The sequence below is a fragment of the Marinoscillum sp. genome (genome assembly GCF_040222955.1).
In the GTDB taxonomy this organism is placed as follows: domain Bacteria; phylum Bacteroidota; class Bacteroidia; order Cytophagales; family Cyclobacteriaceae; genus Marinoscillum.
In genome coordinates this window covers 57,672-288,357 of the sequence record NZ_JAVKCA010000022.1, presented here as the reverse complement: position 1 = coordinate 288,357, position 230,686 = coordinate 57,672, and the positions used below count along the sequence as shown (strand labels likewise).

The 230,686-nt window shown below is 46.9% G+C and carries 191 protein-coding genes and 2 tRNA genes (2 of these 193 only partly in view); 107 read left to right on the top strand and 86 right to left on the bottom strand.

What is annotated here, in order from left to right:
• Positions 1 to 1,502, top strand: partial view of a TonB-dependent receptor domain-containing protein gene (locus RIH33_RS20605; protein ID WP_406651999.1) — the 3' portion only. It extends 1,345 nt beyond the left edge of the window; the window shows 1,502 of its 2,847 coding nt (coding positions 1,346–2,847); its start codon lies beyond the left edge, outside the window; it ends in the stop codon at positions 1,500 to 1,502.
• Between the two features lie 73 nt (positions 1,503 to 1,575).
• Here RIH33_RS20605 and RIH33_RS20600 read toward each other — a convergent pair whose 3' ends face one another.
• Positions 1,576 to 2,163: a hypothetical protein gene (locus RIH33_RS20600; RefSeq protein WP_406651998.1), complete on the bottom strand. Its 588-nt coding sequence runs from the start codon at positions 2,161 to 2,163 to the stop codon at positions 1,576 to 1,578.
• A gap of 36 nt (positions 2,164 to 2,199) precedes the next feature.
• Between RIH33_RS20600 and RIH33_RS20595 the strand changes: the two genes are divergently transcribed.
• From RIH33_RS20595 to RIH33_RS20575, 5 genes are all read left to right on the top strand, one after another.
• Positions 2,200 to 3,099 (top strand): TIGR01777 family oxidoreductase, encoded by a 900-nt coding sequence (locus RIH33_RS20595; protein ID WP_406651996.1) that lies wholly within the window; start codon positions 2,200 to 2,202, stop codon positions 3,097 to 3,099.
• A 57-nt stretch (positions 3,100 to 3,156) separates the two neighbouring features.
• Positions 3,157 to 3,891 (top strand): TIGR00730 family Rossman fold protein, encoded by a 735-nt coding sequence (locus tag RIH33_RS20590; RefSeq protein WP_406651995.1) that lies wholly within the window; start codon positions 3,157 to 3,159, stop codon positions 3,889 to 3,891.
• A 17-nt stretch (positions 3,892 to 3,908) separates the two neighbouring features.
• On the top strand, positions 3,909 to 6,767 hold the full coding sequence (gene uvrA / locus RIH33_RS20585) for an excinuclease ABC subunit UvrA (RefSeq protein ID WP_406651994.1): 2,859 nt from the start codon (positions 3,909 to 3,911) through the stop codon (positions 6,765 to 6,767).
• A 108-nt stretch (positions 6,768 to 6,875) separates the two neighbouring features.
• A complete protein-coding gene (locus RIH33_RS20580) occupies positions 6,876 to 7,901 on the top strand; it encodes a sensor histidine kinase (RefSeq protein ID WP_406651993.1) in 1,026 nt (341 codons plus the stop codon).
• Positions 7,898 to 8,620: a LytR/AlgR family response regulator transcription factor gene (locus RIH33_RS20575; RefSeq protein ID WP_406651991.1), complete on the top strand. Its 723-nt coding sequence runs from the start codon at positions 7,898 to 7,900 to the stop codon at positions 8,618 to 8,620. Before RIH33_RS20580 ends, RIH33_RS20575 begins: the two co-directional genes overlap by 4 nt.
• Here the strand turns inward: RIH33_RS20575 and RIH33_RS20570 are convergent.
• Both RIH33_RS20570 and hemW read right to left on the bottom strand, forming a co-directional pair.
• On the bottom strand, positions 8,617 to 8,982 hold the full coding sequence (locus tag RIH33_RS20570) for a hypothetical protein (RefSeq protein WP_406651989.1): 366 nt from the start codon (positions 8,980 to 8,982) through the stop codon (positions 8,617 to 8,619). The genes RIH33_RS20575 and RIH33_RS20570 overlap by 4 nt on opposite strands.
• 33 nt (positions 8,983 to 9,015) lie before the next feature.
• A complete protein-coding gene (gene hemW / locus RIH33_RS20565) occupies positions 9,016 to 10,146 on the bottom strand; it encodes a radical SAM family heme chaperone HemW (protein WP_406651988.1) in 1,131 nt (376 codons plus the stop codon).
• A gap of 50 nt (positions 10,147 to 10,196) precedes the next feature.
• On the opposite strand from hemW, the gene RIH33_RS20560 reads away from it, so the two are divergent.
• The 8 genes from RIH33_RS20560 to gldN all read left to right on the top strand — a co-directional run bounded on the left by RIH33_RS20560 (position 10,197) and on the right by gldN (position 19,332).
• Positions 10,197 to 11,846 carry a hypothetical protein gene (locus tag RIH33_RS20560; RefSeq protein ID WP_406651987.1) on the top strand — a complete coding sequence of 550 codons (1,650 nt, stop codon included), beginning with the start codon at positions 10,197 to 10,199 and terminating at the stop codon, positions 11,844 to 11,846.
• Positions 11,847 to 11,900: 54 nt separating this feature from the next.
• Complete coding sequence (locus tag RIH33_RS20555) at positions 11,901 to 12,929, top strand: DUF4271 domain-containing protein (RefSeq protein WP_406651986.1); 1,029 nt, start codon at positions 11,901 to 11,903, stop codon at positions 12,927 to 12,929.
• A gap of 29 nt (positions 12,930 to 12,958) precedes the next feature.
• Entirely contained in the window at positions 12,959 to 13,744 is a 786-nt protein-coding gene (locus RIH33_RS20550; protein ID WP_406651985.1) for a uroporphyrinogen-III synthase, read from the top strand.
• A 58-nt stretch (positions 13,745 to 13,802) separates the two neighbouring features.
• The gene (locus RIH33_RS20545) at positions 13,803 to 14,756 is read left to right on the top strand and encodes a PorP/SprF family type IX secretion system membrane protein (protein ID WP_406651983.1); all 954 of its coding nucleotides are present in this window, start codon (positions 13,803 to 13,805) and stop codon (positions 14,754 to 14,756) included.
• Between the two features lie 161 nt (positions 14,757 to 14,917).
• Positions 14,918 to 15,952 (top strand): SUMF1/EgtB/PvdO family nonheme iron enzyme, encoded by a 1,035-nt coding sequence (locus RIH33_RS20540; protein WP_406651981.1) that lies wholly within the window; start codon positions 14,918 to 14,920, stop codon positions 15,950 to 15,952.
• Between the two features lie 37 nt (positions 15,953 to 15,989).
• Complete coding sequence (gene gldL / locus RIH33_RS20535) at positions 15,990 to 16,802, top strand: gliding motility protein GldL (protein WP_406651979.1); 813 nt, start codon at positions 15,990 to 15,992, stop codon at positions 16,800 to 16,802.
• 31 nt (positions 16,803 to 16,833) lie between these two features.
• Positions 16,834 to 18,483: a gliding motility protein GldM gene (gene gldM, locus RIH33_RS20530; RefSeq protein WP_406651978.1), complete on the top strand. Its 1,650-nt coding sequence runs from the start codon at positions 16,834 to 16,836 to the stop codon at positions 18,481 to 18,483.
• A gap of 12 nt (positions 18,484 to 18,495) precedes the next feature.
• Entirely contained in the window at positions 18,496 to 19,332 is an 837-nt protein-coding gene (gldN, locus tag RIH33_RS20525) for a gliding motility protein GldN (protein ID WP_406651977.1), read from the top strand.
• Between the two features lie 38 nt (positions 19,333 to 19,370).
• Here gldN and uvrC read toward each other — a convergent pair whose 3' ends face one another.
• From uvrC to RIH33_RS20510, 3 genes are read right to left on the bottom strand one after another with little or no spacing between them, the layout of a single operon-like run.
• A complete protein-coding gene (uvrC, locus tag RIH33_RS20520) occupies positions 19,371 to 21,173 on the bottom strand; it encodes an excinuclease ABC subunit UvrC (RefSeq protein WP_406651975.1) in 1,803 nt (600 codons plus the stop codon).
• Positions 21,174 to 21,179: 6 nt separating this feature from the next.
• Positions 21,180 to 23,459, bottom strand: a complete 2,280-nt coding sequence (locus RIH33_RS20515) for a penicillin-binding protein 1A (protein WP_406651974.1) — start codon at positions 23,457 to 23,459, stop codon at positions 21,180 to 21,182.
• The gene (locus tag RIH33_RS20510; RefSeq protein WP_406651972.1) at positions 23,456 to 26,014 is read right to left on the bottom strand and encodes a tetratricopeptide repeat protein; all 2,559 of its coding nucleotides are present in this window, start codon (positions 26,012 to 26,014) and stop codon (positions 23,456 to 23,458) included. Before RIH33_RS20510 ends, RIH33_RS20515 begins: the two co-directional genes overlap by 4 nt.
• 97 nt (positions 26,015 to 26,111) lie before the next feature.
• On the opposite strand from RIH33_RS20510, the gene RIH33_RS20505 reads away from it, so the two are divergent.
• The 12 genes from RIH33_RS20505 (at position 26,112) to RIH33_RS20450 (ending at position 34,318) form a co-directional block, all read left to right on the top strand.
• Complete coding sequence (locus RIH33_RS20505) at positions 26,112 to 26,978, top strand: M23 family metallopeptidase (protein WP_406651971.1); 867 nt, start codon at positions 26,112 to 26,114, stop codon at positions 26,976 to 26,978.
• 20 nt (positions 26,979 to 26,998) lie between these two features.
• Positions 26,999 to 27,415, top strand: a complete 417-nt coding sequence (locus RIH33_RS20500; protein ID WP_406651969.1) for a polymer-forming cytoskeletal protein — start codon at positions 26,999 to 27,001, stop codon at positions 27,413 to 27,415.
• Complete coding sequence (locus RIH33_RS20495; RefSeq protein WP_406651968.1) at positions 27,372 to 27,605, top strand: AtpZ/AtpI family protein; 234 nt, start codon at positions 27,372 to 27,374, stop codon at positions 27,603 to 27,605. The genes RIH33_RS20500 and RIH33_RS20495 overlap by 44 nt, the downstream gene beginning before the upstream one ends.
• Positions 27,602 to 27,970, top strand: a complete 369-nt coding sequence (locus RIH33_RS20490; RefSeq protein ID WP_406651967.1) for a hypothetical protein — start codon at positions 27,602 to 27,604, stop codon at positions 27,968 to 27,970. Before RIH33_RS20495 ends, RIH33_RS20490 begins: the two co-directional genes overlap by 4 nt.
• 19 nt (positions 27,971 to 27,989) lie before the next feature.
• Complete coding sequence (gene atpB, locus RIH33_RS20485; RefSeq protein WP_406651966.1) at positions 27,990 to 29,030, top strand: F0F1 ATP synthase subunit A; 1,041 nt, start codon at positions 27,990 to 27,992, stop codon at positions 29,028 to 29,030.
• Between the two features lie 33 nt (positions 29,031 to 29,063).
• Positions 29,064 to 29,264, top strand: a complete 201-nt coding sequence (gene atpE / locus RIH33_RS20480) for an ATP synthase F0 subunit C (RefSeq protein ID WP_159585451.1) — start codon at positions 29,064 to 29,066, stop codon at positions 29,262 to 29,264.
• A gap of 77 nt (positions 29,265 to 29,341) precedes the next feature.
• Positions 29,342 to 29,836 carry a F0F1 ATP synthase subunit B gene (gene atpF / locus RIH33_RS20475; protein WP_406651965.1) on the top strand — a complete coding sequence of 165 codons (495 nt, stop codon included), beginning with the start codon at positions 29,342 to 29,344 and terminating at the stop codon, positions 29,834 to 29,836.
• Between the two features lies 1 nt (position 29,837).
• Entirely contained in the window at positions 29,838 to 30,383 is a 546-nt protein-coding gene (gene atpH, locus RIH33_RS20470; RefSeq protein WP_406651963.1) for an ATP synthase F1 subunit delta, read from the top strand.
• A 37-nt stretch (positions 30,384 to 30,420) separates the two neighbouring features.
• A complete protein-coding gene (gene atpA, locus RIH33_RS20465) occupies positions 30,421 to 31,998 on the top strand; it encodes a F0F1 ATP synthase subunit alpha (RefSeq protein ID WP_406651962.1) in 1,578 nt (525 codons plus the stop codon).
• A 13-nt stretch (positions 31,999 to 32,011) separates the two neighbouring features.
• On the top strand, positions 32,012 to 32,905 hold the full coding sequence (gene atpG / locus RIH33_RS20460; protein ID WP_406651961.1) for an ATP synthase F1 subunit gamma: 894 nt from the start codon (positions 32,012 to 32,014) through the stop codon (positions 32,903 to 32,905).
• Between the two features lie 22 nt (positions 32,906 to 32,927).
• Positions 32,928 to 33,731 (top strand): hypothetical protein, encoded by an 804-nt coding sequence (locus tag RIH33_RS20455; protein WP_406651960.1) that lies wholly within the window; start codon positions 32,928 to 32,930, stop codon positions 33,729 to 33,731.
• A complete protein-coding gene (locus RIH33_RS20450; RefSeq protein WP_406651958.1) occupies positions 33,728 to 34,318 on the top strand; it encodes a class I SAM-dependent methyltransferase in 591 nt (196 codons plus the stop codon). Before RIH33_RS20455 ends, RIH33_RS20450 begins: the two co-directional genes overlap by 4 nt.
• A 7-nt stretch (positions 34,319 to 34,325) precedes the next feature.
• Here the strand turns inward: RIH33_RS20450 and RIH33_RS20445 are convergent, their stop codons facing one another.
• Entirely contained in the window at positions 34,326 to 35,510 is a 1,185-nt protein-coding gene (locus tag RIH33_RS20445; RefSeq protein ID WP_406651957.1) for a THUMP-like domain-containing protein, read from the bottom strand.
• A 77-nt stretch (positions 35,511 to 35,587) separates the two neighbouring features.
• A complete protein-coding gene (locus RIH33_RS20440; RefSeq protein ID WP_406651955.1) occupies positions 35,588 to 36,580 on the bottom strand; it encodes an aspartate-semialdehyde dehydrogenase in 993 nt (330 codons plus the stop codon).
• A gap of 75 nt (positions 36,581 to 36,655) precedes the next feature.
• On the opposite strand from RIH33_RS20440, the gene RIH33_RS20435 reads away from it, so the two are divergent.
• A complete protein-coding gene (locus tag RIH33_RS20435; protein ID WP_406651954.1) occupies positions 36,656 to 45,115 on the top strand; it encodes a lamin tail domain-containing protein in 8,460 nt (2,819 codons plus the stop codon).
• 81 nt (positions 45,116 to 45,196) lie between these two features.
• Entirely contained in the window at positions 45,197 to 45,493 is a 297-nt protein-coding gene (locus tag RIH33_RS20430) for a GNAT family N-acetyltransferase (protein ID WP_406651953.1), read from the top strand.
• A gap of 352 nt (positions 45,494 to 45,845) precedes the next feature.
• Here RIH33_RS20430 and RIH33_RS20425 read toward each other — a convergent pair whose 3' ends face one another.
• The 3 genes from RIH33_RS20425 to RIH33_RS20415 all read right to left on the bottom strand — a co-directional run bounded on the left by RIH33_RS20425 (position 45,846) and on the right by RIH33_RS20415 (position 50,101).
• Positions 45,846 to 47,321 (bottom strand): M28 family peptidase, encoded by a 1,476-nt coding sequence (locus RIH33_RS20425; protein ID WP_406651951.1) that lies wholly within the window; start codon positions 47,319 to 47,321, stop codon positions 45,846 to 45,848.
• Between the two features lie 90 nt (positions 47,322 to 47,411).
• Positions 47,412 to 49,043 carry a hypothetical protein gene (locus tag RIH33_RS20420; protein ID WP_406651950.1) on the bottom strand — a complete coding sequence of 544 codons (1,632 nt, stop codon included), beginning with the start codon at positions 49,041 to 49,043 and terminating at the stop codon, positions 47,412 to 47,414.
• Positions 49,044 to 49,090: 47 nt separating this feature from the next.
• On the bottom strand, positions 49,091 to 50,101 hold the full coding sequence (locus tag RIH33_RS20415; RefSeq protein ID WP_406651949.1) for an isoaspartyl peptidase/L-asparaginase family protein: 1,011 nt from the start codon (positions 50,099 to 50,101) through the stop codon (positions 49,091 to 49,093).
• Between the two features lie 69 nt (positions 50,102 to 50,170).
• On the opposite strand from RIH33_RS20415, the gene RIH33_RS20410 reads away from it, so the two are divergent.
• From RIH33_RS20410 to RIH33_RS20400, 3 genes are read left to right on the top strand one after another with little or no spacing between them, the layout of a single operon-like run.
• Positions 50,171 to 50,551 carry a TraR/DksA C4-type zinc finger protein gene (locus RIH33_RS20410; protein WP_159585477.1) on the top strand — a complete coding sequence of 127 codons (381 nt, stop codon included), beginning with the start codon at positions 50,171 to 50,173 and terminating at the stop codon, positions 50,549 to 50,551.
• Entirely contained in the window at positions 50,551 to 51,114 is a 564-nt protein-coding gene (gene scpB, locus RIH33_RS20405) for an SMC-Scp complex subunit ScpB (protein WP_406651947.1), read from the top strand. The genes RIH33_RS20410 and scpB overlap by 1 nt, the downstream gene beginning before the upstream one ends.
• Complete coding sequence (locus RIH33_RS20400) at positions 51,111 to 51,896, top strand: pseudouridine synthase (protein WP_406651946.1); 786 nt, start codon at positions 51,111 to 51,113, stop codon at positions 51,894 to 51,896. Before scpB ends, RIH33_RS20400 begins: the two co-directional genes overlap by 4 nt.
• Before the next feature lie 18 nt (positions 51,897 to 51,914).
• Here RIH33_RS20400 and RIH33_RS20395 read toward each other — a convergent pair whose 3' ends face one another.
• From RIH33_RS20395 to RIH33_RS20380, 4 genes are all read right to left on the bottom strand, one after another.
• Positions 51,915 to 54,146, bottom strand: coding sequence for a hypothetical protein (locus RIH33_RS20395; RefSeq protein ID WP_406651945.1), 2,232 nt, complete (start codon positions 54,144 to 54,146; stop codon positions 51,915 to 51,917).
• A gap of 11 nt (positions 54,147 to 54,157) precedes the next feature.
• Positions 54,158 to 56,272, bottom strand: a complete 2,115-nt coding sequence (locus tag RIH33_RS20390; protein ID WP_406651944.1) for an OmpA family protein — start codon at positions 56,270 to 56,272, stop codon at positions 54,158 to 54,160.
• A gap of 22 nt (positions 56,273 to 56,294) precedes the next feature.
• On the bottom strand, positions 56,295 to 60,329 hold the full coding sequence (locus RIH33_RS20385) for a tetratricopeptide repeat protein (protein WP_406651943.1): 4,035 nt from the start codon (positions 60,327 to 60,329) through the stop codon (positions 56,295 to 56,297).
• A gap of 253 nt (positions 60,330 to 60,582) precedes the next feature.
• Positions 60,583 to 60,655 (bottom strand) — tRNA-Phe (locus RIH33_RS20380).
• 81 nt (positions 60,656 to 60,736) lie between these two features.
• Between RIH33_RS20380 and RIH33_RS20375 the strand changes: the two genes are divergently transcribed.
• From RIH33_RS20375 to RIH33_RS20340, 8 genes are all read left to right on the top strand, one after another.
• A complete protein-coding gene (locus RIH33_RS20375; RefSeq protein ID WP_406651942.1) occupies positions 60,737 to 62,062 on the top strand; it encodes a 4Fe-4S dicluster domain-containing protein in 1,326 nt (441 codons plus the stop codon).
• 30 nt (positions 62,063 to 62,092) lie between these two features.
• On the top strand, positions 62,093 to 62,893 hold the full coding sequence (locus RIH33_RS20370; RefSeq protein WP_406651941.1) for a (Fe-S)-binding protein: 801 nt from the start codon (positions 62,093 to 62,095) through the stop codon (positions 62,891 to 62,893).
• 12 nt (positions 62,894 to 62,905) lie between these two features.
• On the top strand, positions 62,906 to 63,388 hold the full coding sequence (locus tag RIH33_RS20365) for a hypothetical protein (protein WP_406651940.1): 483 nt from the start codon (positions 62,906 to 62,908) through the stop codon (positions 63,386 to 63,388).
• Positions 63,389 to 63,477: 89 nt separating this feature from the next.
• Positions 63,478 to 65,466 carry an OmpA family protein gene (locus RIH33_RS20360; RefSeq protein ID WP_406651939.1) on the top strand — a complete coding sequence of 663 codons (1,989 nt, stop codon included), beginning with the start codon at positions 63,478 to 63,480 and terminating at the stop codon, positions 65,464 to 65,466.
• Positions 65,467 to 65,496: 30 nt separating this feature from the next.
• Complete coding sequence (locus tag RIH33_RS20355; protein WP_406651938.1) at positions 65,497 to 66,648, top strand: MFS transporter; 1,152 nt, start codon at positions 65,497 to 65,499, stop codon at positions 66,646 to 66,648.
• A 29-nt stretch (positions 66,649 to 66,677) separates the two neighbouring features.
• Positions 66,678 to 67,844 (top strand): AIR synthase related protein, encoded by a 1,167-nt coding sequence (locus tag RIH33_RS20350; protein WP_406651937.1) that lies wholly within the window; start codon positions 66,678 to 66,680, stop codon positions 67,842 to 67,844.
• 12 nt (positions 67,845 to 67,856) lie between these two features.
• Positions 67,857 to 68,444, top strand: coding sequence for a GNAT family N-acetyltransferase (locus RIH33_RS20345; protein ID WP_406651935.1), 588 nt, complete (start codon positions 67,857 to 67,859; stop codon positions 68,442 to 68,444).
• Positions 68,441 to 68,878: a hypothetical protein gene (locus RIH33_RS20340; protein ID WP_406651934.1), complete on the top strand. Its 438-nt coding sequence runs from the start codon at positions 68,441 to 68,443 to the stop codon at positions 68,876 to 68,878. Before RIH33_RS20345 ends, RIH33_RS20340 begins: the two co-directional genes overlap by 4 nt.
• 2 nt (positions 68,879 to 68,880) lie before the next feature.
• On the opposite strand, the gene RIH33_RS20335 is transcribed toward RIH33_RS20340, so the two are convergent.
• From RIH33_RS20335 to RIH33_RS20325, 3 genes are all read right to left on the bottom strand, one after another.
• Positions 68,881 to 69,282 carry a type II toxin-antitoxin system death-on-curing family toxin gene (locus RIH33_RS20335; protein ID WP_406651933.1) on the bottom strand — a complete coding sequence of 134 codons (402 nt, stop codon included), beginning with the start codon at positions 69,280 to 69,282 and terminating at the stop codon, positions 68,881 to 68,883.
• Positions 69,266 to 69,490, bottom strand: coding sequence for an AbrB/MazE/SpoVT family DNA-binding domain-containing protein (locus tag RIH33_RS20330; RefSeq protein WP_406651932.1), 225 nt, complete (start codon positions 69,488 to 69,490; stop codon positions 69,266 to 69,268). The genes RIH33_RS20335 and RIH33_RS20330 overlap by 17 nt, the downstream gene beginning before the upstream one ends.
• A gap of 64 nt (positions 69,491 to 69,554) precedes the next feature.
• Entirely contained in the window at positions 69,555 to 69,896 is a 342-nt protein-coding gene (locus RIH33_RS20325) for a YraN family protein (protein ID WP_406651930.1), read from the bottom strand.
• 14 nt (positions 69,897 to 69,910) lie between these two features.
• Here RIH33_RS20325 and RIH33_RS20320 point away from each other — a divergent pair, with 14 nt between their 5' ends.
• The 9 genes from RIH33_RS20320 to RIH33_RS20280 all read left to right on the top strand — a co-directional run bounded on the left by RIH33_RS20320 (position 69,911) and on the right by RIH33_RS20280 (position 78,951).
• Positions 69,911 to 70,891: a type I phosphomannose isomerase catalytic subunit gene (locus tag RIH33_RS20320; protein ID WP_406651928.1), complete on the top strand. Its 981-nt coding sequence runs from the start codon at positions 69,911 to 69,913 to the stop codon at positions 70,889 to 70,891.
• On the top strand, positions 70,892 to 71,608 hold the full coding sequence (gene lipB / locus RIH33_RS20315; RefSeq protein ID WP_406651927.1) for a lipoyl(octanoyl) transferase LipB: 717 nt from the start codon (positions 70,892 to 70,894) through the stop codon (positions 71,606 to 71,608).
• Positions 71,605 to 72,000: a hypothetical protein gene (locus RIH33_RS20310; RefSeq protein ID WP_406651926.1), complete on the top strand. Its 396-nt coding sequence runs from the start codon at positions 71,605 to 71,607 to the stop codon at positions 71,998 to 72,000. The genes lipB and RIH33_RS20310 overlap by 4 nt, the downstream gene beginning before the upstream one ends.
• Positions 72,001 to 72,063: 63 nt before the next feature.
• Positions 72,064 to 72,789, top strand: a complete 726-nt coding sequence (locus RIH33_RS20305) for a 3'-5' exonuclease (RefSeq protein ID WP_406651924.1) — start codon at positions 72,064 to 72,066, stop codon at positions 72,787 to 72,789.
• A gap of 7 nt (positions 72,790 to 72,796) precedes the next feature.
• Positions 72,797 to 74,959, top strand: a complete 2,163-nt coding sequence (gene rnr / locus RIH33_RS20300; RefSeq protein WP_406651922.1) for a ribonuclease R — start codon at positions 72,797 to 72,799, stop codon at positions 74,957 to 74,959.
• A gap of 112 nt (positions 74,960 to 75,071) precedes the next feature.
• Positions 75,072 to 76,046: a polyprenyl synthetase family protein gene (locus RIH33_RS20295; protein WP_406651921.1), complete on the top strand. Its 975-nt coding sequence runs from the start codon at positions 75,072 to 75,074 to the stop codon at positions 76,044 to 76,046.
• Positions 76,047 to 76,670, top strand: a complete 624-nt coding sequence (locus RIH33_RS20290) for a rhomboid family intramembrane serine protease (RefSeq protein ID WP_406651920.1) — start codon at positions 76,047 to 76,049, stop codon at positions 76,668 to 76,670.
• Between the two features lie 60 nt (positions 76,671 to 76,730).
• Positions 76,731 to 77,204 (top strand): cytidine deaminase, encoded by a 474-nt coding sequence (locus RIH33_RS20285; protein WP_406651918.1) that lies wholly within the window; start codon positions 76,731 to 76,733, stop codon positions 77,202 to 77,204.
• 91 nt (positions 77,205 to 77,295) lie between these two features.
• Entirely contained in the window at positions 77,296 to 78,951 is a 1,656-nt protein-coding gene (locus RIH33_RS20280; protein WP_406651917.1) for a glutamine--tRNA ligase/YqeY domain fusion protein, read from the top strand.
• A gap of 151 nt (positions 78,952 to 79,102) precedes the next feature.
• On the opposite strand, the gene RIH33_RS20275 is transcribed toward RIH33_RS20280, so the two are convergent.
• Both RIH33_RS20275 and RIH33_RS20270 read right to left on the bottom strand, forming a co-directional pair.
• Positions 79,103 to 79,621, bottom strand: a complete 519-nt coding sequence (locus RIH33_RS20275; RefSeq protein WP_406651915.1) for a lipocalin family protein — start codon at positions 79,619 to 79,621, stop codon at positions 79,103 to 79,105.
• Between the two features lie 151 nt (positions 79,622 to 79,772).
• On the bottom strand, positions 79,773 to 80,909 hold the full coding sequence (locus RIH33_RS20270) for a hypothetical protein (RefSeq protein ID WP_406651913.1): 1,137 nt from the start codon (positions 80,907 to 80,909) through the stop codon (positions 79,773 to 79,775).
• 137 nt (positions 80,910 to 81,046) lie between these two features.
• On the opposite strand from RIH33_RS20270, the gene RIH33_RS20265 reads away from it, so the two are divergent.
• A complete protein-coding gene (locus RIH33_RS20265; RefSeq protein ID WP_406651911.1) occupies positions 81,047 to 81,319 on the top strand; it encodes a hypothetical protein in 273 nt (90 codons plus the stop codon).
• Positions 81,320 to 81,335: 16 nt separating this feature from the next.
• Here the strand turns inward: RIH33_RS20265 and RIH33_RS20260 are convergent, their stop codons facing one another.
• Complete coding sequence (locus tag RIH33_RS20260; protein ID WP_406651910.1) at positions 81,336 to 83,897, bottom strand: ABC transporter permease; 2,562 nt, start codon at positions 83,895 to 83,897, stop codon at positions 81,336 to 81,338.
• A 39-nt stretch (positions 83,898 to 83,936) separates the two neighbouring features.
• On the bottom strand, positions 83,937 to 84,602 hold the full coding sequence (locus RIH33_RS20255) for an ABC transporter ATP-binding protein (protein ID WP_406651908.1): 666 nt from the start codon (positions 84,600 to 84,602) through the stop codon (positions 83,937 to 83,939).
• 158 nt (positions 84,603 to 84,760) lie between these two features.
• Between RIH33_RS20255 and RIH33_RS20250 the strand changes: the two genes are divergently transcribed.
• From RIH33_RS20250 to RIH33_RS20230, 5 genes are all read left to right on the top strand, one after another.
• Positions 84,761 to 85,423, top strand: coding sequence for an arylesterase (locus tag RIH33_RS20250; RefSeq protein ID WP_406651907.1), 663 nt, complete (start codon positions 84,761 to 84,763; stop codon positions 85,421 to 85,423).
• Positions 85,420 to 86,784 (top strand): alanine/glycine:cation symporter family protein, encoded by a 1,365-nt coding sequence (locus RIH33_RS20245; protein ID WP_406651906.1) that lies wholly within the window; start codon positions 85,420 to 85,422, stop codon positions 86,782 to 86,784. The genes RIH33_RS20250 and RIH33_RS20245 overlap by 4 nt, the downstream gene beginning before the upstream one ends.
• 152 nt (positions 86,785 to 86,936) lie before the next feature.
• Positions 86,937 to 88,277: a Trk system potassium transporter TrkA gene (gene trkA, locus RIH33_RS20240; RefSeq protein ID WP_406651905.1), complete on the top strand. Its 1,341-nt coding sequence runs from the start codon at positions 86,937 to 86,939 to the stop codon at positions 88,275 to 88,277.
• Position 88,278: 1 nt separating this feature from the next.
• Complete coding sequence (locus tag RIH33_RS20235) at positions 88,279 to 89,736, top strand: TrkH family potassium uptake protein (protein ID WP_406651903.1); 1,458 nt, start codon at positions 88,279 to 88,281, stop codon at positions 89,734 to 89,736.
• A gap of 3 nt (positions 89,737 to 89,739) precedes the next feature.
• Positions 89,740 to 90,861 carry a prolipoprotein diacylglyceryl transferase gene (locus RIH33_RS20230; RefSeq protein WP_406651901.1) on the top strand — a complete coding sequence of 374 codons (1,122 nt, stop codon included), beginning with the start codon at positions 89,740 to 89,742 and terminating at the stop codon, positions 90,859 to 90,861.
• On the opposite strand, the gene RIH33_RS20225 is transcribed toward RIH33_RS20230, so the two are convergent.
• The 5 genes from RIH33_RS20225 to RIH33_RS20205 form a co-directional block, all read right to left on the bottom strand.
• Positions 90,858 to 91,598, bottom strand: a complete 741-nt coding sequence (locus RIH33_RS20225) for a DUF6503 family protein (RefSeq protein WP_406651900.1) — start codon at positions 91,596 to 91,598, stop codon at positions 90,858 to 90,860. The two genes, RIH33_RS20230 and RIH33_RS20225, sit on opposite strands and share 4 nt — an antisense overlap.
• 81 nt (positions 91,599 to 91,679) lie before the next feature.
• Positions 91,680 to 92,753 carry an efflux RND transporter periplasmic adaptor subunit gene (locus tag RIH33_RS20220; protein ID WP_406651899.1) on the bottom strand — a complete coding sequence of 358 codons (1,074 nt, stop codon included), beginning with the start codon at positions 92,751 to 92,753 and terminating at the stop codon, positions 91,680 to 91,682.
• A gap of 36 nt (positions 92,754 to 92,789) precedes the next feature.
• Entirely contained in the window at positions 92,790 to 94,049 is a 1,260-nt protein-coding gene (locus RIH33_RS20215) for an ABC transporter permease (protein WP_406651898.1), read from the bottom strand.
• Position 94,050: 1 nt separating this feature from the next.
• On the bottom strand, positions 94,051 to 95,301 hold the full coding sequence (locus tag RIH33_RS20210; RefSeq protein ID WP_406651897.1) for an ABC transporter permease: 1,251 nt from the start codon (positions 95,299 to 95,301) through the stop codon (positions 94,051 to 94,053).
• Positions 95,294 to 95,980 carry an ABC transporter ATP-binding protein gene (locus RIH33_RS20205; protein ID WP_406651896.1) on the bottom strand — a complete coding sequence of 229 codons (687 nt, stop codon included), beginning with the start codon at positions 95,978 to 95,980 and terminating at the stop codon, positions 95,294 to 95,296. Before RIH33_RS20205 ends, RIH33_RS20210 begins: the two co-directional genes overlap by 8 nt.
• A gap of 186 nt (positions 95,981 to 96,166) precedes the next feature.
• Between RIH33_RS20205 and RIH33_RS20200 the strand changes: the two genes are divergently transcribed.
• The gene (locus RIH33_RS20200) at positions 96,167 to 97,558 is read left to right on the top strand and encodes a DUF4403 family protein (RefSeq protein ID WP_406651895.1); all 1,392 of its coding nucleotides are present in this window, start codon (positions 96,167 to 96,169) and stop codon (positions 97,556 to 97,558) included.
• Positions 97,559 to 97,566: 8 nt separating this feature from the next.
• On the opposite strand, the gene RIH33_RS20195 is transcribed toward RIH33_RS20200, so the two are convergent.
• A complete protein-coding gene (locus RIH33_RS20195; protein WP_406651894.1) occupies positions 97,567 to 98,313 on the bottom strand; it encodes a hypothetical protein in 747 nt (248 codons plus the stop codon).
• Between the two features lie 120 nt (positions 98,314 to 98,433).
• On the opposite strand from RIH33_RS20195, the gene RIH33_RS20190 reads away from it, so the two are divergent.
• Positions 98,434 to 98,976: a hypothetical protein gene (locus RIH33_RS20190; protein WP_406651893.1), complete on the top strand. Its 543-nt coding sequence runs from the start codon at positions 98,434 to 98,436 to the stop codon at positions 98,974 to 98,976.
• A 4-nt stretch (positions 98,977 to 98,980) separates the two neighbouring features.
• Here the strand turns inward: RIH33_RS20190 and RIH33_RS20185 are convergent, their stop codons facing one another.
• The gene (locus RIH33_RS20185) at positions 98,981 to 99,748 is read right to left on the bottom strand and encodes a TMEM175 family protein (protein ID WP_406651891.1); all 768 of its coding nucleotides are present in this window, start codon (positions 99,746 to 99,748) and stop codon (positions 98,981 to 98,983) included.
• A 167-nt stretch (positions 99,749 to 99,915) separates the two neighbouring features.
• On the opposite strand from RIH33_RS20185, the gene RIH33_RS20180 reads away from it, so the two are divergent.
• From RIH33_RS20180 to RIH33_RS20165, 4 genes are all read left to right on the top strand, one after another.
• Positions 99,916 to 99,990: transfer RNA gene (locus RIH33_RS20180), tRNA-Pro, on the top strand.
• A 406-nt stretch (positions 99,991 to 100,396) separates the two neighbouring features.
• Positions 100,397 to 101,896, top strand: a complete 1,500-nt coding sequence (locus tag RIH33_RS20175) for an SLC13 family permease (RefSeq protein WP_406651890.1) — start codon at positions 100,397 to 100,399, stop codon at positions 101,894 to 101,896.
• A 341-nt stretch (positions 101,897 to 102,237) separates the two neighbouring features.
• Entirely contained in the window at positions 102,238 to 104,835 is a 2,598-nt protein-coding gene (locus tag RIH33_RS20170; RefSeq protein WP_406651888.1) for a WG repeat-containing protein, read from the top strand.
• Between the two features lie 21 nt (positions 104,836 to 104,856).
• A complete protein-coding gene (locus RIH33_RS20165; protein ID WP_159584072.1) occupies positions 104,857 to 105,111 on the top strand; it encodes a hypothetical protein in 255 nt (84 codons plus the stop codon).
• On the opposite strand, the gene coaE is transcribed toward RIH33_RS20165, so the two are convergent.
• The 7 genes from coaE to RIH33_RS20130 form a co-directional block, all read right to left on the bottom strand.
• Entirely contained in the window at positions 105,088 to 105,696 is a 609-nt protein-coding gene (gene coaE, locus RIH33_RS20160) for a dephospho-CoA kinase (RefSeq protein ID WP_406651887.1), read from the bottom strand. The genes RIH33_RS20165 and coaE overlap by 24 nt on opposite strands.
• A complete protein-coding gene (locus RIH33_RS20155; protein WP_406651885.1) occupies positions 105,683 to 106,612 on the bottom strand; it encodes a hypothetical protein in 930 nt (309 codons plus the stop codon). Before RIH33_RS20155 ends, coaE begins: the two co-directional genes overlap by 14 nt.
• Positions 106,613 to 106,637: 25 nt before the next feature.
• Positions 106,638 to 106,946, bottom strand: a complete 309-nt coding sequence (gene yajC / locus RIH33_RS20150; protein ID WP_406651884.1) for a preprotein translocase subunit YajC — start codon at positions 106,944 to 106,946, stop codon at positions 106,638 to 106,640.
• A 16-nt stretch (positions 106,947 to 106,962) separates the two neighbouring features.
• A complete protein-coding gene (locus tag RIH33_RS20145) occupies positions 106,963 to 107,493 on the bottom strand; it encodes a DUF1573 domain-containing protein (RefSeq protein WP_406651883.1) in 531 nt (176 codons plus the stop codon).
• A gap of 138 nt (positions 107,494 to 107,631) precedes the next feature.
• Positions 107,632 to 107,928: a YtxH domain-containing protein gene (locus RIH33_RS20140; RefSeq protein ID WP_406651882.1), complete on the bottom strand. Its 297-nt coding sequence runs from the start codon at positions 107,926 to 107,928 to the stop codon at positions 107,632 to 107,634.
• Positions 107,929 to 107,940: 12 nt separating this feature from the next.
• Positions 107,941 to 109,110: a transcription antitermination factor NusB gene (nusB, locus tag RIH33_RS20135; RefSeq protein ID WP_406651881.1), complete on the bottom strand. Its 1,170-nt coding sequence runs from the start codon at positions 109,108 to 109,110 to the stop codon at positions 107,941 to 107,943.
• Positions 109,111 to 109,123: 13 nt separating this feature from the next.
• Positions 109,124 to 110,221 carry a Glu/Leu/Phe/Val dehydrogenase dimerization domain-containing protein gene (locus tag RIH33_RS20130; RefSeq protein ID WP_406651880.1) on the bottom strand — a complete coding sequence of 366 codons (1,098 nt, stop codon included), beginning with the start codon at positions 110,219 to 110,221 and terminating at the stop codon, positions 109,124 to 109,126.
• 122 nt (positions 110,222 to 110,343) lie between these two features.
• Between RIH33_RS20130 and RIH33_RS20125 the strand changes: the two genes are divergently transcribed.
• On the top strand, positions 110,344 to 112,140 hold the full coding sequence (locus tag RIH33_RS20125; protein WP_406651878.1) for an ABC transporter ATP-binding protein: 1,797 nt from the start codon (positions 110,344 to 110,346) through the stop codon (positions 112,138 to 112,140).
• Position 112,141: 1 nt separating this feature from the next.
• Here the strand turns inward: RIH33_RS20125 and RIH33_RS20120 are convergent, their stop codons facing one another.
• Genes RIH33_RS20120 through truA form a run of 3 tightly spaced genes read right to left on the bottom strand, consistent with a single transcriptional unit; the run spans position 112,142 to position 115,197 of the window.
• A complete protein-coding gene (locus RIH33_RS20120; RefSeq protein ID WP_406651876.1) occupies positions 112,142 to 112,681 on the bottom strand; it encodes a hypothetical protein in 540 nt (179 codons plus the stop codon).
• Entirely contained in the window at positions 112,678 to 114,444 is a 1,767-nt protein-coding gene (locus RIH33_RS20115) for an ABC transporter ATP-binding protein (RefSeq protein ID WP_406651874.1), read from the bottom strand. The genes RIH33_RS20120 and RIH33_RS20115 overlap by 4 nt, the downstream gene beginning before the upstream one ends.
• A gap of 3 nt (positions 114,445 to 114,447) precedes the next feature.
• Positions 114,448 to 115,197, bottom strand: a complete 750-nt coding sequence (truA, locus tag RIH33_RS20110) for a tRNA pseudouridine(38-40) synthase TruA (protein ID WP_406651872.1) — start codon at positions 115,195 to 115,197, stop codon at positions 114,448 to 114,450.
• Positions 115,198 to 115,294: 97 nt separating this feature from the next.
• Here truA and RIH33_RS20105 point away from each other — a divergent pair, with 97 nt between their 5' ends.
• Both RIH33_RS20105 and htpG read left to right on the top strand, forming a co-directional pair.
• Positions 115,295 to 115,783, top strand: coding sequence for a DUF4293 domain-containing protein (locus RIH33_RS20105; RefSeq protein ID WP_406651870.1), 489 nt, complete (start codon positions 115,295 to 115,297; stop codon positions 115,781 to 115,783).
• Between the two features lie 164 nt (positions 115,784 to 115,947).
• Positions 115,948 to 117,840 carry a molecular chaperone HtpG gene (htpG, locus tag RIH33_RS20100; protein ID WP_406651869.1) on the top strand — a complete coding sequence of 631 codons (1,893 nt, stop codon included), beginning with the start codon at positions 115,948 to 115,950 and terminating at the stop codon, positions 117,838 to 117,840.
• Between the two features lie 94 nt (positions 117,841 to 117,934).
• Here htpG and RIH33_RS20095 read toward each other — a convergent pair whose 3' ends face one another.
• Entirely contained in the window at positions 117,935 to 120,502 is a 2,568-nt protein-coding gene (locus tag RIH33_RS20095; protein ID WP_406651867.1) for a S8 family peptidase, read from the bottom strand.
• A 289-nt stretch (positions 120,503 to 120,791) separates the two neighbouring features.
• On the opposite strand from RIH33_RS20095, the gene RIH33_RS20090 reads away from it, so the two are divergent.
• The 5 genes from RIH33_RS20090 (at position 120,792) to RIH33_RS20070 (ending at position 127,059) form a co-directional block, all read left to right on the top strand.
• Positions 120,792 to 121,631 (top strand): M57 family metalloprotease, encoded by an 840-nt coding sequence (locus tag RIH33_RS20090; RefSeq protein WP_406651866.1) that lies wholly within the window; start codon positions 120,792 to 120,794, stop codon positions 121,629 to 121,631.
• Positions 121,632 to 121,742: 111 nt separating this feature from the next.
• Positions 121,743 to 122,606 carry a M57 family metalloprotease gene (locus RIH33_RS20085; RefSeq protein WP_406651864.1) on the top strand — a complete coding sequence of 288 codons (864 nt, stop codon included), beginning with the start codon at positions 121,743 to 121,745 and terminating at the stop codon, positions 122,604 to 122,606.
• Between the two features lie 135 nt (positions 122,607 to 122,741).
• Entirely contained in the window at positions 122,742 to 123,605 is an 864-nt protein-coding gene (locus RIH33_RS20080; RefSeq protein ID WP_406651863.1) for an aldose 1-epimerase family protein, read from the top strand.
• 4 nt (positions 123,606 to 123,609) lie between these two features.
• Entirely contained in the window at positions 123,610 to 126,159 is a 2,550-nt protein-coding gene (locus tag RIH33_RS20075; protein WP_406651862.1) for a M14 family zinc carboxypeptidase, read from the top strand.
• A gap of 48 nt (positions 126,160 to 126,207) precedes the next feature.
• Positions 126,208 to 127,059 (top strand): hypothetical protein, encoded by an 852-nt coding sequence (locus RIH33_RS20070; protein ID WP_406651861.1) that lies wholly within the window; start codon positions 126,208 to 126,210, stop codon positions 127,057 to 127,059.
• Here the strand turns inward: RIH33_RS20070 and RIH33_RS20065 are convergent.
• The 16 genes from RIH33_RS20065 to RIH33_RS19990 form a co-directional block, all read right to left on the bottom strand.
• The gene (locus RIH33_RS20065; RefSeq protein ID WP_406651860.1) at positions 127,056 to 128,102 is read right to left on the bottom strand and encodes a 1-acyl-sn-glycerol-3-phosphate acyltransferase; all 1,047 of its coding nucleotides are present in this window, start codon (positions 128,100 to 128,102) and stop codon (positions 127,056 to 127,058) included. The genes RIH33_RS20070 and RIH33_RS20065 overlap by 4 nt on opposite strands.
• Positions 128,099 to 129,007, bottom strand: coding sequence for a bile acid:sodium symporter family protein (locus tag RIH33_RS20060; protein WP_406651858.1), 909 nt, complete (start codon positions 129,005 to 129,007; stop codon positions 128,099 to 128,101). The genes RIH33_RS20065 and RIH33_RS20060 overlap by 4 nt, the downstream gene beginning before the upstream one ends.
• Before the next feature lie 105 nt (positions 129,008 to 129,112).
• On the bottom strand, positions 129,113 to 130,549 hold the full coding sequence (locus RIH33_RS20055) for an RNA-binding domain-containing protein (protein ID WP_406651856.1): 1,437 nt from the start codon (positions 130,547 to 130,549) through the stop codon (positions 129,113 to 129,115).
• 101 nt (positions 130,550 to 130,650) lie between these two features.
• Complete coding sequence (locus RIH33_RS20050; RefSeq protein WP_406651855.1) at positions 130,651 to 132,015, bottom strand: aldehyde dehydrogenase family protein; 1,365 nt, start codon at positions 132,013 to 132,015, stop codon at positions 130,651 to 130,653.
• 3 nt (positions 132,016 to 132,018) lie between these two features.
• Positions 132,019 to 132,777, bottom strand: coding sequence for a gamma-glutamyl-gamma-aminobutyrate hydrolase family protein (locus RIH33_RS20045; RefSeq protein ID WP_406651854.1), 759 nt, complete (start codon positions 132,775 to 132,777; stop codon positions 132,019 to 132,021).
• A gap of 2 nt (positions 132,778 to 132,779) precedes the next feature.
• A complete protein-coding gene (locus RIH33_RS20040; RefSeq protein ID WP_406651853.1) occupies positions 132,780 to 133,922 on the bottom strand; it encodes an iron-containing alcohol dehydrogenase in 1,143 nt (380 codons plus the stop codon).
• 45 nt (positions 133,923 to 133,967) lie between these two features.
• A complete protein-coding gene (gene eat, locus RIH33_RS20035; RefSeq protein ID WP_406651852.1) occupies positions 133,968 to 135,290 on the bottom strand; it encodes an ethanolamine permease in 1,323 nt (440 codons plus the stop codon).
• A gap of 69 nt (positions 135,291 to 135,359) precedes the next feature.
• A complete protein-coding gene (locus RIH33_RS20030) occupies positions 135,360 to 136,244 on the bottom strand; it encodes a transglutaminase N-terminal domain-containing protein (protein ID WP_406651851.1) in 885 nt (294 codons plus the stop codon).
• On the bottom strand, positions 136,241 to 138,787 hold the full coding sequence (locus RIH33_RS20025) for a circularly permuted type 2 ATP-grasp protein (RefSeq protein WP_406651850.1): 2,547 nt from the start codon (positions 138,785 to 138,787) through the stop codon (positions 136,241 to 136,243). The genes RIH33_RS20030 and RIH33_RS20025 overlap by 4 nt, the downstream gene beginning before the upstream one ends.
• 35 nt (positions 138,788 to 138,822) lie before the next feature.
• A complete protein-coding gene (locus RIH33_RS20020; RefSeq protein WP_406651848.1) occupies positions 138,823 to 142,167 on the bottom strand; it encodes a DUF2126 domain-containing protein in 3,345 nt (1,114 codons plus the stop codon).
• Positions 142,168 to 142,301: 134 nt separating this feature from the next.
• A complete protein-coding gene (locus RIH33_RS20015; protein ID WP_406651846.1) occupies positions 142,302 to 144,665 on the bottom strand; it encodes an ABC transporter permease in 2,364 nt (787 codons plus the stop codon).
• A 104-nt stretch (positions 144,666 to 144,769) separates the two neighbouring features.
• Positions 144,770 to 145,144 (bottom strand): hypothetical protein, encoded by a 375-nt coding sequence (locus tag RIH33_RS20010; protein ID WP_406651844.1) that lies wholly within the window; start codon positions 145,142 to 145,144, stop codon positions 144,770 to 144,772.
• 387 nt (positions 145,145 to 145,531) lie between these two features.
• Complete coding sequence (locus RIH33_RS20005; RefSeq protein ID WP_406651843.1) at positions 145,532 to 146,356, bottom strand: DUF4097 family beta strand repeat-containing protein; 825 nt, start codon at positions 146,354 to 146,356, stop codon at positions 145,532 to 145,534.
• 33 nt (positions 146,357 to 146,389) lie between these two features.
• Positions 146,390 to 147,238, bottom strand: coding sequence for a DUF4097 family beta strand repeat-containing protein (locus tag RIH33_RS20000; protein ID WP_406651841.1), 849 nt, complete (start codon positions 147,236 to 147,238; stop codon positions 146,390 to 146,392).
• A gap of 2 nt (positions 147,239 to 147,240) precedes the next feature.
• Complete coding sequence (locus RIH33_RS19995) at positions 147,241 to 148,029, bottom strand: HEAT repeat domain-containing protein (protein WP_406651839.1); 789 nt, start codon at positions 148,027 to 148,029, stop codon at positions 147,241 to 147,243.
• A gap of 38 nt (positions 148,030 to 148,067) precedes the next feature.
• Positions 148,068 to 148,658 carry an RNA polymerase sigma factor gene (locus RIH33_RS19990; RefSeq protein WP_406651837.1) on the bottom strand — a complete coding sequence of 197 codons (591 nt, stop codon included), beginning with the start codon at positions 148,656 to 148,658 and terminating at the stop codon, positions 148,068 to 148,070.
• 255 nt (positions 148,659 to 148,913) lie between these two features.
• On the opposite strand from RIH33_RS19990, the gene RIH33_RS19985 reads away from it, so the two are divergent.
• The 8 genes from RIH33_RS19985 (at position 148,914) to RIH33_RS19950 (ending at position 157,157) form a co-directional block, all read left to right on the top strand.
• Positions 148,914 to 150,929, top strand: a complete 2,016-nt coding sequence (locus tag RIH33_RS19985) for an alpha amylase C-terminal domain-containing protein (RefSeq protein WP_406651835.1) — start codon at positions 148,914 to 148,916, stop codon at positions 150,927 to 150,929.
• Between the two features lie 2 nt (positions 150,930 to 150,931).
• Positions 150,932 to 151,759, top strand: coding sequence for an endonuclease/exonuclease/phosphatase family protein (locus RIH33_RS19980; RefSeq protein ID WP_406651833.1), 828 nt, complete (start codon positions 150,932 to 150,934; stop codon positions 151,757 to 151,759).
• A gap of 63 nt (positions 151,760 to 151,822) precedes the next feature.
• The gene (locus RIH33_RS19975; RefSeq protein WP_406651832.1) at positions 151,823 to 152,041 is read left to right on the top strand and encodes a hypothetical protein; all 219 of its coding nucleotides are present in this window, start codon (positions 151,823 to 151,825) and stop codon (positions 152,039 to 152,041) included.
• On the top strand, positions 152,025 to 152,420 hold the full coding sequence (locus RIH33_RS19970) for a type II toxin-antitoxin system VapC family toxin (RefSeq protein WP_406651831.1): 396 nt from the start codon (positions 152,025 to 152,027) through the stop codon (positions 152,418 to 152,420). Before RIH33_RS19975 ends, RIH33_RS19970 begins: the two co-directional genes overlap by 17 nt.
• Before the next feature lie 76 nt (positions 152,421 to 152,496).
• A complete protein-coding gene (locus RIH33_RS19965) occupies positions 152,497 to 155,421 on the top strand; it encodes an FAD-binding and (Fe-S)-binding domain-containing protein (protein ID WP_406651830.1) in 2,925 nt (974 codons plus the stop codon).
• A gap of 41 nt (positions 155,422 to 155,462) precedes the next feature.
• Positions 155,463 to 155,873 (top strand): type VII toxin-antitoxin system MntA family adenylyltransferase antitoxin, encoded by a 411-nt coding sequence (gene mntA, locus RIH33_RS19960; protein WP_406651829.1) that lies wholly within the window; start codon positions 155,463 to 155,465, stop codon positions 155,871 to 155,873.
• Complete coding sequence (hepT, locus tag RIH33_RS19955; protein WP_406651827.1) at positions 155,866 to 156,267, top strand: type VII toxin-antitoxin system HepT family RNase toxin; 402 nt, start codon at positions 155,866 to 155,868, stop codon at positions 156,265 to 156,267. Before mntA ends, hepT begins: the two co-directional genes overlap by 8 nt.
• A gap of 8 nt (positions 156,268 to 156,275) precedes the next feature.
• Positions 156,276 to 157,157 (top strand): patatin-like phospholipase family protein, encoded by an 882-nt coding sequence (locus tag RIH33_RS19950; RefSeq protein WP_406651826.1) that lies wholly within the window; start codon positions 156,276 to 156,278, stop codon positions 157,155 to 157,157.
• Here RIH33_RS19950 and RIH33_RS19945 read toward each other — a convergent pair.
• Positions 157,154 to 157,456 carry a hypothetical protein gene (locus tag RIH33_RS19945; RefSeq protein WP_406651825.1) on the bottom strand — a complete coding sequence of 101 codons (303 nt, stop codon included), beginning with the start codon at positions 157,454 to 157,456 and terminating at the stop codon, positions 157,154 to 157,156. The two genes, RIH33_RS19950 and RIH33_RS19945, sit on opposite strands and share 4 nt — an antisense overlap.
• 46 nt (positions 157,457 to 157,502) lie before the next feature.
• On the opposite strand from RIH33_RS19945, the gene RIH33_RS19940 reads away from it, so the two are divergent.
• Positions 157,503 to 158,273, top strand: coding sequence for an AMP nucleosidase (locus RIH33_RS19940; protein ID WP_406651823.1), 771 nt, complete (start codon positions 157,503 to 157,505; stop codon positions 158,271 to 158,273).
• Positions 158,274 to 158,347: 74 nt separating this feature from the next.
• Here the strand turns inward: RIH33_RS19940 and RIH33_RS19935 are convergent, their stop codons facing one another.
• A complete protein-coding gene (locus tag RIH33_RS19935; RefSeq protein ID WP_406651821.1) occupies positions 158,348 to 159,220 on the bottom strand; it encodes a DUF4382 domain-containing protein in 873 nt (290 codons plus the stop codon).
• Between the two features lie 252 nt (positions 159,221 to 159,472).
• On the opposite strand from RIH33_RS19935, the gene RIH33_RS19930 reads away from it, so the two are divergent.
• The 6 genes from RIH33_RS19930 to RIH33_RS19905 all read left to right on the top strand — a co-directional run bounded on the left by RIH33_RS19930 (position 159,473) and on the right by RIH33_RS19905 (position 164,196).
• Positions 159,473 to 159,844, top strand: coding sequence for a hypothetical protein (locus tag RIH33_RS19930; protein WP_406651819.1), 372 nt, complete (start codon positions 159,473 to 159,475; stop codon positions 159,842 to 159,844).
• A 163-nt stretch (positions 159,845 to 160,007) separates the two neighbouring features.
• Positions 160,008 to 160,670, top strand: coding sequence for a TIGR02594 family protein (locus RIH33_RS19925; RefSeq protein ID WP_406651817.1), 663 nt, complete (start codon positions 160,008 to 160,010; stop codon positions 160,668 to 160,670).
• Between the two features lie 4 nt (positions 160,671 to 160,674).
• On the top strand, positions 160,675 to 161,664 hold the full coding sequence (locus RIH33_RS19920; RefSeq protein WP_406651816.1) for a hypothetical protein: 990 nt from the start codon (positions 160,675 to 160,677) through the stop codon (positions 161,662 to 161,664).
• Entirely contained in the window at positions 161,661 to 162,650 is a 990-nt protein-coding gene (locus tag RIH33_RS19915; protein ID WP_406651814.1) for a patatin-like phospholipase family protein, read from the top strand. The genes RIH33_RS19920 and RIH33_RS19915 overlap by 4 nt, the downstream gene beginning before the upstream one ends.
• Before the next feature lie 41 nt (positions 162,651 to 162,691).
• A complete protein-coding gene (locus RIH33_RS19910) occupies positions 162,692 to 162,997 on the top strand; it encodes a hypothetical protein (protein ID WP_406651812.1) in 306 nt (101 codons plus the stop codon).
• The gene (locus tag RIH33_RS19905) at positions 162,994 to 164,196 is read left to right on the top strand and encodes a hypothetical protein (RefSeq protein WP_406651810.1); all 1,203 of its coding nucleotides are present in this window, start codon (positions 162,994 to 162,996) and stop codon (positions 164,194 to 164,196) included. The genes RIH33_RS19910 and RIH33_RS19905 overlap by 4 nt, the downstream gene beginning before the upstream one ends.
• A gap of 26 nt (positions 164,197 to 164,222) precedes the next feature.
• On the opposite strand, the gene RIH33_RS19900 is transcribed toward RIH33_RS19905, so the two are convergent.
• Positions 164,223 to 164,846, bottom strand: a complete 624-nt coding sequence (locus RIH33_RS19900) for a transposase (protein ID WP_406651809.1) — start codon at positions 164,844 to 164,846, stop codon at positions 164,223 to 164,225.
• Positions 164,847 to 165,314: 468 nt separating this feature from the next.
• Between RIH33_RS19900 and RIH33_RS19895 the strand changes: the two genes are divergently transcribed.
• The 3 genes from RIH33_RS19895 (at position 165,315) to RIH33_RS19885 (ending at position 169,988) form a co-directional block, all read left to right on the top strand.
• On the top strand, positions 165,315 to 165,608 hold the full coding sequence (locus RIH33_RS19895) for a hypothetical protein (protein WP_406651807.1): 294 nt from the start codon (positions 165,315 to 165,317) through the stop codon (positions 165,606 to 165,608).
• Between the two features lie 141 nt (positions 165,609 to 165,749).
• Positions 165,750 to 169,013, top strand: a complete 3,264-nt coding sequence (locus RIH33_RS19890; protein WP_406651806.1) for an Ig-like domain-containing protein — start codon at positions 165,750 to 165,752, stop codon at positions 169,011 to 169,013.
• Between the two features lie 327 nt (positions 169,014 to 169,340).
• Entirely contained in the window at positions 169,341 to 169,988 is a 648-nt protein-coding gene (locus RIH33_RS19885) for a hemolysin III family protein (protein ID WP_406651805.1), read from the top strand.
• A 3-nt stretch (positions 169,989 to 169,991) separates the two neighbouring features.
• Here the strand turns inward: RIH33_RS19885 and RIH33_RS19880 are convergent, their stop codons facing one another.
• Entirely contained in the window at positions 169,992 to 171,554 is a 1,563-nt protein-coding gene (locus RIH33_RS19880; RefSeq protein WP_406651803.1) for an NAD(P)/FAD-dependent oxidoreductase, read from the bottom strand.
• 155 nt (positions 171,555 to 171,709) lie between these two features.
• On the opposite strand from RIH33_RS19880, the gene RIH33_RS19875 reads away from it, so the two are divergent.
• Entirely contained in the window at positions 171,710 to 172,267 is a 558-nt protein-coding gene (locus RIH33_RS19875) for an EF-hand domain-containing protein (protein WP_406651802.1), read from the top strand.
• A 40-nt stretch (positions 172,268 to 172,307) separates the two neighbouring features.
• On the opposite strand, the gene RIH33_RS19870 is transcribed toward RIH33_RS19875, so the two are convergent.
• From RIH33_RS19870 to RIH33_RS19845, 6 genes are all read right to left on the bottom strand, one after another.
• On the bottom strand, positions 172,308 to 176,417 hold the full coding sequence (locus RIH33_RS19870) for a M43 family zinc metalloprotease (protein WP_406651801.1): 4,110 nt from the start codon (positions 176,415 to 176,417) through the stop codon (positions 172,308 to 172,310).
• Positions 176,418 to 176,419: 2 nt separating this feature from the next.
• Entirely contained in the window at positions 176,420 to 176,809 is a 390-nt protein-coding gene (locus RIH33_RS19865; RefSeq protein WP_406651800.1) for a hypothetical protein, read from the bottom strand.
• 78 nt (positions 176,810 to 176,887) lie between these two features.
• The gene (locus tag RIH33_RS19860; protein WP_406651798.1) at positions 176,888 to 177,475 is read right to left on the bottom strand and encodes a NifU family protein; all 588 of its coding nucleotides are present in this window, start codon (positions 177,473 to 177,475) and stop codon (positions 176,888 to 176,890) included.
• A 63-nt stretch (positions 177,476 to 177,538) separates the two neighbouring features.
• Complete coding sequence (locus tag RIH33_RS19855) at positions 177,539 to 178,948, bottom strand: dicarboxylate/amino acid:cation symporter (RefSeq protein WP_406651797.1); 1,410 nt, start codon at positions 178,946 to 178,948, stop codon at positions 177,539 to 177,541.
• Between the two features lie 54 nt (positions 178,949 to 179,002).
• The gene (gene aroC, locus RIH33_RS19850) at positions 179,003 to 180,085 is read right to left on the bottom strand and encodes a chorismate synthase (protein WP_406651795.1); all 1,083 of its coding nucleotides are present in this window, start codon (positions 180,083 to 180,085) and stop codon (positions 179,003 to 179,005) included.
• Between the two features lie 14 nt (positions 180,086 to 180,099).
• Positions 180,100 to 181,548: a BatD family protein gene (locus RIH33_RS19845; protein WP_406651794.1), complete on the bottom strand. Its 1,449-nt coding sequence runs from the start codon at positions 181,546 to 181,548 to the stop codon at positions 180,100 to 180,102.
• Positions 181,549 to 181,692: 144 nt separating this feature from the next.
• On the opposite strand from RIH33_RS19845, the gene RIH33_RS19840 reads away from it, so the two are divergent.
• Positions 181,693 to 181,884 carry a hypothetical protein gene (locus tag RIH33_RS19840; protein WP_395416650.1) on the top strand — a complete coding sequence of 64 codons (192 nt, stop codon included), beginning with the start codon at positions 181,693 to 181,695 and terminating at the stop codon, positions 181,882 to 181,884.
• Positions 181,885 to 181,929: 45 nt separating this feature from the next.
• On the opposite strand, the gene RIH33_RS19835 is transcribed toward RIH33_RS19840, so the two are convergent.
• The 8 genes from RIH33_RS19835 to RIH33_RS19800 form a co-directional block, all read right to left on the bottom strand.
• On the bottom strand, positions 181,930 to 182,556 hold the full coding sequence (locus RIH33_RS19835; RefSeq protein ID WP_406651793.1) for an MOSC domain-containing protein: 627 nt from the start codon (positions 182,554 to 182,556) through the stop codon (positions 181,930 to 181,932).
• Between the two features lie 2 nt (positions 182,557 to 182,558).
• Positions 182,559 to 183,896: a PhoH family protein gene (locus tag RIH33_RS19830; RefSeq protein WP_406651792.1), complete on the bottom strand. Its 1,338-nt coding sequence runs from the start codon at positions 183,894 to 183,896 to the stop codon at positions 182,559 to 182,561.
• Between the two features lie 95 nt (positions 183,897 to 183,991).
• Complete coding sequence (locus tag RIH33_RS19825; RefSeq protein WP_406651791.1) at positions 183,992 to 184,636, bottom strand: helix-turn-helix domain-containing protein; 645 nt, start codon at positions 184,634 to 184,636, stop codon at positions 183,992 to 183,994.
• A 9-nt stretch (positions 184,637 to 184,645) separates the two neighbouring features.
• The gene (locus tag RIH33_RS19820; protein WP_406651790.1) at positions 184,646 to 186,163 is read right to left on the bottom strand and encodes a magnesium chelatase; all 1,518 of its coding nucleotides are present in this window, start codon (positions 186,161 to 186,163) and stop codon (positions 184,646 to 184,648) included.
• Positions 186,164 to 186,173: 10 nt separating this feature from the next.
• Complete coding sequence (locus RIH33_RS19815; RefSeq protein ID WP_406651789.1) at positions 186,174 to 187,271, bottom strand: vWA domain-containing protein; 1,098 nt, start codon at positions 187,269 to 187,271, stop codon at positions 186,174 to 186,176.
• A 303-nt stretch (positions 187,272 to 187,574) separates the two neighbouring features.
• A complete protein-coding gene (locus tag RIH33_RS19810; protein ID WP_406651788.1) occupies positions 187,575 to 188,129 on the bottom strand; it encodes a sterol desaturase family protein in 555 nt (184 codons plus the stop codon).
• A 117-nt stretch (positions 188,130 to 188,246) separates the two neighbouring features.
• The gene (bshA, locus tag RIH33_RS19805; RefSeq protein WP_406651787.1) at positions 188,247 to 189,395 is read right to left on the bottom strand and encodes an N-acetyl-alpha-D-glucosaminyl L-malate synthase BshA; all 1,149 of its coding nucleotides are present in this window, start codon (positions 189,393 to 189,395) and stop codon (positions 188,247 to 188,249) included.
• Positions 189,396 to 189,434: 39 nt separating this feature from the next.
• Entirely contained in the window at positions 189,435 to 191,816 is a 2,382-nt protein-coding gene (locus RIH33_RS19800; protein ID WP_406651786.1) for a serine hydrolase domain-containing protein, read from the bottom strand.
• Positions 191,817 to 191,967: 151 nt separating this feature from the next.
• On the opposite strand from RIH33_RS19800, the gene RIH33_RS19795 reads away from it, so the two are divergent.
• The 7 genes from RIH33_RS19795 (at position 191,968) to RIH33_RS19765 (ending at position 198,560) form a co-directional block, all read left to right on the top strand.
• The gene (locus RIH33_RS19795; RefSeq protein WP_406651785.1) at positions 191,968 to 192,312 is read left to right on the top strand and encodes a hypothetical protein; all 345 of its coding nucleotides are present in this window, start codon (positions 191,968 to 191,970) and stop codon (positions 192,310 to 192,312) included.
• Entirely contained in the window at positions 192,313 to 194,145 is a 1,833-nt protein-coding gene (mutL, locus tag RIH33_RS19790; RefSeq protein WP_406651784.1) for a DNA mismatch repair endonuclease MutL, read from the top strand.
• Positions 194,142 to 194,936, top strand: a complete 795-nt coding sequence (locus tag RIH33_RS19785; RefSeq protein WP_406651783.1) for a rhomboid family intramembrane serine protease — start codon at positions 194,142 to 194,144, stop codon at positions 194,934 to 194,936. Before mutL ends, RIH33_RS19785 begins: the two co-directional genes overlap by 4 nt.
• Before the next feature lie 3 nt (positions 194,937 to 194,939).
• The gene (locus RIH33_RS19780; protein WP_406651782.1) at positions 194,940 to 195,848 is read left to right on the top strand and encodes a rhomboid family intramembrane serine protease; all 909 of its coding nucleotides are present in this window, start codon (positions 194,940 to 194,942) and stop codon (positions 195,846 to 195,848) included.
• 4 nt (positions 195,849 to 195,852) lie between these two features.
• On the top strand, positions 195,853 to 196,344 hold the full coding sequence (locus RIH33_RS19775) for a hypothetical protein (RefSeq protein WP_406651781.1): 492 nt from the start codon (positions 195,853 to 195,855) through the stop codon (positions 196,342 to 196,344).
• Between the two features lie 61 nt (positions 196,345 to 196,405).
• On the top strand, positions 196,406 to 197,782 hold the full coding sequence (locus RIH33_RS19770) for an NAD-dependent epimerase/dehydratase family protein (protein ID WP_406651780.1): 1,377 nt from the start codon (positions 196,406 to 196,408) through the stop codon (positions 197,780 to 197,782).
• 73 nt (positions 197,783 to 197,855) lie between these two features.
• Positions 197,856 to 198,560: a DUF4190 domain-containing protein gene (locus RIH33_RS19765; RefSeq protein WP_406651779.1), complete on the top strand. Its 705-nt coding sequence runs from the start codon at positions 197,856 to 197,858 to the stop codon at positions 198,558 to 198,560.
• A 3-nt stretch (positions 198,561 to 198,563) separates the two neighbouring features.
• Here RIH33_RS19765 and rlmN read toward each other — a convergent pair whose 3' ends face one another.
• On the bottom strand, positions 198,564 to 199,610 hold the full coding sequence (gene rlmN, locus RIH33_RS19760) for a 23S rRNA (adenine(2503)-C(2))-methyltransferase RlmN (RefSeq protein WP_406651778.1): 1,047 nt from the start codon (positions 199,608 to 199,610) through the stop codon (positions 198,564 to 198,566).
• Between the two features lie 82 nt (positions 199,611 to 199,692).
• On the opposite strand from rlmN, the gene RIH33_RS19755 reads away from it, so the two are divergent.
• Together RIH33_RS19755 and RIH33_RS19750 are read left to right on the top strand one after the other, a co-directional pair.
• Positions 199,693 to 200,262 (top strand): hypothetical protein, encoded by a 570-nt coding sequence (locus RIH33_RS19755; RefSeq protein ID WP_406651777.1) that lies wholly within the window; start codon positions 199,693 to 199,695, stop codon positions 200,260 to 200,262.
• Positions 200,259 to 200,636 carry a hypothetical protein gene (locus RIH33_RS19750; protein ID WP_406651776.1) on the top strand — a complete coding sequence of 126 codons (378 nt, stop codon included), beginning with the start codon at positions 200,259 to 200,261 and terminating at the stop codon, positions 200,634 to 200,636. The genes RIH33_RS19755 and RIH33_RS19750 overlap by 4 nt, the downstream gene beginning before the upstream one ends.
• On the opposite strand, the gene RIH33_RS19745 is transcribed toward RIH33_RS19750, so the two are convergent.
• Genes RIH33_RS19745 through RIH33_RS19730 form a run of 4 tightly spaced genes read right to left on the bottom strand, consistent with a single transcriptional unit; the run spans position 200,614 to position 207,516 of the window.
• On the bottom strand, positions 200,614 to 202,860 hold the full coding sequence (locus RIH33_RS19745) for a hypothetical protein (protein WP_406651775.1): 2,247 nt from the start codon (positions 202,858 to 202,860) through the stop codon (positions 200,614 to 200,616). The genes RIH33_RS19750 and RIH33_RS19745 overlap by 23 nt on opposite strands.
• Positions 202,861 to 202,862: 2 nt before the next feature.
• Entirely contained in the window at positions 202,863 to 204,035 is a 1,173-nt protein-coding gene (locus RIH33_RS19740) for a DUF4249 domain-containing protein (protein WP_406651774.1), read from the bottom strand.
• A 5-nt stretch (positions 204,036 to 204,040) separates the two neighbouring features.
• Complete coding sequence (locus tag RIH33_RS19735; RefSeq protein ID WP_406651773.1) at positions 204,041 to 206,821, bottom strand: TonB-dependent receptor; 2,781 nt, start codon at positions 206,819 to 206,821, stop codon at positions 204,041 to 204,043.
• Entirely contained in the window at positions 206,818 to 207,516 is a 699-nt protein-coding gene (locus tag RIH33_RS19730) for a hypothetical protein (RefSeq protein WP_406651772.1), read from the bottom strand. The genes RIH33_RS19735 and RIH33_RS19730 overlap by 4 nt, the downstream gene beginning before the upstream one ends.
• Positions 207,517 to 207,696: 180 nt before the next feature.
• On the opposite strand from RIH33_RS19730, the gene RIH33_RS19725 reads away from it, so the two are divergent.
• Together RIH33_RS19725 and RIH33_RS19720 are read left to right on the top strand one after the other, a co-directional pair.
• Positions 207,697 to 208,197: a TRAP transporter small permease subunit gene (locus RIH33_RS19725; RefSeq protein WP_406651771.1), complete on the top strand. Its 501-nt coding sequence runs from the start codon at positions 207,697 to 207,699 to the stop codon at positions 208,195 to 208,197.
• Positions 208,190 to 209,497: a TRAP transporter large permease subunit gene (locus tag RIH33_RS19720; protein WP_406651770.1), complete on the top strand. Its 1,308-nt coding sequence runs from the start codon at positions 208,190 to 208,192 to the stop codon at positions 209,495 to 209,497. Before RIH33_RS19725 ends, RIH33_RS19720 begins: the two co-directional genes overlap by 8 nt.
• Positions 209,498 to 209,511: 14 nt before the next feature.
• Here the strand turns inward: RIH33_RS19720 and RIH33_RS19715 are convergent, their stop codons facing one another.
• Positions 209,512 to 210,687: a trans-sulfuration enzyme family protein gene (locus RIH33_RS19715; protein WP_406651769.1), complete on the bottom strand. Its 1,176-nt coding sequence runs from the start codon at positions 210,685 to 210,687 to the stop codon at positions 209,512 to 209,514.
• A gap of 83 nt (positions 210,688 to 210,770) precedes the next feature.
• Between RIH33_RS19715 and RIH33_RS19710 the strand changes: the two genes are divergently transcribed.
• The 3 genes from RIH33_RS19710 (at position 210,771) to RIH33_RS19700 (ending at position 220,710) form a co-directional block, all read left to right on the top strand.
• A complete protein-coding gene (locus tag RIH33_RS19710; protein WP_159584249.1) occupies positions 210,771 to 211,088 on the top strand; it encodes a rhodanese-like domain-containing protein in 318 nt (105 codons plus the stop codon).
• 135 nt (positions 211,089 to 211,223) lie between these two features.
• A complete protein-coding gene (locus RIH33_RS19705; RefSeq protein ID WP_406651768.1) occupies positions 211,224 to 212,876 on the top strand; it encodes a LuxR C-terminal-related transcriptional regulator in 1,653 nt (550 codons plus the stop codon).
• 124 nt (positions 212,877 to 213,000) lie between these two features.
• Positions 213,001 to 220,710 carry an MBG domain-containing protein gene (locus RIH33_RS19700; RefSeq protein WP_406651767.1) on the top strand — a complete coding sequence of 2,570 codons (7,710 nt, stop codon included), beginning with the start codon at positions 213,001 to 213,003 and terminating at the stop codon, positions 220,708 to 220,710.
• A gap of 88 nt (positions 220,711 to 220,798) precedes the next feature.
• On the opposite strand, the gene RIH33_RS19695 is transcribed toward RIH33_RS19700, so the two are convergent.
• Positions 220,799 to 221,923: a TRAP transporter substrate-binding protein gene (locus RIH33_RS19695; RefSeq protein ID WP_406651766.1), complete on the bottom strand. Its 1,125-nt coding sequence runs from the start codon at positions 221,921 to 221,923 to the stop codon at positions 220,799 to 220,801.
• A 13-nt stretch (positions 221,924 to 221,936) separates the two neighbouring features.
• Complete coding sequence (locus RIH33_RS19690; protein WP_406651765.1) at positions 221,937 to 222,845, bottom strand: prolyl oligopeptidase family serine peptidase; 909 nt, start codon at positions 222,843 to 222,845, stop codon at positions 221,937 to 221,939.
• A 241-nt stretch (positions 222,846 to 223,086) separates the two neighbouring features.
• Between RIH33_RS19690 and clpB the strand changes: the two genes are divergently transcribed.
• From clpB to RIH33_RS19675, 3 genes are read left to right on the top strand one after another with little or no spacing between them, the layout of a single operon-like run.
• Positions 223,087 to 225,702 (top strand): ATP-dependent chaperone ClpB, encoded by a 2,616-nt coding sequence (gene clpB / locus RIH33_RS19685; RefSeq protein WP_406651764.1) that lies wholly within the window; start codon positions 223,087 to 223,089, stop codon positions 225,700 to 225,702.
• A gap of 49 nt (positions 225,703 to 225,751) precedes the next feature.
• Positions 225,752 to 225,976 (top strand): hypothetical protein, encoded by a 225-nt coding sequence (locus tag RIH33_RS19680; protein ID WP_406651763.1) that lies wholly within the window; start codon positions 225,752 to 225,754, stop codon positions 225,974 to 225,976.
• A gap of 44 nt (positions 225,977 to 226,020) precedes the next feature.
• Complete coding sequence (locus RIH33_RS19675; RefSeq protein WP_406651762.1) at positions 226,021 to 227,346, top strand: Gfo/Idh/MocA family protein; 1,326 nt, start codon at positions 226,021 to 226,023, stop codon at positions 227,344 to 227,346.
• 27 nt (positions 227,347 to 227,373) lie between these two features.
• On the opposite strand, the gene RIH33_RS19670 is transcribed toward RIH33_RS19675, so the two are convergent.
• The 3 genes from RIH33_RS19670 to RIH33_RS19660 are packed head-to-tail and all read right to left on the bottom strand — an operon-like array spanning position 227,374 to position 228,689.
• On the bottom strand, positions 227,374 to 227,631 hold the full coding sequence (locus RIH33_RS19670; RefSeq protein ID WP_406651761.1) for a Txe/YoeB family addiction module toxin: 258 nt from the start codon (positions 227,629 to 227,631) through the stop codon (positions 227,374 to 227,376).
• Positions 227,628 to 227,978, bottom strand: a complete 351-nt coding sequence (locus RIH33_RS19665; protein WP_406651760.1) for a type II toxin-antitoxin system Phd/YefM family antitoxin — start codon at positions 227,976 to 227,978, stop codon at positions 227,628 to 227,630. The genes RIH33_RS19670 and RIH33_RS19665 overlap by 4 nt, the downstream gene beginning before the upstream one ends.
• A gap of 27 nt (positions 227,979 to 228,005) precedes the next feature.
• Complete coding sequence (locus RIH33_RS19660) at positions 228,006 to 228,689, bottom strand: energy transducer TonB (protein WP_406651759.1); 684 nt, start codon at positions 228,687 to 228,689, stop codon at positions 228,006 to 228,008.
• 122 nt (positions 228,690 to 228,811) lie between these two features.
• Here RIH33_RS19660 and RIH33_RS19655 point away from each other — a divergent pair, with 122 nt between their 5' ends.
• The gene (locus RIH33_RS19655) at positions 228,812 to 229,333 is read left to right on the top strand and encodes a mechanosensitive ion channel domain-containing protein (RefSeq protein ID WP_406651758.1); all 522 of its coding nucleotides are present in this window, start codon (positions 228,812 to 228,814) and stop codon (positions 229,331 to 229,333) included.
• 54 nt (positions 229,334 to 229,387) lie between these two features.
• The gene (locus RIH33_RS19650) at positions 229,388 to 229,555 is read left to right on the top strand and encodes a hypothetical protein (protein WP_406651757.1); all 168 of its coding nucleotides are present in this window, start codon (positions 229,388 to 229,390) and stop codon (positions 229,553 to 229,555) included.
• 135 nt (positions 229,556 to 229,690) lie between these two features.
• Here RIH33_RS19650 and RIH33_RS19645 read toward each other — a convergent pair whose 3' ends face one another.
• A protein-coding gene (locus RIH33_RS19645) for a transporter (RefSeq protein WP_406651756.1) crosses the window boundary here: on the bottom strand, positions 229,691 to 230,686 show its 3' portion. Its footprint extends 150 nt past the window's final position; the window shows 996 of its 1,146 coding nt (coding positions 151–1,146); the start codon falls outside the window, past its right edge — the gene reads right to left on this strand; it ends in the stop codon at positions 229,691 to 229,693.

The window sequence follows — 230,686 nt, the reverse complement described above, 5'->3', positions numbered from 1 at the left end:
CACTGACCAGCCCTACCATCTACGGTAAGCATAACCTGAACAAATGGACACTTCAGTGGTCCAATTCAGTGACGCTTGCGAGGGTTTATGACCCGGACTTCAGGCAAGTCCTCATTGCTGAGGTACCGCAGTATCAGGGTGGAGAGCAAGTAGGTGTACAGTACTTTATCAGTGGTGGACAGGGAGGTAGTGCTGGCAGGTTCTGGAGAGACCTTAACGAAACGAATGAAAACTTCAGATTGGATGCTACCTATGCGCTCAATGAGAAAGTGAAATTGAAAATGGGAGGTGCTGGATTGTACAAGTGGAGAACGTTTGACACGTTTGCTTACAACTTCTCTACCAACCAGCCGGTGGAAAACGATGCAGATTGGATTCTTCAGCCAGAAAACATCTGGACACCCGATTCAAGACAGGGAATTTACGTAAGTGGAAACTATGAAGCGGCCAATAATTACGAGGCCCGATCAAGTGTGAATGCCGCTTATGTTATGTCGGATGCATTTGTAACTCCGAAACTCAGAGCCATCTTCGGAGTGAGGGCAGAGCAGGCTCAGATGTACTATACAGGCCAGGACAACCTTGGATCTACAGTTTACGATGATGAGCAGACACTGGATCAGCTGAACCTGTTACCATCATTGAACATGGTTTACAGCCTGAAGGAAAATGTAAACATCAGAGGTTCTTACGGCCGCACATTGGCACGCCCCTCATTCAGAGAGAAGTCTATCGCTCAGATTTTGGATCCGGTATCCGGTGTTACCTTCTCAGGAAATATTGATCTGGAACAAACCAACATTGACAACTTTGATTTGAGATGGGAGAACTTCTTCGGCCGTGAAGAAATGGTTTCTGTATCGGCATTTTATAAGAAATTCAACGGCCACATTGAGCAGACTCGTTTCGAGTTGGAACCGAGAGAGGTCACATGGCAAAATATCGGAGGTAGCTATGTCTATGGTTTGGAGCTGGAGTTCAGAAAGAAGCTTCCAGTAGAAGGACTGATGTTGGGGTCTAATCTCTCATGGGCACAGTCGCATGTGGACATGACTCAGATCATCGTGAGCCGGGATGAAATCAATAATACGGTGACCACTGAATACGAGTCCAGAAAACTGCAGGCCAGAACAGACGAAACTGTGGAGAAAGACAGAGTGATGGCCGGTCAGGCACCATATCTGATCAACGCTTTTGTTAATTACTCAGACATGAATGGAATCAACAACCTGAGTCTTTCTTACAACGTGCAGGGCGAAAGTTTGTCGGTAGTAGGTGTGGGTCAGGTACCTGATGTATATGTGAAGCCTTTTCACAGCCTCAACCTTAATGTAACCAGGCAGATAGGTGAGCAAAAGAATGGCCAGTTGCGATTCACCATTGACAATATTTTGGGAGACTCAAAGGAGCAGGTTTGGAAGAACCATGAGTCCGGTGACGAGCTTTTTTCAAGGTTCGACGAAGGCCGTACTTTCACCCTCAGGTATCAGTATTCTTTTTAGTAGATCGAAAATTTCGAATTATCTTCATATTGATTGGAAGAAGCCTCACTTGTGGGGCTTTTTTTGTTTTAACTCAATAGGCCTGATAGATAATTTTAAGCTGATTTTTGATAGCCTCTATTTGTTTTTGGTAACCGGTAAGTTCAGCGAGTGCTTTCTCTTTTCCATTGCCATCTGATTTGCTGACTTTCTTACTTGCGCTTGCGGCTTTCTTTTCAGCCTTTTCCAGGGTTTCTCCTAGTTCATCGATATAATAGGTCTTTTTAAAATCCTGAAGGATGGTCTTTATCTGGGCATTGTAAGCAGCTACTTTTGTCACAGGCACATGTTCCTGATCCAGTGCTACAAAAAACTTGCAGCCCGTCTTGCTGCTCAGGGTTTTTGAAAGCAGGGTAATGTCCACATTGCCTGAGTTGACCTCACTGGGGATGGTTACCTTATAGTACCCCCTCATGTTCAACGGTCTGCCGAATTCCCGGCTGTACCTCCACCAACCCCGCTCCACCTCCCTGGCCGGAAAGTCAAAACTGGTGCTGATCCCATCCCTGGCTTTGCCATCAATGGTGAGCTTGTCTGCCCTGATTTCGGCGGAGAAATCCTGAGATGTACCACGATAGCTCAGAAAAAAAACGAAAAAGATCAGGAGGATTCTTTCAGTCATAAGTTTATTAAATTCATGCAACTCTAAAGGCGCGTTATGGCAAAGATATTAATCACAGGCGGAAGTGGACTGGTAGGAACTCATCTTAGCAAAATGCTGAAAAATGCCGGGAATGAGGTCACGCACCTTAGTCGCTCCCCGGACCCGTCCGGGGACTACCCCACCTTTACGTGGAATCTCCGTGCACGGTTTATCGATGAGGAGGCGTTTAGTGGAGTTGACCACATCATCCACCTGGCAGGAGCAGGTGTAGCCGATAAAAGATGGACAAAGGATCGGAAAAAGGTCATCTTGGAAAGTCGGACTGCGGGAATCAGGCTCCTGCATGAGTATGTCATTCGCCTTGGAATCCGGCTCAAATCCTTCATATCGGCCAGCGCCATTGGGTATTATGGTTCAGACACTGGTACTGAGGTGGTCACGGAGGCATCCCCCCCGGGCGATGATTTTCTGGCCCGGGTGGTACAGGCCTGGGAGGCCGAGGCAGACATTTTCAGGGAGATCACCACCGTGAGTAAAGTCCGCGTAGGTGTAGTATTGAGCGAAAAAGGCGGAGCCATGGTGGAGATCCTCAAACCGATCAAATATTTCTTAGGGGCACCTTTGGGGTCTGGTCAGCAAATAATGAGTTGGATTCATATCGATGATTTATGCAGGATTTTTCAGTTTGTAATGGAAAAAGAACTTTCAGGAACCTACAACGCCACCGCCCCAAATGCCGTAACAAATGAGGCACTCACCAGATTACTGGCGAAAACCGTAAACAAACCCTTATTTTTGCCGAATGTTCCAGCCGTAATGATGAAGCTGTTGCTAGGAGAGATGTCCCAGATTGTACTGGGGGGAAGCAATGTTTCAGCTGCAAAGATTCAAAAGCAGGGATTTAAATTTTCATTTACCCAAATTGACCATGCCGTTAAGGATTTGCTCGAATAAGTTGAATAACGAATAAATCATTTATCTTCAACGGCTCTTTTTACTAACCCCATTTTTATGACAGAGAAAGAAAACGAAGTGTCCAAGGAACAGGAAGAAAAAATTCTTGAGGCCTTTAAGGACAGAGATTGGAATGAAATTAAGAGCTCAGACTCATGGGCTATTTTTAAAATCATGTCCGAATTTGTAGACGGTTTTGAGAAGTTGGCCAAAATCGGCCCCTGCGTTTCAGTGTTTGGTTCAGCCCGAACGAAGGACGATGACAAATACTATAAAATGGCTGAGGAGATAGCTGCCAAACTGGTGAGGCATGGCTACGGTGTGATCACGGGTGGTGGTCCGGGTATCATGGAAGCTGGAAATAAGGGCGCTCACAAGCAAGGAGGTAAGTCTGTAGGACTGAACATCGACTTACCTTTTGAGCAGTTCAACAACGTTTATATCGATCGTGATAAGCTGATCAATTTTGACTACTTCTTTGTGCGCAAAGTGATGTTTGTGAAGTACTCTCAGGGATTTATCGTAATGCCCGGAGGATTTGGTACACTGGATGAGCTTTTTGAGGCCCTTACACTTATTCAAACCAAGAAAATCGGTCGATTCCCGATTGTCCTGGTAGGAAGAGAATACTGGGGTGGTTTGTTCGATTGGATCAAAAACGTGCTGCTAACAGAAGCCAATAACATCAATGAAGTGGATTTGGAACTTTTCAGTATCGTAGATACCGCCACTGAAGCCGTTCATGTGATTGATGAGTTCTACAACAAATACCTACTGAGCCCGAACTTCTAAAATACCAGTCATTTAAAATGAGCATATCCGAGATGGAAATAGAGCAGATGGTGGATAGCCAGGAGGAGACCCAGCAGTATATAGAAATATATGGCGCACGGGAACACAACCTGAAGGACGTGAACCTAAACATCCCGAGAAACAAGCTCGTGGTGATCACGGGCATCAGTGGCAGTGGTAAATCCTCTTTGGCTTTTGATACCATCTATGCAGAAGGACAGCGGCGATACATGGAGAGTTTTTCGGCTTATGCTCGTTCTTTTATTGGTAACATGGAGCGGCCGGATGTGGACAAGATCAATGGACTCAGTCCGGTCATTTCCATAGAACAGAAGACCACATCAAGAAACCCCCGGTCAACAGTCGGTACAGTCACGGAAGTTTATGATTTTCTAAGGCTTCTTTTTGCCCGTGCTGGGGTGGCTTACTCCCATGTCACCGGCAAAAAGATGATCAAACAAACGGAAGATCAGATTGTGGATCATTTACTGAAGACCTACGATGGCCAGAAATTGATCATCCTGGCGCCGGTGGTAAAGGGCCGTAAGGGACATTACCGGGAACTCTTTGTCCAGATTCGTAAAATGGGCTTTACCAAGGTACGGGTAAATGGAGAGATTCAGGAGCTGGTGGCCAAAATGCAGGTAGATCGTTACAAAACCCATGACATTGAAATCGTGGTAGATCGGGTGATTGTACAAGGCAAAGACGAGAAGCGCATTCGCCAGTCAGTACAGGCAGCTTTCAAACAATCGGATGGTATACTGATGGTGCAGGATCAGGAAAACAACGTGGCTGACTTTTCCAAATACCTGATGGATCCAGAGTCTGGCATTTCTTATGATGAGCCCGCCCCCAACACATTTTCATTCAATTCTCCTTATGGGGCCTGCCCTACTTGTCATGGCCTGGGACTTATAGAAGAGATTTCGAAGGATTCTGTCATTCCAGACCCTACCCTTTCCATAAGTCGCGGGGGCATAGCTCCGCTGGGAGAGTACCGCGACATCTGGATTTTCAAAAAAGTAGAGGCCATCCTCAAAAGGAACAAAGTCAATCTGACTACCCCGATCAAAGACATCCCTGAGAAAACACTGGAGGTACTGCTTTATGGAGATGATATTCCTGTGGCCGTAGGGTCCGTGAAATATCCCGGCACCGACTGGCATACTAAGTTTGAAGGGATCATTAAGTTTTTAGAAAAACAAAGAGAGACTGGCAGCGACAAGATCCGCCAGTGGGTAGAAGACTTTACCGACATTGCTACTTGTCCCGCGTGTAGTGGATACCGATTGAAAAAGGAGTCGCTGCACTTCAAAATACATGATAAGCACATAGGTGAGCTGGCCGAAATGAATATCAACCGACTTTCGGATTGGTTTGAGGGCATTGAGACGAAGTTGGATGACCGGCAGAACATCATTGCTGCAGAGATTCTCAAAGAGCTGCGAAAGCGTATAGGGTTTCTGTTGGATGTAGGTTTGGACTACCTCAGCCTGAACCGATCACTGAAAACCCTCTCAGGCGGTGAAGCTCAAAGGATCCGTCTCGCTACTCAGATAGGCACTCAGCTCGTCAACGTACTGTACATTCTGGATGAGCCAAGTATTGGTTTGCATCAGCGGGACAATGTAAAATTGATTCAGGCACTAAAGGACCTGCGTGATCTGGGCAATACTGTCATCGTGGTGGAGCACGACAAGGACATGATGTTGGCATCAGACTTTGTAGTAGATATCGGGCCAGGTGCCGGGAGACACGGAGGCCACATTATGGCGGCCCAGCCACCGACTGATTTCATTCAAAATAAAAGCCTGACAGCTGACTACCTCAATGGCAACCTGAAGATTGAAATCCCGACAGAGCGCAGAAAGGGAAACGGTAATTTCCTCGAACTCAAAGGAGCTACCGGCCACAACCTCAAAAATGTAGATTTAAAATTGCCTCTGGGCACGATGATCTGCGTGACGGGGGTTTCGGGCAGCGGAAAATCTTCCTTGATCCATGAAACCCTGTATCCGATCCTGAGAAAGCACTTTTATAAATCCCGGACCGAGCCGCTCCCTCATCAGTCATTGAAAGGACTGGAGAAGCTGGATAAGGTGATAGAAGTAGACCAGTCTCCTATTGGTCGGACTCCCCGTTCCAATCCGGCAACTTACACAGGGGTGTTTACGGACATACGTTCTCTTTTTTCCGAATTGCCCGAGTCTAAAATTCGTGGGTACAAGCCGGGGAGATTTTCCTTCAATGTGAAAGGTGGTCGGTGCGAAACCTGTCAGGGTGGTGGTATGCGAGTGATTGAGATGGATTTCTTGCCAGATGTGCACGTGCTATGCGAAACCTGCAAAGGCAAACGCTACAACAGGGAAACCCTGGAGGTTAGATTCAAGGGGAAGTCCATCTCTGACATACTCGATATGACGGTGGAGGCTGCGGTGGATTTCTTTGAGCACCAGCCTAAAATCCTGAAGAAAATCGAGACCCTCCATGAGGTAGGTCTGGGCTATGTGTCTTTGGGACAGCATGCCACCACGTTGTCTGGAGGTGAAGCCCAGCGGGTGAAACTCGCCACGGAGCTTTCCAAAAGGGATACCGGAAATACTTTTTATATTCTGGACGAGCCCACCACCGGGCTGCATTTTCAGGATATACAGCACTTACTGGAGGTTTTGCAGAAGTTGGTTGGCAAAGGTAATACGGTACTGATCATTGAGCACAACATGGATGTGATCAAGGTGTCTGATTACCTGGTGGACCTGGGACCTGAAGGTGGTGAAAAGGGAGGCCAAATAGTCGGAAGTGGGACACCCGAAGACCTGGCCAAAAACGAGAAGAGCCACACTGGGAAATTCCTGAAAGAGGAGCTGGTGTAGTTGCTGGTTGTAAAAAACCTGATCTTTCGGGAGCCTGAGCGGTATTTTTTTGTTTCTTTTGGTGAATCTAAACCTGGAGATGATGGGGCTCCATTTCTTTAATAGCGAATGAATAAGCGGAGGATTTACTGGATGTGTCAGATCGGAGGGTGGTCGTTTTACGGTTTCCTCCAGATTTTCCTGTATGCGACCGTTCAGCAGCTGGACATGACTCAGATTGTGGGTGAGGTAGTACAGGTGCTTTTTTACATTTTTTCTACTCATCTGCTGCGCTACATTGTCATTCATTTCGGCTGGCTCAATGATCACTGGGTGAAGCTGATCCCGAGACTCCTGTCAGTCATTCTGGTGCTTAGCCTGATGAACTACAGCCTGTTATTGACCTACTCACTTTTAAGCGGAGAGCTCACCGGGCGTGATTTTTTACCTTTCACCATTCTGCTCAATGTGTTCGGGCCTATGATCATTTATTTCATTTGGGCCATGATCTACTTCACCTTCCACTATTTTGAGCGGTACAACAAAGGACTGAAGTATGAGGCAGCAGCCAAGGAGATAGAGCTGAGAAACCTGAGGTCACAGCTCAACCCGCACTTTATTTTTAACGCGCTCAACAGTATACGCGCTCTGGTAGATGAGAATCCGGCCAAATCTAAAAATGCCATCACGCAGCTTTCGAATATTTTGAGAAATTCCCTGACGGTGGATCGTCAGCGGCTGGTTACCTTCTCTGAGGAAATGGAAATGGTGAGAGATTACCTGGCACTGGAAACCATTCGTTATGAGGAGCGTTTAAGAATAGAATTTAACATAGACCCCAAATCTACCGAATACCTCATCCCCCCACTCATGGTTCAAACACTCGTGGAAAATGGCATCAAACACGGTATTTCTACATTGAAGAACGGAGGAAAGGTGGAAATTTTTTCCAGAGTGGATAATGAAAATTTGTTTATTCAGATCAGAAACACCGGGCAATACAGTAACGGTGAGCCGAGGAAGAAGTCAGGGTTTGGGATCAATAACACAAGGAAAAGGCTGGAACTGATCTATGGTGATCAGGCCTCCTTCAGAATACTTAATGAGACCAAAAAAATAGTTTTAACGGAGATAGTATTACCAAGGTCCTTATGAAGACACTCATTGTAGATGACGAGAGATTGGCCCGGAAGGAGCTGATGAGCCTGCTGGAACCACATAAGAAAATTGAGGTAGTGGGTGAGGCAACGGATGCGGACGATGCCATTGAGAAGATCAATGAACTCAACCCCGATCTTATTTTTCTGGACATCCAAATGCCCGGCAAGTCTGGCTTTGACCTGCTGGAATCTCTGGATCACGTGCCTCGGGTGATTTTTACCACAGCTTATGACGAGTTTGCCTTGAAGGCTTTTGAGGTAAATGCACTTGATTATTTATTGAAACCTGTACAGCCCGAGCGGTTGGAGGAGGCCATTGCCAAGCTACAGGTAGAATCCGACCGGGACACCACTGCTGCTGATGCGGAGAAGAGAAGTCTGGGGAAGGAAGATCAGGTTTTTGTGAAGGATGGAGATAAGTGCTGGTTTGTGAAACTGGCCGATGTGCGCCTGTTTGAGTCAGATGGTAATTATATCAAAGTATATTTCGGTGGGAACAAACCCATGATTCACAAATCACTGAATGCTTTGGATGAAAGACTGGATGACCGCACCTTTTTTAGGGCCAGCCGCAAGCACATCATCAACCTGGGCTGGGTAGAGAATATAGATACCTGGTTTAATGGCGGTCTGCTGGTCCAGCTAAAAGGAGGTGAAAAAATAGAAGTGAGTCGCCGGCAAGCCGCGCGGTTCAAGGAGCGAATGAGCCTCTAGTTCTTGATGACTTTCAAAAATTCTTTTTCCACACCCCAGTCCTTGGACAACTTGATCATGGCGGTGGTTTCCATTTCTGTTACATAACCTTTCTGGTGATTGTCTTCCCAGACATCTTTTAAGTGCTTGAGCTTTTCAGCATTGCTGCTTTCCGCAAGGTTCTTAAAAAAGAAGTCCCTTGATCGCTCAAATGCAGACAAGTAATCCTCAGAAATAAAGTGATCTGCCCATGCCAACTCCTCTACGGCATCCAGTTCCCTGGCCGCAGCTTCCAGTATTAGCTTCTCATCATCATCCAGGCCATGGTAATGCAGGATGAGTGACTTGAGTAGCATGACCGCTTTTTTGATTTCTTTTTCCATAAGGGTGAATCCAAAGCTAAAAGTAGGGATAATCTACTCATCATAAAACAGTCGCCATGAGATTTCGTCTGCCAGCATAAAACCTTTGGACGTCAGTGCAAAGGTTTCTCCGTCCCACTTCACCAATTCTCTTTTCAGATAGTCCTGTATCTGACTTTCGTTATCACTTACAAAATCCCTGTTGAAACGTATCCGGAATTTTGACAAATTAATGCCCCTCTGTGTGCGCAGGTGGGTAAACAGATATTCGTTGATTTGATTGGTTGGCGTGAGCGGTTCAATGGTAAGAGGGAGCTGCCCCTTTTGCAAATGATTGAGGTATTTTGTGTTGTGGCTTACGTTGGATGATCGGGTGTTACCATCATAGGAATGGGCTCCGGGGCCAACACCCAGGTAAGTTTGATCATCCCAGTAGGAAGAGTTGTGGCGCGAGTGCCTTCCGGCTTTAGCAAAGTTTGACACCTCATAGTGTTCATAACCATGTCCTGTGAGGGTATCAATAGCCAGCTGGTATTGCTGCGCTGAAATCTCTTCCTTTACTTCTTTGAGCTGCCCTTTTTTGGCCCGGTTCCCAAAAACTGTTTTCTCTTCGATGGTGAGACCGTAAAGGGAAATATGTGATAAATCATAAATAAGAATTTTTTCGAGATCCCGCTGCCAATAGCTCATGTCTGAAGGAGGGATGGCATAGATCAGATCTGCGGAGACATTATCGAATCCGGCAGCCATGGCGGCGTTCAGGCATTGGTCAGCTTCGGCACTCGTATGCGCACGGTTGATAAATTTCAGGCGCTCATCATCAAAGGTTTGGATCCCAATACTCAGCCGATTGATTCCTAAAGCCCGCATGTTTTGTAGCTTGTCTCCAATGAGGTCATCAGGATTGGCCTCCAGGGTGAATTCAGCATTTTCACTGACCTCATAAGTGGTGTGGATGCATCTCAGTAGTTGGTCTAGCTCCGGAACAGACAGCAGGGATGGCGTGCCCCCACCAAAGTAAACAGAGGTAACAGAGGCACCGCGCAACTCTTCTTTCCTCAGGACGAGCTCCCTTTCAATGGCATCCACCATTTCAGATTTTTTGGAGGTGTTGGTGCTAAAGTGAAAGTCACAGTAATGGCATGCCTGCTTACAAAATGGGATATGGAGATAGATTCCTGCCAAGGTCTTTGAGTTATCTTGCAAAGGTATAGGCTATGGTTCAGCTCTTTTGTATGATACGTGTTTTATGCTTGGGGATGATTCTCCTGGGTGCTCATCTGTGTGCAGCGCAGCGGATGACTGTGTACCTGGATGGTCAGCCGACCAGCGAAGTGCCGGGTATGGATTCACTGGAGGTCTCCAGATTTGTCAACCTTTATTTGTTGAGGTTATGGAATCAGGGTTTTGTCTTCAGCGGACTCGATTCCGTATTTTCAGAGCGGATCTATTTTCACGCAGGTCCAAAGTACCGAAGTGAAATTGACCAGTTAGCGGTGTACGATGCAGAACGTGATACGTTTGAGCTATGGACTCCAAAAAAGCAGTCATTTCGAGCTTCGATACAAAAGCAACTGACTACCTACGCAGACAATGGTTATCCATTTGTGAGAATTACCTGGGATTCGGTTCGGGTGGAAGAGGATGTGGTGAAAGGGTTTTTGCGGGTTGTTCCAGGACCGGCGGTGGTTTATGATTCACTGGTGCTTCTGGGTGAGGTGCAGAAGGGCCGTACCTTTCTTCAGACAGCACTTAACGTGGAGGTTGGCAAGCCATTCAGTGAGCGCAGCTTTCAAAACCTACCTAAGCGCATAGCCAGATTGCAGTATTTGAAGATAAACGGATCTCCGGATGTGGCTTTTGAGCATGGTAAGGCCACTGTTTTTCTGGATTTGGATAAGCGAAAAAGCAGTTCTTTCGAAGGGGTGGTGGGACTGTTGCCAGGTCAGTCTGCTGCTAATGGGCTAATGGTTACCGGCTTTCTTGATTTGCAGTTGGCCAATCTTTTTCAATCCGGGAAGCGATTTTTGTTCACCTGGAATCGATTTGCAGATGAGTCTCAATCACTCGATTTGGGCTATTATCACCCTTTCTTTCTCAGCTCCAAACTGTTTTTAGATGTGGACTTTCATTTGTTAAAACAAGACACCACTTTTCTCACACAATCCTGGAATTTAATCAGTGGAGCAAACATTGGCCCTAAGTCTGAGATTTTTTTCGGATATGAGGAGGTCAATGGAACCCTGATCAGTCCTAATGAGTCTAACATCAGAGAGAATCTTGCGGATTTCAAATCCAGGCAGTATATGATTGGCCTTCGTGATGTACTCTATGGTCAGGAAATGGGGATGAAAAGCCCCTTCCGGTATCACGTGCGACTGGTATTGGGAGATAAGCGAATCTCCAAAAACCCGTCCATCGATCAGGAAGCTTATGATACACTGCACCGGCAGACGAGCATGGTGCAGGTATCTGCCGGAACCAAATATCTGTTGAGATTAAAAAAACAGACGGCATTATATCATCAGCTAGAGGGTCAGGTGCTGGTCAATGACCAGATTTTGACAAATGAGCTGGCGCGAATCGGGGGGTTAAAAAGCCTGCGTGGGTTCAATGAGAATTTCTTTTACGCCAGTAATTATGGGCTTAGCAGGCTGGAGCTGAGGCAATATTTCGAGGAATACTCTCATTTCATGCTTTTCTATGACCAACTGGTCATGGAGTATCACGGGGTGGTGAGTTATCCGCGCGGATTCGGGGCAGGATTATCTCTGGATACTTCCAATGGCTTGTTTACTTTTGCCCTGGCCATGGGGATGTCGCGGCAAATAAGAGCAGACCCGTCCAATATCAAGATCCACATAGGGTACACATCCAGATTTTAAATGAGAGCACTTTTCTTTGTTTTTTCCTTTTTCATCTCATTGAGCGTGTTCTCCATGGCTGATACGTTAGTGATGAGAGACCTGGCGGTGGCGTGGAGAACATTCGACACTGATGGTGTGGTTTCAGAGTATGTGAGGAGCAAAAATGAGATTGTTTTTTTTGAACTCCCTAAAGTTTCCCCCTCAGAGAGATTATTGATTGGCTCGGATGAACCAGTAGACATTTGGTTAAATGAGCATTTGGTAAAACACAATTTTTCTGGCAGCACCACCTACAGCCCTGATTCGCTGAGGACGGCACTAGGTTCCCCCGTCAGGGTTACAATTTATCAGAAAGGCGGCATTGGGAGCTACCTGGTAACACAGATTGCGGAAATACACTCCAACAAGGTGTCCGGGGATCCGCTGCATCCCCGATTGGAGGGATTTGCGGATGATGCTTATCTGATCATACTTACCATCCTGGTATTGTTCACAGGGGTCTATCGCAGGGTATTTCCTATTTCATTTAGTCATGCTTTCCAGACACCACTTACTTTTAAGATGAGAAGTCTTTCTGCAGAGGAGTCTTATATGAGTTTTGGTAGTATAGACAACCTTTTCACCGGGTTATATTTTAGTGGATTGGTATCAGCCTTCCTTTCTTATTCGGGAGTTTACCCAGTTCGGGAGGCACCTGTGACCCTCGCCAGCTCCTTATGGACATGGCTGGTCACTACCTTGTTGGTCTTCGCGTTTTTTCTCTTGAAGTATGGTTGGTCCCGGCTTCTGGGCTTTATTTTTGAATTCAAAGGACTGTCTAATATTCATTCCCAGGATTTTGTCAGTCTTTTTATCCTTGTGATGACCATGTGTCTGGGAATCTCAGCCATTGATTTCACATTGTTTGATTTTGGTTCTCAAACCCTGAAAAGTGGTACAATCCTATTACTGGTATTGGCCGTGATCTTTTATCAGCTCTGGATATATTTCAAGTTTGATAAATATCATTCGCATAGAAAACTAATGATAATTGTCTACCTTTGCACCACCGAATTCTTGCCCGGTTTTCTAATCATTTATTGGTTAGTCAAATTGCAATAGACAGATATACTTAATTGTATTTGATAGGAATGAGTGAAGAATTGTTAGTTACAGACAAAGAAAGGCTCAACAGGGTATCATCGATACTCGTTTCACAGCCTGAACCCACAGACCAAAATTCACCTTACCAGAAGCTCGCTGAAAAGTACGATCTCAAGATTGATTTCAGACAATTTATTGAGATTGATCCGGTAGATGCTAAGGAGTTTAGAAAGCAGAAGGTGAATATCCTCGACCATACGGCCGTGATTTTCACCAGCAGAAATGCGGTGGATCATTTTTTCAGGCTGGCGGCGGAAAACAAGGTGGAAATTCCTACTGACATGAAATACTTCTGTATTTCTGAGCAAACGGCAAACTACTTACAGAAGTACATTGTCATCAGAAAGCGCAAGATTTTCACAGGGGAGCGAACCGCTCAGGACCTGTTGGAGGTGATGAAAAAGCACAAAAAGGAGAAATTCATATTCCCCTGCTCAGATATCAGAAAGGACGACATTCCGGAGTTTATGGAAAAGAATGGTTACGACTTTTCAGAAGTGATTATTTACCGAACCGTGGCTAGTGATTTGTCCGATTTGTCTGATATCTTTTATGACATTATCGCATTTTTTAGCCCTTCGGGGATCAAATCTCTCTTCGATAATTTCCCGAATTTTGAGCAAAATAAAACAAGGATCGCAGCCTTTGGTCCTACCACGGCTAAGGCGGTTCGGGATGCTGGTTTGATTTTAGACATTCAGGCCCCACTGCCCAACGCACCTTCAATGACAGGAGCCCTGGAGCTTTACATAAAAAAAGCCAATAATCTTTAGCAAAGCCTCGAAATAGGGGTATTTTTGTTTGAAGCGTTATTAGTGTTAAAATACCTTTATGAAAAAGTGGTGGTTGCTAGGCATATTAGTACTCGGCTTTTTATTTGGCCGTGCCCAGAGTAATTTCTTCTTTGGCCACTATATGTTTAATCCCTCCTACCTAAATCCAGGATGGAGTGGCAGTGAGCAGCAGGCATTTGTGGCATTTCAGCACAGGAGCCAGTGGGTTGGTTATTCCAGTAGCTTCGATGGTTCTGGCGGAGCGCCTAACACCCAAATGTTAACCGGAATTGTCCCTATCAGGGACTTTGTCATTTCCTCTGTGGGCATTAATGTCTCCAATGACAACCTTGGTCCCCAGTCCAATTTTCAGGTGCAACTACCACTGACCTATACCCTTGATTTTAGAAAGGGTCAGGTTCACCTGGGTGTTGCACCCGGAGTTTTTTCCCAGACCCAAAAATTCAATCAACTTCGTCCCAACGAACCCGATCCTCTCATCCAGGGAGGGAGCGAGGTTCAGACAAAATTTAATCTGTCCGCAGGGTTATTCTATTCTTCAAATGATGGATGGTTTGTAGGGCTTGGTGCGGTGAACCTCATGCGACCCGGTTTTGATTTCGGCCAGGAGGGCTTGAGCAACAAGCAAGAACTTTCTTTAGCGCTGCACGGAGGATACTCTTTCAAGATCAATGATGATTTGAAGATATCGCCCACTGCGCTCATTCGCTCCAACCTTACCGGCGTTACTTTTGATCTTGGCGGAATCGTGACCCTGAGAGAGAAAATGTGGGGCGGCCTTTCTTACAGAAGGGACGAATCAGCCATTATTTATTTGGGATATGGTTTATTGGAAGACAATAGATTGAAGTTAGGGTACTCGTTCGATTTCGTTTTTCAAAACCAGGCGGCCAAGGCCCCGACATCCCATGAAATATTTGTCAGGTTTGATCTTCCTGACCTTGTTTTTGGAGGAAGGAAAACAGTAAAAACCCCTCGATTTACCTTTTAGAAAGTGTCGACAAGGTTCGATAGTTGGTCGAATTTTGGGGAGAATTGATGTTAAAGCTTGTGTTAAAACAGGATAAGGTTATATATTTAGGCTGACTAAGTCACAATAATTTTTGTTAAAGTTTGTTTATTTTACATACTTGCAAGTTCAAATAAGGTGTTATGAATAATATGCGTGTTATAAAGTTTTCTACTTTAGCCGTACTAGCTCTTGGTGTTTTGCTGCAAAGCTGTGGTCTTTTTGGTGGAGGATCTACAGATAGAGGAGAGCTTGTCGGGGTATTAGATCGGCAGGGCTGGGAGATGACCCGGCCGTTCGGTATGGTGGCGGTACCTTCCGGTACTTTTCACATGGGCCAGGCAGATGAAGATGTCGCGGCTACTCAAATCAATTTTAATAAACAGGTGACCATAGGTGCGTTCTTCATGGACGATACCGAGATCACTAACAATGAGTATCGTCAGTTTACTCAGGCCATCACTGAGGGATCTGAGGTGGATTTGCCTGCTGGCTATTCAATTGCAGACCTGATGCCTGATACCACTGTATGGACTTCAGACTTCACCCATCACATGGGAGATCCGTTGGTGGTATATTATTGGTCACATCCCGCTTTTGATGACTACCCGGTAGTTGGTGTTGACTGGAATGCAGCTCAGTATTTCTGTGTTTGGAGAACTCAGCACCTCAACGAGTACCGTCAAAGTTTAGGGATGCCTATTATGCCTGCTTTCCGACTACCGTCTGAAGCCGAGTGGGAATATGCGGCAAGAGGAGGAAGAGACATGGCGAAGTACCCATGGGGAAATCCATATGTAAGAAATCAGAAAGGGTGTCTTTTAGCTAACTTCAAACCAGGTCGAGGAAATTATTTCGATGATGGCTTTGCCTACACTTCGCCGATCAACACATACTTTTCCAATGACTATGGTTTGTATGACATGTCTGGAAACGTGGCAGAGTGGTGTGAAGATGCTTATAATCCATCAGCGATGCCATTGGTTTGGGATTTGAACCCTACCTATTATGACGAAAGAATAGATTTTAAAATTGTCCGCGGTGGTTCATGGAAGGATATAGCTTACTACCTTGAAACAGGAACAAGATCATTTGAGCACAGAGACACAGCCAGATCCTCTATTGGGTTTAGATGTGCGATGACTTATCTTGGTAGGTCTTCTGGATATGAATTTTAAACTTGATAAAAATTACTAACCTAAATATTTCAACAAAATGAGCAAAAAAGGCGGATTCGTAGAGCTTCTTTTCAGCACAATAATGCCTAAGATATACGGTATCGGAGCGGCAATAGTAATTGTTGGTGCTATGTTTAAAATTCTTCACCTTCCGGGTTCGGGACCTATGCTTGGTATTGGTCTTACGGTGGAAGCGGTGATCTTCTTCCTGAGTGCTTTCGAGCCAGCACACAAGGATCCAGATTGGTCAAAAGTATACCCTGAGTTGGCTGACGACTATGATGGCCCTGCTGCTGCACCAAGAAAGGTGACAAGTGGTGGAAATAACACCGGAGTTGCTGCAGGAATGGATAAAATGCTGGCAGATGCAAAAGTTGGACCTGAATTGATTAAGAGTTTAGGTGATGGCATGAAGAATCTGGCGGATTCGGCCTCTAAAATGGCTCAATTGGGAGATGCTGCTTTAGTGACCAATGAATATGCCAAGAATGCCAAGGCGGCTTCTAACTCACTCGTAGAGATGAACAAGTCATATGCGACTTCTATGCAGGCAATGTCTGCAATGGCAGAAGCTTCTAAGGATACGAAGGAGTATCATAGCCAGGTGCAGAACGTTACTAAGAGTTTAGGTGCATTGAATGCAGTGTACGAAATGGAATTGAAAGATGCACAAGGCCATGTGAAATCGATGAATAAATTCTATTCAAACCTGACCCAGGCTTTGGAGAGTATGGGTGAGGCTGGTAAGGAGACTTCAGCATTTCAGGCTCAGCTTAATACACTTACTACCAATATTGCATCCCTCAACAAGGTATATGGCAATATGCTGAGCGCAATGAAACAGGGGTAATTTTCCAACACAAGCTTAAACTAAAAATAATATGTCTGGAGGAAAGGAAACGCCGCGGCAAAAATTGATTGGGATGATGTACCTGGTGCTAACAGCTCTGTTGGCATTGAACGTCTCCATTACAATTATTGACAAATTTGTATTTCTTGACGATTCGCTAGTAAAAGCTAACCGTGAGAGTGAGGAAAGAAATGGTCAGATAGTTGAGAGTATCATTAAAACTGTTGATGATTCGGGCAATAGAGAGGACGATGTGAAGGTTGCCGAGTTAGCTCAGGATATAAGAACTGAGACCTCCAAAATGCTTAAGGAGCTAACCGAACTCAAAATTGCCCTGGTTGAAGAATCAGGTGGTTATGAGGAAGGAAAAAGTCCTGAGTACCCTGGTGATGCAAAACACCTGATCGGTAAAACTGATTACTCCACAGTTGGACATTATATGATGCCCGTGGAAGATGGAGGTCAGGGTTATGGTATAAAACTGAAAGAGCGACTCAATCAGTTCCCTGAGCTATTAAAGGAGAAACTGAGCGCTATTGGTGCATCAGAGTCAGATCTTGCGGCTTACAAAAAGATTGCTGTAGATGCAGATGAAGATCCGGTGTATAAGGAGGATCCTAATCAAAAGGGTAAGGCTTTTGCTGATCTGGCATTTAGTGATTCTCCAACACCTGCAGGTATAGCTACCATCAGTGAGTTTCAGTCAAGGGTTTTAGGTTATGAAACAAGAGCTTTGGATTTCCTCTCTGACAAAGTGGGAGCAGGTGATTTGAAGTTTGACGTCATTGTGCCAATGGTTAAGCCTGAGTCGCGATATGTGGCTGCAGGTACCAAGTACACCGCCAAAATGTTCATCGCTGCATCGTCTTCAGGAGTGACTCCTACGATGACTTATGATGGAAATGAAATTGAAGTGGATGCCAGTGGTCAGGGTCTTGTAGAGTTCACAGCCAACTCATCAACATTTGATGCAGAAGGATTGGCAAAGAAGACTTATGAGGCAGCAATCACCGTAACACTACCGGGAGGTAGGGATACGACGTTTACAGATGTTGTGGAGTATTTTGTGGTGAAACCAACCATTCAGATTCAATCTACCTCTGTGAATGCGCTTTATCTGAGATGCGGTAACAACTTGGATGTACAGGTACCTCAGCTTGGGGTAGCCTATAATCCTGCTTTCTCCGCTACTAACGCAAAGACTTATCAGGGAAGTGCTAAGGGACAGGTGACTATTGTACCTACTTCTACGGAGCAGGTTGTTCTGAAAGTTTCAAGTAATGGAAATCTGATTGGTTCGCGTGAATTTGGAGTACGAAGAATTCCAGCTCCGACCATCACCGTTTATACGGATCAGGGTGAAGTAAATATGAAGACTGGTATATCTGCTAAAACACCAAGGTTGTACATCAAGGCTGTGCCCGATGAGAGTTTTCAGCAATTCCTTCCGGAAGATGCTAAGTTCCGGGTGGCCGAAGCTCAAATCACTTTGGTTAGTGGTGGTATCGGAAGAACTACGATTACGGTGGGTGAAACAGCCAACCTTACAGCCATAGTTTCTCAGGCCAGAAAAGGAGACCAGCTTTCAATTGAAATTAGGAAGGTACAAAGACAGAACTTTAGAAAAGAGGTTGAGGATTTTAATAACTATAATAGATTCATCAACATCTCTCTAAATTAATTCAGATAGGTTATGAAAAAATTTTGTTATGCACTGTTGATTGGGTTACTGACTGTTCCTGTTTTGTATGCGCAGGAGGTAAAGATACCCATCATTAAGCCTGAGGTTCAGGAATCTCAGATCATGTTTCAGAGAATGGTTTGGAGGAGAATGGATTTGCGCGAGAAGCAGAACATGCCTTTTTTCTCAAGAAATGGAGAAATATCAAGGCTACTGCTTGATGCGGTGGAAGCCGGATTATTGAAGCCATATATGACAGATTCTTGTCTGAACCTGATGCCGGATAGTGTTTTTAAAACCAAGACAACTGTAGAGCGCCAAGGCGGTGGTGATTTTGGTGGAGGCTTTGGTGGAGGCTTTGGTGGAGGTTTCGGTAACGAATCTTCTAGTCAGGCACAGGCCAGTGGGCCTCAAACCGATCCAATTCCAAAAGATGTATTTGATGTAATGTATATTAGAGAGGAAGTGATGTTTGATAGAAACAGATCACGAATGTACTGGTACATCAGGTCTTTGACCATCGCATTGCCTGGGAGAGCTGGTTCTACATGGAATCCTGCAGGATTTGAGAACCAGATCGCTCATTTTAAATATGAGGATGTGGTGGCCTTGTTCAGAGGACCCTACGCTGACAAAGCCATTTGGTACAATAATCAGAATCAGGCGGCACATAGAAATTATGGAGATGCTCTTGAGTTAAGATTGTTTTCAGCGCCAATTATCAAAATGTCCAATGCACAAAACCTTGATATCAGGCAGTTAACCTCTGATCCTTTTGATGCGGTAATGCTTCAGCAAAAGTATGAATACGATCTGATGGAGTACGAAAGCGAGTTATGGGAGTACTAGTGACTTCTTGAAAAAGATATTTTATAAAAAGGGATCGTTTACGATCCCTTTTTATGTTTGAAGTAAGTGGTAAGAATATTGGCCCTGGACTTACCCACAATTTCGGCTAGCTCTTTCTCCTGAGCCAATTCAATCCTTTTCATGCTTTTGAAGTGGCGGAGTAATTTTTCCTTGGTGACACTCCCAAGACCTTTGATATTGTCCAGCTCCGATTCAATACTGGCTTTGCTTCTTTTAGACCGGTGAAAGGTGATGGCAAACCGATGGGCCTCATCCCTCAGGTGCTGGAGCAGTTTCAGTGCTGGTGATTTCTTGCTTATATGCAGAGGGATTGAATCTTCCGGATAGTAAATTTCTTCAAGCCTTTTGGCAATGCCTACGATGGGTATCTTTCCATATAGACCGAGTTCCTTCAGGGGCTCGCAGGCAGCACTTAACTGGCCTTTTCCCCCATCTATTATCACCAGATCTGGTAGCGGGAGGTTCTCCTCTTTGAGGTATTTGTATCTCCGTCCCACCACCTCTCTCATACTGGCAAAGTCATCAGGTCCTATCACAGTTTTAATGTTGTATTTGCGATAGTCCTTTTTGGAGGGTTTGCCATTTTTAAAGCAGACCATAGAGGAGACAGGATTCGTGCCCTGAATATTACTATTGTCAAAACATTCTATGTGCTTTGGCAGGGTCTTTAACCCCAGGTCCGCTTGCAGCTGTTCCAAAATTTTCTCGCTGCTGGTTTTCTTACCCTCACTCCTAACCAGACGATCATTCTTGAAAAAGAGGGCATTTTTGAGTGAAAGGTCTAGCAGTTTCTTTTTGTCTCCGATCTTAGGTTGAGTGATCTCTATTTCATCCCAGCCATTGATTGGGCGGTTGCTAATGATTTCGCTACTGGAGCTGCTGTATTTATTCCTGAGACTAAATAAGATCAACTGGAGTAGCTCTTCTTCTGGTTCGTCTAGTTTCCTTTTTGACTCTACAGTCTCAGACATTCTGATGGTGCCATGTTCGATCTTCATATAGTTGAGGTAGTATTTATTACCATCACCTATCACACCAAAGATATCCAGGTCGCTGATTTTAGGATTGACGATTAAGGATTTGGACTGAAAATTATCGAGATGATCAAGCTTTTGTTTGAAATCCTGTGCGGATTCAAACTTTAGCTCTTCGGCGGCATTTTGCATCAGTTCTTTGTAGCCAGCTTTCACAGTGGAAATATTGCCTTTCAGAATGTGATGAGCGCTTTGGATGTCCGCCATGTAGTCTGATTCATCCTGTAAGCCTTCACAGGGGCCCAGGCAGTTACCGATATGAAATTCCAGGCAAACCTTGAATTTGCCCTGACTGACATTTCGTTCTGAGAGGTTGAAATTACAGGTGCGGATTTTATAGAGCTTTCTAAGTAAGTCCAGCACCCCGTTCATGGCTTTTACACTGGTATAGGGGCCATAATAGATGCCTTTAGTTGGGTCTATGCTTCGGGTGGAGAAGATTCTTGGGAATCGCTCATTCGTAACACAGATACTGGGAAAGGTCTTGTCGTCTTTTAGGAGGATGTTGTATTTAGGCTGATTCTCTTTGATGAGACTGTTCTCCAGTAATAACGCATCGAATTCGCTGTTTACAATGATGATTTCGATGCTTTCAATTTCACGAACCAGCTTGACGGTTTTTCTGCTGGCCTGGTTTGATTTATTGAAATAGCTGGATACCCGCTTGAGAAGATCCTTTGCCTTCCCAACATAAATAATGGTGTTGGTGAGGTCATAGAATTTGTATACACCTGGCTGATGCGGAAGCTTTCCGTATTCTTTGGTAGAAAATTTGTGTGATTCCATGTATTGTTACATGATATCGTCTTCGTCGATCAGGTCAAAACGAAGTGAATCTGTAGGTTGGAGTACATCATTATATTTATCACAATCCAATTCGACACTGATTGGTTTCAAAGGTTTGTCAAAAGGACCCTTTTGGTACCCTAATGTAGGGTCAGCATATACTTTGAGCATGAACCTTTCCCAAATGGGCATAGCGGTTCTGGCGCCCTGACCCATTGCCCAGTATTTGAAGTGAATGGATCGATCATCGCCACCCACCCAGGCGCCGGCTGCCAAATCTTTGGTGACTCCCATAAACCAGCCATCAGACGCATTTTGGGTGGTGCCGGTTTTGGCAGCAATTTCGTTATCCATCCGGAGTTCTCTGTCCAGTACCATACCTGTGCCCCCAGGCTCCTCTGTAGTTCCCTTGAGCATATGGAGCATTAAGTAGGCTGTCTCTTCATTCAGGGCCTCTCTGGTTTCTGGCACAAACTGTTGAATCACATTGCCGTTTTCATCTTCTATTCTAGAGATGAAAAAGGGTTTGGTATAGATTCCTTTATTCACGAAAGTGGAATATGCAGCCAGCATTTCCTCGAGCGAGACATCCCCCCCGGCACCTAATGCAAGAGCGGGAACCGGAGCGAGAGGGCTTTCTATTCCCAATCTTCTGGCATACTCTATCACAGTTTCAGGTTTTACCTGCTTCATCACAAAAGCAGTTATGCTATTGACAGATCGGGCCATGGCCTGACGTATGGTCATGACTTCTCCACTAAATTTTCCGCTGGCATTGTCAGGGGTATAGGTCGGCGGGTCCTGTCCGGGCATGGCAAATGTCACCGGGGCGTCCACCACCGGATAGCATGGAGAATAGTCATTGTCTATGGCTACGGTGTAAACAAAGGGCTTAAAGGTTGATCCTGGTTGTCTCTTACCCTGACTAACATGATCGTATTTAAAATACTTGTGATTAATCCCGCCTACCCAGGCTTTGATGTTACCGTTTTTCGGATCCATGGCCATGAAGCCGGCCTGTAAAAACTTTTTGTAATAGCGCAGGGAATCATAGGCACTAAATACTGTATCTATCTCACCCTCCCAGCTGAATACAGTCATCGGTTTTTTCTTTTTGAGCAATATTTCTACAGAGTCTGATTCTCGTCCATAGGTACTTACCAATGCGCGATACTGGGGGGTTCTTTTCATGGCATTTTCGATGAATCCCTCCAATTCATTTCCATTGTCATCAATCCATGGGTTGCTTTTCAGTGCGGCCCAATGATTGTCAAAAATGGACTGCAAGGTATCCATATGCTCCTGCATGGCCTGCTCGGCATATTCCTGCATGCGACTATCTATGGTGGTGTAGATTTTGAGCCCATCTTCAAACAGGTCATAGCCATGCTCTTTCGTCCAGGAAAGTAAGAAGTTACGGATCACAAACCGGAAGTAAGTGGCCAGCCCCTCGTTGTGATTGTCTACCAAATAGGTCAGCCCAAAATCTGTTGTTTTCAGACTGTCAAAAGTCTCTCTGGTTAGCAGCCCGTACTTTTGCAGGTTATACAGAACCTCTGTTCTTTTAGCGATCGCATTTTCAGGGTTCAGGATGGGACTATACCTGGTAGGTGCGTTGATGGCCCCTACGAGAAGTGCCGCTTCGCTATAGTTGAGTTGTGAGGGGAGTTTGTTGAAAAAAGTTTTGGCAGCAACTTTGATTCCGAAGGAGTTACTTCCATACTCCACTGTGTTGAGGTACATGGCCAGTATTTCCTCCTTTGTGTAGGACTGTTCAAGCTGGACAGAAATGATCCATTCTTTGAGTTTGGTAATAATTTGGCCGACGGACGAGTATTTGTAAAGTGAGCCACGGTTGGCAGAGGAAGTGCTATAGAGATTTTCAGCCAACTGCATGGTAATGGTGGAGCCTCCTCCATTGAACTGAAATGTAAGTTTGCCGATTATTGCCCTCAGCAGGCCTTTAAGATCTATTCCGGAGTGCTTTTTGAAACGAATATCCTCCGTGACCAGAAGGGTATTCACGAGTTCGGGAGACAGCTCCTCGTAAGTGACTGGAGTCCGGTTTTTTCTATAATACTTTCCCAATGAAACCCCGTCCGCACTGATGAGCTCCGAGGAGAGGTCCGGGTCGGGCTTCTCAAGGTCCTGTAGGCTTGGCAGGTCTCCAAACCACCCATTGGTATCATGCTTGACCATATAGAAAAGCGATGGAATGGTGATGGCAGCTCCTAAAAAGAGAACCCACAGCACGATGACAATGATTCTGAGCGTTCGTTTATTCATTGGGGATAGTGTTTTTCAAAGAAATTCAGGTAGGCGTTGACGTCTTTGGTTTGATAGAAGATATCGAAATTATCCTCTGTAATCACAAAACTGTATATTTTTTCTCCCTTATGTAAGTCTTTCAGCGAAAGCTCAGTGTTGAGTAAGGTGAGAAATTTTTCTGCACTCCCCTTCGCAGGAAACTCATTGATCAAAACCAGGGCATGATCCTGATTGAGGATGAGGTTACCGGTGGTCAGACCAAAATTCCTGGCTTTAATAAATTCTTCCACTTCCAAAGGGATCTGCTGAGTCAGCTGGTCATTGTTTGGGTAAACCACCACCAAATAGTGCTTCTGCTTAAAGTACTCAACAAAGCGGGCCTTTGCACTGTTATATAGATTGATTTGATAGTCTTCGCTGGTTTTAACCAGTTTTTGAGCATAGGGGATTAATTCACTTTCCGGATAGGTTTTGATGAAGTTATTGAGCTCATATTGGTACTTGAACTGACCTTCCATTTCTCCCATGTTTAGGACGTTGAGCAACGCAATGTTATCACTGAATGAGTTTTCAGGATACAGACTGAAGGCGCTGTCCAGGAGGTATTTACTTTTTTGGTAATCCTTGTCTCTGTATAATCTGTAAGCTTTGGTGTAAACCTTTTTGAGCTGTTCGGTGGCAGCCTTGCTTTCCTCCCTGTAATTGGGGTTGTCCACAAGCTTGGCATATATAGACTCAGGGAAGCCACGTTTCAGTTCATTGGATTTGAGTGTAGCCAGCTCAATGTTGGTATCCTTGTAAAGCAGGTAAAGCTGATAAAGAACTTCCGCTTTATATTCTGTTTGAGGAAACCTGGCAATGAGTGTTTCAAAAGTCTCAATGGCGTTGGCATTTTCATCCAGTTTGAAATTATAGATGCTCCCAAGGTTGTATAGCGCCTCTTCCACTTCACCCAGCAGTTTGTTGATTTCTTCCTGACTCGAGGGTACGGAGGCGAGCATTTCGTCCACCATTGTCTGGAGGGCATCATCTTCATTAGGTTTTGAACTGGTCTCCTGTTTGGCTAACTCTTCACCCTCTGCTCCGGTCGTTATTTCACCACCAGCTTTGAGGCTTCTTCTCCAGTTGTCCTCCAGAGGCCGACTACCCCAGACACGCTTGAATTCTGCAACACCTTTGCCTACTGCTGTGGTATTGTAGAAATACCATGTGGCACCGGGAGCCAGGTTTGCACCTATCAGATCTCCCCCTTGTTGATCAAAGACCGTGCTCTGCTGGCTGGCACGTTTCGCCTCTTTCTTCTTTTTGGCAGCCTCTCTTTCCTGCTGCGCTGTGGCCACTGCCGTGGCGAGTGCCAAAAGTGAGTCTTGCGGGAGTTGAGATAGGGTTACCAGGCTGTCATTAGTTTGAATAGTGACAATTTGTTTGACGAAATCATTTAGAATCCCTTGCCTCTGTTTGATTTTATCAAAGTTCTCTTCATCCTTTGGCATGGTGGAGACAGTGCTATCGTAATAATTCTGAGCTAACACAAAATTTTTGAGGCTGTCATAATAAATCTGACCAAGTTTCAAATACGAGTACGCTTTTTGGCGCTTATTTTTTACTGAGGATTTTACCGATTCTTTGTAATAAGCAATGGCCTGGTCCAGATTGCCCTGCTTTACTTCAAAATTGGCCATCTCATAATAGATTTTGTCCTTGTACTCCGTGTTTTTGGTGTCTTTTAGGAGTTTTTTGAAATATTTCTGGGTTCTCTTGATATCACCAGAGCTCGTGACCTGCGTCACCTGTGCCATGTTTAGTTTGGTGTAAAAGGCCAACTCATAAACGGGATTATTTTTTAGGCAACTTTCATAATAGTTATAAGCCTCAGCTTCAAATCCCAGTTGCTGATACACCTGCCCGATGATAAAATCGATTCGGGCTTTATCTGAGTATTTGGTCATTAGCTCTTCAGCGGCTACCAGATGCTGTACCATTTGATCCAGGTCTTTGCGCTGCTGAAACAAGTAGGCCCGCACCATGCTCAGCTCCTTCTTGTTTTTGTTGTTCATCTTCTCCTTTTTCAAGTAATCAGAGACAGCAATGGCATTATTGATTTCGTTGAAGTCTACGAATGATTTAATGAGCTCAATGAGCGCGGCATGTCGGGCATCGTCATTTTCGCTGTGCTTATTAACAAACTTGAAGGTCTCTATGGCATCTGCAAACTCTAATGAGTAGTACCTGGCTTTGCCCACCAAAATGTAAGAGTCATCCTCCCATCGGGAATTTGGGTGTCTTTGAATGGCTATAGAGGCTTTTTCAATGCAGTCTTCTATCTGTGCCTCCAGGCTCTTGGCATCATTGGAGTCTATGGGCACGTAGATTGGAAGTACCTTGTTATAATTCCATTGATAGTTGTCATACACACTTTGCTCAATTTCATTCATCAGCTCATTGGCGATGAAGTAAGCGTTATAGTGTGCAGTTATATTTTGATACGCAGTGCTCACAGGCCCGCTGCTGTAGGAGCAGCCAGCTACCAACAGGGTAATTAAAACGAAATAAGTTATGAGATTAATGCGCACAATAGATATTTGCAAATTAACGTATATCCCTAGAGAATCTTGTAAAGATAAAACAGTAGGGTTTCAATATATTTGACACTTCATAAATTTCGCTGATTTGGCTCCTAAAAAGACTTTATCCAACTGGCTCACCAACAGGTACCTTCTGATCATCAGAAACGAAGAGAACTTCGCGGAAAAAAAGACCATCAGTTTCAACTATGCCAGGGTGATTCTGATCTTGACGGTGGCTTTCACCATTACCCTTCTGGTGTCGGTATATATGGTCACCGTGGTGCTGGAGCAGTGGCTGGATCCCCGCTATGCCATGATGCAGTCCAACAGGCAGCTGGTGGATCTGACAATGAAGATAGACTCCATGGAGTACGAGATGGCGGTGAAGGATCAGTATTTGAAAAATATAAGGATGATCATCGGCGGGGATGTGGACGTCCTCCAGGCCATGGGAGAGGATCCGGAAAGCAATGCAATGAATTCAGGTGAGCTGGGGTTTCAGGAGAGCATCCCCCCCATTGACTCTCAATTCAGGGCCGAGTTTGAACAACAAGATCTGGGAGTGCTCACTTACGAAACCAGCAGCTCGGAGGAGTTTCGGGAGTTGTTTCTCTTCACCCCTATGGAGGGCATTATTACGGATGGCTTCAACCCTAAAAAAGATCATTATGGGGTGGACATTGTCGCCAAGGAAAACGAACCCGTAAAGTGTGCCGCGGACGGAGTGGTTATTTTTTCCTCGTGGACACTGGATAGTGGCTACGTGATTGGCATTCAACACAGAGGCAATTTGATCTCTGTTTACAAGCATAATTCGGAATTATTGAAAAACGTTGGTAATTTTGTCAGTGGTGGTGAAATAATTGCAATTATTGGCAATACTGGTGAACTTACCTCGGGGCCTCATTTACACTTTGAATTATGGCACAATGGTAATCCGGTGAACCCACAAGAATACGTGGCCTTTTAAAAAAACTAAAACATAGACCCATGTTTAACAAGCAGGAACAGAAAGTAGCGGAAGAAATGAGCAATTCGAGTAATATTATCGGAAAAGGAACGATTCTCGAGGGAAGCCTTGAAACTTTTGGGAACATCAGAATAGAAGGTAAGGTGATCGGGAATATCAAAACCAAATCCAAGGCGGCTTTTGGTCAATCCTCTCAGGTGGATGGAAGCGTACTGGCACAAAATGCTGAGGTCGCCGGACATATTACAGGTACAGTGGAGGTGACTGAGGTGTTGGTGTTGAAACCTACCGCGGTGATTGACGGAGACATCATCACCAACAAGCTCATCGTAGAGTCTGGTGCTGTGTTCAATGGTGGATGTAAGATGGGTGTGAAGAGTAAAGAAATAAAAATTGGCAAAGCAGAAGAAGGACCCCTCCTCAAAGCACAATCCTAAAGTCGAGAAAACCTATGCCAGGATTTCAGGGATTACCTTTGAACTTCTGGCCATCAATCTCGGATTTATCATGGGGGGCTATTATCTGAATGAAAAAGCTGCGCCGGCATTTCCTTGGATTTTACTCCTTGGAGTGTTTCTCTCGGTGGCAGCCACAATATTTTACCTGATCAAGAAATTCGGCTCGTGAAGAAGTACCTGATAACCTCAACAGGGATCTCCCTGGCGTTTCTACTCACCTATTACTTTTTCAACGAGCCCCTTTTTCAATCCTATTTGCACCAGCAGTTTCCTGCATTGATTCTGTTTTTTTATCTCCAGTCCCTGGCTGTATGGTGGATGCTGCGACTGGGTGAAAAGTCCAACTGGGAATCCCCGATTTATGTGCTCGGTGGGGTCACCTTCCGGTTTCTTACCGGTCTTTTCTTTTTGGCTATTCTTTTTATCATGAAAGTGGAAAATATCCGACCGCTCATGATTCAATTTATCGTCCTCTATTTGGTTTATTTAATCTTTGAATTATTTGCTGCATTACCTAACTTGCGGCGGAATTGAGGAGATAACCCTTTTACTAATGAGTCAAGAGAAAACCGCATCCTTTCCTAAGTTTTTGAAATCCAGTTTATTACTAGTCGTTTTCGGACTCCTGATAATCCAAACTGGATATGCTAAAGATCCGGTGGAAGGGGAAGCATTTGATCCCAGTGAGATGATCAATCATCACATCATGGATTCCCATTCCTGGGAGATTTTTCATGGCTTGAGTCTGCACCTTCCGGTGATTATATACAGCGAGGAAAAGGGTCTGGATATTTTCTCTTCCAGCAACTTTTACAACGAGGCTCATGAGGTGGTTCCTTTTAATGGGTACGTGATGGAGCATGAGCACATTGCGCTAGAAAGCGGTGCCCATGTTCTGGATTTCTCCATTACCAAAAATGTTTTCTTCTTATTCATTAATGCGTTGGTAATGATTATGATCTTCATGGCTGTGGCCAGAGGTTATAAGAAAAATGCCGGCCGAGCGCCGAGAGGGATACAGTCCTTCTTTGAGCCAATCATTATTTATGTAAGGGACGAGATCGTGAAGCCTAACATTGGGCCGAAGTATGAGCGATACCTGCCTTACCTTCTGACCTTGTTTTTCTTTATCTGGTTTGGTAACCTGCTGGGACTTTTGCCTGCTGCAGCCAACCTCACAGGAAACATCGCCGTGACTTTAATACTGGCGATTGCCAGCCTGGTGATTACACTGGCTTCAGGAAGAAAAACCTACTGGATGCACATCTTGGATCCATTGGGCAATAGCATGGGGTGGCTGGCTAAGTTTCCATTGTACCTCATCTTGTGGCCTATTGAGATTATCGGAATTTTCACAAAACCATTCTCATTGATGGTTCGACTTTTCGCCAACATTACGGCGGGTCACATCATCATATTGAGCATATTAAGCTTGACATTCATTGCGCAGAGTTTTGCAGTGGGAGTGGCTGCTACCCTTTTCGCGGCAGTCATGAACCTGTTGGAGCTGTTTGTGGCACTGTTGCAGGCTTATGTATTTACTTTGCTGTCAGCCATGTATTTTGGTCAGGCAGTTGAAGAACATCATCATTAAGAATTTTTTTTAAACCATATAAATAATAAAGTAATGGGAGCAATTGGAGCAGGTTTAGCAGTACTAGGTGCTGGTCTTGGTATCGGTATGATCGGTAAAGGAGCAACAGACGGTATCGCTAGACAACCGGAAGCCGCTGGAAAAATCCAAACTGCGATGATCATTGCAGCAGCCTTGATTGAAGGTGTTGCACTTTTCGCAGCTGTAATTGGATTTATGTCTATCGGAAGCTAATTATTCAATTTTGATCTGGTCTTGTTTGCATTAGGCATCAAGACCAGATTTTATTTCAGACATTTAAAGAAACTGACGTGGAACTAGTAACCCCGGGTATAGGATTAATATTTTGGCAAACGGTCGTTTTCCTTATTGTCTTCCTCATTCTTGCTGCTTTTGTATGGAAGCCAATAGCAGGAGCGCTGAAGGCTAGAGAAAGCCAGATAGACGATGCCTTGAAAGCTGCAGATCTTGCAAAAGAAGAGATGGAGCAGATCAAATCTGACAATGAGTACCTTCTACAGGAGGCGCGAGCTGAGCGTGATAAGATACTGAAGGAGGCTACTGATACTGCTATTCAAATCAAAGAACAAGCCAAGAGCGAGACTTCTGCAATCGCAGAAAAGCTGATTGCTGATGCAAAGGCCAGCATTGAAACAGAGAAAAAAGCTGCGTTGGCCGAGGTGAAAAACCTGGTGGCAGGCCTGTCTGTGGAAATTGCTGAGAAGTTGCTCAGGGAGAAATTGTCTGATGATAAGTCGCAAAAAGCGCTCATCGACAAATTTTTGAAAGAAGTAAAAGTAAACTAAGATGTCTATTACCAGAATAGCAGCCAGATACGCCAAGCCCCTGTTGGAGCTGGCCGATGAGAAGAAGGTAACGGAAGCAGTGAAAAATGACCTGGTCAATTTTTCAGAGATCTGCGCGTCCAATAGAGACTTTGTGCTCATGCTAAAGAGCCCCATTATCACCAATTTCAAAAAGGCTGAGATTTTGAAGCAGATTTTCGATAAAAAAGTGAATCCATTGACGGCCGCTTTTTTTGACATAGTCACTCGCAAGAACAGAGAGAAGTACCTCCCGGAGATTGCAAAGGAATTCATGGTACTCTATAACCTCAAGATGGGCTATCAGAATTCCACTGTAACCACCACTGTGAAGTTGGATGAGGATATGAAGAAGGCTTTTGAAAAGCTGGTTACAGAGCTTTCCGGTAAGAAGCCACTATTAAATGAAAAAGTGAATCCAGAGTTGGTAGGAGGATACATCCTGCAAATGGGCGATCAACAAATAGATGAAAGCTTAAGTGGCCACCTGGCTGACCTTAAGCTTAAATTTCAAAAAGAAACGATTTAATTAAACCCGTCCGAGAGGACAACAAAAGGATAAGATTATGGCAGATGTTCGACCTGATGAAGTTTCAGCGATCTTAAGAGAACAGCTCTCTCATTCAAAAACAGAAGCTGAACTGGAGGAGATCGGAACCGTGCTTCAAGTAGGAGATGGTGTAGCTCGTATCTATGGATTGACGAAGGCCCAGGCCGGAGAGCTTTTGGAGTTCAACAATGGCCTGAGGGCGATGGTATTGAACCTGGAAGCCGATAATGTCGGAGCAGTACTTCTAGGAGAGTCAAGTGGTGTGAAGGAAGGAGATACCGTAAAGCGAACTGGTAGAATTGCTTCTATCAAGGTTGGCGATGGCATGAGTGGTCGTGTAGTGGATACCCTGGGAAATCCAATAGATGGAAAGGGTGCTGTTCAGGGCGAACTTTTCGAAATGCCACTCGAAAGAAAGGCGCCTGGTGTAATCTACCGGGAGCCTGTAAGTGAGCCTCTTCAGACGGGTATTAAGGCGATTGACGCGATGATTCCTGTGGGTAGAGGTCAGCGTGAGTTGATCATCGGTGACCGTCAGACAGGTAAGACTGCTGTGGCTATCGATACCATCATCAATCAAAAAGAATTTTACGATAGAGGGGAAACAGTCTATTGTATCTACGTGGCCATCGGTCAGAAGGCTTCTACTGTGGCAGGTATTCAGGCAGCATTGGAGAAGGCTGGCGCCATGGCCTATACGACGATTGTAAGTGCAGCCGCTTCTGATCCTGCTCCTATGCAGTTTTTTGCGCCATTCGCTGGAGCGGCCATAGGGGAGTACTTCAGAGATACTGGCCGTCCGGCACTGGTAGTATATGATGACCTTTCTAAGCAGGCAGTTTCTTACCGCGAGGTTTCTCTTTTGCTGAGAAGACCTCCGGGACGTGAAGCATACCCTGGGGATGTATTCTATCTTCACTCAAGACTTTTGGAGCGTGCGGCTAAGGTGATTAACAATGATGCCATCGCTGCTCAAATGAATGACCTTCCGGAATCATTGAAAGGAAAGGTAAAAGGAGGAGGTTCTTTGACCGCCCTTCCGATCATTGAAACACAGGCTGGTGACGTTTCTGCCTATATTCCTACCAACGTAATTTCTATTACAGATGGTCAGATCTTCCTGGAAACTAACCTATTCAACTCAGGTATTCGTCCTGCAATCAACGTTGGTATTTCGGTATCACGTGTGGGTGGTAACGCCCAGATCAAATCCATGAAAAAAGTGGCCGGAACGCTGAAGCTTGATCAGGCTCAGTTCCGTGAGTTGGAGGCTTTCGCCAAGTTTGGTTCAGATCTGGATGCTTCTACCAAGCGTACGATCGACAGAGGAAGAAGAAACCAGGAAATTTTGAAGCAGGCTCAGTACTCTCCATCTCCCGTAGAGGAGCAGATAGCGATCATTTATGCTTCTACTAAAGGATTCCTGGATAAGGTACCTGAGGTAAAAGTGAAGGCTTTTGAGAAAGAATTCCTAACGATATTGAACAACGCACACAGGCCCGTATTGGATGCCCTGAAAGCAGGCAAATTGGAAGATTCATCTACAGAGACCATTGCTCAGGTGGCTAAGGATCTGGCAGCACGATATATCTAAGAAATAAACCGAAATGGCGAACCTTAAGGAAGTAAAGGGAAGAATTCAGTCGGTCACATCGACACAGCAGATAACCAAGGCGATGAAGATGGTGGCAGCAGCGAAGCTGAGGAGAGCTCAGGATCGGATCACTCAGATGCGACCCTATTCTCAAAAGCTATCTGCCATCATTCAGAATGTATCTGCAGGAGTAGATAGTGATCAGGTGGGTAATCCGTATGCTGAGGCAAAGGAAGTTGGAAAGGTTTTGTTGATAGTAGTAACTTCAGACAGAGGACTTTGTGGTGGTTTCAACAGCAGTATCTTCAAGCATACCAAAACATTGGTAGACAGGGAGTATGCTGATGTGGAAGCGGCAGGTAATCTGATGCTCATGCCGATTGGCAAGAAGGCTTACGACCATTTCAAAAAACGAGGCTACAACATCATTGAGGATTACCACCTCTTATTTTCAAATCTGGATTTTGAGCATGCACTCGAAGCAGCAGAGTATGCGATGAGTGGATTCCTGGATGGAGAATTCGATAAGGTGGAAATTATCTACAATGAGTTTAAAAATGTAGCCACTCAGATTGTAAGAAATGAGCAGTTTTTGCCGGTACAAAACCTTACTGAAGAAGGAGATGCACTCGCTGAAACCGCTGACTATATTTATGAGCCCAATCAGAAGTTTATCTTTTCTGAAATCATACCCAAGTCGTTGAAAATCCAGTTTTATAAGACTTTGCTGGAGTCCAATGCTTCAGAGCAAGGTGCTCGTATGACAGCCATGGGTCAGGCCACAGACAACGCCGGCGAACTACTAAAGGAGCTAAAGTTGACATACAACCGAACGCGTCAGGCAGCCATCACGAAAGAAATTTTGGAAATCGTGGGTGGTGCAGAGGCGCTTGCTCAGGGAAGTTAATCGACATCAAATGATCTGTTAAATGGATCATCTCTATAAATATTTTAGATGGCTCTCATTGGACATAGTTCTGGGAGCCATCTTTTTTTTGTTATACCTGGAGCGATACTACGCGCTTGAGTTTTCAGTGCATGTATATCTTGCCCTCGGATCAGCCATTTGGCTGATCTATACCACTGATCACCTGATAGACGCATGGAAGGTGACAGCCCCGACGAGTGATAGGCACCGATTTCATAAAAAACATTTTTCCAGCCTTGTGCTCGCGGCTGGTTCCATTCTTTCGCTTTCACTGGGTAATATTTACTTTCTGGAAGTGGAGATTATTAGAAATGGAGCCCTGCTTTCAGCGGCTTGTATCCTTTACTTAATGCTGGTCTATTTTTTCAAAGCGCTGTGGGTGAAGGAAATTTTGGTGGCTCTGGCCTATGCGGGGGGAATTTTTTTGGCACCCTTGTCCATCACAGGGATGGAATTTTTGGACTTTATTTTGTGGTTACAACTGGCCGGAATCGCCTTTTTGAATCTCCTCGTATTCTCCTCGTATGATCAGGCATCAGACCGACAGGATGGATTTAATTCTCTGGTGATTCGCCTGGGCAATGGGAAGGCGCAGCATGTAGTTTGGATCACTGGGGTGTCTTTGTTGATAAGTGGAGGATGGATTTACTTCCAAGGGGGTGAGGCCATTCAGCTTTTATTTGTGATGATGACTGTTTTGCTCATTTGGGTGCATGTGTCCCCTGGATATTTCTCCAGATCTGAGCGATTCCGGGTAGTAGGTGATGGTGTTTTTTATTTGTCCGGCTTATTCCTTTTGCTATGAGTTTTGATGGAGTAGCCTGGTTTTATGATTGGCTGGCTACCTTGGTGTTTGGCTCACAATGGAACCAGGTGCAGCAAGCGCCTGCTGAGAACCTAACAGGCAAACGCCGGGTGTTGATTGTGGGTGGGGGTACTGGTATTTTGCTGAATAAAATTCTCGGCGTAGAGAGAATCGTCTTTTTGGAACTCTCTGAGAAAATGATTGCTAAAACCCAAGCGCGATGCCTTCATCCGCAGGTGGATTACGTATATGCTGATTTTTTTCAATGGCAGACAAGTGAGAAATTCGATGCCATAGTCATGCCATTTTTTCTTGATTGCTTTGGTCCTGAGAAATTGGAAATGGCCATTATCAAGGCGCGGGAGCTTTTGGTACAAGATGGGGAACTACATGTCATCGATTTTCAGCCAGCATCCCACTGGAAAAATGCCCAAATCAGGTTAATGTATCTGTTTTTCAGAATTTTTTCAGGGCTGGAGGGAAAGGCATTATTGAATATTGATAGGTTAGTCCGGAAGATTTTCTTTGCTCAGAAGTCCGAAGTTCTCTTCACCAGGGGCTGGATATTTTATAGAGTGTATTCATGAGCGGATCTTACCAGATTCGTTTAGAAACCGCTATTCTTGGCACCTCATGGAGGTCGCGGTAGCCGATCACAAACCAATCACCACCATCCTTCAGTTTGAGTCTCTTTTTGAGTTCCTCTGGTTTAAGGGGATAGTTTTTCGTGACAACATTGGCTTTCATGTCCGGCAAGAGCTTGCGAATCTCTTTTTTACTGACATCTGGCTCCAATACCTCAAAGCCCCTGCCCGGAAAGCCTTCTATCAGTTGTTCTGAGGTATAAAGGTGGGTATTGGGTGCAAGTTTATCCACAGCGTAAATGTCTGCCACTGACTTGAAAGCGCCAGCTTTCAGGATGGAGCTATTAGGATCGTAGAGGTATTTTTTTACTGATGAGAATACTACCTGGAGCTCTTTTTCTCCAGTGAGGGTAAAACTGAAAGCCGGGTGTTCACTCCGGAGATTGACGCACTTGATGAGCGGCTCTGAAATTTCCTTAAAGTCTAAAAGAAAAAGGACTTCCTTGACTTCATTCCTTACACTCACCACATGGATTTGGTGAACATACTGGAGTTGTTTCAGACCCAATGTGATATCGATCATTGGGGCGGCTTTGATCAAAAGGCGCTCAGCTTTGGCCTGAAATAGGGGGAGCATCTCCAGCACGTTTGGCTCACAGTTTTCAAAGTGAAAAACCTGTTTTTTGGACACATCACGGCGGGCAGGGTCAATGAAAAAGTACCCTCTGCCTTGAAAACTGTTCAGATAATCTTCAGCACTGGTATTCACTACTTTGATAGGACTGTTGCCCAGCTGTGGATAGTTGTGTTGGAAAAGGTCACAGAGCCATTCGGAGTGCTCCACATAGACGATTTGTTCAAACTCCCTGCACATGGCAAGGGTGTCAACGCCCATGCCGCCGGTGAGGTCTACCAGCAATTCGCCACTCATCAGAAGGCTTTTATATTGGGCAGTTTCAGGACTGGAGCATTGTTCCAAAGAAAGAGGAGGTGGAAAAATAACACCTTTCTGGTGAGACCACTCTGGAAGCTTGGTTTTGGCCTTTCGTCTGCTGATGATTTGATCCACGACCAACGTCATCTGATTTTTAAACTGTGGGGGTGGGTTCAGGAGTAGCTTTTGCGGGTCCGCATCTTCATTTTCCAGCAAGAAGTGTTGCACTTCTTCCGAACTCAGAAATTCCAAATCACTCATAGGCTTCACCCGATTGAACAAAAAAAGCGGTCTGAAGGTAATCCCCCAGACCGCTAATTTATAGGCTATTCTTTAATTTAAAATACCAGGCTGTTTTCCAGCATAAATTCGGCAATTTGAACGGCATTGGTCGCAGCGCCCTTTCTCAGGTTATCTGCCACTATCCACATGTTCAGTGTCTTTTCCTGTGTTTCGTCTCTTCGGATTCTTCCTACGAACACTTCATCTTTCCCATGTGAATTGATGGGCATAGGGTAGATGTTGTTTTTAGGATCATCCTCCAAAACCACTCCCGGTGCTTTGCTGAGAAGTGACTTCACTTCGGCCACATCAAACTCCTCTTCAAATTCCACATTCACAGACTCTGAGTGGCCACCCATAGTAGGGATACGTACACAGGTAGCTGTCACCTGTACAGTGTTATCACCAAAGATTTTTTTGGTTTCGTTCACCATTTTCATTTCTTCCTTAGTGTAGTCGTTGTCCAAAAACACATCGATGTGAGGAAGCACATTCATGTCAATTTTATATGGATAGACCATTTCTCCGTCTTTGCCGGCGCGCTCATTCATCATCTGATCCACAGCGGCTTTTCCTGTGCCAGTCACAGACTGGTAGGTAGACACCACAATTCTCTTGATCGTATATCGCTCGTGAAGCGGCCCAAGTGCCAGTACCATCTGAATGGTGGAGCAGTTGGGGTTGGCGATGATTCGGTCGTCAATCCTAAGTGTGCCGCCATTAATCTCCGGTACAATGAGTTTTTTGGTAGGATCCATTCTCCATGCAGATGAATTGTCGATTACGATGGTGCCATTTTCCGCAAACTTAGGCGCCCAGGTGATGGACGTACTACCACCTGCAGAAAACAGGGCGACATCCGGTTTCTGGTCCACAGCATCCTGCATAGAAATCACCTTGTAGGTCTTGCCCTTGAAGGTCATCTCTTTACCTACGGAACGCTCCGAAGCAACTAACAACAATTCATCGAACGGCAACTCGCGCTGTTCAATGACCCTCAGCATCTCCTGGCCCACCAGGCCAGTGGCTCCCACTACAGCAATCTTCATAATGATTTTATATTGTATTGAATTATTTCAGGTTATTATTTTCCTATTTTTAACAAACGGCGAATTTAATATAAGATGACATTAAGAACCACTCTTTTACTCATTATCCTCATTAATAGTGTGTACGGATATACTCAGGTGTCGGATAATTTTTCTGACGGTGACTTCACCAGTGACCCAACCTGGAGTGGAGACGATTCCTTTTTTGTAGTGACAGATGACAACCGACTGAACAGCAATGGCCCCAGTGGCGCGGCTAGTGTTCTTCACCTCTCCACGGTCAGTACTGTTATGGGTTATACGGTATGGGAGTTTCTTTTGGATTTAAATTTTAATGGGACTACCTCCAATTTTTTCCGGGTTTACCTCACTTCTGACAAGGTTGACCTGGAGGATAATCCTACAGGGTATTTTATTCAGATGGGACAGACCAGTGCTGATTATATCAAATTATTCAGGAATGATGCCGGCACGGTTCAGGAGATTGCTCAGGGAACCACAGGGTTTTCCAGCACCATTATCGGCGAAGTGAGGCTGCGAGTAATTCGGGACGTACTGGGAAACTGGACCATTTACGCGGATCCGAATGGGGGTTATGATTTCCAACTGGAAGCATCGGTATTTGATAACACTTACACGTCTACCAGTTATTTTGGGGTTTATTTTCAATACAGTACCACTTCCAGGTTTGATGATTTTGGGTTTGACGACCTTGTGATCTCACAATTGGAAATAGATACCCTAGCGGTGCCTTCAGCCACAGAAGTCGTGGTTTATTTTAATCAGCCAATCAGTCAAACGGATGCCGAAACTGCAGGGAGTTATGACTTGCCGGGTTATACTATCACTTCAGCCTCCCAATCAGCGGAAAGTGATTCTGTAGTTACACTCACGCTAGATGGGGGCACCCCATTGGTTACAGGAGATTATACCCTTACGGTATCCTCTGTACTGACCAGGCACAGCGATGCCACTTATGATTTTACTTATACACAACTGCAGTTGCAGTCTGCCCTTACCTTGTCGGAGACGGAGATGCTCCTCACCTTTAATGATGATCTGAGTGAGACTTCTGCTGAGACACTGACCAACTACTCCATTGACAATGGGATCGGACAGCCTGCGGGTGCCAGTTTGAGCGAAGATGCCTCTCAGGTGACACTTACTTTGAGTAACCCTTTGTTTGAAGGAACCACTTTTGAGCTCTCGCTATCTGGCATTGAGAATGAAATAGGGAACAGCATTTTTACCGGGTCTGAGGAGTTCACATTCGTGATCCCTGTTGTGATTGATAGTGCGGCTGCTCAGAGCGAGAGCACGCTTCTGGTGATGTTCAACAAAACTTTGAATGAGACGATTGCAGAAGACGCCCTTAATTATTCGCTGAGCGGTGGATTGGGAAATCCGACAGACGCCGTATGGCAGGATGGAAACCAGTCAGTAGCACTCACATTTTCTCAGGATTTTGCGGATGACAGTTACGTGTTGACTATCAATGATCTGGAAGATTTGGACGGGAATGTAATCGCTGACAACAGCACTGTTGAGTTTGTATACTTTCATTTAGACATTACTTCGGTCACACAGGTGGATGATCAGTCTATACGGATCACGTTTAATCAGGAAGTTGACGAGTCCACAGCAGAGACAGTGGGGAACTATTCTTTGTCTGAACTGGGCTCCCCGATACTTACATCCCACTCCTCAGAAAATTTGTCGGAGGTCACACTCACTTGGGATGAACTCTACAACAGTGTCTACACCCTTTCCATCACGGGGATATCTAACCGGATACAGAATTCCATACCATCTGGGTTGTCTGCCTCCTTTGCGATATCCAAAGCCTCAGACTATCGCCAACTACTCATAACAGAAATCATGGCTGATCCTACCCCGGTCATTGGGTTGCCGGAGGCAGAGTATGTGGAAATTTACAATCCGGGTTCATATAGCATCAATTTGGAGGGGTTTGAGTTGAATGATGAACCATTGGATTTCTTTGTTCTGGCGCCAGGTGCATACGCACTACTTACCGATGACGCTAACCTTGCTGCTTTCGGTCTGGATAACAGCATAGCTATCACCAGCTTTGATGCCCTCACCAACACTGGTGAGACGGTGTACTTGCGGGATCAGTTTGGTAACCTTCTGGATAGTGTCACTTACGCTTTGAGTTGGTACCGAAGCGACACTAAAGATGATGGGGGATATGCATTGGAGCTCATCGACCCGTTACAACCCTGCTCCGATTCAGAAAACTGGATAGCCTCAGTCAACCCGACTGGCGGTACACCCGGTGCGGTAAATTCTGTATTTGATGACCAGGACACCAGCCCTCCACAGCTTCTTTCTGTAACTGCTTTGAGCGATAATCAACTCTCTGTTGTCTTCTCTGAACCCATGGATGAATCCGGCGTTTCCATTGGATCATTTGGTCTGGAGGGGTATACCTTCACCGAGGTGTCGGCAGTCAGTTACAGTTCTTTTTCATTGCTCCTTTCTTCGGATCTGATTTCAGAGCGTTCGTATATCGTCACTGTTTCCAATGTTTCGGACTGTCGCGGAAACGTACTGTCCGATCAGAGTATTACGTTTTATCATGATACCAAAGCACCCCAACTCAGTACCGTGCAGGTATTAACCTCCAATGAGGTGGCGCTGATTTTTTCTGAACCCCTTGATGAAACCATAGCTGAAAATGAGAGCAACTACTCGCTCACGGGCTATCAGGTAGACAAGGCATTGTTGCAGGATACAGCCACTTATCGGGTCCACGTTAGTTTTGATGAAGCGTTTGAGGAGGAAACAAGCTATTCTCTCTCCTATAGCCTCCTGGAGGATACGCTTGGAAATGCCATGGTCACGGCCAATGCCTTGTTTGAATACCTGGACCAAATAGATACTGCCTATGTGGTTGCCCCCAACCTGCTGGCGTTGAGGTTTTCTGAAGCACTCGAAAGCACGTCAGCCACCAATTCTGTCAATTACCTGCTGGAGGACACAAAAAGCCGGCCTATAGAAATCGCACTTAGTGAGTCTGATCCGGAACTGGTTCATCTCGCTTTTGCGGCAAATTTCGCTGAGAATAAGAATTTGAGAATTTTCGTTTCAAACCTCAAAAAATCAGCGGACAATAGTTTCTTAACTACTCCTGCCTATACCTTTAAATATGACACCAAAGCGGCAACCATTGCTGAGCTGCTGGTGAAAAATGATTCGCAGTTGGTGGTTACCTGGAGCGAGCCCATGGAGGCACAAACCACCACTACGTCTTCGTATTATGAATTGGAAGATGACGAACAGCCCATTGAAATCATTCGATTGAGCGAAACGGAGTATGAGCTCACTTTTGCGCATCCATTTGAAATTGAAGTGGAAAAACGCCTATCGGCAAAAGGAATGAAAGATCGCTACGGGGTGGAAGTTACCACCACCCGGAATGTGGATTTTACCTATGACCCACGCCCTCCTTCTATCAATGAGGTGAGACTCATTGATCCTGAGAGATTGAAAATTTCTTTTTCTGAAAAAGTGTCTTTGGGCTCTGCGACCTCACTAACGAACTATACCATGGAAGGAGAAAACCCTCTGGCCGCGGAACTCTTAGGTCCGGATTCAGCGAAGGTGGTTCTGACTTTTTCTTCTATTGAGAGTAAACCAGAGGGACAGTTGATCGCTATTGGCCTATCAGATCAGGTGGGGAACATTTCTGATGCTGACACTATTTTGGTCAATACTCAGAATCCTAATATGGTGAGTGTTATCCCGGAAACGGATTCATCTTTTTTATTGACGTATAGTCACCCCATGAATGCAGTGGCCTTCGATAAGGCTAGCTATTCGCTGGATGGTTTTACCATTGCTGAAGTGAGTCAGGAGGATGACTACAGCGCCATGTTCACAGTTGATGAGAAATTCGAAGAGGGGGATAGCCTGAAACTGAATGGAGATGGGATTGTTGGATCTAACGGCGAGTTAGTGCAGAATCCATTCATTTCCACCCGATTCACTACTTATTTTGAGGACTATGAATTACTGGATGGGCAAACCCTGTGGTTAAGATTTGATACGGAGTTTTCTTCTTTGAGTAAAACGGCCTTTACAATAGAAGGGAATAACATTGGTCTGGTAAATATCGATCCGGAGGAAATGGGCTCTGTACAGGTATTACTGTCTTCCCCTTTAGAAGCCAATGTGCCATTTGTGCTGGGGTGGGAGGGTATTTCTGATCGTTTCGGTAGACCATTCCCTGATTATGCAGTGCAAATAACAAGAGATACCCAAAAACCTGAGGTCAGCGGTTTGGAAAGTGAGTATTTGGGAAAATTGTCCCTGACTTTTAGCGAACCCATGAATGAGTCTTCCCTTAAGGCCATCAGCAATTATCGGGTGTTGAGCAAAGGTCACCCCGTTGGCATTACTGTTACCAATCATACCAGCATCATACTTGATTTCGACAATAGCCTGGAGGTGGGAGGTGATTATGATCTTTTGATCAGTCCGATCTCAGATGTGGCAGGTAATTACAGTATACAGGATACTGTTGGGTTCACCTACCAGCCTCCCGCATTTCCGGCATTTGGCGATATTGTGATCAATGAGCTAATGATTGACCCAAGCCCGGCCATTGGTCTTCCTGAGGTCGAGTATATAGAGCTTTTCAATGCCAGCAATCAGGCCTATGACCTTAGAGGGTTGAAAATTGGCGATCCATCAGTAGAAACGACCCTTCCGATGTATATCCTTAACCCGGAAAGTTATGTGCTGATTGTGGCAACTTCCAGTAAGTCAATGTTTTCAGGATCGAATACTTTAGGGATATCGGGTTTTCCATCTTTGGGTAATACCGGTGATCAGGTATTACTGAAAACCATTTTTGGGGACCTGGTAGATGATGTGACCTATGAAACCACGTGGTATGGAGATTCGCAGAAAGATGATGGAGGATATAGCCTTGAGCGCATCGATCCCTGGGGGGAGTGTCCACAGGAGATCAACTGGCAGGCCTCTACTGACCCACTTGGAGGAAGCCCGGGGGAGGAAAATGCTGTCTATCGGACAGGCCCGGATGGAGACTTTCCGATGACTGAAGGTATTCAGGCACTTTCTACCAGCCAGTTTAAAATCGTCTTCAATGAGGCGATGGATAGCTCTTCCCTACTTACCATGATTATCACGATGGAAAATTTTGAAATCGAAGAAAGAACTGTAGGTGGTGACTACTTCACAGAACTGACATTCTCATTGGCCACTCCTGTCACCTTGGGTGAAACCTATGAGATAGCGTTAAGTGGCGCTTTGGATTGTAGTGGTAACCTGATGGAGCCAGAGACTATTGAAGTGGGATTTGGAAAGACCCCTGGTCCCGGGGACCTAATCATTACCGAAATAATGGCCGATCCTGATCCGGTGGTGGGCTTGCCCAACAGCGAGTTTATAGAAGTTCATAATGCCACTGACGAACTCATCAGCCTGAGTGGGGTGCGTCTTCGGGATGTCACCAGCTCCACTACCTTACCGGATATAAATGTACCCGGAGGTACTTACTTTATACTTTGTCCGTCTACACAGGTGGCGGCATTTTCCACTTATGGCCTCACTGTCGGAGTGACCAGCTGGCCGTCACTTAATAACACAGGTGAGACTCTTTCGCTTTTTAAAGAGGTGACCATAGAGGCGGTGACCTATTCAGACGATTGGTATGTCAGTTCAGAGAAGTCGGATGGTGGTTACTCATTGGAAATCATCAATCCCTTTGGGGTGTGCCCGGGAGGTGCCAACTGGTCAGAAACGATGGACACCAGTGGAGGAACGCCCGGTAGACAAAACTCAGTCTATAGCCTGGATCCGGACAGTGAGGTACCAACGCTTAAGTCATACAGTACACCTGACGACCAAACGCTTCGCTTCACCTTCAGTGAGCAAATGGACAGTTCTTCACTGATGAGTGCCTCTGTTGAAGGGGTGGATATCTTGGTGAGGGCTGTGACCACCACGGATTTTGATGAGTTAGAAATCACATTGTCGGATCCATTGCCACGGGGTACACTTGTGGAGATCTCCATCTCCGGTGCATCGGATTGCAGTGGCAATCTGATGGAGCAAGAGACGATAGAAGTGGGCTTTGGAAAGGCCCCTGGTCCCGGGGATCTAATCATTACCGAAATAATGGCCGATCCTGATCCGGTGGTGGGCTTGCCCAACAGCGAGTTTATAGAAGTTCATAATACCACTGACGAGCTCATCAGCCTGAGTGGGGTGCGTCTCCGGGACGCCACCAGCTCCACTACCTTACCGGATGTAAATGTACCCGGAGGCACTTACTTTATTCTGTGCCCTGTTGCTCAAGTAGAAGCGTTTTCATCTTACGGGATGACTGTTGGAGTGACCAGCTGGCCATCACTCAATAATACAGGTGAGGAGCTTTCACTTTTTGGTGATGGAGTCATCAACGCAGTGACCTATTCCAATGATTGGTATAGCAGTTCGGAGAAATCGGATGGTGGTTACTCTTTGGAGATGATCAATCCAACAGGCTCTTGTCCTGGAGGCGCCAACTGGTCAGACACCGAAGATCCTAGCGGAGGGACACCGGGCAGACAAAACTCTGTCTACAGCGTGGAACCGGACAAGGAGGCACCAAAAGTGATTTCATTGGAGGTGTTGGATGAAACAACCATCCAATTCACCTTTAGTGAGTCAATGGATAGTACTTCTCTCCTTGGGGCTGATATCACCGGCTTATCGGTTTCTGAAAAGTGGGTGGTGGATCAGGAGTTTACCGTGCTCGACGTGAGGCTCACCAACCCTTTACCGAAAGGTGTAAGCATAGATGTTGTGCTTTCTGGTGTATCTGATTGCTCAGGTAATCCGTTGATTTCCCAAACCTTCATTGTTGGGTTGGGTGATGTCCCGGGCTTCAATGAGCTTTTGATCTCTGAGATCATGGCAGACCCGGAGCCTGTGGCGGGGTTACCTAATTCGGAGTATTTCGAGTTGTATAACGCCTCTGACAGGTTGCTTACTTTGAAAAATGTGGAGCTTCATGACGCGACTAATGTAGTGACCCTTCCTGCTGTGGTGATCCCATCCGGAGCCTATTGGTTCTTCACGCCCTCATCTTCTCTGGGTCTTTATGGGGAAGTTACCAATCAATCTGCCGTAAGCGGATGGGCGACTCTCAACAATACAGGGGAGCCATTGTCGCTTTGGTACGGTGGACACCTTGTTTTTCAGATTACCTACAGTGACGACTGGCATGATAGCAATGAGAAGTCGGAAGGTGGCTTTAGCCTGGAAATGAAAGACCTATCCAATCCGTGCGGAGGTGCACTCAATTGGGGGAGCAGCGTTGCGGCTGCTGGAGGTACACCCGGAATGCCTAATTCAAATACTGCGAGTGTGCCAGACAACTTTGGACCCAATTTGCTCCATGCTTATGCAATTGCACCTGACACGGCCCTTTTTATTTTTGACGAAGCATTGGCTACAGACCTCAGTGAAGAGATTGAAATTTTGCTTGATCCGGAAATCTCCTTTGGTGCCATCTATATGAATTCAGCCAGGAAGGAAGTAAAGGTGGCGCTCAATACTGAGCTTATCGTAAACCAACCGTATGCTGTAACAGTGACTGGAGTGACAGACTGCAATGGAAATAGGATCAGGAAAAACACTGCTACCCTTATTTTGGCGGATGAGGCAATCGCCGATGAGTTGATTTTGAATGAAATCCTATTTGATCCCAGGTCCGAGGGAGTAGATTTTGTGGAGGTGTATAATCGTTCGGAAAAATACATTGACCTGCAGGGCTGGGGCATTGGCAGATTGACAGAAGCGCTGCAGATGAAGTGGATCAGTCAACCATATATTTTGAAGCCTGAAGGTTTTGTAGCCATCACTACGGATTCTGTGATTGTGAAAAATCAGTACCCAAAGGGGGTGAATAAGCAATTTCTTCAGATTAGCTCCTTGCCTACATTGCCTAATGATGCCGGTACAGTGGTGCTTTCGAATCCCGCCAGAGAAATTGTTGATCAGTTTTCCTATGAGGAGGATTTTCACTTGAGTTTTTTGGAGAGCGTGGACGGGGTATCGCTGGAGCGAATCTCTGCGGAGGGGCTCACTCAGGATGCTAACAACTGGACTTCAGCTTCATCAGCTTCAGGGTACGCTACACCCGGGTATATCAACTCTCAGGACTTTGAGGCACAGACATCCAGTGCAAAAGTGAATATAGATCCCAAGGTATTTGTGCCGGGCAGTTCTAATCCCGCACACCAGTCTTTCACCACCATCAATTACCAGTTTGATCAGGGTGGACAGTTTGCGAATATTACAGTTTACAATCAAATGGGACAACCGGTGGCAGAGCTGGCGAAGGGAGCCTCATTAGGTACCTCGGGCTTTATGCGGTGGGATGGTACCACAAATGCCGGGGACCGTGTGCGGATGGGTTATTATGTAGTCTTTTTTGAATTGTACGATGGCAGGGGCAATAAGCAGATACTTAAGGAAACTGTGGTGGTAGGTAGGTAATTATACTGAATGTTCCAGTGTAACGTGTTTTAAATGACCCATTTGTGAACAATAAACCCCTCGTTTCGTTGTTGTCCTACTATGAGTACAGTAACAGCAAGTCATTTAAGAATCGTACACGATCTTTTTCATAAACTTTTCTATATCAAATTAAGAAATAGTAACGCGGAACTGAGGTATGTGCGCCATGCCGATCAATACCTTGATTTTACGGCCACCTCAGTACCCAGGGAATTTAGAAACCTGGGAATCGCTGGTCAGCTCGTGGAGGCCGGATTGACATTCGCGCGCGAGCAAAACATGAAGGTAAAAACTACTTGTTCGTATGCCGCAGACTATGTGAAAAGACATCCGGAGTATCAGGATTTAATTATTTAAAATTCTTTTTTGGAAAGTGCTTTTAATTCCCAAACAGAACATTAGATTTGGCACTTGAGGATTTAAAGCCGAGGGTCACTATGTTTAACCGCATTATGTTTCAAACCCCTCGGCTTTTTCTATGCCCTATAGTCTGGCTTTCCGGCCACTCCCCCACTGAATAAGGGATGTCCTACTGATCGGTGTTCTAATTCCTGATAGCACAAGGCGTGCTTGCTGGAGCCGAGGGAGTCTGTATATTCAGCATTATGTTTCAAAGCCCTCGGCTTTTTTCTGTTCCGTGTTCTGATATCAAGGCACAAAAAAGGCCATTCCACATCCGTAGAATGACCTTCTCTGGTGTCTGTGAGGACTATTTGTATAGCTCCTTACCCACTTCATAATATTTGTCACCCTCTCTCCAAAACGGAGTTTCTTTCATGTTTCCAATGCTTCGGCCTGCGAAAACATAAGCTCTGTAGAAAGTGTAGAGGTAATCCATATCGATGGTTTCAAATTCGTCAGAAGGCTGATGATAAGTTCTCAGCACCTGCTCGTCGAAAGCATCCACTCCCATGCCGAAACTTGGCGCAGGGATTCCTTTTTTGGCAAAACTGACATTATCCGATCGGTCAAAAAGCCCTTGTTCTTTGTAGTTGGCATCGTCCCCGGCGGTGAGGCCATAGGCCTCTATGGCCGTTACCAGCAGGTCCTCAGCGGTGGTCCTGTCCAGCCCGATCACTGTGGCCATGGAGGTGTTATTGTACCCGCCATTATCACTATTGAAACAAAAAACAATGTCACTGAGCGGAAGAGGGCTGTGATCAACAAACCACTGACTCCCTAGTAATCCCTTTTCTTCCCCACAAAACATCACAAAGAGTGAGGATCGTTTGGTCGGGTACATCGCCAGATTTTTGGCGGCTTCCAGTACAGTTACAGTGCCCACGGCATTGTCTCGTGTTCCGTTGTAAATGTGGTCCCCTGTGCTGTCGGCTCTTCCCACACCCACGTGATCGTAATGAGCGCTGAAGGTGACATAGTCTTTTTTGAGCGCGGGATCTGTGCCTTCTACATACCCCACTACATTTTGTGATACAAAGCGATCCACTCCAGCGCCGGTCATTTTGATGTCTAGTTTCGAGGTATTGGCAAACGAGGGGGAAGCCTCTCTATTGGCATTGTTTAGCCAGATACCTGCGAACTCATCGCGCTCCTCCTCTATACCATCATCCAGAATGACCTGATCACGGCTCAGATAATTGACCAGCAACTGCCATGGGATTTGGGGTGAATTGTATAGCTCTATGAGTCCCACAGCACCGGCCGCCTCGGCGTTGGTTCTTTTCTCTTTGGCCATAGCAAACCAGGCACGCGGGCTTTGCTCTTCCCCGTCTCCGGTATTGGCTACTACCAGCTTTCCTTTTACATCAGTATTGTCAAGTTCTTCTTTGGAGGCGTACTCCAGAAAAGCGATCTCTCCGTTCCATTCCAGATCACCACCGCTAATCAGCAGATAGTCTACTCCAATGGTGTATGTAGCCGAATCCAGCGTGATGATGCCAGTCTTAGGTTTTTTGATTTTTTTCATGGAAACCGGCTGAAAATAATCGGGATATTCTTCAAACGGCTTTACACCATATAGCTCCAGTTGAGTTCTGAGGTACTCCGCAGCGATGTCCAACTCAGGAGAGGGTGTATCTCTTCCTCTCAGGGCGTCAGAAGACATAAACTTCAGGTGGGCCTGGATGCTGGCTTTACTCACCGTTTTATCAGTGATTTTTTTGTCTTTCTGACCAAAGGCCAGACTGCAGGACAAGAGGGCGATCAGGTATACAACTTTTCTCATAAGTGGATGCTTTGCGATTAAAATGATGAGTGCTCAATTTAGAAGAACGGATATTCTTCCGCAAGGAGTTTTTATGTCAATGGTCTTTCCTTAGTCGTCAAGGAGATATTTTGGCTCTGAACCGGGGGTAGTGAAATCAGGGTTGGTGTAGAATGGCATAGTGATATCCATAAGGGCTACCCTCAGACTATTCCAAAGCATGTTAAAGAACCCTTTGTTTTGATACCTGATAAAATAGATTTCTCCTTCCTGATAGCCAAGGGTGTCGTCTATATGATTATTGCTGTTGAGGATCATGTTGCCAAACATGCTTTTTAACCAGACCTTGTCCCTGTTTTGATCATATACATTCACTTTGAGGTCTGAATACTCCATGATTACCTTGCCTTTGGATGCGTATTCATCACCCTGAAAATCAAAGGTCATGCCATGCAGATGGCCAGAAGCCTCCACCCCTGTGAGAGGAGCGAGGGTTTGATTAATGTAAGTGATCGGCATGGCTCCGAGTGTCCCCGATACCGAAAACTCCTGACGTTTTGAGCTCATATCCAGCAGTATGGTAGTCTTGAGTTTTCCCTGGCCCATAAAATCAGATTGAATGTCCAAAGTAGTAATGGCCTGCTTTTGTATTTCTTCAGGGTCATTGGTCAGATGGTAGCCCGACATATAGAGCTTCTCAAAGTAGAGCTTACCCGCACGAGGGAACACCACTGGAAGTTGCTCATACTGAATATAGCTGTCTGTGAGTCGAAGGGTATCCAGTGTAAAAATGAATGGAAGCTTGTTCAGGAACCCCGCCAGGAGTGGTCGTGTCTCCGGTGGTTTTGCTGGTGGGGTTTTGTCTTTGAATACATTCATCTGAAGTCTATCCAGGAGCGTACTCTCAGCACTGAGTTTTAAGGTTCTGTTTTCCATAAAATCCCAAAGCAGTTTTTTCCCTGAAAGTCTCTTAACTATGAGATCAATCCTAGCTTTCTCATAGGGATGATTCTGCACGAAAGCAGGTCTGGAATCCACAGGCTTCAGGTGGAGATTTTCAATGGAGAATGAAGTATCACGGATTTGCAGAGACTCGCCCGAAAGCGTATAGTCGTCCCCTGCTTTGATGTAGAGTTGGCCTACCTTTGTCTCAGATTTATCAAAATCAAGCGGGAAGATGTTATGAACAGTGCTGGTATCTACGAAAATGCCATAGGCAGACAGATGAATATCTTTCATGCTCATGAGCGTGTCGTAACTCCCTTTTTTCCTGACCACCAGGCTGCCTGCACTGATATCGAAATGTTGCACTTCTATCCGGTTAAAAATATCCCGGACGAAGAGGTTAATTTCCTTTTTTTCTGTTTTCGAAGCCTTGAGTTCGGGCAGTACGATTCCCAGCAGAAGACTGTCTATACTCAGTTTGTCTACCTTGATTTTTCGGCTGAGGAGGAGGTTCCAAAGGCTAAATCCATGAATAGAGATTTGGCTGGCTTCAGATCGAATGTTGAGGTTAGCCTGATTCTCAGCACTGTCTACCTGCACCCTGGGTTTTTTGAATGAAATTTCCCCATTGAGAATACTCAGCGATACACTTTCATATGTGACCTGCTCACCCAGGAGTTTTGGGAGTTCTCTTTTGGCAATGGTATCTACCAAAAGACCTATGCAGCCCACAAGTGCCAAAACGCCCAAAATGAGGAAGATTCTTTTAGTATTCAGCGAAGAAATGGTCTTGGGCATAGGGGGTAACTGAAATCAGCGTGTGAAGTTAGATGGGTGGATCGGGCTTACTCACCCTGAAATATTTTGATCATGGTTTCTCCTCCCTCTTTTCGATAGGCCCTGTACATCCCGCTGGTGTTAAATGGCATGGCCACATTGCCGTATCGATCCATCGCAATCATACCGCCCAGGGCATCCATTTTGGTGATTTTGTCCATCACTGTTTGGGCAGCTTCTTCCACAGAAAAATTCTTATACTCCATCAGCGCTGATACATCATGGGCTGCAGCCGTACGAATATAGTATTCTCCATGTCCGGTGCCGGAAAACCCACAGGTATTGTTGTTGGCATAGGTGCCGGCTCCTATGACTGGGGAGTCACCGATGCGGCCCCACTTTTTATTGGTCATTCCTCCTGTGGAGGTGGCTGCACAGATATTTCCCTGCCGGTCTACTGCCACGGCCCCTACCGTACCAAATTCTTTTTCCACTTTTTTTACAACCCTTTCCAGCTGGGCCTTGCGGGGATCTGTGCTGAAGTAGCTGGGATCTACCAGCTCCAGGCCACGTTCCCCGGCGAATTGCTCTGCTCCTTCCCGTGCCAGCATCACATGCGGTGAATTGACCATGACCTGATAAGCCGCAAGGATTGGATTTTTAACTGTTTTCACGCCTGCCACAGCCCCGGCATTCAGGTCATCCCCACGCATGATACTCGCATCCAACTCGTTTTCTCCAGTGGCGGTAAAGACCGCACCCACTCCCGCATTGAAGAGCGGTGAGTTTTCCATGATGACAATGGCAGCCTGAATGGCGTCACAACTTGAGCCCCCATCCTCCAGAATGGTGTAGGCCGACTGAAGCGCCTCATCGAGTTTGGTTCGGTAGGCCACTTCTGTTACAGAATCCATATTTTCTCGGCTCACAGTACCCGCACCACCATGGATGACAACTGCAATTTTGCGTTCAACGGGGGTATCAGGGGCGTTTTCCGGGGGTGTGGTGTTACATCCAGAGAGACAGGCTACTACGATCAGAAGAAAAAGGTTCGATTTGCAATTGACGAGAGAGTTCATAATTTTTTATCTACTTTGGTTGTGTTACTTTAGCGCTTATTTTTAGGTAAAATAAACAGAATTGAAGATATGGCTGAGAAGACGAAATATTCAGAAGACGAGTTAAAGGAATTCGAAGAGTTGATTCATCAGAAGCTGGCAAAAGCGAGAGAGGAGCTGAACATTTTGAAAGGTTCTTTGACACGAGATACCGATGAGGGCACGGATGCCACACATGGTGCTGTGAAAACCCTGGAGGATGGTGCAGATACGGCGGAGAAAGAACAGTTAAGTACATTGGCCGGACGTCAGCAGAAGTTTATTAATAACCTCGAAAATGCCCTGATCAGGATCAAAAACGGGACCTATGGCGTTTGTGTGGATACGGGTAAGCTGATCAGCAAAGAGCGTTTGAGAGCGGTGCCACACACCATGCATTCTATAGAAGCAAAGCTGAATGTGAAGAAGTAATGGACTATCTCGCCAATCATATTGAGGCACTGGTCTTTTGCTCCCCTAAACCGATTACCGAAGATGAGATTCAGGCTTGTCTGAAGGAAATGTTTGAGGCAGATGTGCTGATGGAGGACATCAGTGGTGGGATAGCGAAGCTCAGTGAAAAATATGAAGATGAGCAGTTTTCTTTTGGTTTGGTCCAAAGTGGCGGAGGTTATCAGTTTTTGACTAAGCCCGCCTATCAGGCCAGCATTAGTATTTTACTCAAGCAGCAATCGAAGCGGCGACTCTCCAATTCAGCCATGGAAACACTCGCCATCATTGCATATAAGCAGCCAGTCACCAAGACGGAAATCGAGCAAATCCGTGGAGTAAACTGTGATTATGCAGTCAATAAATTGCTGGAAAAGGAACTTATTGAAATTAAAGGCAAGGCTGATACCATAGGTCGTCCAATGCTGTATGGTACCAACAATAAGTTTATGGACTACTTCGGCATTAACTCACTCAGGGACCTGCCCACACCGAAGGATTTTGTGCAGGAGGAAAACACTATAGGGAAGGAAGAAGAAGCATGAAAGGGAAAAAGCCAATTAAGCCAAAGACTGGAGCGCCAGTGAAGAAAGAAGCCGGAGCTCCGGTAGAGATACGCCTGAACAAATACATCGCCAATGCAGGGGTATGCTCACGACGAGAGGCAGATCAGTTGATAGCCGACGGCAAAGTGAAAGTGAATGGCGAAGTGGTGACCGAACTGGGTCGGAAAGTATTGTCTACCGACAAGGTAGTCTATGGAGGTAAAACCCTAAAGACGGAAAAGCTGCAGTATATCTTGCTGAACAAGCCCAACGATTACATCACTACGGTCACGGATACTCACGACAGAAAAACAGTTATGAGTTTACTAAAAGGAGCCTGCGATGAGCGCATTTATCCGGTAGGGAGACTGGACAGAGCCACTACAGGGCTGTTACTGTTTACCAATGATGGTGACCTGGCCAAGAAGCTCACACACCCCTCCTACAAAATCAAAAAGATATATCAGGTTACCCTGGACAAACCCATTACCAATCAGGATTTTGATGACATCCTCAAAGGGGTGAAGCTGGAAGATGGGCTGGCTGTGCCTGATGAAATGGCAGTGGTTACCGATGACCGCATGGTGTTGGGGATAGAAATTCACATTGGTAAAAACCGCATTGTGAGGAGAATCTTTGAGCACATGGGCTATAAAGTAGTGAAGCTGGATCGGGTAATGTTTGGTACACTGACCAAGAAGAACCTGACCCGCGGGAAATATCGCCACCTCGATCCCAGAGAAGTGGTGCAGCTCAAAAATCTTTCGGGCGGCAGAAAATAGTGAAAGGGCTCTACCCCCTTATTTGAGGGTAGAGGCCAGTATTTCCAAATCTTTATTCATGATGACGTGCACGGCACTTTCGGGCTTGGCGTCCAACATTACTGTTTTGGTATAAGGGCCCATAGACCCAAAGAAGTTGATGCAGTCATCGCTCACTTTATAAGTTTTGTTGGCAAAGTAAGATGACGAATAGTCGATGGTTTTGAGGTCCAGTAGCTCGCCGGTCAAATTGATTTTCATGGCAAAGGCCTTAGTATCGGTGTTATTTTTTCCTGCTCTGCTCACCCGCCCATCGAGGCCTTTGATTTCGTTGTAGTTGCCCACGATGATATAAGCCTGATCCACACTCACTACATCTGCTATATCTCCTTTGTAGGACATTCGTTGCTGCCATTGCAGGTCTCCGTAGATGTTGTAGTTGGCCATGATCATCTCCGATTCCACCAGAGGATCATCGAGGTAGTCGTTTCCTTTATAGGTTACAAAAAGCGTGTTGGTGCGCTCATTGTACGAAATAGTTCGTGGAAACTGATTGAGAAGGAGTCTACGGCTATGGGTAACCACTCCTTTTTCATCCAACATGAGCAGGTGATTGATCCTGGTACCGTTGGTATCCGCCCCGTTCAGGATCACAGCCAAGCCTCCCGGCACACTTTGTATAGCGCCTATTCGTGTGTTGGCATCAAACCCGGCAGAGCTGTCAACCATCAGCAGGTAGTCATTGTACCAGCCTACGGTCTGCTCCTTGGTAATACCTGCCACAAAAGCCTGGGTTTTATTTTCCTTCGTGTTTTTGAAAATTCCCCCTATGAAAGCAGAACCATCGAAATTCTCTATGCGATGCGAGGTGACAGGGGCTGGAGTAAGAAGATCATTATCCACCGGAACGCTTCTGAACAGTGGGATGTCCAATTTTTTGTGCTTCACTTTTTTAATCACCGAATCGGTTTTCAACATGGCATAGAGCTCGTTTTGGATATTGGCCACATAGCTGCTTACATCGTTTTTATTATTTTGACGCTCCGTGGTAATGAGCTCAGTTATCCCGGAAGGGCCATTATAGTTGGTCTTAATAAAGTCGGAGTATTTACTCAGAGAAGCCGCTGTGTTGGTCCTTCTGATATCACTCAGCACACTGTCTGCCTCTTTGATACGGTTCACCATTTGGCCGTACAGATACAGCTTACGTTCTACATCCACTTCCGTGTCCGCACCCAGTTTTTCGCTGAGTAGCTGCTGATAGATGAGGTCATGTTTCTTTTCCTTGAAGATAAAGATGGGCTCTATGACCGATGAAAGGTCATATTTCCTAAGGGTAAAGAGCACCTCTTTTGACACCTTCAGGGGCTCAAATTCCTCATTGACAAAGTCCGGTTTGGCTTCCTCAATTCGTTTGTTGAGCCGAAGGTTCTCTGCCATAAGGTCTTCCCTGAGTTTGTCTACTTCGGCATGAATTATTTCCCGTGTGGTATCTACCCACGAGGCATAGTCCCACACCTGAATTTTAGGCTGAAGAAAGTTGATTTTAGACTCCAGGCCATCCAGTCTGTATACTTTGATGGGTTTGGTGGTCATGGTCTGATTATAGCCCACATCAAAGCTGGCAGTGGCCGCTTTGTACTCCTCCCAGTACTGCAGACACTCCAGATAGTCCTCTTTGATTTCACCAAAAGTTTTATCTACGTCAGCATCATAGAGAAGATAAAGATCTTTGAAGGTGGGGTATTTGCCCAGGATTCCGGTAAAGGCTTTATGCGCCCGGTCATAGCTACTGAAGCTTCGGGTAAATTTGTCATAGATGATTGGCACATTGTCAATGAACGACTGTAGCTCCACTTTCATGGTGGCCATATGGTTACTGATGGTATCAAAACCTACAGTAACCCTTCCTTTGTCATCCAGTGAGCCAAAGTTGAAAAAATACTCCTGGTTCTTACGCACGTCCTTTTCACTGATAAACTGCTCAGTGCGCTGATAGGCTTTGAGTGCTTCTCTGGCATTACCTACTTTATAGGCAAAATCTTTGATGGGATCACTTTCTCTGTACCTTTTCTCATAGATCACCGCCATCTGCAGATAGATGCTTGAGTTATCGGGTTCTTCAGCCAAATAGATTTTCAGCTGAGCAAGTGCTCCGCTGGGTGGGAGGGCCAGAATTCGGGGAAGTACTTCTTCGTATTTCTCCAGTTTTTGTGAAAGGCCGGGAAGGGCGGCACCTGCTAGGAAGAGGATGAATGCTAATTTTTTCATGGTCATTCTCATTATATGGCTAGGATTTTCAATACTACACGTCTGTTTTGGGCTTTGTTTTCCTCAGTGTCATTGGGCACTATGGGCTGACTTTCTCCATAGCCTTTGGCTACAAACCGATCACTGGGGATGTTCTTTTCTATCAGAAATTTCACTGCGCTTTGAGCTCTTCTGTTGGACAAGGCGGCATTATAAGCGGCTGAGCCCACATCATCAGTATGTGCGGCTATTTCTACTTTCATTCCGGGGTTTTGCTTCATGAGTTCCACCACCCGCTCCAGTTCGGCAAAGGACACTTCATTGAGCTGATCTGAATTCGATTCGAAAAGTATTTCTTTCAGTGTCAGGTTAGCACCAACCAATAGCGGCTGTAGGTTCATTTGGATTTTGGCAGTGCCGCCTTCACCAATTACTGACACGCCGCCCACAGCATCATCTCCTGAGGAGATTTCGGTTCCTCCGGGTTTTACGTCTATCACCGTACTGTTAAAGGCATAGCCCTGATCACTTGTGGCCTCTATTTCATACCGGTCTCCCACGCGGAGGGCCACAGTTTCGTTGCCACTCACCTCTATCACTTCATCCCGGTTACGGTTTCTGATCCGTACTTTGGATCGAATTTTTCCATTGTTAACCAGATCTGCTACGTTGATTTCTATGTTACGCTTGTGCGGAAGCATCTCCACGTCTCTGATAAACTCAGGGTAGACCACAAGATCGGATACGTCCAGGGTAAAAAACTTACTATCAAAATTCTCTTTGTCTACGATGATTTCATAGACCTTGCCGAGTGGCAGCTCCAGTGTAATGCGGCCGTTGGGATTATTTTCCAGTTGCATCAGAAAGTCTGCTGCTCCTGGTTCCTTTACTTTAATACTGGCCTGAATGGGTTCAAAAAGATCGCCATCATAGATATTGAGGTTCAGGTTGGCGGTGTTGTACAGTTCTATATCCTGATCGATTTCTTTGTACTCGTTTTCGTTACTCAGGTCAAAAAACAGTGACTTGGAGGTATATCCTTTCTTTTTGATCTCAATATTATAATTACTTCCCACGGCCAGTACCACCGTATATCGGCCGTCATTGGGGTTGTTGGACAGGGTCATAATCTCCCCGGAGGTAAATGCATCCGACACCACAATTTCTGCGGCTATGCCGGCACCATTCTTTCCGTCTGTGATGTAGCCCTGGATAATGATGTTTTTGAACTGTCTGAGTTGCGGGGGTATTTCCACAGAGTTGATTTCACTGGCGTCATACACATAGTACAAGAGGTCTCCCTGTGCCGAAATGGATGAAAACTGATCAGCCACTTTGGTATTGACAAACTCCAAAGCCACCGGAGGCTTCCAGTCACCTATGGGTGTGAGCTGAGTTTGGTAGAGATCAAAATCCCCACGCCCGCCAAGTCTGTTGGAGGCAAATATCAAGGTTTTGTTATCAGCCATGATTCTTGGTGCCTTTTCACAATCTTTATTGATAGGGTAAGGAAGAAGCTCAGGCTGCCCCCAGGTACCATCCTTCTTTTTCTTGGAAAGGTAGAGACTGAAGCACGCTTTATTTTCCCAGAGCTTAGCCAGGTCCTTATCCTGTATGACATTATAATTCTGACGAACGAAATACATCGTTTTTCCATCGGCAGAAATGGAAGGGAACCCTTCATAACCTGAAGAGTTAATTGGCTCGCCGATGTTTTTTGGCTCCGTCCAGGTGTCTCCATCGCGAATGGAGTAGTAGATGTCCTCACTACCAAACCCCCCTCTGAAAGAAGCAAAGAAGAAAAGCATGTTTCCATCGAAAGAGATACTAGGCCCGCCAATGAGGTCAGTTGAGTCTCCAAAGTTATTGATCGGGTCTATAGGCTTCGGGTCTGACCACTTGCCATCGATGAGCCTGGAGTCGAAGAGTTCATATTTCCCCCTTCGGTTGGATTCCAGAATCATGGTGCGGCCATCTGCCGAAATGGACGGAGCGTATTCTATCTTATTACTGTTTAGCTCAGGAATGGCTTTGGCCGTACTCCGGTAGTAATTAATAGTATCTGAATAAGTCTTGAGTGTGTCAGGGATCTGAGCCTGAGCCGCCCAAGTGATTAACAAAAGCAACACAAATAATGAATGCCTCATCTTCAGCATAGTTGTTTCATTTTTATTTTCCTAACATAACAAAAGCCCCCCAGTAGTAAGGCTCTTTGAATTCTTTTCGTACTTCGGCTATAGCCGCATTGAAGGCTTCCAGTTTACTTTGTCCTCCGAACCAATTTCGATAGAAAGCGCTCATCAGAAGCTGAGTGGTCTGATCGTTCACTTTCCAGAGGCTCATCACCAGGTTATCTGCACCTGCCACGATGAACGACCTCTGAAGTCCATAAACTCCTTCTCCATTTTTAACTTCACCCAGTCCTGTTTCGCAGGCCGACATCACCACTAGCTGGGTGTTGTCCAGGTTCAGGTTCATAACTTCATAGGCAGTCAGTATTCCATCCTCTTCACCTGGCAGGTCTTCATTCTTCACCGTATTCTGAGCGCCCGCCAGGAGGAGCCCCGATCTCAGTAGTGGATTGAATTTGGCGCTTCTGCTGGTAAGTCCACCAGACTCGTCATCCACCTTGATGTCTTCCAGAAAGAAACCGTGAGTAGCGATGTGTAAAATCGTGGGGCTGGATATTTTTTTGATTTGATCCTCGGTGGCAGTTTCCGCCAGGAAGGATTCAAAAGTCCAACTGCTGTTTTCAACAATGCTGCCAATCTCCTCTATTTCCTTCAAGGTGCCTGGAAGCTCCGAGATAGTGGACCCAAAGCTACGCTCCATATCCTTAGGACTTAGCAGGCCTCCACTATTGTTTTTTGCCTGACTGGAGATGTAATATTTAGGGAAGCCGAACATGACGGCATCATTTTTCATTCCTTCAGGAATGGTCATTTCCAGTAGTTCACGGGTATTACTGAGCAGGCGCACCTTGTAGCGGTCTATGAGGTACTCTTTCTTTTCAGGATTGTAGAGGGTGGCAATGTTTACCTTATTGATCACCCCGTCGGCCGAAAGGAAAACTCTCTTGACAGAGGTGTCTATTTTTTCATCAAAGGGCTTCCAGAATGTGGCATAAGAGCGCTCATCTTTTATTTTGTAAATAATCGAATTCTTGTAAGTTTTGAATCCTTTGTCTTCCATCTGTAGGCCATTGGCACTCACCACCAGCTCCGGGATGGTCCCCTCGGCACTTCGAAGAATGAGCCCAATGTATAGCACAGAGTCTTGCTTCATCTTCTTCTTGATTCGGATCATCTCTATGGCCGCCTCGTCTGATGCTAGTTGCTCCTGAATGCGGTTCCATGTGGGGGTTTCCGTTTCAAAAGCCCCTGCGAACGAGGAGGATTTGAGGGAAAGTTGCTTTTCCTTTTCATTGGATTCCGCCTCCAGTCCTGCAATGTTGATGTTGCTCTGTTCAAGCTCTTCCTTACTCATGCTGTAGGCCTTCACGATATTCTCTTTCAGACCTACCCAGTCATTGAAGAGGGCGATGAGGTCGGTATCTCCACTGGACAGTATGGTGTTGCGTACCTTATTGGTGGCGTTTAGGAGAAGCGCTTTGGTGGAGAGCTGAAGGTTATACATGCTCCCAATAAGGGTGTCTCTGTCACTTTGAATGCCTTTGTCCAGCAGACAGAACTCCACGGCATAGTCCAGGTAGCTATCAAATACGGGTTTTATTTTCCCATAAAAGGCACTCTTTTCACTTTCGCTCAGCGCGGGGAAGTATTGATTGATAAAATCAAGGTACTGGTTAGTGACCTTCAGGTAGAGTGGTCTGGCTCCTTCAAAATCGCCGGTTTTGTGTCTGATAGAGGCCAGTCCGTACAGTGCGTAGGCATAGTCCGGATGGTTAGGGCCGAGGATGCCCAGCCGGATGTCCACCACCTGCTGATAATAGGTCAGCGCCTGATCATAATGTTCCAGTTCCTGCTCCAGGGTGGCCAGGTTATAGAGGGTACTGGCATAGGACGGATGATTGGTTCCGAAAACCTGCTCATCTATGTCCAGTGCTTTTTGATAGAGTGCTTTGGCCTGGTCATATTCCTCGTTTTCCTTGTAAATAGAGGCCAGGTTATGCAGCGTCTTGGAGTACAATGGGTGATTGGTTCCTAAAATAGCTTCATCTATTATAAGGACTTCTTCCAGGAGTGCTTTGGCCTTTTCATAGTCTTCCTCCATTTGATAGAGGGTGGCCAGGTTCTCCAGAGCAGTGGCATACTCAGGATTCATCTTTCCTATCTGAGTCTGGTATATTTCCAGTGATTGCTCAAACAGAGGCCTGGCAGCATCCAGATTACCCATTTTCTGGTAAAGCAGGGCAAGGTGGTTAATGACTGAAGCATAGAAGATATGCTGGACACCGTAACTGGCCTCATAAATGTTTTTGGATTCCTTTAGGTACTTTTCAGCTTCTGCATATTCGGCAAGTTGTTTTTTTACCGAACCCAGATTGGCCAGAGTGTAGGCCAGAGAAGGATCTCTTGGAGGGAGCATTTTTTCTTTGATGGATTTTATTTCACCCAGAACCTGCCCGGCCTCAGTGTACCTGGCAGTATTGAGGTAAAGTAGCCCCAGGTTTTCATAGGTCGTGAGGTAATCTCTATTTTCCTTTCCGTAGGCCTGACGCTTGATCTCTTCAGCAATTTTCAGGTAGTACTCAGCTGTGTAATAGCTTCCCTCAAGCTGGAGCAGCGACGAGTAGTTGGCAGCCACGGTAGCATATTCAGGGTGACTTTCGCCATAGGTTTGTCTGAAGATGGGGAGGACTTCCAGATAGAGCTTGCCTGCCTGCTGGTACTCACCTAGTTGGGTATACACACCTGCAAGTGTGTTTTTCACAAAGGCAGTTTGCAAAGCGCCCGATCCGAAAAGTGCGGCGCTTTCTTTGAGCGCCTCTTCGGCGATTTGGCGTGCTTCGTTATATTTAGCTTCTGCGTTTAAGATTTTCGCTTTCTGGTTATGAAGTGCATAAAGACGACTTTTCATGCCTCCCTCGCTGGCTATTTCCAGAGCCAGATCAATTTTTTGTGTAGCTCCGGGGATGTCTCCGTCTGTGAGCAAAAGGCCACTCAGGCTCTCCAGGGCATTCACATGGGTGAGATCACTCGGTAGCCTGGCCGCGTAGAGGTCCATGACCAATTCGAGCTTTTCCTTTGCTTTGGCCAGTTCACCATTCCTGATGAGCAAGTTGCTGTAGTTGGTCAGGGTGCTGGCGTAGGAGGCCGGGTTAGCTTCCTGATCGGCTTCTTTTTGCATCACCAGTTGTTCAATGAGCTCTGTAGCCCTTCCAAACTGTCCGGTTTTCTGAAGGTCAATGGTGAGATTATTGAGCGCGATGGTGTATTCTTCACTGTCTTGTTCGCCCAGGTTTTCGAAATTGTCAATGGCCAACTCATATTTTTCTGCAGCCTCTGAGAATCTTCCGAGCTGGTCCAAGGCATCTCCCACTTTAATCAACATGCTGCCATATTCAAAGTTCGGGGTGCCTTCATTGTAATAGTCTGCCAGTTCTTCAAAGAAAACCAGGGCCTTTTCATATTCCCCATTTTCTGAAAGGAGGGAGCCATAGTTGTAAATGATATTGTAATATTCCGGACCCACCTCTTCATACTCATTCATGACACGCTGTGCGCTTTCAAAAAGTGCGCCTGCAGCGTCATCCTCCTTGAGCTGAAACTTAGCAATGGCCAGATTGCCTTTTGCAGCGGCTACCTCATAGCTGTCTTCACTGTTATATTCCAGAGTGAGATCCAGGGCTTCCGAAAGCAAAGGATCTGCAGCCCCGTACTCACTGCGCGCCATGCGGATCACAGCCAGATTTTGCAGGGCATTGGCGTAGTTCATGTCTCTGTTTTCCCCAAGAGCGATCAGCAGCTCCACTTCTTCTTTGGCATAAGAAAGTGCCGCAGCATCTTCACCCAGATCATAGCAAACAATGGAAAGCTGACGCAGAATTACAGTTTGGTTTTTCGAAGCCTTGGTTTCGGAGGATTTTATTTGCTCAAGGGCTTTCTCACCTGCCTGCCTGGCTTCCGCAGACTGGTAGTTGTTGTAAAAGTCTATAGACTGCTGATAGGATGCTGCCCAATCCTGAGCAAAACACACGGAGGCGAGCAGAAAAAATATCAAGCCAAGGGATAATCTTTTCAAAATAGAGTCAGGTTGGTAATTCTCAGTATGAAGATAGAAAAATCTAAGTCTTCTGTTATGTCATTGCCTGGATGATTTAGCGAAATACCTCCTTTGAGGTATCAGAAAAGAGAATTTTGATCCGAAAGAGGTGAAAGAGTGCGCAGGTATGGTTAGTCTTAAAGAATTTAGTATGCATGCATACTAAATTAAGAACCTTTTATTATCTTCGAGGAAACAAAAAAACCCTGACTTGAAGGCCAGGGTTTTTAAGTGGTGCTGAGTGGGCTCGAACCACCGACTCACGGATTTTCAGTCCGATGCTCTACCAGCTGAGCTACAGCACCGCTTTAAAGAGGTGCAAAGCTAGAGAATCTTTTAAAACGAGCAAAAATATTTTTATTTAAATAGCAACAGAATTTAACCCCATGCAAATGATCCCACAACTGGCCTTTGTGGCTGTCCTTTTATTCTTCGGATTTTTATTGTTTCGGCGGATAGCGCGAATCAGGAAAAACATCCTTCTGGGCAGACCGGAAACAATAAACGATCAAAAAGGAGCGCGTTTGAAAACCCTGCTCCTTGTGGCCTTTGGCCAGAAGAAAATGTTTAAGCGGCTGCTTCCTGCTTTCTTTCACCTGCTCATTTATGTGGGATTCATCCTGATCAATATTGAAGTACTGGAGATCATTTTGGATGGGCTACTAGGGACACATCGGTTATTTGCTCCCCTGGTAGGCGATTTTTATACTTTTTTGATCTCGTTTTTTGAGGTGCTTGCCGTCCTGGTGATTATTGCCTGCGTGGTTTTCCTGATCAGGAGAAATATTCTGAAGGTGGACCGGTTTCACAAAATAGAGATGAAGGGGTGGCCCACACTCGATGGCAACCTGATTTTGGTGATAGAGATCGTCCTCATGGTAGCCATCTTATCCATGAATGCAGCGGATCAGGTGTTGCAGGCAAGGGGCGTGGATCATTACACCACTACAGGTGCTTTTGTGATGAGTGGCATGATGACCCCAATTTTCGGAGGGCTGTCTGATGGTAGCCTGATGATGGTGGAGCGTGCGGCCTGGTGGTTCCACATAATAGGCATATTGGCTTTCGCTGTGTACGTGACCTATTCCAAGCATCTGCACATTTTCATGGCTTTCCCCAATACCTACTATAGCAGGCTTACGCCAAAGGGCAAGATGAATAACATGAATGAGATCACCAATGAGGTGAAAATCATGCTGGGGATGAGTACAGGCGAAGAAGCCAGCCCACCACCGGAGGGAATGAAATTTGGGGCAAGAGATGTGAACGACCTGAGCTGGAAGAACCTGATGGACGCCTACGCTTGCACAGAATGTGGCAGATGTACCTCAGAGTGCCCGGCCAATCTTACTGGTAAGAAGCTCTCGCCACGAAAAATCATGATGGATACCCGTGATCGCCTGGAAGATGTGGGCTTGTCTTTGCAAAAGGGCAGTGAAGGCCTTGCCGACGGTAAATCCCTTTTGGGAGATTACATTACGAAGGAAGAAATCAATGCCTGTACCAACTGCAATGCCTGCGTTGAGGCTTGTCCTATTACCATTAACCCACTGGACATCATACTGCAATTGCGGAGGTATGTCGCTATGGAGGAGTCTGGAGCGCCACAGTCCTGGAATATGATGTTTCAGAATGTGGAGACCAATTTTGCCCCATGGAAATTTCCCCCGACGGACCGGTTTAAGTGGGCTGAAGACCTGAAAGAAAAATAAACGACGAGAAAGAATAACTGACATTGACCAATGACTGAAGAAATCAACATACCAACAATGGCCGATATGGTCGCAAAGGGAGAATCTCCGGAAGTGCTTTTTTGGGTGGGCTGCGCCGGCTCGTTTGACGACCGCTACAAAAGTGTCACCAGGGCTTTTGTAAAGATTCTCAATAAAGTGGGTGTAAAATTTGCTGTATTGGGCCCCGAGGAGACTTGTACAGGTGACCCTGCCCGTCGTGCCGGAAATGAATTTTTATTTCAAATGCAGGCCATGGCCAACATCCAGGTGCTGGATGGGTATGAGGTGAAAAAAATAGTAACCGCCTGTCCTCATTGCTTCAATACCCTTAAAAATGAGTACCCCGACCTTGGCGGAAATTATGACGTCATTCATCACTCTGAATATTTGCAGGAGCTGATCAATAGTGGGAAAGTGACTCTGCAAGGCGGCGGAGAGTTCAAGGGCCGTAAAATTACCTACCATGATTCTTGTTTTCTGGGCAGGGCCAATAAGGTCTATGAAGCGCCCAGAAAAGTACTGGAGGCCTTAGATGCGGAGCTGGTGGAGATGAAGCGATGCAAAACCAAAGGACTCTGCTGTGGAGCTGGAGGAGCACAAATGTTTAAGGATGCCGAGCCAGGCAAAAAGGAGATAAATATCGAACGAACAGAAGAGGCGCTGCAGACCGGGGCCACTACGATTGCTGTGGCCTGTCCGTTTTGCATGACCATGATGTCTGATGGAGTGAAAAACAAAGAGCGGGAATCGGATGTGAAAGTTCAGGATTTGGCGGAACTCATTGCAGAAGCAGAGGGTTTAAATGGCTAAGTTTGAGCAATTATGATAGCAATAGACGAGATGCCGGATCATGCCAGGATCTGGGTATACCAGGCCGACCGGCCTTTTAGCGAAGAAGAGCGGGCTTTGATTGACAGAAGCTTTGAGGCTTTTACAGGTCAGTGGGCTGCCCATGGTAATAAGTTGATGGCCACATTTGGGATACAGCACAACCAATTTATCGTGTTGGCGGTAGATGAATCTTATAACCAGGCCAGTGGCTGCAGCATAGATGCATCAGTACAGGTAATCCGGCAGATAGAGCAGCAGACCGGCTTGAGTCTGCTGGACAGAACCAAGGTGGCTTTTTTGGAACAAGGGGTGGTAAAAATCAAGCCTTTTAATCAGCTGAAAGCGGCTGTGGAGGCAGGTGAAATCAGAAAAGAAACCACTGTTTTCAATAATACTGTTCAAAATGCCAGTGAGTGGAGGACCCAATGGGCCGTACCAGCACAGGCGTCCTGGCTGAGCCGATATTTTTCTTAGGGCTTTGGCGAAATACTTTGTTGTAGAGAGGAAAGATTATTTTGCGCAATTTTTTCGTTAGTTTAACGAATGATCCAAGTGGTGTACATATGAAGCAAGTTTTCTATGCATTGATCCTCCTTATGATGGCACAGGCCTGTACTCAGCGGGTGGCTCAAAAGAGTTTTGAAAAAGGGTATTACGATCGGGCAATAGCGCTTTACAAAAAGGGTCTCGACCCTCAGGATGCTCATCAAAATTTCATGCTTGGCGAATCATACCGAAAGTCCAACCGGCTTCAGGAAGCGGCACCTTATTATTCTACTGCCCGAAGGGCAGGTTCCAGAGAGCCCGGATTGCCCTACTACCTGGCCAGATCGCTCAAAGCCAATAAACAATACGAGGAGGCTGAGAAAATCCTGAGTGATTTTGTGACCAAAGCAGGTGGTGACGCCAATTTTAAGGCCATGGCTCAGGTGGAACTGGACAACCTTACAAAAATAGATGTACTCCAGGCCGAGACCAATTATTTCAGAATCAAAAACCTGGATGAGCTCAATACGAAGTTTGCTGAGTACTCACCAGTGTACCACAATGGGTTTTTATACTTTACCTCCAACAGGGAAGGTGGCAAGATATATGGGGCGACGGGCACTCCTTTTACAGACATCTATCGAGTACAGTCGAAAGGAGCCAACATTAACATACGGACGCTGAAAGCGCTGGATCCGGTGATCAATCACTCAGATACCAACGAGGGGTCCATTGCGATTTCATCCGACGGAACTTCCATCATATTTGCTAAAGGAAATAGCGGAAAGGCCACCGGAAATACGGAGGTCAACTTATTTTTCACCAGGTACAGAAACTCAAACTGGTCTGAACCCAGGCCCATTAGTGTCAACGACCCGGAGGCATGGGACTCTACCCCGGCCCTCACCCCTGATGGCACCACACTGTATTTTTCAAGTACCCGTCCGGGAGGGTTTGGCGGGGCGGATATCTACTCTGCGCAGCTGAACAGGCGTGGCAGGTGGGTGGATGTACAAAACCTCGGATCAACTGTTAATACGGCAGGGGATGAAGTGTTTCCCTTTGTATCGGAGGATGGACGACTCTATTTTTCTTCAGATGGACACCCCGGGTTTGGCAACCTGGACTTATTCGTGGCTACCAGAATCCGAGGAAAGATCACCATAGAAAACCTGGGCGAACCCATGAACTCTGCCGCGGATGATTTTGGGCTTCATCAGTTTGACCTCACCAGGGGGTTCTTCTCCTCTAACAGACCCGGGGGAAAAGGTGATGACGACATCTACACATTTATCAACGAGGACCCCGACCTCAGGGTGGTTAATTATTTTCTTGTAGGTACTACCTATACCAATGATGATGGTCAGCATAAAATCATACTCCCAAATACCAAAGTGGCACTTCAAGCGGAAAATGGGGAGCTGCTCAGCGAGGCTTTTACCGGGGAGGATGGGAAATTCAAATTCAGGTTATATGCCGAGGAGCGCTACAATCTTCTGGGCGAAAAAGCGGATTACTTCACCACGCGGAAAGAGTTTTCCACCATTGGAAAGTCGGTAGATAAGGCTTCTCTGACGGAATTCATTACCAATGTGACATTTGAGACGGAGATCATGATGGATCGAATTGTCTTGGAAAAGTCCATTGTGCTCAACAACATCTACTATGACCTGGATAAGGCCAATATTCGTCCGGATGCTGCTTTGGTACTGGATAGTCTGGTTCAGATTATGAATGATAACCCCGATATCTTTATTGAACTGGGCTCGCATACTGATACAAGAGCCGAAGACGATTACAACATGGACTTGTCTCAGAGACGTGCAAAGTCTGCCGTGGAATACATCATTCGTCAGGGCATAACTGCTGATCGGATCGTGGCGAAGGGATACGGTGAGAGCAAATTACTCATCCCAAATGCGGTCACAGAAGAGCAGCATCAGCAAAACCGTAGGACTGAGTTCAAAGTGCTGAGGTACAATCCTAAGAAAAACGAAGACAACCTGCCACCTGATGAGAATCAGGATGAGTATGACCGGTTCTTTGATGATTCTGAAGGAGACTGATATTTAAGGTTTAAGCGCTAATTTCGCTCTGTGTCGAGCCATCTCAGATTTTTTTTCAGTTCCAGAGACAGTCTTCATCTGGGATTAATTTTTACATGCAACAGCCTGCTATTTGGCAATTGGATTACCCGGATTCCTGATATTAAGGATGCTATCGGGCTTTCCGAGGGTGAACTTGGTCTTGCTTTGTTGGGAGCCCCTATCGGGGCGATGTGCATTATGCCATTATCCGGATGGGTGATTGCCAGATTTGACCTGGGAAGAACCTTGGTAGTGAGCGGGTTGGCGCACGTGCTGGCGTTGCCACTGCTGGCGCTGTCTGATTCGTTTTGGGGGCTAGTGGTTGCGCTCTTCTTTTTTGGTTTCACCAATGCCATCATGGATATTTCCATGAATGCGACGGCTGCTGCCATCGAACGGAAACACAAACGAGCCATCATGTCTACCTGCCATGGAATGTGGAGTCTGGGTGGAATGGCAGGGGCAGCTTTGGGTAGCGTTTTGGCAGGGTTAGAGATAAGCACTGTGATCCATCTCGCATTTGTGGCAGCCGCCATTTTTATCATGATCCTGCTGTTGTCCGGCAGTCTGTTTCGCATTAAAGAATCCAGAAATGTAGGTGATAAAGTGTTCGCCTGGCCCAGGGGGCCACTTTTATTATTAGCTTTCATGGCGTTTTGTATTCTGCTAAGTGAAGGCGCCATTGCTGACTGGAGTGCCGTGTACATGCGTGATGTGGTAGTGGCAGATGCCTACCTCGTGGGCATGGCATATGCAGGATTTTCCATGCTGATGGCCATTGGTCGGTTAACTGGAGATTCGATAATTCCCAGACTGGGAAAGAAACATGTGGTGCTCTATGGTTCTCTTTTATCAGTGATAGGCCTTTTTATGGCGATGTTTTTTGAGGCTCAGATGCTCGTAATCATAGGGTTTTCAATTACTGGTCTCGGGTATTCATGCATTGTGCCAGTACTTTTCATTTCTGGTGCTAATCAACCGGGATATACAGCGGGAACAGGTATCGCTGCAGTGACCACCCTGGGATACGCCGGGTTCCTGGTCGGACCTCCTTTGATAGGTATCCTGGCAGAGGAATATGGCCTTACCATGGGCATGTGGTTTGTGCTTTTTTGTTCGTTGATGGTATCGGTGCTTTCAATTACCACTAAGTTCAGATGATTTGTTTTTCTTTGCCAAAAAAAAATTTCATGTCTGACCGATACGCTAAAAGGGGAGTTTCTGCTACTAAAGATGATGTGCATGCGGCCATCAAAAATGTAGACAAGGGGCTTTTCCCGCAGGCTTTTTGCAAAATAGTACCAGACCTCCTCACTAAAGACGAAGACTACTGTGCCATCATGCACGCTGATGGCGCTGGCACCAAGTCCTCGCTGGCCTATATGTACTGGAAAGAAACCGGAGATCTTTCGGTATGGAAGGGTATCGCTCAGGATGCTGTCATCATGAATACCGATGATCTGCTGTGTGTCGGCTGCACCGAAAATATACTGCTATCTTCTACAATAGGTCGCAATAAAAACCTTATACCCGGGGAGGTGATCTCCGCGATCATCAATGGTACCGAGGAGGTATTACAAATGCTCCGGGATCAGGGCATAGATATCATCTCCACAGGTGGGGAAACTGCTGATGTAGGAGATTTGGTGCGTACCATCATTGTAGACAGCACGGTCACCGCCAGAATGAAACGCATTGAGGTCATCAGCAATGACGGCATTCGACCCGGAGATATGATCGTAGGGCTTTCATCATACGGCCAGGCCAGCTATGAATCTGAGTACAACGGCGGAATGGGAAGCAATGGACTCACCTCCGCAAGACATGATGTATTTGACAAAGAATACAGGGAAAAGTATCGTGAAGCTTATGACCCGGCTGTGGATCAGGAGCTTGTTTTCTCCGGGAGCAAGAGGCTCACAGATGCAGTCAGCGGTAGCCCACTAAATGCCGGGAAATTGGTTCTCAGCCCCACCAGAACCTATGCTCCGATTGTGAAGAAAATATTGACTGAACTACCAGGTAAAGTTCATGGCATGGTGCACTGCAGCGGTGGTGCTCAGACGAAGGTGCTCCATTTTGTGAAGGGGTTGAAGATCATCAAAGACAATCTGCTTGAAATTCCACCATTGTTCAGACTGATTCAGGAGGAAAGCGGTACTGACTGGAAAGAAATGTATCAGGTTTTCAACATGGGTCATAGATATGAGGTGTACCTACCTGAGGAATATGCCGGGGAGGTGATCGCCATCTCTAAGTCCTTCAATGTGGAAGCTCAGATAGTGGGCAGAGTCGAGGCGGCGGATCAGAAAGAAGTTTTTATCCAAACCCCGACTGGAAGTTATACCTACCACTAAACTTGTTTAACCATGCTGCCGCTTTCAACTATTGAAAATGATGTAATCCGACTGAGCCCACTGGTAAGTGGCGACTGGAAGAAATTAGCCCACCTGGTGTTAGACTCCTCGCTTTGGAGCTATTTTCCATATGATCTCTCCGAAGAGTCTGTTTTTAAGAGCTGGATGGAGAGCAGGATTACCCTAATGAAGGAGGGCAAGTGGCTACCACATGTGGTCTATCATAAACCAAGTGCAAAATATGCAGGACTGTCTTGCTATCTCAGCATTGATGAACCCAATAAGGTGATCGAAATAGGTGGCACCTGGTATGGGACTGAGTTTCATGGTACAGAGGTAAATCCTAACTGTAAGCTCCTAATGATGACTCATGCATTCGAAACCCTGGGCTTTTACCGGGTGGAATATAAGACAGATGTGCTCAATGTACGTTCACGCAGGGCAATAGAGAAATTGGGAGCCAAAGAAGATGGCGTGCTTCGGAGCAACAGAATTGTGGCCAATGGACGAAGGAGAGATACCGTTTACTATAGTATTTTGAAAGACGAGTGGCCACAGGTGAAATCAAATTTGGAACAGAGAATAGCCGCCTTCCAATGATCGTTTCGAAACCTATTACCAAAACGCTGACAGCTTTAAGTATTTTTCTGATCCTTATTTTCGGGTCGTTTTTTATGCTGTTGAGTAGTCTGTTGTCCGGGGAGTCCTACTTTATTTTCAAGCTCATTCTGGCACCCCTTACGTTGGTGATTGGTTTGCTAGTGCTGGGAAAGCTGCTGGCGGCCATTAAGATTGTGAAGATTGGAGACAATCGGATTGTGGTTTTTTATCCAATTACCCGAATGAAAGTGGACATCAAAGTGCCGGATATTCTCGGCTGGCGTGAGGAAGTGATCAAAACCAAAAACGGAGAATTCAGAGAAGTGAAAATCCTGTATACCAAAAAGAAGATACTCAAACTTTCCAACCGGGAGAATACCGAATATGATGCCGTGGTGAAGTACTTGAAGAAAAAGGTAAAAGTAAGTAGGTGAGGTTAGTTTTTGAGAGGCGTTATGATTCTCCTCAACCATAATTCAATGGCTTCCTCTGAGGTGTTTCCATTAGCCAGGTTCAAAATTTCCACGACTACTTCGGCTTCAGATACTTCCACATAGTGTTGGTTTAAAATCAGGAAGGTGACGCCTACCACGAAGCCTGTTCTCTTGTTTCCATCCAGAAATGGATGATTACGAACAATGCCATACATATAGCTGGCAGCACATTGTGCAAGAGATGTACCTTCATATAGAAACAAATTCTTTGGGCGTGCCAGTGCAGATTCTAACAAACCAATATCCCGGATTCCAGGAAGTCCCCCATGTCTGGCTATTTGCTCGTTGTGAATGGCGTGAACGACAGGCTCACTGATCCACCTAAATTCACTTGGCGAGTTCATTTAACGAGTTTCTGAAGTCGTCCATTACTTTCCGTGCGGCACTCATTTGATCCTCAAATTCAGGATCGTAGGCCGTAATTTCTACTCCATGCGCAGTTTCAATAAAGGAAACCATATCTCCCTTTTTCACATGAAGCTTCGCCTGGATAGATTTTGGGAGTACTATACCAATTGATGAACCTACGGTGGTTACTTTGGATTTTTCCATAATCTTATAATATGGGTTATAATACGAAGATAAGGAAGGAAAAGTTCTTTTGGGATTTGATCACTCAATAAAAAGCATCCTCAATGTGCTCCAGCTGACTCCCGGTGATAGAAATGATGTCAAAACGGATGTCTTTCTGCCAGTTGATGGCGAAAATGTAGTCCTCCGCTGCCTGTATGATGAGTCGCTCCTGTTTGCGGCTCACAAAAGTTTCGGGGTCTCCATAAGCATCTCCTTTTCTGAGCTTTACCTCAATAAAAACCAGCACCTCATTGTTCAGGAGTGTGATGAGATCTATTTCACCTTTACGGAAGCGATAGTTCCTTTCCACGATTTCAAAACCCTTCTTACGGAGGTAAGAAACCGCCAAATCTTCCCCATATTTGCCCTTATTTTTAGTATCCATCAAAAGCTATCACATTGGAATTATATCCGCTGAAATTCAAGACCATATTTAAAGATAAGATCTGGGGAGGACAAAAGATCAAAACCGTACTGGGTAAAGATTTCTCTCCACTGCCCAACTGTGGGGAGACCTGGGAGCTTTCAGGTGTACAGGGAAACATCTCAGAGGTGGCCAACGGGGAACTGTCCGGCCGGCTTCTTACGGAGGTCATCGCTGCGTCCGGGCCGTCTTTGCTAGGCAGCCGCATTTTGAAGGAGTATGGCGAAGAATTCCCCTTGCTCATCAAGTTTATAGATGCCAACGACGATTTATCTATACAGGTACACCCTGATAATGAGTTAGCGCAGAAACGTCATGCCTCCAAAGGCAAAACGGAGATGTGGTACATCATGCAGGCTGATCCCGGAGCTACGCTGATCAGTGGTTTTGGCCAGGAACTGGATCGCGAATCCTATCAAAAAGCTTTTGACGAGGGCAGACTCAATGAAATCCTGAACCGTGAAGAAGCCAAAGCCGGGGACGTGTTTTTTTTGCCTGCGGGCCGTGTGCATACCATTGGCAAAGGCCTCTTGCTGGCGGAGATTCAGCAGACTTCAGATGTGACCTATCGCATTTACGATTTTGATCGTAAGGATGCCGAAGGCAATTTGCGTGAATTGCATATAGAGGAGTCTCTGGATGCCATTGACTACAAAAAATACGACCAATACAAGACACCATATAAGGATCAGGTGGACACCCGGGTAGACATAGTATCCTGTGAATATTTCACCACCAATAAGTTGAACCTGACAAGTGATTTTGAGGTGGATCATTCTGGTCTGGATTGCTTCAAAATCTATGTTTGTCTGGATGGAAAAGCAACGTTGGTTCATGCTAAGGGAGAGGAAGAGCTAAAGATGGGTGAGGTGATACTGGTGCCTGCTACCCTGGAAAAATATAAGTTTGAAACTTCCGTGGGCGTTACCATGTTGGAGTCATATATCCGCAAATAATTGGCTGTTCAAAACAAAAAAACCAAGTTTATTCACCTGGGGCTCATGGATTATCAGGAGGCCTGGGACTATCAGGAGGCGGTTTTCAAACGTTCGGTAGATCAGAAAATAGCAAATCGCAAGCTTCCGGAATCGGAGCAGAAGGTGGTGGACAATTACCTCATTTTTTGTCAGCACCCGCATGTATTTACGCTTGGGAAAAGTGGCAAGCCGGAGCATTTATTGCTGGATGAAGATGGCCTGGATGAGAAAGAGGCCACTTATTATAAGATCAACCGTGGTGGAGACATTACCTATCACGGGCCCGGGCAGATTGTCGGGTACCCTATCCTGGATTTAGATAATTTTTTTACCGACATTCATAAGTATTTGCGGTATCTGGAGGAGGCCATTATTCTCACCCTGAAGGATTATGGAGTGACAGGAGGAAGAATCCCCGGACTCACGGGGGTGTGGATAGATCATGAGGATGAAGTAAATACCCGAAAAATTTGTGCCCTTGGGGTGAAGTCGAGCCGGTGGGTGACGATGCATGGATTCGCCTTCAACGTGCATGCGGATTTGAACTATTTTGGCTACATCGTGCCATGTGGTATTGATGATAAGGCGGTAACCTCTTTGGATAAGGAGCTCGGGTACAAGCCTGATATGGCCGAAGTGGAGCAAAGGCTCAAAGGGCATTTGGTTGATTTGTTTGAAATGGAACTGGAAGAATGAAAAAGGACATCAAATTTCCGCAGATTGAAAGCGTATTCGTGTCTGTGGTGAGGGAAAAGGACGCAGAGCAGTGGCGTGTGTACCTGCTCAACAGGAGCGATAAAAACCTGGATACCGTGATGGTGACCAGCAAAGGCTATGGCGTCAAGGGAGGTGAGGAGCAGAAAACCTCTGTATTGCGCCACATGATTCCCAAAATAGAACCCGGAGAATACGCCCTGATAGAGCCCATAGATGAGCAGGTGTTTCACCTCAACAATGAGTATTGGGTGAGCTTTTTTATCGATGGCCAGCTCTATGATAAGAAATACATCTTTGTACCCGAAACTATCATCAAAGAAAACCTCAGTTATATAGATGAGCTTCAGATGGAAGGTGTACTTCATCAGTAAACTCCGATCATTTGGATTCATAGCTCCGGATTTTGTAATTTAAGTTCACCAATTTGTCGTTCTATGGATCAGCGCCTGAAGAATCTGTTGATACTCGATATCGAAACAGTAGCCAACTCAAAAGATTATCAAAAACTTAACACCGATCTCCAGAAGCTTTGGGAGAGAAAAGCTAGCTTTCTTAGAAATGAGGAGGACTATACCGCTGAGGAGCTTTATGAAAAACGGGCTGGGATCTACGCCGAGTTTGGCAAGGTGATCACCGTAGCCTTTGGCATCTTTCATGAAGATCAGGAGGGCGATCTTACCATCAGGATTAAGTCCATATCAGGTCATGATGAGCGGGAGCTTCTTTCGGAAGTAAAAAACTTTTTGGAAACAAAATTTGACCCAGAGTACTTACGTCTGTGTGCACATAATGGAAAGGAGTTTGATTTTCCGTATCTTAGCCGCCGCATGCTGATCAACGGGATCAAGCTGCCCTACGTACTGGACAATGCCGGTAAGAAGCCATGGGAGGTCAATTTTTTGGACACCCTGGAAATGTGGAAGTTTGGTGATCGGAAGAATTTCACCTCTCTGGATCTGCTCACCACCATTTTTGACATCCCCTCAAGTAAAACAGACATAGACGGATCCATGGTGAATGAAGTATATTACACTGAAGAAAAAGGCCTGGAACGAATAGAAAAATACTGCCAGGGAGATGTGATCGCTACCGCACAATTATTCTTAAAAATGCATGCACTTCCCATAGTGGATCCCAAAAAAATTACAATAGTTACATAAGCTCTATATGAGTAAGAAAAGAAAGAAAAAAACAGAAAAACCCCAGCAGAAATCATCTAATGTAAAGCGCATAAAAGACCAGGTAAGAGGTGTATTTGCTCATCACATAGGAGAGCGATTCAGCTACAGACAGCTCATTAAGGAGCTGGGTCTGCGTGATAAAAAGTCTAAAGAATCACTCAAAGACATCCTATTCGGGATGGAATCCAAAGGCCAATTGGCCAAGGCACCCGACGGCCGCTTTATCAGTGCGTATGAGCCTGAAACCATAGAGGGGCGCGTGGATCACGTGAATGCCCGCTTTGCCTACATCATTAGTGATCAATCTGAGGATGATATTTGGGTCAAAACGGATGACCTCAAGTTTGCCATCGATAAGGATATCGTGAAAGTGCAGATTACCAAGCCTGGAAACGATGGCTTCAGGCCTGAAGGTAAGGTAGTAGAGCTCGTTTCACGGGCCAAAGAAGAATTTGTTGGCCGCATTGAGCTATCGCCCAAGTTTGCCTTTGTGGTGCCGGATAGCAGAAACATCCATTTTGACGTGTTTGTGTATCCTGAGAAAATCATGAAGGCCAAACACAATGATAAAGTGATGGTGAAAATCACCCGCTGGCACGATGCCAAAAACCGGAGCCCTATGGGCGAGGTGACGGCCGTACTGGGTGCTGCGGGTGAAAATGAAGCTGAAATTCACTCCATCATGGCGGAGTTTGGTTTGCCGTTCCAATTCCCAGAAAACATTGAAGCAGCTGCCGCTAAAATTCCAACGGAGATTTCTGCCGATGACCTGAAAGACCGGAGAGACTTCAGGAACATCACCACATTTACCGTAGATCCTGAGGATGCCAAGGATTTTGATGATGCCTTGTCCATAGAAAAACTGGACAATGGTGACTATGAGATTGGTATACACATTGCGGACGTGTCACATTATGTGACACCCAAATCTGTATTGGAAAAAGAGGCCGTACAGCGGGCTACGTCAGTGTATTTGGTGGATAGAACCATCCCCATGTTGCCGGAAAAACTTTCTAACGGACTCTGCTCCCTCCGACCCAATGAAGATAAGCTGACGTTTTCAGCCTCCTTCGTGATGGATACAGAGGGCAAGGTGAAGAAGAAGTGGTTTGGTCGTACGATCATCCACTCCAACAGAAGGTTTACCTATGAAGATGCCCAAATTGGCATAGAAACGGGAGAAGGAGACTATGCTACTGAGCTACAACTGCTCAACAGCATCGCTCACAAACTAAGGGACAAGCGATTCAAGAATGGTGCGGTCAACTTTGAAACCACGGAAGTAAAATTCCAGCTGGATGAAAAAGGAAAGCCGCTGGCTGTAGTGCCGAAGATTCGAAAAGATGCCCACAAGATGATCGAGGAGTTTATGCTCCTGGCCAACAGAGAAGTGGCCACCTATATCTATAAGTGGGGCAAAGGGGAAAACGGGAAGCACACCTTTGTGTACAGAACTCATGACAACCCGGATCCGGAAAAACTTGAAAACTTTTCCAAGTTTGCGGCCAAGTTTGGGCATAAAATGAATGTGGCTGGAGACATCTCCCAAAGCCTCAATAAGCTCATGGATGAAATCACCGGTAAGCCCGAGCAGAATGTGCTGGAGCAACTGGCGATACGCTCGATGGCCAAAGCCAAGTATACCACAGAGCCTAAAGGGCATTTTGGCCTGGCCTTTGATCACTATACACACTTCACTTCCCCTATCCGCCGGTATCCCGATGTGATGGTTCATAGGCTCCTGTGGCATTACCTGCAAGGTGGGAAATCCGTGGAGGTAGAGCCCGAAGAGAAAAAATGTGTTCACTCCTCGGAGCGGGAAAAGAATGCCGCAGATGCGGAGCGCGCCTCCATCAAATACAAGCAGGTAGAGTTTATGCAAACCATGCTGGGTGAGGATTTTGAAGGCATCGTTTCCGGAGTGACCGAGTGGGGCATCTTTGTGGAAATAGTAGAAACCAAGTGTGAGGGCATGGTCAGATTGGCCGACCTGGATGATGATTTCTACGAGTTTGACGAGAAGAATTATCGGATCATTGGCAAACGAAACAAGCGGATCATCACACTGGGTGATAAGCTCATGGTGAAAGTGGTGAAGACGGATATTGATCGCCGCACCATCGATTTGGACCTGGTTCAGGAAGACTGACCTCTGGTTTTATAAGATCCCGAAGAGCGGCCAGCCTGATCAATCCCTGGCCCTTTCAACAATCATTTGTTTCAGGGAGTTTTGTTTTTATTTGCTACAGAATTATCACCTCATGAAATCAATCCCTGAACTTCAGGAACTTCTAGATAAGAAAATCTCCGGTCTGGATTTTGGCAGTGAGCCAAAGAATCTCTACGAGCCCATTAGCTACATTATGTCTCTGGGAGGCAAGCGCATGCGTCCGCTTTTGACTTTGCTGGGCTACCAGCTGGGGAAAGGGGACTGTGAGCGAATTGTCAGACCGGCATTGGCGGTGGAGGTTTTTCACAACTTCACCCTGATGCATGACGACATTATGGATGAGGCTCCCTTACGCAGGGGTAAGCCTACAGTTCATGAAAAATGGAACAATACCGTGGCGATACTCAGTGGTGATACCATGCTGGTTAAAGCTTACGATCTCCTGCTGGAGTTGGATCCAAGCATTTTGCCGGAGGCATTGCGCTTGTTTAACCAATGTGCCGTGGAGGTGTGTGAGGGCCAGCAGATCGATATGAACTTTGAGTCTGAGGATCGGGTGAGTGTGGAGGAGTACATTGGCATGATCCGGTTAAAAACAGCCGTTTTACTAGGTTTTAGTCTGGAGTATGGAGCGCTCATGGCGGGAATGCCGGTGGGAGAGCGCAAGCAGCTGTATGATGTGGGCGTGAAGATGGGCATAGGGTTTCAGCTGATGGATGATCTGCTGGATGTGTACGCAGATCAGGCCAAGTTTGGCAAGCAGGTGGGTGGAGATATTATTTCCAATAAAAAAACGTTTCTCCTGATCAAAGCTCAGGAGTTGGCGGTGGGCGATCAGAAAGCCCGACTGAGCAACTGGCTGTCTATGAGGAATTTCGATCCGGCAGAGAAGGTTGCCGCTGTGACCAAAATCTATGATGAGTTGGGAATAAAGGCATTGACTACTCAGCTTATGAATCAGTATTTCGATGAATCTTTCACATTATTGGATAGTTTAGCCGCTGATGCCGAGGGAAAATCGCTTTTGCGAAGTTTTGCTGGCCAGTTGATGAAACGAGAAAAATAGATGATTTCACTTACCACCCTTATTATTATAGTGACAGTGCTGGTTAGTCTGGCGGCTTTCAACAAAGCAGAAGTCTTCCAAAAGTCGCTCATGAATCCTTATCTGGTATTCCATAGAAAGGAATACTGGAGGTTGATCGCTTCCGGGTTTATTCATGGGAGTTATATCCACCTTGGGTTCAATATGTTTACTTTTTATTTTTTTGGAAGGGTAGTAGAGCAGGTTTTTGGCCAGGTGCTTGGAGGCAGCAGTACCCTTGTTTTTGTGCTGTTTTACTTGTCCGCCATAGTGGTTTCGGACCTGCCCGTAGCTTTCAAAAGAAAAAATGACATTCATTATAATAGTCTGGGTGCTTCCGGAGCAGTCTCGGCAATGGTTTTTGCCAGCATCCTTTATTTCCCCTTGAATGATATCTGCCTTTATGGCATTTTTTGTCTCCCGGGATTCATTCTGGGGATTATATATGTAGTCTATTCTTACTATCAGGGACGGAATATGAGTGATAATATCAATCACGAGGCGCACCTGTATGGAGCCATATATGGGGCGGTTTTTGGGATTATTGTATACCCACAATCTGCTATTGGCTTTATAGAACAGATCAAGAGCTACCGTATTTTTTAGCCAAACAACAAACCCCTCGGCCTGCGCGGGCGTTATTACTTTCCCAAAAATGAAAAGCCGATGAATCAATCTTTTACATTCGAGTACCAGAGACTTACCTATGATGAGCTTACCCCCGCTGATCAGCAACTGATAGATGCCGCCATGCAGGCCCTGGATGGGGCACATGCACCCTACTCCCGCTTTCAGGTGGGTAGTGCGGTATTGCTGGCCGATGGTAGCGTAGTGACCGGTAACAACCAGGAGAATGCTGCCTATCCTTCCGGGCTTTGTGCCGAGCGAGTAGCCCTTTTTGCTGCCAAGTCCCGGTCGAAGCAACCGATACAAGCGATCACAGTGGTGGCCAGAAACGCACAGGGAGAGATGGCTGATGCCTTTTCTTGTGGCAACTGTCGTCAGGTGATGCTGGAGTATGCAGGTCAGCAGGAGGAAGGCATGAGGGTGATCATGGCAGATCGAACGGCTCATTTTATCCTTTTGGCTGATACAAGACAGCTTCTACCCTTTTCATTCGGGTCAGAAACGCTGGGTTAATACCCGATGACGGAGACTTTTTGGTTACTCTTCCAAAACACGCTCTTTTCTTTGTCGTTTCTATTTAATTTGCGTCAAATTTTTCAATTATATGGAAACTGTAAAGCGAGAATCACTGAATTTCATTGAGCAACTGATCGAGAATGATCTGAATAGCGGCAAGCACCAGGGGATTCAAACGCGTTTCCCTCCGGAGCCCAACGGTTATTTGCACATTGGTCATGCCAAATCCATTTGTCTAAACTTTGGTCTGGCAGAAAAATTCAATGGAAAATGCAATCTGCGTTTTGATGATACCAATCCTGAAAAGGAAGATGTGGAGTACGTGGATTCTATCAAAAAAGACATCAAATGGCTGGGTTTTGAGTGGGATGGGGAGCATTATGCTTCTGACTACTTTGGCACCCTCTACGGCTTTGCTCAGGCCCTGATCAAAAAGGGGAGTGCCTATGTAGATGATCTGAGCCAGGATGCCTTCAACGAAATCAAAGGAACGCCAACAGTTCCCGGAAAGCACAGTCCTTTTCGTGAAAGAAGTGCGGAAGAAAACCTGCGCTTATTAGAAGAGATGAAGGATGGCAAGTATCAGAATGGAGAGAAAGTCCTTCGTGCCAAAATAGACATGTCTTCTCCCAATATGCACATGCGCGATCCTATTTTATACAGGATCAGGCATACGGAGCATCATCGCACCGGCAATGACTGGTGCATCTACCCGACTTACGACTTTGCCCATGGCCAGTCTGATAGTATTGAGCAGGTGACACACTCACTTTGCACGCTGGAGTTTGAGGTGCACAGGCCACTGTATGAGTGGCTGATTAAGGAATTGGAGATTTTTCCCTCCAAACAAACTGAATTCGCCAGGCTGAACCTGAGCTATACCGTAGTGAGCAAAAGAAAATTGCTGGAACTGGTAGAAGGAAAATATGTGGCAGGCTGGGACGACCCACGTATGCCCACGATATCAGGCATCAGAAGAAGAGGATTTACTCCTGAGGCTGTGAAGACCTTCATCAAAAAAGTGGGTGTGGCTCGCAGAGATGGCATTACGGATGTGGCATTACTGGAGCATGCCGTGCGTGAGGATCTCAACAAACGATGCAACAGGGTTTTTGGCATTCTGGACCCGGTAAAACTGGTAATTACCAACTGGCCGGAGGAGAAGGAAGAAGTGATGACCGCTGTAAATAACCCCGAAGATGAAGCGGCCGGAACACGTGAGATGCTATTTACCAGAGAATTATACATAGATCGGGCAGACTTCATGGAAGATCCGCCAAGTCCCAAGAAATGGTATCGGTTAGGCCCGGATCGTGAGGTGAGGCTGAAGTATGGCTACATCATCAAGTGTACCGGCTTTGACAAAGATGCCGATGGTGAGATCACTACCATCTATGCTGAATACGACCCTGAGACCCGAAGTGGACAGGACACCAGTGGGAAGAAGGTAAAAGGTACATTGGGGTGGGTATCTGTGAAGCACGCGGTGCACGCAGAGATCAGGCTCTATGACCGACTCTTTCACACAGAGAACCTGAACGATATCGAGGATGATTTTAAAAACCACCTCAATCCCAATTCACTGGAGATCAATGATAAGGTGGTATTGGAAGGCTCTTTGAAGGACGCTAAAGTGGATGACCTGGTGCAGTTTGAGCGTGTAGGATATTTCAGGGTGGATGAGGACAGTACGGCAGAGCAACTGGTTTTCAATCGCACGATCACTCTGAGAGATAATTGGTAAGAAGGGGGGCACCGCCCACCGAGGGATAGAATTCAAATGTCCATTTTTGAAGATCAATCGCCCATTTTTGATCACCTCATATGATTTAAATAAAAAAAATCCTGCTCCGATACATCGGGCAGGATTTTTTCGCATGTGATGAAGAAGGATATTATTTCTTCAGTTTAAGGTTCATAGAGATGGCAAATACGTCATCCTCACCATCCTCATCCATGTCCTCTTCGTATTCCTCAGCATAGAATAGCTCCATTTTGCCGGATGTTAGAGACTTCACAGTGATCACATCTGTTTCTGTACCGCTAGTCAATGACAACTTTTTGTTGTCAGCGCTAAGGCTCCAGGTGCCACTTTCGTTACCCTCTGGTGAGGTCACGGTAAACTTGGAATCTTTGGTAAAAGTCCATTTCATACCTTCAAACTCGTTCATTTCTTCTATGAACTCTTCTTCGAATTCTTCAGCTTCGGCTTGAGTAAGGTCGAAGGCTTCGATGATATAATCGATAAAGTCCAGTTCGTTAACGGTAATTGAAATGTCCACAGACTCATAAGCCCACACTCCTACCAGCGGAGATTCAGGTTCATTGTCATCATCATCGTCCTTGCAGGACGTAAACACGAGCGATCCACTGACCATCAGCAGAAGTGCTCCCAGGTTAAACCATTTTTTCATTTGTTCTATTAATTTGAGTTTTTGACCTTCAGGTGAAGGCCGCATTGGTCTGGCAAACCAAATGCCAGAATCAGAACAAAAGACCCGGTTTAGAACAAATAGAGCTTGAAAAATCCCTGAGTGGCATTAGGATTACACGATCGGTAATTGGTCAGAAATTGCGGTAATACACCCTCATCTTGTTGATTACCTGATCGTAGATAGGGGCAGTGAACTCTTCAAATATCCACTGTGGGTTGGGAATAGGCAGCTCTATCTTATTGACTAAGGCCTTGTCCTCATCTGTGAGTGCCCGCTCATCCCCATTGAAACTGGCCCAGCGTACCGCCCATGTGTATTCACTTGGAAATTTCTCTTGAGAGATCACCTTGTTGAGGTCATTGTCCAGCACTTTGAAGTCCAGAAGGCCTGTTCCGGTGATGGCCTTCTCATGTACCGTTACAGTGGCTTTCACAGTGCCGTAGACGGGCGCCCTGCCCTCTTCGCTCAGGAGTACGCTGTCTCTGCTCACCTCACGGGTTACTTTATTGCTGAATACATTTCCGAGGGTAAACTGATCAAACTCCATGCGAATGATATGGTCCACAAACTCCAATTGCTGTGCCTGGGCCTCATCGGGGGTGTAAAACCTGACATACTCGCTGATGACATTATTATGCAGATATTCATTGATTTTGTTTACAAAAAACTCATGGCGAATGGTGAACATCCGAGCCGGGGTAGGAATGGGTTCTACCACCACTTTGAGTGTGGCATGGTACAGAGCTTCCTGTAGTTTATCCTCCACATCTTTATACCTGGGCACAAAATACTGCACACTGGAGAAGTGCTGGTGGGCCTCAATGGCCTTTTGACGGTTTTGTTTTTGGCCCAGTGCGGCCACTCCTAGTTGATAACGTGCCTCTGCGGCGTTTCTTTTGGCAGTAGCTAACTCAGCATCATATTTTACAGGATTGGGTACCACCTCTCTACAGCCCGGGCATCGTAGGATTTCATCATACAGATAATTGATGCTCTGGTAGTTGCTCACTACGGGTTCCCATTTGAGCTGATCCATCGAAAGCTTTGCCCGCTCCACATTACTGAGGTGAGACTCCACCGCATATTTATAGGCTTTGGCTAAGGTAGAGGCTGCTTTCTTGTGATCATCGTTTCCACGGAGGCGGTGTATCGCCTGTGCCACGGCTTTGTCATAGTCACCCTTTTGAAGGGCTTTTTTGCCACTGGAGCAGGCACTGATCATGAGGATGAGGAAAGAAAACCAAATAAGGTTGTAGAGAGTCTTCATATGTTCGCTGATTTGGTACTAAAGATAAGGATACCAGAAATAATGCCAACCAAAGATGTTGAGACTTATTAATGTCCTGTTTAATGTGGAAAAAATTTAATATTTTGTAAGGATTATTAACCTAAAGCCGTACTAAAATGCCATTATTAGCTAAAGATTTTGTCCCTGAAAAAAGCAAAGGGGGCATGTTCAAGTCAGGTCGTATTCAGAGTTTTCAGGAAGTACTGGAGGCAGCTAACCTTTGGATTCAGGAAAATCCGACCATTGACGTACTGAACGTGGAAACAGTGGTCCTGCCCAACATTCATGAAAGTGATGAAGAAGGGAGTATGGACACGGAGCTTTGGACCGGTGGTGAGTCCAGCTCGCACTGGTACCAGCTGCTCAGGGTTTGGTACCGGCAGGATTAAAACCTCTCACCCCCCACTAACCTTCATTCCTTAACACCTCCAACGGGCTTTGACTGATCACATCTCTGCTATTGAGAAGGCCAATAGCGACGGTTAAAACTGTAATGGTGAGTCCTATCAGGATCATTTGAGAGAAGTCGGGAATGAAGGTGAATTCAAACACAAATTTGCCAAGAAGCGTGGTGGTAAGCACGGCAATCAGAATGCCTGAGAGCGCCCCGAGTCCGCCAAGAAAGAAGTACTCTGCAAAGATGATCTTCCAGAGCTTGCGGCTGGAAGCGCCAATGGTTCTCAGAAGTACGTTTTCGCGCATGCGCTGAAACCTGCTGAGTACTATGGAGCTGATGAGCATGATCACTCCCGTGCCAATACTAAAGAAAGCCATGAAGCGGATGACAAAAGCGATTTTACCTAAAATTTCCTCCAGCGTTTTGAGGATGAGTTCCAGGTCGATGATGGAGATATTGGGATAACTCCTCACTACCGCTTGCTGGTACCTTGCCGAGAGCTGATTATTGTCTATACGCGTGATGAGCACGTGAAACTGCGGAGCCTTCTCCAGGACCCCCACCGGGAAGAGTACCAGAAAATTGGTCTGTACCCTGCGCCAGTCTACTTCGCGAAAACTACCCACATACGTTTTGAGCAAGGCGCCCTGTACATTGAAGACCATCTCATCTCCGATTTTTAATTCCAGATTTTCTGCATAGCCACTTGATACCGATACAAAAATGCTATCTGCGGGGTTCGTTACTTTTCCAATCCATTTACCCTCTTTCAGGGTTTCTGACGCTATGAGACTGTCGCGATAAGTCACCCTATACTCTCTGTTGTAGGCCCAGTCAGGGGTGGTGATGGTGGTGTCTCTCTCGGCTTCATTTTTCGAAATCCCATTGAGCTCTACAAGGCGCATGGTCACTATGGGAACTTCCTGCATCACAGGCAGGTCATAGTCCAGTGTGAGCTGGCGCACTTCATCTTTTTGGGGAGTCTGGATATCAAAGAGAATTGTATTTGGGCGATCTTCTGCTCCGGCGATAGAAACCCTGTCTACCAGCAAACTTTGCATAAAGAGGAGGGTAGCAATGAAGGCCGTGCCCAGGCCCAGGGTGGTAATGAGCAATGAGGTCTGGTTATGTGGGCGATAGAGGTTCGAAAGGCCTTGACGCCACACATAAGGAATGCTATTGGGCAGCAGTTTTTTGATGCCTAAAGCCAGTCCTTTTCCTATGAGCCCGAGGATAATGATGGTGAGGAGCAAACCAAAAGTAAAAATAGCCGCATCCTGCAGGGATCCTATTTGCAGATAGATGAGTGCCATCAGAAACGCCAGAATACTGAAGCCAACAAGTATTTGTAGCCAGTCGAGCTGAAAACGGGCGGGCTCAGCATCTGACCGGATCGCCTGCAGGGGACTCACCTTGCGCAGGGAGACCAGAGAGATCAAGGCAAATAGAATGGAGACCACCACACCAATACCCACGCCGCTCAGAACCGAGAGCCAGGAAAGCTGCGGGGTGAGCTCCACAGGAATAAAATCTTTGACGAGCACGGGCAAGTATAAGTGCATACCCACGCCTAAAAGTGCCCCTATGATGGAGCCGATCAGCCCGAAGAACCCCACCTGAATCAGGAAAATGGAAATGGCCTGACCGGATTTCATGCCCAGGCACCGAAGTGTGGCTACAATGCCGGTTTTTTCTTTGGTATACACATAGATAGAGCTTGCCACCCCTATGCAGCCAAGCAGCAGGGCTGTGAAGGCTACCAACTCCAGAAAATTGGATAGGTCTTTGAATGCACGGCCTGTTTCTTCCTTTCGCTCCTCTATGTCATCTACCCGAAAACCTTTTTTATCTACCAGTGAAACCAGCTGGGACCATTTGCCGGTGGTGTCTACCTCAGGGTGAAACTGGAAATATTGCAGGTAGTTTACCCGACTGCCTTTTTGAAGCAGGTCTGTCTGGTCGAGGTGGTTGTAAGGGATGTATACCACGGGTGCAGCTGTAGCCCCGATTTCCGTCTGGCCGGGAATCTTCTGCAGCCGGCCGATGATCTCAAACTGCTGCTGACCGACCTTCACAAAATCACCGATTTCCACATTGTATTGGATCATGAGCTTTTCATCCACCAGGGCGTACTCCCCCTTCTGAAATTTTCTGGAGGCTTCCACCGGGATGGTTTCTATTTCTCCATAGTAGGGATATTCTCCGGCTAAGGCCCTTACCTGTGCGAGGCGAGTACCATCCGTGCTGGGGAAATACACCATAGAAGCGAAGTATACCTCACGAGACATTTCAGGGGCCAGTTCATAGAGTGCCAACAGCAGACTGTCGGGCAGAGGCTCACTGCCTTTGATCTCAATATCCGCTCCTATCAGTGTTTTCGCCTGGTTGTTGATTTCTTGCAGCAGGTTTTCTCTGAATGAGGTAATGCCCACCAGCGCGGCTATGCCCAGAGAAATAGCCAGGACGAAAAGCAAAAGTTTACCTTTACTCTTGCGACTGTCGCGCCAGGCCATTTTCAGCGGCCAGACCATGGAATACTTCGTACTGTCAATGTTTATTTTATGATCCATGAATGTCTGTTGGTGAAGTCATTTTGAGTGTATTCATCATCAGATCAACTTTCCGCCCTTCAGCCTGATGATGGTGTCTGTTTTTTGGGCCAGGTCCTGATCGTGAGTCACAATGACCAGCGTGGTTCCCTGCTCTCGGTTAAGTTCGAAAAGTAGCGACTCTATGGAGTGGCTCGTTTCTTCGTCCAGATTTCCGGTAGGCTCATCGGCAAATAATATTTTGGGCCTGTTAGAAAAAGCCCGGGCAATGGCCACCCGCTGCTGCTCCCCACCCGATAGCTGACCAGGGTAGTGATCGAGCCGATCACTGAGCCCGACCCTGTTTAGGAGGTCTTTGCTGGCGCTGACTATATTTTTTTCACCTCTCAGTTCCAGGGGCACCATCACATTTTCCAGGGCAGTAAGGGTGGGGATCAACTGGAAGTTTTGGAAAATAAAGCCAACCTGTTGATTTCTGAGCTGAGCCAGCTCGTCTTCAGAAAGCTTGTTCAGCAATACCTGATTGATCAATATGCGACCTTCAGTAGCGCGATCTAAACCCGCACACAGACCCAAAAGGGTTGTTTTCCCGCTGCCGGAAGGCCCTACGATGGACATGCTTTGGCCTTCTTCTATTGTGAAATTGATGTTGTCCAGAACTCTGATTTGGCGGTGGCCACTTTGAAAGGTTTTGGTGAGGGATTCTACCTGAAGTATTGTTGACATTTATGCAGTTTAAATCATAAAAACGAATTCGCTTCCATCATGTTTATTAAATTCGGAGCTTGCCGAGAGGATATTCTATATTTTCGGTGGATCAGACCAGAGGTTTTGTAGGCATGAAAGGAAAAATATTATGTACGCTGAGTTTAATTGGTTGGCTGATGAGTGGATGTGATAGTCAAAATAAATCCGCTACCAATGAGGGGACAACTGCTGTAGAAAATCAATCTAGTGATACCAAACAGGATCAAAAGGAGGTGCCGGTAATTTTGTTTTTTGGTAACAGCATCACTGCCGGGTATCAGCTGGACGTAGAGGATGCCTTTCCGGCCCTGATTCAGGACAGGCTGGATTCATTGGGATACGAGTTTAAAGTTATCAATGCCGGCCTCAGTGGTGAAACCACCTCTGGTGGACTCAACAGGATCGAATGGGTGCTGCAAACCATTCCGGATGTATTCGTATTGGAGCTTGGGGCCAATGACGGGCTCCGTGGGCTCGACCTGGATGAAACGAAAAAGAATTTATTGCTCATTATTGACAAGGTAAAAGAGGCTAACCCTGAAGTGAAGATCCTCCTGGTAGGAATGCGAGTGCCTCCTAACCTTGGGAAAGACTATACTACCCGGTTTAGTGCAATATTTCCTGCGGTAGCCTCTGAAACAGGTGCTTCCTTACTGCCCTTCATATTGGATGGGGTGGCAGGCAATCCGGAGCTCAATTTACCTGATGGCATCCACCCCACAGTGGAAGGTCATCAGATATTGGCGGAAAACGTCTGGCGAGCACTCAGGCCGATCCTTGAAGAATTTCAGACCCTATGAGTGTACTCGAACGTTTTTTCCAGGATGCGGCCAATTTTATCTGGGGTACGCCCCTGCTGATTTTGTTGTTGGGTGGCGGGGTGTTTTTTATGCTGTATTCACGCTTCTTGCCGTTCAGGTATTTTGGCCATGCCATCAACGTCCTCAGGGGCAAATATGATGATCCGTCAGATCCCGGAGATATTAATCACTTTCAGGCATTGTCGGGGGCGCTTGCCGCGACCATTGGTATGGGCAATATCTCAGGGGTGGCCGTAGCCATTGCCATGGGCGGCCCCGGGGCCATTTTTTGGATGTGGGTAAGTGCTTTCTTCGGAATGGCCACCAAGTTTTTCACCTGCACACTGTCGGTGATGTACCGGGGCAAAGATTCTGCGGGTAATCTTCAGGGTGGACCTATGTACTATATCCGTGAGGGGTTAGGCAAAAGGTGGATGCCGCTGGCCAGTTTCTTTGCGGTGGTGGGCTTTTTCGGTGCTACTCCTATTTTTCAAGCCAATCAGATCGTGCAGGCGACCAAGGATATCTTATTTGTACCAAATGGGCTGGCATTGGATAGTATTTATATAGACCTGGGGTTGGGTGTGTTTATTGCCATTTTGGTTGCGCTCGTGATTTTTGGAGGGATCACCAGGATAGGCAGCGTAGCCAGCAAATTGGTGCCTTCAATGGTCCTGCTGTACGTGGCTAGCGTGATACTCATCCTGATGGTCAATTACGGAGAGGTTTGGAGTTCATTGGTTTTGATTCTTACGGATGCTTTTACTGCTGACTCTGTTTTGGGTGGGGCTGTGGGAGCGCTCATTATTACGGGAGCTCGCCGTGCTGCCTTCTCCAACGAAGCGGGCATCGGTACTGCACCCATGATGCACGGGGCTGCCAAAACCAAGGAGCCCGTGCGCGAGGGCCTTGTTGCCATGCTGGGTCCCGCTATTGATACTCTGGTGATTTGCACGATGACAGGACTCTGTATATTGGTAACGGGCGCCTGGAAATACGGAGATCTCAATGGTATTTCCCTCACGGCTAAAGCTTTTGGAGACAGTCTTCCGGGGGTTGGTCCCTACATTCTCGCACTGTGCGTACTGATTTTCGCCTTTACCACCCTTTTTGGATTTGCCTACTATGGGCAGAAATGTCTGTCGTTTCTGATAGGGGCGCGGTATGCTGCTTTGTTTAATTATTGGTACGTTTTTCTGATTTTGGTGGGATCTGTGGCCACCCTTCAGGGAGTTGTAGCGTTTATAGATGTGGCCTATGGATTGATGGCATTCCCAACAATGATAGGAGCGATTGTGTTAGCACCAAAAGCACTGAAAGCCGCTAGAGTTTATTTTTCTGGTGTAGAGGCTGATGAATAAACCATGAGAGATTACTTAAATAAAAAACCGGCAATTGGCATGTATGAGAACCCGGATCATCGTGGATTATTCACCGCTCGACGAATAAGGGTGCTAAGTTTGTTTCTCTGCCTGATCTTTACTTTATATTTGCCACCCTATATGGAAATGCTATGAGAATTATCATTGCTGGTGCCGGGGATTTGGGGTTTCACCTTGCCAGACTTCTGGCGTATGAGGAACAAGACATCATACTTATAGATCAGGATAGCGCTGTTCTGGAGCATGCCTCTAACCACCTGGATGTGCACACGATCCGAGGCAGCAGTACATCAATAGGTATTCTGGAAGAGGCCAATGTATCCAAGGCTGACCTGCTGATAGCGGTGACTTCCATAGAAGAGACCAACCTGACGACAGCCATCATTGGAAAGGCACTGGGGGCTAAACGTACGGTGGCTCGTATCTCCAATATTGAGTTTTTGCATCAGCGGGAAAAGCTGGACTTGAAAACCATTGGAATCGACGAGATTATCTCACCTGAATCACTGGCGGCCAAAGAGATTAAGAGACTGCTCAAACAATCGGCCCTTACCGACACGTTCGAGTTTGAGAAGGGGATGCTCTCCCTTATTGGGATCACTGTAGATGAGAAATCGGAACTTCTGGATAAGACACTCACCGAAACGGCTTACCTCAATCCTGATCATAATTTTACTACAGTAGCGATACTCAGAGAGAATCAGACCATTATACCGCACGGAGAAAATAAATTTCAGATCAATGATCATGCTTATTTTATTACCGAGCCCAGTGGTACAGACCGGGTAATGGCCCTCGCCGGAAAGGAACAGATAGAAATCAAGAACATTATGATTTTGGGAGGCAGCAAGGTGGGGATCAACACCGCCAGGCAGCTGAGCAAGAAATACAACATTAAGCTCATTGAGCAGGACAAGGAAAAGTGCTTCAACCTGGCCGACGAGCTGCCTGATACCATGATCATCAATGGAGACGGCCGGGACATTGATTTACTTAAAGAGGAAGGAATTGACCGGATGGATGCCGTGATTGCGGTAACTGGTAACTCTGAGACGAACATCATTTCCTGCCTGGTGGCAAAAAACAATGGTGTGGCCAAAACCATTGCTGCGGTCGAAAATATGGACTATATCCACCTTTCTCAAAACATAGGGGTGGATACGCTGATCAATAAGAAGCTGATTGCTGCAAATTTCATTTTCAGGTATATCAGAAAGGGACAAGTCATTAACCTTACCAGTATTCACGGAGTGGATGCTGAAATTCTGGAGTTCGAAGTACAGCCAAATTCAAAAATTCTGGAACACGAACTTCGAAACATTGACTTTCCAAAAACAGCCATTATTGGTGGAGTCATCAGAAAAGGAATCGGGCATACCGTTCGCGGAAGCTTCCACTTTCAGCCTAAAGATCGTGTAGTGGTATTGTCCAGGTCGGAGTGTATTCATACCGTAGAAGGATTCTTCAAATAGCATGCTTTTCAACTACCGGGTCATCATCAACATTTTAGGCACCTTACTGATGCTGAATGGAGTGTTTATGCTCTCGTGTATTCCATTTAGTCTTTATTATAAGGAGGGAGATCTTTTTTCAATTATCCTTTCAGCTACCATCACGGCATCCTTTGGTTTTTTGATGTGGTTTTTTACCAAAAACAGTCAGAATAAGGAGTTGAGAAAGCGGGATGGTTATCTGGTGGTGACTTTCGGGTGGCTCATAATGTCTTTCTTTGGATCTCTTCCCTATATCCTGAGTGGCTCCATTCCTAACCTTACAGAGGCATTTTTTGAGACCCTGAGCGGATTTTCCACCACAGGTGCTACCATCCTTACTGATATAGAAGCGGTTCACAAGGGGATTCTGTTTTGGAGGAGCCTTACGCAATGGATAGGAGGGATGGGTATTATCGTGCTTACTGTGGCCATCTTGCCCATTTTGGGCATTGGTGGTATGCAGCTTTTCGTGGCGGAGGCTCCGGGGATTTCGCCAGATAAGCTACAGCCCAGAATCAAAGAGACCGCCAAGAGACTCTGGTTTATCTATCTCGGCCTGACCCTCACAGAAACACTACTTTTGTGGGTGGGTGGAATGACTTTTTATGATGCAATCAACCACGGACTTACTACCATGGCCACGGGTGGCTTTTCTACCAAAAACGCCAGCATTGCTTATTATTCGTCACCCTACATTCAGTATGTGATCATCTTGTTCATGTTCCTGGCGGGGACCAACTTCACCATGACCTACCTGGTGTTACACAAGAAATTTCTAAAGGTCTTTCAAAACGAAGAGTTCAGGTTCTACACCGGTTTTTGTGTAGTGGCCGGGCTGCTTATCGGTATTGTGATTTTCAGCCAGGGACACGACACATTTGAAAAGTCCATCCGGGATTCACTCTTTCAGGTGGTGTCAATTATTACTACCACCGGATTTATTACAGCGGATTACACATCCTGGACACCTTTTATTACCATCCTGTTTGTCGTGATGATGTTTTTCGGTGCTTCGGCAGGCTCCACAGCTGGTGGCGTGAAAATCGTACGACATATTATTTTGGTCAAGAACAGCCTGATGGAGCTGAAGCGCCAGCTACATCCTAATGCGGTGATCCCTATCCGGCTGAATGGAAAGGCCGTATCCAGAGAGATCACCTACAATATCCTGGCCTTCATCATGATCTACATTTCCATATTCGCACTTGGGTCTGTGGTCATGGGTATGTTGGGTGCAGATTTTAACACTGCCATAGGCTCCGTGGCCACGTGCCTTGGAAATATTGGCCCTGGTATTGGTGATGTGGGCCCTGTTGATAACTTTGCTTCTATCTCTGCGCCTGGTAAGTGGGTGCTGGCTTTTTTGATGCTTTTAGGCAGATTGGAACTCTTCACCGTTTTAATGCTGTTCACACCTTATTTTTGGAAAACAAATTAATGCATGGAATTCATCCTTAATTTTCTCATCTGGAGCTCAGACCCCGATATTTTTGTCATTCCCATTCTTGATCATCCTGTGCGGTGGTATGGGCTGCTTTTTGCGGGTGGATTTATTGTTTCTCAACAGATCATGTTTTGGCTCTTCAAGCAGGAGGGGCGGCCGGAAAAGGACGTAGAAAAGCTGACCGTCTATATGGTGGTGGCAGTAGTGGTAGGAGCCAGACTTGGGCATTGTTTGTTTTACAACCCGGGATACTACCTTACCAATCCCATTGAGATTTTGAAAATTTGGGAGGGTGGTTTGGCCAGTCACGGTGGTGCGCTGGGAATTATACTAGCCATATTCCTTTTCTCAAAGAAATATCCCCAGTACCCGATGTTATGGATGCTGGACCGGTTGGTGATAGTGGTGGCCATCACCGGAGCGATGATTCGTACAGGTAATTTTTTCAACTCAGAGATGGAGGGGAAAATGACCAATGCCAACTACGGTGTGGTGTATGCACGTTTTACAGAAGATGTGCTGCGATATGATGACCGAAAGGTGGAAGATGTGATTTTCCTTAAGGGGGGAGAAAAAGTCAGCAATACCCTTGGAATACACCCGGTCACTGCGAAGATTATTTACCAACGTGGTGTGGAGCTTACCGCTCAGGACAAGGTGTTTTTTGAAAACCAGCTCAGGAGTGCCTTGCTCAGATATGACGATGTGGTGGAGCACATCGATTTTGGAAAGGACGAACCACTGGCGTACAAGTTTTATCAGGAAGATAACCGGTCAGTTGCGGAAATTTATGGTCTGGGAGTGTCAAGGCATGCGGCGCAACTTTATGAAGCTGGTTATTGTCTTTTGCTGATGTTACTCTTTTTCTGGATCTGGAAGGAGAAACGATTTGTCCTGCCACAAGGATTTAGCTTCGCCCTCTTTATGACTTTACTTTGGTCACTGAGGTTTGTGGATGAGTACTTCAAACTCAATCAGGAGGCCTTTGAGGAGGGAATGGCCCTGAACATGGGGCAGCTGCTGAGTATTCCGCTTGTCCTTTCGGGGATCGGCATGATGATCTACTTCCACATGAAAGGCACGAAAACCATGAGCGGGGAAGACCGCAAAATAGGCTAAAGGCGTTCCACCTGAATGTCCGTATTGTTGATGCGGGATAGCTCCTTGAGTTTTCCTGCCTCCAGCAGATCCGGGATTTTTTGAAGGGGGGTGCCCACCGGTACTTCGTAGTTCACATAATCCTGGAAAAGCATGCCGCCCCGCTCGGAACGATTGTAGGCTTTTCTAAACCGGACCCCACCCCCGTCAGTTTCGTAGTTGTATGCCAGGTAGTCCAGCAGGTGCGTTTTTTCATGAAACCAATAACGGTATTCGTCCTGAAAGTCCTCCCCGCCACCATTGGATCGGAAGGTGACTCTGAGCACTTCATAGGTTTCGCCATGGATCCTTTGTGTGCCCTCAAAGGATTTGATCACCGCAGGATCATTGAGCAGGTAGGGCAGTTGCATAAAATAAAGTACGGAGTTCACCGAATTGGTGTATTTAGCCTGCATGGTGTCGGGCACGGTGACTTCCACACCATTCACCCGACGGGTGAAGTCGGTGCTTTTGATGAGTACATCCTCAATCCGGCTTGTATCCTCCTTGAATGACCGGGTATATTGGTAGCTGTCTTCACTTCTGGTCACACTGTAAGATTTATCACGGAATGTGAATGAAACACGGCTGTTGACAAGGCGATCCTGGCCATGGGCCCTGATGGCCTCAGTCAGCACCTTATTTGGCTTATCCGGCTCTCTGTTGGTACAACTCATCACTAATCCGAAGAGTACAAGGCATACGGTTATTTTTTGCATGTGTTACCATACGCATAGAACTCCGTCCTGTTGTCATTTTTCGCTAAAGTGTATGGGAGGGACATTGGCATGGTCAGTCCATCATAGTTTCTTGATTACTTCCTCTTCTGTCAACCCTTCTGCAATTTGAATGTTGATGCCGTCAGAAAGCCCCGTTTTGACCTGGCGCCGCTCAAACTGCTGCTCGCCTGTACGCACTTCTACAAAGATATCGTCGCCCTCAAAGATCAGGTTGCTTTCTTTGATGGCGAGGACGTCACTGACTTTTTGAAGGATGATATCCGCCGTGGCACTATAGCCCGCACGGAGAAAATACTCCTCCTTCAGATCTACAGCCGCTTTAATATCAAACTTGATCGCCCCTTCATCACTTTCCCCTTTTGGAGAAATAAATTCCAGTTTAGCATTGAAAATAACCCCCTCGATGGCCCCCACGGAGAGTGACAGATCCATGCCCACATTAATCTTGCCTACTTCAGATTCGTCCACTTTCCCCTCAAAAATCATCTCACTCATGTCTGCTACGGACGCGATGCTTGTTCCCTCATTGAAGGTATTTGATTCTATGATGAAGGTTCCCTCTTTGACAGGGATGTCCAGAATCATGCCGTTCACCGTGGAGCGTACCAGGTTGGAGACATTCCCGGTCTTTTGGGATGAGCCTTCTTTGATTAATTCCAGGTTGTTTTCTGCGGCTTCTACTTCCTGTTTTCTCAGGTTAAAGTCCAGGAGAAACTGATTGTAATCAAATTCGGAAATCACTTTTTCATCAAAAAGTTCTTTTTGTCTTTTGAGTTCTTTTTCGGAGTTATCAAAGTTGATTCTGGCGGTTTGCAGCTGCGCCTGGGCATTGTTGAGCGCCACTACATTGGGGATGATTTTGATTCTGGCCACCAGGTCGCCGATTCTTACCTGAGCGCCTTCCTCCAGGTAGAGTTTTTCTACTACCCCGGAAACCTGGGATTTCAGGGCCACTTCTTTCCGCGGCACAATAGACCCTGTAGCGATGGTCTTTTTGATGATATCGGTTTTGAATGGGCTGTCAGTTTCGTAAATGACAGGCGGTTCTTCTGATTTTTGATAGAGAAAATACCCTGTGCCTACAAATAGCCCGAGTATAATGATGATGGTGAGTCCAATGAAAAAACGTTTCATTCTGTTGATAAGTTTGGTTAGTGTCTATTCAAAAAATTATTCATCTCGTAAGGCAATGACGGGATCTACCCTGGCCGCTTTGATCCCCGGTATCAGACCGGCCATCACCCCGGAAACCAGCAGTACGGAGATGGCAGAAAAAGCCGCTTTGAAGTCTATTTCTGGGTTCACAAAAAATTCACTTTGCATGCCAAACTCTGCCATGGCGTAGGCAATGCCTTCCACCAGCACCACCCCAAAAACCAGCCCCAGGTAACCGGAAACGCCGGAGATGACCAGAGACTCCTGCACGATCATGCTGATAATAGACCATGGTTTAGCGCCGATTGATTTGCGGATACCTATCTCCTTGGTACGCTCTTTTACGATGATGAGCATAATATTGCCCACGCCGATCATTCCCGCCAGTATGGTGCCTATGGCCACCAGCCAGCTGAAGGCGGCAATTCCTGTAAAGAGCCCCTGCATTTGCTTGAACTCTTCTTCCACATTGAAGCTTCCCAGTGCCTGACGATCATTGGGCGCTATCTTGTGGCGTTTTCTTAGCTCTGCCTTGATAATCTCCTCTGCTTCCAGTCCTGAAATGCCGCTTGTCGGGATGCACCCAAACCAACCGATGCTTTCACCCATATTGAAGGTTTGCTGAGCGGTGGTTCCGGGGATGTGAATGATCTGGATGTCATTTCTCGCATCCTCGCCTGTAGCCCGGGAGTCGAAAATCCCTACTACTTTGAAGGGTACTCCGTTGATCTTAATGTATTCACCAAGGGCACCGCGCTCCTGGAAAAGGTCATCCTTCACCCGCCGCCCTAGCACAGCGATTTTCCTTTTTTGTTCGATATCAAACTTGTTGACAAACCGTCCTTCCGTGATCCAAAGCGGCTGGATGTCCAGATACTGCGGGTAATCTCCCATGATAGAATAGGAGACGTCACGGTTGTCATAGCTGATGGTCACCTGACCGCCACTCCATCGGGAGTTAAGGGGGATCCTTGGTGAGACGGTGTTGAGCCCTTTCAGATTTTGTAAGGCTTTAAAGTCATCATTGGTCAGGTCAATTTGCCTGCCAGCCTGAAACCCCGCATAGGGCACAGAAGTCACCTCAGTCCATACAAACACCGCATTTTTGGCAATGTCAAAATTTTGCATCACGCCATTTTGCAGTCCGTTACCTGCTCCCAGGAGCAGCACCAACATGAAGATGCCCCAAAAAACACCAAAGGAAGTGAGCGCCGTACGGAGCTTGTGCTTCATGATGGTTTGCCATATTTCTTCCCATTTATCCTGATCAAACATCTTATTCGTCTTTTAGGGCGTCTACGGGTTTAATGTGTGCGGCTCTGAGGGCAGGAAATAGACCCGCCAGAGCTCCTGAGACCACCAGAATGATCAAAGAAGTGATGGCTGCACGAAAATTGACCTCCGGGCGGGTGAAAAAATCAAGATCTGCGCCCATGGCTTCAAGGGCATAGTTGACCGATTCCAGAAGCACTACTCCAAGAAATAGTCCGAAGTATCCGGCCACTGCTGTAATGAAGATCGACTCCTGAAGGATGAGACCCACAATGGAGTTTGGTGTAGCACCCATGGCTTTGCGAATTCCGATTTCTTTAGTGCGCTCTTTCACTACGATAATCATGATATTGCTCACTCCCACAATGCCTGCAGTGAGCGTGCCTATGCCCACGAGCCAGATGAATGCTTTGATCCCGTTAAAGAGATTCTGAACCTGCCGAAAATTCTCTTCCTGGTTGTGTACCCAGAAAGCCTGATTGTCATCGGGGTGTATACTTTGTCGGATTTTGAGGAGTTCCAGGATATCCCCTTCCAGCTGCTTGCCCATGGTACCCGCAGCGGTAGTCACTGCGAAAAGCGAGACCGACTTGTCTGGGTTAAAAATCTGCTGATAGGTGGAAAACGGCACATAGATCCTCTGGGCCTGATCCATCCCGTTAGAGGCTTCAAATTTGAAAACACCCACCACACGAAACATACTGCCTTTGATATCCAGGTATTCTCCTACGGGATCTACCCCTTCCGGGAATATGGATTCAGCCACACGGTTTCCTATGTAGCAAACCTTTCTTTTCTCCCTGTCGTCCAGCAGGTTGAGCGCTCTTCCGGACTGAATTTTCATGGTTACTTTAATGTCGAAATAGTCTGATTTGGTGCCATAAACCCCAAAGGCACTGCCGCGATTTTTATACTTCACGATGTAGTTGCCCATCAACCAGTTTTCTGGAGACATAAATTCTATTCCTGAAATCTCCGATGAGACAGACTCCAGGTCCTCCTCCTGAAAAGGGTGCTGCCGTCCGGCGGGCATGCCTTCATACGACATGGAAGTGCGCGAAGGGATGATCCAGATACTATTAATGGCATCCAGGAGCATGCTTTGCTGCACGCCGTTTTGCAGGCCCTGCCCGGCCCCAAGCAGTAGAATCAGCATGAGGATACCCCAAAACACGCCAAAGGCCGTGGCAAAGGTGCGCACCTTGTTTTTGGCGATGGTTTGAAAAATTTCCTGCCATTTATCCAGATCAAACATGGCTCATGTCATAATTTTCACTCAAAATGGTTCCGTCTTTGATCATGATAACCCGCTCGGTGGCAGCAGCCACATCATTTTCATGAGTCACGATCAGGATGGTTTTGCCATTGGCATTCACCTCCTTAAAAATTTCCATCACCTCGTGTGATGTGGTACTGTCCAGCGCGCCGGTAGGCTCATCGGCCAGAATGATCTTGGGGTTGGTGATGAGGGCCCGCGCGATGGCCACACGCTGCCGCTGTCCACCGGACATTTCGTTGGGTAAGTGATGAGACCAGTCTTTGAGCCCCACTCTTTCCAGGTACCCCTCGGCAATCTTATTGCGTTTTTTTCTGCCAATTTTTTGATAGTAAAGAGGCAGGGCTACATTTTCAATGGCATTTTTGAAATTGAGCAAGTTGAACGACTGAAAGACAAAACCGATGAGTTCATTTCTAAGCTGTGCGGCTTTCCCCTCAGACAGGTTTTTGATGAGGTGCCCACCCAGGGTGTAGCTTCCCTCGTCGTAGCTATCCAGGATACCAAGGATGTTGAGTAATGTGGATTTTCCGGATCCGGAAGACCCCATGATGGAGACCAGTTCACCTTCTTCTATTTTGACATTCACCCCATTCAGAACGTGGAGTGATTGCTTTCCCAGGTGGTAAGATTTATGGATGTTTTCCAGTGTCAGCATTCAGGGTTAGGTTTGGATGAATGATCTAATTAACGCTGAATTGAAGAAATATGGTGTTTTTTAATGTAAATAAATGTCACATGATATGACAATTCGGATGAGGTATTAAGTTTAATTAGTGCTAAAAAGGGCGGAATTGTTGTGATTCATTTCCATTCTTTCTTTTTTCACTTTCAAAACCAAAGGATGATAAAAATTTGCCGTTACCTGGTGCTCTTAGGTGCACTGATGGCTTGTGACAGGACTGCTAAAAAGGAAAGTGAAGCGGCATTGCCACCTCTTCAGACGCTGCCCTCCTACCTGAGTTTCCGGGTCAACTTCCCAGTGGGTGAGTTGGAAGAAGGTGTCAATCGGGTGCTTCCTAAGCTCATTCTGGATGACGCCCTTCCATTAAAGGGAAAGGGTGACACCCTTTTTCTGAAGGTGGTACGCAAGGGGAAACTGAATCTCGCGATACGGAAGAATGAGGTATTTGCCTCTATCCCGCTGGATGTGGAAGCCGGGATTAGTAAGAAAGTACTGGGTGTAACTTTTTCTAATGCTGATGCGCCTGTAAAGTTTAGTGGGTTACTCAAGGCCTCGGCCATTGTGGACATAGATGAGAACTGGGAGATGAATGTCACCTGTGACTACAAGGGATTTGATCTGGGAGAGAGCTCTAAAGTTTCCATCATGGGGATGACTTTTAATGTGGAGGGAACCATCGACAAAGCCCTGGAGGAGCACGAGGATCAGCTGTCTGATATTATTTGTGGGGCGCTGAACAAAGCGGTAGACTTCAGGAGTACTGTAGAAAAGGTATGGATGGATTTGCAAAAGCCCCAAAGAATTGCCAGGCAGCCTCAGGAGCTATGGCTATACTCTACTCCTGTTGCGCTCAATGGAACGTTGGTGCCCCTGGACAGAGACACGTTATCAGTGCATGTGGAGTACCGCACCAAAATCAACATCTCGCCTATCAAACAGGCAGTGGCGGTAAAAGTACCGCTGACCAGCAGGGGGGAGCCACTTAATACCCGGGCAGCATTGCTGGTCTATCCTGAGATCAATTTACCGTATGATCTGCTCTCTCAAACACTGAAGCGGGAGCTGGCCCTACATGAGTTTACTTATGAGACGTATAAAGTGCGTGTTACAGATGCTGAAATGGGACGTGAAGGCCAGCAATTGAAAGTAAAATTGACCACCACCGGTGATCTTAATGGGATTGTGTATGCGACGGGCCGTCCGGTGCTGAACGCGGACCGTGAGCTGGTGCTCGAGGGATTTGCTTATGAAATAGACGCTGATGATGATTGGGTGGCCATGACGGACTGGGCAGTGCATGAGTTTGCCGAGCGTTATGTGGCGGAGCAGGTGAGAATGGACATGCAGCCTTTTCTGGAGAACCTGGACGAACTCATCATGGACGGACTGGCCAAATCGCAGCTGGCAGAGAAGCTGGACCTGCAGATTGGTTTTGATGAGGTGGCTTCCTACCAGCTACGTCTTACGGAAGATGCCATTCAATGGATTTTTTATCTGGAGGGATGGTCGCAGCTGAATCTCAAAAAAGGGCTATTCAAAAACAGGGATTAAGGATTACGTTATAGTTTATCCAGGCAATTGATGGCCACCGGCACGATCGCACCTTCCGGCAGACTTTGGCAGGTGGCATCCGAGGAGGAGTCATACTGAAATCCAAACAAGAGCGTAATCGCAATGGAATAGGTCCCGGACTCAGGTTTTCTGATTTCAACGTTCGTGCTGTTTTTCACGGGCTGAAACCACACCTTTTGGTGTGTGAGAAATGTGTCTGCCAGAAGCATCCACTGGTTGTCCCAGATTCCCTCACCGCATGAGGTACCTAACAGTGAAACGATTTGGGTGCATTCATTTCCTTGCGGAAGGAGTGCCAGGTATGGGTCAATCCGAATGGTCTTTAGGCTTTTGGCATTGATAACTGCCACAGTTGTTTCTTCCAGGGCTACAGAGTTGATCAATGCTGTATGGATATCGATGTTGATAGTATCTCTCACTGTGGCTTCACAGCTGTCTCCGTTCGAATTGTGAAAAAGGAAGAGTGTCACGTTATTGCCCGTGGTGTTGCCGTTCCACCAGGTATAAAAATGGTGCTCATTACAACCTCCGGTGTACTCCACGATTACCTTCCAGGTATTTTTAGACGGAGTAATGCCTACGATTCGGTATGGATCATTTGGGAAATCCCCAATGTCATGATCCGGACCCAGATAGTTGATGTCATTATCTGTGATTTTGTCTGTGGTATCCAGATTGCTTTCCAGACAGCTCCAAAACATCACACTCAGCAGCAAAAGAAGAATAGGTTTCATTGTTTGTGTTTGCTCAATAGACACGCTATTTCGTTAGACAGTTTAAACCCCGCACAATTAATTGATCAGACGGATGTTGTTATAATAGGAACAATATGCACTTGAATAGGTTGCTTTGATATGAAAAAGAAAGAAAAAATAAGCTCAATAATCGTTTTTTTGCTCGTTTCTACGGTGTTTTTTGGGTGTGAAAAACTGGACTTCACTCAATTTACCATGGATTACACTTCAGAGTTCACCTACAGTGGGGGATTAGGCACTGCAATTCCTTTTACCGCCCGTACTCCGGAGATTTCATCCAATTCTGCTTCTACTTTCTCAGCTAACAATACGAGAAAGGATAAAGTGGAGGAAGTGAACTTACAGTCCATGAAACTGGAGATAAAGACCCCTGCGGATGCGAACTTTGATTTTTTGAATGAGGTGACCATTTCCATCAATGCAGACGGGCTCAGTGAAAAGGTCATTGCTACGAAAACCAACATTCCTGAAGATGGCCTTACCTCGATCGAAATGGACGTGGAAGGATCGGTAAACCTTAAGGAGTATGTGACCAGCGATCAGTTTACATTTAAAACCACCACCAAAACAGATAAAACGATCAGCAATGATATCACGGTCTCTATCAAAAGCGTCTTTTTTGTAGATGCCAAGATCTTGTAATCTGTTAGTCAGATTTGAGGTTGAGCCTTGTAAGCAGTTGATTTCGCCTTTTTTTGGATATTCTCTCGTGGATGATCATCACTGGCGGATAAAGCATGTAAATGAACCCGGATACTGCAAAGTTATGCATCCCGAATAGGCCGGACAGAGCAACAAGCGTAGACAGCAACGGAATCATACCCATAAGCACGTTGGTCTGGAGGGCGGTTTTGGTCTCATGAATCTCATATTCATCCAGTTCCAGTTCGGTGCTTATTTTCAGTGCATGATGATACATGAGGCTGATGGTAAAGAAGATGAGTGCTCCACCCATCCCGTACAATACCATCAGTGTGCGGGTATCTTCCATTCTGATTACTGAAGTAAACAGATGTTGGAATATTTCTTTATCAGAGGTGAATAGGGCCACATAAATGTCGAAAAGCACCTTGAAGAGAAATTTGAGTGGGTAAACATAAATAAGGATCAGAAAGATCAGAAAGGTATTGAGCGTAATGATGCGTGAATCCTGAAGTCCATAGCGCAGGAAGAATAGATAGTGTTGGTACCAGATGACCATTACCAATATCACACAAAGGCCGAAAGGGATCACGTCGCGCATGGATAGCCAGAGTTCATCAAAAGTATTGGGGGCGGAAGTAGAGAGGACGATGAGGGTGATGCCCAGCGCAAAAGCAGCGTCCGTGAAGGCTTCCACCCGGGTTTGATTTTTCCCTCTGTATCGGAAATAAGGGTCCAGGCCTACTTCCTGATCTTTCATCAGTTTTCTCATGATGATTCAAAATAACCAAAATATTTGGTAATGATTAACAGGGTACTGCCACTTAATCATGGTGGTGACCTGGAGCGAAGGAGCGTAATTACAGATTTTCATTCAAATTTTGAAAGGAGGGATTCAAATGCGAGGAATAATTGTATAATTTTGGCCCTCCAAAAGATCGAGGTGTAGCGCAGCCCGGTTAGCGCACCACGTTAGGGACGTGGGGGTCGCTGGTTCGAATCCAGTCACCTCGACTTGCAAAGCCAACCTGTTTAGGTTGGCTTTTTTGCGTTTTGTGCTCTGGATGAGAACCAGCGGAGGGCGGTTCGAAATCGTAGCGTAGCGGAGATTCACGAGGGGATTGTGGGCATGGCTGTGTGTATGAGTAATCCAGTCACCTCGACTTGCAAAGCCAACCTGTTTAGGTTGACTTTTTGCGTTTTGTGCTCTGGATGAGAACCAGCTGGGGCGGTTCGAAATCGTAGCGCAGCAGAGATTCACGAGGGGATTGTGGGCATGGCTGTGTGTATGAGTAATCCAGTCACCTCGACATGCAAAGCCAACCTGTTTAGGTTGGCTTTTGTATATTGTGATCTTTGTTTTAAAGACCGTAGTGCCAAAAGGTCTGAATAAGTAACACAGTGTTTCTTAAGAGGAGAAATGAGAAAGTATAACAAGACTTTTGCTTTGCTTTTAGGTCCGCTTTCGTTCCTGATTATGGAGTTAGTGGGACCACCCCAATCCATGAACCTGGAGGCCTATCATGTCCTCGCGTCTACTGTATGGATAGCGATTTGGTGGGTGATGGAAGCGGTCCCCATTGCTGTGACGGCCCTGCTGCCAATATTGCTCTTCCCTCTGACCGGAGCACTGGATATTGGAAGTACCACTGAGTCGTTCGGGCATAAGTATATCTTCCTATACATGGGAGGCTTTATTTTGGCCATTGCCATAGAAAAATGGGGCCTTCATAAGCGCATTGCCCTGAATATTATTCGCATAATAGGTTCCAATGTTTCCAACATCATCCTTGGGTTTATGGTAGCCACGGCTTTCCTCTCCATGTGGATCTCCAATACGGCTACCTCAGTGATGATGCTTCCTATCGGTACAGCCATAGTTTCGCAGTTCAAGAAAAACACCAACGGATCTGCTCATGACGGAAATGCCCTGGGCAAAGCGCTGATGCTCGGTATTGCCTATAGTGCGTCGATTGGTGGCATAGCTACGCTGATTGGAACACCTCCTAACCTGGTACTGGCGGGCATTTTGGAAGAAATCTATAATGTCAAACTGGGTTTCTTTGACTGGATGATGTTTGGTCTGCCGACTTCCGCAGTGCTCACGGTGATTTGCTGGAGGTATCTTACCAAATATGCCTTTCGGTTTGATGAAATCGAGTTTCCCGGAGGCAGGGACGAAATCCGTGACATGATTCGTGCATTGGGCAAAGTCAGCTTTGAAGAGAAGGCGGTGTTGGTGGTGTTTATGTGTACTGCTTTTGCGTGGATCTTCAGATCCCTGCTGCAAAAAGTGATTCCGGGGCTGGATGATACCATCATAGCCATGACTTCAGCGGTGGTTCTTTTCGTAATCCCCGATAAAACACGGTCAAGAAAACTGATCAAGTGGAAAGAAGCTGTGAAACTACCCTGGGGTATCATTTTGCTCTTTGGTGGTGGAATGGCCCTGGCCAAAGGGTTCACTAGCACCGGTCTGGCTGAGTGGATTGCCAACCAAATGACCAGAATGGATGGACTTACATTGATTGTCCTCATTTTGGTGCTCGTAACTATTGTCAATTTTCTGACAGAGATCACTTCCAATCTGGCCACCACGGCCATGCTTTTGCCAGTGCTTGCTCCGATGGCCCTGTCTTTCAATTTGCATCCATTTATGATTATGGTGCCTGTAACCCTGGCCGCTTCGTGTGCTTTTATGCTTCCAGTGGCCACACCCCCCAATGCGGTGGTCTTCGGGTCTGGCTACTTGCGAATACCGGATATGATCAGAGCCGGATTCTGGATGAACCTTATTTCCATCATGTTGATTACGATAGCCACCTATTACGCGCTTCCATACTTATGGGATATAAATCCCAATCTTTTCCCGGAAACATTTAGGGAATTTCAAAGCTTAGATGACTTGATCCATGACTAGGGTAGCAGGCTCCGGGACCAGTTGAATATCGAATGAATAGGCGAGCAAAAAAAAGGGGGCAAGTAAACTTGCCCCCAGTTTAAGATCGATCCATAACTGGTTGGAATCGAATCTTAGGATCTGACTTTCGTCAGATCAATCACCGCCTAAAATTTACTCGCCTTTGCGAATTAATTAGGTAAATGTATTAAAAGCACTTAAAAAGCAACAGGGCAAATGAATAAACGGAGCAAATTACGTTTAAACGGGAATATTCTTTGACTCAATAAACAGGGACTCCTTTTTTTGATGTGCGTCGTGAATATTTGTTATTATTTTGCGCAACTGGCAGGATAGAAAAGATGGCGAAGAAGTTTTTCATAATTGTTTTATTAACGGCTCATTTAGGTACTTCCCTGTGGGCCGGCCCCCTGGAGAAACTCCAAAAACTGATGGAAAAGGGAGACTACGAAAAGGCCGAAAAAGTGGCCCGTAAATCCCTGGAGAAGGAGATTGTGAATCCGGGAGCGAGGTACTATATGTCACTCCTCTTTTTAGAAGACCGGTATCAGATCTACCAGGTAGATTCAGCTTATACCTATATCACTACGGCATTGTCTGATCTGGCCATGGCGTCTGAGGAGAGCCGGGGTGAACTCAGGGAGGCAGGGCTGGATTCCTCCAGACTAGTAGCCCAAAAACAGCGGGTAGAATTGGCTGCTTTTTCCAGGACGGAGGAGGAAATGTCCGTCTCGGGGTTTGAGCAGTATCTGGTAAAATTTCAGGAAGCTGTGAAGAAAGGTCGGGCCATTTTTATGCGTGACAGTCTGGCTTTCGGACAAGCCTCCCAGCAGGACACCTGGCAGGCTTATGAGCGATTTTTTGAGGATTACCCCCAATCTACTTTTGTGTCGGATGCTCGTAGCCGGTATCAGTCGTTGATTTTTAAGGATTACACCAAAGATGACCGGCTGGAAAGCTATATTAAGTTTTTGGAGGATCATCCGGATACCCCTTTTCGGAAAATGGCAGAGGAAATCATTTTTGAGCGCCGCACCATTCTGAACCGGTGGTCGGACTACACCTGGTTCATTCAGAGATACCCGGCATCACATTTGAGAAAAAAAGCGGCTGACATGCTGTATTACCTCGGTGCCCGTGACTCCCTTCACCTGATCGCGAGGTTGCACCCCCTGCCTGATTCATTACAAAGCATTGCTCAGCTGCGGGATAAACTTCTCCTGCCATTTCTGGAAGCCAATAGGTTTGGACTAATGGACCTGAAGGGAGTTCCGATTATTGCGCCTTCCTACTCGGAGATTTCAGAAGATTACATCTGCGGGGGTATCACCAGTGACTGGCTGCAGGTGCAGGCGGATGGGAGGAGTGCTGTGGTCAATCGGTTGGGGCAGGTCATTGTTTCAGGTGTGGAGGATATAAAAGAGATCAGTGAAGCTGTCAGGATAGTGTATCGCGATGGTCAGGGCTTCCTGTACCATAGTTCAGGTCATCAAATTTCAGGATTGACCGTGGATGATGCTTTGATCCTATCCAATGGATGGATTGCTTTTAAGCATAATTATGAATGGGGGCTATTGACGCCAGGTGGATATCTGCTGGCTAAGCCTGCTTATACTTCTATTACTTCCCTTGGGTCATTCATCATGTTTGAATCTGATGGCCTTTTTGCAGTTTCAAATGCCAGCGAGGTAGCGAATGGGTTCTCCTCCGGATTATCATTTCAGTATGATGACTATGAAATGATTGGTGACAGTCTGGTGCAGGTGTTCTGGGAAGATCAGGAGGGTTTGATAGGCAAGAATCTGGAGGTATTGGTGCCCCTGTCCGCTCACCACATCTATTTTGATGGCTCGTTTTGGTACGTGAAAGATTCAGAAGGGTATTACCTTTTGGATGAGTTTCACAAAAGGAAGGCGCCGGTATTTACTGAGATTGAAATAAACGACGGGTGGTTGGCTTTCAGAAATCCGGATGCCTGGATGCTACTCTCCCGACTGGGTCAGGAATCAGTGGATTTGCTCACGGGCCTCGATTCGGTAAAGCTCCTATCCCGGGAAGCCGCCTATGTCAAAAGAGGTGATCAGAATCAACTCTTGTTTCAGAATGGTTTGACAAGGACATTGAGTTCAGGCGAAGGAATCAGGGTTATCGGGTCGCAGGAGGGTGAATCAAAGGCGAGCTATCTGCTGCTGAGTCAGGCCAAAAAACAATTGGTTATAGGAGCTTCGGGAGAGGTGATAATGGAGACTCAGCTGGATGAAGTGGCTCTTCTGACAGACTCCTTGTTTCGAGTGAAAAAAGGGAAGAAAATAGGCCTCATGAATGCCAAAGGCAAGGAAGTTTTACCTTTCAAATATGAAGTGATTGATGAGAAGAGCGGGTTGGTTTTTCTATTACAGGATGGAAAGATCGGATGCCTGGACCTACGCAATGGGGTGCTCCTGCCCTCGGAGTACGAGGCAAGAATCCAGACCTTTGGTCCATACTATGAAGTAAAAAAAGCGGGTAAAGTGGGCCTGGTGAATGGCGCGAATAAATGGATGCTTCCTGTAGAATTCGATCAACTTTTGAAATGGAATGACACTACCTGCTGGGTGCGGTCAGGGCCCATGTGGTCACTCAGGACTTTTCAAAATGAAGTAGTGTTGGATGCGGTCCGGTCGGTGCGTCCGTGGTTTACTGTGGACGGCCAGTCTTTGGCCATTGTGGTGGGAGAAGACGGCCATGGGCTGATGAGTGACACCAGGGGGATTTTGCTCCCCATGCAGTACAACGATATTTTAAATCTGGGAACAGAGGAGACACCTTTGTTTTTTGCCGAGCAACACCTCAAAACGGCAGCTTTTTTCGTGGTGACATATTTTAACCTGGCCGGAGAGCCCATCCGGTCTCAGGCTTTCCGCCCCGAAGAATATGACCGGATTTACTGTGATCAGTAAATTCTTTAGTAACTTAAATGCATGACCAAAAATCGTTTTCTCGGACTTTCATTCCCGGAAAGGGCTAAGTGGCTGTACTTCAATGGGCAGTTGATTACTTCCATCAGGTATTATCGGCACAAAATCAATTTGTACCTGCTTGACAGGGTCTATGTGGAGGTATTTTACAACAACAGCGAAGACCGTGTGGACCGGATAGAGCCCCTGGATGTGAGATCCAAGCGGATGAATTTTTATGCTGACCAGATCAAATTACCCAGAGATCTTACTCAGTAATTGCTCATGGATTTTCATCACCTGGGGAATGACCGCCATGGTTTCATCATTGGTGATGACGTATTGAGAAAGTGCCACTTTTCTCTCTTCTGGCCATTGGGAGGCCATCATTTTTTTTACATCCTGCTCGGTTCTGTGAGCATCCCTTTGTAACACACGCCGCATTCTCAATGCCTCATTGGCAGTAACCGTGATGATGGCACTTAGCGCATGGTAGGAGCCTGCTTCGAACAGTAGTGCTGCTTCTTTCAGGACATAAGGGCTGGTTTGCCTGTGCGCCCACCAGTCAAAATCTTTGGCTACGGCCGGGTGCACAAGGGCATTGAGCCGGGTAAGCAGGGACTCATCAGAAAATGCAAGTTTGGCGATGTGCGTTCTATTGATTTGGTGGCTTTGGTAAGCTTCGGGACCGAACAGAGACACAATACCTGATATAAGTTCCTGCTCATGATTCATAAGCCATTTGGCACGACTATCGGCATCATATACGGGGATACCTAGCGTTTTGAACACACGGGCTACCGTACTTTTTCCTGCTCCTATCCCTCCGGTGATGCCAATCAGGCTTGGCCTACTTCCGGGCATGGGTCACTTTTATGTGTTCGGGGATCACATCTATATCCATGGCTTCCTCAGGCTGGTAAACCAGTATGGCCAGCACAGTAGAGTCGCTCCTATCCAGCATGCTGAGGTCAGCCGTGACCGCAAAATCGCGTGTACTGTAGTCCTCTTCTTTTGATTGCTGAATGGTGTAAAAAATTTGCACAAAATCTGTAGACAAAACGACAGAAGAGTCTTCCGGGAAATTTTCCTTCTCGATAGGAATCTGAATACTTCGTCGCTCGAATTTGTCAACCTGAAACTGAATTCTAACCTGATCCGGAATGCTGGACGTAAGTCTGCCGCCATTTATTTTCACATCAATCTCCCGATTAAAATTACTGCTGATTCCACGGCTTTCTATTCTCATCTGATGGGAGGTGGCCAGGGTATCATAGAAACTCTGTGGCCCCACCACAATGACACTGTCCGGCACAAAGGTGATGGGTGAAGTAATCCGATGATTTTCTGCCAGATCAATACTCAGGGAGTCGATAAAGAGCGCAACTTTTTTCTGACGTTTTCTTTCGATGTTGATATAGATCGTATCAGTGGCCAGGTAGTTGATTTTCAGCTCATCCAGCTGATCGGACACAATCGGCATCAGTGAATTTCGGGTGTAAAACCCTATTTCCGTAGGGTTTTCCAGTACAATCTGAATGGGAGTGACGTTGAACCAAAAGGTTTTCCGAAGGAGATTCCAGCCTCCGCTGGAGACATCTATGGACAACGTAGTGGGAAGCGGCTGCATGATTACTACACTATCCCTGTCAAACTGAAACTCGATAGGGTAGCTGATTCTTGCATCGTAATCTTTATTCAGGGCATTAAAAAACCAAAAGGTAGTCGCTCCAATGATTGAGAGCAGGACTACCTTCCAGTTGTTGAATGCCTTTAACACTTATTGGTATACTTTATATACTTGTTTATTGTGCCAATCTTTTGCTGGCATCGAGAGAAATGGATGACTTTTCAATGGTCAGCTTGCTGCCTTTATCCACGTCCAGGGTTACTGTGGTATCTTCCACAGAAACAATCTTCCCGTGAATTCCACCTACTGTGATCACCTGATCTCCCTTTTTAACAGCCTCTATAAACTTCTTCTGGTCCTTTTGCTTTTTCTGCTGAGGTCTGATGAAGAAAAAATAGAAAATGGCTATCATGCCCGCCAGCATGATAAATTGCGTATAATTGGTTCCTCCAGCATCTACCTGGAGCAAAAGTGCTTTTATCATTTCAGTTTATTCGAGATTATGAGGGATTATCCTCTTTGGTTACGTTGGCTTTGATTTTCACCCTGTTGATTTTAGGATAGGTATTGGCCGTAATGGTAACCGTCTTGTTCTGGATACCTGGCTTGCCTTTACTGTTGAATCTTACCTGAATTTCGGCTTCCTCACCTACAGCGATTGGCTCCTTAGGCCAAACTGGCACGGTACAACCACAAGAAGCCGTGGCTGAAGAGATAATCAAAGGAGCGTCTCCGGTGTTTTTGAATTTGAACAGGTGTTCTACGATTTCGCCTTCCTTGATGGTACCAAAGTCATGGTCTTCTTCAGTGAATTCGATAGCCGGTAGTGGACCTTCTGGCTTTACCTCAGGCTCGGCAGCTTCTGGTGCTGGGTTGGCCGCCGGACGGATGGCTGGTGACCCTTTGGATTCCAACTCTGCAATTTTGCCTTCCAGCTTCGCAATTCTTGATTCTAATTCTTTATTGCCACAGCTCAGTGCTACTACGCCCAGTATGGCAACGAGTAAAATGTTAATGGTATGTCTTTTCATGATAATAAAACTTAGTTTTTATTGCTAAAATCATTACAAACTTACTGAACAATAAGGATTTTCAGGCCCTAATAATTCCTAATGATTTGTTAACGATGACCCAGCCTAATGATCTGAGCCATGTTTTTAGCGACTTGATTATTTGGTTTTGATTTGATCGATGAGTCCGTTGACGTCATCCAGAAGCTTTTCCGCTTTTACCTTGGCGTCCTTCACGATTTTCTCACCTTCAGACTTTGCTTCGTTTTCCACCATGTCTGCACCCTCTACCAGGTCTTCCACGATCTCCTCCAGCCTCTTCTTGTACTTGTCCAGGCGATAGGTAAGTTTATCCCTGGTATTGGTGCCTTTGTCCGGGGCAAAAAGAACCCCCAGAATACCTCCGGTGATGGCTCCTAAGATGAATGCAAAAAATGAATTTCCTCGACTGCTCATAATGTTTCGAATTTATTTGTTGTCGATAAGTCCACGACCACTTTTTCTTATAACGCCATCCGAAGTTAGTTCGTTTGCCAATACATCCAAAATGCCGTTCACAAATTGTTTGCTTTTTGGGGTGCTGTACAACTTGGATATTTCTATGAACTCGTTGATGGTCACTTTCACCGGAATGCTGTGAAACTGCATCATCTCAGTGAGCGCCATTTTCAGGATGATTCTATCCATCAGGGCCACTCTGGAGATGTCCCAGTTTTTCACTTTTTTCACAATCAGGTCATCCCATTCCTTGCTCTTCTTGAGGGTTTCATCAAAAAGCACTTCAAAGAATTCCATGTCGTCTTCTTTGTTGGTGATGACTTCTTTCATCTCGTAAGACGGGTCCAGGTCTTTTTCGTAATCCTGAAAGGTTTTTACCACCAGGCTTTTCAGTACCGACTTGTTTTCGGTCCAGTGGAGGTCGGATTCTGACAAAAACTCATTGATGGAATCATTTTTGAAAATGATTTTCTTGAAAAGATGCAGAATGGCTTCTTTATGCTCCTCATCCGTAGGCTGCTCATTGCTCTGGTATTCGATCAATACAGGATCCTTTTTCAGAATGTCCTTGTACCAGGTTCGGATCTGATCTGCATCCTCATCCCAGGAGAGTTTCAGGTCGATCAGTCCTTTGGTGAAAGGCTCATGTTTGGTGAGTGCATCGATGACAGGGTTTTGAATGAAATGCCACCGCCAGGCACTCTCTTTGTGGATGTGGGCTTTTTCCTTCTTATCCTTCTCGAGCTTTTCCTGATGAGCAAACTCCAGGGGGAGGGCCACCAGTTTGAAATAGAGCTTATGAATATCTGCAATGTCATTGACCATGACATTGCGGATATTTCGCTGTTCCTTCCTGAGCTCCGTGTGGTAAGCCTCTATGCTTCTTACGGCAGCATCTTTCACATCTTCCTCGGTTTCTTCAGCCACAGACCGGTGCTGAAGGTTCTCGATGAAAAGGCGCGCAGCTGTCTTTCGGCGAGCAGTAAACTTATCTGATTCGGCAAAGTCATCCTTGGCCGGGTCAGGGTAAAACTGACTTTCCAGTCTTTCCCTGACTACATCTTTCAGTGATTCCTGTGCCGTGAAATAACTGTAAAGTGCCTGCATGGCTTTGACACGAAGAATCCTACGATTAAGCATATATTGACTTATTTTAGTAAGCGAGCTTTACTTTCCCTACATCCTTGATGCGGTTGAGGGCTAGTTGCAAAGCTGCCTGATGTGTTGTTGTTTCGTTATTTTCAGCGTACTCGAGTACTTCCTGGCAAACTTCATAAATCCGCTCGGTCTGTTCATAGACTCGCTGGCGGTTGTAGTTCCCTTGTTGCTCGTAATATACGTTGGTTATCCCTCCCGAATTGATCAAGAAGTCGGGGGCGTAAATAATCCCTCTGTTTTTCAGCATCTCTGCGTGGTGATCTTCTTCGTCGAGTTGGTTATTGGCAGCTCCGGCTACTATGGCACATTTGAGCTGAGGGATTGTGATATCATTAAGTGTGGCACCCAGGGCACATGGCGCATAAATGTCCATGTCCATGGTATAGAGATCTTTTGGATCTACTACTGACACGTTAAATTTTTTGGTAACCGCAGCAAGTTTGTCTTCAAAAATATCGGAGACGTGTACGATGGCCTCTTCCTTGAGGAGGTGCTCAATCAGGTAAGTGCCCACATTGCCGGCACCTTGCACTACTATCTTTTTGCCCTTGAGGTTATCAGACCCGTAGGCCTTTTTGGCACTGGCTTTCATGCCTATGTACACGCCATATGCAGTCACAGGGCTGGGATCTCCAGACCCACCCATGCTCTCCGGTATACCGGTGACATACGGAGTCTCCATGCGGATATACTCCATGTCGCGGGCACTCATGTTCACATCTTCTGCGGTCCAGTATTTTCCATTCAGACTGTGTACAAACTTGCCAAACCGGCGCATGAGTGCCTCGGTTTTGATTTTCTTGGCGTCTCCGATGATCACGGCTTTTCCTCCCCCAATATTCAAACCGGCGATGGCGTTTTTGAAAGTCATGCCTCTCGAAAGCCTCAGGGCATCCTTAACGGCTTCTTCTTCGGACTGATAATTCCACATCCGCGTGCCGCCCATTGCCGGGCCGAGTACGGTATTGTGCACCGCTATGATGGCTTTGAGACCTAATACTTCATCGTGGCAAAACACAAGCTGCTCGTGTTCCATACGGGCCATTGTGTTGAAAATCTCACTGTTTTTTACTTGGGGCTGGGTATCTATCATTCTTGTTGTTTTAGCTACTTTTGCTGCCCCGACTAAAAAACGGGGCACCCGGAATTATGGGGCCTCAAAATTAGTTGTTTTTAAGTAAATAACCATTTGGTGTACTCACCGTTTTATTCCTAGTGAAAGACTTAGCTCATCTCAATAAATACTTCAGAAAATACAAATGGCATTTGATTCTTGGGACAATTTTCATCATTGTCTCCAACTTATTTGGCATTGTGCCTGCTGTAGTAGTCAGATATTCTTTTGATCTGCTTCAGCGCAGCTATGATATTTTTAAAGCCTTCAGTGGTTTTGAGCTCCAATCTGAGACTTATGACGTGTTTGCGTCCAGTATTTTTATACTTGGCCTGCTTATTTTGATCTCCGCGCTCCTCAAGGGAGTATTCATGTTTTTTATGCGTCAGACAATCATCGTGATGTCCAGACACATCGAGTATGACCTGAAAAATGAAATTTATGAGCATTATCAGTCATTGCCGCTGAGCTTTTACCGAAGAAACAATACGGGCGACCTGATGGCACGTATCTCAGAGGATGTGAGTAAGGTGAGAATGTATGTGGGCCCTGCCATCATGTACGGAATCAGTCTTTTCACGCTTTTTGCCATGGTTATTCCGTTTATGTTTTCGATCAATCCACGGCTTACACTCTATTCATTGATTCCGTTGCCACTTCTTTCACTGAGTATTTATTTCGTCAATAACATTATTGATAAGCGATCTGAAGAGATACAGAAGAGTTTGTCAGACCTTTCGACCTACGTGCAGGAAGCTTTTTCCGGAATCCGGGTGATTAAAGCCTTTGTCCGCGAGCGCGACATGGATCAGGAGTTTGATAAAGCAAGCGAAACCTACAAAGACAAATCTCTGAAGCTGGCCAACGTTCAGGCGCTGTTTTTCCCTTTGATCATGGGGTTAATTGGCCTGAGCGTGATCCTGACAGTGTACATCGGTTCAGTGGAAGTTTTCAATGGCTCAATCAGTACAGGGGTGATCGCAGAGTTTATCATCTATGTGAACATGCTCACCTGGCCGGTGGCCTCTTTGGGCTGGATCACAAGTATCATTCAGCGTGCTGCGGCTTCTCAGCGAAGGATCAATGAGTTTTTGGACACCAAGAGCGAGATTGTTTCCTCAGAGAACCTGTCGCGGGAAATCGAAGGACACATCCGGTTCGAGGATGTTTCTTTTGCCTATCCCGACTCAGGGATTACTGCGCTAAAGCATGTGTCTTTTGAGATCAGCCCGGGTCAGTCCCTGGCCATCATTGGCACCACAGGGTCCGGGAAAAGCACCATTGCCAACCTGATCTGTCGGATGTATGATGCCACTGAAGGTACATTGGCCATAGATGGGGAAGACATTCGCAAATACTCGCTGGACTCTGTGAGGAGTCAGATAGGGTATGTGCCGCAGGACGTCTTTCTGTTTTCGGATACCATTGCTGAAAACATTGCTTTTGGGGCGGACGCTATGGAAACAGCGGATGTCCACAAAGCTGCTGCTGATGCAGATTTGCTGGAAAACATTGACCGTTTCCCCAACGGTTTTGACACCAGAGTGGGTGAACGCGGGATTACACTCTCCGGAGGTCAGAAACAAAGGGTGTCTATTGCCAGGGCCATTGCCCGGGAACCGAAGATACTGATACTGGATGATGCACTTTCCGCTGTGGACACCAAAACGGAGAATGCCATTCTGAACGCCATGGCCAGAATCATGAAGGGTCGCACCTCTGTGATCATTTCTCACCGGGTGTCGTCTGCCAAGCTCGCTGATAAGGTAATCATGCTGGATGATGGGGTGGTACTGGAAAGCGGCACACATGAGGAACTTCTCGCGCGAGGAGGAGCTTATCGGGAGCTGCACGACAAGCAGCTGGTGAGTGAATCTGAGGAAAAGCTGGAGATCTGATCTACCTGGCCCAGCCTTCCACGATCAGCGAATTGTCCGGGAAACGGATCTCCATAAAGAAATCTTCCAGCTCATCTCCTTCTTCCTGAGCTTTTGCATGCAGCATCGACTCAATTTTGTGGGGTCTTGGTTGCACCAATACGTGCATGCTGAGAAACACTGCATAACGTGCGTTTGACTGAAATTGGCGTACCTCGAAACTCTCAGGAATCTCTGACATCTCGGCGGCCAGGCTAATGCCTATGAACCGGGCGATATGATTTTTTGGCAGGGTATCATTATGAAAAGTAATGATGGTCAGGGTTCCGTCAATGTCCTTGTTGGCAATCATCTCCCTACACCTGGTGCCAAAGTCTATCGGAGCCTGGTCAGTATAGTGGCTTATAAACATTTGGCCTGCCACCGTTCTTTCAATAGGATCCAGCCTGTAGGCCTTTACTTCGTCAAAACCACCCAGCATGTAGTAGATGGAGCCGATGATGATGGTCAGAAATAAAATGATGAGGCTCAGGTAGAAATACCTGGTCAGGGTTACATTCATGATACCACTTCTTTGTACTGCATTTGGTGAAGTTGCGTATAAAAGCCGTCTAATTCAAGTAGTGTGTCGTGGGTTCCTTCTTCCACGATCTCTCCTTTATCCAGTACCAGAATTTTATCTGCATTCTGAATGGTGGAAAGTCTGTGGGCAATGACGATGGAAGTCCGGCCCTTCATCAGCTTTTGGATGGCCTCCTGGATCAGCTCTTCTGTTTCTGTATCCACTGAGCTGGTCGCCTCATCCAGTACAATGATTTTAGGATCATAAACCATGGCACGGACAAAAGAAATCAACTGGCGCTGCCCCACTGAAAGGGTGGCCCCACGCTCCATCACATTGTAATCAAACCCACCAGGAAGGCGCTCTATGAATGACCTGGCCCCCACTAACTCTGCTGCCTCCCGCACTTTTTCCAGACTGATGTCCGGATTGCGAAGGGTAATGTTATTATAGATGGTGTCAGAAAACAGGAAGACATCTTGTAGCACCACCGCGATGTGGTTTCTGAGATTTCCCAGTTCAAACTCGCGAATATTGGTTTCGTCAATGGCAATAGTTCCTTTGTTGATCTCATAAAACCGGGTGAGCAGATTGATCACCGATGACTTACCTGCACCTGTAGCGCCCACCAGTGCCAAAGCTTCACCTTTTTGCACTTCAAAATTGATGTCTTTCAGTACCCAATCTTCATCGTTGTAGGCAAACCAGACATTTTCAAACTTCACGGTACCTTCTATGTCCTCAGGGTTATGACTTCCATTGTCTTCTATGTACTCTTTGCTGTCCATGAGATCCAGAATCCTGTTGGAGGCCACTATTCCCATCTGCAGGGTGTTGAACCGGTCGGCAATCATTCGGATAGGTCTGAAAAACATCTGAATATACATGATGAAGGCAATGAGTACGCCAAGTGTAAGTTGCTCCTGGATGACACTACCTGCTCCGTACCACACGATGAGGCCTATGCCCCCGGCCTGAATAATCTCTGCGACAGGGAAATAGGTGGCGTAATAAAACACTCCTTTGATATTGGCCTTGCGGTGCTCGCGGTTGATCTCTTTAAATTTTTCCATCTCCCTCTTCTCGGCATTGAAGATTTGAACAATGTTCATCCCGGTGATGTGCTCCTGTACAAACGAGTTGAGGTTGGAAACGGCAGTTCGCACTTCATTGAAGGAGACCTTTACTTTTTCCTTGAAAACATAAGTGGCAAACAGCAGAATCGGCAGCAGTGCCAGGCTGACAAGTGTCAGCTGCCAGCTGAGTGCGAACATAAAGACCAGAATCACGAGCAGCTGGAGCACGTCCGCAATAATACCCGCAATCCCTGTACTGAACACCTCAGATAAGGTTTCGATATCACTCACGCTTCTGGTGACGAGTCGGCCAATGGGTGTTTTATCAAAAAACCGGAGACGAAGATTCTGGAGATGATTGAAAAGCTTAACACGTATGTCTTTGATGATATACTGCCCCAGCCAACCTGACATGTAGGTATGAAAATACTGCACAATGGCCTGAGCAACGAGTAGCACAATGAGCACAATTACCCAGAATACCAGGCCGTTGTAATCACCATGGGCCACGTTGTTGTCTATGGTATACTGGATGATCCATGGTCGCACAGGTGTGAGCAGTGCCAGGGCTATGGTGAGAAACACCACCAGGTAAAATTGCTTTTGATAGGGTTTTGCAAATACGAAGAGTCTCCTTAGTATCTGCAAATCCAATATATTCCCACTAATCGTTTTTTCTTTCTCCAATGCTTAAATGTCTAGGTATATTGATTCGGGATATTTTACCTCAGTAAGGAAAAGACCCTCGGGAGGCACAGCCCGCCCTGCGCGGGATCTTTCGCCGCTTGCCAATATGTTCTCAAGTTCTGATTGACTAAGTCTGCCCTGCCCCACTTCCAGCAGGGTGCCCACCATGGCCCTGATCATGCCCCGCAAAAATCTATTGGCACTTACGGAAAATAAGTGGCCGTCGTTGGTTTCTTGCCAGCTTATCTCGTAAATATCACAATCAAAATGATTGACATCAGTATGAACCTTACTAAAAGCCTGAAAGTTCTTCCAACTTTTAAACAATGCAATGGCCTCCCGGATTGGTGCGACCTCCAGGTTTCTTGAAAAAAAATAGGAAGTCCCCGTTTTGAAAGGATCTTTCTGTTGGTGAAGGTGATAATGATAGGTACGCCGCACGGCATCAAAGCGGGCATGTGCTTCGGGGTTAACGGGTCGGATGGCGTTGATGCTTATCTCTGGAGGGAGTAATCCATTTAGCCGATACTGAAGCTGCACCAATGAATCAGAAAGTTCCGCATCAAAATGAGCAACTTGCTGAAGTGCATGTACACCGGTATCCGTACGGCCACTTCCGAGACAGGCAATGTCCTGCTGAAGAATCGTACTCAGCGCCCGGTTGATTTCTTCCTGCACGGTGTGGGCATTAGGCTGAATTTGCCATCCATGAAATGCCGTGCCGCGATATGAAATGTCCAGGAAATACCTCATGGCTGCAAAAGTAAGACTTTACCTGGTAAAGAATTTGTAGACATTCGATTGGGTTTGTGGGGAGGGATCGGCATTTTTGCGAGAAATATTAGAAATTATGATTCAAAGAATCCAATCTGTCTTTTTGTTTCTGGTAGCCGCTATCATGGTGACCGTGCTTTTTTTGCCCATTTGGAACAAGCTGGACCTTGATGTCCAGGAGAAAGTGACGCTGAATGCTTTTAAAATGGTGTACGCTTCATATGATGAGGCCGGAGAACTTACAGTGATGGCTTCTGTAGATACTTACTGGATTTCCGCCCTGGCCATTTTGGCTGCAGGCATTGCCTTGTTTTCCATCTTCCAATACAAAACCAGACTGAGACAGATGAAGCTTGGGGCACTCAACTCGTTGATTATGGGTGGCTGCCTGGGTATGACTTATTACTACTCTACCAAGGGAGATCAAATGCTGAACCCCAACACCCAGGGCAATTTTGAAATAGGCTTCTATATTATTGCAGCTGCACTCTTGTTTAACTCGCTGGCCAACCGCTTTATCCGAAAGGATGAAAAACTGGTGCGGAGTGCGGACAGGATTAGATAATAATTCGTGACTTACCATCATTTTAAATCCGTCTTTTGACGGATTTTTTGTTTGGAGCCAGCCCACCTGGAGCTGTCAACGCTCTGCCATCTTGACAGTATTTAACCTCTGGAATAGTATTTGATTTCAAGGACTCTCAGAATTAAAAAAATCACAATAACGATATGCAAGAGAAAGGTACTATTTCAATCCACACGGAGAATATCTTCCCGATCATCAAGAAGTTTTTATACTCCGATCATGAGATATTCCTACGCGAGCTTACCTCCAACGCTGTAGATGCCACCCAGAAGATTAAAAGATTGGCTTCTCTGGGAGAATATAAAGGTGAGCTTGGAGATCTGACCATTGACGTCAGCGTTGACAAAAAGAAGAAAACCATCACCATTTCTGACAAGGGAATTGGTATGACGGCCGAAGAAATCAAGAAGTACATCAACCAGATTGCTTTTTCGGGAGCCACAGAGTTTGTGGAAAAATACAAAGACAAGGGTGATGAGCAGCAGATCATCGGTCACTTCGGGCTGGGCTTTTACTCAGCATTCATGGTGGCCAAGCAAGTAGAGATCCAGACACTCTCTTATCAGGAAGGTGCTGAGCCTGCAGCCTGGTTGTGTGATGGAAACACAGAGTTTGAGATCAAAACAAGCAAGAAGAAAGAGCGCGGCACAGAGATCATCCTCCACATTGCCGACGACTCAGAAGAATTTTTAGAAGAACACAGAATCCAGGGTATCCTGGATAAATACTCCAAGTTTTTGCCTGTGCCGATCCGATTCGGACAAAAGGACAGACAGGTAGAGGATGGAGAAGACAAAGACGGTAAGAAAAAGTGGAAAACCGTCCAGGAAGATAACATTATCAACAATCCTGAGCCACTCTGGGCCAAGTCACCAAGTGATCTGAAGGATGAAGATTACCTCGAATTCTACAAAGAGCTCTACCCTTTTTCAGAAGAGCCACTTTTCTGGATTCATTTGAATGTGGACTATCCTTTCAACCTTACCGGAATCCTTTATTTCCCAAAACTTAAAAAAGATTTTGAAGTTCAGCGGAATAAGATCCAGTTGTACTCACGTCAGGTGTTTATCACCGATGAGGTGAAGGACATAGTGCCGGACTTTTTGCAGTTGCTTCATGGGGTGATCGACTCTCCGGACATTCCGCTGAACGTGTCGCGTAGCTACCTGCAGTCAGACAGCAACGTGAAGAAAATCAACGGATACATTACCAAGAAAGTGGCGGATAAGCTGGGTGACCTGTTCAAAAAGGACAGACCGAGCTACGAGCAGAAATGGAGTGATATCGGTGTTTTCGTAAAATACGGAATGATCTCCGAAGAGAAGTTTGAAGAGAAAGCCAAGGATTTCACTTTGGTGAAAAACGTAGAGGGTAAATTCTTCAACATAGAGGAGTATAAAAAAGAGGTGGCCACTAACCAGACCAATAAGGACAAGAGTGTGGTTTTCCTTTACACCACGGATGAAGAAAAGCAGCACAGCTATCTGGAAACCGCGAAGAAGCGAAGCTATGACGTGCTGGTGCTGGACGGCCCGGTAGACAGTCACTTCATCAACCACGTGGAGCAGAAATATGAAGGTGTTACCCTCAAGCGAGTGGATGCTGACGTGATAGACAAGCTCATCGATAAAGATGAGAAGAAGGAATCTGTGCTCTCTGATACTGAGAAGGAGAAAGTATCTGCGGCCTTCAAGAAGGCCATTGGGGATGAGAAAAATAACGTGACCATAGAGCCTATGGCTACGGATGACATGCCGGTGACCATCACCCTGCCTGAGTTTATTCGCAGGATGAGAGACATGCAGGCTCAGGGCGGTGGCGGCCCGATGATGTTCGGTGAGATGCCGCTCAACCTGTCAGTATCAGTGAATGCCAACCACGCGTTTACCCGCAAGATAGTAGATGCGGAGAGCGAGGACGATCAGGTGGCATTGGCCAAGCAGGCTTATGACTGGGCACTCCTTTCACAGGGAATGCTGAGTGGTAAAAACCTGACCAACTTCATCAACAGAAGTGTGGAGCTGGCAGTAAAGTAACTTTCTGCCCCAGGGTAGAATCAGAAAGCTGTCCTGAGAAGGTCATTTTCACCCATTCGTGGTGAGGGATCTTTTGGGGACAGCTTTCTTGCTTTCAGCGCTTGATAAACTTTCCGGTGTCCACTACTTTTTCACCTTCCATGAGTCGGTAGAGGTACAAGCCAGCGCTGAAGTCCTGTACGATGATGTATTCAAAGGACTCCACCAGCTTTTTTTCCAGGACTAATTTGCCCCGGTCATCCATGATCTGGAGCACCTGTCCAGTACCGGAGGAGAGCAGGTTGATATAATTTTCGGCGGTGGGGTTTGGAAACACCATCACCTGACCAGGTCTTTCGATATACAGGGCACTCTCCTCTGATTGGAGATGGCTTCCATCTTTGAAATACAGAACGGCCTGGTAGGCCATAAGCCCCGGATCCAGGTCATTGTCTGAAAGCACAAAAGAAGTTTGACCTGCCGGTACGATATCGGTCCATATTTCCTCTGTAGCATTCACAAATCTGAGCACTTCTATGTGTTCTATATTGGCCGAAGTGCTCAGGTTGAGCGTGACCCGCACAGTTTCTTCACTGGCGCGCTCGGCAGCAAAGAAGTTGAAGTAACAAAAGGTCCCCTGAAATGTATAATTGAGCGCCAGACTCCGCAAACCACTGGCATCACCGATCACCGGAGCCACTGAGTAGTATACACTGGCAGACTTATCGATGGTATATATGGTGTCTGTGGTCGTTCCGATCAGGTTCAGGGAGGTTGCTCCCATTTCATATACCTCATAGGATTGAGCTGCGCCGATTTGGGGCCACTGCAGCCCAAAAGTTTCTTCACAATTGAATGCGACAGATACGGCAGGCAATTCGGATAAGGAAAAATAGTCAGAAATGAATTCTTTGGCCCCCACGGTCATTTTCAACCGGACAGTGGCGGAGGTATCCGGGGTTAGCCAGCTGAATGGCTCGTTTAAATCTACTGCCCCAACGTCCACCCATTCCCCATCAGCCAGCTGATAAGCCACTAGCCCCTCGCTGGCGGCCAAGGTGGAATTCCAGATGAGCCGTTCCGGATTGTTGGCGGGCAGAATATCGCTGGAGGTGGGGAAGTCCCAGTCAAAAGTGTCCGCCATTTCGAAATACCAGGCTATGGAAACATCCTGACTCGTTGAGCTAAGGTTGGTTCCGGATAATTGCAGCTGATAAGGTCCGGCTTGCGGTGATTCCAGAGAGAAAAATTCCGTATTGTTCAGGTGATCGGAACCTCTTTGGGAAGGCCGATTGAGCGCTGCTTCCGAGGGACTGTGATCAAGAATCCATGGCAGCCAGGTAGCGCCTTCATGGGTGAGCAGGGCATCCACATCGTTGATCAGTGCACTGGTGGTATTGAGCTCAGCTGGAGGGTCCACCCAGCTCACTGCCACCTTAACTTGACTGACGCCTGCAGGCACTTCCATTTCCAAAGAGGTATTTTCTCCCTTGTGGACAGTCGTGGCATGGTGCCAGCCGCTTTCCAGGATTTGTCTCGACTTTGACGCATTGGCACTACCATATCCCGAATAGAAATCAATTCCATCAGGCCCAATGTCATCCGCACCAGCTATGAGCACAGCTTTGATCATGGCAGAAGTAGGCAATTGAAGGGTTTTATCCTGAAAGGCTTCCTGAAGCAACGTCACAATACCAGAAACAATAGCCGCGGCATCTGAGGTGCCGCCTCCACCATAGGCTGTGAGCTCCGGCTTGACGCGTCCGTCAAATGCAGGTCCTCTGGAGTTGTATGGGCTTACCGCCAGACTGGTGTCCACAGCACTGACGATAAGCGTATTTTTGGCTTGTTTAAAGGTGCCGGTGAGATTGGCGAAAGAGAGTCCGCTATAAATGCCATCCTCCGGGCGGGATGTGCCGGCGTTCCCCGCAGAAAAAACATGTACGATTTCAGGTTGAGAAAAAATAGACTGATCGTAGGCGTATGCTTCTACCCCATAGTAGTTTTCAATGCCTACCCCATAGGAATGGTTTTGAAGGTATATTTCATTTTGTGTCAAAACCGTTTCATCATCGGGCAGGAGGTTATTAAAGTCTGAGGATGCTATCATGGCTGCCGTGGCGATTCCCTTATAAAGCGGAGAAGTATGGCCGGCACCCAAAATGATGGTGGCCATATCCGTGGCATGTTGTGATACATCTTCTGCCTCCAGGCCAATGAGAAATGTCTTGCCAACCAAATCAATATCTGCTACATCAAATGTTCTCTCCTTGAGTGATAGCCTGAGACCACTGCCCTGGAGGTTGGGGTACTGATGCTGTATTTTCCGGATTCTGTTGTATCGAAAGTCAGGTACATCCAGTACCGATTCTTCTTTCGGGGCGTCTGGAGCATCAATGAAGAGAATATTTTCATTCTCCATTAATTCATCGAATATCAGATTACGAGCAGCATAGAAGGTGAGCGTGGACGAGCCCTGGTGCCAGGTAAGTACCTTCAGGCGATCCCCATATTGCTCCACAAAAAGGGACTCATCCTTCACAGCTATGGAAAAAGTATCCATAACGCTGAGGTGCATGCGCCTCCGGGACTCTTCCTTTAATTTGGGTGAGAGTCTGGACTGAGCCAAAACAGTACTCACACAGATCAGGGTGATAAAATGCATCCAAAACAGCCGCTTCATAGCAGCGAATATAATTAAGATTAATGGAGTGGATTCAGCGATGATTTTGGGTAGAATTCTGCGTTTAGGGCTTATTTGAGCGTATTGTAAGCCTTGACCTGTAAGAGCTCGGAATTATTGCGATAAATATTACACTTTTACGAAATATTATACCGCAAAAAAACAATAATTCACATATTTATTCTAATTCAAAAGAATATTTTGCTCAAATAAACTTTTTAGATACTTTAGGGGAATTCTTGATGAGGTTTCAAGAATCTTTCAAACCTAATTCAAACTTATTTACACAATGAGAAAAACTAATTACCTAGCGGTGTTTACTCTGGCAGTGAGCATTCTATTTGTTTCTTGTGAGCAGCAGAACGATGCTGTAGTTACTCAGGATGAAGTTTCTGAATCAGTACTTGCGGCCCTAACCAATGCTGGATTTGACGTAACACAACAAGCTCCGATCAAATTTGATGATGGGTATCTGGTAGAAGGAGATATTTATATCCCTGCATCGGAACTTGCTTCTTTGAAGGAGGGAACAAGACTGGCTGTAGAAGAGCAGTACAGCACCAACAACCTGGTATCTACTGGCGGATCACGAACCATCACCATGTACGCTTCACAGGGCGGAAAGAACGGTTACAGTGCTGGAATGATTGCTGGGCTGGATTTGGCAATTGCCCGGTACAACGCCCAGAACCTCGCTATCTCTTTTCAGAGAATCAGTTCATCAAGCAGTGCTGACATTGTGATGACAAGGTTGAGAAAAGGTGAAGAGAGACAAGGAATCCTTGGCTCGGCCGGATTTCCAACAGCTTCTGGCGATCCTTATGGCGAAATCAAAATGAGCGGTATCCTGGAATCTTCTTACGGTCTTAGCACCGAAGGGATTGCTACCATCATTGCTCACGAAATGGGTCATTGTGTAGGTTTCCGTCACACAGATTACTTCGACAGAAGCATCTCATGCGGAGGAGGAACCTCTAACGAAGGTACGGCCGGCGTAGGTGCCAACCACATCCCTGGCACTCCTACAGGAGCGACCGCATCTGCTAAGTCATGGATGCTCGCCTGTACTGACGGTGGTGACAGACCATTCAACAACGACGATAGAACAGCACTGAATTATCTGTACTGATCTTTTTATAATGACATATTGGAAGGACATCTCGAAAGGATGTCTTTTCCGTTTTATAGCTATTCCAACTGGCTGATTTTTACTTATTTAAACACTTAAATCTTTACAACAATGAAAAAACTCAATTATTTCACAGCATGTATGCTTCTTGCAAGCGCAACATTCTTTGCATGTGAGTCCGATCAAGTAATGAAAGAAGAAACTGTTTCATCTGAAGTAATGGCCAGATTGACTGACCTTGGATTTGACATTACCAATCAGGTTCCCATCATCTTTGAAGATGGTTATTTGGTTGAAGGGGATATTTATCTGACCGACGCTGATCTGGCCAGGATGAAAGCGGGTGTACGTGTACCTGTGGAAGAGCAGTATAGCACCAACAACCTGGTAACCACTGGTGGCAACCGTGTGATCACGGTGTATGCACCTGAAGCAAGCTCCGGTGGTGGAAAAGGCAAAAAAGGGGGCGGTTCGGGATATAGCCCTGGCATGATAGCCGGCCTTGATCTGGCCATCTCTCGTTACAATGGACAAAACCTGGAGATTTCTTTCCAGAGAGTCACCTCGTCCAGCAATGCGGACATAGTAATGACCCGGCTGAGCAAAGGGGATGAGCGTAGAGGCGTTTTGGGTTCTGCCGGATTCCCTACAGCTTCTGGTGACCCTTACGGAGAGATCAAAATGAGTGGGGTTCTTGAGTCGTCTTACGGTTTGAGTACTGCTGGCATTGCGACCATCATCGCACACGAGATGGGCCATTGTGTTGGCTTCCGTCATACAGACTATTTCGACAGAAGCATTTCTTGCGGAGGAGGAACCTCTAACGAAGGTGATGGTGGCGTAGGTGCCAACCATATCCCTGGAACCCCTACAGGCGCAACAGCTTCAGCCAAATCATGGATGCTGGCCTGTACAGATGGCGGTGACAGACCTTTCAACAACGATGACAGAACTGCGCTGAATTACTTGTACTAAGAGAAAAAAACATAGTATAGAGAAAAAGGGCATCCGCAGGGGTGCCTTTTTTTATATCCACAGGGTTTGAGGATACTTTTGGAGATAAACACTGAAAATAGCGCTCAAGAAGCTTCCTTTTTTTATTTTTAGTGAATGAAGATTTCAAACAATCACCTCAAAGCAACCTTTAATGCGCGGGGAGCAGAGATCACGAGTTTGACCCATAATACTACGGGGCGGGAATATATCTGGCAGGCTCAAACCAAATACTGGGGACGGCATGCCCCTGTGCTCTTCCCTTTTGTGGGAAAATTGAAAAAGGATCAATATAAGCATGAGGGCAAAACCTATGAGATGGGACAGCATGGGTTTGCGCGCGATCTGGATTTTGAAATCATCGAACACACTTCCGATCAGATCATTTTTCAGTTGGAGGCAGACTCAAATACTTTGAGGAAGTACCCTTTTAAATTCGAATTGAGAATTATCTACCAGCTGGACGGGCACTCGTTGCGGACCTCCTATGAAGTAAGAAATAAGGGAAAACAAGTCATGTACTTCTCCATTGGCGGACACCCGGCCTTTGATTGTCCTTTTAATCCGGAGGAGTTTCGCTCCGACTACTGGCTCGAGTTTGATCAGCAAGAAACTTTATACACTCAAAGACTTGATGGCGGGCTCTTCAGCGGGGTGGAAGAAGCCATCGAACTGGATGGGCAACGCCTTCACATTACGGATCATCTTTTTGATAAGGATGCGCTTGTCTTTAAGCAGCTCAATTCTACTCAGGTAAGCTTGTCCAGTCTTTCTCAGAAGTGGCTGACTTTTCATTTCGAAGGATTTCCCTACCTGGGGATCTGGTCCAAAAGCCAGGAATCCCCCTTTATATGTATTGAGCCGTGGTATGGGCTGGCGGATCACATTACACACTCCGGGGAGCTCAGCACTAAGGAAGGAATCAGAAAGCTGGAGGCTTCTTCCTCGTTTAACTGCCACTACACGGTGGAAATTCATTAATAAGATGAAGAAATTAATACTTTCAACGATTCTCCTTTGCCTGATTTGGACTGCTCAGGGGCAGACTCTCCTCGAAGGGTACCTTCCTCAGGATGTAAACTATGATTTGGCGATCCCCACGCCCGAAGAAATATTGGGTTATGAGGTGGGAGAATGGCACGTGAGCCACGACCAGTTGGTTTCATATATGCGTGAGTTGGCACGTGTCTCGGATCGCATAGCCTTACAGGAATACGGTTACAGCTATGAGCACAGGCCCCTGATGGTATTGATCATCACCAGCCCTGAAAACCACGTGAACCTTGAAGCCATCCGCTCTGAACACGTACAGCTGGCGAATGCAAAGGTCGCCCCCGATAGCGATTCAAAACTTGTCCATTATATGGGCTACAGTGTCCACGGCAATGAGGCCAGTGGCTCCAATGCCGCGTTGTTGGCGGCCTATTACCTGGCCGCAGCTCAGGGTGCATGGGTGGATCGCCTCCTTTCGGAAACGGTCATACTACTCGACCCATCCTTTAATCCGGATGGGCTTCAGCGATTTTCTACCTGGGTGAATATGCATAAATCGGCCAACCTGGTATCCGACCCCAGTTCCCGGGAGTTTGATGAGGCCTGGCCCGGAGGGCGTACCAATCACTACTGGTTTGACCTCAATAGGGATTGGATGCCTGTGCAGCATCCAGAGTCTAAGGGCAGGCTCACACTCTATCACCAGTGGAAACCGAACATCCTCACAGACCATCACGAGATGGGGAGCAACAGTACCTTCTTTTTTCAACCGGGAGTACCCTCCAGAAAATACCCCTTAACTCCTCAAAACAATGTTACCCTGACCGAGAAAATCGCGCAATATCACGCCGCTGCGCTGGACAGCATAGGTTCACTGTACTACTCCAAAGAGGGTTTTGATGATTTCTACGTAGGCAAGGGGTCTACTTACCCGGATATCAATGGTGCTGTGGGGATCTTGTTTGAGCAGGCCAGTGCCAGAGGTCACCTGCAGGAAAATCAATTCGGAACCATCAGTTTTCCAGAGGCCATCAGGAATCATTTCGTGACATCACTGTCCACCCTTAAGGCAGCAAATGCCTTAAAGTCTGACCTGCTGAGCCACCAGAGTCTATTTTACAGAGAGGCGGAAAAGCTGGCCGGTGCCGACCCGGTGAAGGCCTATATTTTTGGTTCTGAGGGCGACCCAGCCAGGGCATTTCATCTGATGGAAATACTCCATCGGCACGATATCCTTATTTATCCCGTGCAAAAAAACATTAAGAAGGGAGCAGCATCTTATAGCACCGGGGGGTACCTAGTCCCCACTAACCAGCCTCAGTATCGCCTGATCAAGGCACTCTTTGAAACCCGGACCACATTCCAGGACAGCCTCTTTTATGATGTGTCTACCTGGACCCTTCCTTTGGCCTTTAATCTTAATTTTGATGAACTAGGTGCTAAGGATTATGTACAGAGCCAATTGGGCCAGGCCATCACCAGCTCGGTGTTTCCTGCAGGGCAGGTGTTGGGGAGTTCCGACTATGCCTACCTGTTTGAGCCCAATGGATATTACACACATAGAGCCATCATGCGGCTGCAAAAAGCCGGAATTGTCACGGAAGTGAATCACTCCATACACAGGGATCAAAACAGATCATACATGCGGGGATCGATTGTCATTCCTGTGGGTGTTCAGCGGGAGAAAAGAGACATTATTGAGGCGGTCATCCAGGAGATTGCCACGATGGACGGTATTGATGTATATGGACTCAATACGGGATTGGCCATTGGTGGGTCGGATCTGGGTACCAGACAGGCCGAAGTGTTGACCATGCCGAAGGTGGCCGTACTGGTGGGCGATGGAGTGGATGGGAATGAAGCCGGGGAAGTATGGCATTTACTGGATCAGCGAATGGGGATGCAGGTGACCCTTTTACCAGCCGAGGCACTTCACCGGGCTGACCTGAGTCGATACAATAAAATCGTGATGACAGATGGTAATTACCGAAGCATAACGGATACGGGGGTAGAAAGCCTGAAACAATGGATCACACGAGGAGGAGTGATAGTGACATGGAAGCGTGGGGGCAAATGGCTGGCAGATAAGGACCTCTCGAAGGTGCAGTATGCGAAGAGCCAGCCGGACACCACAGGCTATAAAAAGTACCTGGAGCTCGATCAAAATCGTGGCGCACAGGTCGTGGGCGGGGCTATATTTGAGGCCAGGATGGATCTTGGTCATCCGCTCAGCTACGGACTCGAATCCTCCAAAATGCCACTTTTTAGAGACCATAACCTTATGATGAAGAAGGCTGCCAACCCCTATGCCAACCCGTTGGTTTACACCCCTGCTCCATTGATTAGTGGATACATTTCGGAGGAAAGGTTGAAACAAATCTCCGCTACTCCGGCAGTGACCATTTCCGCATTGGGCAGAGGACGCATCATTACCTTTGCAGACAATCCCAATTTCAGGGCTTTTTGGTATGGAACCAACAAGCTTTTTCTGAATGCCCTTTTCTTCGGACAAACCATCAGCAGCGGAGCGGCAGAAGAATGAAATTTTTTGGTAGGTTTGATCGTTGAAGTGTCCAGGAAGTAACCCGAAATGAAGAAATTATTATCACTACTTGTATTCTTTTTTGTGGCCTTTGCCGTGCTGGGGCAAGATGGCGAGTCCATTGACGAGCTGTTCAGGGTGAACTATGAGACTCCCCTTACGCTGGATATGAAGGCTGATCTGGAGAAGGATCCCCTGGACAAGGACGAGACCAAGAAGAAAGAAAAGAAGAAAAACCCTAAAATCTATTATAAAATTAAAGCCAAGCGGGGTTTTGCCAAGCAGGGCTTTGGCGACCGAACCGTGGTAGAGCTTTTTTATTACCTCAAGGACAAAGACTATGAGGGACCTGATCCATATGCCCGGGATTTTTATTGGTATGATTTTAAGAAAAAGAAGATCGTGAATTCCCTGCGCGTGAAGCGTGCGAACGCTGGTGTACTGCATGGCCATTACGAAAAAAAGATGGGGGATCAGGTGATCGAGGAGGGATATTTCTACAAAGGAATGAAGCACGGCCGATGGGTGAGGTACAACAGGCACGATATCCTGCAGGAGAAGGAGATTTACTGGAAAGGGTGGCCAAAAGAGTCACTTCTGGCTTATTATGACTTTGATCGTACGCAGCTAAAGGAAATGATTCCGGTACATTTTGGCGAAAGAGAAGGCGAATACTACGCCTACCATCCCAATGGCAAGCTGGCCGTAGTGGGCCATTACCAGTTTGACCACCGGGTAGGTGTCTGGCGTGAGTATTACGACAATGAGCGGGTGAAAAGGGAAGTTACTTACCCCCTGGAGGCCTTTGATAAGAAAGCCAAACCAGTCATTACCAAAGAGTGGGACCGGGAAGGTAACATCATCTATGACCGCAAAAAGTACCAGGCAAAGGTCAACTAGAATTTGATCAATGACTGCCGTGCCATCGCCACCATAATGGCTGTAAAAGCAAACAGCAGTCCCGCTTCCCAGCCAATCCAGATCACACCCATTGCAAAAAGAAACGACCACCAAAGGATGTGGAGAAACGACCCCACCATGTACTTGATAGAGATGTAAAAAACCTGATCTTTGATGCCACGAATGATTTTGCTGAGGGCGAGCATTGGTGGCAGATTGAATATGGACAACATCGTAATTAATACTTTTCGCACGGGCCCTTTTTTCATTGGCTCACGTGGCTCAAAGTGATCACCCTCGGCCATGGCCTTTAACTCGTCAAAAGACAGATGCTCATGTTTGGGCTGAAATATCCAGTCCCTCTTTTGCACATAATCTTCGCCCTCTTCAGCCAGTATGAGTGTTTTCTTCATCGCTTCAGCCAGGTCCTGCTTTAAGAGATTGTATCCCTTTTGTTTATGCTCCTTGTACTGAGCCATATAGTCCTCCAGTGCGATAGGCTCACCAAACTTGATCAGCACTTTACTGAGTGGGCGGTAGTGTGAAAAATAGTTGACCCCCGTGGGAACGATGTATATTTTGGTGTTGGGGTCTACCTGTGCGCGGGCATCCAGTGCCAGTCGGGCAGTTCCCTTTGAGAGGGGTCTCAGATAATATTCTATGCCGTGGTTTCCTTCCGGGAAAATGAGGATTGCCCGTTTCTCAGAGAGCATTCGGAAACAGGTGTCAAACACTGCATCGTTTTGTGAGAGGCTGGCAATACCATCTCTGATGCGGTAAATCGGCATCATGTTCAGCGCCTTCAAAAAAGGCATTGACCATTTGTTGAACACGTCTGATCGGGTTAGAAAAGAGACCGGCACCTTGTTGAATGTGCCTACCAGTACCGCATCCATAAATGCACCCTGGTGGTTGGGTGTGAAGAGTAGCGCGCCATCCCGGGGGATGTTATGGGCGCCATAGATTTTTACCCCACCAAAGAATAATTTTAAACCGATCCAACTCGAAACCTTTACTAAATAATAAAACCAGTGTGCTCTCATTTTACTGCTACTGCTACCCTATAGTTCCACCAATAAGCCAGGGACAATCCCGACAAGATGTGCCAGATGCCCCACCAGGCGGCGACAATGGCCATGCCACCCAGGCCCTGAAAAAACGCAAATATAAGGAGTAATCCGAGTCCTGAATTTTGAATGCCGGTTTCTATGGCCAGAGAGCGCCTGTCGGCCTCCGGCAGCCCGAAAATTCTTCCTATCTGATAGCCGGAAATGAGTGCGATGGCATTGTGAAGAAAGACCAGGAAGACAACCAGGTAAATGTAATTGAGGAAAATATCGAGGTTGGCAGAAAATGCCAGGATCACAATCGCCGCAAAAATCACAATAGACCCAAAATGCATGTATGGGTGTAGTTTTTCGGCAGTTTTGGGGTACTTGTGTCTGAAGCTCATGCCCAATACTATGGGAATCCCTAAAATGGTAATGATGGTTTTAAATACGTCCCAAAAATCCAGGCTGACTTCCGTCAGGAGTGCTGCTGTGGGGGCATACATGCTGGCCCAAAACGACAGGTTGATAGGGGTCATGAAAATGGCCAGAACACTGGAAATGGCTGTGAGACTAACCGATAGTGCAATATTTCCACGGGACAGGGCCGAGAAGAAGTTGGAGATGTTGCCACCAGGACAGGCTGCCACCATCATCATCCCCAGTGCAAAGGTGGGATGAGGCTCCAGTACCCACACCAGTACAAAAGTGAGGAATGGCAGGATAATAAACTGAGAAAGCACTCCAGCCAGGGTGCCCAGTGGCTGTGCCAGCACCATTTTAAAGTCGGCAGGAGTCAGCTTGAGGGCTACACCAAACATGATAAACCCTAAACTCAGGTTGAGGATAAAAATGTTTTGGTCTGAGAAGTTGAGGGTGATGTTGTCTATTGATTCCATAACAATCATTTAGGATGCTATCAAATAACCATCAAATAAGAACATGTTGATTTTCAGATAGTTATATCAATAGTTAGCTTTTCAGGCTATTAACCATCAAACAAACTATGCCCAAATTGGGACATAACTTTTATACTTTCTTGATTTACTATTGGGATCATCTTCTTTGATTAACTTCTCATCCAAAGTGTCTTTGATGATTCTGGAGGCAATAGCTGCGTTTTGATCTTCAATTTTAAATCGTTCTCTTAAACTTTGATTAGTCATTTTTTCGTTCGAAACATGTTTAAGGCATGAGTGCTGGTAGCATGCTTTGATTTTTTGTTTTTTATCCAACTCATTAAGGGTCTTGTAGCTATATAAACTTAGTTTTGTTCTATTATCTGTTACCTCCACCCCGAGAGGAGGAAGTTGATATAGCTCATTGTAAAAGATGACTTTATCAAGGCCACTCCCTTTTTCTTCACAAAAGCTCATTATATCCGCGAGCTTTTCGTTTCTTGAGATATATCCATCAATGAACCTTTCTGGAGATATAAGGGGAGCTCCTGGGTTTGATATTTCCAATCGATCTGAATAGATTTCGACCATTGGGAAACCCTTTACAGAGAAATCTTGATGAATCAGTGCGTTTGCAACAAGTTCTCTAATTGCAATTTCAGGGTACATTCTGGTTTCTGTTCTGAGAACTTTTCCAATTTCTTCATTTGCTGGTAAGCGTGCGTTTATCCAATCAACCAAACCTAAGAACCCCAGCGAGTAGCCCTTCTTTCCAATTTGTTCTCTTTCAGTCTCAACTTTGTTTTTACCAGTATAAACTATAACCCTAACACTTTTACGATTTACTGTGTCGAAATCCTGAAGGTTTTTCGCAAGGAGAATTGCTCCGAGATTAGTTATAGTGTAACCTTTTTTCTTTTGGACAAAACCCTCTTCAATGAATTTTTCTATTACTCCATTCTGGTTAGATGGGTAGGGCAGATCTAGGAGATCAAAATATGTCTCGGCGCTCAAAAGTTTGATGACATCCGAGGTTGATACGTTTTCTTTTGCTACCTCCTCTTCAAAGGGTTTCCCATGTTTTCTCCATATTTTGGATTCTTTTTCAGGGAAGTCCTGGAGTCTCCTTGTAACACTTCCAACCCTTATATAAGTAACATTTAAAAAGCTTACAGGTCGATCTGTCGCAGAGGGAATGATGAAAACTACTAATGGACAATTTGGCTCATAGTCAAATTCATATATTTGGAAGTCAATACGTGGGTTTAATCTTGTGGAAAGCCAATTTTCTAATTCCTCTCTTCCCTTTTTATGCTTTCTTGGTTTAAAAGATGTTCCTAATATCCTGTATGTATCATCTTCAATTCCAAATATAAGGTACCCATACATCTGATTTCGTAGACAAGCTCCATTCGACAAAGCCGCTAGCCGTTCACCAATTTCGTTTTCTGAATGGAAATTGTGCTTAAATTCAATCCATTCACTTTCGCCGGGCTGTTTGATTAAATCGTCTATTAAATCAACAAGTTGATCATTTGTCATAATTGATAACCATCAATCCCTAAAAGTAGATAATAACTTTCAATGAAAGTTATTTAAAGTAAGCTCAGTCACGAGACTCTGCACAAACTCTTTTAAACCCATTACCCCCTCCAATGATACGCCTTGGGCTGCGTAAAAGCACGGATGCCCATATAGGAAAGTGTAGCGCCCAGACCTGAGTTTTTGCGGCCCGACCAGGGCACGTTGGGGCTCACCCGATCGCAGCAGTTCCAGTATACGGTGCCCACATTCATCTGATCCAGCACCTTCTTAGCCCTGTCCTCATTAGCTGAAAATACCGCTGCTGTCAGACCATAGCTCATGTCTTGCATCAGACTGGTGGCTTCTTCATCGGAGCTGACTTTTTGGATACCTATCACAGGACCAAAAGACTCCTCCTTCATCAGTTCCATGGAGTGATTTACCCCGGTGAGTACAGCCGGACTCATATAATATCCTTTTCTGCTAAGTCGCTCACCTCCCAGTACCAGTTGTGCACCTTTGGCAACAGCATCAGCTATCTGGTCTGAAATGACCGCCAATTGCTGCGGTCTGGTCAGTGGACCAATAAAGGTACGGTCTTCTATGGGATCGCCCAGCAGGTAAGATTTTACTTCTTCCGTGAAGTGCTTCACGAAATCTTCATAAATCCCTTCCTGCACATAGATGCGCTCCACTGCACAGCAGCTTTGGCCATTGTTGTAAAAAGCGCCTTCCGCTGCATTGATAGCCGCCTGCCTGATGTCCGCGACATCATCCATGACATAAAGAGGGTCTTTACCGCCCAGTTCCAGCTGTACCGGTACGAGTTTGTGCGCGACTGTTTTTGCTATGTGCACCCCTGTCTGGTATGAGCCTGTGAAGAAATACCCATCCAGGTCCGCTTCCAGGAGTAGCTGACCAACTGCTCCCGTGCCGATCACCACTTCAAAAACATTTTCCGGTACTCCTGCCTCCTGCAGGAGCGACTTAAATTTTAATCCTGTAAGGGAAGCATATTCCGAGGGCTTGTAAAGTACGGCATTGCCGGCGACCAGGGCATAGAGAAATACATTGTAGCCCACATTGTAAGGAAAATTCCAGGCAGAAATATTGGCGATGACTCCCAGGGGCTCATAGGCGATCAATTCTCTGGTGGCGTCATCCGGAGTGATTATTTCCTGCGCAAGCCATTTTTCGGCATTCGTTTTCAGGTGTTGGATCCGGCCCAGTGAACCATTGATTTCGTTGAGTGATTGTGTGATGGGCTTGCCGGTTTCGCTGGTCAGGACCTGAGCCAGGTCAGCTTTATTTTTGAGTACCAGTTCACCAAATTTCTCAATGATGTCCAGCCTTTGTTTCACACCGAGATTTTGCCAGGCTTTTTGACCAGCCCGCAGTGCTTCCACTTTTGAAGCGACGGTGGCAGCCGTGTCTGACGTGAGTACTGAGATGACTTCTTCCGTTGCAGGATTGATGACCTTCATGGTTTAGCTTTTCAGCGATTTTACGTGTTCGAGAAAATAAAGATAAAGTTTGTCAGCATTGATGACCTGACTGCCGAGTGTATGTGAAAACTCAGGATGCCATTGTACTCCCATCACCCAGCCATCAGGCGCTTTGGTATAGCCAATGGCCTCTATCACTCCATCTTCCGGGCTTTCGGCGAGCACCTCCAGGTTTTTACCCAGGTTTTTGATGGATTGGTGATGCACACTGTTCACACGGGTGCTTTGGGCATTTTTATAAATTTTCGAAAGAATTTTTTTCTCTGTAAAGGTGATCTCATGAGAGACGGTATCATACTGGTCGGCATCCCGATGGACCAATACTTCCGGCCGCTGGGTTTTGGTGTCCTGATAGAGGGTCCCTCCAAAATATACGTTCATAACCTGCATCCCGCGGCAGATGCCCAGTATGGGTTTGTCACTTTCCATGGCCAGGCCCATAAGCTTGAGCTCGTATTTATCCCTCACGGGATCACCCTTCCATCGCCCGTTTTCTATGGGCTTTTCTCCGTAGGACTCTGGCGCCATATCGGTACCCCCCTGGAAAATGAAGCCATCCATTTCCTCCACGAGGGGATGAAGGAGCTCATCGTCCACATCCGGGATCAGCACAGGGATGACTCCCTCTTTGGTAAGGTACCGGGCCATATCATTTTCGAGGTAGCTCAGTGTCTTGGGTCCGAAAACTGACCGTTGAGGATCCGGGTAGAGAAAGCAGGCAGAAATGCCGATTTTTAACATGCTCAAAGTGCTTTTTGATATAAGGTATGAAAGTCACTCCAGCTCACCGGTTTGGGGTTGTTGGGGTGAGCAAAGTCTGCCACTGCCAGATTCGAAAGTTCATCCAGGTGCTCCTGTTTCACCTCTATGTCGCTGAGTTTGGTGGGTAGAGCCAGTCGCTGGTTGAGCTCAAAGAGGAAATCCACCACGCGTTCACCATCTCCATCCACCACACCCAGAAATTCCGCCATTTTATCAAATCGGGATTCACATCCGGCATAATTAAACTCCATGCCATAGGGCAGATTCACAGCGTTGGCCAGCCCATGATGAGTGTCCAACAGACTGGAAAGTGGATGCGCCAGGCTGTGTACCACGCCCAGACCTTTCTGAAAGGCCACTGCCCCCATGAGTGAGCCGAGCAGCATATTGGAGCGGGATTCCAGGTCGGGATGATGGGTGGCTTTTTCGATGGACTTGGCGATGAGGGACATGCCCTCCAGAGCAATGCCATCGCACATAGGGTGGTAGTTTTTGGCCAGGTAGGCCTCCATGTTATGGGTGAGGGCATCCATGCCCGTGGCGGCAGTGATAAAGGGTGGCAACTCCATGGTGAGCATGGGGTCGGCAAATACCTGCCGGGCCATGAGCTTGGGGGCAAACAGAATTCTTTTTTTCTTAGAAATATCCTCGGAGATAATGGCACTTCGGCCCACTTCACTCCCGGTACCGGCCGTGGTAGGTACCGTCACAAAGTAAGGTACCGCCTCGGTGACGTACTGGTCACCCCCTATGAGGTCATCATAGTCAAAGAGTGGCCGATGATGATGGATGCGGAGTACAATGGCCCGGGCGACATCCAGTGCCACTCCACCGCCGATGCCCACTATACAGTCACAACCAGAGCGGTGATAACAATCCCCACCCTTGAGCACATCCGACTCTACCGGGTTTTTGTGCATGTCCGTGTACACCTCTGGGGTCAGATTTCTGGACTTCAGGGCATTTAGTATGTCCTGAAAAAACTCAAGCTCGGAAACATTCGCATCTGTGACCAGGAGGGGGTGCCTAAGCCCCTGAGCCACCAGGTGGTCGGGCAGTTCGTCGATTACTCCGGCCCCAAACCTAATGGGTGTGGGGAAGTTAAAGTTCAGCCTGTTTTGCATAAAGAAAGCTCCGTGATTCGATTGGATGAAATGACATGGATCAAATTAATTCTTTTTCTCTGTAAACAGAAACCATAAATACGCAGCCAGCATAATCACCCCATAAATCAACGCCAGCTTCAGGTTATAGACGGTCATGGCCACCAGTGCAAGACTTGCTATGATGAGGGCACAAGCCGGAAAAAAGGGATAAAACGGCACTTTGAAAGGGCGATTGAGATCAGGTTCCTTTTTCCGCAAGGCAAAGAACGCCAACATCGAGACGATGTACAACGTGAGGGCACCGAAGCAGGCTATGGTGATAATGTCACCTGTTTTCCCTGTTAGAAGTGCCACTATCCCTATGAGCATGTTGATGACGAGGGCGTTGGCAGGTGTGAGGGTTTTGGGGTGTACTTTCCCGAGCGATTTGGGAATATATCCTACCCGGCCAAACTCAAAAGTAGAACGGCCTGCCGCCAGGATGATGCCATGAAAGGATGCCACCAATCCAAACAAACCTACCGTGATCAGCAAATGATAAAGGATGTGACTGTCGCCGACTATCTTGGCCAATGCCAAAGGTAGTGGCGAGTCTGAGGCTTCAGTGCTTCCGGGCGGGTATACCACAGACTCCCATCCATCCACACCTACCGCCGACACGAAAGTGAGAAGACAAAGCACTACCAGTGTGAATATGGCTGATCCAAAGCCAATCAAAATACTGCGCTGAGGGTTTTTTGCCTCTTCGGCCACATTGGCAACGCCTTCTATGGCCAGGAAAAACCAGATGGCAAACGGAATGGCTGCAAATGCCCCCTGAAAACCATTGGGCAAAGCATTCATTGTGAGATTTTCAATTTTTAGTTGCGGCAGACATACTCCGGCAAAAATCAGTAACTCCAGCACCGCCAGGATGGTGATGACCAGCTCAAAAATGGCTGCTGCGCGTACCCCAATGATATTCAGCCCGGTGAAAAGCAAATAGGCCAAAATAGCTATGTAGAGAGCGTCTACCTGGGGGAAGAAAATATTGAAATAAGCCCCAATGGCTGCAGCGATGGCCGGAGGAGCAAAAATGAATTCGACATTTTGAGCCATGCCAGCCAGAAAGCCGAGCTGCTTACCCAGGGCCCTGTCCGCATAATCAAAGGCACCCCCTGCCTTAGGAATGGCACAGGCCAGCTCCGTGTAGCTAAAGGTGAAGGTGAGGTACATGATGATGATGAAAAAAGTGGCGATGGCCAGCCCCAGTGTGCCTCCTTCTGCCAGGCCCAGGTTCCAGCCAAAATACATTCCCGAAATCACGTACCCTACCCCAAGTCCCCAGAGCATCAACGGTCCTAATGTTTTCTTGAGCTGAGGAGTCTGTGGGTTTTGATCGGCCATTTCTGAAATTTATTCTAAAATAGTCATGGACGGGCGGGTTTACCGGATTTGTGCAAAAGAAATGTCCAATTACCCTGCAGTGTCCAGATTGCGGACGTCTACGCTGACCTTCATCGTTTGTTTGCCCACGCTGTAGACAATGCCTTTGAGCGGAGTGATGTCCGCAAAATCTCTGCCCACGGCTACCCGTACATGCTTATCATTTACCAGAAGGTTATTGGTAGCATCAAACTCCACCCACTCCAGACCAGGGATATACAGGGCCATCCAGGCATGTGAGGCATCTGCCCCTACCAGCTTGGGCTTGCCCGGAGGCGGAAGTGTCTCGATGTATCCGCTGACATATCTCGCAGAGAGGTTGATAGACCGCAGACAGGCCAGCGCAAAGTGAGCAAAGTCCTGACAAACCCCTTTTTTGGTTTCAAAAACCTTTTCCAGGGGGGTACTGATGTCTGTAAAGCCGGGTGTGAAACTGAAATCATGAAAGATTCTGGAGTTGAGTTCCAGCATGGCTTCCATGATCGGTCGGCCCGGTGTAAAAGACTGAAGGGTGTAAGTCTTGATGCCCTCCACGAAATGCACATGTTTGGACTCCAGGTAAAATTGGCGAATGTCATTCAGGGCGTCTGTGGTTCGCAGCCATTTTACCACTTCTTCCCAGGGAGGGGTGCTGGCCGGGTCTACCTCCATCCATGCAGGTGACTCCAGGGTGACTCGCGTTTTGGAGGTTACCGTCAGTTTTTTGTGGGCTCTTTCTATGGAAAAATAGAGGTACTTATTATCAAAAAAATCCCGCCGTTCACCCAGAAAACTAGGTTCAGGATCTATCTCGTAGCTGCTTTCCTCCACGGTCTGGCAATCAGAACTCTGTGGCAGCTGTACCATAATGTTGTGACACAGAGAGGCCGTGTTTTGATAAATATAATCGGTGATGTGTGTGACCTGATACCTCATATTTCTGGCAGCAAAGTGGTTTGAATCATGTGGTAGCGACTACTGGTATGACTGAAGTATTTTTGGTAAATCAGATCTGACGTGTCTCCCAGGAGTACAGTGATTTCTTCCAGGAAGGTTTTCAAATAAGTATAATTTCCTTTCTTTTCGTCAGCGGTGGCCAGCAGCTCAATGTCACACAGCCTGATTTTGGTCACTGCCTCCAGAAGCTTTTTGCGAGCAGGACTGAGAAACTCTTCCACTTCCTGTTCCTGCGCAGGCATGCTGCTGAGGTGTTTTTCGATCCTCATGATCTGATAGATGACAGACCGGGGGTTTTCCTCGTGCAAAATGAGCAGACTGAGCACCCCCTTCATTTCCATCACGGATCGGTAGCGATAGCGGTAGGTAACCAGACTTTCACTGCAACGGAGCGTATCCTCCATGAGCGACTTGTCAATCTCCGACCCAAAACGCTTCCCGAGCATCGAACTCAGCACCTTACAGTTATTGATGGCGGACTCAATGAATCTTCCCACATTGAGCAGGTGCCAGGTAGGTTCACGAGTCATATTGTCAATGTTCAGGCCGTAGAATGCCATCAGCTTGATGACCATACTGTCCAGGCCGTCATAAATCTGAGTGAGGTCAGACCCCATTTTTTTCATTCGTGAGAGTTCTTCGGAGATACTATCCAGGATTCTCCAGGTATCCAGGCTCAGGCGGTCACGCACTGCATATCCATTGGATAGGAAAGCATTGAGTGAGTAAGCCAGACTGCCTACACGCCCTGAGTCGAGCACCAAAGAGACCAACTCCTCCTCGGGATGTCTGAGGACTTTTTTGTCTTTAAATCCCGGCTGTGTACCAGTAAGTTGGGTCAGAGTCCTAAGCAAGGTGGAAACCACAGGGTTTTCTTTAATGTGAATGTCTTCATCCACCTCATTGTAGGTCATGAGTACCATCCTCATCAGACGTACGGTATAGACGCAGCGTTCCATGTATCTGCCGATCCAAAACAGGTGTTCACCAGTACGGCTTGGGAGTACACTTTTAAGTTCCGGTCTCAGACCTGCTTCTGTTGCTTGAGCGGCCTTGGATTCTTCCCTTTTCCCCAGCACCCAGGTGTCTTTACTGATGCCCCCCTGCTGATTGGAAACGATAAAGGCGCCTCGCTGTGGGGAGCTGCGGGAAAGTCCCCCGGGCATCACGGAGTAAGTGCTGCTTTCCGAATCCGCCACAATGTAGCTTCTGAACACTGCGTTTCTGGCCTCCATTTTCTGATTGATCCAGGAGGGTGTGGTAGAGAAATTGACCAGTTCCTGCCCCACATAGAGGTAAGGGCTTCTGTCGATCTCAGCACGAAGCTGATTGAGCTCTTCTTTCGAAAGGGATCCCCCGTGTACAGACTTGTTATCTGCACTCCGATAAATTTTTCGGATGATGAGGTTTTCCAGGTGATCGAGTACATATTTTTTCTCTTTGTCCTGTCCACACCACCAGGTGGCCACAGAGGGAAGGATGAGTTCCTCGCCCAGGAGATGTCTGGAAAGCCGTGGCAGGAAAGCCATTAAACCGGGATTTTCAAGTATTCTACAACCCAAAGGATTGATCACGATCACCTTTTTTTGTCGGACAGCTTCCATAAGGCCTACCACCCCCAGGTGTGAGTTGCTTCGAAATTCAAGCGGGTCACAAAAAACGTCATCGACACGGCGGATGATTACATCCACCTTTTCTAATCCCTTAATGGTTTTTAGCCAAACATATCCATCGCTCACCGTGAGGTCTTCTCCCAGGGCTAGCGTAAAGCCCATAAACGAGGAGAGGTAGGCGTGCTCAAAATAAGTCTCGTTGGTCGGGCCGGGAGAGAGGAGCACGATGCGTGGATTCTCTTTGTTTCTGGACGACAGGTTGACGAGTGTATTTTTTAGGGTTTGGTAGTAGGTAGAAATCTTCCTCACCTCGTTTTCTCTGATCAGGTCAGGAAATACACGGGTCATTGCGGCCCGGTTTTCAAAGGTATAGCCCGCGCCAGATGGAGCATCGGTTCGGTCATGGAGTACCCACATTTTACCATCGGGTCCGCGCGCCAGGTCGGCAGCATACTGGATGAGCTGCTGCTCGCCATCCAGCTTGATCTTATCGACTTGCCGCAAAAAACCCTTGTGATTATAAACCAGCTCAAAAGGAATGAATCCGTCTTTGATGAGGGTCCGACTTCCGTAGATGTCTGAAAGGATAAGATTGAGGAGTTCGGCCCGCTGGATCAGGCCTTTTTCGATGATCGCCCAGTCCTGTCCACTGAAAATCATCGGCACGGGATCAAGCATCCAGGGTCTGTTCATCCCATCAGGGTCTCCATAGATGTTATAAGTCACTCCGTTTTCGCGAAGCTGCCTGCTTACCTCCTCATGGTACTGACCCAGCTTTTCAGGGCCCAGTCGGTCATAGTACATGGCGAGTTTTTGCCACTGCGAAGAGACCTTGTTTTCAGGTGTAGCCAGCTCGTCCAGAAACGGCTCATTGTTGAACATGCGATCAACAAGATATGATTCGATCATACCAGTAAAATTATCCTTTTCCTGAATAAGAAAGACTATTTCACACTTTTGTATCTTCTGAGGTCCATGGTATGCGGAAACTCCGGGTTTACGACCTCACCTGTCGCTTCATAATTGGTGAGGATATTCACCTTGGTGATAAATCGGCCCACTGAAGTGGGTTGCTCTATCGTGGGTTCTACGAGATTGATAGAGTGCCCAAAGTCAAAGAATCTGGAAATTCTTCGTGACTCTGCCTCGAAGCTATTGACCGGGAAGGTGTTGTAATTTCTGCCTCCGGGATGGGCCACATGGTATTTACAGGCGGCGATAGATTTTTTGGTCCAGGTATCGTACAGGTCTATGACCAGCGGAGTATCTACACCCAGGGTTGGGTGAAGGGCTGATGGCGGCTGCCATGCCCGATAGCGAATGCCGGACACGTACTCTCCCTGCACGCCGGTGTTTTTCAGGGGAATCCTGAGACCATTGCACATGAGCTGATAGCGGGAGTCGGTCATTCCTGAAATTTTCACCTGCAGCCGCTCCAGAGAGCTGTCTACAAAGCGGGCAGTGCCGGAGCTGGACATTTCCTCGCCCAGTACATGCCAGGGTTCTATGGCCATTTTGAGTTCAATATGGATATCGTCCACCTGCAGTTCACCCACGAACGGAAAACGGAAACTGAAAAAGGGATCGAACCACGAGATGTCAAAGTCATACCCGGCATTGCGCAGGTCATTGACCACCTCGGTCATGTCTTTATAGCAGTAGTGCGGAAGTAAAAAGCGGTCGTGGAGTTGCGTTCCCCATCGCACCAGCTTATGGTCATAAGGATTTTTCCAAAACCAGCTGAGTAGCGCTCTGATTAATAGAAACTGTACCATTCCCATCCGATAATGAGGGGGCATGTCGAACCCACGAAACTCCAGAATGCCCAGCCGCCCTGTACTGGAATCAGGAGAATAGAGCTTGTCTATACAAAACTCCGCACGATGCGTATTTCCTGTGATGTCTACGAGGAGGTTTCTGAAAATCCGGTCGACCAGCCAGTAGGGCACATTGTCCTCTTTGAAATTGGGCACCTGCTGGAAGGCCAACTCCAGTTCGTAGAGGATGTCATCCCTGCCTTCATCCACACGCGGGGCCTGGCTCGTCGGGCCGATGAATTGAGTAGAAAATAAATAGGAAAGCGCCGGATGGTGCTGCCAATAGGTGATGAAGCTCTTCAGCACGTCTGGTCGGCGAAGGATGGGACTTTCTGCAGGTTTACTGCCACCGATGGTCACATGGTTGCCTCCGCCTGTGCCGGTATGCCGGCCATCCAGGTTGAATTTTTCAGTGGTCAGGCGTGATTCACGCGCTTTGTCATAAAGGATTTCGTAGTTGCTGAGGAGCTCTCGCCAGGTTTTCGCGGGGTGGATGTTTACTTCTATTACTCCGGGGTCCGGAGTGATCATGAGTTTCTGCACCCTGTTATCAGCCGGAGGGTCATAACCCTCTATCAGCACCGGGATTTGCAGCTTCTCTGCCGTTCGCTCTACGGCTCCCACCAGGTCCAGGTAGTGCTCAAAATGTGTTAACGGTGGGAAAAAGACAAAAAGTTTGCCTTCTCTGATTTCCGCCAGCAGGCATGTTTTGAAAATTTTCTCCGAATTGTTGAAAGGCCGGTTATCTAACCCAAAAGAAGCCGCTTCACCGGATGTCGGCAGGGCTTCTGTTTCCTCGAAAAGGTCTCGTTCCGGGCGAATTTCTTCGTCCTCAGGGTCGGTGTACTGGATGGAGTCCAGTGGTAACCTGAGTCCGATGGGGGAATTACCGGGCACGAGGAAAAGGTTCTTTTTGCGAAAGCTCCATTTGCAACTCTGCCAGGAGGTGTGCTCCTGATCCCAGGACAATGGCACCGCATAGCCCACTGGCTTGTCCAGTCCATCCTGTAGCAGTTGGGCTAGTTTTTGCCTTTCCAGTGGGGATTTCAGGTCTACTTTTAGCGGGTCTACATTTAGGGGAACTTTGCTTTCTTCCCAGATGAAATAGAAGGGATCTTCATAGGCCGGGGTGATATTGGCCTGCTCCACGTTCAACTCTGTGGCTAGTTCTTCTATAAACCTGGCAGCATCTGTGTGGCTGAGGCCATAATCTTTGGAAATGTCTGCCAGCAGTGCGTCATTATGCCAGATGGGCTCGCCATCCAGGCGCCAGTAGCAGGCCAGTTTCCAGCGGGGCAGGGGTTCGCCTGGGTACCATTTGCCCTGACCATACTGCATCAGCGCACCTTTTCCATAAGATTCTTTCAGTTGGTGGAAGAGTTGATTGGAGAGTTTTCTCTTGTGCTCACCATCGGCTTCTGAGTTCCATTCCGGGGCGTCATTGTTATCTATCGACACAAAGGTGGGTTCGCCACCCATCGTCATTTTTACATTATTTGCATTCAGGTCTGCATCCACCTTGTCTCCCACAGCCACGATCTGCGCCCACTGCTCTTCCGAGTAGGGTTTGGTCACCCTGGGCGTCTCTTCGATTCGTTTTACGGTATTCTCAAAATGAAATGCTGTTTTGGCAGGCTCTGCAAAACCGGAAATGGGAGCGGCACTTTGTGGCTCTGGAGTACAGGCCAGCGGGATATGACCCTCCCCGGCAAACAACCCCGAGGTAGAATCTAACCCTACCCATCCGGCACCCGGCAGGTATACTTCTGCCCAGGCATGCAGGTCGGTGAAATCTTCTTCCGTGCCCGATGGGCCATCCAGGGCTTTTTGGTCCGCTTTAAGCTGGATGAGATAGCCCGATACAAAACGGGAGGCCAGGCCTACGTGCCGCAGAAGCTGCACCAGTACCCATGAAAAGTCCCGGCAGGAACCTGAAGCCAGCTGGAGTGTCTCTTCGCAGGATTGCACCCCGGGTTCCATGCGAATGTTGTAAGAGAGGGCCTGATTCACCATCTGATTGAGGGCCACCAGGTAATCCACAGTGTTCATCTCTGCCAGTTTTTTCTCTTTGGCACGAGCTACCAGCTCCATGAGAAGCGTACCTTTTTCGGTTACCTCCAGGTAAGGAGAGAGTTGCCTTTTCAGGTATTCTTCATACTGGAAGGGAAATTTCTCTGCATATTCCTCGATAAAAAAGTCAAAGGGATTGATCACCACCATGTCAGCGATCACTTCCACATCTACCTCAAAGTGGTCTACCTTTTCTGGAAAGACAATCCGTGCCAGGTAGTTACCAAAGGGGTCCTGCTGCCAGTTGATGAAATGTCCCTCCGGCTTGATATTGAGCGAGTACCCCTTGATGAAAGTACGCGAGTGTGGAGCAGGACGAAGACGGATCACCTGCGGGCTCAGCTCGATGTGCTTGTCGTAGGTATATTTGGTATAGTGCCTTACTGCTACTTTTATGGACATGCCTGCTGAATTATACTATTTGAAGATTAACAAAAATAATCATTAATCATTCAAGATAAGCACAAATAATCAGACTGATCATTGAAATTATCTTAACAAATCCTTCATAAAAGTGTGTGTTTACTCAAGGGGAATCATTCATACTTAAGTGCTTCCACCGGGTTGGTATGGCTGGCCATGAACGAGTGATACGCCACGGTGGCGATGGCTACACCAATGGCAATGGCAGTGGACACCAACGGGATGAAGAGGGTCAGATCAATGCGAAACGCAAAGTCCTCTAACCACATGTCCATCAGATACCAGGCCACCGGAGATCCAATGAAAGCAGCCAGTAAGACCAGCAAAGTGAATTCACGCGTGGTGATTTTGATGATGGACAGGATGGATGCGCCCAGAACTTTCCGCACGCCTATTTCTTTGGTGCGCTGCTGGATGGTAAAGGCGGCCAGCCCGAATAGCCCAAGACATGAAATGAAAATGGCCACAAGTGCGAAACTATTGAACAGGCTGGCGGTGCGGGCTTCATTCTCATAAAACTCCTTCCATTTGTCATCCACAAATCGGTATTCGAAAGGATATGCCGGCGCAAATTCCTGATAGATTTCTTCCAAAGCCTGAATGGCTGCGGCATGCTGTCCTTCATTGGCCCTCACCACGATGTGATTGTACCAGTCTGGGTCATGGATCATCAGGAGTGGTCTGATTTTACTCTTCGAAGAACTGAAATTGAAGTCTTTGAATACTCCGATGACTTTTCCCTTGCGATCACCCCAAAGCGTGACGGGCTGATCCACCACTTCTTCCGGTTTGAAGCCCATCGCCGTGGCGGAGGCTTCATTGATCATGAAGTGGAGGGTGTCGGTGGTGAACTTTGGGTTGAAGCTTCGACCAGCTGCCAACGGAATCCCAAAGGTCTCGGCGAAGGTATTGTCAATGGAGAGGTTGGTAAAGAGGATTTTTGACTGTGGATCTTTGCCCGGCCAGTCAAAACCCCAGGTGGAATTGTTGAATCCGAGTGGCGCCTGACTCATGGCTGCCACTGACTGGATGGCCGGGTTCTGTGACAACTGCTGTTTGATTACCTGGAATTTATCCTGTATGTTCTGATGCATTTCCACATAGACCAGCCCTTGTTTGTTAAAGCCGGTTTCCTGGTTTTGGACAAAAACGAGCTGCTGATAGACCACTATGGTGCAGAAAATCATGATGATGGAAAGGACGAATTGGGTGGTGACCAATACCTTTCTGAATCGGGATGCCCCTTTCCCGCTTTTCATCTGGCCCTTCAGTACACTGGCTGGCTGGAAGCTGGCGATATAAAATGCCGGATAGCTTCCGGACAGTAGCCCGGTGACAAACACCAGGGTGGTGAGGAGTAGCAGCGCATTTGGGTTGAGCACAAAAGGGATGGCCTTCTCAGTAAGCGCGTTAAAAGCCGGCAGTAGTAGCAATACCAGCAGAAGAGCCAACACCCCACCTAAAAACGCAAAAATCACTGACTCGCTCAGGAATTGAGCAATCAGGTTGCCTCTATAAGCGCCGACTACTTTTCTCAAGCCTACTTCCTTGGCACGTTTGACAGCCTGTGCCGTGGCGAGGTTCATGAAATTGATGCAGGCGATGAGGAGGATGAAAAGAGCAACGATGGTAAAAATACGCACATACCGAATGCGACCACCATCAGCCACTCCATTGTCCCAATTGGAATAGAGGTGCAGCTTTTCCAGAGGATGAAGAAAGAGCGCGATGGCATTGTCTTCATTCTTTTCGTCCAGCAGGCGGGCGATTTTGCCTTCAAAGGCATCGGCCTGAATATTTTCCTGCAACTGGATGAAACAGCGGACGTTGTTATTTCCCCAGCGATCCAGCCAGGTAAGGTTGTCCTCCCAGAAGTATTCAAAATTGATGAGGTAGTCAAAGTTGCCATTGGTGGTATTGGATGGCCAGCTTTTCACCACTCCGGTCACCGTGAAGTTGGTCTCATTGTTCATTTTGATCACCTTGCCTACGGCGCTTTCATTGCCAAAGTATTTCCGCGCCAGCTTCTCTGTGAGCACCATGGAAGTTTTGTCAGTGAAGGGGGATTGCGGGTTTCCTTCCAAAAACTCAAAGGTGAAGATGTGGAAGAAGTCGACATCTACGAATCGGCCCTGCTCATAAAACGACTGCTCCTTGTAAGTGAAAAGATTCTCCGACTCCCAGGTCAGCCTGCTGGAGTACTTCACCTCAGGGTACGTTTCTTTGAGGTATGGCCCCAATGGCCCGGGCGTGGAAAAAGTGGTGCCTATGCGATCTGCATAATGCTGGTTTTCCATCACCTGATAGATACTTTTGACATTTTGGTGGTGACTGTCATAGTTCATTTCATCCTGCACCCATAGGAGAATGAGCATGGCACAGGCCAGTCCTATGGCCAGTCCAAGAATATTCAGCAGACTGTAAACTTTGTTTCTTTGGATGCTTCTGATGGCTACTTTCAGGAAATTCCGAATCATGAGTGGTCGGGTTTTGTTGGACACTAGATAGAGAAAGTACTTTGCATGTGCTGAAAGGTTGCAAATGCTACTGAAAGAAATTTAAATCAGGGGATGCTGAAGTGCTACATCCGCTGGGCAAGCTCCGTCAATGATTTGACCACCAGGGATTCGAAGGTGAATAATTTGAGCATGAGGTAGGCTGCTCCTCGAATGGCTATATTATCTGAAATGACGATGACCTTATGAATTTGTCCTTTTTCACTTTGCATACAGGCGACCCACTCCTGGCGGGCTGACATCTCAAAGCCGTCCATTTTCAGGCAATCCCAGATCATGGTGAATTTCTCAGCGGGAAACTGCCTGGTGTGAGCTTTCCAGGCCTCAGTGGATTCTAAACTAGCTTGTTGGGTGAATTTACCCTTGAAAACAAAATGAAGGCAGTGCGGGCCAAATGATGAATTGGGCTTAATGTCGATGTTTTGTGAGGTAAATATCATGGTTGATTAGGGTTTTAGGTTGTGAATTAGCGAATGCGACAAACCTAATCCCGTCCGACTCGGTGGGAGGGCTTAAATACCAGCTGTATAGGGGGGAAAACACGTTGAGTGGCGGATTTTCAGAAGAAAATCAACTCCGTTAATTGACACTCAGGACATTGCATATCACCGCAAACGGGAAGTGTGAAGCGGTGTAATGGAAGTGCTTTTGTTTCTTGGGTAAGAGGGAAGGAGTTATGGATAACTATACGGATCGTAGAACTTGAGATTATAATCTCCATGGATGTGCACAGTGCCAACATCTAACTGTTTGCTGTATAAATCAATAGTGATACAGATGTTAAGTGAATAAAATGATCCCGCTCCTCACAGCGGGATCATTCTCAATCAATTTCCCTTGCGCACGATAATGCTCCCGTGCATGTTTTTAAAGGTAAACTCGGGGCCTCCGCCGTTGATTTTGCCATAGACCCAGCTATTGATAGACACTTCATATTCACCGCTTTCTTTTTTCACATTGGTTTTGGATCGCTCCAGGGCCATGTCAAAGTCTGTGTAGATCTCTCCACGCTCAGAGCGCAGCTTGGTGGTGGCTTTGGCATTGGCCGGAAGGGTCACATCCACATCGCCATTCAAGGTGACGAAGGACATGGGCTCACCGGAGGTCAGGGACTTGAAGGTGACCTTCACATCGCCATTCACGGTATTGGCCAGTACTGACCCGGAGATGTTCTCCAGCGCGATGCCACCATTCACTCCGGAGATTTCCATGGTGCCGTTGATGCCCTTCACCGTGATGGTGCCATGTACAGTGTTCAGATCGAGATCCGCATTAATGGGCGCTTTAACCTCAATGTTCATTCGGCGCTTCCAGGAGTCAGACTCTATGCTCACTACATTATTGCTTTCCTTGGCCCGGAGCTCCATAGGATTAGCATTGACCCGCTTCATTCCGGGAGGCGCTGACTTCTTATCTTCATGGCAGTCGTCACATCCGTGCTGTAGGGAGCTGCCAGATGCCGAGGCGGTGATGATCACTTCACTTCCGCTGTATCCTGTCACAGTGATGTCGCCATTCAGGTGGTCCAGCTCTATGCGGGCAGCAGTGCCTGGTTTGCTGAGCGGGATGGTAAACTGCTCTGAGAATTTTTCCTGGGCCAAAGCGGCTACTGCCGCGAATAAGCCTATGCATATAATGATTGATTTTTTCATGATTCTAATGTTTAATGTCTGTGAACTGCCGGTTTAAAGTTTTCTTAAGTAGATGTCCCCATTGAGGGTTTCAAAGCTAAGTGTGGGCCCATTTTTCCCTATTTCTATCCCAAAAGTCTCATTGAGCTGATAGGTGGTAGAAGCTCCTTTTTTGGAAACCACCTTCTTGAGCTCGGGCTTTTTGGTTTCGAAATCAAAAGCACTGAACAGACTTCCGTGCATGGTCTTGGCAGTGACCGATGCGCTCAGGTCTGAGGTGCAATACAGGTTGATGGTGCCGTTGATGGTGCTGAACCTGCCGTCCAGGTTAGGTCGCTTTTGAAAGGTGACTTCCACATCCCCGTTGACAGTGGTGGCTCTGGCTACCGCATGAGCGCCGCTTATTTCCACATCACCATTTATGTTTCCGGCACTCACTGTCCCGGTGATCCCTTTCACGGTCACCTTTCCCTGATCTACCGTCTGTACTTTCAGATTGGCGTTAGCCGGGATTTGGAGCTGGTAGTCGAAGTTAAAGTCATAATCTTCCGGACCGTCCATCCACCTGCCCCGCTGATAGCACCCACTCCATTGGTCACAGATGAATGGTGCGGTGAGGTAGAAGATGATGGAGTCGTTTCTCTGAATGATTTTCATGTTGACCTCCGTCAGACCCTTTTCCAGTGCCTTCGCATGATCGGCGTTGATGGTTTTCAGTACCTGGTAACTCACCGCCGGTGCATTGGTGGCGGTCACTTCTATCCCGCCAAATACATTGTCTACTACTACTGTGACAGGCCTGTCTGGTGCGATGGGCAGCCTGTCCTGCAGCTGCACTTCTTTCACCTGAGCCTTGCAAAGAAGACTACCGAGCATGATTAAGGTGATTAATGATATTTTCATGATTAAATTTCTTTTAGTGTTTGAATAGTTGATTCCAGTTTTGACTTGATGCTGTCATCAACTTTCGGCGAACTCAATACCTTGGAGAACTGTGCTGCCGCAGACTTTTCCTGGAGGAGAATCATCGCATCGGCCAGTGCTACCTGCAGGAGTGGAGATTCCTGCGTGGCAATGGACGATACCAGCGCTTCACGAACATTCGAATTATTCCCATAAACCATCAGTGCTTCCAGCGCTGCCAGTCGGACGTTGTTGCTGGGATCCTGATTAAGGGTGAAAACCAGGGCATCAATGACCTTCTCATCTGATCGGGGCATGTCACTGACCATGTTCACTGCCTTGATCCGCTCCTGCGCCTGTGGCTTTTCTATCAGGGTTAGCATGAGCATCTTTTTCATCTCCTGCACCTCCGAAGCGAGTTGGTTTACTTCCTGATTAGGCCTGGGGATAACCAAAGTACCTATGACCAGACCTATTACCAGTGCGGCAAAGCCCACCTGCCAGTTGGATCGAAACCACTGGGTCAGGAATGTCCAATCAAAAGATTGCTTGTTGGCAGCGGATTGATATCCGGACAGCATGGCTTGAAAACGAACGTCCATCGACTCTCCAGGTTCGGGAGTTTCCATGGTTTCCATTTGCGTCCAAATGGTTTGGGTTTCCCGTAGCTCGCTGGCCAAATCCGGATTTTCGCTGAGGTAAGTCTCCAGTTGAAGTTTTCGCTCCGCATCCAGTTGGCCTGCCAGATCGTCCATCCACCATTCCGTGGCTAAATCCTTATTGAGTTTCATTTTCCTTCTATTTTGTTGATCTCAAAATTTTCTTTTTGTTACTGTCCTGCTCCGGTGCTGTTTGGTGCCAGTGCAGGCCCATCCAGCTTCTGATAGTTTTCCTTGAGTGCCTTCAGTGCGCGGTGTACCCGCACCTTTACCGCACTTTCAGTGATCCCCAGCAGATCAGCTACTTTTTCGTACTTCAGCTTCTGAAAGCGCGTGAGTTCCAGGATTTCCCTTTTGTCTTCTGAGAGTGCCTTCATGGCTCTGGCCAGATATTCCAGCTCATCAGTTTTCTGATGGAAAGCCTCCTGTGTGTCGTTGTGCTTCAGATGAGCCTCCCATCCGGACATGTCCTCCTGCCAGGCGTAGCGCTTATTTTTTCGCAAATGATCTTTGTGCACATTGCGGGACATATGAAAGGCCCAAGCCTCAAAATTGCCACGCTCAGAATAGCTGTGTTTGTACTTCAGCATCCGCATAAAGACATTTTGCACCAGGTCCTCGCTGGTGGCCGGGTCGGTGGTCATTCGGTAAAAAAAACCAAACAGCCGCCGGCTGTAGCGGTGATAAAGCAGGCCGAGTTTCTCCACGTCTCCGGCCTTTACTTTCAGCATGATTGCATGATCATCCAGTGAATCCAACATCAAGTCATATTTTTCATTGAGGCAAACCGAGCCATATGAGATAGGTTACAAATGAATTTAAGAAATTTTTCTGCTGCACACACCATTTTTGCGCTGACAGATTGTTCATAATCAGCTAACAAAAACACCACTATTCATAAAGTTATTGGTTATTATTTATGAATATTTTAATGAAACACCGTATTTATTTAAAATATTTGCTTCCGCAAGGTCTGATCACTAACTTGCATGCGCACTTATTTTTAATAAAGAAGTATGCCTTCAAAGAACACACCCATTTTAGTCAAAAATGATCCCTGGCTTGCTCCGTTTGAGTCAGATATTCAGGACAGAATGAAGCGATTTGAAGCTCGCAAGAAGCAGCTGGAATCAGAATACGGTAGCATTGATGCTTTTGCCAGTGGCTACAATTTCCTGGGTTTTAACTATGATCCAAAGAAAAAAGGATGGTGGTATAGAGAGTGGGCTCCGCATGCGCACTCTCTGAGTGTGATTGGAGATTTTAATAATTGGGACAGGGGTGCCAGCCTCCTGGAAAAAAATGATCAGGGGATTTGGGAGATCTTTCTGGATGATAAAACCTACGGGAATCAGCTCACTCATGAGTCGGCTGTGAAGGTGCACGTGGTATCAGACAAAGGTGGGGTGGATCGCATTCCAGCCTATGCCAGATACGTTACTCAGGATGAAAAGACCTACGATTTTACCGCCCGCCTTTGGCATCCCGAGAAACCCTACAAATGGACCGATAAGAAATTCGCTCCTGATCAGTCTTATGACAACCCATATATCTATGAGTGTCATGTGGGCATGGCGCAGGAAAAGGAAGGGGTAGGCACCTACCGGGAGTTTGCGGACAAGATTTTGCCTAAAATAAAAGAACAGGGGTACAACACCATCCAGGTGATGGCCGTGCAGGAGCATCCTTATTATGGATCTTTTGGCTACCACGTGAGTAATTTCTTTGCTCCCAGTAGCCGGTTTGGTACTCCCTACGATCTCAAATACCTGGTGGATACTGCTCACAAAATGGGCATCGCTGTGATTATGGATATTGTACATTCACATGCAGTGAAAAACCTGGCAGAGGGGCTGAATGAATTTGACGGATCTGATGACCAGTACTTCCACCCGGGAGGACGAGGGTTCCACACCTTATGGGATTCCAAGCTGTTCAATTATGGCAAGGAGGAGGTGCTCCGGTTTTTGCTGTCTAACGTGAAATACTGGATGGAGGAGTTTCATATGGACGGCTTCCGCTATGACGGGGTCACTTCTATGCTCTATTTCCACCACGGGGATATTTCATTTGATCATTATGAAAAATACTTTAAAGAAGTAGACTGGGACGTGCTCACCTACTTTCAGCTGGCCAACAACCTGATCAAGGAGCTCAAGCCCAAGGCCATTTCAATCGCTGAGGATATGAGTGGCATGCCAGGCCTCTGCCGACCGGTGAGTGAAGGGGGAATGGGGTTTGATTTCAGACTGGGAATGGGCATACCGGATTATTGGATCAAAGTGCTGAAGCACAAACATGATGAAGAGTGGAACATCCACGAAATGTGGGATACACTGACCAACCGACGATATGGAGAACGCACCATTGCCTATGCCGAATCTCATGATCAGGCGCTGGTAGGAGACAAATCCATTGCCTTCTGGCTGATGGATAAGGAGATGTATACCCACATGCATAAGGACACTCCGAGTCTCATTATCGACCGGGGAATTGCCTTGCACAAAATGATTCGCTTGTTCACGCTGAGCTTAGGTGGTGAGGGCTGGTTGAATTTTATTGGCAATGAATTTGGCCATCCGGAATGGGTGGACTTCCCCAGAGAGGGGAATGACTGGAGCTACAAATACGCACGGCGACAATGGAACCTCCAGGAACATCCCGATCTGAGGTATAAGCAGTTGTATAACTTCGGGGCGGCTATGGTGCAGATGGCCAATGATGAGAAAATTGTCGGCTCCCTGCCTGCTCAGCAGCTCAATATGGACGAGGACAATAAGGCAGTTATCTTCGAGCGAAACAATTTGATTTTTGCCTTTAATTTTTCTCCCACCAATTCAGTTCCGGATTATCGATTCAAGGTACCAGTACCGGGCAAATACAAAATTATTCTGAACTCTGACAAGGGGGAGTTTGGTGGCCATGACCGTATTGATGATGAAATGACTTACCCTACAGTGGCTTTGTTTGGGGAGCATTTTCTAAGCGTATACCTGCCCAGCAGGGTGGCGATAGTGTTGAAAAAGGTGTAGTAATGAAAGCATTTTTCGTAGTTTGTTTGGTATTGATTTTAGGCACGGGCTGGTCACAAGACCTCTCCGTCATGACTTATAACATCCGCCTGGATCATGCCGGTGACGGGGTGAATAGGTGGGACATGCGCAAAGCCAACATGGTGGCTCAGCTCGGGTTTTATGAGCCGGATATTTTCGGAATTCAGGAGGGTTTACCTCATCAGGTGAAATATCTCGACTCGGCGCTTGCCGACTATGCCTATGTAGGTGTGGGTCGTGACGATGGCGAGGAAAAAGGTGAATTCAGCGCCATTTATTACAAGACAGAGACCTTCAAACTGTTGGAAAGCGGCACCTTTTGGTTGTCTACTACTCCCGAAAAGCCATCTGTGGGCTGGGATGCCGCGCTGCCCCGGGTCTGTACCTACGGGCTTTACGAGAAAAAATCGGACGGGCGAAAGTTTTGGGTATTCAACACCCACTTTGATCACATAGGAGTGGAAGCACGGGTGAACTCCATGAAGTTGATTCTTTCACAGATGGAGCGATTCAATACAGAAAACCTGCCCGCGGTACTGATGGGCGATTTGAATGTGGAACCTACAGAGGGTCCTATCCTGGAGATGACCAAAAAACTCAACGATACTCGTGCTTCGGCAGCCCTCACATTTGGCCCGCATGCCACTTTCAATGGCTTCAAATTCGATGAAACCCCTCAGAAACGAATCGACTACATCGCCATCAATGCGCAGCTCAGTGCCCTGAAATATGCCGTGCTTACCGACTCTTACGATCAAAAATATATTTCTGATCACTTCGCAGTGTACTGTGAGTTGGGGTTTAAGTGACCTGAGGATCGATTTGGGAATCCAATTTGTTGTTATATTTAACTCTAATATTGGGCAACCGTCATGAGTATAGAAAGTCGAAAACTACGCTTAATAGCACATTTTTTGAGAACCAACGATCCGGGATTGTTGGGAAAACTGGAGGCGTTGGTGGAAGAGAACGAGAAATTTCCCGAGCCTGAAATAGCCGGTTATGCCGGAATTTGGTCCAAGGAGGAGGCCGAGGAAATCAGAAATATTATTACTGAAGGGTGCGAGCAAGTTCATGAAGAAGACTGGTAAGGGTTATCTAATTGATACCAACATCATTATCGATTTTTTTCGAAACGATGCGGGTCTTCTGAACAGGCTGTTAAATACAGAGATTTATATTCCCTCCATAGTTGTTGGCGAATTGATTTATGGAGCCAATCTGACCGTTCAGAGAGAAACACGCCTGCGAGAGATCTTGCAGTTCATTGATCATTATCGTGTTTTATCAGTTGATGCCACCACTTCCCGATTTTATGGAGAGATTAAGGCCCAATTGAAACAATCCGGCTCACCGATTCCAGAAAATGATATCTGGATAGCAGCACTTTCTAAGCAACACTCCCTAATTTTGGCCACCAGAGATCGCCACTTTGAAAAAGCCAAATCTATTGAGGTAGAATATTGGTAAACCCCAAACAGCACTAACCCGATCCGCCAGAATACTGGCAGATAGTTGTAAAATTGGTATTCTTTAACCTTGTATCATGAATTTCGACCTGCTTAGAAAGCAACTTGAGGGGGAACTCTTCACCGACGAGACCACTAGAAAACTGTACGCTACGGATGCATCCGCATATCGTGAAATCCCTGTGGCAGTGGCGATTCCCCGGTCAGAGCCTGACCTTATAGCACTCATAAAGTTTGCCAACGAGCACGGCACCTCTGTGATCCCGCGTACGGCAGGAACTTCACTGGCGGGTCAGGTAGTGGGTGGTGGTATCGTCGTGGACGTATCCAAACACTTCAATCGAATCCTGGAAATCAATGAAAAAGAAGGCTGGGCCAGGGTGCAGCCGGGCATCGTGCGGGACGACCTGAACGCTGCCCTCAAGCCATATGGCTACTTCTTTGCTCCGGAGACTTCTACGGCCAACCGTGCCATGATAGGGGGCATGATCGGAAACAACAGCTGCGGTAGTAACTCCATAGTATATGGGAGCACCCGGGAGCATCTTTTGGAGGTGAACACCATCCTGGCGGATGGCACTCAGGTGTGGTTTGGTCCGCTGGACATGAACGCCTTTCTGGCACGATGCAACGGCATGAGTACCTCCGGGGAACTGGAGGCTTCTATCTACTTTCAGGTCAAGGAAATGCTCTCCGATAAGGCAAACCTGGAAGCGATTAAGGACGGCTTTCCGAAAGCTTCGGTTCCCAGAAGAAACACAGGGTATGCCATCGACATGCTGGCAGAAATGACTCCTTTCAAGGAAAACGGTGAGGTATTTAACTTCAGTAAACTAATCGCAGGCTCTGAAGGGACGCTGGCATTTGTGACTTCCGCCAAGATCAAGCTCACCCCCATTGCACCACCACATAAACGACTGGTATGCATCCACTGCCACACGATAGATGAGTCGTTGCGGGCCAACCTGGTAGCGCTTAAGCACCAGCCCACCGCCTGTGAGCTGATGGATCACTATGTGCTGGAGGCCACCAAAAGAAACATTACTTATCGGGATTATCGCTTTTTCGTGGAGGGGGATCCGCAGGCAATATTGGTGGCTGAACTTACCACGGACTCAGAAGAGGCCGCAGACCAGGCCGCCACGGCGCTGATTAAGGATTTGCAGGACTCTGGATATGGATACTCCTTTCCGGTGATTTCCGGAGAAGACATCAAAAAAGTGTGGGGCTTGAGAAAGGCCGGCCTGGGCTTACTCTCGAATGTGGCCGGAGATGCCAAGCCTGCCCCGGTGATTGAAGACACAGCGGTGGATGTGCAGGACCTGCCGGAGTACATCGCCGAGTTCAATGAGATTCTTGCAAAACACGACCTTTTCTGTGTGCATTATGCGCATGCAGGCTCCGGGGAGTTGCACCTGCGCCCGATCATCGACCTGAAAACAGCAGAGGGCAGAAGGCTCTTCAGAACCATAGCGGAGGAGATTGCCACGCTGGTGAAAAAGTACAAGGGCTCGCTCTCAGGTGAGCATGGCGACGGACGCCTGCGTGGCGAGTTTATCCCGCAGATGGTTGGCGCTCATAATTATGAGTTGATCAAAAAGGTAAAACAGACCTGGGACCCAAAAAACATCCTGAATCCGGGCAAGATTGTGAATACCCCGCCCATGGATACAAGCCTGCGGTACGAAGAAAATCAGGTGACCCGGGAGTTTGAAACTGTCCTGGATTTTTCTGAAACGGAGGGGTATTTGCGGGCTGCGGAGCAGTGCAATGGCTCCGGTGATTGTAGAAAGACCGAGCTCAGCGGGGGCACCATGTGTCCGAGCTACATGGCCACGCGCAACGAAAAAGAGACCACACGCGCCCGGGCTAATATCCTTCGCGAGATGCTCACCAGATCTGACAACGCCAATCCATTTGCCCATGAGGAGATCAATGAGGTCATGGACCTGTGCCTGAGCTGCAAAGGATGCAAATCCGAATGTCCTTCCAATGTGGACATGGGCAAGCTGAAGCAGGAGTGGCAGTATCAGTACTACAAGGAAAAAGGGGTGCCTTTCAGGAGCCGCCTGATTGGAAACTTTGCCGGAGGCATGAAGCTGGCCACACTCCTTCCGTGGGGTTACCGATTCACCTTTGGAAATCAAGTCACTTCTACTCTGGCCAAGTCAGTCATGGGCTTTGCTCAAAAAAGGAGTATGCCTAAACTCTCCAGGCAAACCTGGGAGCGATGGTTCAAAAAGGAATTTAAACCGACGGTCAGTGAGCCCATTAAGCAGGTCTATCTTTTTATCGATGAGCTGCTCAACTACAATGAGGCGGAAATAGGGATTACCACCGTCAAGTTGCTTGATAAGCTTGGCTATGAGGTGGTGTTCATTGAGCATGAGGAGTCCGGACGGAGCTTCTTATCCAAAGGACTACTGGATAAGGCTAAATTTCTGGCACAGGCCAATGTGGATCTATTCAAAAACCTGATCGATGAAGAGACTCCGCTGATCGGTGTGGAACCTTCAGCGATCCTCACTTTCAGGGATGAGTACCCCGATTTGCTGAGGGGAGAAGACAAGGAAGCCGCCAAAGCGATTGCTGCCAACACCTTTATGATAGAAGAATTTTTGGCTAAGGAAATGGAGGCCGGTCGCATTGACCTTTCCCTTTTCAAAGAGCAAAAGCAACTGATTAAGCTGCACGGTCACTGTCAGCAGAAGGCCCTCTCATCACTCACTCCTGTGAAGAAGATACTGACCAAAATGGGGAGCAATGAAGTACACCTTATCCCTTCAGGATGCTGTGGGATGGCCGGCTCGTTTGGGTATGAAAAGGAGCACTATGACCTCTCCATGCAAATAGGTGAGCTGGTGCTATTTCCTACCGTGCGTAAGCAGCCGGAGGAGGTGATCATAGCGGCAGCGGGTACAAGTTGCCGCCATCAGGTGAAAGACGGGACAGGCAGAGTGGCCAAACACCCGGTGGAAATTATCTGGGGTGCACTGAAGTAAAGAGTTCACGCATGCAGGTATTTTCCTTAAATTAGAGGTATATGATCTTGCAGAAGGAGCAAATAGAAGAAGTAACTAACCTCCTCACCCACCAAATAGAGGGGGTAAAAGGGATATATCTTTTTGGGAGTGGTACCGGGCCGGACTTCACTGACGAAAGCGATGTGGACCTGGCACTATTGCCTCAAAATCCGATCAGCACGGAAATGCTTTGGGAACTAAAGAATCAGCTGAGCGATTTGGTGCATCGGGAGGTGGATTTGGTGGATTTATCAGTGGCCAACACGGTGCTGGCTATGCAGGTTATCTCAGGCGGAGTTCGCATTTACTCCTCCGAACCGCTCGCTTCGGAGCGGTATGAGACGCTCATATTTAGTATGTATCTCACCCTCAATGATGACCGTAAAGGAATTCTTGAAGAAATTGAAAAAAACAAGACCATTTATGGATGATGTTATTCAGGCGAAAGTAGCCACAATCGAAAAATGCCTCAAGCGCATTCAAGAAGAGGCATCTCATGACTGGAAAAATAATTTCACCCATCAGGATGCCTTACTTCTGAATCTGGAGCGTGCGTGTCAGGCTGCTATTGATTGTGCTTTGCACATTGTGAGAAAGAAGCATTTGGGCCTACCCAAAATCACCCGTGAAGCATTTGACCTTCTGAATAATGCAGGGATTATCGATTCGCCTATTTCTGAAAATATGAAAAAAATGGTTGGCTTCAGAAATTTGGCAGTACATGATTACGCGACGCTCAATCTCGATATTTTGGAAGCCATTTTAACTAGGGAATTGACCGTCTTCTCTTCTTTTTGCAAAACAGTCATCAACCTATCCTTGTAAGTAACAAAATGTCTCAGAAAGTAGCATTAGTACTATCCAGTGGCGGAGCCCGGGGGTTGGCCCACATTGGCGTCATTGAAGCGCTCGAAGCAAAGGGCTATGAAATCACGTCTGTATCCGGTTCTTCCATGGGTGCGGTGGTTGGAGCCTTTTATGCCTGTGGCAAGCTGCAGGAATATAAAGAATGGGCGCTGAACCTGGATCGGTATGATGTTTTCAAGCTGATCGATTTTACCTTTTCCGTACAGGGGTTTGTGAAGGGAGAGCGGGTATTCAAAACACTGCAGACCATCGTGCCCGATCGGAACATTGAGGACATGCGGATTCCCTTTGCGGCTTTGGTTACAGACATCAAAGCCAAAAATCAGGAGGTATTCCGTACCGGGAGTATGTATCAGGCCATCAAAGCCTCCGTGGCGATTCCCACGGTCATCAAACCAGTGGTGGTCAATGGCAGAGAGTATATTGACGGGGGCGTGACCAACCCCATTCCCATAGAGCATGTGCACCGTACCGATGGTGACATACTGGTGGTATCCAACGTAAATGCGATAATGCCCTATGTGAAGAAAAAGGAAAGCAAGCGATTCGAAGCGGAAAATGCTACTTACAATCAGAAAATCCAGGCCTTCATCAACGGCTGGGGTAAGCTGCTGCCGGGCAACACTGAGACGGAAAAAAAGCTCGGTTTTTTCGACTTGCTCAATGAGTCTATTGATCTGATGCAGGATAAGCTCACCTCCCTGCTACTGGAAAAATATAAGCCCGACCTGCTGGTCAATATATCGCGTGAGGCTTGCAGTACTTTTGAGTTTTACAAAGCCAAAGAGATGATAGCGTTGGGAAAGGACACATTTGAATCGACTTATCAAGCGCAACACAAGGCTTAGTTGGTGGTGAGGGAGCCTATGCGGCTGTCTTCATAGATCAAAATGTCCAGCAGAGCGTCTACCAGCAAGGTGGGCTGCCTGAATCCCAGAAACCCGCGGTGCTTGCCTTCGATGACCTGACCTGTTTCCATTTTAAAGGTGATCTTTGTGGTTTCCGTTAGATTACCGGATTGGAGGAAATGGATTTGCATCACTGAGGTGTCGAGTTCATCATGGTATTTGCAATTAAGCTTCCAGGTCAGTGCTTGATTTTTCTCACATATTTTATTGAGTAAATTGACCAGCGTAATTTCATCCATTGTGTTTAAGATAAGCGTTCATTCAGAATAACCCAAATTTGAAAGTATGAAAACAAAACAGGAGATCATCGAAAACTGGTTGCCCAGATACACCGGTTTGCCTTTGGAAGACTTTGGCCATTACATCTTGCTGACCAATTTTAAAAACTACGTGACGCTCTTTGCAGAGTGGAACCATGTGGAGGTAGTAGGCACCGGACACCCCATGCAGTGTGCTACAGCAGATGGCATTACCATTATCAACTTTGGGATGGGCTCGGCCAATGCAGCCACTATTTCGGATCTGCTCGGTGCCATAGAACCAAAAGCCGTTTTGTTTTTGGGAAAGTGTGGTGGCCTCAAAATGAAAAATGAAGTGGGGGATCTTATCTTGCCCATAGCCGCTATCCGGGGAGAGGGAACCTCCAACGACTACATGCTGCCAGAAGTACCCGCTTTGCCGGCTTTCGCACTGCAAAAGGCTATCTCCACTACCATCAGGGAGTACGGGCAGGACTACTGGACAGGTACCGTATACACCACCAATCGCAGGGTGTGGGAGCATGATGGCAAGTTCAAAAAATACCTCAAGAAGATTCGTGCCATGGCTATAGACATGGAAACGGCCACGATTTTCACCACGGCCTTTGCCAATGAAATGCCTGCAGGGGCACTTCTGCTGGTGTCAGACATCCCTATGATACCGGAGGGAGTCAAAACCGATGAGAGCGATAAAAAGGTCAGCGCGCAGTTTGTGGAGCAGCACCTCAAAATCGGCATTGACTCACTGAAGCAGCTCATTAACAATTCTCAAACGGTGAAGCATCTGAAGTTCTAGGCCTGTGCACAAAAAAACCGGGGCGCTTAAATCACCCCGGTTCACTTAATTGATCTATATAAAGGAGAATTGTTCTATTGCATTTCGAGTGTGAGCGTGTCTATGTTGTTCACCACACCGTCCATTACATTCACACCCGTCATGGTGGTTACGGAGAATTCACTGTTTTCTTCGGGCACAGCCACTACCTCGTAATCCCCCTCTTCCAATAGCTCTATGAGGAAGTAGCCCGTTTCTTCGGGGATGGTAGATACACTGTCTTCATCGTGGATCACATAAACTACCGAAGACACCGTGTCTGGCCAAATCACGCCTTCTATTGCCCCAAACTCATCTTCTTCTTCCACCAAAGTAGCATGAATGACAGGTTTCAGGTTGTATTTGCCAGAGTTTCCGGCTTTCACAATAGACCTGGCGGCATCAAAGTCCAACACCAGTTTGTATTCATTGCCCTCTTCTATGTCTGCGTCTATTTTGATCTTCAGCCCGGAGGAGCTTCCCGATGGCACTTTCAGCTCGAGTGTGTCCCCTTCTATTACCAGGTGATTGTTTTCACCCAAAATCAGTCGCACCTCTTTCAGCTCACCCTCCGGGATGTCAATGTCTGCCAGCAGGGCCTCGTTGCCATTGTTGAGTTCCAGCAGGTCAAAGACCATTGGTTCGATTTCTACGGTCACCCAGTGGTTTTCAGAATCCTCATCATCTGTCCCATCCTCATTATCCGTATCATCGTCCTGACCATCATCGCTTGAGGTGTCGGATTCATACTTGTATTCAAGTCCTATCACGTCTATCAATACAGCATCAAAGGCAGCCGGATCGTCTACCAGCACCACACGCATAGCTGCTGTGCCGGGATTGGTTGGTGTAGAGTTATTTGTCCTTTCTTCACAGCTTGCCAGGAGCAAAACCCCGACAAGGAGGGTTACAAGAATTTGAGTCTTCATAGTGTATCTATTTTTAAAGTGTAAAAAAGATAGGCCCCATACCAAAAATCAATCTACCGGTGAACAACAGATGGCGGGACCTATCACAGCCGGGATACGAGATGGCAAAACCATTGCCAGAAATGGCCACTTTAATTAAGTGATTGTTTTTCAGTGATTTAAAAAATGGCTGGATTCACCGTTTCTCTAAGAATGACTTTTTTCATATCAAATTGAGAAAGTGAACCTAAGGGTTTAACATTTTTTAAGGTGGTGGGTGACAACCAATTCACCAGCGCATCGGTCTATAGGAATGTGAGAAAATTACTGATCCCGTTTTTCCTTATAGCGCTGGTCTCCTGTCAGCAGGAGCCGCTTCAAATCAACTGCGATGCCCCCTATACTCTGGTGGATCAGGACCATACTTACTGGATCTGTGGTGGTAATTATCAGTTTGTGAGCAGCGATGAGCAGGATACCCTCAGGATTCAGTACAACGACATGCTCAGGGACTTTTTTGTGAATGAAGGGATACAGTTGGAGGATTTTCCTGTGGCGGTAAACATTTCATTCACCGAACTACCGGCGGATCAGACCTGCCGGGAGTGGCTGAAGGAGCTCACCTGTATTACGCTTCGGAACTGAGCGTATAGAAATAATTCTATTTAACGTATCCATAGTACCATTCGACTTTCTTTTTTTGTGTGATCACTCTTTTGGGGTATTGACTTAGCCTGAGCAAATCGCTAGCTTAGATGTTGTCATTCAGTTTTAAGTAAAATATGGCTGAATGCCTACAAAAGCAGCTATGAGTGAATTACTAAAAATCGCTACCTCCCAGCTTGGGCAAAAAGAGATCTCCGGTCCCGAAGACAATCCTACCATCGTCAACTATGCCAAAGAGATCGGTATCTCCTGGATCGATGATGATGAAACTCCCTGGTGTTCTGTCTTTGTGGGGTGGTGCGCTTTCAAGGCCGGGCTGAGCTACTCCAAAAGTGCCCTGGCCAGGTCTTGGATGCACATAGGCACACCCGTGAGTGTACCAGAGCCTGGTGATGTGGTGATATTTTGGAGGGAGAGCCTGCTGGGCACCAGTGGTCATGTGGGTTTCTTCATGGGCTATTCGCAGGATTTGAAACGAATCTATTGCCTGGGGGGAAATCAAGGCAATCAGGTGAGCATATCGGCCCAAAGTGCCGAGCGGCTGCTGGGTTTTCGCAGGCTTACCAAATCCACCATTATCTCTCTACCAGATGGCGTGCTGCGCCTGGGGGACACCGGGGATAAAGTGGTGCAGTTACAAGATGCCATGAAGGCTGCGAGCTACGAGGTGGGTACCTCTGACGGGGTATTTGGGTCCAAAATGGATGCCGCCATCAAACTACTGCAAACCAACGGTGGACTGAAGCCGGATGGGGTGTATGGCCCACAAACGAAGAACTTATTAAATACCATATTAAACGCCTGACCTTATGTTTTTACAAATTCTGGACCTGGTCATAGGTCTTATTTTTATTTATTTTATTTTGAGTATTGCCGCGTCATCTATTATGGAAACCATTTCGCGCACCCAGAACGTCAGGGCAAAGAGCCTGCAGAAATGGTTGACTGATTCATTCAATGAAAAAGTGGGCGACAAGAAAGTGGGTGAGTTGATACACGAGCACAGCCTGATCAAAAAACTGACTACCAGCGGCCGTATACCTTCCTATATCCCTCCGGACATTTTCTCAAGAGTTTTACTCGACCTGATTCATTCTCAGGAGGATAAAGAAATCAAATCTTATGATGCCAAGGGCCTAAAGAAAAGTTTGGAATCTACCACTCTGCTCCCTGAGGATATGAAGCGCTCATTTCTGCAGTACCTGAGCGAAAACGAAAAGGACCTGGATGCATTTCGGGCTTCGATTTCTGGCTGGTTTGACGATTCGATGAGTAGGATCGGAGGGAAATTCAAGAAATACACTCAGAAAATTATCCTGGGAGTATCTCTGGTATTGGCCGGGGTTCTCAATATAGACACCTTTCAGCTGGCGGAATTCCTTTACGAAAACCCGCAGGCACGTGAGAGCCTGGTGGAAGCCAGTCGCCAGGCACTTCAGGACAGTGTTTATCAGAAGTCTCTGGCCAGGATTCCAACGGACTCTGGTTATGATGTGGCTGTGGAGATTGCCCGAATCAAAACTCAAGTCAATGAAATTGACAGTCTTCAGCGGTCCCTCATTGACCTGAAATTGCCCATTGGTTGGCCGGTGAAAAAAGCCGTGCTCACTTCTTTGCCCTCCTTCAGTACATTCTGGGATTTTGTGGGGGCCTGGCTGAAGAAAATTGGAGGCTGGCTCATTACCGGCTTTGCGGTGTCACTTGGTGCCCCTTTCTGGTTTGAAACCCTAAACAAGCTGGTAAATCTGAGAGGAGCAGGGAGTAATCCATCCGTACCACCTAAACCAGCAAAATCATGAGCCTGTTAAAAGTATTGTCTATCGATGGAGGAGGAATTCGCGGGATCGTGCCCGGCACCATTATGGTGGAGGCAGAGCGGGAATTTGGGATCAGGGTAGCAGACTATTTTGACCTTATTGCGGGGACGAGTACCGGGGGCATCCTCACCTGTGCCTACCTCTGCCCATCTGATGCGGACCCTACCCGACCCAAGTTTACTGCCGAGGAGGTAGTGGGCCTTTATTTCAACAAAGGGAAGCAGATTTTTGACGATCCTTTCATGCATAAGCTCAGGTCTATTTGGGGGATTATCTCAGCTAAGTTCCCGGAGCGGGGTATCGATGAAGCATTGAAGGAATATTTTGGAGAGGTGTGGCTGAGTCAGTTGCTCAAGCCTACGGTGATTACCTCCTACGATATCACCAATCGGAATGGCCACTTCTTTGCTCAGCATGATGCCAGGGAGAAGGAATCCTATGACTTCCTGATCAGGGAGGTGTCCAGAGCTACCTCTGCAGCGCCCACGTATTTCAATTGTGCCCGTGTGCAGAATAAGTCGGGTGATTCATTTACCCTGGTGGATGGAGGGGTCTTTGTGAATAATCCGGCCATGTGTGCCTATGCCGAGATCAGAGATGGTTTTAAGAATGTGGAAGGTGAACCCGCTGCTGCCAAAGACATGAAAATACTCTCGCTGGGCACGGGGTTTACCAAAAAACACTATTTGTACCGCCAGGCGAGGAGGTGGGGCATGGCTCAGTGGGTGCGGCCGGTGATCGACATCATGATGTCAGGCAGCGTGGAGGTGGACGATTTTTATCTGAAAAGGATCTTTGAAACCACCGAGAACCCCGCCCAGTATATGCGGGTCAACTCCAAAATGCCTGGCGATGTGGATTCGGAGATGGACAATGTGACTCCAGCCAATATGGAGGCACTCAAGAAGCTTGGTGAAAAGCTCTTTCAGGATAACAAAGCAGCACTGGCTAAGTGGTTCGAGCTTTAACCAATCTGTATTTTTAATTATGATTACTAAACACTAAAGACATGTCATTTCTTACCAAACCTCAGATAACTGACAACATCGTTGGCCCAGCCCTTCATAAGGTGGCGGATTTCAACGGAGATATTACTTCATACTCGTTTCAGCACTTTGCGGAGTTTCACAAGAAGGTTTTTTTAAGTGCACTGAAATTGTTTACCAACGCTCACGAACACCCTACATCCAACAAGTACTATGACATTTTGCTGAATGATTCACTGATTGACGAGTGGTCGACCATGGCAGATTGTATTCAATATATTTATGACAGACACAATTCAAAAGACACCGCAAACCGAGATAGGCTATGAAAACGATGAGAGTATTTTGTGTATTGATGCTGTGGAGTGGGTTTGGATTTAGTCAGAATCCTGAGTTGGCCTTCGAACTTAATGTAAACACTGTAGGGAAACCCTATTTGAGGATTTCCATATTACCTCAATTGAACCCAGGACAAACCATGGATGCCAACTCACCTGTGGATTATACATTCAAACTGGATAAGGGTGGGGTTGACTACTTTGGCGGTGATGTGCAGCTTTCCATGGCAGTCAGTAGAAAATCTATTGACCTGGATATGCATGATGTTTCCAAACAGAAGCTACTTGGTTTGTCTACTGCCTCAAGTGATTTCACCATTGTCTTTAATCGTCCGCTGACCATCAAGACCACTCAGGGAGATTATGAATACAGTGTAGCAGAGATCTCCGAATTATCTAAGGGTAAGATTACTTTCACTGAGGATCAGGTGGAGCAATACACTGTGTCCAGAGGGGGAGAGTTTTCTTTTATCAATAACAACTTTGAGATGTTCTATGTACCCGCTGCGGAGAGCGACACGGATGAGGGTGAATTGGGGGTGAAGTTTGCGTACCGCAATGCCTACAAGGGTGTGGAAATCTTTAGTGGTACGGCGTATTTCATGGCTGAGGGTCAGGTGTCTACCAATCCAAAAGACTCCCTTAACTATTTGTCCATATATCCGGTATCCTACAGCAATTTGGATTTGGAGAAAACAACAGAGTGGCTGATTACCGCCGGCTTGGAGGGTAATCAGGATCTTTCCTCCTACAGAGGCGCCATCAACCTGGCTAAGAATATGCTCTTGCCCAATTTAATTGATCTGAGCTATGGCTACGACAGGCTCAGGCTGAAGCCCGTGCTGCAGGCGGGCCTCAAGGCTTATGCGGAGGGAGACAATAGAAGAAGGAACACTGATGGCTCTGAGCAGCAAAATGAAAAATCTGCAATGGTCTTTGCCAACCTATATTATTTGGTACCTATTTATCATTCATTTACGGCCATAGTGGAAGGCCAGCTTTTTTATGACTTCAATACCACCATCAATACGGATAAGGAGCTGAAGAACTACTATAAGCTAACGATGGGCTATGATGTGCCTAATACGGAGTTCAAAGCATTTTTCAGCTACCAAAATGGGGAGCGGACCATTAGCCCTTCCAAAGACGAGCTGATGAGCATAGGGTTATTGGCGTTGTTTGGGAACTGATATGGGTAAGGCTTCTTGAATCTTAACTAGCACTCAAAATCAATCAGCAGTGATTTATCAGCGATTTGAGGCATGTGCCTATGGAAGTTGACAAGGTCTTTTCTACTGCCAAACCATTCGATGACTTCCTCACGATGAATCTGGGTTGGTTTTTCCGATAGGAGGGTGTGATAAGAACTGTGTGGCCAGTCTTCTATTTGTTTGCAGAATCCATGATGTACCGGGTTGCGATGAATATAGCTAATAATAGCACTGAGGTATGCGTCTGAGTTGATTTCTTTCCTTTTGAAATTAGGGATAAAAAGACTGCCTCTGCGCTCATATACTTTGTTGTATGCCTGGGTGTAGCTATTGAAAAGGTGCGAAAACTGGAGGCTGATGGCTTTATCGAACGTGAACCCTCCAAGGGTTTCAAACCCTTGGAGGGTTGGTTTCCGCATCTTCAGAAAAGCCAGAACCTCCTCTTCTGTCTTGATTCGGATTAAAAAATGAAAATGATTTGGCATCAGGCAATAGGTGTAGGTGCATGCCACTGGCGAGATGTATTTTGTCCATTGACGAAGAAAGTAATGATAATTTTCATCTGAGCGGAAAAGGTTTTCATTTCCGTTGGCATGGTTGTATACATGATAGAAAGTCTCAGCTTGCATATACAGGTCTCTGGTGGATCAATAAAGATAATTCCTATGGAATTTGCATTGGTCGCCGACTGTTCCAGTTTTTTTTTGAAATACACTAACCCGCGCAAGTGTTCCGAGCATAGCGGAGTGTCTATACTACCGCTTTTCTAATCAATCCACACCACAGGCACAGACATTCAGCTTCCTCCAGAAATCACCTGACTTAAAAATTTGATAAAATCATGGTGATAAACCTATCAATTATTTAAAAAATTTCAATTTTAATTGGTTTCAATAATTTTATCTCATAAATTGGACAACCAGTTATTAGAGCACCAAACTGTTATATTTCCAATTTGGGCCATAAAGGTTATGAATTAGTTATCGCGCCACCAAGGGTTGAGCCAGGTGAAGTTTGCAGCTGTTGAGAGTAGGGAATGCCGGGTTAAACCTTGACGATATCACATGTCGAAGCATTTAACAACTAAAGTCGAACCAATGAAAGTCAACACCAACCAGGCCAACATTTCGAGTGTAACGACCAATCATTTGTCAACACACTTGAAATCAATTTTGATTTGTATCCTTCCATTCATTTTACTTCTGTTCCTGCCCGAAAGTGCTTTAGGACAGACGCACAACGCGCCCTCTGACGTTCCAGGGTTTCAGGCCCTTATCGAGGAATGTAAACTACAGGGATCTTCCGGCAGCCAGGCTGTCTCACCGCATGAACTCACCAATTGCCATACCAGCTGGTTTACAGATGACCGATGCGACCAAAGTAGCTTTTAATTAATCAGGCTCAAGCCAGCGGACAGCGCTGCGCAGCCCTTCCTGTTTGGACTCACAGCAGGCCGGTTCGCGGGCCCTTTACTATTGCTCGAGCTATTTGAACAAACACTATCGAAAAAAACCATATACCTAAACCATATCATGAAAACCAACACAACTTATTTCAACTTGTCATGCCTGTCCGGGTACATGCAGAGACAATCAAAATCACTTTGTAAAGTAGCCTTGCTACTGCTCATCCAAATCGTTTTTTTGGGCGGACAATTAAGGGCGCAGGATCCCAATCTGCCACCTAGTGGAAATTTCGAATTGATCGACTGGAAAGTCACATTGCCTGATCAAACCGAAATAAAAGAGCAGGAACTTTCCAGTGGCTTTGAAAGTCCCAATGAGTTTTATACCGATCCCAATACGGGGGCCATGGTCTTCAGGTGCCCCAATAATGGAGCAACTGGAGGGAGTACCTACCCCCGGAGCGAGCTACGTGAAATGCTACGCGCCGGAAACACAAGCATCAGTACTTCCGGGATAGGCCTGAACAACTGGGTCTTTTCTACCTCCAGTCAATCCAACCAGGACGCCTCTGGCGGAGTGGATGGTACCCTCACAGCCACTGTTGCAGTGGATCATGTCTCCACCTCAGGAACTTCCAGCATGATCGGTCGGGTGATCATCGGACAAATCCATGCGGGTACCGATGAGCCCTGCAGACTTTACTACCGTAAACTCCCTGGCAATACCAAAGGGTCCATCTACATTGCACATGAGCCTGGAAACGGTAACCCTGAGCAATGGTATGACATGATCGGTAGCAGAAGCAGCAGTGCCTCTGATCCGGCAGATGGAATAGCTCTAGGTGAACAATTTAGCTATGAAATCAAAGTCGAGGGAAACACCCTTACAGTCACCATCATCCGACCGGGTAAACCCGATGTGGTGGAAATTGTGGACATGAGCAACAGCGGCTTTGCCAATGACTGGATGTATTTCAAGGCGGGATGTTACAATCAAAATAATTCCGGAAACTCCGGAGACTATGCACAGGTGTCATTTTTTGCTTTGAGTAATACGCACTCAAGTGCTAACAACAGTGCACCGACAGCCAGCCTAACAGCTCCGTCCAATGGAGCTACTTTTAATGAAGGTGACAACATTACCATAACGGCCAGTGCTTCTGACAGTGATGGTTCTATCACCAAAGTAGAATTTTTCCAGGGCTCAACCAAGCTTGGCGAAGACACTTCTTCCCCTTACTCATTTGCCTGGAACAATGTTTCGGCTGGCAGCTACAACCTGACGGCTACTGCCACGGACAATGAAGGGGTGACCGGTTCATCTTCGGCGGTATCTATTACCGTGAACAGTGCACCAAACGCTGATCCGACGACCTCCATTACCGCTCCTGCCAATGGAGCAAGTTTCAATGCAGGTGATAACATCACCATCAGCGCAAGTGCCACAGACTCGGATGGATCGATCAGCAAAGTGGAGTTTTTCCAGGGAGCCACCAAACTGGGAGAAGACCTGTCGGCACCTTACTCATTTACCTGGAATAATGTGGGGGCGGGAAATTATAACCTGACTTCTGTGGCAACTGACAATCTGGGCGCCACAGGCACCTCATCCATTGTGTCCATTTCAGTGAACAGTGGGCCAAACGCCAACCCGACTACCTCCATTACGGCACCTGCCAATGGAGCGAGTTTCACCGCAGGTGACAACATCACCATTAATGCTAACGCCTCAGATTCGGATGGCACCATCGCTAAGGTTGAGTTTTATCAGGGAGCCACCAAGCTGGGAGAAGATACTACATCCCCCTATTCGTTCATCTGGAATAATGTAAGTGCCGGAAGTTATGACCTGACCTCCGTAGCAACAGATAATATTGGCGCCACAGGGACTTCTTCCGTAGTTTCCATTTCAGTTGCCACCGGACCGCCCACCAACGTGGCATTGAATAAATCAGTGACTGTATCCAGCGAGCAGGCCAGCAACCCGGGATCAAACCTGGTAGATGGTGATCCTGATTCCAGATGGTCAGCATCTGGCATGCCACAGTGGGCACAGGTAGATCTGGGTTCAACCCATTCAATTAGCAGTACGGAATTGGTATGTTTTAGCGACAGGGCATATCAGTTCATTGTAGAAGTTTCTACCAATGGTAGCTCCTACTCAACGATTGTTGACAGAAGCAGTAATACTACGCCCGGAACCAATTCAGCACCTATTACAGATAACTTCGCCGCAGTGAACGCGAGGTACGTCAGAATCACCGTATCCGGGGCAGCAGGCTACTCGGGATCATGGGTGAGTTTGGAAGAGCTCAGGGTGTTTGGCACAGAAGGCGCAGGCCAGAATGTACCTGTAACCGGAGTTTCCGTGACGCCTGCCAGCGCCACGATAACCGTAAACGATACGCAGCAGTTAAGCGTGTTGGTCAGTCCATCAAATGCTTCCAATCAGGACGTGACCTATAGTTCGAGCAACGGTTCAGTCGCTACAGTCAACGCCAGTGGGTTGGTCACCGCAGTTTCCGCTGGTAGTGCCACCATCACAGTGACCACAGATGATGGAGCGTTTACGGATACCAGTGTTATTACCGTTGAATCAAGCGGTGGAGGCTCCTGGACAGTGATTTCTTCTGAAAACTTTGAATCGGGATGGGGCATCTGGAATGATGGCGGATCAGACGCCAGTCTTTATACCGGTGGGACTTATGCGCATCAGGGTTCCGCAGCTTTGAACATAGAGAATAACAGCAGTTCATCTGTGGTTACCACAAATGATTTGTCACTGGCTTCTTATGCAGACCTAAAAGTGGATTTTTGGTTCATGCCTGTTGGCATGAGCAACGGACACGATTTTTGGTTGCAGGTCTCTACAGATGGGGGCTCCAATTACACCACAGTACAATCCTGGGTGATCGATGGTTCGAATTATCAAAATGATAATTTCTATCAGGAATCTGTGGAACTGCTTGGCTATGGTCTCAACGATCAAACACGCGTGAGATTCCGATGTGATGGCAACAATGATAGCGATGATGTCTATTTGGACGAGATCGTAATATCCGCCAAAGGATCGGGCGCAAGGACTACCTCCGAATCATCTCAGGCGCTCTTGTTACAAAGCCGCGTTTCCAGGATCTATCCTAACCCTGTCCAAGGGAAAATGCTGGTGGAGTATGAATTGGCCGATGATTCACATGTGGTTATCTCGGTCTTAAACCTATCCGGTCAGGTGATTGCGCAGTTGGAAAACGGTCCGCGTAAAGCAGGTGCACACACCCTGGAGTGGAATGCTTTGAGCACCTCTGGGGCTCCGCTTCCCAAAGGCATGTACCTTGTACGATTTAATTTGAATGGCGAAAATCAGGTAAGGCGGATCTTGATATCAGAATAACAGATCTGAAATCAAAGTAGCATAAAAAGGCCGGTTTTCCGGCCTTTTTTTGTGCCCTACCCAATCATGAGTGTCCGTATTACCGTTTTCTAATCAAATAAATGTACCACGGCAATGTGCGTGAAATTGCACAAAGATTTCGAAGAGGATTCGTTTCTAGTCCATATAGAGTTACCCACCCGGGTATTGCTTGATTCATAAATCTCTTAAACCCATTCACGCCTGAAATAAACCATCTCATAGCGGGCCTAAGTCAAAATTTTGCCCTCAAAGGTTAATCCGCGCACCAAATCTCCTCCGAATACGTTAACCGGGGAAAGAACAGAAATGACCAAATCTCCCATAACTTATTACCCACACAAAGAAGAAGTCCTCAATGTAATTACTCACTTTTTGGGCTTTGTGCTCAGTGTGGCTGCGCTGGCATTGCTGGTGACGTTTGCCAGTATATATGGCACCGTATGGCATATTGTGAGCTTCAGCATTTTTGGCAGTACCATGGTGGTATTGTACCTGGCGTCTACGCTTTACCACTCGGCCAGAAGGAAAACCCTCCGCCAAAAGCTGAATGTTTTTGACCACTCCGCTATTTACTTGCTGATCGCAGGTACTTACACACCTTATTGTCTGGTGGCGCTCAATGGCACTATTGGCTGGGTGCTCTTTGGGGTTACCTGGGGGTTGGCCGTAGCTGGTATTGTCTTCAAAATATTTTACACAGGAAAGTACGACCGACTCTCTACCATCGGGTATGTGCTCATGGGCTGGGTGGCGGTGTTTGCGGCCAGGCCCCTATATGAAAGCCTACAGTCAGAGGCGCTCTTGTACCTGATACTGGGAGGAGTCAGTTACACCATTGGCGCCATATTCTATTCTTTGGGAAAATTAAAGTATAACCACGCCATCTTTCACCTGTGGGTGCTACTGGGTACCGCATTTCACTTCGTGTCTATCTTCTTTTATCTCTGGAATTAAAGGCTAAGACTTGAGGCTGGCAATGACAGCTGCCATTGTTTTTTCTCCGTCCATCGCGGCGGAGGCAATACCGCCTGCATAACCCGCACCCTCCCCACAAGGGAAAAGATTTTTGATCTCCGGATGGGCCATTGTTTCCCGGTCACGAGGAATTCTCACTGGTGAGGAGGTACGACTTTCCACCCCCACTATCTGGGCTTCATTGGTGAGATAGCCATTCATCTTCTTGCCAAAAGCCCGAAACCCGTCCTTGAGTCGGGGTGCGATAAAATCCGGGAGTACCTCGTCCATGTTCACGGAAGTGAGCCCCGGCTGATAGGAGGTCTGATTCAGTCCATCGGACACCTTTCCATTCACAAAATCAACCAAACGTTGTGCCGGTGCCTGCTGTGTTTGCCCCCCCAGCTGCCAGGCCTGCCGCTCTACGGATGCCTGAAATTCCATAGCGGCCAGTGGACCAAACTGATGAAAAGCTTTGAGGTCTTCCATTTCCACCGCCACCACGATTCCCGAATTGGCATATTGACTGTTTCGGCGGGACGGGCTCATGCCATTCACCACTACTTCCCCGGGAGCTGTGGCTGCAGGCACGATAAACCCTCCAGGACACATACAAAAAGAGAAAACTCCACGCTCGGTTTTATGAAGTACTGTTTGAGCTACCACCCCGTATGAGGAGGCGGGCAGGTAGTCCCCACGATCGTCACACTTATACTGAATTTTATCGATGAGCTGCTGAGGATGCTCTACCCGCACGCCCAGTGCAAATGGCTTAGCTTCAATTTTGATGTTTTTATCATGGAGCAGGTGAAAGATATCTCTGGCAGAATGACCTGTGGCGAGCACTGTGGCTACCCCGTGAACGGCGCTGCCATCCTGTAGTTTTACTCCTTTGATTTCATTGCCTTCCAGGATCAGATCCGTCACTTTACTATCGAAGCGCACCTCACCTCCGGCGGTTTCTATGGTTTCACGAAGCGCCGTGACAATGTTGGGTAACTTGTTGGTGCCTATGTGTGGGTGAGCTTCTATCAGAATCTCTCCGGGGGCACCATGGGCTACCAGTATTTCAAATACCCGGCGCACGCTCCCTCGCTTTTTGGAGCGGGTATAGAGCTTTCCATCTGAGTACGTGCCAGCGCCACCTTCTCCAAAGCAGTAGTTGCTCTCAGGGTTCACCACATGATCTTTATTGATGGCGGCCAGGTCTCTGCGCCGGGTGCGCACATCTTTGCCGCGTTCCAGCACGATAGGTCGCAGACCGTGTTCTATGGCCTTGATGGCCGCAAAGAGTCCGGCAGGGCCTGCTCCGATGATGATCACCTGCGGACACCCTGAAACCTGATGGGCTTCCTGAAAATATTCCACAAACTCCAGATCAATGGGCCGGGTATCAGCCTGCACGCGCAGATTGATTTTGATTTGTTTCTGACGGGCATCTATTGATCGTCGGATAACCTGAAAATATTCTTCGGCTGAGAGCATTCCCTGCTGCCGCAGGTAGCCAGAGAGTTGGTCTTCGTCAAATCCCACTTCGGAGGGCACCACAAGATCAAATTCGCGCATGGCACAAAAGTACTTTTTTCCGTAGCAATACAGGTAGGTTGTTATGGGTGCCAACGTGGCTTAAGCTGTATTTTTATCTATAATAAGTTTAAAATCTTCTTTTAATAATCTAAATCATATATTTTTATTAGTTACAACCAAGCGAAATATTGAACATGTTAACAGAAGTAAGAAGGAAAAAACTTTCCTATCTATTCAACATCCTGGATTCTAACAAGAATGAACTTTTGCAGCCCGATGATTTTTCGCAGGTTGCCGAAAAGATGAGTGACTCCCTCAACTTTGAGGAGAACTCCAAAGAGCGGTTACGCTTGAAGTTGAAGTCTCTGAGGTTATATGTGCAGCTGCTCACAGACATGGAGAAAGAAGATGTGTCTATCACCAGAGACGAGTGGTTGAATCTTTTCGGGTCACGAAACACCATTTCCCCTAAGGCAGCTAAGAAGTATATTTTCCGAACAGCGGCTTATATTTTCACCCTTTTTGATCAGAATGAGGACCATATCATTTCCAAAAAGGAATACCATGACATGTTTAAAATCTATGACATAGACATGGAATATTCGGAGATGGGATTTGAAAAGCTGGATCAAAACCACGATGGACAGATTACCCTATCTGAGATGGTTAATGGGTTCAGAGACTTTCTGATGTCCTCTAATCCGGATGCGTCTGGCAACTGGATTTTTGGGGACTGGCAGGTCGTTGATTAAAAAAGGGGTTGATGAGCTTCCCCATCAACCCTCATTAGGATTACCGCTGCAGTAAAATTTTCATTACCTGGTAAGCTCCATCTTTTTCTAGTTTGAGGAGGTAGATTCCATCTCTCAAGTCTTGCAGATAAACCGTGGATGTATTCCCATCGAAGGTTTTTACCACTTTTCCGCTAAGGTTGGTAAGGTATCCGATCGTATAGGCAGCACCCTCTATTGTCAGTAAGTCACTGGTTGGGTTAGGGAAAATTTTATACGCCTGTGTCGACAGTCCCAACACCAGGAACCTGACATTTATTTTAGCGGATACTTTCTCTATATGATCCGTCACTTCTATGGTCAGTTGTAGATCATTTTGATCCCAAAGATTAACGTCTGCAAGTGTGAGTGCACCATTGGATTCGTGCAGTGCAAAGGCCCCATCCTCATTGCCGGCAGTGATGGTATACCTCAAAGCATCACCATCTGCATCTGTGGCCACAACAGTTCCTATCTGATGTCCGTTAGCCACCGGCCCCAGTACCTCAAAGGTTTGATTGGCGATGACGGGAGCAGCGTTGGTGATTCCCTGCAATTCCAGTTTCCAACTGAATCCTTCTCTGGAGTAGTAGTCTGCCCAGTAGATATAAATGGTTTCTCCAGCCGAGAGCTCTTCAATAAGGAATTCACTTTGCAGATTGTCCTCTGTATCATCTACTTGTGCGATGATGTCGCCTGCACAGGCATTGTATACATAGAGATAGGTGTCCTCATCTGTCTGACCGACCGAAGTGATCAGCAAGTCACCGGATTTGGGCATGGTATAGCTGTACCAGGTGGCGGCATGATCCATAGAGTTGCTACCGACCTGCGCTTCAATAGGGTCGTCACAAAGGTCTCCTGCTTCCAGGTCTTCCACGCTGAGCTCAAACTCAAAACCACCACCAAAATAGAGTTCCCATACAATGAGTACCTCCTCGTCTTTACCTAAATCATAAATAGTGAGGTTTTCGTATCCACTTGAAATGATTTGCAGGTCACAGTCCACGACGGTGTAGATATACTCCTCGGACGTACTCGTGATCACCAGTTTCTGATCTGCTTCGGGCATGGTAAAGGTCACCCAGTAAAAAGGCACTTTTAGCTCGGGAACCGTATTGGTACCGATTTGTGCGGTAGCTGGAGCTTCACAAGCTTCCCCGGGCAAGGGTTCGCTGACGGTCAGTTCCCAGTTGAAGGCAGCTGAGGACCATTGCGGGGTCCAGTAGATGTACACTGTTTCGCCCTGACTCAGCCCCTGGAGGTATACTTCACTTTGCAGAATGCCGTTGTTAAAATCAATGTCGTCACTGGCACCCAGGACCACTCCGTCACATTCACTTAATACCAGCAGGTCAGTGTCTTCGGTGGTAAGGTCTTCGGATGAGATCAGGAGGTTCCCTGCCGTAGGCATGGTGAAGGTGTACCATGCGGGGGCATAGCCAGCAGAGTTGGTACCTTCCGCTGCAGCCAGAGGATTAGAGCATTCATCACCCTGTTCAAGGGTTTCCATAGCGAGTGTCCAGCTGAAGTTACCACCACCCGCTATACTCCATGCAATCAAAATTTCCTGCCCTTCCACTAAACCAGTAGCCACGGCCTCCTCGTAGCCAGAGGCGTAGAGCAGCAGCTCTTCACAGTCTGAGGCAACATATACCGTCTCTGAGGAACTACTGGAGATGACCAGTTTTTTGTCAGACTCGGGTACTGTATAGTATGTCCAAAACAGATCCCCGATGATCTCCGGAACGGTATTCTGCCCGAGCACTGCTTCTTTTGCATTTTCGCAGGCATCCCCTGGCTGACTTTCCAGCACGGTGAGTTTCCAGTCAAATGATCCTGTAGCCCACGAATCTGCCCAGAATATTTTGACAGTTACACCTGCTTCCAGCCCATATATGGTGCCTTCACTTTGGTAAATGTCATTGTCAAAGTCAATGTCATCATGGCTGAGTAGCAGTGTTCCTTCACATCCGTCAAACACATAAAGGTCTGTGTCTTCGGTGGTGAGGTCTTCAGTGGTGATGTGCAAATTTCCTTTTAGGGGCATGGTAAAGGTGAACCAAACCGGAGCTTGAGGTGCATTATTCAGACCTTCCTCTGCGGTGATGGCAGCAAAACAATTTTCCCCGGGTTCAAAAGGGTTGGTTTCTAGTGTCCAGTCAAATCCCTGGTTATTACTTGTGGCATCCCAAAAAATCTTGACCTCTGCGCCTTCACTCAGGGCTACAGTAATTTCTGTTTGGTCACCGGAAGGCTGATTGTCAGAAATCAGGCTGCCCGAACATGCGTCATACAACTTAGCGTAGGTTGCTACGTCGGTCTGTCCTGTGCTGGAAATCGTCAGGTTGGCAAACTCTGTCATGGTGTAGGTAAACCAGTAAGGGGTAGAAGGTGTGGTGTTGGTGCCTTCTATCGCTTCTACAGCCACTGAACAGGCTTCTCCAGCTTCCAGCCCTTCGACAGTCAGGCTCCATGAAAAGTCGCCGCCTCCTGCTTCGAAAGCAATAAAAATCTCATCTCCCTGGTTCACATCAAGTAAGGTTTGTGAGCCGGCCCCTTCCGTAATCAACTTGAGTTGCTGACAGTCGCCGGCGTACACCTGATAGCTCTTATCTCCGCCATCCAGTATGATTTTAGAACTGGCATCCGCAAGAGTGAAGCTGTACCAAAGTGTATTCAGATCGGTGGAACCCACAGGATTCGTGCCTTCTAGAGCCGGGAGCGCAAGGGCACAAGCCGCACCTTCAGTAGGTGCCGAAACACCCAGAGTCCAGTTAAATTCTTCTTCAGAGTTTCTGGCCGACCAGAGGATTTTGACCGTTTCGCCCGCTGCTACCAGGGTAGCCAGTTCAGATTGTGTAGTGCCCAAAACGTCATCACTGGTATTGATCGCAGGCATGTCACATGCGGGATACAAACTCAGGTAGGTGTTTTGCGTTGTTTGTCCAACCGATGAAACCGTCACAATAGATTCTTCCGTGGCGGTGAAGGTATACCACATCGGCGGAGTGGTGGTGTTGGTACCCTCCTGGGCTACTTCAGCTTCTTCGCAAAGTGGTCCTATCAATGTGCTACGTCGGGCACCGAATTCAAGTACGGTGCGCATTCGGGCCTTCTGATCAATGGTGAAAATATTCATGCAGGCATCGTCGGAGTAGTCCATGTAGTTCTCAATCATGTCGGGAAACTCATCTCCGGGGCAGCTGTCATTGGCACTACAACCAAAGTTCGGCCCACCGGCGTTGGGAGTATCTTCACAATAGTCATCTACCTCACAACCGCCATCTCCCCAGATATGTCTCAGGCCCAGCCAGTGACCGACCTCATGAGTGGTGGTTCTTCCCAGGTCGTAAGGTTCCATTACGTTACCGGTTTTTCCAAAAAAGGGATAGCCGATCACCACACCATCGGTAGTGGCAGGTCCCATGTCGTCGGGGAGGTCATCCAGCCCCGAGAGCGAAGGGAATTGGGCATAACCGAGGACACCATCCAGGTCACCTCCGAAATTAACGACCCAGATATTAAAATATCGTTCCGGGTCCCATATGGTTTCCGGTTTGAGTGTTTCTTCCAGCGGAGTTTCTTCCCAGAATACCCGGGCACCGTTGATACGGTTGATGCCTGGTTCGGCCAGTGTCTGACCATCAGGGTCGACCAACACGGGCACAAACTCCACAAAGACATCAGCACCACTCTCATGGGTGTTGGCTCCGGCACCCAGGCGTCTGAAGTCTTCATTGAGCACCTCAAACTGCGAATTCACCTGAGCTGCGGTAATGTTCGAGCTGGTGCCGACCGCTTCACCATTGTGCACCACATGCACGATGGTAGGGATTCGGTATACCTCATCGGTACTTCTGGCACTTCTGGTTTGACTCAGGCGCTTTTGAAGCGCCTCTTCGAAGGAGTCAGTTCCTTGTCGTTGCGGGTATTTGGCCTGAAGCTTTTGCTCCATCTCTGTGGTGAAACAGGTCCGATGCTCAGGTACGGTAATCGCATGAGTCTTTGGGACTGATATTTGGTGAAAGGGTCCTTTTGACGGGACTGCTTTGCTCCGCTGCGGAGACAAACTTTGTGCTGTTGCCATAAATCCCAGGCAAAGCATGACGAGGGTCAGACGGTAATTCATTGTTACGGTGTTTTGAGTTTTAGGTAATTTTTATTGAGCGAAAGGACGGAGAGCGTGTCTTCAGCCTCATCAAATGAGACGACAAGCAGATCTGCCGTGATCCATCGCCAGGAGCCATGGGTGGCCTTTGGTCGGTCATCCGGCCCAGGGGTATATCTGACAGCTTTGTGTCCATCAGATTCAAAAATGATTCGTTCCTGAAATCTGCTCGGTGGGAGGCTTGTTTTGTCTGAGGTATATTCGAGCACCTCATCAGAGGTATTCACAGGCAGTTTATACCAGGTGCCAGGGAGTGCTTCCGCGATGATTTCATTGCCGGAGGCAGCATCTTTCGGGCCTTTGCAAGCCCATGCTAATGAAAGAAATAGGAAAGCGAACAGAATCCGAATCATTGACGAATATAGCAAAATTGCACATTGCTGTCAAGAGCGCGTTCCGTTAAGCTTAAATTTTAGATGGGTGGAAATTTTTCAAACTCCCTCGGCCTCTACTTCCTGTACTTCAGGGATCATTCTTTTCAGGAGGTTTTCTATACCCGCTTTGAGTGTGATGGTGGATGAAGGGCATCCGCTACAAGCACCCTGAAGGAGCACTTTTACTTTACCATTTTCAAATGAACCAAACGTGATAGCTCCGCCATCCATCTCCACTGCAGGGCGTATGTATTCGTCCAGTACGCCTTTGATTTTGGCTTCAATGTCTGTGTCACCCTCCAGTACTTTGTGGTCTTCCTCTACCTCTTTTTCCGTGAGGATTTGCTTTCCGGCTTCCAGAAAAGATTTGATGTGATTTTGTACCTCTCCTTTTACTTCATGCCAGTCTACTCCTTCATCTTTGGTCACGGTGATGAAGTTGCTCATGTAAAACACACGTTTCACATAAGGGAAATCAAAAAGTTCTGCAGCTAAAGGAGCTTCTGTAGTACTGGCCCTGTCCGGAAAATCCCGGCTGACACCCTCTGGGAGCAATAGAAAATTCACCACAAACTTCAGAGAGTTTGGGTTCGGGTTAGACTCAGTGTATATATTGATAGGATTTACAGAAGTTTCCATAGTCATTGATTTGATTCTATACTAAATGCAAAAGTGAGATAAAAGTTCAGAAGAATGCCACTTTATCTATTAATCTTCTGCCCTTAACTCTCCTTCACTACTGGCAATGAGTGTGGCCACAGTGGCATCCCCGGTAATATTGGCTACCGTACGCGTCATATCCAGTATCCTGTCCACAGGAAAGATGATGGCAATCCAGGCAGGGTTTAAGCCCACAGTTTGGATAATAATAATGAGCATCACCAGACTGGCGCCGGGCACAGCGGCAGTGCCTATGGAGCCCATAGTGGCCGTAAGCACAATGACAAGCTGCTGAGAGAGTGAGAGGTCTACAAAATGAAGCTGTGCAAGGAATACCGTAGCAATCGCCAGGTAAAGGCTGGTGCCATCCATATTCACTGTGGCACCAATAGGCAAAACAAAGCTGGAGACATTTTTAGAAACGCCCATTCCTTCTTCCACGCACTCCATCGTCACTGGCAGGGTGGCTGCACTGGAGCTGGTGGAAAATGCCAGGAATTGCGCCGGGCTGAGGATTTTGAAAAACTTTTTATAAGAGATTTTTTTGATGAATGTGGATGTGACCAGTGGATAGAAAACAAAAAGCATGACACACAGGCCTATGAGCACAGTAATCGTATAAGATCCCAGACCTCTGAAAATCTGGAATACTTCTGCGGGGCTATCGGCCATTTTAGCCACTACACCCGCCAGCAAGGCAAAAACAAAGAACGGGGCAGCCGTCATGATGGTGTCCACCATCCGAAGGAACACCTCGTTGATGGAAGAAATAAAGTTTTTAACCGAAGCACCTTTTTCATTTGGCACCACAGCCAGCGTAATCCCGAAGAAAATGGCAAAGAAGATAACCTGAAGCATGAGCTTATTATCTGAGATGGACAGGATAATGTTTTCAGGTACCATGTCCACTACGAACTGCAAAGGGGGCACTTCTTTTTGTTTTTTGGCAAGTGCCACCTTTTCTTCCACTGTTTGTTGCTGGGCGGCCAGTTCTTGTCCATTACTCATCTCCATCACCAGGTCTGCATAGGCGGGATCATTGAGGAAGTTTTTGCCATCTTTGACTTCAACACCCGGAGTAGCTTGTACCCAAAGCTCATAGGAGATCCTGTTTTTCATGCGCTGGGCTTCATCGATGTGAGAGCCTGGAGCAACAAAATTCACAATCAACAAGCCAACAGTAATGGCCGTCACAGTAGAGATGATATACAGTCCCAGTGTTTTGGCGCCCATTCGGCCAAGTTTGGAGGTATCGTTCAGGCCGGACACACCATCGATAATGGAGAAAAGTACCAGGGGAACCGCGATGAATTTCAACAGCCGTATAAAGATCTGGCCAAAAGGATCAATCCAGTCAATGGTAAACTGATTCCATCCAAGGGCACTGGATATAAAAGCCCAGATTATTCCCAGAACAAGTCCAATGATGATCTTTACGTGGAGAGGAAGTTTTTTCATGTTGTGTGTGTTAGATACCGCTGACCTTTGCTTTTCCAAGTCTTACAAGGGTACTTATCCTCGTAATTTATTGGTTCTGGCGATCAAATAGAAATCGGCGATGACCAGTGCTGCCATGGCTTCCACAATCGGCACTGCACGTGGCACCACACATGGGTCGTGACGACCCTTGCCGGAAACGGTCACTTCATTTCCCTGGGTATCTATACTGGCCTGATCCTGCATAATGGTGGCCACAGGCTTGAAAGCCACATTGAAGTAGATATCTTGTCCATTGGATATGCCACCCTGAATGCCACCCGAAAGATTGGTTTTGGTTTTCACAGCCCCATCCTCTACATAGAATGCGTCGTTGTGCTCCGAACCTTTCATTTTGATACCTTCGAAACCACTTCCATATTCGAAGCCTTTCACGGCATTGATGCTAAGCATGGCCTTGCCCAGGTCAGCATGAAGCTTATCGAATACCGGCTCACCAAGCCCCACAGGCACTCCTTTAATTACTCCGGTGACTACTCCCCCCACAGTGTCCTGTGATTTTCGGATGTCATCTATGTAATCAAACATTTGCTGAGCCATCTCAGGATCCGGGCATCGCACGGCATTATCTTCAGTTTTGGAAAGGTCCAGTTGTTCGTAGCTCTTCTCCAGCCTGAGGGTGCCTACCTGCGATACATAGGCATGAAAGGACATACCAAATTCTTTGAGCATGAGCTTGGCTACAGCTCCAGCTGCCACGCGGGCAGCGGTTTCTCTGGCTGAGCTCCTGCCACCACCACGGTAATCACGCACTCCATATTTTTCATGGTAGGTATAGTCTGCATGGGAGGGTCTGAACTTTTCTGCGATGTGGCTGTAATCTTTGCTCTTCTGGTCTTTGTTTCGAATCAGAAGCCCAATGGGAGTACCGGTAGAGAGCCCTTCAAAAACACCGGATAATATTTCTACCTCGTCTTCTTCTTTGCGCTGGGTGGTGATCTTGGACTGGCCGGGCTTTCTGCGGCTCAGTTCAGACTGTATGAAGTCCAGGTCTATAGGTATTCCCGCAGGGCAGCCATTGATGGTGACGCCAATGGCCACGCCGTGTGATTCACCAAACGTGGTGATGCTGAAAATCTTCCCAAAAATATTTCCCATGAATGATCGAGTGATTATTTACGCATGAAAACCATGACCGTAAGCGCTAACATAGCCAAAATAAATACGTTGGCAAAGATTCGCATCCATGAGCTATCGTCCAAGCTGGAGAGGGTATTTTCTTTAAATTCTATCCCATCATAGAATGAGCCCATATCATTGGAGAGGATATATTCGTTTTTTCGGCTTTCACCAGTCACAGCCAGTACCTGCTGTGACTTCAGGGTGTCGTATACTCCTTTCTCGGGGTTGAAAAAGACCCATTTGAAGTAGTCACCAAGCTGATAGGTACCCGGCTCATTGGGGATTCCATAATAGTTGAAACTTTTCGTTCCTTTTACCTCACCACCAGAGCGGGTCACATTTTGCTTCACATTGGGGGCATAGAAGTCAAAAATGTCCGTCTCGGGTAGTCGGGGCTCTTCGATAGCACTGATGTTACCTTCACCCAGGATATTAAAGGTATAGTTGAAGCTTTCTCCGGTTTTAAGATCCAGGCTGTTGATTTTTTCAGCCAGACGATAATCCCCAACTGCCACCTGCTCTTTCAGCGGATGCGGAGGCAGGCTTTTTACGGCGACCGTTTTTGGTTTGGAATAAAACGTTTCGAAATCCTCCTGTCTGTTTCTTCCGAAAAAAGAAGGGTTTTTGGCCACTTTGTATTTGATGAGTTTCAAACCCACGGTGGGGAAAGAGATGTTTTCCTGATTGAGCGGATAGAAGGAAGCCTGGTAAACCCGATACTGTGTGAAGGCCCGGTTGTTGATGGTTACGGGTTCTCCGTTGATGTTGTCAATATTAAAGTTCTCCTCCCAGCAGTTGGCGGGCTTTATTTCTTTGACGATCTCGGTAATTTGTTTACCCAAATCATAAAACCTCATATCAGCCCTGTTGGATTCTGCTACATAAAAAGCGAGTGTCGTGGTGAAGCCTTCACCCACATATACTTCTTTTTTGTCTGTGGTTAGCGCCAGAAAGGCATCTGCATCCACATCGATGAATTCTGTGGGCTCACTGTTTCTGTTTTTGAAGACATCAAAAGGGTCTACAAAAGGATCATTGGACGGTCGCTGTTGCTGCTTGGCCGGAGGGCCTACTTTAATGGTAAATCCGGGGACATCTACTTTTTCGTCGTTGATGGTCATGGAAAAACCACTGACCGGAAAGGAGCCTTCGCGGGTGGCCTGATAGTTTTGGATGATGCTCTGTGAAGAAGTCATCCGGCCATTGATAAAGCTGGTGGAGGTCGATGAAGAGGTTCCTCTTTTGACAAATCCATCAATCTCCGGGAAAGGACTATAGCCTTTGAGTCGTTCGTTTTCTACTTTGATGGTGATCCGGAAGTATTGGTTCATCCCAATTTCTGTTTCCCCAATTTCCACTTGTTTTTCCTGAGCCAAAGCAGGTAATGAAAAAATAAGTACCATCAAACAACCTAGCCAGCCTTCTCTCGTTTTTAACATATGTATTACTTGAAATCGTTTGCAGTAAGTGCTTTTTGATCTTGCATCAAAGCTATTAATTGTTTAACTTTTAAGTAATGAGTTTTCAGAAGGAAAACGTCAATTTTGTAGTGTTAGTTAACCCTTTAACAAAATTTCACATTTATGTTAGAGTATTTCAAAACCATCCTTGCAAAAGTAAGTTTTGACCGGTGGCTCTTTGAAAAAGAGCTTAAGAAAGCGATCAGGTCACTGGTCCCGGAAGAGATAATCACTTTAAGGGACTGGTGTTATGATCAATTCGGTCAGATTTATGAATCTATTTTGAATAAGTGCTTTACGAAGGCACTCAGTTAAACCCCAAAAAGCCCTCCCGATAGTCATCTGGAGGGCTTTTTTATGTCAAAGCTTTTGTAAATTCCTTCGAGCCCCTTCTGCCAGATTTTTCAGCTGCAGTGCCTTGTGGATGAGTTCAGGATTTTTGTGCTGCTGATAAATCAACTGGAAAATATCGAGGATGGAGAGGTCACTCCCTTTTTCGATCAGAGTCATTTGGTCCCCGGCTTTTACTACTCCAGGCGTGAGGACCCGGACGTATACACCGGAGTGGCCAGCGGCTATAAAATCCTTGAGTACTTTTTGCGTTCCAAAGCGGATGCCGAGTTTGAAACATGGCTGTCGGGGTTCGGAAACTTCCACCAGGGCAGTGCCAATGCGGTATGTGGAGCCAATGTGAACCCTGGATTCATCCAGATCCCGTACGGTAACATTCTCTCCGAACATGCCCCAATCCCAGGATAATTGGGGGTACCTGGACTTCCAGGAAGGATACACATCTGCAGAGAATAAGTAACACGCCTTGTCAATACCACCATGGTATTTGCGGTCCACCACATGGTCATTTTCCACATCTTCATATCCCAGTGTGATGGGATCATTTACGGGGTACTTGAAGATTCCGGTTTCTACTTCTTTCCGTTTCCACCGGATCGTCCGCTTCTCTCCCAGGTTGACGGAAACCACCTGCATGACTATAGGAGTTCGTTGGCGAGGTTGGCCAGTTCAGACCGTTCACCTTTTTCCAGTGTGATGTGCGCATACATCGGGTGCCCCTGTATGCGATCAATCAGGTACGAAAGTCCGTTGCTTTGGGAGTCCAGATAAGGTGTATCTATCTGATAAATATCTCCGGTGAAAATGATTTTCGTGTTTTCGCCAGCTCTGGTGATGATGGTTTTGATCTCATGCGGAGTGAGGTTCTGAGCCTCGTCCACAATAAAGAAAATATTGGACAAACTTCTACCTCTGATGTATGCCAGGGGAGTGATCATGAGTTTCTCCTGATTGACCATTTCGGTGATATTTCGAAATTCCTTATCACTTTCCTTAAACTGGTTTTGTATAAACTTCAGGTTGTCCCAAAGGGGCTCCATGTAAGGGTTGAGTTTAGACTTGATGTCGCCTGGCAGGTATCCAATGTCTTTATTGCTCAGGGGCACTATGGGTCGCGCGAGGTAGATCTGTTTAAAATTTCGCCGTTGCTCCAGGGCTGAGGCCAGTGCCAGGAGGGTTTTTCCGGTGCCGGCCACTCCGTTGATGCTCACCAGTTTGATGTCCGGATTGAGCATGGCATGTATCGCAAAGGTTTGTTCAGCATTGCGTGGTTTCACTCCGTAAATGGGCATTTTATCCACCTTATCGATGGTCTTTTCCGTGGCATTGTAGTGAGAAAGCACAGAGTTTTTCTCGCTTTTCAGAATGTAGTAGCTGTTGGCAATTCCCTTTTTTCTGCCAAGTACTTCTTTTCGGTCTATAGACCCCATTCTGAAAATATGATCAATGCTATCCGAAGACACGTCCACCTCATATTTGCCCGTATGCAGGGTGCTCACATTTTTTATTTTGCCGGTTTCATAGTCCTCTGCGGGCAGGTCCAGTGATTTGGCCTTGAGCCTTAGGTTGATGTCCTTGCTGATCAGAATCACCTGTCGCTTCTTTTCCGTCTGCCTTAAGGTCAGGGCAGCATTGAGGATGCTGTGATCATTTTTTCGCTCGCCGAATACCTTGTGGGCATCCACCTCACTGTTCATTTCCATGAGGACTTTAAACTGCCCCTTGGACTTGCCATTGAGTGGATTCCAGTTTTGAAGCATTTTGCCTTCAGCGAGCTTATCCAGCAGTCTGGTAAACTCCCGGGCTTCAAAATTCTTGGTGTCATTCCCCTTCTTGAAGGTATCCAATTCTTCTAAAACGGTGATCGGTATACCCACATCGTGCTCCGCAAAATTGAGGATGGAATCGTGGGCATAGAGGATCACAGAAGTATCCAGAACGAATATTTTCTTGTCTTTGGTGGTGGTTTTAGCCATAGTAAAAAATTGCTTGCAGTGAAAAAGGGGGCTACTTGTAATATTAAAAATTTGGAGATAATAACATCAAGAAACGGCCAAAAATCTGCAAAAAATTATTCCACTGCCATATACCAGTCTTCCTGCTCACGAGGAATGATTTTGAGTACATTGGCGATCACCATTTGCACCATGGTGTGGGAGGCAGATTGATAGTCCAGGCCAGTTATTTCTCTGAACTGGTTGACGGTTACTTTGTCATTTTCATTGAGGTAGTTGAAGAGTAGTTTTTCGTTCAGTCCATAGATGAAATGGGTGTCTTGTGGCTGATTGTTGAATTTCAGAATTTTCCTGATCTCCGGGCTGGCCTGTATGGATCGGTCACCTACCCGCACGAAGGCCTTTCCGTAGCGATGTTGCTTTTTTTCAAAAGCATAATAGGGTTTCTTTTTACCCGGCAAAATGTGGTAGTGCAGTAGTCCACGCTTCTCTGAGAGCTGGAAGGTGTGTACTTCAAAAGAAATGGAAGGACGGCAGAGTTCTCTGATGGCTTTCTGGAGGAGAAAATCTTCCTCCTCGGCATATTTACAACCCACAATGGATCGGTCATCGTCCACACCCACAAACAAATGTCCACCTCTGGTATTGGCGAAAGCTACTACCTCGCGTATGACCTTTTCGGGGTGAGAAATCTTTCGCTTGAACTCTACCAGATCACTTTCACCCCCATAGATGAGCCGTTTGACCTCATGCAGTTCCATAGCCGAAATCTAATAATCTTCCTCTTCATCTTCTCCTTCGGGCATGGAAAACATACTACTCAGGAGGTCTTTAAACTGCATGCCACGCTCCAGTTTGTGTTTGCTCAACATACTGTACTCAGCCAGGCCATGCAGAGCAAATTCCATGAGAAAGAGCTTGAACTCTTTGGATTGTTTGCCATGCTGATCACTCACAAGTTGCTCCAGTCCGGGGATCTGCATAAGCTCTTGTTCATAGTCCCCGGCGGAGTAGTCGTGCAGCACGTCCACCATATTGCCATCACCAAACCAGTCGGTGATTTTCTGATACGGATTTTTCCCTTCTTTCTGTTTTCTGTTGCTTTCCGGGTCAGGGAAGTAATGGATGAATTGCTTACGGATTGCTTTGCCCACAAGGTTTTGTGCCACAATGCCCGGGCCCTCCTGTTCGCCTTCATAGACCAGCTCCACCTTTCCGGTAATGGCCGGGATTACCCCGATCAGGTCAGATACCCTTACGAATGTTTTCTTCTCATTATTGACAAGAAGTCTTCGCTCTGCCGCACTGATCAGATTTTCGTAAGCCGAGATGGTCAGCCTGGCTGAAACACCACTTTTAGCATCTACATATTCGCTTTCTCGGGCCTCAAAAGCTACCTGCTCAATCAGGTCTTTCATGAGATCGAAAACACCGATCTGATCCGACTGACTTTTTTCAATATTGGCCTCCTGCTGGGTGATTTTCTTTCCAACCTCGATGGATTTGGGGTAGTGGGTTATAATCTGACTGTCTATACGGTCTTTCAATGGGGTAACAATACTGCCCCTGTTAGTGTAGTCTTCAGGGTTGGCTGTGAAAACAAACTGTACATCCAGCGGAAGCCTTAGTTTGAATCCACGGATCTGAATATCGCCTTCCTGCAGGATATTGAAAAGTGCCACCTGTATCCTGGCCTGAAGGTCGGGCAACTCGTTGATTACAAAAATGCTTCGATGTGAGCGGGGGATCAGTCCGTAATGAATCACCCGTTCATCTGAATAAGGTAATTTGAGACTCGCTGCCTTGATGGGATCTACATCACCAATTAAGTCGGCGATGGTTACGTCCGGTGTGGCCAGCTTTTCGGTATATCTGTCACTCCTGTGCATCCATCGGATGGGCGTGTCATCCCCGTGCTCAGCCACCGTGTCTTTGGCAAACTTAGAAATTGGCCGCAATGGATCGTCATTGAGGTCAGATCCTGCGACACAGGGGATGTACTCGTCGAGGAGTAGCGTCATCATCCGTGCGATGCGGGTTTTGGCTTGTCCTCTGAGTCCGAGAAAATTGATGTTATGTTTGGCCAGGATGGCGCGCTCTATGTCGGGGATCACCGTGTCTTCATACCCCCAGATCCCTTCAAACACGTTGTGTTTTTTCTGAAAGTTGGCAATCAGGTTCTTTCTGAGTTCCTCCTTAATGGAGAGCGGTTCGTAGCCCGTATTTTTCAGTGCTCCCAATGTTTTTATGTTCAGGAGTTTATCTACTGGTATCTCTGTGTAATTCATCAACGGTTTATTAAAGGTTCTTCCTGCGGTTCTTTTTGTAGTCTTCAAAAATCAGATGACCTAATCCCTGAAGGCTGCTGTAATAGGCATTGCCACTGTTTACTTCTGTGAACTCGCGGACAAACTGCTGCAGATAGGGGTCAGAAGCAATCATAAAAGTGGTAATGGGAATATTGATCCTGCGGCACTGCGCCGCCAGGTTTAGGGTTTTATTCAGAATTTTTGGATCCAGCCCGAAGCTGTTTTTGTAGTATTTGATCCCCTCCTTCAGGCAGGTAGGCTTGCCATCGGTAATCATAAAGATTTGTTTGTTCTTATTTTTTCTCCTTCTGAGCAGATCCATCGCCAGTTCCAGTCCGGCCACGGTATTGGTGTGGTAGGGGCCTACATTCAGGTAGGGAAGGTCTTTGATTTCTATCTGCCAGGCATCATTGCCAAACACGATGATGTCCAGTGTGTCTTTGGGGTACTTTTTGGTGATCATTTCGGCCAGCGCCATAGCCACTTTCTTGGCAGGCGTGATGCGGTCCTCGCCATATAGGATCATGGAATGACTGATGTCTATCATCAGCACCGTGGAGGTTTGGGTTTTGAATTCGCGCTCCCGCACTTCCAGGTCACCCTCTGTGAGCATGAAGTCACCAAATCCATGGTTGATCTGTGCGTTTTTGAGACTCTCGGTTAGTTCGATCTGTTCCGGACTGTCACCAAACTGAAATTCTCTGAAGTCTGAGCTGATCTCATCGCCACGTCCAGAATGTCCGGTGTGGTGGTCGCCTTTGCCTGATTTTCTGAGCTTCCCAAAAATTTCTTCTAATGCACTTTTTCTGATAGATTGCTCACTCTTGGCCGTGAGCTTGAATTCACCCTTCTGAGTGTCTTCCGTAATGTACCCCTTGGATTTGAGGTCATCAATAAAGTCCCCGATTCCATATTCCGCATTACTGATATTGTATTGCCTGTCCAGGTTGGTAAGCCAGCTCAGGGCCTCAGCCACATCTCCGGCAGTGATCACCATGAGTTGAAGAAAGACATTGAGCAGGTTGTCAAAAGTGCTTTGCTCAGGGTTTTTCTCTGGGATGTATTCGGTAAATCGTTGGCCAATCATACGGATGTGGTTTTGGTCTTAGTAAACTAAAAAAAACCAAGAATGATTTCCACTTTTTTAAGAATACCTCAGATTTTTCTAAGGATGGTCTAAATGATTAGCGGAAATGGAAAAATCCTCTTAAATTTAAGATATACACCCGTTCGATATGCCAGGAAGAAAACCCATATTCGCCAGCCTTTTTGTAGATATTATGACAGTGCTGCGTGACGGTCTCTACAAAATCTTTCTTGAACCCGCTTCGCCGGGCAAGCGCAGGGCGAAGCGAATGAAGGACAATAAAACCAAAAATTCTTAAAAGGCTTATTTTTTAGGCATCGTGCGAAAGACCACATCCCAAAGGGGAGAGGATACCCCGAAGGCATTGTGTTGGTCTTTGTAATGATGAATGCCATGATGTACCCAAAGCACCTTAAAAAAGTTTTTTGGGGGTTTGAAGGCATGCACCATATAATGCACCCATAGGTATGCGGCATAGCCCATCAGAAATCCCGGGAGAAAACCGTAAACCAGATTGCCCATGATTAACCAGTATAGCCCAAAGAAAATAGCACTGATCACAATGCTCAATGGTGGTGGCATTGCCAGTCTGTCTTTGTCTTTTGGATAGTCGTGATGAACGCCATGCACGGTGTAGGCAAATTTCTCCTGCTTATCCGTTTTGGGCTGCAGGTGAAACAGAAACCTGTGCATGATGTATTCAATCAAAGTGAAAGCGAGTAGCCCCGCCACGAACAATAATGGGGTATTCACCGCATTAATGTAGCCCTGGTTGATCCCGTAGATGATCAAAAAAGTAGAAATAGTGCTAAACAAAATCAATGGAATAGCTATATGCGTTCTGGTAAGTCTTTCCAAAACTGGATTTTTGAATAGCGCTTTAGTTCCCTTTGTATGAGGTTTGTTCTTAAGTTCCATACCTATATCAGCCGATTTGCTGCAAAGTTAATTCTAAAATGATAAATGAAAAGTATTTCACAAGAGTGTTGAAACACTGTTTTTAGTGTTTTCCATGGTCTGTATATAAAACCGCTCATATAGCGGTAAAATATTAGTTACGTCAAAATCCTTGGCTCGGTTGAGTGCTCCTTCCTTAAATTTCAGGAGGTTGGCATCGTCCAGGATGTGGATGGCATACTCGGCCATGGTTTTAGTATCTCCTACTTCGCAGACAAAACCGGAGGTGCCATGCAGGTTGAGCTCGGGAAGCCCACCCGCGTTAGTGGAAATCACCGGTACCTGACAAGCCATAGCTTCAAGGGCGGCAAGTCCGAAACTTTCCTTTTCGGAAGTCATCAGGAAGAGATCCGATACGGAAAGTACCTCTTCCACGGCCTCCAGCTTACCCAGAAAGCGCACATCGTCTATGTTGCACATGCTGCGACAGAGTTCTTCCATGGTGTGGCGCTCAGGGCCATCTCCCACCATCAGCAGCTTGGAAGGGATCACCTTGCGTACCCTGTTGAAGACATCAATCACGTCCTGTACCCTTTTTACCTTTCGGAAATTGGAAGTATGTACGATGAGTTTTTCATCGAGCGGGCAAATGGCCTTTTTGAAATGATCCTTTTTTTGCTTTTTGAAACGCTCCAGATCTATGAAGTTGGGGATGACTGCTATGTCACGTGTGATGTCAAAGTGCTCAAGAGTATCTTTTCGAAGATCTTCAGAAACCGCCGTAACACCATCCGATTGGTTAATAGAAAAAGTAACCACAGGTTCATAAGTGGCATCTTTGCCCACCAGCGTAATGTCGGTCCCGTGCAGTGTGGTGATCACCGGAATCACTATACCCTTAGTTTTCAGAATCTGTTTGGCCATGTAGGCGGCAGAGGCATGTGGAATGGCATAGTGAACATGCAGGATATCAATTTTTTCATGTTCCACCACATCCACCATTTTACTGGCCAATGCCAGCTCATACGGAGGGTAGTCAAACAAAGGATAGGATTTCACGGAGACCTCATGATAGTAGAGGTTTTCGCTAAAGAAATCGAGCCGAGTGGGCTGGGAATAAGTGATAAAATGAATTTCGTGCCCTTCTTTGGCCAGGGCCTTTCCCAGTTCCGTAGCCACTACACCACTCCCACCGTAGGTAGGATAACAAACAATTCCTATTTTCATAACTATGCAAAGGTAAACGTGGGGTTTAACCTTTTGTTCTTATTTTATCCATTTAGCCATCAATGCCTCATACACGACATCCTGGATCTTTGTACGGATGTTCTTCTGGATAAGTTTGTAGTTATTAGAGTTAGGGTGTATTCGGTTGGACAGAAATACAAAAATGAGGTTGTACTGCGGATCTGCCCAGATCATGGTGCCAGTAAATCCAGTATGCCCGAAGCTCTCGTTTGTAGTGAAAGCAGATACATGGCCCACCCTGTCATCCTTTTTGTCCCAGCCCAGTGCCCGGCGGTTGTTAGGAAAAAAGCACTGGTTGAAATATTGGATGGTGGAGGCCTGCAAAAACTGATGGTCACCATAAGTGCCTCCCTGCAGGAGTGTTTGTAAAATCACCACCAGGTCATGAGAAGTAGCAAAAAGACCCGCATGGCCTGCCACACCTCCAAAAACTGCCGCATTGCGGTCGTGAACCTCTCCCCAAACGAGTTCCTCCCGGAAATAATAATCGTGCTCGGTCGGAGCTATTTCAAACCGCTGAAAGCCATGGTCCAATGGATTGAAGGTGAGTCTGCGAAGGCCCATGGGTTGATAGAAGGTCTCAGCCAGGTACTGGTCAAGTGGCTGACCGGCAATCTGCTCGACAACCTGGTGCAGTATCATGAATCCAATATCACTGTAGCTATAGAACGGGATGCTGTCGTACCGGATCAGTGGCGATTGTATGATCCAGTTTTTCAAAGTGTCCTGAAGGATAGTATTGGGGCGGGTGTAATAACTTCTGCGATCCTCTTTCAGCGCGGCTTCATCCTCATAGTAGAAAGTTTCCAGCATGTCTGCGGTGAGTACTTTTTGCCAAAAAGGGACATAAGGTTTCAGGCCTGCATTGTGAGCAAGTAGTGCCCGGGCGGTGATGTGGCCTTTGTTGGAATTTTGATACGCTGGCAGGTAAGTATCTATTCGCGCATCCAAATCCAACAGCCCACCTTCATAGAGTTTCATGACGCCCAGCAGTGTGCCGGTCACTTTGGTCACAGAAGCCAGGTCATAGAGGGTGGTTTTTTCTGCAGGGATCAGGCTGTCATAAGTCAGGAAGCCATAGGCCTGATCGAGGACAATGGCGCCATCTACGGCGATGGCTAACTGCCCGCCCGGGGTGCTCCCACTGCTGATGGCATCTGCCATGATCTGCTCTATTTTAAAGAGCGCAGACCTGTCCAATCCGGTCATTTCGGCCGGGGCGTAACCCAGTATTTTTTTACCATTAACCTGGTCATTGTTGAAGGTAGAAAGCTTTTCAACACCATAGGGAAGCCTGCCCGTAATGTCAGCGGCCCCGAAAAGCTGTTGGGGAATAACGTAACTGTAGATGTCGCTGGGGTTGGTATAAACGAGCGCAGCGTCCAGCACCTCTGCATGATTTTGCAGATTTTTGAGGTCGCCTACAAAGATGACTTCACGGTCCCCATTCAGGATACCGGGAGGGATAAAGGAGTTGTTATCCAAAATAATGGGTGAATGGCTGGTAAGAATTTCCGCATAAGCGGTCTTCACGTAAGCATATTTTCTGAGCATATTGGCCATAGGGCCGTAGGGCTGATTGGTCAGAAAGGAGATGGTGTCGTTTTGGATGGGGAATGTTCCGGACACTCGTTGCAGGGGGATGATGGAAGCCTTGCTGATGGCCACAGCCAGTTGGTTGGGCAGCTGATCCGTGGGCGACCCGGAAGTACTCAAAAGCCTGGCGAGGATGTTCTGGCGAACTTTGTCTTCCAAGAACACCGCTGCGGCGATTTTGTCCGAGTACTTTTCAAGTCGGCTGCTGGCGGTTTGAGTTTCCGTTTCGGGGATCACCCAAAAATCACTTTTTTCAAACACACGAATGAGCTCTTTCTTCTTTTTGGCAGCGGTGAATGAAAGGCTGTTCTTATCCCGGAAAAAGTCCGGATCATGTGCTTTCATTTTACGCAGGGTCAGTTCCACGGCGGTTCCGGGATGATTTACCTCGGGCAGGATCAGCATGTCGATGCCCCGGCTTTTACTGGCCGCTTCCAGGTGATAAAGGTAGGTACTCAGCAGGTCGGCACGGGAGAGCGCTGCCAGGGTGTATAGTCCGGGAAGATTAATCAGCTCCTCTGTGAAGGGGTTGAGTCGTTCGTCTAGCTGCACTACAATCAGCTGGTCTCTTTTTTCAAATGAAGTTTTCAGGGGTTCAGAAAAGTAGATACCACCGAAATCACCTGAAACGGAGGGAAGCTTGTCCTGAGAGGAGCTCACCAGCACAAGCTGATTGAGGCGTTGTATGGTACTCATGTGCTGATACAGACTGTCAGCTTTCTCGGCCACAAAACCTGAGGCACAGAGTGCTCCGCAAAAGAGCATGGAACTTAGAGGTACCAATATGCTTTTAATAAAATGCATTGTGTCAAATTAAATTAACTTTGTGCAAAGACCTGTGTCACTGATCGAAAATATCACGTAGACGGTCGAATAAGCAATGAATATCCTTGGCGGGATACCAAAACAAGGAGATCAAGCGCTTGTTTATTTGGTAGAACATAAGATAATCAACATGAGATTCCCATCTTTTATAAAAGTGCCCAAGACCCGTCGTTTCGAAATAGAACCTCGCTACTACGACCCTGTCAAAGAGCAGATCAAAGAACGTACCGAATATATCCGGCGGGAGATGGAAGGTGGCCATTCAGAAAATTATAGCCCTGGTAAGATTAGTTTTCAGCGGAAAACCGATGCAGTCCCCAATACCTCTCTTTTGCAGATGTTGATCGCTGCTATACTGGGCTGCCTGGTCATGGGCTGGCTGTACTTTGGCAATGATGCTTTGTATGTACTGTGGCTTGCGGTACCGGTTTACTTATACTTCAGATTCAGAAAACCATCACGAGGCGCTCAGTAGATGGAGGATATTGTTTACTTACTACCTGATAGTATTGCCAATCAGATCGCTGCAGGAGAGGTGGTGCAGCGCCCCGCCTCTGTGGTGAAAGAACTTCTGGAAAATAGTATTGATGCGGGCGCCAGTCAGATCAAGCTCGTGGTGAAGGATGCCGGTCGTACGCTGATTCAGGTGATTGATGATGGAAAGGGCATGAGTGTCACCGATGCCCGCATGAGCTTCGAGCGGCATGCAACCTCCAAAATAAGAACTGCCGAGGACCTCTTCAAAATCCGCACCATGGGTTTTCGTGGCGAGGCGCTGGCCTCTATAGCTGCTGTAGCCCAAGTGGAGATGCGTACCAAAAGACGGGAGGACGAGCTGGGCACCATTTTGCAGGTAGAGTCTTCTGAGATCAAAAAACAAGAGCCGCTGGCGACCAAGGATGGCACCTCCATCAGTGTGAAAAACCTGTTTTACAATGTGCCCGCCCGAAGGAATTTTTTGAAATCCAACCCGGTAGAACTCAGACACATTTCGGACGAGTTTCACCGGGTGGCCCTTGCCAACCCGGAGGTGGCCATGTCTATGACCAACAATGATCTGGAGATGTACCAACTGGAGTCTGGCAAATTAAGCAAGCGGATTGTCCAGCTTTTTGGAAAAAATTATCAGCAGCAGCTAATCCCCTGTGATGAGGAAACCCCACACGTAAAGGTCACTGGCTATGTAGGCAAGCCGGAGTTTGCCAAGAAAACCCGTGGCGAACAGTTTTTCTTTGTGAATGGGCGATACATCAGAAATAATTACCTCAATCATGCCGTGTCTACGGCGTTTCAGGGCCTGTTGAAAGAGGATTATTTTCCTTTTTATGTGCTTTTCGTGGAGATGGATCCGCTTCATGTAGACATCAATGTGCATCCTACCAAAACCGAAGTGAAGTTTGACGATGACCGGATGCTCTACGGAGTGATTAACTCCGCAGTGCGGCAGTCTTTGGGCTCATTCAATGTGACCCCTTCGCTGGATTTTTCTACCGATGTAAATTTTGAACAGTTTACGTCCTCAACGATCCGCCCCGGAGGAGGGTCAAGTATCAAAGACAATCAGTACGCGCAGTTTAAAAACATAGATTCGGAAAGGGATAAAGCCAAAAACTGGGAGTCACTTTATGATTTTGCCAAAAGGGAGGACATTGTTTCCCCCGAACAAATGGAACGGGAAATGCCGGAGGAGACCATGACCTTTGCCAGCAGCATGCACGAGCAGCCCGACCAGGGTGAGTTGATTCCCAGCAAGACATACCGCCTGCACGGGAAGTACCTTATCCGGCAAGTGAAATCAGGGATGACCATCATAGATGAACGGGCGGCATTTGAGCGGATTCTTTTTGAGCGCTATCAGACTAAGCTCACCCGAGATGCCAGCGGTTCGCAGAGCAGTTTGTTTCCACAGCAGATTTCTTTAAACCCATCTGATTATTCCCTCGTTATGGAGATAAAGCCGGAAATTCAGAAGCTCGGTTTTGAGTTTGAGGAGATGGGTCAGCATATGATCGTTATTCAGGGCGTACCAGCAGAACTTTCCAATTGTAATGAGAAGGAGATTTTTGAGGAGCTGCTCGAACAATTTAAATTCAATAAAAAGGAACTGGGGATTAACCAAAAGGAAAACTTGTGTCGGTCGTTGGCCAAAAGGACCGCGGCGATCAAGTGTAAAAGTCTGGGAGATCAGGAGGCAGAGCAGCTGATTGATCAGCTCTTTGCATGCAAGCAGCCAAACTATACGCCTGATGGCAATCCGACTTATAAATTGATTAGTTTAGACAAAATTAAAAGCTGGTTTAGCTCATGATGAGAATCACACCGATGGTGAAAAACATCCTGATCATCAATGTCGGGATTTTTTTAATTCAAGCCATTCTTTCCCTCCCCTTATCACAAATATTTGGCCTTCGGGTGGTTTTTGCTGAGGATTTTGTGCCGTATCAGTTTGTCACTTACATGTGGATACACGGTGGTTTTGGTCACATTCTGGGCAACATGTTCGCGGTTTTTATTTTCGGACCTATGCTGGAGCAGGTCTGGGGATCGAAGCGCTTTCTGACATTCTATCTGATTTGTGGTATTGGTGCCGGGGTGCTTTACGGAGCTGCGGATTATGTGGAGAATATCGGCTTGAAAAATGACACTGAGGCTTATCTGGATAATCCTAACCCTGAGGCCTTCAGCATGTTCATCGTGGAGCACAAATCTTATCACTATAACCTGCCAAGGCTGGCGGAGTTCTCCGATGATTACTATCAAAACGCAGATAATGTAGCCTACCAGCAGCAGGCCGTAGAGATTGTCAAAGATATTTTCTCATCCATCACCAATGTGCCCATGGTGGGAGCATCCGGTGCGGTATTTGGAATTTTGATGGCCTTTGGCATGTTGTTTCCCAATACACAGCTTTTTCTGCTGTTTCCACCGATTCCCATCAAGGCTAAATATCTGGTTCTTTTTTATGGACTCTATGAACTTTATTCCGAATTTAGTCGGACATCAGGTGACAATGTGGCCCACCTGGCCCACCTTGGAGGGATGTTGATTGCATATATACTGCTTAAGATTTGGCAACAAGACAATGGGAGGTTTTACTAAATGATGAACAACAGCATAATAGACGATTTTAAGAACGCCTGGAACAAACCCAACAATGCTCCGGCACAGTTGATCATTATCAACATCATTGTGTTTTTATTTTTGGGTGTATTAATGGTGGTCACCAGACTGTCAAATGCGGACGGTTTGTTCAGTGTCATTTACAATCAGTTTTCCATTCCTCCCTCCTTCGGGGAGTTTCTTACCCGACCATGGACGCTGATCACATATGCTTTCGCCCATAGTCTTACAGGTATTTTGCACATCCTATTCAATATGCTGGTTTTCTATTGGTTCAGCAAGTTGATCCTTGAGTTTTTGGGAAACAAGAAGGTCATTGCCATCTATGTTCTGGGGGCACTGGCCGGTGGGGTCGCTTATTTGCTGGTATATAACCTCATTCCCTTTTATCAGGATCAGGTGGCATCCATTAGCGGCATGGTAGGCGCCTCTGCGGCAGTATATGCCACGGTGGTGGCAGCGGCGGTATTCATGCCCAATTACACTTTTTTCATGCTCTTTTTGGGGCCGGTGAAAATCAAGTACATAGCCGCATTTTATGTGATCGTTTCGTTTTTGGGGAGTACCGGTGGCAATGCGGGAGGCAACATCGCTCACCTGGGAGGTGCGCTGATCGGTTGGTTGTACATCTCTCAATTACGGTCCGGGACAGATATTGGAGCCTGGATCATCGGTTTTATGGAGTGGGTGAAAAGCTTCTTTGTAGCGTCACCCAAAATCAAAGTGACCCATCGTGGCGAACCTGCTAAATCTAAACCCAGAAAGTCCGCTGCTGGAAGTAAAAGTGAGCAGGAAGAAATAGATGCCATTCTGGACAAAATCTCGCAATCTGGCTATGATAGCCTGAGCAAGGAGGAAAAACAAAAACTCTTCAACGCCAGTAAAAAGTAAACCCGTGAAACTTCTCATCTTTTGCGCCTCTATGCTACTGATTTCGGTAGCTTCTTACGGTCAGATCACTCAGGAAGAGCTGATGAAAATGCTTAATGGAGAAACCGACGAGGGTTATATTGGTACGGTCACGCTCGGTATCCTGCAAGGAGGAGGGTCGCTCATAGGTGGTGACCTGGAGTTTCTGATAGAGAATAAGCTGGGCCTTCAGGTGGGAGCAGGTCTTATAGGGTATGGTGCGGCTATCAACTACCACCCAAAAGGAGGTATCCGATCATCTTTTTTGTCACTTACCTATTGGCATCAGGGTTTTAAAGAATACTACACGCAGAGTTTGTTGGGGCCGAGTTATGTTTTTAGAGGCAAAAAGTGGTTTACTGCTCAGATAGGACTAGGCTTTCAGCTGGAAGAAGGCCCCGGAGCCAAGCAAATAAGCACTGATTTACCCCCGACACAACTTCTGTACTCCCTTGGTGCATATTTTCCCTTGCGCTGATTTATTGCCAGGTTTTGGGGCGAGAAATTAAACTCTTCGCCTTGTTTAAGGTTTGACATGGATGAAGCCTACAATCGCCATTGCCGGAGCCACTGGATTTATAGGTCGCTGGTTCATAGCGGCCTACTCACATAAGTACCACATCATAGCCCTGAGCAGAAGCGAAATGGAGCCCTCAGCTAAAGAGGAGGTCATCTGGAAAAAGGTTGATCTTTATTCTGTACGGAGTACTACGGAGGCTATTCGGGGCGCAGATTACGCACTTTACCTGGTCCACTCGATGCAGCCGTCCACAAGGCTCAACCAAAGCCATTTTGAAGATACCGATCTCCTGCTTGCAGACAACTTTTCCAGGGCCGCAGAAATTGTGGGTTTGAAGCAAATCGTTTTCATGGGGGGCATTCTGCCCAAAGATGAGAGCAAACTGTCTACCCACCTGAGGAGCAGATATGAGGTGGAGGTCACCCTTGGTGGCCGCAGTGCAGCGCTTACCGCACTGAGGGCGGGCATTATAGTGGGGCCAGGTGGATCCTCGTTTGAGATCATTGAAAAACTGGTGTCCCGCCTTCCTGTAATGCTCTGCCCCGAGTGGACCCGGTCGGAGACCCAACCAGTGGCTTTGGAGGATGTGCTTGTGATTATCGATTACTGCTTTGGAAATACAAAGGCCTATGGTGAGGCTATCGAGATAGGCACACCGGAGAAGAACACCTATATGGGAATGCTGCAGACTACGGCCAAAATGCTAGGGAAGCACCGAATCATCAGATCTGTACCGGTGTTTTCACTTGGGCTTTCCAAACTTTGGGTGGCAGTGTTTTCCGATAGTAGCACCACGTTCGTTTCTCCGCTGATAGAGAGTCTCCGGCATCAAATGACTGTGGAAGAGCATCCCCTGATCAGAGCGTTGGGGTTAAAGTATAAGGCATTTGAGGAGGCTGTAGAATTCACCTTGGAAAATGCGGACGAAGTACCATCATTGCCCAAAAGCCGACCGGGGGGACAAGCAAAAAATACCGTGCGGAGCGTGCAGCGCCTGACCAACCCCGGGGGTTTGAGTGCCGAATGGGTAGCCAGGGCTTATTTGACATGGCTACCAGATGCCTTTCGGTATCTGATCAGGGTCAATGAGGAAGAGGGTTTAGTGAGCTTTCTGCTTTTCGGAATGGTAGTTCTCAAGTTGCAATATGCAACGGAGCGAAGCGATGAACATCGGCAGGTCTATTACATCGTGGGCGGGCTGTTGGCAGGCAAGGGAAGCTATGGCTGGTTGGAGTTCAGGTCCGTGCTGGAGGGGCGTTATATCATAGGGGCCATTCACGAGTTTGTCCCTCGACTGCCATGGTACCTATATGTGAATTCACAGGCACTATTGCACCTCTGGGTGATGAAAAGGTTTGGAAAGTTTCTGAGCCGCCAGGATCCAAAGAGTTCCTGATAAATTGTGTTTTTAAGGGTGCTTGATTGTCAGCGGAATATGATTACATTTATTAGAAGTAATCACGCACTTTATGTTCCGATTTTATTCGCTTTTGCTGTTGGCATTTACACTGAGCCAGTGCGCCCCTTCCAGGTATGCTTGTATCGACCTGAATCAGAAACAAAAAAAAGACTTTCGACACAGCAGGATCAAATCACATTTTGTGGCACCTGGTAACCAGCATGTCGTTGGATCATCAGATAGCCTTATATTAAGAGAAGAGTACCCCTTTTTAGTCTCATTGGAAACTGATCCTGTGTTGCCTTCAGGTCAGGCTCCCGGGTTGGTACCAGACATGAGAGGCCTTGAAATGATTGCTGAAAGCAAGCACAGTGAGAAAAGGCTATCAGGGATTGAATCCCGACGGATCGAGCGACTGAAGGATCGACTGGTCGAGGTGTTACCTCCAGAGCTGATGGAAAAAATGGAGCTGGTTCAGGATACCTCCATTACCCGTTTCGATGATGTTTACAATGAAGCCAAATCATTGGCCATTATCTCATTTTCCAGTTCTATAGCCTCCATTCTGGCCATTGCTTTGCCGGTACTGATTTTTCCCCTGATCGCCGTGGGCTTAGTTACCGGGCTGATTTCGCTCAAGCGTTATAAGAAGGCATTTAATAAAGATTATAAAGGATTAGCCATTGCCGGGGTGATTATCAGTTCAGCCTGGTTGGCCTTGCTGCTGGCAGTGATCATTATGGTCATACTGCTGTTTTCATCTGGATGGTCCTAATCACTAGGCCGCTTTATTCTTGTTGGCCAGCTGACCACAGGCAGCATCTATATCTTTGCCACGACTTCTTCGGATGTTCACAGTCACTTTGTTCTTCTTCAGGTAGTTGGCAAACTTCTCCAGCCTGTCTTCTTCCGTATTTTTGAAATTGGCCTCCGAGATCGGGTTGTATTCTATGATGTTGATCTTAGACGGAATCTGACGGGCAAACTTCAGCAGGTTTTCTGCATCCTCCAGTGTGTCATTGAAGTTGTAAAACAGGATGTACTCAAACGTAATCTTGTTTTGAGTTTTTTGGTAGAAATACATCAGTGCCTCACGCAATGCCTCCAGGGTATTACTCTCATTGATCGGCATGATCTGGTTCCTTTTCTTGTCATCAGCGGCGTGTAGGGAAAGAGCCAGGTTGAATCGTACTTCATCATCGGCCAGTTTTTTGATCATTTTGGCAATGCCGGCAGTAGAGACCGTGATCCGCTTGGGTGACATGTTCAGTCCATCCTCAGCGGTGATTCGGTTGATCCCTTCCAATACATTGGCATAGTTCAGCAAAGGCTCACCCATGCCCATAAAGACAATATTGGAGAGGGGAAGGTTGAAGTCTTTTTTGGCCTGCGCATCGATGGCCACCACTTGGTCATAGATTTCGCCCGGGTCCAGGTTTCTTTTTCGATCCATATAGCCGGTAGCACAAAACTTGCAGCTCAGTGAGCAGCCCACCTGTGAAGAGACACAGGCCGTCATGCGGTCGTCTGCAGGAATCAGTACCCCTTCTATCAGCTCATTATCATAGAGCTTGAAGGCCGATTTGATGGTGCCGTCGTTCGATTTCTGAGAAGTCGCAATGCTTATAGGGCGAAGTACAAACTCACTTTCCAGCTTTTCGCGAAGCCCTTTGGAGAGATTCGTCATTTCCTCAAAAGACCGGGCAGACTTCTGCCAGAGCCACTCCCAGACCTGCACGGCTCGGAATGCTTTTTCGTCAACAGATACAAAGTAGTCTTTGATCTGCTGCAGATTCATCTTTCTGATATCCTTCTTCTCCTCCATCACGCAAAGTTACGATAAGAAATTAGCTTTGGCACAGATTGTGTTTGTTGTTAAATTCACTAACATTTAACCCTACCATACTGTGCGCCTGATCATTAACACATTCATTGGCTTTTGGTTTCTGACTGCTGCTGCCCAGGAGGTGGTGGTGGAAGACAGGTATGACGAGGTGTTTGGTTTGAAACCGGCGTTATACCTGGGATTACGGAGCGACCTCAATATGGAGGATGCCGCGCTGGGAATGGAGGCCGGACTGATGAACAAGGCTAGAAATATCAACCTCTTCACCAATTTTGATGCCCGTCCATTCCGGAAGAAGACTCTGGAATACAGGGGAAATAATGTGTTTTACCAATATCCGGAAGAGCGTTATTATTTGGGATTGGGCGCGGAATACCTTCAGCGTTTCGAATCTGCCCGACTGGGTGCTTTTGCTCAGCTGAATGGCGTGTACACCTGGGGGGTGTACGGAGGTACCGAAAGAAAACCTCCAAATGGTTGGGTGGCCATTCCCCGGTTTGGACTTTTCAAAAAAGTGGGTGACTCTGCATTTCTGAAGCTGGGATATTCCTACTTTGATACCAGGACCAACAAGCTGGAAAAACACAGATTTTTTCTTTCATTTGGAGGACTTATAACCAGAAACGGATGAGAAAGCCGCTATTTGTCCTTGTGTTTTTTTTGGTGGCATTGAGTATTCATTGCGATGAATGTGCCTGCGATCCGGGGCCTTTTTTTGGTGAGCTGAAAGTGAGGTTCACCATCAATGACGAAAACCCGGAAGTGCTACTTACCATCTTCGAAGGAAAGATTGAAAAACAAGATACCCTGTTCTCCGAGTGGGCCACAGAATCACCCGTTTATTATGATTTGGAGGCTGATAAATACTACTCTGCCACGGTGACTTATACAAAAGGGATCCGCCAGATAGTGGCTGTTGACGGCAAGAAAATGACCCTGGGATCAGACGATTGCGACTGTGACTATGCGGAAAACCTCTCCCTTAATTTGAAGCTGGCTGATTGATGGGCTGGACCATGAAGTATCTCCTGATGCTGATGGGTGAGCCGGTTTCGTCATAACCATCTATGGCCACCTCAAAAGAACCGGTAGTATCGCCCGTGTAAAATTCAACTTCTTTAACCCCATTTTCACCTACGGTCAGAGAAGGGTTCCAGTATAATTGCTGTCTGTAGTCTGGAATTCTGGCAAGCCCCTGATGAGCATCTTCGTAAGTAGGAAAGCTGAATCGCTGAACCGGGTCGAGCCCTTTGTACTGAACATTGAAACTATTGGGCCCCGGCTTGTAGCCATGAAGATTTTTTTCGAAGGTGTGGAAAGACACGATACCATCTGCTACGAGAGGCCCTACAAATACCCGATTGTTTATCACCCCGATGCGCTCAATTTTATAAGGGCTGAAGTTTAGGATTTCATCTGCTGTAGTAGGCACTCCGTCTATAAGCAGAAGCGGATCCAGGGTGCCGGTGGTAACGTATTTGGTCAGCACCTTGATCTTGGATCGGTTTTTATTCTTTCTGGCCATCACTTCGGGGATGAATTCTATAAAATGCTCGTAGAGCTCCGGAAACCTGTTGTAGTCATCCAGGACATAGCTTATGTCATAGTCAAACTGAGGATTCCAGTAAGTCTGGGGCACAATGCTGTCTTTTTTCAGCTCATAGTAGGCATTTTCAATCTGGTTTCTCACACTACGCTCCACGAGCGTGGCAACCATCGCGGAATCCAAATATGGCAGCGAATAGTCGAAAGGGGGGTAAGGGGTTAAAAACTGATTTTCCACCTGAAAAGAAGCTGCGTCTGTGGTGCCGAGTACACTGAGGTACGCATCACGGGCTCCTTCGGCCGGGTTGATTAAGATCTGAAAATGGCCGTTTGCATTTACCTGAGCGGTCTGGAGCTGATAGTCTTCTCCGCTGATACTCAGTGCCACGAAAGGTGGCTTGTCTCCCGATACTTCGGCAACATTCAGCGCTCCCTCGATCAACTCACCACGGAGCTCCGGTAGCCATTTGACTGTGTCAGGCATTTCTGTCGAACCCCATTTCCATTCACTCACAATCATGCGATTGTCAAAAGCCTTCCAGTCGGGGGTTTCGCGAACGTTAAGGTTCCATAACGCATTGATTCTGCCGAGTAAGGCATGGTGGATGGCTGAGATGGGCCGATGGTGCGATTCTATCTTTCTTACAGAGACGGATACATCTGCTCCATAGTCAAACTCAAGTGGAATGGTGACAGCCGATCTGGTATGATAAGGAGCCATGGCGTCACTGCTTTGCTCACGCAAATTGCCGGGATGCCAGAGTAGTCGTGAAGCTAACGGGTTGCCCGCGACACTGGTGACAGTAACGAGGTAAGTACCGGCAGATAGTTCGTTTTTTGGAAGCAAAACCCGTGTGTTGACCTCAACACGTTGCTGGAAAACCGGATTTTGGCCATCGCTGATGGTGAGTAGTGATGCACCTTCGTGAGCAGGTGTACCAATGGGCGTGATGCCGTAGCTATGGCCAGCATCTCTTACCTGGATGGTCGTCCCGCTGGGTGCTGCTCCGGGCAGGTCTATGAAATGAAAATTACCTGCCCGATCCTCCAATATGGCCTGGTACGACTCATCTTTTTTCACGGGAAGGGTAAATCGTGAGAGCCTGGTTTTACCCGGTGTAAGGTCCGCTACCTTTTCGCCGGAGGCACTGACCACCCGGCCGGTGATCCCCTCGGGATTGCCACGGTCAATTTTCATCACTATGTCATTCTCATGCCCGGCCACTAAGGTGCCACCTTCCGGGTAAAAGGTGACTGCCGGTTCTTCGATTTGCGCTGGCTGTGCATATTCCTCGAAAGGGTTGATTACCACAATGGGCACCTGGAAATAATCCTGAAAATTTTTCATCCACCGGGTATAGGCCAGCAACTGATATCGCCCGGAAGACACCAGCGATGAGAGGAAAAAAGTACCATTACCCCGCCCGTTATTTAAGTGGATCTTTTTTTGGAAAACCGATTTACCACCGGCACCAATCAGCTCTACATAAAGTATGCTGCTAAGTGGAGAAGGCAGCCCGGTATCGGCACTGCGGGCAAAGGCAGAGAAATACAGTGTTTCTCCGGTAAGGAGAAAAGAGCTGTTGGTTTGTAGGTAAACCTCTTCCCGCACGTCGAGGTGTTGACCTGTGGCGGAGTGGATGATGAGCGTGATGGCTGCTATGGAAAGTATTTTTTTTATCATTACTAGTTTACCCAATAGTCAGGAGGGATCACCTCGGCGTAAAATGAACAATCTGTACAGCCCCTGGAGTAAATATCTACTGAAGGGGGAAATGTGTAAAGGGCGTATATATTACCATCGTATAGCTGAAGGTAATAATAGGCGCTATCTGGCACGGTAGATATGCGCTCCGTATAAAGGCAGCTATAGGGGAAATGGCCGGCCCTTAGCCGCTCATCCAGGTCGCGGTTGTAGAAAAATCTCCTTTTGCTGGAAACACCAGAGACCTCAAAATATCCCAGTACGGATTGCTCGGTATTGTCAGCGGCATGGATATTTCCGAAGATAGATCCTGTTTGCTTGTCAAAAAGAGAACCACCCGATTCGTTGTTTTCTCTTAGCCTTTTGTAAAAGAGGTAAGCCGATTCTGAAATGGCGTATTGTTTGACCAATAGTGCGTAGCGGGTGCGCAAATGGGGGAGTTTTTCACTGACAAAGCGTACGGGAAATTCTGCCATCCGATTTTCGCGGGAGCCTACGGAGGTGCCATAGATCAGCGAGTTGGAGTAATACTCCTGATAGCAAATTCCTTTTGGGGTATCCAGTGGTACGATGGCTGTGTCGGTATCCGATACCACCACTTCATAATGGGCCGGGTAGGGCACCTGTATTTTATAGGCCTCTTCCCATTCGTAGCGATAATGTCGGGTATTGCCCGAATCATCATGTGAGTCTATGAAAAACTGAATGCCACCTACGTTTTGTTCATCAGCCTCATCAGGCAGTTGGGCATATTTTCCGTAGATACTGTCTATCTCGGGTGAAGCCCGGAGCAACTGCTCATCGGAAGTATAAAGAGATCCATCGGGCATTTCCACAAACAGGCTATAGCTATTGCCTACCACCCCGCGAAAAGCGGGTGGTGAGGTGTAAACTCCAGACTCATCCGCACTGAAGTCTGTTCTCAGTCCGGCCCCATCCGTTACCCACACCTGGGCGTCATTCACCGTTTCTGTGGTGGTCCCATCCAATGGGAAAGTATAGGTGATGCTGACTTCATAGGGACCGGGCTCGTTCGTGACGGCACCGTCTATCACCAGCACCTTTTCATACGAGAGTGGGTCAAAGTCATAGGGTTTTACGCATGCCACCACAGAGCCAAGGATCAACAGCAGTATGAGAGATTGTTTTTTCATTCGGCTCAAAACTTAAAATTGTAAGACAGTGTAGGAATGGGGTCTCCAAATACGATAAGCTGCGAGCCCTGTATCTGGCCATTTTTCACGTCAAAGAATACTGAAAAGGGATTGTCTCGCCCCGTAAGGTTATAGATAGACAATGACCAGAAGGAGTGTGACAGCTTCTGGATTTTGTGGTTTCCTTCCAGGTTGATTCCCAGGTCTATCCTGAAATAGTCAGGAATCCTGAACGCATTCCTGTCTGAGAAGTGAATATTCTGAGACCCTTTGAAATCAAAGGCGGCGACAGGGAAGGTGACTGGTCTGCCGGTGTTGTAGGTGGTGTTTAGCGAAAAGCTAAATCTTCTTGTCAGTTTGTAATTGGCCACCAGGTTGATGGTATGTGGCTTGTCGTAGCCAGTGGGGAAGAATTTTCCGTCGTTGACGGTCTCCTCCTGAAAATCACCATCCAGTTTGATGAACGTTCGGGCATAAGCATAGTTGAGCCAGCCATTCAGTCGGCCGGATTTGGTCAGTGAAAACTCCACGCCATAGGATTTGCCCGGTCCCTGCAGGACTTCACGTTCTATTTTTTGATTCAGCAGATAAGTGGAGCCGGTCTTGAAGTCCACCAGGTTTTGAAGCAGCCTGTAATAGCCCTCTACGGAGATTTCCACCCGATTTCTGAACATATTTCGATAGTAGCCCAGTGCCACCTGGTCGGCGGTCTGCGGCGCAATGTGTTCACTCGAAAGCCTCCAGGTGTCCGTGGGTGAGAGTGAGGCCGAGTTGGAGAGACTATGGATGTATTGTCGGGTGCGGCTCAGACTTAGCTTGAGGGAGCTCACATTATTGAGGGTGTATCGTCCTGAGAAGCGCCATTCTGGCCCGTGATAAGTTTTGGTTATTTCGCCACGACTGTATTGTGTTGAGTCTATCTCGGTATCACTGTTTTTGGGCAGGCTCGGCGCATAAGTATATACTTTTTGCGGCCCCATGGCATTGAACATCACGTACCTGAGCCCTCCGTAGATGGAGAAGTCATTGATTTCTATTTCACTGGCCACGTGGATGGCGCTTTCCAGCCCGCCTTCGCCCGCTACCTCCTGTCCCTGAATGAGTGACTCCTCTCCAAGAGGGATTTTTTGTCCGGGATTCACGTCGTACCTTTTGGTGGATGCCCCAAAAGTGATTTTGCGGGTTTCTTCCAGGTAGAAGTCAAAGTCTGCCTTGGCGGTGGCTTCTTTGATCCCAAAGTTTTGAGTGAAGGCATTGGGCGCTGACTCATCATACTGCAGGTCGTAGTGATAATCTGAATAAATGGCCGAAAATGCACCCTCCAGGTTATTGGTAAACTTGTGAGTCCACCGGGCCGAGCCATTGATGATATCAAAGGAGAAGTTGGAAAATGAAAACAAAGTATCTGAGGAAAGCCTGAACTTGTCATGACTCATATAGGCAGAAATCCGGAGGTCATTTTTATCATCTATTTTATGATCGACTTGGGTGATGAGGTCATAGAAGGACACGCGATTCTCACTGAACCCGGCGCTTTTCACTTTGGACAGTACCCAATTGGAATAGGTGGTGCGCCCTCCGAGCAGCAGGCTTGTCCGGTCTTTGATCAGGGGGATCTCCAGCGTCATTTTGGAGGTAATGGGGCTAATGCCGCCCTGACCTTTAAACTCCGTCTTGCTGGCAGACTTGGCCTGTATATCGAAAACTGAAGACAGCCGACCTCCAAATTTGGAAGGAATTCCGCTTTTATAGAGTTCCATGTTTTCGATGGCATCCGAATTGAAGACTGAGAAAAAACCAAAGAAATGCGAGGCGTTGTAAACCGGCGCATCATTGATCAGGATGAGGTTTTGATCAGCCTTGCCTCCACGCACGTTGAATCCCGAGGCACCCTCACCCACTGTTTGAACGCCCGCCTTGGTGGTGGCTATTTTCAAAATGTCATTTTCCCCAAGTACGATGGGCACGGTCTTTACTTCTTCAATATTAATTTTATTGACCCCCATCTGGACACTTTTCACATTGATGTCCCTGTCAGACTCGATCGTCACCTCCTGCAAAGCAATCACATCCACATCCATGTCCACGTTAAGTTTTCCGCTGGAGAAAAGCACCACGTTGCGTTGGGTGGTTTTCATTCCCACATATTGTATCATGATCTTGTGTTTGCCGTTGGGCAATGTGAGGGAATAAAACCCGCTCTCATCCGAAGAGGTGGCGGTGAATGGTTCGGGGAGATAAACCAGGGCACCAACCACGGGCTCACCATTTTCTACACTCTTTACGTATCCGGCGATGGTGGAGGAGCCATTTGTTTTCATGTGATTTCGATTACCAATCTCAAACACATAGTTTTCCAGATCGGATTGGTCATCGGTCTGGTCCTGATATTCGCGGGCAAACACGAGTCCTTTGGCAATTCCACCAGAGATTTCCGATGACTGGTTGAACGATTGCAGGATGGTGGGCTGACTGATCACCACTGCATTGTTGGTAATGATGACCCGCCCCGCTATCAGATGAAAACTGAGACTGGAGCCCTCCAGTATGGTGGTCAGGGCTGTACTGAGGGGTGTCTGGTGAAAACTGGCAGTTACCTTCACAGAGTCCACCCATGGTTGATGATAGAAAAAAGTCAGCCCGGTTTGTTGCTCGATCTGCTCAAAGACCGTCTGCAATGGAGCTTGCACATAGTCGCCAGAGACGACTGATTCTGTGGTTTGGGAGACCGCCTGCCATGAAACCACGGTGAGCATTGTGCCAATCAGGATTTTACTGAACTTCATTGGTTGGTCGATGCATTTAGTAGTTCATCGCAAAAAGAGATGAGCTGGATCATATCCGACTCATATTCCGGTTTTGCTTTGATCTGGTTGGCTTTAATAAACTGACGAATCTCTTTTTTGTAGGGCTTGAGTAGCTTTATCACCGAATACTTTGACCTGAGTCTGTGGTATTCGTCCTGATATCGGATGATAAACTTGTCTGCAGTCACATAGGTGATGACTCGGTCTGTTTCGGTGATTTTTATGCGTTTGGCAAACATTTGAAGACTTTCACCGAGGTACATCTCATCAAAGAAGCCTTCCCCAAAATGAAGTACAGGTTCATGAATATATCGGAAGGTATGTCCGGAATATTCGAACCACTCCACATCCCGCTGGATGAGCTTGATGGCTTGGGAGTGATAGTTGAAGTTAGTGGGATGACGGATGAGTAGTAGGTCAGTTTCAATATCGTAGCTAAGATAGATGCCATCATATATTTCACCACGGTATTTCAATCGGTTGGGGATCCACTGGCTGTCGTCAAAAAACTGACTTGTTTCTCTGGACTGACGCTGAATTTCCTGATATTCACCAAGCAAAATGCCGGTTTTATCCTTGCCTAGTGCCTGGTCGTGCCAGGCATAGATATTTTTTTGCAGGTCAAGCCCTTCAATCAGGTATTGGGCCGTGGATGGTAGGTTGGTCAGGAGCATAAAAACGGAAATTATTCCAAATTTTATGCATGAGTTATTTCTCATATCCGCAATGATATTGGGTAAAAGTTGATTTTGGTGGCTTTTTGGTATCCATTTCCCGTATCTAATGTATTTTTTGATAAATGGCGGATATATTGGTGCTGACGGTAAGTTTTATGTCTCAAAAAGTTAAAAAATGTGATCAGAATTTCAGAATGGATAGATAAGGTCAATGTGTATGTTGGCAAATCCGTGAGCTGGCTGAGTCTTCTGTTGGTGGTTATTATCATTGTGGATGTGGCGCTGCGTTACTCCCTGCAGATCACCTCTTCGGCTTCCTTCGAGCTCGAGTGGCACCTCTTCGCTGCCATATTTTTACTCTCTGCCGGGTGGACTTTTCATCAGGACAAGCACGTACGGGTAGATGTGTTTTATCAGCGGTTTTCGGATCGTCAAAAGGCGATTGTGAATCTGATTGGCTGTCTGTTTTTACTCATTCCCCTGTGTCTGATTGGAATGGCAGAAGGATTTCAGTTTACTAAAAATGCCTACCTGATGGGTGAGACCAGCCCTGATCCCGGGGGGTTGCCCGCCAGGTACATCATCAAGTCTGCGATCCCGGTTGGCTTCCTGCTGCTGGCACTGCAAGGCCTCTCCATCTCATTGAAATCCCTGAAGACTATTTTTGATCATGATTGAGTATCTCCCGATTATTTTATTTGTTGCCATTTTTGTTCTGATCCTGTTTGGCTTTCCGGTGGCTTTTACCCTTGGCGGTCTCTCCGTACTGGTTGGCATCATGGTCTTTGATGTGGATTTTTTTTATCTCCTGGCATTGCGGGTGTATGGCACCATGCAAAACTTTGTGCTGTTGGCGGTGCCTTTGTTTGTTTTTATGGGCATCATGCTGGAGAAATCCGGGATAGCGGAGCGCCTGCTGGAAACCATGGCCCTGCTTTTTGGTAGGTTCCGTGGCGGTTTGGCCATCTCCGTGGTGATGGTGGGTGCCATGTTGGCCGCTTCCACGGGCATTGTGGGTGCCACGGTGGTCACTATGGGCCTGATTTCACTGCCTACCATGCTGAAACGTGGATATGGCCCCAGGCTGAGTACCGGGGTGATTGCTTCTTCGGGTACTCTGGGGCAAATCATTCCTCCATCTGTAGTATTGGTACTTTTGGGCAGCGTACTCAATGTGCCCGTCGGCGATTTGTTTTTGGCAGCCGTGATCCCTGGAGTAGGTCTGGTAGCCTGCTATGTACTTTACATTATTATCTATGCGCAGATATTTCCAGATAAGGCCCCTGCTATGCCCAAAGATGAAGTGTTGTTGTTTCGGGAGCGGGGTTTCTCTCAGGAAGTGGTCAAGTCTTTTGTCTTTCCTTTTCTTTTGATTCTCGCAGTGTTAGGGTCCATTTTTGCGGGCATCGCTTCCCCTACAGAAGCAGCTGGAGTAGGTGCCTTTGGAGCCATATTGCTTACGCTACTGCAGCGCAAGCTCACCTTGTCCGTATTGAAAGAGGTGATGCAGGAAACGACATTGCTCACTTCCATGGTCTTTATGATTCTGGTAGGGGCTACGGCATTTTCCCTGGTATTCAGGGGGCTGGAGGGCGATAAATTATTCCTTGAATTGATAGAGGGTGCCGATCTGAGCCCCTATGCTTTCCTGTTTTTGGTGATGGCGCTGGTTTTTGTGGCGGGGTTCTTTATCGATTTCATTGAGATTGTGTTCATCATCGTACCAGTGGTGGCTCCATTGTTTGTGGCCATGGGCATCGACCTGATCTGGATCGGCATCTTACTGGCTGTTAACCTGCAGACCTCTTTTCTTACCCCACCATTCGGTTTTGCACTTTTTTACCTGAAAGGGGTAGCTCCTCCTGAGGTGAAAACCAGTCATCTTTATCAGGGAATTATCCCTTTTGTATTGATTCAGATCGCTTTTTTGATCTTACTGGTGATTTTTCCGGAGATGACCAGTGCACTACTCAAGTGAGTTTATGAGATGAATTATTTGGATCGGTCCAAAGCCTGCTCCACGTCTGCAATGATGTCATCCATATGCTCTAACCCAACTGACACCCTTACAAGGCCCGGTGTGATTCCCACTGCCAGTCTTTCTTCCTCAGAAAGCTTGCTGTGCGTGGTGGATGCCGGATGTGTGGCAATGGTGCGTGTGTCACCCAGGTTGGCAGACAGGGAGATCATTTTCAATGCATCCAAAAACTTTCTGCCCTGATCAATTCCGCCTTTGAGTTCAAAAGTGACTATGCCACCACCCAGGCGCATTTGCTTTTTGGCTAATTCATACTGAGGAAAAGACGGCAAAAACGGATAGCGAACCTGCTTGAGTGCGGAATGCCCTTCCAGATGCTGTGCCAGCTTCAGTGCATTGTCACAGTGCTTGTCCATGCGCACGGCCAGCGTTTCCAGGCTTTTGGAGAGCAGCCAGCCGTTAAATGGTGACATAGATGGGCCCGTGTGCCGGGCCATAAATTTGATTTCAGGGAAAAGCTCCTCAGAAGTAACAATGGCACCGCCAATCACGCGTCCCTGTCCATCAATAAACTTGGTGGCTGAATGAGTGACTATGTCTGCGCCCCATTTAATCGGGTTTTGCAGATATGGGGTAGCGAAGCAGTTGTCCACATTTACCAGGATGCCTTTGGATCGACCAAGTGCACAGATTTTCTCCAGGTCTACCAAGTCTAAAGCTGGATTGCTTGGGGTCTCCAGAAAAATCATTTTGGTATTGGGCTGAATGGCTTTTTCCCAGCCAGCATCATCCAGTATGTCTACATACGTGCTGGAGATGCCCCATTTGGGTAAAAGTTTGGTGAGGATCTGATGGGTGGATCCGAAAAGTGATCGGGAGGCCACCACATGGTCTCCGCTGCTGAGGAAAGCCGCCAGACTCGTGAACATGGCAGCCATGCCAGAGGCCATGGCCATGCCCGTTTCTGCTCCTTCCAGCAAGCAAAGCTTTTGGATAAACTCGTCCGTATTCGGGTTGGAATAGCGCGAGTAAATATTCCCCTCCTTTTCTTCAGCAAATAACGATCGCGCATCTTCAGCATCGTCAAACTTGAAGCTGGAGGTCATGTAGATAGGCGAAGAGTGCTCTTTTTGAGAAGATCGCTCTATTTGGTGTCTTATTGCCGCGGTTTCGAACTTTTTGTCACTCATCGGATTTATCTTTAGGGCTCGTTATAAAAAGCGGGGTGATTTTTTGGAATGCAAATATGTAAATAAACCTTAAATCTAAAGTAGTGAAAGAGATAAGCGTAAAAGAACTGAAACAAATGATGGATAGTGGTGAAGATTTTCAACTCATCGATGTGCGGGAACCCAATGAATTTGAGGTGGCCGAAATCGGTGGAGAGTTGATCCCATTGTCCACTGTACCAGATAACGCGGATAAATTTTCTAAAGAGAAAAAAGTAGTGGTGCACTGCCGCAGTGGTAAGCGAAGTGCCAATGCCATTCAATACCTGGAGCAGCAGCACGGGTTTGATAACTTATACAACCTTGCCGGAGGGATTCTGGCCTGGTCTGATGAGATAGATCCCAGCGTGCAGAAATACTGAACTGCCACCAAACCAATATTTTACAAAGCACCGCTAAACAGCGGTGTTTTTGTTTGTGCTGAAAGTACGGCCTGTTTTCCCGTTTTTATCTAGTTTTATATTAGATAAAGATTATTTTACCCAGCTGCCTAAAGTATGTCAAATTCATTTCCTGCGATCGCCCGTTACGGCTTGCTCATCCTATGGTTTTCCTATAGTGGGTGTATGGGGCAATCCAATGAGTCCTATCTGCTCAGTTTATACAATCAGGAAAAGTATCAACTCGTGGTGGAAAAGGCTGATTCTATTTTGGAAACGCGCCCCGATAACCTATCCAGAATTTATCAAATAAAAGCTGATGCCCTTTACTTTCTCAATCAGGTGGAGGAGTCACTTGAGCATTATTTGCTGACAGTATCTGTGTTAGATGAGTATCCGCTGGATACCGTTTACCTGATAGAGAGCTACAGCCACACAGGGTTTACTTACAAGTATCTCGGCAAATACCTTGATGCCATACCGTATTACAAGATGGCTCTTGCGGTAACGAGGGCGGCAGGGGACTCATTAGAGACCGCTAATCAGCTCGCGCATTTGGGTACTCTGTACAGCCATTTGGGTATGTATCAGGAATCAGCCACCTATTACAATGAAGGCTATGCAATTGACTTTGCCCTGAATGACAGCACCGCCCTGGCTTATGACCTGGTTAACCTTGGCGACTTGAAATGCTCGATCATGGAGTATCCTGAGGCGGTGGACTACTATAAAAGGGCACTGAAGGTGAAGAGCACCAAAGCAGGCAATCACAATACCCACGTGCTTCGTTTGGGAAAAATAAGTGCAGCCTATTTGAAAATGGGGGAACTGGATAGTGCCACCCTTTATAGCCGGATGGCCGAAGAAGCGGCCATTGACCTTAACGATAGCCTCAGTCTGGCCAAACAGTGGATTACCAAAACGAAAATTTTCAATGCGAGGGGGGATTACAGGGCCGCTATCCGAGTGGGAAATCTATGTTATAATTATTTCAAAGAAGTGGGCCAAGGCCAGTATCAGGTGGCGTCTGCCCTGGCCCTTGCCCAGGCCCATAACGGGCTATTCAATAAAGACCGGGCGGACTATTTGTTGATACAGGCTGCGCTGATTGCTGAAGAAAATGGGCTCCTTGAAGATCTGGCATTGGTCTATCACGAAATGGCCAGCGAACAGGAGCGCTATGGCAACCAAAAGGATGCGCTGACTTACTATAAAAAGTATCAGGCCATCAGGGATACTTTGTCCAGGAGGGATAAGCAACGGGCAATTTTAGTATTGGATAAGGAATATCAAACCAATCAGAAAGAACAACAAATAGCTTTACTGGAAGCCAAGGGTCTGGTGGCTGAGCTTAAACTGGCCGAGCGCAAGCAGAATATTGTTCTTTTACTCACGGTGATTTTTTTACTCCTGGTGGTGGGGTTGATTGTGATTTTTTCAATCCGAAGAAGTAATCGCCTTCAAAGGAGCCTGCTCACGGCGCAAGTCAATGAACTCCGACTTCAGATCCGGGGGTTGGTGGACGGAAGTGCAGAAGATCTTGGGCTGGAGATTCAGCAACTCAATGATACTATTCAGGACCCACTCTCCGATCGTGAACTTGAGGTGCTAGGCTATGCACTTTCGGACCTCACGAATACGGAGATAGCAGATAAAGTATTTGTCTCTGTTAATACCGTTAAATTTCACCTTAGAAACATTTACTCCAAGTTAGGAGTAGCAAACCGTAAAGAGGCGCTGAAAATGGCCATGAAGTCATCTTCTAAGTAGCTGAAAATTAAATGGTTAAAAAAACTACCCGGCCGGGTAGGTGCAAAACTACCCCGGGGGGCTAGGTAAATTTTTGGTGGTTGTGACCACTTTCACTGTCACAAACCGAAAATTTATTTGCCCTATGAAAAATTTCCTAACCATTCTATTCCTGACATCTGTCATGGTTACTCATGCACAGAATGTGACGATTCCAGACGCCAATTTTAAGGCGGCCATACTTGCGCATAGCCCGACCATCGATACCAATGGAGACAATGAGCTCCAGGTAAGTGAAGCCGAGGCTTTTACCGGAGAGCTCAATGTTTTTAATAAAAGCATTGGGGACCTCACGGGCATTGAAGCTTTTGTAAACCTCACTAAACTCAATTGTGGAGTTAATCAGCTCACAGCGCTGGATGTCACTGCCAACACGGCTTTGACACGCTTGCATTGTCATAACAACCAGCTTACATCACTTGATGTGACGCAGAATACCCTGCTCGATACCCTGTTTATAGCTAACAATCAAATTTCCGCTATCGACCTGAGTGAGAATACCTCGCTGATATTTTTGTATTTTGTAGGCAACAATATTGCCAGCATCGATTTGAGCCATCTTACCGGGTCACTCAAACTGCTGGGATATGGGGATAATCCTTTGAGTGCATCGTTTGATTTCACCTCCTTCACGGCACTCACTCATTTGTATTGTAATGACAGTGAATTGACATCCCTGGATGTAAGTGGGCTGACCGATCTGCAATACCTGTACTGTCAGAATAATAATCTCACCAGTCTGAATGCCAAAAATGGTACCGGATCTATTGTCGTGCTCTATACACTCAATAATCCATCGCTATCCTGCATACAGGTGGATGACCCAGCAATGGATGGGGTTACTCTTTATGTGGATCCGGGTGTTACGTTTGATGGCAACTGTGCCGATCCCGTAGTCTCTCTTCCGGATGCGGCCCTAAAGGCAGCTCTTCTGACATATACTCCAGACATTGACACCAACGACGATGGAGAAATTCGTCAAAGCGAGGCCCTGGCTGTGACAGGAGCACTTGATCTCAGTGGGCTGGGGATTTCTACGGCGCTGGGCCTGGAAGCTTTTGGAAACCTCACTTCCCTCAATCTGTCGGATAATTCAATCAGCGTATTAAACCTGAGTGAGAATGCAGCTCTGACAAGTGTCAACGTAGCTAACAACGAGTTGATCATCCTCTCAGTGGCCAACGGCAACAACACCAACTTTGTGAGCTTTGATGCCACAGGCAATGACAACCTCACATGTATTACAGTTGATGATCCGACTTATTCTACCTCCAATTGGACTGATATCCCCGCTGGAGCCAGTTTTGATGCGAGCTGTGCCCTGAATATCCCAGATACCAATTTTAAAAATGCACTATTGGCACACAATCCCGTCATAGATAGTAATAGTGATGGTGAGATTCAGGTAAGTGAGGCGGCATCATTCAGCGGTGCATTAGAGCTATCCTATAAGAGTATCACCAATCTGGCTGGTCTGGAGGGATTCGGAAGCATTTCTACCCTCAGCATTAATGGCAATACGGTCTCTGAACTTGACCTAAGTTTCCATCCTTTTATTTCGCAGTTTTCTGCGGAGTATTGTGGATTGACGACATTGGATGTTTCCCAAAATGCCTATTTGAAGTATTTGTATATTTCTAACAACAGCCTCACTACCCTTGATTTGAGCAATAATTTTCAATTGACCACCTTTTATGTCTACAGCAATGATCTGACAGGGCTCGACTTAACCCAAAATGACAACTTGTCAACATTGTACTGTCAGGGAAATGAGCTGGTGGCCCTCTCGCTTTCCACCGAAGGAAATTTGGTGGTGTTGGATTATGGATCAAACCCACTGACGGGAGCTTTCGATTTTACGCCTTACACCAGCCTGGTTACATTAGGGTGTGGCGGGGGTGGACTAACTGCACTGGATGTCAGCATGTTGCCTGAGCTGAGAAGTCTGAGTTGCTACAATAATTCTTTAGCAGAACTGGACTTGTCTGCAAACCCCAAAATGACCACCCTCAGTGCCTTTAATAATGAACTCACTACCTTCGATCCCACTGGCCTGCCCCTGTTGAGCCAACTAAACCTGGGTGACAATTTACTAACCACCCTTGATTTGAGTAATTCTCCGGCGCTCCAGACTGTTCAGTTGCCCAATAATTCGTTGAGCTCCCTGGATTTTAGCAATGGCAATGCGCTGAACTATCTGGACTGCAGGAACAACGAATTAACCTCTTTGAATATCAACGTGGGAAAAAATGTCAATTACCTCAATGCTACCGGAAATGTAGGTTTGACCTGTATTTCCGTTTATGACCTAGATTTTGCAGCGGACTATGTGAATGTACCAGCTGGAGTTGGTTATGATCGTAACTGCGATGACCCTTCCATTGATGTAGTAGATCCAAAGCTGCTGGAAGCTTTGCTGTCCTATGAGCCCGCCATCGACCTCAACGCCAATCAGATCATAGAAACCAGTGAGGCTGCGGCATTCACAGGGACGCTGGACTTGTCAGACAAGGGCATTCGAAATGCTGCCGGACTGGAGGCCTTTAGTGGCATCGATGCGTTGATACTGGATGATAACGACTTTCTGAGGCTTGACCTTTCGGGAAATAGCGCTCTGGAGTCACTGAGTGCACAAAATGTGGGATTAACCATCTTGAAGCTCAATAATGGTAACAATGAAAATTTCACCACGCTTAATCTGTCAGGAAACCCCGACCTGCTTTGTATCAATGTCGATGATCCTGCTTATGCAGAAAGCAACTGGACCGGAATTCCCGAAGGAGTTGGGTTCAGTATGGATTGTGCTGTGAATTTTGAAGATGAGTCCTTTAAAAACCATGCGATTTTCAAAGGGTATGATCTGAATGATGATGCTGAGATACAGCTGAGTGAGGCGGAGGCTGTAACCGGCAAATTGACTGATGGCTATAGCCACAGCAGTATTGGCGGTATTGAAGCCTTTCAGAATATTACTGAACTGGACATCAACTCTACTTACCCATTATTTACAGTGGATCTCACTGCCAACCATGGGTTGGTGAAGTTCTATGCAGCCAATGGATACCTTTCTTCGCTGGATCTGAGCATGAATCCCAATCTCACACATATTGATCTGGATGGTGCCCGTATGACTTTTCTGGACCTGCGAAATGGAAACAATAGTAAAATAACAGTCTTTGAAGCCCGTAACATCGGGTATATAGATCAAAACCTCACTTGTGTCAATGTGGATGATGTGGATTATTTCTACGACAACTTCTCAGACATGGTGGACGAAGAGGTCTTCTTTGACACCAATTGTGAGGACCCGCTGGTGGTCATTCCAGACGCTAATTTCAAGAGTGCTCTGTTGTCGATTATAGAGGACAATGGGGATGGAGAGGTCAGAATGAGTGAGGCCGAGGCTTTTGAGGCTACAATAGACGTGAGTGGAGAAGACATTGCCAGCCTGGAGGGGATTCAGTATTTCATCAATGCCATTGGGCTGGCGGCCGATAATAATCTGCTCACGGCTATTGATGTGCGTAGAAATAGCGCTTTAATCTCATTCAGCGCCGCTAATAATAGCCTGACGGCTTTAGATGTAGCCAATCAAAATAATGAGAATTTCACGGTATTCAATGTCACAGGCAACCCGGACCTCACCTGTATCAAAGTAGATGATCCCACATATGCTGAGGCCAACTGGACAAATGTAGATCCAGGAGTAGGTTTTGCAACTTATTGTGATCCTGATGACGTGGTTTACATCCCGGATTATTATATGCATTACAGCCTTTATGGGGCAGATACGAATAGCAGTGGGGATATTACCTATGCGGAAGCGGAGGCGTACACCGGATTAGTGACAATTCATTCCAATACCGAGGATGTCACCGGGCTGGAGGCCTTTACCAACATCACCGGAATCCGCTACTCAGGTAGCCTGATAGAAAGCTTTGATTTCTCTCCAAACCAGGCACTCACAGAGATCAATATCTATGGGTCGCATGATGTTCAGTCTGTTGACTTCAGTGAGAATGTAAATCTGGAGGTGCTTTCCCTAAGTAATATTGAGTTGGGTGGGGTGGATTTGACCACTTATCCCGAGTTGAACAGACTGTATCTGAGAAATTGCGGGATCGCTTCTATCGATCTTTCACCCTGTCTAAACCTGGAATATCTTAACCTCAGTGACAATAGCTTGACAGGAATTGATCTTAGTGCCAATACTTCATTGATCTATTTGTATTTGGAATCCAACCCTATTACCAGCATTGATTTGAGCACAAATACCCTTCTGACAGAGCTGGATCTTTCAGGCACTGACATCACCACGTTGGATGTTTCCCATCTGACCTTACTGGAGGACCTCAGGTTGGAGGGAGCCAAAAGCCTCACCTCCCTGGATGTGTCACAGAATGAACTGCTGTATATACTCTATGCTTCGGCCAATGGTTTGGAGGAGGGAGACCCTGCTCCGGAAGATCGTGGGTCGCTCACACAAGTCTGGCTGCCGAAAGGTGATGAATTGTCTGACGTTGCGCTGGATTTTCACCTGCTGGAATCCATCGACCTTAGCGGGATGACTAATGAGAGTTTGGATGTGGGTTTGAGAGGCAATCGTTTGAAGTCTGTAGATTTTAGCGGTGTGACAGGAAGTTCATTTTATGTGGATCTCTCTTTAAATGACCTGGATTCAATTGATCTATCAGAGATCACAGGTGTGGATGCTTTTGTGTACCTGGATGAAAATCCCCTCAAAAAGGTAACCCTGGGGAGTGTCTATGAGGTGTCGCTGGTAGATAATCCTGATCTTTACTGTGCGCTGGTGGATGATGTGGCCTATGCTGAGGCGAATTATTCTTACGACGAGCAGCTTACTTTCACTACGGTAGCTTGCGAAAATTTTGAAGCGGAGATTTTATCCTTTGACCTGCCTTTTCAGGAGGGAGATGAAGTGATCGATGGTGAGGGTGAAACAATTATGGTTTCCGTGGAAGATGGTACGGATGTTACTAGCCTTGAGCCCATTATTGAGCTACCGGAAGGAGCCACGGTTTCTCCTCTTGGGGCGCAGGATTTTACCAACCCTGTTCTTTATACTGTGACCTCCGAGAGCGGTTTTTTCACTCAATCTTACACCGTTTATGTCACGGTGAAGTCCCTGCAGACCATCAGCTTTGAAGCCATTGCGGACAAAACGTATGGAGATGCTCCTTTTGAAATCACAGTGTCAGCGTCTTCCGGCCTGCCTGTTGAACTTACCTTTGTTACGGGTGAAGACCTGATTTCTATCTCTGAAAGTGAAATTACCGTGTTGGGAGCGGGTCCGGTGACTATCCAGGCTGATCAGGCTGGTGATAGCGAATATGCAGCAGCTGTTTCTGTTCAGAGAAGCTTTGAGATTACTCCTGCTGTATTAACAGTCACAGCGGCTGATGCTTCCATCACTTATGGGGAGGCGATTCCTACACTGGAGTATGCCGTCACAGGGTTTGTAAATGGGGAAGACGAGACAGTGCTTAGTGGTGCTCCGGGGATCAGTACCCCTGCTACGGCTGAGTCAGGCGCCGGCAATTATGCCATTGAGTTATCGGAAGGCGCCGCTGACAATTATACATTCGTACTGGAGGAGGCTGTGCTCACCATTGCCAAAGCCGACCTCATGATCTCAGCACTGGATCATGAAATGAACTATGGAGAGGCAGTCAGTGACCTTGCCTATGAGATCACCGGTTTTGTAACGGATGAGGATGAGACGAATTTAACGACACTGCCCATATTGACCACAGGTGCCAGTGCTGCTTCTGACGTTGGCATTTATACTGTGAACGTGAGTGGAGCTGCGTCCGATAATTACAATTTGACTTATCAGTCGGCAGTATTGACGATTCAGAAAGCTCTTTTGACTGTGACTGCCGACGACCAGACCATTCCTTATGGCAGCGATCTCCCGGAACTCACCTACGAAATCACCGGGTTTGCCAACAATCAGGACGAAAGTGTATTCACAAGTCAGGTGGTCATTAACACCACAGCCACCAGCACATCGCCGGTGGGGAGTTATGATATCATGATATCGGGCGCCGAGGCTACAAACTATGAATTTGAGTTTTTCAACAGTACTTTGACCATCGAAAAACTGGATCAGATCATTTCATTCGACGACCTATCTGATGTGGTATATGGAGCGGTACCCCTTGTACTTTCCGCCAGCAGTACGTCGGGTCACGATGTGGAGTTTAGTCTGGTCAGTGGTCCTGTAGCTATGGATGGGAACGAGTTGACAATCACAGGTGTGGGATCTGTGGTGATCGAGGCAACGGTGGAAGCAGATGACATTTACCATGCCGCTACTACAGTCTCACGCACCTTTGAGATTACCCCGGCCACACTGACGGTGACTGCCGAAAATGAGCTGATGGTGTACGGGGAGGATTTACCTGAGCTGACCTATGAGATTACCGGTTTTGTTTACGGTGAAGATGAATCAGTCCTCACTGCGAATCCGGAAATTTTGACCACTGCAGTGGAAGGAAGTCCGGTGGGTGAATATGAGATCACAGTTTCGAGTGGTGCTGCTTCCAACTACGCGTTTGTGTACGAAGCGGCAACATTGGAGGTGATGCCGGCAGAGTTAACAGTAAGCCCGGATGACCATTCAATCATTTATGGTGAATCCCTCCCTACACTTACCTATGAGATGGCTGGGTTTGTTAATGGGGAAGACGCCTCAGCGATGGGTACACTTCCGGTGATCACGTCTACAGCAGTGGAAGGTAGTGGTGCTGGGACTTATGACATTACCGGTTCCGATGCTCAGGCAGATAACTATACGTTTGTTTATTTGACAGGAAGTTTGACCATCGGGAAGGCCAGCCTGCAAATCACAGCTGATAGCAAGTCCATTACCTATGGAGATGCTCTCCCTACCCTGACCTATACCATCTCGGGGTTTGTACATGGTGAAGATGAATCTGATCTGGAGATGCTTCCGGTAATGACCACAGCAGCACAGGAGACCACCGGCGCAGGGACTTATGACATTACCGGTTCTGGAGCGCTTTCTGAAAACTATACATTTGCGTACCATTCAGGGAGCTTGATTATTGGTAAGGCAAATCTTCAAATCAGTGCCCACAACAAATCTATTACCTATGGAGATGCCATCCCTGCACTTACCTATGCCATCACCGGTTTTGTCCATGGTGATGATGAATCTGATCTGGCAATCAGCCCGGTGTTGAGCACTATTGCGACGGGCACCTCTGATGCGGGAGCGTATACCATCAAAGTGGAAGGAGCGGCTTCACCGGACTATGAGATATCCTATGAACATGCTGTACTGACAATCGGCAAAGCTGAAGCAATGATTACTCTGAGTGATCTGGAGGTAGGTTATAGCGGGGCCCCTCAAAGCCCCACTGTCACCACTACCCCTGAGGGTCTGAATTACATCATCGAGTTTGCCTCAGGGAGTGAGCCATCGGAGGCTGGAGCATATGATTTCAAAGTGGTGATTGAAGAAACCAATTACAAAGGAAACGCTGAGGGAGTGTTTAAGATCAGCAGGCCATTGTCTTCCCTTAACGATGTGCAGGTTGAAATTTATCCAAATCCAGTTTCCGAGAGACTGTTTTTGAAAGGCCTGGATCAGGAGGCGGACATTTCCATCATGGCCCTGGACGGCCGCATTGTGCACCGCCAAAAGGCGCAGCACATGGTGGAGGTGTCTCAGCTTTCAGGAGGAGTTTATATGGTTGTTGTTCAAACACCCACAGGAAAAGTACAAAGGCGAATAATTATTGACTAGGGCAGCGCTAACCGCTTGGTTGGCATTTTAAGGCGGCTCCCAGGGAGCCGCCTTTTTTTATTTATAACCATCTCAACGCCCAGGCTGGCTACCCAATCTCATGATAAAAGACCTTCTCGCTAATGTCCATCCATGGTTTGATTTGGCTTCTGAAAGCGGAGTAGTGCTCATAGACCTTTTTCGACATAGGGTCGGAAGCAGTGAGTTCATCCAATACCTCTCTGGTGGCGCGCTTCAGGCCTTCTATGACCTCCGTAGGAAAGGGCCTTACATCCACTTTCTTCTCATCCAGTATTTTCAGCAGATACTCTCCGTTTTTGGCATCAAATTCTGACATCATCCAGCGGTTCAGTCGGTAGCATGCTGTCTTGATGATCTCCTGAAGGTCTTCAGGCAGGGCCTGATATTTTGTGTTGTTTACAATCATCTCCAGCACTGGCCCCGGCTCATGCCATCCGGGATAGTAGTAGTATTTGGCCACCTGATGTAGCCCCATTTTATAATCGTGATATGGGCCGATCCACTCAGTGGCGTCAATCACACCACGTTCCAGGTTGGTATAGATTTCACCCCCGGATACCAGCATGGGGGTACCCCCGGCCTTAGCAAATACTTTACCACCCAGTCCGGGCATGCGCATTTTCAAACCTTTCAGGCTATCCAGGGAGTTCACTTCTTTATTAAACCAGCCGCCCATTTGCACACCGGTGTTGCCGCAGATAAAGGGTTTGAGGTCAAACGGAGCATAAAGCTCCTCCCAGAGTTTCTGGCCACCTCCCGAAATGATCCAGGAGCCCATTTGTTGAGCGTTCATGCCGAATGGCACGCAGGTAAAAAAGGGTGCTGCCGGAAGTTTACCGGCCCAGTAGTAAGCTGCTCCGTGGTTCATTTCCACAGCGCCGTTACTCACCGCATCAAAGCCCTCCAGCGCGGGTATCAGTTCTCCACCTCCATAAACCGTAATTTCCATTCGTCCACCAGACATTTTTCTCACCCATTCGGCCATCATTTTGCAGCCCTCTCCCACCACAGGAAAGTTTGGGGGCCAGGTGGTGGTCATTTTCCACCTGTAGGTATTGTTAAAATTGATGTTGATGGATTTCTTTTCTTCAGGAGTGCAGGCAGCTACCCCCAAAGAGCCCACCATGGCCATCGACCCACCTACTTTTTTCACAAAGTCACGTCGGTCCTTATTTCCTTTTTTGGATGTCATATCGTGGTGAAGGTTATCTTTCCTTTTCGAATTCCAGGAACCAGTTGTACAGATCATCCCCGGCATATATGCGGGTCGAGGCATCGTGGCCCATGTCCTCATGTACCGTAAATCTTAATTCTTTCAGCCCGAGTTCCTCCAGTCGGTTAATACCAGCATAGAAATATTTGGCCCTGACCACCGGATCTCTGCCCCCCGCAAATGCCCAAACCGGAATCTGATTTCTGGCGATGGGTTCCATCAGTCCCGGGTGACCCCAACCAACCACAGGTGCCACTGCTGCGAACAGCTCCGGGTGTTTACTGGCCATGTACCAGCTGCCAAATCCACCATAGCTTAGCCCGGAAAGGTAGAGTCTGGCAGCATCGGCTTTATAGTTAGTCAGCACATGATCAATCATCCAGAGCAGGTCATCTTCCACCATTGGCCAGCCCACTGGAAGACCTTCAACACCCACATTGAAAGTGGTATCCTGTGGATCTCCGCTCATAATTTCTGGAGTAGGGAACTTTCCCGGGCGTGGGGGTACTCCCGATTCCAGTCGCTGGGGTATTTGGTTGGGTGTACGATTCCTGATGTAGTCAGCCAGGCTGTCCATTCCATACATAGGCAGCTGGGGAACAATCAAAATGAAGGGTAGTTCTTTTTTTTGAGCCCACACTTCGTACAGTGGGCCATGGGCTTTCACATATTCCAGTTCAGCCTTTCCGTCACCGCGCTCACCGTTGCCGTGTAAGAAAAGCAATACCGGAAAATCTTTTTCCGATTCCTCATAGCCGGCGGGCAGGTAGACAAAGAAGTCACGTTCCACCTGCATGGCGGTGCTTTGATAGGGTACCCGCAGGAGTTGATCCGGCGAGGTTGTCTTGGGCTGGCAACCGGCAAGTAGGGCCATCGTCAGCACGAGATATAGATGCTTCATGGGTTATGGTTCTTTAGATAGAAAACTGCTTGATTTCGAAAAATACAGGAAAAAAAGATATTGTGAACAATTAATCAAGGAAGAGGCTCAAAATCACTTCTGATCCTGGATTTACCTGTCTTCTTGGCTTCTTTTTAGTGGAGAAAGAATATTTTCCTGTCATTTTGTCTTGAAATAGTCCAATTTAACCAATGGAATAGCATTTGTAATCCTATCCACACAAGGCATTAATAACAAGAAGATGAACTTCAATAACTATACAATAAAATCACAGGAGGCTCTGCAAAAAGCTACTGAAATAGCCAGCGGTGGTGGCCAGCAAATCATTGAAACTGGTCACCTCATGAAGGCCATTTTGGTATCAGATGAAAATTTAATCTCGTTTCTGCTGAAGAAACTGGGTGCCACCAGACAGCTGCTGGACAGCAAGCTGGACGAGCTCATCGGTACCTATCCCAAGGTTTCTGGTGGTCAGCCGTATCTGTCCAGTCAGGCACATCAGGCTTTGCAGAAGGCCGAGAAATACCTCAAGGAATTTGGTGATGAGTATGTGGCCGTAGAGCATATCATTTTGGGTCTGCTGGGAGGTGGAGATAAGACCGCACAGGTTTTAAAGGATGTTGGGTTTGAGGAGAAGCCACTCATCAAAGCGATTAAAGAGCTGCGAGGTGGAGATAAGGTGACAGATCAGAATGCTGAGTCTAAATACAGGTCTCTGGAGCGGTATTCCATTAACCTCAATGAGCTGGCCAAAAAGGGTAAAATCGACCCGGTAATAGGCAGGGATGAGGAAATCAGACGCATGCTTCAGATCCTGGCCAGGAGAACGAAAAACAACCCAATATTGCTCGGAGAACCAGGCGTGGGAAAAACAGCGATCGTTGAAGGGATGGCTCAGCGCATCGTTGACGGAGATGTTCCTGAGACGTTAAAGTCCAAAATCATCATTTCCCTGGACATGGGCTTGCTGGTAGCTGGCGCTAAGTACAAGGGAGAGTTTGAAGAACGACTGAAAGCTGTGATCAAAGAGGTAACCGATAGCGATGGTGAGATCATTCTGTTCATAGATGAGATTCACACCCTGATCGGTGCAGGTGGAGGAGGCGAGGGTGCCATGGATGCTGCCAATTTACTCAAACCAGCTCTGGCACGCGGAGAGCTCCATGCCATTGGGGCCACCACACTCAAAGAGTATCAGAAATACATCGAGAAGGATAAGGCGCTGGAGCGAAGGTTCCAGTCTGTGCTTGTGGATGAACCATCTGTTCCGGATGCCATTTCCATTCTGCGGGGTATTAAAGACAAATATGAAGTACACCACGGGGTGCGGATAAAAGATGATGCGGTCATAGCGGCGGTCGAGCTTTCCAATAGATACATCTCCGATCGGTTTTTGCCGGATAAGGCCATTGACCTGATGGATGAGGCGGCTTCCAAGCTTCGGATAGAAATAGACTCTCTGCCTGAGGAGTTGGATGAGCTGAACAGGAAGATAATGCAATTGGAGATTGAGCGTGAGGCTATTCGCAGGGAAAAGGATAAGCAGAAAGAGCATGAGCTGAGTAAAGAGATTGCAGACCTTACAGGCCGACGAAATGAGCTGAAGGCTAAATGGGAAAACGAAAAAGCTGTAATTCAGGGTTTACGGTCAGAAAAGGAAAATATCGAGCGTTACAAGACGGAAGCCGAGCAGGCAGAACGTTCAGGAGATTTCGGTCTGGTAGCGGAGATCAGGTATGGAAAGATCGTGGAGTCTGAGAAGAAACTGGAGGCTTACAAAGAGCAACTTTCTGATATGCAGGGCGAGAAGTCGCTGCTGAAAGAAGAAGTGGACAGCGAGGACATTGCTGAAGTGATTGCCAGATGGACAGGTATTCCGGTATCCAAAATGCTTCAGAGCGATCGCGAAAAGCTCCTTCACCTCGAGACGGAACTTGGCAAACGAATAGCTGGCCAGGAAGAGGCCATCATGGCAGTGGCCGATGCGGTAAGGAGAAGCAGGGCTGGCCTGCACGATCCAAAAAGGCCTATTGGTTCCTTTATCTTTTTGGGCACCACGGGAGTTGGTAAGACTGAATTGGCCAAAGCACTGGCTGATTACCTTTTCAACGACGAGAATGCCATGGTGCGCATAGACATGTCCGAATATCAGGAACGCCATGCGGTGAGCAGGCTCATAGGAGCGCCTCCGGGATACGTAGGCTATGACGAAGGTGGCCAATTGACAGAATCGGTCAGGAGAAAACCCTACAGCGTGATCTTGCTGGATGAAATAGAGAAAGCACATCCGGACGTGTTCAACATCCTGCTACAGGTGTTGGATGACGGGCGCCTGACAGACAACAAGGGCCGGGTGGCTAACTTCAAAAATACAATCATCATCATGACCACCAACATCGGTTCCGGATTGATCCAGGAGCGGTTTGAAAATCTGACGGATGAGAATGCCGAAGGATTGATAGCAGAGACCAGGAATGAAGTTTTCGAGCTGCTCAAGCGATCTGTGCGGCCAGAGTTTCTCAACCGTGTGGATGAAACCATCATGTTCAGACCACTCAGTAAGACAGACCTGAGAAAGATAGTGGCCATCCAGTTTAAGCTGATTCAGAAACGGTTAGAGGAAAACGGGATCAAGATAGAGGCAGATAACAAAGTGTTGGATTACCTGGGTAAAATCGGTTTTGACCCGCAGTTTGGTGCCCGACCACTTAAGCGGGTACTGCAAAGAGAGATTCTTAATGAACTTTCCAAGGATATTCTGAGTGGTAAAATCATCAAGGATGCGGTAATCGGCGTTACACTATCAGATGAGAACAAGATTGAGTTTATTAACCTCGATGAGGTAGAAGTTGAGTAAAATTGACCAGAAGCCAGCTTTTTAAGCTGGCTTTGTTTTTTTGTTGCCTATGTCCACCAATCGATTTTCAGTGCTTTTACAGGCATTCCGGAGGTTTCTCTGGGTTTGCGTCATTGGGTTTATGATTGCCTGGCACAATGTCTACTTTCAGGACGACCGGTTGCGTGAGGAGGATAGGATCGAGCAGACTCAGCTGGAAGAGGACGAAGAGCGGGAGTCGGGAGCACCTGGCAGGCTTGGGATACTCCATGATCGTTTGAGGGAAAATCAATAAATTAAGAAGTCGAAATTGATTTCTTAATGATTTAACCCAAACCCATGAAGCGACGCACATTTGTCAAAAACTCTGTATTGGCTGCCGGAGCCCTTTCTTTCCCCAATATTCTCAAAGGAGGGATGAATCAGAATAGTAAAATCAATATTGGAGTAATTGGCTGCAATGGCATGGGCTGGGCAGATACCAACTCCATGCTCAAAATGCCGGATGTGGACCTGGTGGGGATATGTGATGTCGATCAGGGGGTGATTGCCAAGAGGCTGATGGATTACCAGCAATTGAGGACCAATAAGCCCAAACAGTATGGTGACTATCGCAAACTCCTGAATGATAAACAAATAGATGCAGTAGTGATAGGTACTCCTGATCACTGGCATTGCAAGCAAATGGTAGATGCCGTGCGGGCGGGCAAGCACGTGTATGTGGAGAAGCCAGTGGCCAATACGGTGGAGGAATGCGGAATCATGGTAGATGCTGCCAGGGATACAGGCAAGGTGGTCCAGACGGGTCAGTGGCAGAGGAGTGGCCCACATTATCGCAAGGCCAGAGAAATTGTGCAGTCGGGTGTTCTGGGTAAGATCAGGGTGGTCAAAACCTGGGCCTATCAGGGCTGGATGGGCGCCATTCCGGTAGTGCCGGATGGACCAGTGCCGGAGGGTGTAGACTACAAAACATGGCTCGGCCCTGCTCCTGACAGGCCGTTCAATCAAAATAGGTTTCATTTCAATTTCAGGTGGTTTTGGGACTATGCCGGTGGACTGATGACCGACTGGGGGGTGCACGAGATAGACATAGCCCTTTGGATCATGGAAGAAAAGGCCCCCATCTCGGTGGTGGCGTCCGGGGGCAAGCTGGCTTATCCGGATGATGCCTCTGAAACACCAGATACCTTGCAGGCCATCTATCAGTATAAAGATTTTAACATGCTATGGGAGCACGCCACCGGTATTGACTATGGCCCTTACGGCCGCCGTGAGGGCATCGCGTTTATCGGCAACAATGGTACGCTGGTAGTGGATCGCTCCGGTCTGGAAGTACTCGTGGAAAGAAAATCAATTGGATACTCCAATAAAGGAGAGGAAAAAATGAGTCGGATTGCTCCGGTGACAAAGCCTGATGCAGAAAATTATCTAGACATGCATACGCAAAATTTTGTGACCGCTATGAAAGCCAATGATCCCGGACTACTGAACACGCCGATCGATTCGGGAAGTATTGCAGCGATCAATGCACAAATGGGGAATATTGCTTTTAAGACCGGAGAGAAAGTTTACTGGGATCAGGAAGCCGGAAAGTTTAAGAACAACCCGGAAGCCAACCAGTACCTGGCTGCCAATTACCAGAATGGCTGGAAGGTCAGCAGGTAGATCGGTTGGTAATGACCTTTACTTTTATCAATCATAATGATATCGACAGGCATAAATGAGTAATTCATTCCCGCTAACCTGATAAACAAGTCGATGTTCTAGATCAATCCTTCTGGACCAATATCCGGCAAGATCATATCTGAGGGGTTCAGGTTTGCCAATACCGTCAAATGGTGTTCTTTTGATGACTTTGATAAGGTCCTTGATTTTTTTGACCATCTTTCGGTCAACCTTTTGCCAATAGACATAGTCCTCCCAGGCATTTTCTGTGAAAACCAGAGTCACTTGAGCTGTTCAGCGTTTGGTTTGTGGGTTTTACCTGATTTCATTTGTTCGATGGACTCATAAAGCCGATCGGCATTTTTCCTGGAGCTGAGTAAATGCAAGGTCTCCATGATGGAGTTGTATTCTTCAAGAGAAATTAATACCGTGCCTTTTCCACTTTTCCTTTTGATCACTAAGGTTTCATTGTCTTCTTCAACATGATCAAGGTATTTTTTCAATCCCGCTCTAAACTCTGAATAATTCGCTGCTATCATCTTTCGCCCATCGTAGTTGTACAAATATACGTACTTAATTATGGAAAGTTTGTGAGGTTTAGAGTCGGGATTGACAGAACCCATACTGTACATGAAGTTCTGTAGTTATTGCTTTAAGTTTTAATGTGTCAGAGAAAAAGTAATGGGTAACACCATTCGCACTTTTACGGCCCTGCCACGTTGCTTGCCCGGGTTCCATTTGGGGCTGTTCTCTAGTACCCTGATGGCTTCTTCATCACAGCCGAGCCCGATTCCCTTCAATGTTTTTACTTCTATCAGGGATCCGTCTTTGTCTATGATAAATTGTACGTAGACAGTCCCGGTCACATCCATATTCTTAGCTCTTTTAGGATAATTGATATTGGTGGAGACATACTCATAAAATGCAGTCAATCCTCCCGGAAAGCTCGCCTGCGTCTCGATGACCTCACCCATGTACACGTTGTTGTCATCTTCCGGCAAAGGCTCAATCGGGATGTCATCAAAAGGGATATCGTCTACGGGTTCTGCCTTTTCAATATAGGTCTCCAGCTCACTACCCTCCACGATAATGGGTGGTTGGGTGATTACCTGTTGCTTTTTCACGGGCATGGGTTCCGGTGGCTTGGGAGCTGGTATCACCGTGTTAGGGACAATGTAAGCTTGCTCCCAGACTGGTTCACGGGATTCCAGATCAATGGGCTCGTACTGCCCGCGCCATTCGAAGGCCGCAGTGACCAGCAGCAGAGCGATAACCAGACCTATGCTTAAGAAAAGGGGAGTTTTCGGCTCCAGATCATACGGTGCATTTTTTTTGAGTTCCATGAGGCTATTGTTTAAGTGAGAAAAGATTGTATTTACTAAAACGAAATTTTTTAGTCAGGTATTGTTCTCAATATGTCGGGTGAAGTGGTGGAGTTGCGAGGACAGGAATTACTTTTGCAGTCATGAATTTTATTGAGTTTCTGAAATCAACGGATAGTCTGACCATCCAGCTCCTGATCACGGCGGCATTGGTGTTGCTTTATGCCATTCTCAACAAAGTCACCTCCAGACTGATCAAGCGCTATGGGAAGCGAAGGGAAATATCCACACCACGGGTGGTTTATACCACCAAATACTTTCGCTTTGTGCTCGTGGTGTTTATCCTGCTTTTCCTGGGACTGACCTGGGACATCTCTTTTGAGGGGCTCTCAGTCTACTTTTTGTCATTCTTCACTGTGGCGGGTATTGGGCTGTTTGCGGCCTGGTCCATCCTGAGCAATATCACTGCGGCCATCTTGCTGTTTTTTTACTTCCCCTATCGCATCGGTGACCGGATCCGCATTGTGGATGGTGACAATTCTATAGAAGGAATCGTCAATGACCTCAACATGTTTTCCATTATCATTAAAAACGATGAAGGCCAAAAGGTGACATATCCCAATAATCTGGCTTTACAGAAAGCGATTATTTTGATCAAAGACTAAGTGCATCGAATCATTTTTATTCTTAAATTGTATTAACTAAAAAATATACTCATCATGACACACCAAGAACTAGAAAACGAGATCAAAACCCTCGAAGGCCAGCTGACCGGCGACATGTTTCAGGATATGGACATCAGAGACAAAATCCACAACCTGAAAATGACCCGGGATGGTGTAAAACCGGCCGACCAGGTAATTGAATGCGTAGGATGCGGAAGCTAAGTTCTGGGAAAATATAAGCCATAGAAAAAGGGCCTTCGATAGATATCGGAGGCCCTTTTTATGTCTAAGAAAAACCCTGAATCCATCGGAAACAGGCTTTATTGGGTTATTATAATAGTAAAGAAGTAGTCGTTGTTAAATGCCTGTTGGCGCTTGAATGGACTCCAGTACCGGGGTACTTTTTCCAAATCTGTACGAAAAGCTGAAGTTCACCAGGTAGTCAGCAAAAGCAGCATCCCCGTGTCCACCACTTTCCTTGTCGGAAAAACTTCTGGTTCGGTTTCGCTCTATAGCCACAGGCACGGTAAGGTTGAAGGCAGTATTTCTGATGCCATAGGTTAGCCCTGGTTCCAGAGAGATGGCATATCCGGGCCTTCTGAAGCCTTCATCACCCCCTATCAGATCGCTGGAGGGCACCCCCTCCAGCCGACCCCCTCCATAAAAAAACAGGCCATGTACGGGAGTCATGACCAATGCACCCAGCCGCGCGGCATATTGGTCCGGCACTGAGAAGTCCCTGCTTCGTCCCCTTGTTTCGAGCGTGTAATACTCCCGAGGATTGGAGAGGTAGTAGAGGTTGGCACTGATGACTACCCCATTGGAGAGGGTATGGTAGCCCTGCAGGTCCAGGGTGGCTCCGTAGCCTCCGTCTCCCGGCTGGATGGATTGATCCACACCTGAGTGAATGGTCTCATTTTTTCCTGTACCCTGGTTGTAAAACTCATCCTGAGCACGGTAGTCACCAGAGGCAAATTTCATCCCCAGCCCGATGGAGGCGTTCGTTGCGGAGTTTTTGGCGGGATCAAGCAACCAGTAGGTCATTCCCAATCGGATATCGGCCAGCCCCGCACTGCTCGTAGAGTGTCTGTCCCCAGCCCAAAATTCATTTTCTACAGTAGAGATGTCATCTTCCCTTGGATTGCCTCCGTGCTCATACAGGGATGATCTGTTATGAAGGACAAATGGAAGCACCGCATTGAGGGAAAGGCGATCCGTGAGCGCATAGCTGATCAGAAAGTCCATGAAGAATGAGTCATTGATCACTTCTGACCCCTCTTGTACCCGATAGGTCTCTTCATGCTTGCCCCTGAAATGTTTGTAGGAGTGGAAGTATCGGAAGTTGGTTCCGGC

Excerpts from the sequence above, each read along its gene's own strand:
- RIH33_RS20600 (WP_406651998.1), bottom strand. The coding sequence starts at position 2,163 with ATGACTGAAAGAATCCTCCTGATCTTTTTCGTTTTTTTTCTGAGCTAT.
- RIH33_RS20595 (WP_406651996.1), top strand. The coding sequence starts at position 2,200 with ATGGCAAAGATATTAATCACAGGCGGAAGTGGACTGGTAGGAACTCAT.
- RIH33_RS20590 (WP_406651995.1), top strand. The coding sequence starts at position 3,157 with ATGACAGAGAAAGAAAACGAAGTGTCCAAGGAACAGGAAGAAAAAATT.
- uvrA (WP_406651994.1), top strand. The coding sequence starts at position 3,909 with ATGAGCATATCCGAGATGGAAATAGAGCAGATGGTGGATAGCCAGGAG.
- RIH33_RS20580 (WP_406651993.1), top strand. The coding sequence starts at position 6,876 with ATGAATAAGCGGAGGATTTACTGGATGTGTCAGATCGGAGGGTGGTCG.
- RIH33_RS20575 (WP_406651991.1), top strand. The coding sequence starts at position 7,898 with ATGAAGACACTCATTGTAGATGACGAGAGATTGGCCCGGAAGGAGCTG.
- RIH33_RS20570 (WP_406651989.1), bottom strand. The coding sequence starts at position 8,982 with ATGGAAAAAGAAATCAAAAAAGCGGTCATGCTACTCAAGTCACTCATC.
- RIH33_RS20560 (WP_406651987.1), top strand. The coding sequence starts at position 10,197 with ATGATACGTGTTTTATGCTTGGGGATGATTCTCCTGGGTGCTCATCTG.
- RIH33_RS20555 (WP_406651986.1), top strand. The coding sequence starts at position 11,901 with ATGGCTGATACGTTAGTGATGAGAGACCTGGCGGTGGCGTGGAGAACA.
- RIH33_RS20550 (WP_406651985.1), top strand. The coding sequence starts at position 12,959 with ATGAGTGAAGAATTGTTAGTTACAGACAAAGAAAGGCTCAACAGGGTA.
- RIH33_RS20545 (WP_406651983.1), top strand. The coding sequence starts at position 13,803 with ATGAAAAAGTGGTGGTTGCTAGGCATATTAGTACTCGGCTTTTTATTT.
- RIH33_RS20540 (WP_406651981.1), top strand. The coding sequence starts at position 14,918 with ATGAATAATATGCGTGTTATAAAGTTTTCTACTTTAGCCGTACTAGCT.
- gldL (WP_406651979.1), top strand. The coding sequence starts at position 15,990 with ATGAGCAAAAAAGGCGGATTCGTAGAGCTTCTTTTCAGCACAATAATG.
- gldM (WP_406651978.1), top strand. The coding sequence starts at position 16,834 with ATGTCTGGAGGAAAGGAAACGCCGCGGCAAAAATTGATTGGGATGATG.
- gldN (WP_406651977.1), top strand. The coding sequence starts at position 18,496 with ATGAAAAAATTTTGTTATGCACTGTTGATTGGGTTACTGACTGTTCCT.
- uvrC (WP_406651975.1), bottom strand. The coding sequence starts at position 21,173 with ATGGAATCACACAAATTTTCTACCAAAGAATACGGAAAGCTTCCGCAT.
- RIH33_RS20515 (WP_406651974.1), bottom strand. The coding sequence starts at position 23,459 with ATGAATAAACGAACGCTCAGAATCATTGTCATCGTGCTGTGGGTTCTC.
- RIH33_RS20500 (WP_406651969.1), top strand. The coding sequence starts at position 26,999 with ATGTTTAACAAGCAGGAACAGAAAGTAGCGGAAGAAATGAGCAATTCG.
- atpB (WP_406651966.1), top strand. The coding sequence starts at position 27,990 with ATGAGTCAAGAGAAAACCGCATCCTTTCCTAAGTTTTTGAAATCCAGT.
- atpE (WP_159585451.1), top strand. The coding sequence starts at position 29,064 with ATGGGAGCAATTGGAGCAGGTTTAGCAGTACTAGGTGCTGGTCTTGGT.
- atpH (WP_406651963.1), top strand. The coding sequence starts at position 29,838 with ATGTCTATTACCAGAATAGCAGCCAGATACGCCAAGCCCCTGTTGGAG.
- atpA (WP_406651962.1), top strand. The coding sequence starts at position 30,421 with ATGGCAGATGTTCGACCTGATGAAGTTTCAGCGATCTTAAGAGAACAG.
- atpG (WP_406651961.1), top strand. The coding sequence starts at position 32,012 with ATGGCGAACCTTAAGGAAGTAAAGGGAAGAATTCAGTCGGTCACATCG.
- RIH33_RS20455 (WP_406651960.1), top strand. The coding sequence starts at position 32,928 with ATGGATCATCTCTATAAATATTTTAGATGGCTCTCATTGGACATAGTT.
- RIH33_RS20450 (WP_406651958.1), top strand. The coding sequence starts at position 33,728 with ATGAGTTTTGATGGAGTAGCCTGGTTTTATGATTGGCTGGCTACCTTG.
- RIH33_RS20445 (WP_406651957.1), bottom strand. The coding sequence starts at position 35,510 with ATGAGTGATTTGGAATTTCTGAGTTCGGAAGAAGTGCAACACTTCTTG.
- RIH33_RS20440 (WP_406651955.1), bottom strand. The coding sequence starts at position 36,580 with ATGAAGATTGCTGTAGTGGGAGCCACTGGCCTGGTGGGCCAGGAGATG.
- RIH33_RS20435 (WP_406651954.1), top strand. The coding sequence starts at position 36,656 with ATGACATTAAGAACCACTCTTTTACTCATTATCCTCATTAATAGTGTG.
- RIH33_RS20430 (WP_406651953.1), top strand. The coding sequence starts at position 45,197 with ATGAGTACAGTAACAGCAAGTCATTTAAGAATCGTACACGATCTTTTT.
- RIH33_RS20425 (WP_406651951.1), bottom strand. The coding sequence starts at position 47,321 with ATGAGAAAAGTTGTATACCTGATCGCCCTCTTGTCCTGCAGTCTGGCC.
- RIH33_RS20420 (WP_406651950.1), bottom strand. The coding sequence starts at position 49,043 with ATGCCCAAGACCATTTCTTCGCTGAATACTAAAAGAATCTTCCTCATT.
- RIH33_RS20415 (WP_406651949.1), bottom strand. The coding sequence starts at position 50,101 with ATGAACTCTCTCGTCAATTGCAAATCGAACCTTTTTCTTCTGATCGTA.
- RIH33_RS20410 (WP_159585477.1), top strand. The coding sequence starts at position 50,171 with ATGGCTGAGAAGACGAAATATTCAGAAGACGAGTTAAAGGAATTCGAA.
- scpB (WP_406651947.1), top strand. The coding sequence starts at position 50,551 with ATGGACTATCTCGCCAATCATATTGAGGCACTGGTCTTTTGCTCCCCT.
- RIH33_RS20400 (WP_406651946.1), top strand. The coding sequence starts at position 51,111 with ATGAAAGGGAAAAAGCCAATTAAGCCAAAGACTGGAGCGCCAGTGAAG.
- RIH33_RS20395 (WP_406651945.1), bottom strand. The coding sequence starts at position 54,146 with ATGAAAAAATTAGCATTCATCCTCTTCCTAGCAGGTGCCGCCCTTCCC.
- RIH33_RS20390 (WP_406651944.1), bottom strand. The coding sequence starts at position 56,272 with ATGAGGCATTCATTATTTGTGTTGCTTTTGTTAATCACTTGGGCGGCT.
- RIH33_RS20375 (WP_406651942.1), top strand. The coding sequence starts at position 60,737 with ATGCAAATGATCCCACAACTGGCCTTTGTGGCTGTCCTTTTATTCTTC.
- RIH33_RS20370 (WP_406651941.1), top strand. The coding sequence starts at position 62,093 with ATGACTGAAGAAATCAACATACCAACAATGGCCGATATGGTCGCAAAG.
- RIH33_RS20365 (WP_406651940.1), top strand. The coding sequence starts at position 62,906 with ATGATAGCAATAGACGAGATGCCGGATCATGCCAGGATCTGGGTATAC.
- RIH33_RS20360 (WP_406651939.1), top strand. The coding sequence starts at position 63,478 with ATGAAGCAAGTTTTCTATGCATTGATCCTCCTTATGATGGCACAGGCC.
- RIH33_RS20350 (WP_406651937.1), top strand. The coding sequence starts at position 66,678 with ATGTCTGACCGATACGCTAAAAGGGGAGTTTCTGCTACTAAAGATGAT.
- RIH33_RS20345 (WP_406651935.1), top strand. The coding sequence starts at position 67,857 with ATGCTGCCGCTTTCAACTATTGAAAATGATGTAATCCGACTGAGCCCA.
- RIH33_RS20340 (WP_406651934.1), top strand. The coding sequence starts at position 68,441 with ATGATCGTTTCGAAACCTATTACCAAAACGCTGACAGCTTTAAGTATT.
- RIH33_RS20335 (WP_406651933.1), bottom strand. The coding sequence starts at position 69,282 with ATGAACTCGCCAAGTGAATTTAGGTGGATCAGTGAGCCTGTCGTTCAC.
- RIH33_RS20330 (WP_406651932.1), bottom strand. The coding sequence starts at position 69,490 with ATGGAAAAATCCAAAGTAACCACCGTAGGTTCATCAATTGGTATAGTA.
- RIH33_RS20325 (WP_406651930.1), bottom strand. The coding sequence starts at position 69,896 with ATGGATACTAAAAATAAGGGCAAATATGGGGAAGATTTGGCGGTTTCT.
- RIH33_RS20310 (WP_406651926.1), top strand. The coding sequence starts at position 71,605 with ATGAAAAAGGACATCAAATTTCCGCAGATTGAAAGCGTATTCGTGTCT.
- RIH33_RS20305 (WP_406651924.1), top strand. The coding sequence starts at position 72,064 with ATGGATCAGCGCCTGAAGAATCTGTTGATACTCGATATCGAAACAGTA.
- rnr (WP_406651922.1), top strand. The coding sequence starts at position 72,797 with ATGAGTAAGAAAAGAAAGAAAAAAACAGAAAAACCCCAGCAGAAATCA.
- RIH33_RS20295 (WP_406651921.1), top strand. The coding sequence starts at position 75,072 with ATGAAATCAATCCCTGAACTTCAGGAACTTCTAGATAAGAAAATCTCC.
- RIH33_RS20290 (WP_406651920.1), top strand. The coding sequence starts at position 76,047 with ATGATTTCACTTACCACCCTTATTATTATAGTGACAGTGCTGGTTAGT.
- RIH33_RS20285 (WP_406651918.1), top strand. The coding sequence starts at position 76,731 with ATGAATCAATCTTTTACATTCGAGTACCAGAGACTTACCTATGATGAG.
- RIH33_RS20280 (WP_406651917.1), top strand. The coding sequence starts at position 77,296 with ATGGAAACTGTAAAGCGAGAATCACTGAATTTCATTGAGCAACTGATC.
- RIH33_RS20275 (WP_406651915.1), bottom strand. The coding sequence starts at position 79,621 with ATGAAAAAATGGTTTAACCTGGGAGCACTTCTGCTGATGGTCAGTGGA.
- RIH33_RS20270 (WP_406651913.1), bottom strand. The coding sequence starts at position 80,909 with ATGAAGACTCTCTACAACCTTATTTGGTTTTCTTTCCTCATCCTCATG.
- RIH33_RS20265 (WP_406651911.1), top strand. The coding sequence starts at position 81,047 with ATGCCATTATTAGCTAAAGATTTTGTCCCTGAAAAAAGCAAAGGGGGC.
- RIH33_RS20260 (WP_406651910.1), bottom strand. The coding sequence starts at position 83,897 with ATGGATCATAAAATAAACATTGACAGTACGAAGTATTCCATGGTCTGG.
- RIH33_RS20255 (WP_406651908.1), bottom strand. The coding sequence starts at position 84,602 with ATGTCAACAATACTTCAGGTAGAATCCCTCACCAAAACCTTTCAAAGT.
- RIH33_RS20250 (WP_406651907.1), top strand. The coding sequence starts at position 84,761 with ATGAGTGGATGTGATAGTCAAAATAAATCCGCTACCAATGAGGGGACA.
- RIH33_RS20245 (WP_406651906.1), top strand. The coding sequence starts at position 85,420 with ATGAGTGTACTCGAACGTTTTTTCCAGGATGCGGCCAATTTTATCTGG.
- trkA (WP_406651905.1), top strand. The coding sequence starts at position 86,937 with ATGAGAATTATCATTGCTGGTGCCGGGGATTTGGGGTTTCACCTTGCC.
- RIH33_RS20235 (WP_406651903.1), top strand. The coding sequence starts at position 88,279 with ATGCTTTTCAACTACCGGGTCATCATCAACATTTTAGGCACCTTACTG.
- RIH33_RS20230 (WP_406651901.1), top strand. The coding sequence starts at position 89,740 with ATGGAATTCATCCTTAATTTTCTCATCTGGAGCTCAGACCCCGATATT.
- RIH33_RS20225 (WP_406651900.1), bottom strand. The coding sequence starts at position 91,598 with ATGCAAAAAATAACCGTATGCCTTGTACTCTTCGGATTAGTGATGAGT.
- RIH33_RS20220 (WP_406651899.1), bottom strand. The coding sequence starts at position 92,753 with ATGAAACGTTTTTTCATTGGACTCACCATCATCATTATACTCGGGCTA.
- RIH33_RS20215 (WP_406651898.1), bottom strand. The coding sequence starts at position 94,049 with ATGTTTGATCAGGATAAATGGGAAGAAATATGGCAAACCATCATGAAG.
- RIH33_RS20210 (WP_406651897.1), bottom strand. The coding sequence starts at position 95,301 with ATGTTTGATCTGGATAAATGGCAGGAAATTTTTCAAACCATCGCCAAA.
- RIH33_RS20205 (WP_406651896.1), bottom strand. The coding sequence starts at position 95,980 with ATGCTGACACTGGAAAACATCCATAAATCTTACCACCTGGGAAAGCAA.
- RIH33_RS20200 (WP_406651895.1), top strand. The coding sequence starts at position 96,167 with ATGATAAAAATTTGCCGTTACCTGGTGCTCTTAGGTGCACTGATGGCT.
- RIH33_RS20195 (WP_406651894.1), bottom strand. The coding sequence starts at position 98,313 with ATGAAACCTATTCTTCTTTTGCTGCTGAGTGTGATGTTTTGGAGCTGT.
- RIH33_RS20190 (WP_406651893.1), top strand. The coding sequence starts at position 98,434 with ATGAAAAAGAAAGAAAAAATAAGCTCAATAATCGTTTTTTTGCTCGTT.
- RIH33_RS20185 (WP_406651891.1), bottom strand. The coding sequence starts at position 99,748 with ATGAGAAAACTGATGAAAGATCAGGAAGTAGGCCTGGACCCTTATTTC.
- RIH33_RS20175 (WP_406651890.1), top strand. The coding sequence starts at position 100,397 with ATGAGAAAGTATAACAAGACTTTTGCTTTGCTTTTAGGTCCGCTTTCG.
- RIH33_RS20170 (WP_406651888.1), top strand. The coding sequence starts at position 102,238 with ATGGCGAAGAAGTTTTTCATAATTGTTTTATTAACGGCTCATTTAGGT.
- RIH33_RS20165 (WP_159584072.1), top strand. The coding sequence starts at position 104,857 with ATGACCAAAAATCGTTTTCTCGGACTTTCATTCCCGGAAAGGGCTAAG.
- coaE (WP_406651887.1), bottom strand. The coding sequence starts at position 105,696 with ATGCCCGGAAGTAGGCCAAGCCTGATTGGCATCACCGGAGGGATAGGA.
- yajC (WP_406651884.1), bottom strand. The coding sequence starts at position 106,946 with ATGATAAAAGCACTTTTGCTCCAGGTAGATGCTGGAGGAACCAATTAT.
- RIH33_RS20145 (WP_406651883.1), bottom strand. The coding sequence starts at position 107,493 with ATGAAAAGACATACCATTAACATTTTACTCGTTGCCATACTGGGCGTA.
- RIH33_RS20140 (WP_406651882.1), bottom strand. The coding sequence starts at position 107,928 with ATGAGCAGTCGAGGAAATTCATTTTTTGCATTCATCTTAGGAGCCATC.
- nusB (WP_406651881.1), bottom strand. The coding sequence starts at position 109,110 with ATGCTTAATCGTAGGATTCTTCGTGTCAAAGCCATGCAGGCACTTTAC.
- RIH33_RS20130 (WP_406651880.1), bottom strand. The coding sequence starts at position 110,221 with ATGATAGATACCCAGCCCCAAGTAAAAAACAGTGAGATTTTCAACACA.
- RIH33_RS20120 (WP_406651876.1), bottom strand. The coding sequence starts at position 112,681 with ATGAATGTAACCCTGACCAGGTATTTCTACCTGAGCCTCATCATTTTA.
- truA (WP_406651872.1), bottom strand. The coding sequence starts at position 115,197 with ATGAGGTATTTCCTGGACATTTCATATCGCGGCACGGCATTTCATGGA.
- RIH33_RS20105 (WP_406651870.1), top strand. The coding sequence starts at position 115,295 with ATGATTCAAAGAATCCAATCTGTCTTTTTGTTTCTGGTAGCCGCTATC.
- htpG (WP_406651869.1), top strand. The coding sequence starts at position 115,948 with ATGCAAGAGAAAGGTACTATTTCAATCCACACGGAGAATATCTTCCCG.
- RIH33_RS20095 (WP_406651867.1), bottom strand. The coding sequence starts at position 120,502 with ATGAAGCGGCTGTTTTGGATGCATTTTATCACCCTGATCTGTGTGAGT.
- RIH33_RS20090 (WP_406651866.1), top strand. The coding sequence starts at position 120,792 with ATGAGAAAAACTAATTACCTAGCGGTGTTTACTCTGGCAGTGAGCATT.
- RIH33_RS20085 (WP_406651864.1), top strand. The coding sequence starts at position 121,743 with ATGAAAAAACTCAATTATTTCACAGCATGTATGCTTCTTGCAAGCGCA.
- RIH33_RS20080 (WP_406651863.1), top strand. The coding sequence starts at position 122,742 with ATGAAGATTTCAAACAATCACCTCAAAGCAACCTTTAATGCGCGGGGA.
- RIH33_RS20075 (WP_406651862.1), top strand. The coding sequence starts at position 123,610 with ATGAAGAAATTAATACTTTCAACGATTCTCCTTTGCCTGATTTGGACT.
- RIH33_RS20070 (WP_406651861.1), top strand. The coding sequence starts at position 126,208 with ATGAAGAAATTATTATCACTACTTGTATTCTTTTTTGTGGCCTTTGCC.
- RIH33_RS20065 (WP_406651860.1), bottom strand. The coding sequence starts at position 128,102 with ATGAGAGCACACTGGTTTTATTATTTAGTAAAGGTTTCGAGTTGGATC.
- RIH33_RS20060 (WP_406651858.1), bottom strand. The coding sequence starts at position 129,007 with ATGGAATCAATAGACAACATCACCCTCAACTTCTCAGACCAAAACATT.
- RIH33_RS20055 (WP_406651856.1), bottom strand. The coding sequence starts at position 130,549 with ATGACAAATGATCAACTTGTTGATTTAATAGACGATTTAATCAAACAG.
- RIH33_RS20050 (WP_406651855.1), bottom strand. The coding sequence starts at position 132,015 with ATGAAGGTCATCAATCCTGCAACGGAAGAAGTCATCTCAGTACTCACG.
- RIH33_RS20045 (WP_406651854.1), bottom strand. The coding sequence starts at position 132,777 with ATGTTAAAAATCGGCATTTCTGCCTGCTTTCTCTACCCGGATCCTCAA.
- RIH33_RS20040 (WP_406651853.1), bottom strand. The coding sequence starts at position 133,922 with ATGCAAAACAGGCTGAACTTTAACTTCCCCACACCCATTAGGTTTGGG.
- eat (WP_406651852.1), bottom strand. The coding sequence starts at position 135,290 with ATGGCCGATCAAAACCCACAGACTCCTCAGCTCAAGAAAACATTAGGA.
- RIH33_RS20030 (WP_406651851.1), bottom strand. The coding sequence starts at position 136,244 with ATGAGGTATCAGGTCACACACATCACCGATTATATTTATCAAAACACG.
- RIH33_RS20025 (WP_406651850.1), bottom strand. The coding sequence starts at position 138,787 with ATGATCGAATCATATCTTGTTGATCGCATGTTCAACAATGAGCCGTTT.
- RIH33_RS20020 (WP_406651848.1), bottom strand. The coding sequence starts at position 142,167 with ATGTCCATAAAAGTAGCAGTAAGGCACTATACCAAATATACCTACGAC.
- RIH33_RS20015 (WP_406651846.1), bottom strand. The coding sequence starts at position 144,665 with ATGATTCGGAATTTCCTGAAAGTAGCCATCAGAAGCATCCAAAGAAAC.
- RIH33_RS20010 (WP_406651844.1), bottom strand. The coding sequence starts at position 145,144 with ATGATATTTACCTCACAAAACATCGACATTAAGCCCAATTCATCATTT.
- RIH33_RS20005 (WP_406651843.1), bottom strand. The coding sequence starts at position 146,356 with ATGAAAAAATCAATCATTATATGCATAGGCTTATTCGCGGCAGTAGCC.
- RIH33_RS20000 (WP_406651841.1), bottom strand. The coding sequence starts at position 147,238 with ATGAAAATATCATTAATCACCTTAATCATGCTCGGTAGTCTTCTTTGC.
- RIH33_RS19995 (WP_406651839.1), bottom strand. The coding sequence starts at position 148,029 with ATGAAACTCAATAAGGATTTAGCCACGGAATGGTGGATGGACGATCTG.
- RIH33_RS19990 (WP_406651837.1), bottom strand. The coding sequence starts at position 148,658 with ATGTTGGATTCACTGGATGATCATGCAATCATGCTGAAAGTAAAGGCC.
- RIH33_RS19985 (WP_406651835.1), top strand. The coding sequence starts at position 148,914 with ATGCCTTCAAAGAACACACCCATTTTAGTCAAAAATGATCCCTGGCTT.
- RIH33_RS19980 (WP_406651833.1), top strand. The coding sequence starts at position 150,932 with ATGAAAGCATTTTTCGTAGTTTGTTTGGTATTGATTTTAGGCACGGGC.
- RIH33_RS19975 (WP_406651832.1), top strand. The coding sequence starts at position 151,823 with ATGAGTATAGAAAGTCGAAAACTACGCTTAATAGCACATTTTTTGAGA.
- RIH33_RS19970 (WP_406651831.1), top strand. The coding sequence starts at position 152,025 with ATGAAGAAGACTGGTAAGGGTTATCTAATTGATACCAACATCATTATC.
- RIH33_RS19965 (WP_406651830.1), top strand. The coding sequence starts at position 152,497 with ATGAATTTCGACCTGCTTAGAAAGCAACTTGAGGGGGAACTCTTCACC.
- mntA (WP_406651829.1), top strand. The coding sequence starts at position 155,463 with ATGATCTTGCAGAAGGAGCAAATAGAAGAAGTAACTAACCTCCTCACC.
- hepT (WP_406651827.1), top strand. The coding sequence starts at position 155,866 with ATGGATGATGTTATTCAGGCGAAAGTAGCCACAATCGAAAAATGCCTC.
- RIH33_RS19950 (WP_406651826.1), top strand. The coding sequence starts at position 156,276 with ATGTCTCAGAAAGTAGCATTAGTACTATCCAGTGGCGGAGCCCGGGGG.
- RIH33_RS19945 (WP_406651825.1), bottom strand. The coding sequence starts at position 157,456 with ATGGATGAAATTACGCTGGTCAATTTACTCAATAAAATATGTGAGAAA.
- RIH33_RS19940 (WP_406651823.1), top strand. The coding sequence starts at position 157,503 with ATGAAAACAAAACAGGAGATCATCGAAAACTGGTTGCCCAGATACACC.
- RIH33_RS19935 (WP_406651821.1), bottom strand. The coding sequence starts at position 159,220 with ATGAAGACTCAAATTCTTGTAACCCTCCTTGTCGGGGTTTTGCTCCTG.
- RIH33_RS19925 (WP_406651817.1), top strand. The coding sequence starts at position 160,008 with ATGAGTGAATTACTAAAAATCGCTACCTCCCAGCTTGGGCAAAAAGAG.
- RIH33_RS19920 (WP_406651816.1), top strand. The coding sequence starts at position 160,675 with ATGTTTTTACAAATTCTGGACCTGGTCATAGGTCTTATTTTTATTTAT.
- RIH33_RS19915 (WP_406651814.1), top strand. The coding sequence starts at position 161,661 with ATGAGCCTGTTAAAAGTATTGTCTATCGATGGAGGAGGAATTCGCGGG.
- RIH33_RS19910 (WP_406651812.1), top strand. The coding sequence starts at position 162,692 with ATGTCATTTCTTACCAAACCTCAGATAACTGACAACATCGTTGGCCCA.
- RIH33_RS19905 (WP_406651810.1), top strand. The coding sequence starts at position 162,994 with ATGAAAACGATGAGAGTATTTTGTGTATTGATGCTGTGGAGTGGGTTT.
- RIH33_RS19900 (WP_406651809.1), bottom strand. The coding sequence starts at position 164,846 with ATGCAAGCTGAGACTTTCTATCATGTATACAACCATGCCAACGGAAAT.
- RIH33_RS19895 (WP_406651807.1), top strand. The coding sequence starts at position 165,315 with ATGAAAGTCAACACCAACCAGGCCAACATTTCGAGTGTAACGACCAAT.
- RIH33_RS19890 (WP_406651806.1), top strand. The coding sequence starts at position 165,750 with ATGAAAACCAACACAACTTATTTCAACTTGTCATGCCTGTCCGGGTAC.
- RIH33_RS19885 (WP_406651805.1), top strand. The coding sequence starts at position 169,341 with ATGACCAAATCTCCCATAACTTATTACCCACACAAAGAAGAAGTCCTC.
- RIH33_RS19880 (WP_406651803.1), bottom strand. The coding sequence starts at position 171,554 with ATGCGCGAATTTGATCTTGTGGTGCCCTCCGAAGTGGGATTTGACGAA.
- RIH33_RS19875 (WP_406651802.1), top strand. The coding sequence starts at position 171,710 with ATGTTAACAGAAGTAAGAAGGAAAAAACTTTCCTATCTATTCAACATC.
- RIH33_RS19870 (WP_406651801.1), bottom strand. The coding sequence starts at position 176,417 with ATGAATTACCGTCTGACCCTCGTCATGCTTTGCCTGGGATTTATGGCA.
- RIH33_RS19865 (WP_406651800.1), bottom strand. The coding sequence starts at position 176,809 with ATGATTCGGATTCTGTTCGCTTTCCTATTTCTTTCATTAGCATGGGCT.
- RIH33_RS19860 (WP_406651798.1), bottom strand. The coding sequence starts at position 177,475 with ATGACTATGGAAACTTCTGTAAATCCTATCAATATATACACTGAGTCT.
- RIH33_RS19855 (WP_406651797.1), bottom strand. The coding sequence starts at position 178,948 with ATGAAAAAACTTCCTCTCCACGTAAAGATCATCATTGGACTTGTTCTG.
- aroC (WP_406651795.1), bottom strand. The coding sequence starts at position 180,085 with ATGGGAAATATTTTTGGGAAGATTTTCAGCATCACCACGTTTGGTGAA.
- RIH33_RS19845 (WP_406651794.1), bottom strand. The coding sequence starts at position 181,548 with ATGTTAAAAACGAGAGAAGGCTGGCTAGGTTGTTTGATGGTACTTATT.
- RIH33_RS19840 (WP_395416650.1), top strand. The coding sequence starts at position 181,693 with ATGTTAGAGTATTTCAAAACCATCCTTGCAAAAGTAAGTTTTGACCGG.
- RIH33_RS19835 (WP_406651793.1), bottom strand. The coding sequence starts at position 182,556 with ATGCAGGTGGTTTCCGTCAACCTGGGAGAGAAGCGGACGATCCGGTGG.
- RIH33_RS19830 (WP_406651792.1), bottom strand. The coding sequence starts at position 183,896 with ATGGCTAAAACCACCACCAAAGACAAGAAAATATTCGTTCTGGATACT.
- RIH33_RS19825 (WP_406651791.1), bottom strand. The coding sequence starts at position 184,636 with ATGGAACTGCATGAGGTCAAACGGCTCATCTATGGGGGTGAAAGTGAT.
- RIH33_RS19820 (WP_406651790.1), bottom strand. The coding sequence starts at position 186,163 with ATGAATTACACAGAGATACCAGTAGATAAACTCCTGAACATAAAAACA.
- RIH33_RS19815 (WP_406651789.1), bottom strand. The coding sequence starts at position 187,271 with ATGATTGGCCAACGATTTACCGAATACATCCCAGAGAAAAACCCTGAG.
- bshA (WP_406651787.1), bottom strand. The coding sequence starts at position 189,395 with ATGAAAATAGGAATTGTTTGTTATCCTACCTACGGTGGGAGTGGTGTA.
- RIH33_RS19800 (WP_406651786.1), bottom strand. The coding sequence starts at position 191,816 with ATGCATTTTATTAAAAGCATATTGGTACCTCTAAGTTCCATGCTCTTT.
- RIH33_RS19795 (WP_406651785.1), top strand. The coding sequence starts at position 191,968 with ATGAGATTCCCATCTTTTATAAAAGTGCCCAAGACCCGTCGTTTCGAA.
- mutL (WP_406651784.1), top strand. The coding sequence starts at position 192,313 with ATGGAGGATATTGTTTACTTACTACCTGATAGTATTGCCAATCAGATC.
- RIH33_RS19785 (WP_406651783.1), top strand. The coding sequence starts at position 194,142 with ATGATGAGAATCACACCGATGGTGAAAAACATCCTGATCATCAATGTC.
- RIH33_RS19780 (WP_406651782.1), top strand. The coding sequence starts at position 194,940 with ATGAACAACAGCATAATAGACGATTTTAAGAACGCCTGGAACAAACCC.
- RIH33_RS19770 (WP_406651780.1), top strand. The coding sequence starts at position 196,406 with ATGAAGCCTACAATCGCCATTGCCGGAGCCACTGGATTTATAGGTCGC.
- RIH33_RS19765 (WP_406651779.1), top strand. The coding sequence starts at position 197,856 with ATGTTCCGATTTTATTCGCTTTTGCTGTTGGCATTTACACTGAGCCAG.
- rlmN (WP_406651778.1), bottom strand. The coding sequence starts at position 199,610 with ATGGAGGAGAAGAAGGATATCAGAAAGATGAATCTGCAGCAGATCAAA.
- RIH33_RS19750 (WP_406651776.1), top strand. The coding sequence starts at position 200,259 with ATGAGAAAGCCGCTATTTGTCCTTGTGTTTTTTTTGGTGGCATTGAGT.
- RIH33_RS19745 (WP_406651775.1), bottom strand. The coding sequence starts at position 202,860 with ATGATAAAAAAAATACTTTCCATAGCAGCCATCACGCTCATCATCCAC.
- RIH33_RS19740 (WP_406651774.1), bottom strand. The coding sequence starts at position 204,035 with ATGAAAAAACAATCTCTCATACTGCTGTTGATCCTTGGCTCTGTGGTG.
- RIH33_RS19735 (WP_406651773.1), bottom strand. The coding sequence starts at position 206,821 with ATGAAGTTCAGTAAAATCCTGATTGGCACAATGCTCACCGTGGTTTCA.
- RIH33_RS19730 (WP_406651772.1), bottom strand. The coding sequence starts at position 207,516 with ATGCTCCTGACCAACCTACCATCCACGGCCCAATACCTGATTGAAGGG.
- RIH33_RS19720 (WP_406651770.1), top strand. The coding sequence starts at position 208,190 with ATGATTGAGTATCTCCCGATTATTTTATTTGTTGCCATTTTTGTTCTG.
- RIH33_RS19715 (WP_406651769.1), bottom strand. The coding sequence starts at position 210,687 with ATGAGTGACAAAAAGTTCGAAACCGCGGCAATAAGACACCAAATAGAG.
- RIH33_RS19705 (WP_406651768.1), top strand. The coding sequence starts at position 211,224 with ATGTCAAATTCATTTCCTGCGATCGCCCGTTACGGCTTGCTCATCCTA.
- RIH33_RS19700 (WP_406651767.1), top strand. The coding sequence starts at position 213,001 with ATGAAAAATTTCCTAACCATTCTATTCCTGACATCTGTCATGGTTACT.
- RIH33_RS19695 (WP_406651766.1), bottom strand. The coding sequence starts at position 221,923 with ATGACATCCAAAAAAGGAAATAAGGACCGACGTGACTTTGTGAAAAAA.
- RIH33_RS19690 (WP_406651765.1), bottom strand. The coding sequence starts at position 222,845 with ATGAAGCATCTATATCTCGTGCTGACGATGGCCCTACTTGCCGGTTGC.
- clpB (WP_406651764.1), top strand. The coding sequence starts at position 223,087 with ATGAACTTCAATAACTATACAATAAAATCACAGGAGGCTCTGCAAAAA.
- RIH33_RS19680 (WP_406651763.1), top strand. The coding sequence starts at position 225,752 with ATGTCCACCAATCGATTTTCAGTGCTTTTACAGGCATTCCGGAGGTTT.
- RIH33_RS19675 (WP_406651762.1), top strand. The coding sequence starts at position 226,021 with ATGAAGCGACGCACATTTGTCAAAAACTCTGTATTGGCTGCCGGAGCC.
- RIH33_RS19665 (WP_406651760.1), bottom strand. The coding sequence starts at position 227,978 with ATGTACAGTATGGGTTCTGTCAATCCCGACTCTAAACCTCACAAACTT.
- RIH33_RS19660 (WP_406651759.1), bottom strand. The coding sequence starts at position 228,689 with ATGGAACTCAAAAAAAATGCACCGTATGATCTGGAGCCGAAAACTCCC.
- RIH33_RS19655 (WP_406651758.1), top strand. The coding sequence starts at position 228,812 with ATGAATTTTATTGAGTTTCTGAAATCAACGGATAGTCTGACCATCCAG.
- RIH33_RS19650 (WP_406651757.1), top strand. The coding sequence starts at position 229,388 with ATGACACACCAAGAACTAGAAAACGAGATCAAAACCCTCGAAGGCCAG.